This is a genomic window from Bacillus sp. FSL R5-0585 (assembly GCF_038004545.1).
Lineage (GTDB): Bacteria > Bacillota > Bacilli > Bacillales > Bacillaceae_G > Bacillus_A > Bacillus_A cereus.
The window spans coordinates 1-230,686 of record NZ_JBBORJ010000001.1 but is presented as its reverse complement, the minus strand read 5'-3'; the positions used below and the strand labels follow the sequence as shown (position 1 = coordinate 230,686).

The window sequence follows — 230,686 nt, the reverse complement described above, 5'->3', positions numbered from 1 at the left end:
ACAGCTGGCGAGCAACTTGCCCCATTCTTGCTGCGCCTGCTGTATGTGAACTTGATGGTCCAATCATAACTGGACCGATAATATCAAATACTGAGCGATACTTCATCATAACTCCCCCTAAACCTCTATGAAAAAATTTATTCTACTATTCTATTAAGCTGCTACATCTGTCGCTTTTCCAGTTGTACCACGAATTTGTTCTGCTGTACGAATTGGATAGTTTTTGAATAAAAGTAATCCAATATAACCTGAAATAATACCAGTTATCATAATACATAAGAATCTTAGCATTATTTTCATTTAAAAATGATACAAGATAATCCAGAATAAAGTCTGGTAGCAATCCAAAGTTTAACACAGAAGCCATTGCAAGCATAGCATAAACAAGTGATATAACCATTGCTAATGCAACTAAATTTGCACCCGCTATTCCGCCTAGACTACCTGCTGATGTTCTGAACTCTTTTAAAGAGTGGTGTACCAATTAAATCTCCACTACCTTATTAATAAAAAGCTTCTACTAAGGAACTCGTAATAGCTACACTTGCTAATCATATCGTTTAGCTAAAAAGTGAAAAAGACTTATGACAAATAATAGTAATATCTTTCCTATTATAATTCTCGTGTTACTCTCTCATGATTTAGTCAACTTCACTTGTTACGATAATGACTAAAATACATGCGACTTATCATAAATTATAATCTGCCCTCATTATAGCTTGTTTTTTATAAAACGCTTACTTTTGTTGAATTTTAAAAGTTCTGAATAAAAGTCCATTTCTGCTATTTGTATCACTTGTATGTCATCTGACTTATATAACAGTTTTTCTAAATAATCATTATTTCGTATTTTTATCCTATATATTCAAACCATCCTAATTTTCTGTATCATCCAAGTATAAGTATAAAATAATAACAGTTTTATTTTTAAATTTTTTTAGACATAAAAAAATGGTAACCCGCTGTTACCATTTTTTACAAAATTATTATTTTTCTACTGGGAATGATTTCAAATCTGTCGCTATTTCTGTATTAGAAAACAACTCTCTAGCCTCTTTCAATAATTCCTTATATGTATCTCCTTGATAGCGAGAACTAATGTGAGTTAATATTAGTCGCTTCGCATTTGCCTGAAGTGCAATGCTCGCAGCTTGCTTAGATGTAGAATGAAAATAATCATACGCTTGTTGCTCATCTTCTGCTGCGAAAGTCGCTTCATGGACAAGTACATCTGCATCTTGCGCAAGCTCCCTACTCGCTTCGCAATATCGCGTATCACCTAAGATAGTAATAATTCTTCCTTTTTGAGGTGGGCCGATAAACTCATTTCCATTTAATATCGTGCCATCCTCTAATTCAACTACTTCACCATCTTTTAAACGTTTAAAGATTGGACCTGGTTTCACACCCATCTCAAGCAACTTATCAACTAAAAGAGCACCTTGTATATCTTTCTCTACAATACGATATCCAAAGCATTCTATACCGTGTGACAATCTTTTCGTTTCTACATAAAATTCATTATCTTCAAATACGGTACCTTCTTCTGTTATCTCCACAACTTCAAGTGGATATTTCACATGTGTCGTACTTACCGATAATGCCACTTCAATAAATTGTTTAATTCCTTTCGGTCCATACACCGTTAAAGGCGTAGTTCCTCCTTGAAATGAACGGCTACCTAATAAACCAGGCAATCCAAAAATATGATCGCCATGTAAATGCGTAATAAATATTTTTTCAATGCGGCGTGGACGTACAGATGTATGTAATATTTGATGTTGCGTGGCCTCGCCACAATCAAATAACCAAGTTTGTCCTCGTTCTTCTAACAATTGTAAAGCAATTGCTGAAACGTTCCTTCCTTTTGAAGGAACACCTGCACCAGTTCCTAAAAATACAAATTCCACTTTCTTTCCTCCAGCTCTAAATATACTCTATCTCTCATCTTACGGAATGTTATTTCAAATGGCAAATTGAATTTACATAACCAAACATCTAGACAACTATATAACACGAACGTTATACTCAAAAAATTTAGCTATCGTTCGTGTTTTGTGTTAAAATAATTATACTACATTTTAAGGGAGCGTTTTATTATGAAAGAAGTATTTCGTTTACAAACTGATTTTTCATCTTCATTTGATCGCTGGGTAAGTTCTTTCGTGTCTGATCACCCAGCACAATTAGAATGGACAACTTTAAAGGAATTAATCCATGAATATACAACATCACATACAAATGATACGTTACCAGCATATATTTCTTCAGCTTTAACATATTACGCCCAACGTGTTTCAACTACAAACAGTTCAGAGATTGTTATTTTTGAAAACCCTACAATCTCGTAATCTATAATAAAAAAGCACTGGTTACAGTGCTTTTTTATTTATACTTATTTAACAAATGATCATATTCCGTCCAAAAGTCTGTATACATACTTTGATCAAACTCATCTAAAATTATCTTTTCACTTGATTTATTGAATAATTCTTTTGCCTGTAGCGCAAAAGAAACAATTTGTTTTCTATATTCATTTTCATTTACTTCTATATGAAGCCCTTCATAGTATATAGCCTTTTGATCAGTAGAAATAACTTTGACAAAATCCTTTAAAACCACATTTTCACCTATATGGTTTATAGTCCAATGAATTGAAATTGGGCATCCTAACATGAGCATAGTGCCACATCCGTGCAAAATAAGCCCCTCTTCATTTTCAATATCACAAATATATTCTTTATCTAAAGTTCGTAACAGAGCTAAAGCTGATTCACTTATTCCCCATTCCTCATCCATACCTGTTTGTGTAATAATCGTTCCCTCCACATTTAAATAAATTTCCCCGTGAGAACATAAATCTTCCTGCTCATTAAACAACCACTTTTGATTCTCAATATTTATAATAAAATTTTGTGGTCCCATTACAAATTCCCCTTTTATAAAAATATTTATTTTTCATATTATTTATAATCAATATCATACATTTCATCCCACATATCTATTATAAATCCGTTTAATATTTTAAAAACACAGATAAAAAAGATATTGACACTACAATTTTACAGTGCTAACATTCAACATGTAATTGAATATGGTCTCTGTTAGGTGAGGCTCCTGTATAGAGAAACGCTGCTGCCCAAAAATGTCGAGAGACGCCAATGGGTCAACAGGAAAGGTCGGAATGAAGGCCTTTTTTAATGTAGCTGGTTTCAGTACCTATGCTATACAGTGCTAAAACTCAACGAGGGAGAGGTGCATGTATTTTGTCATACACAAAAACTGTTTTTATTTATGTCTACTAACAGTCTTTGTTGTGGACTCTTTTAACTGCGAATTCAGACCTTTACTCGTTTTGAGTAAAGGTCTTTTTACGTCTATATGCACCTTACTATGAAACAAACATAGCATATTCAGAAACTACTAAATTGTACGGAGGTGAGGAACAGTTGGCAATTGATGATTCGGCCCAGATACCCATACGTTTTACATTCATATTTCATCATGTAGGTAGGAAAGAAACTGTTCCTCACCATTTCAAATAGTTAGGTAACAGATTGTTTCCTCCTTCATGACAGAGGAGGAACTACCGATGTTTAATTTACAAAGACAAGAAACAAAGCATGCTTATGAGCAAGATAGCATGAAAACAAATAACGAATTATTAGTGGAGGTTGCAACACAAGATGTAAGCTCTGCGTTAAAACTTTTAGAAACAACACAAGATGGATTATCTAAACAAGAAGCGTCTCGTAGACTTTCTTTATATGGTCCGAACGAAATAGCTCATAATAAAATGGCACCGTGGTACATTCAATTTCTGTCGGCATTTAAAAATCCATTTATTTTCGTTTTATTAGCTCTTGGAGCACTCTCCTTTTTCACGGATGATATGCAAGGAACAATTGTCGTATCTGCAATGGTACTACTTAGTGCAACAATTCGGTTTTCCCAAGAATTTCGTTCTCAAAAAGCTGCCGATAAGTTAAAGGCTATGGTTCGAACAACTGCGAGCGTATTTAGAATAAATGGATTTGTACATGAAACAAAAAATGTAACGAATTTAAATCGAAATTACACAACAGAAATTCCAATTGAGGAACTTGTACCTGGCGATATCATTTCCCTTTCAGCCGGTGATATCGTTCCAGCTGATGTGCGTATTGTATCCGCTAAAGATTTATTTGTTAATCAATCTTCTTTAACAGGGGAAGCACTTCCTGTAGAAAAATACGAACACTGCTACCATACAGAAAATAAGCATATCTTACCGAAAAACATGAAAAAAAATTACAATCCACTCGATATGGAAAACCTTTGCTTCATGGGAACAAATATTGTAAGTGGTAGCGCAAAAGCTGTTGTCATCTCAACAAGTACCGATACGTATTTCGGCTCTTTAGCAAATAAGGTAATTGGAAAGCGTTTAGAAACAAGCTTTGATAAAGGTGTAAACAAAGTAAGCTGGCTCTTAATTACATTCATGCTTATTATGGCACCTATTGTCCTTCTCATTAATGGATTCACAAAAGGAGATTGGCAAGAAGCTTTCTTCTTCGCTATTGCCGTCGCTGTTGGCCTTACACCTGAAATGTTACCAATGATTGTAACTGCTAATTTAGCTAAAGGTGCCGTTAACATGTCTAAACAAAAAGTAATTGTAAAACAGCTAAATTCTATTCAAAACTTAGGTGCTATGAACATTCTTTGTACAGATAAAACCGGAACTTTAACAGAAGATAAAGTGGTCCTTGTTCGTCACTTAGATCCCAAGGGAAATGAATGCAATCGCGTCTTGCAATTTGCCTATTTAAATAGTTTCTATCAAACTGGATTGAAAAATTTAATAGATAAAGCTGTTATTAAGCATACAGAGGAAAACAATACATTTAATCCATCAGCTTTTCAAAAGCTAGATGAAATTCCATTCGATTTCGCCCGCCGGCGTATGTCAGTTATCGTAAAGGATATTTCAGGTGAACATACAATGGTTTGTAAAGGTGCCGTAGAAGAAATTTTATCAATTTGTAACTACACTGAAGTGGATGAAAAAATCGTTCCACTCACCGAGGAAATACGTTCAAATGTCAAAAAACTAAGTGAGACACTAAATAGTGAAGGTATGCGGGTTATTGCTGTGGCTTATAAAAAAGATAGAAGAATAAATGATACAGAGTACGCAGTAAAAGACGAAACTGATATGATTCTCGCTGGATATATCGGCTTTTTAGATCCACCGAAACCATCTGCAGCAGCTGCAATTCAAGCATTACAAAAACATGGTGTACAAGTGAAAATTTTAACTGGCGATAACGAAATTGTTACAAGAAAGGTTTGTAAAGAAGTTGGATTAGATATCGGCGAACCAATCCTCGGTTACGAGATTGATTCTTTACCAGATAAAGCATTAGCAAAACTTGCTGAAGAAACGACTGTATTTACGAAGCTTAATCCAATGCAAAAATCTCGTATTATACACGCATTACAAGAAAATGGACACACTGTAGGTTACATGGGAGACGGCATTAACGATGCTGTAGCATTACGTGAAGCTGATGTCGGAATATCTGTTGATACTGCTACTGATATTGCGAAAGAAGCTTCCGATATTATTCTACTCGAAAAAAGTTTAACTATATTAGAAGCAGGGATTTTAGAAGGACGTACTACATTCGGAAATATTTTAAAATATATTAAGATGACAGCTAGCTCTAACTTCGGTAATGTGTTTAGCGTGTTAGTAGCAAGTGCTTTCATTCCTTTTTTACCGATGCTTGCCATTCATCTTTTAATTCAAAACTTACTTTATGATATTTCACAACTTTCTATTCCATGGGACAAAATGGATAAAGAGTTTCTAGAAAAACCACGAAAATGGGATACTGCAAACTTACGAAACTTCATTATTTGTATCGGCCCAATTAGTTCTATATTTGATATTATCACATACGTAGTCATGTGGAATGTATTTGGTGCAAATACACCGAGCGAGCAATCATTATTCCAGTCCGGTTGGTTTGTCGTTGGATTGTTAACACAAACTTTAATTGTTCACATGATAAGAACACAAAAGATTCCATTTATTCAAAGCACTGCATCAACACCAGTCGTTTTATTAACCGCTCTTATTATGGCAATCGGGATTTATATTCCATTCTCACCACTTGGTGCAGCCGTTGGTTTACAAGCATTGCCACTTAACTATTTCCCTTGGTTAGTAGGAATACTATTAGGCTACGCTTTTTTAACACAATTCCTGAAAAAGCTTTATATTAAAAAGTTTCGTAGCTGGTTGTAAAAATAAGAATGAGTGGGTATCCCCCGCTCATTCTAAAAAACATAACACATATTATATATGGAGGTGACCATGATGGTATGGTACGACATTGTATTCAGGTTAGTTATAGCAATTATTGTAGGAGCTTGCATTGGAATGGAAAGACAATGGAGACACCGAATGGCTGGGTTACGGACAAATGCTCTCGTATCACTTGGTGCCTGTATATTTGTTTTATTATCCGTCATGCTTGATCATGATGCTAGCCCATCCCGCATTGCTGCTCAAGTCGTTAGTGGTATTGGATTTTTAGGGGGTGGCGTTATTATCCGCGATGGTTTTAGTATTAGAGGGCTAAATACAGCAGCTACTTTATGGTGTGCAGCTGCTGTCGGTACTCTTACAGGCGCCGGTTTCCTCGTTGCAGCTATATTAGGTGCAGCCGGCGTGTTACTAGCAAATATACTTCTTCGCCCAATTGCTCTTTTTATGAATAAAAAATCAAAAGAAGAATCACCAGAACAAACGAACTACTTACTTTCCCTTACTTGTTCAGAAGAAAATGAAGCACATATTCGTTTTTTACTTATGCATATGGTAAATACAGAAGGAATCGGTTTAAAAGAGTTGTATAGTGAAGACGTAGATTCTAATCAAAAGGTGTGTATACAGGCTACATTACATTGCAAGACAAATGCGGCTATCTTAATCGAAAAAATAGTAAGTAGAATGCTATTAGAATCTGGCGTTACTGGAGCTGGATGGAAGACTTCTTTAAATTTAGAAGCGAGTTAACTAGGAAAGGTGTCATGATTTTACTACTTCATGACACCTTCTACATAAACTTATTTTCTAACTTTTGTTGAAACGACTTCTCTTGCTTACGTAGTAGTTGACTACCTCGTTGTAAAATCGGTGTTCCATACTTATCGTTAATTTGATCAATGACAGCAAGTAGTGGTTCTTTTTTCGCATCCTCTTCAAATGAAAATAAATCTAATTGTTTCACCGATTCTGTCTTCCACTCTATTTCAGTAGCTGTAACACCTAGTAAACGAACGGAATCACCATCCCAATGTTGCTTCCATAAACGGGATGCTGCTTGAAAAATATCGCGTTCTTCCCAAATTGCATTTTTCAATTGCTTACTCCGTGTTACTGTTCGCCTATCATGGTATTTAATCATAATTTGAATATTATAGCTGACAAGGGTTCGCTTTTGTAATCTTTTACTCACTGATTTTGATAACCGTTCTAACATATCAAGTAATTCTTTCTCTTCATCCATATCCTTTGAAAAAGTCATCGAGTTACCGACACTTTTATGTTGGCCCATTTGACTCGAATCCACTTCCCTATCATCCGTACCTTTTGCACGCTTTTGTAAATCAATACCGTGCTTGCCAATTTTAGCGCGAATGATATGCTCGTCTCCCTTCGCTAACTGTTCAATTGTATGTATATGAATTTCATTTAATTTTTCAGCTGTTTTTTCTCCAATCCCATGCATTGCTTCAACTGAAAGCGGCCAAATCATTTCTGGAATATCACGTTTTCGAAGTACGGTAATACCGAGAGGTTTTTTCATATCAGAAGCTGTTTTTGCTAGGAAAAGATTTGGAGCGATTCCAATACTACACGGAAGCTGCAACTCTGTTAATAGTGCTTGTTGAATCATCTTTGCTATTTCAAGAGGCGAACCAAGTGCGTAGCAATCTGTAATATCTAAATATCCTTCATCTATTGAGACTGGTTGTATCTTTTCTGTAAAACGAGAAAGGACTTGAAACATTTGAAATGAAGCTTCGCGATATAATGTGAAATTAGGACGCCTTACAACTAATTGCGGGCATAACCTTTTCGCTTCCCAAAGGGGCATCGTCGTACGTATTCCGTATTCTCTCGCCTCATAACTACATGTTATAATAATTCCTTTTCTCTCTTTTTCATTTCCAGCAACCGCTAATGGCTTTCCTTGTAATGATGGATCATGAGCAATTTCAACAGATGCGAAAAAGCAATTCATATCTACATGTAAAATAACACGACCATTTTTCGGATACATTTCTCGCATAGTACTCACTCCCTAATCAGAACGTTCGTTCTTTTATTATATCAAATTTTGCACAATAGTTATAATAATTACTTGTTCTTTTTTATAATCGATATAAATCGAAACTTTAATCAACTCTCACTAATCGGACTTTTACGGGCAGCAGGGCCCCCACCTAACTTCTTTACTTTCGCTGAATTTTGAGGTAGGGGTCTTACTGTCCGGCAAATAGCGGGATAAACTCAACTATACATTCCTTGTAGTTATATTAATCATTGCAATTAATTATTTACTACTTCCGATTTTCAATATGAATACGTTAGGGTTATTCCCTCGTCTAGTACATGTAGCAACAACGTATATACTTCCATAGTTTTTCTTATATTCGCTTATACGCCTTGTAAAAACAATCGAATCAAAATAAAAAGCGTGTAAATCATAATTGATTTACACGCTTTTTATTTTCTATTACTTCGCTACTTCTTCAATAATTGCAACAACTAATTCTGCTGTTTTTGCTAATTCTTCAACAGGAATCTTCTCGTTTGTTGTATGAATTTCTTCATAACCAACCGCTAAGTTAACTGTTGGGATATCATGTCCTGCAATTACGTTTGCATCACTTCCGCCACCACTTTGGTGAAGAGAAGGTGTACGACCAATTTTTTCAGCTGCACGTTTTGCAACTTCTACAACGTGATCGCCATCAGCAAATTTAAATCCTGGGTACATAACGTTTACTTCAACGTCTGCATGACCTCCCATTTCTTTTGCAGTTGTTTCAAATGCTTCTTTCATTTTCGCAACTTGTGCTTCCATTTTCTCATTAATTAAAGAACGAGCTTCTGCAAAGATTTGTACATGATCGCAAACGATATTCGTTTGTGTACCACCTTCAAAACGTCCAATATTTGCAGTCGTTTCAGAGTCAATGCGACCAAGTGGCATCTTCGCAATTGCTTTCGCTGCGATAGTAATTGCAGATACACCTTTCTCCGGCGCTACACCAGCGTGAGCTGTTTTCCCGCGAATAATTGCGTTCACTTTCGCTTGTGTTGGAGCTGCAACAACGATTTCACCAACTTTTCCATCGCTATCTAATGCGTAGCCATATTTCGCTGTAATACGCTCACGGTCTAATGCTTTTGCACCAACAAGACCTGATTCTTCTCCGACTGTAATAATAAATTCTATTTTACCATGAGGGATATTTTTCTCTTTTAAAACACGGATTGCTTCGAACATTGATGCTAATCCAGCTTTATCATCCGCACCTAAAATTGTTGTACCATCTGATACGATATATCCATCTTTAATAGAAGGCTTAATTCCATTACCAGGAACTACTGTATCCATATGAGAAGTAAAGTAAATTGTATCAACACCATCTTTTGTTGCTGGTAAAGTACAAATTAAGTTACCTGCACCATGACCAGTTACAGCCATTGTGTCATCTTCAAATACTTCTACACCTAAATCTGTAAATTTCTTCGTTAATACTTTGCAGATTTCTGCTTCAAATTTCGTTTCAGAATCTACTTGTACTAATTCCATAAATTCATTTACTAAACGTTCTTGATTAATCATAAGACTGCGCCTCCTGCACTACCATTATGTATGTAACACTATTAATTATAACAGAATTTCGCAAAAGTTTCGAAATACAAGACAAAAAACAGATGGTTTACATGTCTAGATAACCATCTGCTTTCTATTACTCATTTAACAATACCCAGCGCATATGATCTTCCCACACGCCATTTACCATTAACATCTTCCTAGACACGCCTTCATATTGAAAACCTATCTTCGTTACTACTTGTATAGATGCTAAATTACGAGGCATAATCGGAGCTTCTATACGATGTAACTGAAATTCCCCAAAAGCAACTTGAATTGCTTTTCTAAGCGCTTCTGTCGTATACCCTTTGTTTAACTCTGCTTTATCTAATTTATAACTGAGTACACAAGATTGATAAATGCCACGAACGATTAAATTAAATGAAATACACCCAATTATTTTCGTATCATCACCCTTTTTAAAAATCCATAGTCTGATGATTTTCCCTTCTTCGAACTCTTTTCTATCCTTTTGCAACTTTTTCTTTTGATAATCTAGCGTAAAAAAATCATCCGGTCTATACTCTTCCCAAGCTTTTAAAAATTCACGATTTCTGTCGTAATATTGAAGAACTGTTTCAGCATACGACTCATCAATTTCCCTTAAGTATAAACGATCTGTTTCGTATATTTTCATCATCGTATCTCCATTCTTCAGCTTGCCCAACTAAAAATTAACAATATACCCTTTTACTATATTCTCTATACACACTCAAATTTCCTGTTATATTTTGCAATCCCCTCCCGAATTTTGTCCTCACTCTCCCCTTGTCCATAATTTCATTTCTCGTTACAATGAAATTGTACTGATTTGCAAGGAGGTATAACGATGCATAAAAAAGCTCAAAAAGTTATGGTTTATGTGATGCTGATTTCTATGCTTGTAACAACATTACTTGCTGGCGCGAGTATGTTTTGGTAAAAAGGGCGATGTGTTCGTCCTTTTTTTACTTTTTACACATGACAAAATAAACCATCTCGACATCGAGATGGTTTATTTTATATAAAACACAATCGCTACAATACTAAAGGAAAATGACATTACAAGTGCTATTACAAAACTTGTATATTGTTTCTGCTGAAATGCTCCAATAACAAAAGTTAGATTAAGTAATGCCATACATACAATCGCTACAAGATAAGAACATATATTAAAAGTTGCCAATATGAATGTAATAACAAATAGAAATCCCATAAAAAACTGCATATACGAAAGTTTTGGATTCAAGTACATATGAGCAACCCCTTTATCTAATTTTATCTTTCTATATTCTCATTAACGCACGGTTATGTACACATGTCAAGACAACTTATTATAATAGAAAAAGCCAACCTTTTCGTTGGCTTTTTCATATGCAACGGCTCCTTTTTCTTTTGCCAATTGCTGAAATGATTTTTTCGATTTCACAATCCATACTTTCGTTCCAATTGGAATGCGATCAAACAAATATTCCACATCGTTTTTCTTCATTCTTATACACCCTTGTGAAATATACTTTCCAATTGAACTCGGTTGGTTTGTTCCATGTATTCCATATTTACTTCCATCAGTTCCTCTTGCATTAAATCCAATCCACCTTGACCCAAGTGGATTTTTTGGCGACCCACCTGGAATATCCTTCGCAATATAATACGGATCCTTCGCTTTCATTACAACATCAAAAGTTCCTTCTGGAGTTAATTCATTCGTTTTCCCTGTCGCTACTGGAAAAACCTTTTGAATCTTTCCATCGTCAATGTAAGCTAATTTATTCGTTGCTTTATTTACAATAATAAAAGGATCTCCGGCACGTGGATTATCCCCAAGAGGCCAAATCGGCGATAAAGAAAGACATAATATGATAGAGAGAAGATACGGCATAGATAATTCCTACCTTCTATATAAGTTCTTTTATATTATCCTTTCCCTTAAAGCGACTTTTAATGAGTAAATATTGTTCCATTTCATACACAAGTTGAACAAGTTTCGCACGTATCTCAAATTCTTCGCGTGTAGCTGGCAATGGCATGTCTCTAAATAATTCCCTCATTTCTTGAAGCTGCCTTAAGGAAATAACCCCGGTACTCTGAGGGCTAATAGCATTACCAATGTTTTCAACCACATCCGCAATCATGTCAGCTTGTTCATATGTCCACGATAAAGAAGCTGCTAACGGAATCATTCGCTCTAAAATTTCGAATTGTTGCATGCGCATATTAAAATAACGATAATAATAGTCATCTTCTCGCATAAATGCATTCTCAAGTTTCTTAAACGATAAATCTCTAGCTTCATTTAGCATATTTTCAGTTTCAATAAGTTCTGCCCCACTCCAACTACTTTCTCGATTTCGTAAATACACAACCATTTCAAACAAAATCGTTTTAAAATTGCTCTCTATTTTATCCTGATACTCTTTTAGCTTATTTTCACTACTCGGCATATACATATTTACTAATAACGCCACGCTAATCCCTATCGTTAATATAGCAATTTCATTTCCAACTATAAGCCATGTAATTTGCTTCAATGAATATAGATGCATAACAATAACTGAACTCGTGACAATGCCTTCTTGAATTTTAAGCATTACTGCAGTCGGAATAAATGTAAGTAACAATATGCTAATTGCAAGTGGTGTATAGCCGATCGTTTCAAAAATACAAAACGCGAATACCATTGATAATACACACGCTAGAAAACGATGTAACGACACTTGAAGCGATTTGCGCTTCGTATTTTGTACACATAAAATAACTAAAATACCTGCTGAACTATAAAATTCCAACCCTAATAACTGAGCAATAAAAACTGCCGCGCCTGTCCCTATTGCTGTTTTTACTGTACGGTATCCAATTTTAAACATATCATTACTCCTATATGTATAAACGTATTTACAGCTAGTATAAAAAAAGGATGACACAATGTCATCCTTTTCTACTTATTATTCACATAACCTTTTCATATTACAATATTTTTTGTAAAAATTGTTGCGCACGTTCACTTTTCGGTGCTGCAAAAAATTCTTCTGGCGCACTATCTTCTACAAGCTTTCCTCCGTCCAAGAAAAGAACACGATCTGCCACTTCTTTTGCAAAGCCCATTTCATGTGTAACGATAGCCATCGTCATTCCTGTCGTAACTAACGATTTCATAACTTCTAACACTTCTTTCACCATCTCTGGATCTAGCGCCGATGTCGGTTCATCAAATAACATAACTTCGGGTTCCATTGCTAACGCTCTTGCAATTGCTACACGTTGCTTTTGTCCTCCCGAAAGACGATTTGGATACGTATCTTTTTTATCTACTAGTCCAACCTTTTCTAAAAGTTTCTCAGCTTTCTTTTCAGCTTCTTGCTTCGTTACCCCTTTTACATTGGTAGGAGCATACGTAATATTTTCTAATACAGTCATATGAGGAAATAAGTGAAAATGTTGAAATACCATACCGACATTTTCACGAACATGCATAACATTCGTTTTCGGATTCGTTACTTCTTCCGTTCCAATCCAAATGTGACCATCCGTTGGTGCTTCTAACATATTCATACAACGTAAAAATGTTGATTTTCCTGATCCAGAAGGTCCTATAATTGCAACTACTTCCCCTTTTTCAATCGTTGTTGTAATTCCTTTTAATACTTCGTTTTTACCAAATGATTTATGAAGGTTTTCAATTTTAATCACTTTTCTTCATTCTCCCTTCAATTGCCTTCCCGACTAATGTAAGAATAATGACTAACATATAATAAATCAGTCCAACAAAAAGTAATGGTTCAAGATATTTAAATGTCTCACCGCCTACGATGTAAGCACGACGCATTAAATCAGTCGCGCCTATTACTGTTACTACAGCCGATTCTTTCGTAAGTGTCGCAAATTCGTTCACAAGCGCTGGTAATATATTTTTTAATGCTTGAGGGAAAATAATATTTCTCATCATTTTTCCGTATGGTACCCCTAAAGCCATTGCTGCTTCTGTTTGTCCTTTATCAACCGCTTGAATACCAGCACGAATTACTTCTGACATGTATGCACCTGAATTCAAGCTAAATGCAAGTACAGCAGCTAAGAATGCTGGTATTTCATAACCAATTATTTGCGGGACACCGAAATAAATAATCATTAATTGCAATACAAGGGGTGTACCACGAAAAATTGATGTATAAAAATCTGCTGCTATATTTAATGCTCGTATTCTAGCAATTTTACAAAGTGCTAATAGCGTTCCTAAAATAAATCCTGCTAAAGCTGATACTGCTACAATTTTCAAAGTAACTTCTAAACCTTTTAGTATATATGGTATCGAAGGCGTAATCGCCGAAAAATCTAAGTTCATTCTTTTCATTCCCCTCACAGAAAAGTGAAAGGCAGCTTATTTTCCGCTGCCAAACCATTTCTTCACTAATTTATCCATTTCTCCATTTTCTTGCATTTTTTTAATTACTTTATTAAATTCAGCTGTTTTATCACTGTTTTTTGGAAGGGCAATTGCTGCTCCAACTTCTTCTGGCGCTTCTTTAATTTCAACTCCTTGTAAATCTTTCATTTTCTCTAAATAATTTTTAGCAACTGTGTCTTCTATAATTGCAGCGTCAAAACGACCAGCTTTAATTTCTTGTACGATTTCTGGTATACGGTCACGTCCCTCAACCTGGAAATCTACTTGTTTTTTAAATTCTGCTGCTTTCTCTTCTTGAATAGACCCTGTTTGTACTCCTACTTTTTTCCCTTTTAAATCCTCTACAGATTTAATGTTAGAATCCTTTTTAGAAACGACCATATTTTTCGCAACAAAATAAATATCTGTAAAATCAACATTATTTTTACGCTCTGCAGTTGGCGTCATGCCTGCCATTACGAAATCAACTTTTCCTGAACTAAGAGATGCTAATAAACCACCAAAATCCATATCTTTCACTTTCACTTCATACCCAAGTTCTTTTCCGATATATTTAGCAACATCAACATCAAAGCCGATAATTTCATCGCTCTTTGACGCATCTACATATTCATAAGGTTTATAATCTGCTGAAGTTCCCATTACGAGTACTTTTTTATTTCCTTTTGTTTCTTTCGATTCCCCATTACTACAAGCGCTGAATATACTTACAATTAAAATAAGTGCAAACGATATTGATACTAACTTCTTCATCTTTCTTCCCCCTAATAATGTATATTTAAAAGTTTAATAGAATATTTATTCGATGTTTGTATTGTATCAGCTCTTTTATTTTTATGCAATATATAAAATAAAAATAAATAACAAAACAATATAAATGCTATTTTTTATGTATAAAATGATGCATAAAATAACACGACTATGCATATTCCATAAATTTTAATAATAAATAAAAAAGGCGGCACATCCACTTGATTGTGGACGTGCCGCCTCTTCTCTTATTTTTTATAGTTCTTCACAATTCTCTTCAAAATATGATTGTAGTTTCGCAATAACTTGCATCGGTTCATGACCTTCAATTTCATGACGCTCTACCATCGTTACAATTTTTCCATCTTTTAATAAAGCAAATGATGGAGAAGAAGGTGGGTACCCTTCGAAATATTCACGCGCTCTTGCTGTCGCTTCTTTATCTTGACCTGCAAACACCGTTACAAGGTGGTTAGGACGTTTATCATAATGTACGGAATGCGCAGCAGCAGGACGAGCAATACCACCTGCACAACCACATACAGAGTTTACCATTACAAGTGTTGTTCCATTTCTTTTAAACGCTTCTTCTACCGCTTCTGGCGTCGTCAATTCTGTATATCCAGCAGAGACAATCTCTTCACGCGCTTGGCGGACAACATCATTCATAAAAAAGTTAAAATTAATCACTCTTTTCCCTCCTCTAAAACTACCTATTTGTATCTTACCAGTTAATGTTTATGAAATACAAGTAAGTTTACTTGTATTTCAGTATAGAAAAGGTGTTAGAGCTCTTGCTCTAACACCTTTTCTTTAATGACCACGATGTTTTTGCTTTGCTTTTTGTACTTTCATTAAACGTCTTCTTTCTTTTTCAGCTTCTCGCTTCTCTTTAGACTGCACTTTCTTTTCTTGTTTATGCAATTCATAAGATAAACTAATCGCCTCTTGCGCCTTAGTAAAACGTTTAATATTTATTTCTTTTGCTGCTTGTCGTATGATACGCTTTATGTTTTTAGGACGCTGTTTTTCTTTAACTTCTACACCACATTTTGCAAAGTGCTGAAAATGCTCTAAAAGTGAACCATTCACAAACATAAGCACTTCTTCATCTGACGGTTCCGCCCCAAAAATATACCTCGCCCCATACAATTTCCCTTGTTCTTTACATGTAATGATTCCAACAAAAAATTGGCCATCATGATATACTGTCAAATCCATTGACAGCCCCTCCTTTAAAAGATTAGAAATACAGGACATCCCGGAGGGGAAGGTTACTGACATGAAATCATGCGTCTGGACTACCAACCAGAACTGTGTTTTTGTATTTCTTTCACTATTATTATATCTTTTTTTCCATAATCTTCATATATTCAGCAATCATTTTTTTATGCGATCCTACAATATAGTCAGGTAGTTCTGTTACTGAAAAGAATTTAAGCTGAACTGCTTCTTCTTTATTCATAACAAAATCCCCTTCGTATTCATCCGTATAATAGGCGGTTGTTACAGATTGAAATTCATCACCGTTTGCTAATTTTGTAAAGTAGTTCGCTCCAGAAAATACATTGATTAGTCGCAAGTTCTTCACTTTTATTCCTGTCTCTTCATATACTTCACGATAAGCTGTTTCTTCTGGTGATTCACTAAGCTCCATTAGCCCACCAGGTAGCCCCCATTTTCCGTACGGCTCTGTCCGCTGCTGCAATAAAACATATCCATTTTCATTTATAACGAGTACAACAGCACCAACTAAAATTAAAGGGCGATGACCAACTATTTTTCGTAATTCTTCTACATATCCCACCGTATCGCCTCCTTTTTCGTTGTCCACACTATTGTATCATATGTACGAAACGACAAAATGCGTATATTTTTCATTTTTTTAACAAAATATTTATTTTATGTGATTCATCTACTGTAGCTAACATAATAGATTCGACTTCTGTACTCTCCTCTAGAAATTTTCTCGCCCACGCTTCTGTTTTTCCTAATAATGCAAGAACATCTTTCTGTATCCTCCCATCCTTTACTAATACAAAAGAAACTGGAGATTTTTTTCCCGCCACTTTAAGATCAAGCCGCGAAACTGCTTCATATTCTGGATACCGAAATATAGAAACGACACCGTTCGCTTCCCATAATGCTAATTTGATCGTTTGAATATCGCTCACATTTCGCATACGAAGTTCCGAAAACAAATATTCCACGGTAATTCTCGCCTTTTTCAAATTGCTAAAATCAATGGAACCATTATGTATAAGAATGATAGGTGCTGGCTCTAAAAAACGTCTCCATCTATCCCATTTCAGCATTAAAACTGAGCTTATAATATGAAGTACAACGAGTATGAACGTTGTAATCATCGAGCCCAGTAACCCTACTTTTTCATCAGACAATGCGTTAGAAATATTCCCACCAAGCAATAACACTAATACAACATCTAAAAAACGAAGTTGTGCGATAGACCTTTGCCCCATCGCTTTCGCAACTAATATTAAAAATATGTATGCTATAATAGCCCGAATAACCCATTCACTATTAGAAAGATGCCGTGCTCCTTCAAAAATATGCATATGCATCACTTTGCACTCCTTACCCATCTCAAACTGCTATCCTGTTTTAGTTTGCAACGTTTATGAGCATATATGTAAAAAAGCTGGTTCGTTTAAAAACGAACCAGCTTTTTTTACTTAACTGAAAACATATATTTTTTATACGTTTTCCGTACCGATAGTATGAGCCCCATCATAATCATATTCGAGAATAAGGAACTTCCCCCATACGATAAGAAAGGTAATGCAATCCCTTTTACAGGCATTAATCCAACGATCATACCGATGTTTTGGAATATTTGAACTGTTAATATACCGATCGATCCAGCGCATAATAATGTACCAAATAAATTATCAGCGGAATAACCGATAATAATTGTTCGATATAGTAGTAATAGGAACAAGAAGACAACTAAGGCTGCTACGATAAATCCACCTTCTTCGGCAATTGTAGCGAAAATAAAGTCAGTATGCTTCTCTGGGATATAGACGCTTCCTCCCCCAAACCCTTTACCTTCCATTCCTCCACTACCTACAGCTAAAATCGATTGCTGTGTTTGATAACCTTGGTCTGCATTTTCAAATGGATTTAACCAACCTACAATACGCGACTGTTGGTGAGGTTTTAGTAAAGTAACTAACTTATTATAGAAAAAATCTGGATACTTAAAGAAAATAAATATTAATGTAGATAATATGGTCACCGGAATAACTGTACATAATGCTATCAATTTCTTTTGAATACCTGACATAAATAAAATACATGCAATAGCAGCAGCATATAAGAACACCATACCTGTATCCGGTTGGCTATATACAACAGCCATAGGCGGAAGAGAAACTAGCATAATTTTACCTACTAATTTTAAATCCGTTTGGAATGTCCTTGCCATATACTGCGCATTATGTTTCACAGCTATGCTTGCTACTACAAGAAGCAATGCAATTTTGAAAAACTCAGACGGCTGAATTTGTCCAAGCACTGGAAAAACGAACCATCTTTTTGCACCTAATTTTTCAGGTGTGAAGGTGGAAACCGGTAGTATTTTCAAAAGAATAAGTGAACCAAACCCGGCAATATAAAGTGGCCAAGACAATTTTTGCAATTGATCTAAGTCGATGCTTGCAACAAGAAGTAACAATACAACCCCAATTATGTAGTTAACACCTTGTTTCATAGCAAAGTTTGCAGCTCCATACTGTCCCGTTTGCTGACTGCTATATATAGCAGCTATACTCGTCACACATAGTGCACACAAAATTAAAATTAATTTTACATCTAAACTTTTTAGAAACTCGGTACTTCTTTTCATGACATCCTCCTGAAACATTGTTACGGCAAAAATAAAAAACCAGGAGTCAACATTCTTCATGTTTTGACGACTGATTACACATTATCTATAAAACACTTATATAGAATAACTCTCTTTTTCATACAATACAATATATTATACTACAGTTTCATCAGTAAGATTTGCCAAAAAAATTATTCTTTTCTTATTTTATATCCATATACCATATATCAGCAATGTATTTTCTTAAATTCCTAATACATAATCGTTTATTGTAAGATTACTGGGAAAGATATTTATACATATAGTAGGATGTAGATGAAGAAATAAGATAATAAAAAGCTCGCATAAGCGAGCTTTTTATTAATATACAGATGTATTATTTTCTGACATGTTTTCTAAAATTTCTTTAACACGTCCTAAGAACTTACCACAAATTAAACCATCAAGTACTCGGTGATCAAGTGATAAACATAAGTTAACCATATCACGAGCACCGAACATACCGTTATCCATAATTACTGGGCGTTTTACAATTGATTCAACTTGTAAAATAGCCGCTTGTGGGTAATTAATAATACCCATAGATTGAACAGAACCGAATGACCCTGTGTTATTAATTGTAAATGTTCCACCTTGCATTTCGTCTGCTTTTAATGATTTCGTACGTACTTTTCCTGCAAGTTCTGTAATTTCACGAGCGATACCTTTAATTGTTTTCTCGTCCGCTTGCTTAATTACTGGTACAAATAGTTCTTCCTCTGTTGCAACAGCGATAGAAAGATTAATATCTTTCTTCTGAACAATTTTATCGCCAGCCCACATTGAATTAATTTGAGGATACTCTTTTAACGCTTGTGCTACTGCTTTTACGAAGAAAGCAAAGAACGTTAAGTTAAAGCCTTCACGCTTCTTAAAGTCACCTTTAATTGAGTTACGGTATGACACAAGGTTCGTCACATCTACTTCAATCATCATCCAAGCATGTGGTGCTTCATGTTTACTACGTAACATGTTTGCTGCGATTGCTTTACGCACACCTGTTACTGGAATTTCGATATCTCCAGGCATTGTAGGTACAGAAACTGGTTTCGCAGCTTCTACTTTTTGCGCTACTGGTGCTGCTTTTGGTGCTTCTGGGCGAGCTTCTACTACTGCCGCTACAGCTTCCTCTTTCTTCGCCGCACCTGCTTGCGGAATATTTCCAGATTCCACTAGCTTTAAAATATCTTTACGAGTGATACGGCCGTTTGCTCCCGTACCTTCTACTAAACCTAAATCAACGTTATGCTCACCCGCAAGTTTTAACACAGCTGGTGAAAAACGTGGTTTTCCATCAGTTGGTTGTTTTACTTTCGGTGCTTTTTCAGACGTAGCTACTTCCGCCTTTGGTTCTTCTTTTGTTTTTTCCTCAACAGCTGTTGCTGCTACTTCATCTGCGCCTTCTACTTGAATCACACAAACTACTTCACCTACAGCTAACGTATCACCTTCACCAGCGATTAACTCTTTCACAATCCCCGTGAAAGAAGATGGTACTTCAGCATTTACTTTATCAGTCATTACTTCTGCAAGCGGATCATACTTGTTTACGTGATCGCCAACATTAACGAGCCATTTACTAATTGTGCCCTCTGTAACGCTCTCCCCGAGCTGAGGCATTGTAATATTTTCTACAGCCATGTATAGTCCCCCCGATTAAAATTCCGCAAGTTCACGCATTGCTTTTTCAACTTTATCTGGATTTACCATAAAGAATTTTTCCATTGTTGGTGCATATGGCATTGCTGGAACGTCTGGACCTGCAAGACGTGCGATTGGCGCATCTAAATCAAATAGACAGTTTTCAGCAATAATTGCTGCCACTTCACTCATAATGCTTCCTTCTTTATTGTCTTCTGTTACAAGAAGAACTTTACCTGTTTTAGAAGCTGCTTCAATGATTGCTTCTTTATCTAATGGATATACAGTACGTAAATCAAGAATGTGTGCAGAGATGCCATCTTGTGCTAACTTTTCAGCCGCTTGAAGAGCAAAATGAACACATAATCCGTACGTGATAACTGTAATATCATCACCTTCACGTTTTACATCTGCTTTTCCGATTGGTAATACGTAGTCATCCTCCGGCACTTCACCTTTAATTAAACGATATGCACGTTTATGTTCGAAGAATAATACTGGATCTTCATCACGAATGGCTGCTTTTAATAAACCTTTTGCATCATATGGTGTAGAAGGGATAACGATTTTTAAACCTGGTTGGTTTGCAAACATCGCTTCTACAGATTGCGAATGATACAATGCACCGTGAACACCCCCGCCAAATGGTGCACGGATTGTAACTGGACAAGTCCAATCATTATTAGAACGATAACGAATTTTTGCTGCCTCAGAAACAATTTGGTTTACTGCTGGCATGATGAAATCAGCAAACTGCATTTCAGCGATTGGACGCATCCCATACATTGCCGCACCAATTGCTACTCCAGCAATTGCAGATTCTGCAAGCGGTGCATCAAGCGCACGATCTTCACCAAATTGATCATACAAACCGTGTGTCGCTTTAAACACGCCACCTTTTTTACCAACATCTTCTCCTAAAACGAATACTTTCTCATCGCGTTCCATTTCTTCGCGCATTGCTAATGTAATAGCATCAATATAAGACATTACAGCCATGAAACGTTCCCCCCTATTCTGCGTATACGTGCTTCAATGCATCTTCAGGTGCTGCATACGGAGCATTTTCTGCATATTCTGTTGCTTCATTTACGATATGCATAATTTCATCTAACATTTGTTTTTCCGATTCCTCAGTTAATACACCAGCTTCTTTTAAATAAGCCGCGAATGTTATAATTGAATCTTTTTTCTTTGCTTCTTCTACTTCTTCTTTATCACGATAAACACGATCATCATCGTCACTAGAATGTGCTGTTAAACGATATGATACTGTTTCAATTAAAGTTGGGCCTTCACCACGACGACCGCGATCTGCTGCTTCTTTTACAGCTTTATATACTGCAAGCGGATCGTTTCCGTCTATTGTATATCCAGGCATACCGTAACCAATCGCACGATCTGATACGTTTTTACATGCTAATTGTTTTTCAACTGGAATAGAGATTGCATATTTGTTATTTTCACACATAAAAATAACAGGTAGTTTGTGTACACCAGCAAAGTTTGCCCCTTCATGGAAGTCACCTTGGTTTGAAGAACCTTCTCCAAATGTAACGAACGTTACTAAATCTTTCTTCTCCATTTTTCCAGCTAATGCAATACCAACTGCATGTGGTACTTGCGTTGTTACTGGAGATGAACCTGTAACAATACGATTTTTCTTTTGACCGAAGTGACCAGGCATTTGACGACCACCAGAGTTTGGATCACCAGCTTTCGCGAAAGCAGACAACATAAGCTCTTTAGCTGTCATACCAAATGCTAGTACAACACCCATATCACGGTAGTATGGTAATGCATAATCTTTCTCTCTATCAAGAGCGAACGCCGCTCCAACTTGTGCAGCCTCTTGTCCTTGACAAGAAATTACGAATGGAATTTTACCAGCACGGTTTAATAACCACATACGTTCGTCGATTTTACGTGCAAGTAACATCGTACGGAACATTTCTAATACTTGCTCATCACTTAAGCCAAGCTCTTCATGGCGCTTTTCTTTTACTTCTGCCATTTTTCATAACCTCCTAAATCCACATTTTTATGCGTGTAACGCTCTTCCATCTACAGCAAGTGCTGCTTCACCAATCGCCTCAGATAGTGATGGATGCGGATGAATTGTATGTGCTACTTCCCAAGGTGTTGCATCAAGTACTCTTGCAAGACCAGCTTCAGAAATCATATCTGTTACATGCGGTCCAATCATATGAACACCAAGAATGTCATTTGTCTCTTCATCAACTACAAGTTTTACGAAACCATCTGATTCTCCGTATACAAGTGCTTTTCCGATTGCGCGGAATGAGAACTTACCTACTTTTAACTTATAGCCTTTTTCTTTCGCTTCTTGTTCTGTTAAACCGACAGAAGCAACTTCCGGACTGCTATATACGCATTTTGATACCATAGAGTAATCGATTGGTGTAACTTCTTTCCCTGCAATATGTTCTACTGCAGCAATTCCTTCGTGAGAAGCAACGTGAGCAAGTTGCAGGCCACCGATTACATCTCCAATTGCGTAAATATGCGATTCTTTCGTTTGATAAAACTCATTTGTTTGAATGTATCCTTTTTCCACAACGATATCTGTGTTCTCTAAGCCAATATTTTGCGTATTCGCTTGTCTTCCTACAGATACAAGCATTTTTTCTGCTTTAAATTCTTTATTTTCACCATTGTGTTCAGCTTGGATTGTTACTCCATTATCTTTTACCAATGTTTCTGGTAATACTTTTGCACCAGTTACCACTTTAATACCTTTTTTCTTGAATAGACGTTGCATTTCTTTTGAAACGTCTTGATCTTCTAGTGGTAATATCGTTTTCGCATACTCTAATACTGTAACTTCTACACCGAAGTCAGCAAGCATAGATGCCCACTCAATACCGATTACACCGCCACCAACGATAATAATCGAACTAGGAAGCGTTTCCATTTTTAGAGCATGATCTGAAGACATTACGTACTCTCCGTCTAATTCTAAACCTGGTAATGAATTTGGACGAGAACCTGTTGCAATAAGTACATTTTTTGGAATTAACATTTCATTCTCTTCTCCACTTGCAAGTTCAACTGAAATTGTCCCTGGCATCGGAGAGAAAATAGATGGGCCAAGAATACGGCCAATACCTTCAAACACATCAATTTTACCTTGTTTCATTAAATGTTGAACGCCTTTATGAAGCTGCGTTACTATCTTCTCTTTACGCTCTTGTACTTTCGCAAAGTTTAGTTCTACATTGCTTGCAATAACTCCGAACTCTTCGCTTTTTTTAGCAGTTGCATATACTTCCGCACTACGTAAAAGAGCTTTACTAGGAATACATCCTTTGTGTAAACAAGTACCACCAAGATTTTCTTTTTCGACTAGTGCAGTTTTTAACCCTAGTTGTGATGCACGAATTGCAGCAACATATCCACCAGTACCGCCGCCAACGATGACTAAATCATATTCTTTTGCCATTATCTCAACCCCTAGCTACCGTTTCTTTTTCACGTACAACGTATTCTTTTGGAGCTTCTTCTTCACGTAATACACGAAGTGCTCCTTCTGCTAACGCTTCTAACTCATCTTCGCCTGGATGTACGATAACATCTGCAATCCAGTCCACTCGCTCTTTTATTTCATCGACAAGAATTTTACTGTATGCCAGTCCACCAGTTAATACGATTGCATCGATTTTCCCGTGAAGTACAGCGCTAGCTCCGCCAATCTCTTTTGCAACTTGATATGCCATCGCTTTATAAATAAGAGTTGCTTCAGGATCACCTTTTTCAACCATTTGCTCTACTTTAATCGCATCATTTGTACCGATTAAACTTACAAGTCCACCTTGTCCGACAAGCTTTTTAATCATTTCATCTCGGTAATACTCACCCGAGAAACACATTTCTACTAGTTGCCCTACTGGTACTGTACCAGCACGCTCTGGACTAAATGGTCCTTCTCCGTTTAAACCGTTATTCACATCGATTACTCTTCCTTTTTTATGAGCACCAACTGTAATACCACCGCCCATATGTGTAACTAATAAATTTAAATCCTCGTATTTGTGATTTAACTGTTCAGCTACTTTACGAGCAACTGCTTTTTGATTTAATGCATGGAAGATACTTTTGCGTTCCATACCAGCAATACCACTTATACGAGCAACCGGCTCCATCTCATCTACAACGACAGGATCCACAATGAATGCAGGAATGTTTAATCCAGAAGCAATTTCATATGCTAAAATGCCTCCAAGGTTTGAAGCGTGATGACCGCTAAACCCATTTTTCAAATCTTCTAGCATCGCATCGTTTACTGTATACGTACCGCCTTCGATTGGACGAAGTAATCCACCACGCCCACAAACAGCGTTTAATTTTGAAATGTTAATACCATGAGAATGTAGAACTTCTAAAATCGTTTCTTTTCGAAACTCATATTGGTCGATAATTCTCTTGTATTTCCCAATCTGTTCTACGTCATGACGAATCGTTTCTTCTAGAACGGGTCTTTCATTATCAAAAACACCAATTTTTGTGGATGTACTACCTGGGTTAATAACAAGAATTCGATTTACAGACAATGTTGCTACCTCCACTAATAAATTCAAAAGGAAGTGGAAACCTCATAAGAGGTAACCACACCTTTTGTAAAAGTTATATATGAATGATTAGCGACGGCTAATAATATCGTGACCGTTGCGTAAGTAAGTGCTACGAGAATTTTTCAAGCTTGCAATGCGCTCTTCAGCTAGACGATCTGCCGCTACATAAGTTGCTATGCCATCGCGTTTTGAAATTTCGATTACTTTTGCAATCGTGTCATAAATAGACTCAACACGTTTTAGTGCACGTTCTCTATTGTATCCATATAATTCGTCTGCTACGTTAATTACGCCACCTGCATTAATTACATAATCTGGTGCGTATACAATACCCATTTCATGAATGATGTCACCATGACGATCTTCTTTTAGTTGGTTATTTGCAGAACCTGCGATTACTTTTGCTTTAAGTTGTGGAATAGTTTCATCATTAACTGTTGCGCCTAGTGCACATGGTGCGTAAATATCGCATTCAACACCGTAAATTTCATTTGGTTCAACTGCTGACGCACCGAATTCTTCTACAGCACGTTGTACAGCTTCTTTATTAATATCTGTAACAATTAATTTTGCTCCTTCAGCGTGTAAATGTTTGCATAGGTGATATGCTACGTTACCAACGCCTTGAACAGCAATTACTTTTCCTTCTAAATTGTCAGTGCCGAAAGCTTCTTTCGCAGCTGCTTTCATACCACGATAAACACCGTATGCAGTTACTGGAGATGGGTTACCAGAAGAACCGAATGATGGTGAGATACCTGTTACAAAGTCAGTTTCTTCGTGGATAATATCCATATCATCTACTGTTGTACCAACATCTTCAGCTGTAATGTAACGTCCGTTTAGTCCTTGGATATAACGTCCTAGTGCACGGAACATTGCTTCGCTCTTATCTTTACGAGGATCACCGATAATTACTGTTTTCGCACCACCTAAGTTTAAACCAGCTGCTGCGTTTTTGTATGTCATCCCTTTTGCAAGACGCAATGCATCTTCAATCGCCGCTTCTTCAGAATCATATGTCCACATTCTTGTTCCACCAAGAGCCGGTCCAAGTGTTGTATCATGAATTGCAATAATTGCTTTTAAACCAGATTCTTTATCTTGACAAAATACTACTTGCTCATAATCATATTTTTCTAAGTATTCGAAGATTTCTAATGTCATTGTCGTTTCCCCCTAATGTTTTACCCTTTTTGGTTTATTTTGAAGCAGTCGCAACTGCCAATGCTAATGAATATACTTTTGTTTCTGCTGAATCAGCACGAGATGTTAAAACAATCGGTGCTTTTGCGCCAGCAATCATTGCTCCTACTTTTGCATCCGCAAAGTATACGAGTGATTTATATAGCAAATTTCCAGCTTCAATCGTTGGGACGAGTAAAATATCTGTCTTACCTGCTACATCACTTACTATGCCTTTATGCTCTGCCGCAATTTGTGATACTGCATTATCTAAAGCAAGTGGTCCATCAACGATACAATCTTTAATTTGTCCGCGGCGATTCATTTGTGTTAACATCGCTGCATCAATTGTCGCCTGCATCGCTGGATTCACAACTTCTACTGCTGCAATTGGTGCCACTTTTGGCAAGTCGATTCCTATTGCCTGGGCAACTTCTACAGTATTTTGTATAATAGCAGCTTTTTGTGTTACATCAGGTGCGATGTTCATCGCTGCATCTGTAACGAAAATAAGACGATCGTAATTTGGAACTTCAAATGCTGCTACATGTGAAAGTACGCTACCTTTACGTAGGCCCCACTCTTTGTTTAACACAGCCTTCAAAATATTCGCTGTTGGGATGTTCCCCTTCATAAGCACGTCTGCTTCACCATTTCTCACAGCTTTAACAGAAAGTTCTGCAGCCTCTGCACTAGACATTGCTGCAATCACTTCAACATGTTCTGAAGTTTGTAAACCATGTTCTTGTAGCATCCCCATTATTTTTTCTTGATTTCCATATAGACGAAATTGAGCTAGCTGTAATTTAATTGCTTTCGCTACAGCTTCAATTACTTCATGATCTTCAGCTACTGCTACAGCCACAGTTTTTTTAGGCTGCCCTGCTGCTTGATCAATTAAGTATTCTAACTTCATATTTTGTAATCAACCCTTTCCGTCGTCCCTCGTCTATTTACAAAGCAAATACCGTGCCAACTTTTAAAAGTGGTCTTACCAATAATGAAAACGCATTCAAAATGCAGTAAAATCAATACTTTGGAAAATAACAAAATATTCTGTCTTATTTTGTCGCTTTTTGTATACCATGCAATAAATTGCACGGTACGCAATTTATTGCATGCTATTTTTTGCATGGTCATATTTTTCTAGCTTGTAATATAAATTTCGAACGGAAATTCCTAACGCTTTTGCAGTTTGCGTTTTATTCCCATCAAATCTCTCCAAATATTCATGAATAATATTCCCTTCAAACTCTGTCACTAAATGTTCAAGTGGCTTTTCTTCTAATTCAGGTAATAAATGTGATTGCTTTGACTCCACCTGCTCTTCGTTATGTAATGGCGGTAAATGGTGTACATCAATATAGGTCTCGTTATAATTCATAAAGATAATAGCTCTTCCCAGAATATTTTCAAGTTCCCTCACATTCCCTGGCCATTCGTATGATTGTAAATATAAAATGGCTGAATCAGTGAGCCCTTCTACATTACGACCGTAATCTTGATTAATTTTTTGAATCAATCTGTCCGCAATTGTCGGTATATCTCCTTTACGTTGACGAAGAGATGGAATTTGAATTGGGATTTTATTTAATCGATAATATAAATCCTCCCTAAACTTCCCTTCTAGAATAGCCTTTTCTAAATTCACATGCGTCGCTGCAATTACTCGAACATTAATAGGTATCGCTTTCGTTCCACCAACTTTTACAATTTCTTTTTCCTGCAGTACACGAAGGAGTTTCGCTTGTGTATTTGCAGATAACTCCCCTATTTCATCTAAAAAAATACTACCGTTATTTGCTTCCTCAAAGAACCCACGTTTCCCGCCTCTTTTCGCTCCAGAAAACGCCCCTTCCTCATAACCAAATAATTCACTTTCTAACAATGTCTCCGAAATGGCCGCACAGTTTACACGGACGAACTTATTGTATTTTCGATTACTTCCATTATGGATTGCATGTGCAAACAATTCTTTACCAGTCCCAGATTCACCGCGTAACAGTACTGTTGCTGGTGTATTTGCTCCTAGCTTCGCCTGTTCGATAGCTGCCGTTGTTTCATCTGAATTCCCGACGATATCATCAAATGAATATTTCGCTTCTAATGTGCGAATAATTTGCCTTGCTCTATTTAATTCATTTGTTAACTTTTGAATTTCCGACACGTCACGGATAACGCCGACGCTTCCTTTCAATATTCCATCCACAATGACCGGTGCCACGTTTACAATTACATCGCGCTTTTTTTGCCCAATCTTCATATGTATTCCGCGCACCGCACGACGCGTTCGAAGTACTTTCATATGCATACTTTCGCCTTCTACAATATCAGTTGTAGCAGGCTTCCCAATAATATCTTCTTCTGTTAAACCCGTTAATTTCGTATATGCCGGGTTAATGACTAAACCTCTTCCTTTTTCATCCACAACCGAAATTGCTTCTTCAGATGAGTTAATAATTGCCTCTAATAGTGTTTGAATTTCCTTTAAATCTGTAACTTCTTCCGCTAAATCTACAACTTCTGTTATATCTTTAAAAATTGCAAATGCCCCTTGTACCTCTCCGCCCTCTTTTAATATCGGTATACGCGTTGTAATAATTTTCTTTCCATTCTCTAATGTTAGTTCATAATTTACTTCTATTTGTTTCGTACGTATAATGCGAAGTAATTTACTAGTTGGAATGACTTCTAAAATATATTTTCCTATCGCCTCTTCTTTTTTATATCCGATAATACGCTCTGCACTTTTATTAAAAAGACGAACTTGTCCCTCTCGATCAATTACGATCATGCCGTCATGTGTAGAATTTAAAATTAATTCTCCTTGTTGCGTTTGTTCCTCTAATCGCCCAATTAGCCCTTCCTTCTCATGCGCTAATCCTGTAACAATTTTTGCGATATCACCTGGTATAAGAAGAGTGTCTTTTTTCTTTTTTTCCAATAAAACCTTATGCACATCATCTTCACCTGTCATATCAAATATTACATCGATATGCATAGAAAGAAATGGAGTTAAATTTTCTCCAATTGCAATCCCGTATTCCTTAGCAATTTGCAACCCTTTTGCCAACGGATTTATATCAATAATCCCTATAATTTGAAATATATTCGAACTTTGTAACAGATTCAGCAGTGCGCTCCCGCCTTCACCTGCACCAACAATTAATACTTTTTGTTTCATATATTCCACTTCCTCTCGAAGTAACTCTGCAAATTTTTTCACACCCTTATCTTACTCGTTCAGCACCCTCTTGACAAACCCCCTTTCCTTATAACATCATTAAAATATACAAAATAATCTGAAAAGGAGCGTTATGTATGCAGCGTTACGTTGCTCTACTATTAGCACTCATCCCTATTTCATTAGCTGTGTTTGGTATAAAGTTAATGAGAGATACTGTATTTGGGATTCTATTTCCACCAATCTCTATACTGTGGTTACAATTTTTAATCGGCGCTCTCTGCTTCGGGCTCGGGTTTTATATCTTCGGTGGCTTCGTCTTGCACCGAGACCGTAAACGAAATAAAGTACAAGCTCGCTTTAGAAGATAGGAATGCCCCACTATTTATAAATAAAAAAATGAGACCGTTACACGCGGTCTCATTTTTTTATTGGCATTAACGTTCTTGCCGTTTCAGGGTAATCAGTAATAATCGCCGATATATTCATATCAAAATATTTACGCATAAGCGTTTCTTCATTAATTGTATAAGGGCGAACCTCTACACCACTTTCCATCGTTAGTTCGGCAATAGCATCTTGAAGGTAACGATAATTCGGATGTACTGCTGTAGCCCCCATTTTTTTCGCGTATGCCCACGGACTATGCAAACCTTCGCGATATAAAATTGCTGTTTGAATATCAGGAGCCATCATATGGCACCGTTTCATACTGTAGTGATTAAACGAAGAAAATATAACACGATCCTCTAGACTAAATTTCCGCACAAGCGTTATAACTTCTTCCTCTAAACCTCTGTATGGAATTTTATTATTTTTAAGTTCAATATTAAGTAGCAAACTCGTTTGTTCAAGCCATTCTAATACCTCTTCTAAAAGTGGTATTTTACAAAAACCTACTTTATCACCAAATTTATAACTTGCATCTAACTTGCATAAGTCCTCATATACATAATTCCGAACCGCGCCTTTTCCATTTGTTGTCCGGTCCACCGTTTCATCATGAATGACGACAACTTTTCCATCTTTCGTTAATTGAACATCAAGTTCAATTCCATCCGCTCTAAAAGACTCAGCCGCTTCAAATGAAATCATTGTATTTTCTGGGTACGTTCCAGCCGCACCACGATGTGCAAATATAAGAGTCATCCTCACTCCCCCAATCTTATGCTATACTATACGAAAAAGGAGGTACTTCTATGAGACCATTACAAATCTCTCCAGATACTGCAGTCCGCTTATCAAAAGCACTAGGTGTTCCACTTGAACAACTCATGCATATGCCGCAGCACATTTTAATTCAAAAGCTAGTTGAATTAGAAAAACAAAATAAAGACGAAGAATAATACAGTCCTGTTTTGCAGGACTTTTTATTATTTTCTATTATATCACGGATGCCTTTCCTACTAAAATCCTTTAACAGATGTACTACGATGTGATTTAGCCGTTCCTTCATCATTTAATAATGAATCACATCTTTTCTTTTTTTGTTACACGTTATAAAGAAAGCAGACTATTTATTTATAAGTCCCCATTGCGTTCTAAAAACACGATCATAAAAAAACTAGAAGCCCTTTATATTATTTTTTATTGAACGTGCGGAGCATCCCCTGATTCGTATAGTTCTTTCGCTTTTCCCTCCCCGAATGTAGTTAAAATATAATGTTGCTCTTCTAACGCATCCATTGCTCTAGTTACTTTACAAACGCTATCTTCTTGAGCATCCGAGAAATAATTGTGATCTTCTACAATTTTACTAAAATCTTTTTTCGCCCATCTATCAGCAATTGCTAAAAGTTCATTTTTCTTCGTAAAGCTACTCTTATTTATAATTTCTTTTAATTTTTTAGCATTACTTTGAATCATTGGGATAGAGCCCGATTTTCGTTCTGCCACCACTTTTTGATGAGTCATGCGATGCATCGCTGTAATGACTTCGCTTTCAGTAGAATTTTCAGTAACATACACATCAACAAAGACCCCATCCACCTCTCTACCTACTATTGTTTGGTCTTCTTTTTTATCTATTTGAGCGCTCACTTCTTTATCTACTGGATTATCTGCAAGTTCTAACATTCCAAATGTAACTGCAATAGCAAGAACTCCCATAGCTGCTACTATTCCTAGCCAAGTTGAAATTTTATTTTCCATTCCCCTTCTCCCTATCTATATCTATTTTATTGCCTTATAAAAAACTCACTTACATGTAATATTACTGAAAATAGGTTTTATTTTCCACACTATCAAATAATCTCTTTTTCTCAACAAAATAAAAAGACCAACGAATTATAACATTCATTGGTCTTTCATTAAAAAGTTTATTGGCTTTAAATCTGATATCGAGTATCAATTTTAAGAATTATTAAGCTTTACTAAAGCTTAAATCCCTTACTACTTTTACTCTCAACTAGCTTTATGTTCAAGTCTCAGCTTATCCGCAACCATTGCGATAAACTCAGAGTTCGTAGGTTTTGCTTTTGACATGGATACTGTATAACCGAATAAGGACGAAATAGAATCAATATTCCCACGGCTCCAAGCTACTTCAATTGCGTGACGAATTGCGCGCTCCACACGGCTTGCTGTGGTATTATATTTCTTTGCGATATCTGGATACAATACTTTCGTAATCGATCCTAATAATTCGATATCATTGTATACCATGGAGATTGCTTCTCGTAAATACATATATCCTTTAATATGAGCGGGTACACCAATTTCATGAATGATACTCGTAATACTCGCATCTAAGTTTTTCGGTTTTCCATCTACTGTTGTTGCTGATCGGAATGATGGTAGTGGACGCTTAATCATAGCGTTTGCTTTACCACTCACTTGACGAATATGACTCGTTAAATTCTCCATATCAAATGGTTTTAATATGAAATATGAGGCACCTAAGTCAACTGCTTTTTTCGTCACATCTTCTTGCCCGAATGCTGTCAACATAATTACGCTAGGCTGTTTTAACCTTTCAATATGTCGCATTTTTTCCAATACAGCTAAACCATCTAAGTGTGGCATAATAATGTCTAAAACGAGTACATCAGGTTGCTTATCTGTTAATAAGTTTAAACACTCTTGACCATTATAAGCAGTACCGATTACTTCCATATCATCTTGAGCGGCTACATAGCTCTCTAACATTGATACTAATTCTTTATTATCATCCACAAGACATACTTTAATTTTCTCCACAGCTTTTCCTCCCTTACCGAATCGATTCTCCGACATGTGTATCCTTCTAGGCTACATGAATTGTTCGACAATTGTGTGAAAATTCCCTTTTAAAGTTTCTTACTTTCCGATAAAATCACAAAAAAATATGTTTATCGTTCATTTATTCCCTTTCGCAACACATTCCATCATAGAAATACAACGAAACGTTCAACCCTTTCCTTTTATTTTACAACAAAAAACACCTCTTGCGGAGCTTTTACAAAATTTCAACGAATTTTTCAACAGAAAAAGCGAGCTAATAATATATATTAGCTCGCTTTTTTCTCTTGATCATAAATATTAATTCCAGCTTGATGTAACATCCATTCAATATGAACACCATATCCTGATGTTGGATCATTTACAAATACGTGTGTAACAGCACCAATTACTTTTCCATTTTGTACAATTGGACTTCCACTCATTCCCTGTACGATACCGCCCGTTTTCGCTAATAGACGTTTATCTGTTACTTTTATTACCATACCCTTTGTGGCTGGAAATTTTTGTTGCACTGTACTAACAACTTCAATATCAAACGCTTCTACTTTATCTTGATCAATAACTGTTAATATTTTTGCCGGTCCTTCTTTTACTTGATGAGATAATGCGATAGGCATCGCTTTATCCATTATACCGTTTTTCATATTCGTATTTAATTTTCCAAAAATACCATATGGACTATTAATTGTAATATTGCCAATCACTTCACGGTCTGGTGAGAATCTTGCTAATTTCTCCCCTGGATTCCCATGACTACCTCTTTCAATTGATGTAACTGTCGAGCGCATAATTTGTCCATCTTCGACTTGAATCGGCTTTTTCGTATCATTATCAGAAATAACATGACCAAGTGCCCCATATTTCATAGAATCTGGATGAACAAATGTCATCGTTCCAATTCCAGCTGCCGAATCACGGATATACAAGCCAATTCGATAAGACGATTCACCGTTGTCTTTTTGTGGAGTTAGCTTCGTACGAATATATTTTCCATCTCTTAACAATACAAGATTAAGCGGTTCACCTGTTTCTCCACTATTATGAATAAACGGTGCTACATCACTCATTCTTTCAATTGTTTTACCATTAATTTCAGTAATCATATCTCCAATTTGTACACCTGCTATTTCACCAGGAGATATTTTACCTTTTTCAGTTTGAATTAAATGATGGCCTACAACAAGTACACCTTTTGTATTTAATTTCACACCAATTGATTGTCCACCTGGAATCACTTTAAAATCTTTTAACACTTTCACATTTACTTTTTTCACTGGAAAACCAGCAAGCTGAAATACCATATCAGCTTCACCATTTTGATGAGAATTTACCATAAGTCCTTGTTTTTGTTCATTCGAACTCACTGTAAATACATGACGATTTGTGGATGAAGCTTTGAAAACTGGTAATGATGATATTTCTGATTGTTGTCCTTCAAAAACAACAAGTTGTTTCGGTGATGAAATAAACGTTCGAAGCGGTTTAAAACATCCAATAAAAACTAAAGAAACAAGGAGACAAAGACCTATTATTTTTCGAAATTTTTCTAATTTCAACTTGTTCACTCTCCTCGCTCCTACCCCACATTCAGCCTCTTGGCTTCACTTTTTAATCTCTCCTTGCAGTGCTTTATTTATAACCGGAAGAATTAAGAAATCGTCATTTGAGAAAAAAAGCTATCCATTACTGGATAGCCTCTGCTGTCTGTTTAAAATGATGTGCTTGCGTAAGTAATTCTTTCGCATGCTCCGTCGTTAAATCTGTGATTTCCACACCAGAAATCATTCGAGCTATTTCTGTTACTTTATCCTCCATAGTTAAAACAGTAACTGATGTAATTGTCCGATCATTCGCTACTTGTTTTCGAATAAATAAATGTGAATCTGCCATTGAAGCTACTTGAGGTAAGTGCGTAATACAAAGTACTTGCGAGTTTACTGATACTCGATAAATTTTTTCCGCAATAGCCTGCGCGACCCGGCCACTTACACCCGTATCCACTTCATCAAAAATAACAGATGCAACTCCTTGATGCTTAGAAAAAATGCTTTTTAAAGCTAAAATGATACGAGATAACTCTCCGCCAGAAGCAACCTTTGAAAGTGGTTTTAGCGGCTCTCCTGGGTTCGTTGAAATATAAAATTCCACATGATCGTAACCATCCGCCGTAAGTCTTACCGGCGCACCTTCCACAAGGGGCTCTTCTGCATTTCCTTCTCTCTTCATAATTCTCACTTCAAATTTCGTTTTTTCCATATATAATTCTTTTAATTCCTGATGAATTGCATTTGTAAGGTGTTCTGCAAGTTCATGACGCATATTACTTAACAACGTTGCTTCTTTCAGAATAACACTTTCTAATTCCTTCAACTGTTTCTTCGTCGTTTCAATATGAACGTCTTTATTTTCAATCGTAAAAATTTCCTGTTCAATTTTATCAGCATACGCTAAAATCTCTTCTACAGTATTTCCATATTTTCTCTTTAGCATACGAATTTCATTCAAACGTGTTTCGATTTCATCTAAACGATTTGGATCATATTCCATCATATCGAGCTTTTCTCTCAGTTGATAGGCAACCTCTTCTAATAAGTAATAGCTATTTGCAATTGAATCATGATTTTCCTGATACACTTCATCTAAATGTGTAATACTTTCCATTTGCCCCATTGCACTTCTTACATTATCTAACCCTTGTCCGTCGGCACTTAACGAACGATATGCATCACCTAACGCTTTATAAATCTTTTCAAAATTAGAAATTTGCAATCGTTCCTCAGTTAATTCATTTTCTTCATCCATCTTTAAATCCGCCTTGCGAATTTCTTCATGCTGAAATTGAATTAAATCTAAGCGATGTGCCATTTGTTGCTCATTTTCACTTAACGATTTCAATTGTTTTTTTAATTTTTCATAGTCAGCGTATACGTTTTGATATATGTCTAATTGTTTAACGATTCGATCCCCATCAAAGTGATCAAGCATAAACAGATGTCGTTCTTCATTCATTAAATCTTGCGTTTCGTGCTGTCCATGAATATCAACAAGTGTTTTCCCAATTTCTTTTAATATGCTAAGTGTAACAAGCTTCCCATTTACACGACATACACTCTTCCCGTTCGCAGCAATATCACGCTTTAAAATAATCATGCCATCTTCTATTTCTATATCTAACTCTTCTGCCTTTTCAATACATGGATGCTTCTCATCTTCAACATAAAATAGCCCTTCAATCTCAGCCTTTTCTGTTCCATATCGAACAAATTCTGCTGACCCACGGCCACCTACAAGTAAACTAATTGCATCAATAATAATCGATTTTCCGGCCCCTGTTTCACCGCTTAAAACCGTTAAACCTTTTTGAAAAGAAATATTTAATGCTTCAATAATAGCAAAGTTTCTAATCGATAATTCCGATAACAATGCCCCATTCACCTCGTTATAAAATAATCCCTTACTAAAGGATTTTCTCAGTTCTTCATTCAAATAATCATGCTATATATTTGTATGTATATACTCTTCTAACCCGCTTCATTGTACCAAACATTTGTTTTACGGGTCAATCCATCTATTTTCTAACTTTATGCAAACAAAATATTATATTACAATTGAAAATTCATATTTTTAACCAATAAAAATATCTTGTTCACTTTCCACTTTACGATGGAAAGCAAACAAGATTTTTTGTTACAACATATTTAAGAAACGATCAGAGACAACACCTGTATCGTCAGGTGTACGGCAAATAATTAAGCAAGTATCATCACCACAGATGGTTCCGATGATCTCATCCCACTCTAAATGATCAATAAGTGCTCCAAGTGAATGAGCGTTACCAGGCAATGTTTTTAGCACAAGCATATGTCCTGCCGTGTCTAATTTTACAAATGAATCCACTAGATTTCGTTTTAATTTTTGTAACGGGTTAAATCGTTGATCTGCTGGCAAGCTATATTTATAGCGCCCATCATGTAATGGCACCTTCACTAAGTGCAGTTCTTTAATATCGCGCGATACTGTTGCTTGCGTTACATTAAATCCCTCATTACGTAAAATATCAACTAATTCATCTTGTGTTTCAATTTCTTTGTTTGCAATAATTTCCCTGATTTTAATATGGCGCTGACCTTTATTCATACATTTGCACCTCACACTATCTCTTACCATAGTTTAAACATTGGTATACTTCACTTATTTATGTTAACTTATAATTCGTTTCTTGTACACAATTGTTTTTACAATCATTATACAATTACAGCAAAAAGAGGAACAACATATGTTATTCCCCTTTCCCTTTTTGTTTTAGAACTTCATGCGCTTCTGTAACAACTTGCTCTATAGAAATCGGAGAATGATTTTCGCCATTCTCACGTTCACCATGCCATTTCAGATGAATTAAAAATTCAATATTACCATCCCCACCCGTAATTGGTGAGAATGTTAAACCTTCCACATCATAGCCTTCTTTTAAAGCAAACTCGACAATCATTTCTACAACAGCTTCATGTACTTTTCTATCGCGAACGATACCTTTTTTCCCAACTTGCTCTCTTCCAGCTTCAAACTGCGGTTTAATTAACGCTGCTACATCTCCGTTAGGCATAAGCATTGTTTTTAAAACTGGCAGTATAAGCTTTAATGATATAAATGAAACATCAATACTTGCAAATTGAGGTAAACCACGTTCTAAGTCTGCTGGTGTCACGTAACGGAAGTTTGTTCGTTCCATTACAACAACACGCTCATCTTGACGTAATTTCCACGCTAGTTGATTGTATCCTACATCTAATGCATAAGATAATTTCGCTCCATTTTGAAGCGCGCAATCTGTAAAGCCACCAGTTGATGAACCAATATCTATCATAACTTTATCTTGTAAATCAAGATGAAATGTCTCTAATGCCTTTTCAAGTTTATAACCACCACGACTTACATACGGCATAACTTGTCCCTTCACCGTAATCTCAGTATCTTGCGAGATTTTCTCTCCTGGCTTATCAAGTCTCATCTCATTCGCATATACGAGTCCGGCCATAATGGCGCGCTTTGCTTTCTCACGCGTTTCTATAAGTCCTCGCTCTACTAATAGTACATCTACTCTTTCTTTTTTTACGCTCATTTGTTACGCCCTTTTTTGTTTTGATGGAATCATTGTATGAATACGGTCTACAACAGCATCTGTCGTTAAACCAATTTCTTCTAATAATTTTGTTACACTTCCGTGCTCTATGAAGCGGTCTGGAATACCCATTCGTTCAACTAATGCACTATGGTAACCATTTTCAGATGCAAATTCAACTACTCCTGTTCCAAAACCACCGATTAAACAAGCTTCTTCAATCGTTAAAATCGGTATATTCTTTCCTAGAAGATCATGTAAATATGCTTCATCCATTGGTTTAATAAAGCGAGCATTCACTACTTTCACTGAAACCCCAGCTTTTTCAAGACGCTCAGCTGCTTCCATTGCCATTGGTATTGTCGTACCAAACGTTAAAATAGCTGCTTGTGTACCCTCTTTTAACGTCTCCCACGTACCGATTGGAATCGCCTTTAATTCTTCATCCATATGAACGCCAAGTCCATTACCGCGCGCATAACGCAATGCGATTGGTCCATCTTCATATTGCATCGCCGTATAAACTAAATGTTGCCCTTCATTTTCATCTTTCGGCATCATAAGCACCATATTCGGCAAGTGACGTAAGAATGAGATATCAAATACGCCTTGATGCGTTTCACCATCTGCTCCTACTAATCCCGAACGATCTATTCCGATGAAAACATTTAAATTTTGGCGGCATATATCATGAACAACTTGGTCATATGCTCTTTGTAAAAATGTTGAATAAATCGCTAAGAATGGCTTCATTCCTTGCGTTGCCATACCTGCTGCCATTGTTGTAGCATGCTGTTCTGCAATACCTACATCAATCATACGATCTGGGAATTCTTTTTGGAATTTCTCAAGTTTTGATCCAACAGGCATTGCAGGTGTAATTGCTACGATACGCTCATCTGCTCTCGCTAGCTTAAGTACTGTTTCACTAACGACAGCACTCCATGCTGGTGCAACTTCTTTCGGCTTAACGAAGTCACCTGATTCAATTTTATAAGGTCCTGTTCCATGCCAAGTTCCAATAACGTCACTCTCAGCCGGTTTATAACCTTTTCCTTTTTTCGTAATAACGTGAACGAGTACTGGGCCTTTTGTTTTCTTTGCATATTGCAACGTTTCGAATAACTTTTCATAATCATGCCCATCGACTGGACCTAAATATGTAAAGCCTAACTCTTCGAAAAAGACACCAGATACTAGTAAATATTTAAGACTATCTTTTATTTTCTCTGCTGTCGCAGCCACTTTCCCGCCAACTGCTGGAATTTTCTTTAATATATACTCTAATTCATCTTTTACCCAGTGATATTTTCCTGCGGTACGTAAACGACCGAGCACATTATGAAGCGCACCAACGTTTGGTGCAATTGACATTTCATTATCATTCAAAATAACAATCATGTCTGTTTTTTCATGTCCAATATGGTTCAATGCCTCTAAAGCCATTCCGCCTGTTAAAGCACCATCTCCAATAATTGGTATAACATATTCTTTCGTTTTCTTTAAATCACGTGCCAGAGCCATTCCCATTGCAGCCGATAACGAAGTCGAGCTATGACCAGTTTCCCATACATCGTGCTCACTCTCACAACGTTTCGGGAAACCACATAGACCTTGATATTGCCTTAATGTGCCAAACTCTTTCGCGCGTCCAGTTAAAATTTTATGTACATAGGATTGATGTCCTACATCCCATAAAAATTTATCTTGCGGGCTATCAAATAATTTGTGCAGAGCAATTGTGAGTTCTACTACACCTAAATTAGGTGCAATATGTCCACCTGTTTGAGAGAGCTCTTCAATTAAAAACTTACGAATATCCTCACTCAATCCCTCTAGTTCACTGATAGACATATCTTTCAAAAAACTAGGGTTTTGAATTTGCGTTAGATCCACATGGATCACTCACTTTCATTTCATAATCTGTCAACATGTCAAATATTATAAAAAACATTTACACAAAACAAGAAATTCTCTTTTCTATTTTTCGTCTTGTCCCGCTATTAACCAGTCTATTGCGCCTTAATCCTATTATAAACCATATTTCTTTAGGCGATGAAAAAAATAGCCGCTAACACGAAGTGATAACGGCAATGTAATCTACATATATTTTTGCCAATAACAAGAAAAGAAAAACCTTTTCCTACATTTATATCATAAAATGATGAATGACTCAACAAATGAAAACGCTGTTATATTAGTTATTACGTTTTGCAATCAAATCGCAAATAGATAGTAAATATTCATCTTGTAATTGCAAGGAGCTAATCGCACCTTTTGCTTCTGCAATTGTTTCTTCTAAAATATCCTTTGCTCTATCTACAGTAAACAACGTCGTATATGTGCTCTTTTCATTAGAAAGATCACTACCAATCGGTTTTCCAATCTCTTCTTCAGTTCCTTCGACATCTAAAATATCATCTCGAATTTGGAAAGCTAGACCGATATATTTGGCAAACGTAAGCAACTTTTCTTCTTGCTCTTCTGTCGCATCAGAAAGTATCGCACCCGCAAGTACAGCAAATTCAAGTAGTTTTCCGGTCTTATGTTTATGGATGTACTCCAATTCATCAATCGTAAGGCGTTTCCCTTCCGCTTCCATATCTGCCACTTGTCCGCCAACCATTCCTTCTGGTCCTGCTGCTTTTGCGAGTTCAAGTACAAGTCTTACTTTTTTTTCAGCAGAAATTTCTTTTTGCTCATATGCCATAATAACTTGAAAAGCGTATGTCAATAAGCCATCTCCTGCTAAAACTGCCATCGCTTCACCAAATACTTTGTGATTTGTGGGCTTTCCTCTTCTTAAATCATCATCATCCATACAAGGTAAATCATCATGAACTAACGAATATGTATGAATCATTTCAAGAGCACAAGCTGCACCTACTCCAAGATTTCTTTCTTTCCCAAACGCTTGTAATGTTGCAAACAAAAGTAACGGGCGGAGACGTTTTCCACCCGCTTCCAAAGAATATGCCATCGCTTCACGAAGTACATTTGGACATTGTAATCCATTTGCATAGCTTACAAGTTTTTCTTCTACGAAAGTTTTACTTTCTTTCAAAAAAGTATCAAAAGCAATCGTCACTATGCTTCATCTCCTAAAGCAGTAAACGGTTCAAGCTCTCCATCTTCCCCAAGAATAACTGCCATTTGTTCTTGTACATTCTTCAGCTTCTCATCACAAAGCTTAGATAATTCCATACCTTCTTTAAAATAAGAAATCGCTTCTTCTAAAGGTACGTCACCTTGTTCTAGCTTAGAAACAAGATGCTCAAGTTGCGAAATTGCCTCTTCAAAGCTTAATTTATTTTCCATCATTCAATTCACGCTCCTCTATGCCTGATACGCTACAATCTAGTATTCCATCTTGTAATTGAACTGAAACAGCATCTCCAAGGCTTACATCTTTCACACTTTTTAACACTTGCTTCTCTTCATCATATACAAGCCCGTACCCTCTCATCATTACTTTAAGCGGACTTAACGCTTCAAGTTTTTGAGCAGCTCTTACAAAGGCAAATTCTTTCGTTTGAAGTAACGTTTGCATTTCACGTTGTAATTGCTTTTGCAACGTTTCCACAGCTACCTTCGTTTGCATAATTTTTTGAGATGGGTGGTGCTTCTCTAAATAAAATGAAAGTTGCTTTAACTGATTCACCTTTTTATCAATATAGCGCTCTTTCGCTAAAACAAGCTGTTCTAGCGCTCTATCTAATTGCTCTTCCTTTTGCTCATATACTTGTCTTGGATAACGGAACGCATACGATTTTTGCAACACTTGTAGTTTTTCTTCTTTTTTATGTACTAACTCTCTCATTGCTCTTTGCAATCTCAGAGTTCTTTGTAATACCTTTTCTTGTAACTCTATAATGTTAGGTGCTGCCAGCTCAGCTGCTGCGGTCGGTGTTGGCGCGCGTAAATCCGCAACAAAATCTGCGATTGTAAAATCCGTTTCATGGCCTACTGCCGAAATAATAGGGATTTCACTCTTAAAGATTGCTCTTGCAACCATTTCCTCATTGAAAGCCCATAATTCCTCAATAGAACCTCCACCACGACCAACGATTAGTACATCTATCTCTCCCATTTCATTCGCTGTACGAATCGCTTGTACAATCGAGGGAGCCGCTGACTCCCCTTGTACAAGTACCGGAAATACAATAACATTCCCAATTGGATAACGACGTTTAATCGTTGTTATAATATCACGAATCGCTGCTCCTGTTGGCGACGTAATCACACCTATTGTTTTAGCGTAAGGAGGAATCGCTTTTTTATAAACTTGAGAAAAAAGTCCTTCCTCTTCTAAACGAACTTTTAACTGTTCGTACGCTAAATGTAAATTTCCGACTCCGTCAGGCTGCATGTCTTGAATATAAATTTGATAAGAACCACTCGCCTCGTAAACAGAGATTTTTCCTTTCACGAGTACCTTCATCCCATTTTCAGGTTTGAATTTAATATTACGATTATGGCCCGCAAACATAACCGCTGCGATTCTTGCATTTTCATCTTTCAATGTAAAATACATGTGGCCACGGCTATGATTTTTAAAGTTGGAAATTTCACCTTTTAACCAAACAGACTGCAAATGCGGATCATATTCTATTTTTGTTTTTATATAGCGTGTTAACGCTGTAACGGTTAAATATTGCTTCTCCATTTCTCTCTCCTCATAGCCGACTCAAATTATTTACAAACGACACCTGCACGTTTGGCAGATTCAACAGTATTATGAAGAAGCATTGTGATTGTCATTGGACCAACACCCTTTGGCACAGGTGTAATGTAACCCGCAACATCTAACACGTTGTCAAAGTCAACATCACCACAAAGTTTTCCTGTTTCTAAACGGTTAACACCAACGTCAATTACAACCGCCCCTTCTTTAATATAATCCGCTGTTATCATTTTAGGTCGTCCAACAGCTACGATTAAAATATCAGCTAACTTCGATAACTCTTTCATATTTTGCGTCTTAGAATGACAATATGTGACAGTGGCATTTTCATTTAAAAACAATTGCCCCACTGGTTTACCGACAATATTACTTCTTCCAATTACTACTACATGTTTTCCAGAAATATCAAGATTTGTTTCTTTTACTAATTCTACAATACCATGCGGTGTACATGGAAGGAATGTATCTTGTCCCGTCATCATACGTCCCACGCTGATTGGGTGAAATCCGTCTACATCCTTTTCTGGTGAAATTCTTTCAATGATAGCTTTTTCTTCAATATGTTTTGGTAAAGGTAATTGCACTAATATGCCATTAATACGGTCATCGCCATTTAAGCGATCGATTTCAGCAAGCAAACGTTCCTCAGTAATTGTTTCAGGAAGTTCAATTAGCTCTGAGTAAATCCCTACTTGTTCACAGCCTTTTTCTTTTCCTTTCACATAAGAACGAGATGCTGGATCTTCTCCAACTAAAATAACTGCTAATCCTGGTACAATACCTTGCTCTTTCAACTTCACAACTTCTTCTGTTAATTGTGCTCGTTTTTTCTCCGCAACTTCATTTCCTTTGATGATTACTGCTACCATTTTAAGATTCCCCCTTAAAGAATTTACAGTGTATCTTTTATATTAGATAAAACGCCGTTAATAAAACGACGAGATTCCTCATCCCCAAATGTTTTAGCAATTTCAATTGCTTCGTTAATTGTTACGTTGTGTGGAATTTCTTCCATGTATTTCATTTCATACACAGCTACACGTAAAATACTGCGATCAACAATACTAATACGCTCAAGCCTCCACTTTTTTAAATTTTGACGAATCGCTTCATCGATTGCTTCTTTATTTTCTACAAAACCTACTACAAGTGACTCTAGAAACTCATTTGCTTCTTCGCCTTCATCTAGCGTGTTTTCCACTGCTACTTTCGGTTCTAATTCACCTGTAATATCCATTTGGTATAATGCTTGCATTGCTCTTTCTCTAGCCGTCCTACGTTTCATTGTAACTCTCCTTTATGCTTCAAGTCTTTCCTTATACTTTGTTATATTATTATAATTTATAAGCCGTCAATTCACTTACTCTTACAGTTTTCATTGATTTTCCAACCTTATAATACAATGATAATAACACAATTTATCGTTTCACACACGGGTTACAAGGCTGAAAAATAATAAAAAGATTAACTTCAAGTTCCATATCTTATCACAATGTACGTTTTTTGGAAAAACGACACATTTTCTTGTTTATTTCTTATTTTTTGAAATAGTATAATAATTAGAGGGTTGTAATTTGTGAAGAAATGAAACGATAAAAAAGATGCCTATGTTACTAGGCACCTTTTCATTCTTACACTGGTTCGATTTCTGTTTTTTGTGTTTCGAATGTTACGCCAACGATGTGAACATTCACTTCTTTTGGCTCAAGTCCTGTCATTGTAAAGAGTGCTTGGCGAATATTGTCTTGAATCTTTTGTGCAACAACTGGAATTGCTACACCAAAATACATTACAACATAAAGGTCAACGATAATATCTTCGTTTGCTAATTCAACCTTTACACCTTTACCATGATTTTTCTTACCTAACTTCTCAACAACATCTGTAGCAAAATTACCGCGCATTGCCGCTACACCTTCTACTTCAGCAGCTGCAATACCTGCAATTACTTCAATTACTTCTGGTGCAATTTCTACTTTACCAAGAGTTGTATCTTGACCCATATCTAACATATGTTCAGCCATGAAAAAAAACCTCCTTTAATGTATCACTGCGTCACAAGTTCATGCTCTTCCAAAAATTTCGTATTAAACTCACCTTTTACAAAATCAGGATGATCTAGCAATTGCAAATGGAACGGGATTGTTGTATGTACGCCTTCAATGACAAATTCACTAAGTGCGCGCTTCATTTTTGCAATTGCCTCTTCACGTGTTTTTCCGTGAACAATTAATTTAGCAACCATCGAATCATAGAAAGGTGGGATTGAATATCCCGGATATACAGCTGAATCGACGCGAATACCAAATCCTCCTGGTGGTAAGTACATTTCTACTTTACCTGGAGATGGCATAAATTTTTTGGCAGGGTTTTCCGCATTAATTCGACATTCAATTGCCCAACCATTAAATTGTACTTCTTCTTGCTGTAACGATAACTTTTCTCCTGAAGCAACAAGAATTTGTTCTTTAATTAAGTCCATTCCTGTTACCATTTCAGTAACCGGATGCTCAACCTGAATTCTCGTATTCATCTCCATGAAGTAAAAGGTTTTCGTTTTATATTCATAAATAAACTCAACCGTACCAGCACCTGTATAATCAACCGCTACCGCCGCTTTAACTGCCGCTTCACCCATCTGCTTGCGAATCTCTTCATCAAGTGCAGGTGATGGACTTTCTTCTAATAGTTTTTGCAAACGGCGCTGAATTGTACAATCACGCTCTCCTAAATGAATGGCATTTCCGTGTGTATCTGCCATTATTTGAATCTCAACATGGCGGAAATCTTCAACGTACTTTTCTAAGTATACACCAGGGTTCCCAAAAGCGGTACTAGCTTCTTGCTGTGTAATTTGAATTCCTTTTATAAGCTCTTCTTCATGGCGTGCAACACGAATACCTTTTCCGCCGCCACCTGCAGTCGCTTTAATAATAACTGGATATCCAATTTGATCAGCAAGCTCAATCGCTTCTTCGGTATTTTTAATAATCCCTTGTGAACCTGGTACAATCGGAACCCCTGCTTCTTTCATTGTATCACGAGCAACGTCTTTTGTGCCCATCTTTGAAATAGCTTCTGGACTTGGACCGATAAAAATCAAGTTACATTCACGGCATAACTCTGCGAAATCTGCATTCTCTGCTAAAAATCCGTATCCCGGATGAATAGCATCGCAGCCTGTTAACTTCGCAACGCTAATAATGTTTGTCAAATTTAAATAGCTTTCTTTCGAAATCGTTGGTCCTACACAATACGCCTCGTCTGCAATCTGTACGTGAAGTGACTCTTTATCTGCTTCTGAATAAATTGCAACTGTTTCAATATCCATTTCTTTACAAGCACGAATAATTCGTACAGCAATTTCCCCACGATTGGCTATTAATACTTTTTTTATCATCACAAAGACTCCCTTATTACGCTTTTACAAGAAATAGCGGTTGTCCATATTCAACAAGCTGTCCGTTATTAACAAGAATTTCAACAATTTCGCCCTCTACATCAGCATCAATTTCGTTAAATAACTTCATAGCCTCGACAATACATACGATAGAATCTTTCGATACTCTATCCCCAACACTTACATATGGAGGGGTATCAGGCGAAGAAGAAGAATAGAATGTACCTACCATCGGTGATGTGATTTTATGTAGGTTTTCATTTTGAACAGCCTTCTTCTCTTCTTGTTTTGGTACCTCTGCTTGTGCTGCTGCTACTGTCGTTTCAACTTCAACAGGCGCTACTGGTTGCATAGCTTGTTTTGCTGCAGGTGCTTGCACAGCAACAACTTCATTACCACGCTTTTTCATTTTGATTGTTGTACCGTCTTTTTTGTATTCAAATTCATCAATATTAGAGCTATCAATTAATTTAATTAATTCACGAACTTCTTGAATTTTAAACATGTAAAATCCACTCCCATACTCTTGTTTGTCCCGTTTTTACAGATTCTCGTCACGAAAACTAGATTGACTGTAAAAATACGATGTACTCTATTAGAAAATATATTTCATTAACTAATAGAAATATTTACTATTTCCATCTTACGATAAATTTTTTAAACATTCCAATTTATATTTCTTTATAATAAATCGAAATTCCTGTAAAAATATTATTCCAATAAAAAATTTAATACCTAGTAATAATACCAAGTTTCACATGAAATTGGCAAGACCACTTCTTAAAAAACATTCACTACTTTTGCAAAACGTTACAAAGCAAACATGCCATTCCCTCCTCACTCTTCACCACACCTATAGTCAACAACATATTTTTACCAAATATTATTTTTTTGTTTACACGCCGTTCATCATTCCTTCATATAAGAATAGTATGTTCAAAGTGTAGAAAATATATTGTGTTGAGGTGTGGAAATATGATATGGCTCATTCTCTTTTTACCTGCCGTAATCGTTTGGGCATGCGTTCTTTTCATCCACGTCAAATCTGGAAAAAGTAATCATCAGTACCATGAACCATTAATCTTTTACTCACAACGTGTTTCTCCATTCCGAGTTGAACATAGTAAAAATAATTACAAAGACGAAATAGAAAAAAGCTATCGAAAATGATAGCTTTTTTCTATTCACACATTTACTTACATACTCTATTTTACTATTTGCATACCCTTTGCTTAGTAAAAGATAATAATCCGCAGGGAAATCCCTACGGATTAAAGTTTCACTTATTTCGCTGGTGGATCAAATTTCACACCTACATCTTTTGATCCGCCTTCACTTCTTACAAGTTGAATAATTTTATTTGCTTCTTTCTGTGAATGTTTTGCCGCTTTAACCGTTACTCTAATATCAGTGCCATCAGCTCTTACAAGAGCATCTGGATATCCTCCTTGAGATTTAATTACTGTCTCAAGTAATTCTTGCTTCGTTTCCATTGTCGTAATGGCATCAAAATTTTCTTTCGCTTTATTCTTTTCTGTTGCTGAAGCTTTTGTTGAACTCATCACTTCTTGTAATTTTGCTTTTTGTTCACTACGCTGATCTTCCATTTGCATACGTAAAGCTGTGAAATTCTCATCACTTGATTGAACTGATACATTGCCCTCTTTTTTACTTGTTTCTTTTTTTGCATTTTCTTTTTTGTCTGTTTCTTTATTTGTTGTTTCCTTGCTTGTATTTTCTTTTTTCGGAGTTTCTTTAGGCGCTTCGTTTGTTACTGCTTTATCAGTACCTTGTTTTTCTTGTCCAATCTTTTCACCTGTTGCTGGCGATGCTGTATTCATTTTGTCAGGAGTTGTCACGTAATACACAGATAGTACAACAACTAAACTTAACATCGTTAATAACCAAACTGTTTGTTTTTTTAACACTTTATTTCCTCCCTATCAATTTTTCGGTGAAACTGAAACGCGATGGGCCGGTACATCTAGCAGCCTTATCACAGCTTCTTTTACCATTGCTTTAACTTGTATATTATCCACTCCCTTTGCTACGACAAGAACACCACGTACTTTCGGCTTCTCTGTTCGTAAAACAACAGGAGTTTCTTTATCCCCTTCACGTATAATGACAGTCTTTTCATCAAGAGACTCGTCCTCTACTTCTCTCTTACCGCCTGTTTTATCTGTTTCACCTGTTGTTTGTGAGCGTTTCACTGTATTTTTTTCTAAAATTTTTTCTTCAGATGAATCTAAATTCACTTTAATCGTTACGTCTTTTACTCCTGCTATTTCTTCTAAAGCAGTTTTTAATTCTTGTTCATACGCTTTTTCATATTTTTCTACATTTGACATATTATCATTATTTTTTTGTCCAAAAGTTGGTACATCTTTTTCCTGGTTTTGAGTTTTTTGTTCTTTAAATACAGGTACTTCTTCTTTTTTACTTGAAAAAAAACTACTAGAAAACATAAGCAACATTCCAAGTATGAGTAGGACAAGTAAGAACTTAGGTGTTACCTTTCTTCCCTTCTCGTTGCTTTCTTTTTCATCTCCATTCAATAAGTTTCGAAAAAATGAGAACTTCGAATTTTTATCTTTATTGTCCATTTACTCTACCTGTCCTCCCTTCCATTTGAACTTGGATTTGTTTATTCTCTAGTTGCCACCTGCTTGAAAAGAAGTCTTTCATTTCTACATTCGTTTCCTCTACTTTTTTCGGTGGTTCTTTCGTGTTAATTTCAACTGGTTTTACTGTTTCGATTGCATCATTTTTACTACGTTCTTTTTCTTTTAACGTCACAACAACAGATTGAATATCTTTCGCTGACTTTACTTCCGCTGTGCTTTCCGCTGCGACTATTTGTATTTCAGAGACTGACATACCATACTGTTTCTCAAACTCTTTTCCTACTTCTTTTTTCATTTTGGTAGCCATCTCTTCTAAACTATATGCACGTGTTAGAGCTTGTATTTCTTTTTTCTTCGAATCTATTGAATTTTTTACAGATCCTTCTGCTACGTACTTTTCTTCATTAAAATTTGCAATTACTTCATTTACATCTGTCTGCAATAGTTTAAAAAGAGGTGTTAAAATTAATACGACTAACAAAAGACTTACAACGAATTTAACGTATTTTTGCAAATTCGAATTTGGAAGAATAAGATGAAGCATTGTCGCTAAGAGCAAAAAAACGATAATATTTCTAATCCACTCTGTAACAAATTGCATACTCTTCACCTCCTACCGCATCATAAGTGTAATATTCCCCGCAGCAATAATAATTGTAATACTTAAAAAGAACATAAATGATACGATAGCTAAGCAAGCAAATACGTAAATGATGCTTCTTCCAATAATGTCTAAACATTGAATAATTGCTCCGCCGCCAACCGGTTGCAATACTGCTGCTGCGAATTTATAAATAAATGCGATACAGAAAATTTGAATCGCTGGAAAAGCAACAATTAAACATAAAATGACGAGCCCAATAATTCCGACTGTGTTTTTCAATAATCCTGATGCGCTAATAACAGTATCTGCCGCTTCTGTAAACATCCTTCCGACTACTGGAATGAAGTTCCCTGTTACAAATTTAGCAGTTTTCACAGCTATTCCATCAGCAACGGCTGTTGCTGTTCCTTGTACAGATAATACTCCTAAAAAAATCGTTAAGAAAATACCGATAATCCCAACGCTAACGTTTTGCAGAAGCTTGGACAATTTCGTCACTTTATATTGATCACTCATTGTACTTACAATACTTAATATCGTTGCCAGTAATAAAAGCGGTAGAACGATATAATTCATAAGAAGCCCGCTTGTATTCATTAAGAAAATGATAATCGGATGAAAGAAAGATACAGATACAACCCCGCCACCAGTCGCTATAAGCGCCAATAAAATTGGCAATAGCGCTAATATGAAATCTACCATTGTTTGTATCGTTTCTCTTGCATATGTCATAACGACATAAAAACTATTTAAAGCAAAAATAATAAGTACCATATATACAACAGCATCAGCAATTTTACTTACACTACTTTTTGAAAAAGCGGATTGCAGTGATTGCAACAATGCGCTAAAGATTGTGAGCATAATGAGTGTGCCAAGCAGTTTTCCATTAGCTGCAAGCTCATGAAATAAATATTTTAATAACCCTATCATCCACTCTTTTAGAGAGAATTCTTTTTCTCCCTTTACAAACTCCATAAAACTCCCTTTTTGACTCTCTGGCAAATAGCCTCCATATTTTGTAACAAGCCCGTCCCAAAATTGCTTCACATCTTCAATTCCGAGCTTATCCAATTGTTGATCAACGACGTTTGTTTCTACAGGAGAAGCTTGTACAACAACCGGTAAAGAAAAGAAAAGGAAGCAAGCAAATAGCAGCTTAGCTCCAAACCTCCTCAACATTCACTCCCCCTTATCCCGTCGGTAAAAATCCGAGAATAGTTTCAATTACAACCGTCAAAATAGGAATTGCCATAACGAGAATTAAGATTTTCCCAGCAAGTTCAATTTTCGAAGCGATGGCACCTTGACCAGCATCTTTTGTAATTTGAGCTCCAAACTCGGCAATATAAGCAATTCCAATAATCTTTAGTAACGTTTCCACGTAGACGTTACTAACTTTCGCTTCACTCGCTACTCTCTCAATCATTTGTAAAATAGAATGAATTTGATCGATTAAAATAAGAAACATCACGCTACCTACGAACACAATAAATAAAGATGTAATACTAGATTTATGCTGGTTCAAAACAGCAGCTAAAAACGTAGCAACGAGGCCTAATCCGACAATTTGTATAATTTCGATTCGAACCGCCTCCTTTACTGGAAGAGAAAGACACTTTTAATCTTGTCGAATAGCGTATTAATTAAAAATGCAACATGAAATAAAATGACGACAAAACCGACAAGGATAACCCAATTTGCAATATCCTCACGCTTCAATTCTTTTAGTACAGTATGAATGAAAGCTAAAACAATGCCGATTCCGGCGATTTGAAATATTAATCCAACATCAATGGACATCGCCTTTCTCCCCCCTATAGCAGTAAAATTACAATAAGTAGCCCTGCTAGTACCCCTAAGCTCTTAATCATTTTTTCGTATTGCAGTTGTAAAGCTTTCGCTTCCTCTTCTTCTCTCTCCAAATGTGTAATACATAAGCGAATATGTTTTTGTTGTGATTCACGATCATGTTGCCCGAGCGTTTCACCAAATTGCTGCAGTATTTCATACTCGGTTTGTTGAAAAGCCGTCAACTTCCAATTCTCTTTCAAACTATCTATCCAAGCTTCCCTTACCGTTTGTTCTCCACTTTCTAGTTTTTTAGCGAAACTTTGAAATATCCAATTTAATGGCTTTGGCATTTGTTTAACTAATCGCTCGGCAGCCTCAGATAAAGGTGTGTGTCCATACATAATTTCTGCCTCTAATGATTGAAGTGCTGATTTTAATAACCTAAGTTGCCTCGGCCTCTCACTGTATCTTTTAGCGTACGAAAACCCGAAAAAGGTGCTGACCGCAACGATTAACACTGCACCAAATATTTTCACCATACGCCCTCAGCCTTTCTATTTGATAACACTGGTTTTCCATATTTATCTTTCACCTGCATAACCGTTCCTGGACCCCTCGCTTTTGACAACTCCACAAACCTATCAAATATACCAAGCTCTAGCACTGCCTTGAGCGATGGACGTCTCACAACATCCTCATAGGAAAATCCGTGTGCGCTTATAAAAAGCTGAACACCTGCATGCACTGCCTCCATAATTGCTTCACTATCTTCTTTACGGCCAATTTCATCTACGATCAAAATATCAGGACTCATAGAACGAATCATCATCATCATTCCTTCTGCCTTTGGACATGCGTCTAACACATCGACTCGGGTACCAAAATCATATTGCGGGATTCCTTTCACACAGCCAGCAATTTCTGACCGTTCATCAACGATCCCCACTTTACAGGAAGGAATTTCCGAAGCACTTACCCCTTGACTCATGCAACGTGCTACATCTCTTAAAAGTGTCGTTTTTCCCGTTTGGGGAGGGCCAATTACCATCGTGTTTAACCATCTTTTTTCATACAAATATGGCAAAAGCGGTTCAGCAATCCCTATTTTTTGACGAGCAATACGAATATTAAAGGAAGAGACATCACGAATCATTTTCACTGCGCTTTTTTCTGTAATGACTTTTCCCGCTAACCCGATTCTATGCCCTCCGCGAAGCGTCACATACCCACGTTTTAATTCCTCTTCCATCGTATAAATTGAGAATTGACTTAATTTATTCAATAAGTAAATAGCATCCTCTGCAGTAGTGATATAGTCATAAAAAAACACCTTTCCGTGTGCAATACACTCTAGCGGTCTTCCAATTCGAACACGAATTTCCTCTAAAGCATCGTATTGCTTACATTCTTCAATTAAGTACTTCATCGTTTTTGGTAAAACTTCTAATACCTCTTTCATCGGCTTCTCCCCACTATACTCGACTTACTATTTCAGTAATGCGATAAAAATACAGCAAATCCCAAGCGCTAGAAAAAAGAGCTTCAAGAAAGAAATTTCACTTGCTACACTCGCTATCCCAATTGTCATTGTTAAAATTAATACGGTAGGTCCAACAAACGCCAACATACCATTTATAAACAACGCTTTCTTCGCATCATTCACATAAAGCATAAGCAAAGCAGCAAATATCTCCGCACTACCTGAAAATAATCGAAGTGCCCCCATAACAAGCACGGATGTTTCCATTGCCGCTAGCCACTGTTTCATTCTTCCACCTTCTCCCGTAACAGTTACTAACTTCGTATTCTAAAAAAGAATATATTTGTACAACCATATGCAGAGGTTGTCTATTTCAGAAGTAAAAACATAATTTTTCTCTAAAGTCTGAATTACAATCTGAATATTCATATTATTTTATGGTATATTATGGTATATTTAGTTTAAAAGGGGTTTAAACCATGCAGCACGTCACTTTATTACCACTAGATTTATGCTATACAAATGTGATTTTCGAGCTATCAAGTGATTCACATATAAAAAATGCATTGGGGATAACGGTAGAAAACATCGAAGACACGAAAACATTTCTTCTTTTCGCAATAGAAAAAGAGCGTCAAAAGAAATCCTTATCGAGAATGATTGTGAATGAAGAAAATGAAATAATTGGCCTCACCACACTTAAACATATTAATAATGAAAAAAAGCAATCTCACATTGGTAGTTGGATTGGCTATCCATACTGGGGAAAAGGCTATAACGAGGCTGCTAAAAAAGAAATCTTTAAAATCGCCTTTTTAGACTTACAACTTTCCTACGTATTTGCTGGTGCTAAAACGAATAATATCCGCTCACTAAAAGCACAAGAAAAACTACCCTATATTTCATTGCATGTGGAAAACAAGTTTCCAGACGAACACGCTGCACTAGAGAAAGAAGTAAGGTCACCTTGCTCTCTGCATGTCGTGTCACGTGAAAATTTTTTAAACTGGTTGAAATTACAGAATGAGGAGGAAAAATATGAAGGCATTGAAAATTAGTTTAACCGTTGTAGTAGAATTAGCTCTTATTTATCTTTTTTCATTATTAGTCGGTTGGTCATTTATAGAGACCTTTTTCCTTGGTAGTTTAGCAATATTTGCAATTATGTGGTTAATTATTATGAGTAACCATAGAAATAACATTACAGATCACGCAATTAGTAAAACATTAACTGGCGTTGAGACTGGCGAAATAAAACCATTTCAAATTGTTTTGACTCCATCTATTATGGGTACTCTTTCACTTGTTTTAGTCAGTTTTATAATAACAGCTATTTACTATCTACCCTATTTCCTATAAAAAAAGCACTCGTGAATTATCACGAGTGCTTTTTTACTATGCACGAGAAACGTATTTACCTTCACCAGTGTTGATGATAAGCATTTCGCCTTCGTTAATGAAGATTGGTACTTGTACAACAAGACCAGTTTCTAATGTAGCTGGTTTTGTTACGTTAGAAGCAGTATCACCTTTAATACCAGGCTCTGTTTCTGTAACTTGTAATTCAACTGTGTTTGGAAGTTCAACACCAAGTACTTCGCCTTGGTAAGTCATAATTGCTACTTCCATGTTTTCTTTTAGGAATTTAAGCTCGCGCTCGATTTGTTTTTCACCAAGTTCGATTTGCTCATAAGTTCCGTTATCCATAAATACGTGAGCCTCACCGCTTGCGTATAAGTATTGCATACGACGGTTTTCGATGTGTGCTTTTTCTACTTTCTCACCTGCACGGAATGTTTTCTCTTGAACAGAACCTGTGCGAAGATTACGTAGTTTAGAACGAACGAATGCAGCACCTTTACCTGGCTTTACGTGTTGGAAATCAAGTACTTGCCAAAGGGCATTGTCCACTGAAATTGTTAAACCTGTACGAAAATCGTTTACTGAAATCATGTAAAAAAATCCTCCTGTGTATTACAAAATAATAAGTTCTTTTGGTGATTTCGTAATTACTTCATTACCTTCACTTGTCACAATGATATCATCTTCAATACGTACGCCGCCAATACCTGGAATATAAATACCTGGCTCTACTGTTACAGCCATACCTGGTTCAAGTACTGTATCAGAACGGAACGCTAAACCTGGTGCTTCATGGATTTCAAGACCTATTCCATGACCAGTAGAGTGTCCAAAGTATTTACCATATCCTTTTTCCGTTATGTAGTCACGCGTTAGCGCATCAGCCTCGCGACCTGTTAAACCAGCTTTAATACCGTTCACACCACGTAGTTGTGCTTCTAAAACGATATTATAAATTTCTTTTAATTTATCAGATGGTTCACCGACTGCAATCGTACGAGTAATATCAGAACAATATCCTTTGTAATAAGCGCCGAAGTCTAATGTAACGAAATCTCCTGTTTCTATCACTTTTTCAGATGCCACGCCGTGCGGTAATGCCGAACGAAGACCTGAAGCAACGATAATATCAAACGAAGAAGATGTTGCTCCTTGTTTTCTCATGAAAAATTCAAGTTCATTTGACACTTCAATTTCAGATACTCCCGGGCGAATGAATGATAGAATATGCTCAAAGGCAGCATCTGCAATCTGTGCAGCTTCCTTTAATATCTTAATCTCTGAATCAGTCTTTATCAAGCGTAACTTTTCTACAAGTCCAGAAGTCGGGATAAATTCAGCATCAATCGCTTCCTTATGCACTGAATAAGAACTATATGTAAGAGTATCTTGCTCAAAACCAAGTTTTTGAATTCCAAGCTCTTTCACTTGCTTTGCCACTTCATCAATGATCAATCCTGCGTGCTGTACAACCTCATATCCAACCGCTTGTTTACTTGCCTGCTCGACGTAACGGAAATCTGTAATAAATTGAGCACGATCTTTTGAAATAAGAACAACGCCTGCTGTTCCTGTGAAGTTAGCCATATATCTACGACTATGTTCATTTGTTAACAAAATACCGTCAATGCCAGCCTCATCAAATGCACTTCGTAATCTTTCAATTTTCTCCATTACTTTATGCCTCCCTCAATTTCTCCATTAATGCAAATAACGCTAACTTATAGCCATAAAAACCAAATCCTACAATTTGACCTGCACAAACAGCTGCCGTCACAGATTCATGACGGAACGATTCACGCTGATGAATGTTAGAAATATGTACTTCAATAACAGGAATCGAAATGCTCGCAATGGCATCACGAATCGCATAGCTATAATGCGTAAATGCTCCCGGATTTAAAATGATCCCTTCATATATATCTTCCGCTTCATGAATAATGTCGATAATGGCACCTTCATGATTCGATTGGAAACATTCTAACTCCACTCCCATTGTTTCTGCTTCTTGCTTCATATCTGCTTCAAGTGTCGCTAGCGTGCCCTTTCCATATACATTTACCTCACGAACACCGAGGCGATTTAGGTTAGGACCGTTTACGAGGAGTAACTTTTTCATATTCTTAAAACTCCTTAATATTAAATATCTATACAATATTTTAACATAGGAGTTACTTATTTGAATAGTTCGTCTTCTCTTGTCCTTCTTGTTCTGCTTTATTGCTATTTACTGCGTAAGAAACAGAATATGCTATAAACACGCCATACAATATAAAAATACATATTGTCGTCACAATTGTCTCTTTTGGTAAATGGAGCGCACTTTTAATAACAGGAGCCATTAAACCCATCCCCAAAAACAGTAGTGCCCACCAAAATAGCCCATAAATAATTCCCGCTATAATCCCTTCAAACTTCGCAAAAAATGCTTTATACAAAAAGGCGATCAAAATTGAAAGAAGTCCCATACACACTATTCCGAACACATTGCCCCATACACCCTCTTTCCAACTTCCAAACGCAAATGGTAAAAGGAAATAATTCGGTCCCGCCTCCGTGAATGAAAATATATGAAGGAAATACCAGATCCCGCCCCAAAAGATTCCACCAAACAAACCAATCTGCACAAAATTCCTTGTTCCTAATTGTTCTTGACTCACATCGACACCTCCGCTCAATAGTATGCCCGAAACTATTTTGAAGCATGTTTAAATCCTGCGAAATTTGTCTATAAAAAGAATAAGAAATGTCCGACTCTCATAACATTTTCCCTTGTCATCTACTTGTATTTGCCGATAAAATAAAGGAAACTCGGTGATTGTCTTATTTCAAAACGACAGAACCCAGTATGACAATTGCCTCTTTTTCTACATAAGAGAGAAACAAATACAGGTTGGTGTTAACATGGCAGAAGAGTCAAAACAAATATATGGCGGGCAAGCGGTCATAGAAGGAGTTATGTTTGGCGGTAGAGAATATACTGTTACAGCGGTTCGTCGTAAAGATAAATCGATTGAATTTTATCGATTACCACGCGTTCGTAATAAAGTACTATCTACCCTAAAAAAAATTCCATTTTTACGAGGGATTGCCGCTATTGTGGATGCAAGTGCGAATGGAGCAAAGCATTTAAACTTCGCTTCAGAACGATTTGACGTCCACCCAGAAGATGATGAACAAATTGCAAATAAAAAAGAAGAACAATCAAAATTAACGATGGTATTAGGAGTTGCAGCTGTTGGCGTTTTATCTTTTATATTCGGTAAAGTCATTTTCACAGCAGTTCCTGCACTATTAGCTGAATTAACGAGACCGATTTTCCCATCTCATACTGGGCAAATCATTGTCGAAAGTGTCATTAAGCTCATGCTATTATTGAGCTATATATACTTTATTTCTTTAACCCCACTTATTAAGCGGGTATTTCAGTATCACGGTGCAGAGCATAAGGTAATCAATGCTTACGAGAATAACCTTCCTCTGACTGTAGAAAACGTTCAAAAGCAAACTCGTCTCCATTATAGATGCGGCAGTAGCTTTATTATATTTACAGTCATTATTGGAATGTTCGTTTATTTCCTAGTCCCTACAGATCCTCTTTGGGCACGAGTTATAAACAGAATTTTATTAATTCCAGTTGTACTTGGTATTTCTTTTGAAGTATTACAATTTACAAATCGATTACGAGATATTCCCGTATTACGCGTACTTGGATATCCTGGATTATGGCTACAACTATTAACAACGAAAGAACCAACAGATGATCAAGTGGAAGTAGCAATTGCATCGTTTGAAGAATTATTACGTTTAGAGAACAAACAATAATTATTTAAAAATGGTGTTCAACTCCTTTCCTCATCGTTAATATACTAATTTCAATATATGTTTTTAGGAGGTGTCCCTTATGAACGGTCGTTCGTTTACTTTCGCTATATTTGTGCTTATTATCGGATTGGCAATATTCGGCCTTGTTTCATCTGTTATTACAAATCCCATGGGTGTATTAAGAAATATCGGGTACATGTTACTTGTTGTCGGTATCTTTTACTTGCTATACAAGATGTTTACAAATTCCAGTGGTTCCGCAAATTCGCAAAGCTCATATAAGCGTGCGGCAAAACAATCGAACCGCAAACATGGGAAACAAAATGTAGCACCCCTAGGCAATTCTTTCTTTAAGTCAAATACTTCTAATGACAAAAGTAAAAAAGGGAATTCTTCCACTTTGAAACGAAAAAGAAAACAGTCTCATTTAACTGTCATTGAAGGCAAAAAAAGCAAAAAGAAAGACCGTGCTTCCTTTTAGGAAATACGGTCTTTTTTTATACTTTGAAGCACTTCTTTTAAACTTTTCTCTCTCATACTTTCAATTCGAAGATGATGATTTTCAAACGGTAAATTCCGTGTCACATCATTAGGTACCACAACGCACGTTAATCCCGCTGCAACTGCTGCTCTCAATCCATTTAATGAGTCTTCAAATACAACAGCTTCAGACGGCTTAATTCCTAATTCTTCTATTGCAACTCGATAAAGAGCTGGATCTGGTTTTACCTTCTCAACATCTTCTCTCGTTTTAATTACTTCAAAATATTCTCGAATTTGTAGCTCTTCTAAAAAATGAATAACCCATTCTCTAGAAGAACTAGAGGCTAGTGCGATTTTTAATCCCATTTCTTTTGCTTCTTCTAAATATTCTTTTACCCCGTCACGAGCTTCTGGTATTCTCATTTTCTCTTTATGTAAAGTTGCCACTTTTTCTTTTAATACACTTTTGTTAAACTTCTCTTTTAATTGATCATTTAAATATGTATAAAGTACCTCATCTGTTGTTCCAATGCATTTAGCAAATTCCTCTAAAGGTAGTTCCCCGCCGTATTCACGAACAGCATCTCTGAAAGAGTGAAACCATATCGTTTCTGTGTCCACAATTAATCCATCAAAATCAAAAATAATTGCTTTCATAATTCTCCCATCCTTTTCGAATTGAAATAAAAAAGGAAACGCCATACGTTCCCCTTAATTACTTTTCTCTTCATTTGCTCTTTGAACACCGCGAAGTGTTTCCACTCGGACTGCATCTTGTTCAAAGTATTGCACTAAATCACCAATGCGATCAATCGCTTCCCAACTTAAATGATGTTCAATTCCTTCTACATCATTGTAAATTTTACTTTCATCCACACCGATAATACGCATAAATTGCTCTAGCAAGTCATGACGATATACGAGACGTTCTCCGATTTTTTTACCTTTTGTTGTTAATACAAGCCCTCTATATTTTTCATAAATTAGATATTCATCTTTGTCTAATTTTTGCACCATTTTTGTTACAGAGGATGGATGTACACTAAGCGCTTCAGCAATATCAGATACGCGGGCGTAACCCTTTTCATCAATCAACAAATAAATTTGTTCAATATAATCTTCCATACTAGGGGTAGGCATCGGTTTCCTCCATCCAAGTTCATTTTGCTTATTCCGTACGAAGCAATCAATAAAATGATACACCAGAAAGAATAACGTGACAAGTTGAAAACGAGCCTAAATATATAAAACAAAAAAGAATCTGTATTTGCATACAGACCCCCCTTAAGTAAAATATTGTATTTCTGCATTAGGAAAAAATTCATTTATATAACCTCTTATCGTTTCTTCCAATACTGCTGCATCATCCTTTTTATATACATATTTTCCGATGCCATATCGTCCCCATTTATACTTCCGCTTCTCTTCATCCATTTCAAGCTTTGTATTTGGATAACGCTCTTGAATAACCTTTTTCGCTGGTTTTGTAAAACGATGCTGAATTAATTCAAACGTTAAATTTGGTATCGTCATATCCTTCAGCGCATTGTACAGTCGCTCAAATAGTTCACGGTATCCTTCTTCCCATCCTTCATGCATATAAAGTGGCGCAACTATAAAACCAAGTGGATAACCCGCGCCTGCTACTTTACGAGCAGCTTCAATTCTTTCTTCAAACGGTGATGTCCCTGGTTCAAAATTTTTAATTACATACCGTGAATTAATACTAAACCTGAAACGCGTTTTCCCATTATGTTTTGCATCTAACAAATGATCAACGTGCGAATATTTCGTAACGAAACGCAAACGCCCATGCTCACTTTCTCCAATGAATTCAATCGCCCGCTTTAATGCATGTGTTAAATGATCAATCCCAACGATATCTGATGTACAAGCAGCTTCAAACCTTGTGATTTCAGGTGCTCTTTCATCCATATATTGCTGTGCCTTCTCAAATATTTCATCAAGATTGACATACACGCGAACGTAAGGCTTACTCCCAAGTGTCGTTTGCAAATAACAATAATGACAATGTCCCATACACCCTGTTGCAAGCGGAATTGCATATTCAGCTGACGGTTTTGAAGTATCAAACTTTAATGTCTTCCTCACCCCAACGACAAGCGTTGCTTTTGCATTACGATACTTTTGCAAATCATTTTCACCCGGCAAATTTCGAATTTGATTATGGGATGTCGTTTCACGAATTTCTAATCCCATCTTCGTAAACTTCTCATAAAGCTCTTTTCCAAGCGGATATTCAAGTGCCTTTGGTTCAAAGTAAACGAGTTTTGGCATAAATGGTTTCATGTGCTTCCCTCCCTCTCGTTAGTATGGGAAACGTTGAAAAATTAACACGCATTAAAGTTTTCCACTTCAGTAACTTGCGTTGCAAGTTACTGAATGTTATAATTTGGATAACAGCTACCTTGCAACGCAAGTTACCTGAGTAAAAGGTGGTGAAATCATGCACAGCCAAATGTTAAAAGGTGTACTAGAAGGTTGCATCCTATACATCATTTCACAAGAAGAAGTGTACGGATATGAACTGAGCACAAAATTAAATAAACACGGATTTACATTCGTAAGCGAAGGAAGCATATATCCGTTATTGTTACGTATGCAAAAAGAAAAATTGATTGAAGGAACATTAAAAGCCTCCTCACTCGGTCCAAAACGAAAATATTATCACGTAACCGATAAAGGATTAGAGCAGCTTGAAGAATTTAAACAAAGCTGGGGAATGGTTTCAACTACGGTAAATAACTTATTACAGGGGGAGTGATAGGGATGAATGCACAAGACATGATTGAATTGAATAATAAAAAACGTGAGCTTCTAACACCTGAAAATGAAGTTGCTTATAGCGATATGTTAGTTTATCTTCGTTTATCTAACGTGCCAGAGCAACAAGTAGAAGAACTATTACTAGAAATATTAGACCATCTCATCGAAGCACAAACAGAAAATAAAAATGCTTATGACATTTTTGGTGATGACTTACAATCTTATTGTGATGAACTCATATCGGCTTTGCCGGTTCAAACAATGTTAGAAAAAACTTCTTTAATCGGCTTTGTTATTAGCTTACTTCTCGCTATACAGTTTGGAATGGACACCATTGCTTCTCTTTTCGTTTTCTTTTTTGAAAAGAACACCGAAATAATAAGTCCACCTTTTAGTATCCTTGGAACTACTTCGTCTGTTTCAATAATTATACTAGGTATACTATTTATTTTATATTTATTAAAGCGGTACTCCTTTGATCAGAAAATGAATTGGAAAAGAAGAATTCTATTTGGATTCGCATTTGCTATCCCGTCTTGTTCCGCTATATTTTTAAATATTTATTTTAAAAAACAACCTTATCTCATTTATCATCTAACCTTTTGGCAAAATGCCTTAATCGCTATCCTATTTTATGCTTTATATAAATTCTTATATAAAAAATCAAATTTTTAACAGCCCTTCAAAAGGCTGTTTTTTCTTCTGTCTAATTTTACAAATTGAAAAATTTCATAAAGAAAATAAGAAAAATGCAAAATAATTAAAGTTAATTGTTGACGTGATGCTTTTATTATCGGTATCATAAATCTTCGTGAGCAATTATTTTTCGTTATACGATTTTTTTATTATTACTGAATTTTTGAGAGGAGAAATTAGATGTCAGTTAAGAAGAAAACGCAAGTACGCACCGGCAAAATGGTACGTGAACTAATGTTAGCAGACGAAGATGTAAATGCTTCGCTAATTATGGTATATAGTGAAAACGGTGTAAACGCAGAAATTAAAATCGAGGGCTTAACGCCGAAATGTAACGAAGAATTATTTTTGAGCGGAAACGTGGATTGGAACAAGAGTGTTATTTATAAAATTGTTGATTTCACTGGAAACGCTGAAGTTGGTAAAGTTACATTAACAGCGATGAACAAAAACAATGTTTCTCTAGAAATTGAACGCGTTATGTGGAGTAAAGAAAATAAAGAAGCTGCCGAGCAAGAAGAAACACAGGTAGAAGCAGCACCAAAAAAAGAAGTAGTTGTAGAAGCTCCAAAAGCAATTACACCTGCTCCTAAGCCTGTTACGCGTGTGGAAACACCTGCTATGGCACCTAAGCCTACTCCGGTACCGACACCGAAGCCAGTAAGCGTAGAAGCAGCTGTAGAACTAGCTACTCCAGCGCCTGTGAAAAAAGCAGTCCCTACTCCAGTTACAAAGCAAGAGACAGCACCGGTTGCTCCTGCAAAACCGAAGCAGCCTGCTTTGACTGAAACAAATTCAAAACTACAAGAAAATTATGTTAAACTCGTGAAAAAGACAATTGAAGTTTGTCAAGATTACGAGCTTGGCATCGACATAGATGATTCTATTGAAAGCTTAAAAGAAGAACTACAAAGCCAAGGTATTAGCGTTACATTTGACAAAGAAATTATGGACGTTGTAAGTCGCCTTCGTTCTTTACAAGATAAAGGAATCAAAGTAGAAAAAGTACTTAATTTACTATAAAAAAATAAGAGGTGGCAATTGCCATCTCTTATTTTTTATAATTCCACTCATTACTTTCATACTTTTCTTTCGCTAACGTTTGAACTTCATGTAACTGTTCTTCTGTTAATTCATATGGAACAAGTTCTACATCCAATCCTTTTTCAAAGCCAACTTCAAACGCTTTAATTAACTGTTCTATCGTAAATGTACGGTCTGTTAATTCATTAATTGCTACTGCTTTAGAAGAGAACATACTCTTCATACGTTCCTTCACACGTTCATTTGGGAATAAAAATAGATCATATAGTTCATCTAAATCAATTTCTAATGGAATCGATCCATGCTGTAAAATAACACCTTTTTGACGTGTTTGAGCACTACCAGCAATTTTTCGTCCTTCCACTACAATTTCATACCAAGATGGTGCATCAAAACATACGCCTGAACGTGGATTTTTTAAATTTTCACGATCTGCTTCTGTTTTTGGAACTGCATAATAAGCTTCTAACCCTAATGCCTTAAAACCATCTAATAAACCTTGCGAGATAACACGATACGCTTCTGTAACTGTTTTCGGCATATTCGGATGATCTTCAGACACAATAACACTATACGTTAACTCTTTGTCATGTAGTACACCCCTGCCGCCTGTTTGACGACGAACGAATCCATATTTCTTTTCGTTAACTACATCCATATTAATATCTTTTTCAACACGTTGAAAATACCCAACTGTTAATGTTGGTACTTCCCATTCATAAAAACGAATTGTTGGTGGCATTTTCTTTTCACTTTGCCAATTTAATAAACATTCATCTAACGCCATATTAAATGCCGGTGAACATTGACCAGAGTTAATATAACACCATTTTTCTTTTCCCATCCTGCACCTCATATAACCAATTATTTTTCACATTCTCTAGTCTACCAAATTCGACAAAATTTGTGAAAGAATACGAAATTTCTTCTTATATGCAAATGAATCTGTTGCATAAATACATAAGGGCATTATAATATTGAAAGTAGGATAAGAAAAAAGGGAGCGATAGAATCGTGTCAACAACTTGGATTATTTTATTAGCCGTAATCGTAGCATTTATCGGCTACACTGTATGGATGTACTTCTATCAGAAAAAATTAATTAAAACTCTTACAGAAGAAGAATTTCGCGCTGGCTACCGTAAAGCACAGCTTATCGATATTCGTGAAGCAGACGAATATAACGCAGGGCATATTTTAGGTGCACGTAACATTCCGTTATCACAAATTCGCCTTCGCCATAAAGAACTTCGTCAAGATCAACCTGTTTACTTATATTGCCAAAGCGGATTCCGTACAGGTCGTGCAGCGCAATACTTAAAAAAACAAGGCTACAAAGATTTCTACCAATTACAAGGTGGATTTAAATCTTGGACAGGCAAAATTAAAAAGAAATAATAACATACAAAAAACTAGCTGAATAAATCAGCTAGTTTTTTCATTTCATCTTATTCGCAATGTATAATAAATTCTGCTTGATTACCTTTTCATCGTTCTCTTCTACATTCCGATACAGCAGCTGATATTCAATTCCTTTCTCTTTCCATATAAGCGTAGCAAATTCGTCACCACGTTCATAATCATCTTTATTTTTAAAATAAGCAGACGTTCCATTATTCAGTTTCATTTGTTCTTGAAATCGCTTCTCTTCCATAAGATCCGGAAAACTATAAGGAAAGTTCGCGACATTTAACTCAATATACTCATTTCTACCTGGCTCCTTCTGTTTATATTTAATCGTTAAGACAGCGTTCTTTTTCCCAAGCGTTCTTACTTCACCCTTCACATCACTTGTAATGTCGTACGGTAAAAACGTTGGAACTTTAAACTTCACCGGAAAATATTTTGGAAGTTCCTTTAGCGGAATAGGATCCGTAACACGATCCATAGCTCCTCCTGTTGTTCCCACAAAGTGTTTTTCTTCTTGCATCGTTTGCTGAAACGAACACGAACTAAGTACAAAACTAGAAAACACGAAACAAATGATTCTTTTTTTCAATTTGTTTCCGCCCTTTCATACCGCTCTCTTAACGAACGAAGCGTTGATATGCTCTTCATATTCGCTTTGTCATCAAACTCCACCTTTGAAAACTTTCTACGTTATTCTCACACATTTTGACAACACTTTTTGCAAACAAAAAAGACCCCTATCATTCTTACGCCCAAGTGAAAAGGTTACGCGAATAAAAAGAAGTCTTATTAATACCATAGTTTGTGAAAAGCTTTTCAGGTCAAGATTTTTTCTTTCTTATTATTTTCCCTTTATAATAAGTGAAAGAGGTGATACATATGGCCAATATAAAACAAATTGCTAAAACTGCTGGTGTATCGATATCAACTGTTTCTCGTGTCCTGAATAATCACCCTTACGTAAAAGAAGAAAAGCGTAAGCGTGTTCTAGATGCTGTTGAAGAATTAAACTACGCAAAAAATATAAATGCTGTCCATTTAATAAGAGGGAAAACATATACAATTGGCGTTATGCTTCCTTTCATTAACCTCCCCTACTTCAGTACCATTATTGAAGGAATCGGTAACGAAGCATTATTAGCTGGATATCACATTAATTTATGCCAAACAAATTACGATAGCCTTGAAGAAATTCGTGTTCTTGAAATGATGAAAATGAAACAATTTGATGGGATGATTATTTGCTCCCGAACGAGCTCTTGGGAACAAATCGAACCTTTCGCAAAATTTGCCCCTATTATTTCATGTGAAAAAATGAAGCATCCCCTCATTTCATCCATCTACGTAGATCATTATGAAGGTTTCCGTCTTGGTACTGCCTATTTACTAAGTAGAGGCCATGAAAAAATCGGAATTTGTTTAGCAAGAAAAACAAGTGTAAATTCCATGGAGCGCGAAAAAGCGTTCGCCGATACACTTCGTAACGAAGGCAAAACGTTGCATCCTGAATGGATTTTCCACCAATGCTATACAATGCAGGACGGAGCACAAATACTCCATCGTATTTTAAATATGAAAAATCGTCCAACTGCTATTTTCACAGCGAACGATCAAGTTGCAGCTGGTTTATTAACAGAGGCTCGAAAACATGGTATTCGAGTACCTGAAGACCTTGCTATCCTTGGATTTGATAATCATGAAATTTCAAAGGCATTAGAAATTTCCACAATTGAACATCCCGGTCTCGCAATGGGCTCACATGCTTTTTCTTTATTCCATAAGCAGATCCAAAGCGAGCAAATTGTCGGCAGTGCAAAAGAACTTTCATTCCATTTAATTGAGCGAGAGACTGTCTAAAAAGAGCGTTACTTATAACGCTCTTTCTCAGCTCTTCACCTATTGACTTTATATTTCCCATCTCATATAATGAACCTAACGAACGGTAGGTAGGGGATGAAAATGACAGCAAACCGCATTAAAGCTGTAGCACTTTCTCATTTCGCACGCTACGGCTATGAAGGAACTTCATTGGCAAATATTGCTCAAGAAGTTGGGATTAAAAAACCATCGATTTACGCACACTTTAAAGGAAAAGAAGAGCTATATTTCATATGCTTAGAATCTGCTCTTCAAAAAGATTTGCAGAGCTTCACAGGCGATATCGAAAGCTTTTCCAATTCGTCCACTGAAGAATTGCTTTTAAAATTATTAAAAGGGTATGCAAAACGATTTGGTGAAAGTGAAGAATCAATGTTTTGGTTACGAACTTCTTATTTTCCGCCTGATGCATTTCGCGAACAAATTATTAATAAAGCAAATGTACACATTGAAAACGTCGGAAAACTTTTATTCCCTGTATTTAAAAGAGCAAGCGAACAAGATGAGCTGCATAACATTGAAGTAAAAGACGCCTTAGAGGCTTTTCTATGCTTACTCGACGGTCTTATGGTTGAACTACTATACGCAGGTTTAAATCGTTTTGAGACACGTTTAGACGCTTCTTGGAAAGTATTTTGGCGCGGACTTTCAAACTGACGGATTGCTCCTTTGCAATGCGTCGTTTTTAAGCCCTTTACCTAACGACTGGTAGGAAGGAGAAATGACATATGGCATGGATTTATGTAATCATCGCTGGTATTATTGAAATATTTTGGGTGATTGGACTAAAAAAAGCAGAGGCACCACTTGAATGGGCTGGTGTTGCTCTATTAATTACAATTAGTTTCGTCTTATTATTTAGAGCTTATAAAGATTTACCTGTCGGCACTGTATACGCAGTCTTTACAGGAATCGGAGCTGGCGGAATCGTTCTTACAGAGATTTTCATCTTCGGAGAACCTTTCTCTATCGTAAAAGTTTTATTAATCGGTTTAATCTTCTTCGGAGTAATTGGTTTAAAACGAGTAACAGAAGAAAAAGAAGCGAAGGAGGCCGCATAAAATGGCTTGGGTATTTTTAATTCTAGCTGGTATTTGTGAAATTATTGGTGTACTCTTTATGAAAGTAGCCACTGAAAAGAAAGGCTGGGCACCAAAAGTTATTTTAATCGCTAACTTCGGCGTAAGCTTCTTCTTCTTATCTCTTGCGATGAACACATTACCGATGGGAACTGCTTACGCAATTTGGACTGGAATCGGAACTGCTGGAAGTGCACTTCTAGGCATTCTCATTTTCCGAGAATCAGCGGATTGGCGTCGTCTTGCTTTCTTAAGCTGTATTCTATGCGGCGCTGTTGGCTTAAAACTATTAAGCTAACGTGAGGTGAATGTCATGTGGAAAGAAAAAGGAAAGAAAATATTAGCATGGATCACACTTGGTATCCTCATTCTATTACAAATAAGTTTTCATATAATAGAATCATTGTTTCATAAAGTATTATCCATTCTCACATTCCTTCCTAACATGACACTTGAAATTATATCGATTGTTTGGTCCATTATCGCCTCCATTGCAATCGTCATTATATGGAGTATCGCCAAACTATGGAATAAGTTATTTAAAAAGGACAGTATTTCTGAAAAAGAATAACTGTCCTTTTTTATATTCATTCAGACTTTCTGTAGAAGTTACATGTGATAAGACAAAACAGACCAATTATGGCAATACTTATATCAACCCCTTTATGCAAACTTGGAAATAGTGGTGGTATATTAGAATAAAAATTTGCTAATATGAGACCGATTGAAAATAAAAATACCCCTATTCTATATAACCATTTTCTTTTGTTCATCATTCTCCCCTCCTAAAATTTTTCATACACTCCTTTCTTTTGGACATACTACCTAAAAAAGGAGTGGATAATATGCAAAATTCTATACATAAGCAAATCCTATTTTTATTTTTCCTCTTTCTTATTCTCGTTATCGTTTTCAGCTTTATATTACATACTCCAAAAGATGTACCAAATAGCGTTTCTTTTTATAAACTACTGCTCTCGTATTGTCGTTATTGAAGAAGGTGCCTTTTTGAAATTTCCCCAAGAAAAAAAGACCAACATTTTCCTGTTGGTCTTTCGTATATGTATCACTTTTCAAAGCGATCTAACATCTCGTCTCTCATTCCGAAACTTACTACTGCAATTCCTATATACATAAACAGAAGGAATGCCGGATGAACCGTGTTGTACCAGCTGCTGTCAACGATTAAGTAAATCGTTAATGCGACAACAAGAACAAACGCTAAGATAAACATATAAAAGTGTCTTGTACTACCCATGATAAACTCCTCTCTTCTCACTTCACCATTCAACAGTTTATTTTATCGAATAATTCGATATGACTCAAGGTTAACTTTCTGTTATGTAATCAAGTTCTACCTTTACAATGTCCTCACATGCTATTGAAATGATTGTTCCTTGTTTATCAATCGCCGTCACTTCTCTATTATCCATTACACGATTTGCTACTCTTTCTAACACTTTTCCTTGGTCTCGATAGCAAAATTCTTTTACATCTTTAATTGTTTCTCCATTTTCTAAATGGTATACCATTCTATAACATCGATATCCCACACTTTCACCCCCGTCTTGTTCGTTTTTTCACATATACATAAAAATGAGTAATCTTTGCCTCATCACATCTTCTTAATTTCAATAAAATTCTAACAAAAATAAATACTTTTATCAAACCGACTTTTTCAACAAAACTACCTATAAAACTACACCTTTACACCATTAGGAAACAAAAAATATATTTTTTTAACATTTTCTTCACTATTTCTGCATAAAGTGAAACTTTATTCAGTGGGGATTTTTGTTCATCCCCACTGATTATTAGTTGAACCAATCGGGCATTTACGGACAGTTTATCTCCCACCTGGCTTCTTTGCACCAGCTAAGTTTTGAGTTGGAAGTTTACTGTCCGTTAATGCGGGACAAATTATCCATACAAAAAAAGAACCCGCCTCAGCGAGTTCTTCTTTTGTTATTCTAATCAAACTTGTACAGGAGCTGGCTTTGCATAACGTAAAACTGGTTTACGTGCAGCCATCGTTTCGTCTAAACGTTTAATGACTGTCGTATGCGGTGCTTCTTGTACAACTTCTGGATTTTCTTCTACTTCTTTAGCGATTTGAATCATCTTATCAATGAAACCATCTAATGTTTCTTTTGATTCTGTTTCTGTGGGCTCAATCATAATACATTCTTCCACATTTAATGGGAAGTAAATTGTTGGTGGATGGTAACCAAAATCAAGCAGACGTTTTGCAATATCTAATGTACGTACACCAAGTTTCTTTTGACGACGACCTGATAATACAAATTCATGCTTACAATGTCTATCGAATGGAAGATCATAGAATGGCGCTAATCTTCTCATCATATAGTTCGCATTTAATACAGCATACTCCGTTACTGCACGCAAACCATCTGGACCCATAGAGCGAATATACGTGTATGCACGAACGTTAATTCCGAAGTTACCATAGAATGGTTTCACACGACCAATTGCTTCTGGGCGGTCGTAGTTGAAGTGATAACCACTTTCCGTTTTCTCTAAAATCGGTTTTGGTAAGTACGGAATTAAATCAGCTTTCACACCTACTGGACCAGAACCTGGGCCACCACCGCCGTGAGGACCTGTAAATGTTTTATGAAGGTTTAAATGCACAACGTCAAACCCCATATCTCCTGGGCGTGCTTGGCTTAATACCGCATTTAAGTTTGCACCATCATAGTATAACTTACCGCCTGCATTATGGACGATTTCTGCCATTTCTAAAATATTTTCTTCGAATAGACCTAATGTATTAGGATTTGTTAACATAAGTGCTGCTGTTTCTTCGTTTACAACACGTTTTAAGTCTTCTAAGTCAACAAGGCCATTTTCATTTGATTTTACTGTAATTGTTTCAAAACCAGCTACAGTTGCAGATGCCGGGTTCGTTCCGTGAGCAGAGTCAGGTACAATTACTTTCGTACGGTTAAAGTCACCATTCGCTTCATGGTATGCACGAATTAACATTAAACCTGTCCATTCTCCGTGTGCACCAGCTGCTGGTTGTAAAGTAACAGTATCCATACCTGTAATTTCAATTAAATGCTCTTGTAAGTCATACATTAATTCCATTGCACCTTGTACTGTCTTTTCATCTTGCAGTGGATGAATATTTGCAAATCCTGCGAAACGAGCTACACTCTCATTAATTTTCGGATTATATTTCATCGTACAAGATCCAAGTGGATAGAATCCAGAATCAACACCGTGGTTACGGTTTGAAAGTGCTGTATAGTGGCGCATAATATCAAGTTCAGATACTTCTGGTAGCTCTGCATCTTCTACTCGAATATAATCGCTCTCAAACACATCTTCTAGTTTCACTTCTTCTACATCTAATTTGGGTAAGCTATATCCTATGCGTCCTTCTTTACTCACTTCAAAGATAAGTGCTTGGTCTTGGTTCTTCATTGGATAGCCCCCATTTCGTTTACAAGTGTGTCAATTTCCTCTTTTGTACGAAGCTCAGTTACTGCTACAAGCATATGGTTTTCATGCTCTTTATAATCACGGCCTAGATCGTAACCACCGATAATATTCTTTTGTAATAATGCATCGTTTACTTCTTTCACTGGACGTTTGCAATCTACAACAAACTCATTGAAGAATGGTCCAGCAAATGTTACTGTGAAGCCTTTCGCTTCAAATTGACGTTTTGCATACTGTGCTTTAGAAATATTTTGACGTGCCATTTCTTTCACACCTTGTTTACCAAGTGCCGTCATTGCAACAGAAGCTGCTAATGCATTTAACGCTTGGTTTGAACAAATATTAGACGTCGCTTTATCACGGCGAATATGCTGTTCACGTGCTTGTAACGTTAATACAAATCCACGTTTACCATCTGAATCTACAGTTTGTCCAACAAGACGTCCTGGAATTTTACGCATAAATGCTTTCGTTGTTGCAAAGTAACCACAGTGCGGTCCACCAAACTGCGTTGGAATACCGAATGGTTGTGCATCACCGATTACAATATCAGCACCAAATTTCCCTGGTGGTGTTAATGCGCCTAATGATAATGGATTTGAAGAAACGATAAATAATGATTTTTGTTGATGAACGATTTTTTCAATATCAGCTAATTTTTCAACTTGTCCGAAGAAGTTTGGATATTGAACGATTACACAAGCAACTGTATCATCTACTTCACTTTGTAATACGTCTAAATCTGTTACACCATCTTTATGATTAATTTCAACAACTTCAAGATTTTGACCTTTTGCATACGTTTCAAGTACTGCTCTTGATTCTGGATGAACCGCGCTAGATACAAGAATTTTCTTTTTGCGAGTATGGCCAGCTGCTAACATTGCCGCTTCAGCTAAAGCTGTACCCCCGTCATACATAGAAGAGTTTGCTACATCCATTCCTGTTAATTCACAAATCATTGTTTGGAATTCAAAGATTGCTTGTAATTCCCCTTGTGAAATTTCCGGTTGGTATGGTGTGTAAGCTGTATAAAATTCTGAGCGAGAAATAACATGATCTACAATTACTGGAGCATAATGATCGTATACGCCTGCTCCTAAGAAAGAAGCGTATTCTTTTAAGTTAGCATTTTTACTAGCCATTTGAGATAGCTCTTTTAAAAGCTCTGGCTCTGATTTTGCTTCTTTAATTTTTAAATCCCCTTTAAAACGAACACTCTCTGGAATATCAGAGAATAATTCATCGATCGTTTGAACGCCGATCGTTTGTAACATTTCTTTTTTGTCTTCTTCTGTCATTGGAAGATAACGATGCAACATGAAATCTACCCCTCTCCCCGTTACTTTGAACGTTTGTAAAATGGTGTTGGAACAACTACTGCTTTGACGCGTTTATTACGAATTTCAATTTCTACTTCTGTATCAACTGCTGCGTATTTTACATCAATTAGTGCTAAACCAATGCTTTTCTTTAACGTTGGAGATTGTGTACCACTTGTTACTTCCCCAATTTTTTCTTCACCAATAAATACAGGGTAATGCGTACGAGGAATTCCACGTTCGATTACTTCGATGCCGACTAATTTACGAGGCGCACCGTTTTCTTTTTGCTCTTTTAACGTTGCTTTTCCAAAGAAGTCTGCTTCTTTATTTGTTTTTACCGCAAAGCCAATTCCAGCCTCAATCGGTGTAATATCTTTTGATAATTCTTGTCCATAAAGTGGTAATGTTGCTTCAAATCGAAGTGTATCACGAGCACCTAAACCACATGCTTTTAAGCCCTCTTCTGCTCCAACTTCAAGAAGTTTCTCCCAAAGTTTTGCAGCATCTTCACTCTTACAGTAAATTTCGAATCCATCTTCACCTGTGTAACCTGTACGAGATACAAGTGCTGGAATTCCGTCTACAAGAATATCGTTTTTAAATTTAAAGAACTTAATTTCTTTCAAATCTTCTGACACAACTTTTTGTAAAATGCCTTCTGCTTTTGGTCCTTGAATTGCAAGCTGTGCAACTTCACTAGAAACATTGACTACTGTCGCATCGCCAATTACATGACTTGCTAACCATTCGTAATCTTTCTCGATATTTGATGCATTGATTACTAATAAATAGTCTTCTTCACCACGTTTGTAGATTAATAAATCATCTACTGTACCACCATTTTCGTAGCACATAGCTGTATATTGTGCGCCCCCTACCTTTAAGGTAGATACGTCATTTGTAACAACACGTTGTAAAAATGCTAAACTATCTACACCTTTTACTTCAACTTCTCCCATATGAGACACATCGAACAAACCTGCAGCTGTACGTACAGCTTCGTGTTCTTCTTTAATGCTTGAAAATTGAACTGGTAATTCCCAACCACCGAAGTCGATTGTTTTCCCACCATACTTCGCGTATACATCAAATAACGGTGTACGTTGTAATGTAATCATGCTCTCTCCCCCTTATGCTTTGACAAATCAATAAAAGTTGCTTCCCTTTTCTAAACATTTTCATTCTGAAAAGATAGGATATACGGAATCTCATTATATTTTTTTATGAAAGCGTAAATAAAAAATCACTTTCTTGGATAAAATACGAAAGATTCCACACATTTCACACCATTATCCTAACATCATTCGCTATATTTCATCAATATTCTAGCATAAAAAATAATTTAGAATTTTTTATGTTAAAACACAATAAATACAGCTTTTGAGATTTAATACTTTATTATTGTCTATCATATAGCCTTTAATAACGATAATTATGCCTTCTTTTAAGGAAAATCATCATACATTAAAAAATAATTACTTTAGTTTATAAAAGGTGGGAGAGTCGTAATGAATGTCGATATTTCCGTAGATCGGACGTGGCAAAACAATTTTTTAAATAGAATTGATGAAGATGGTCCTTGGACAAACTGGGATTTATATCACTTAGCTTATGAAACAGAAAAATCGTTACTTGTTCCTACTTTTGATGGACTACAAGCACCGAAACATTTATCCCATTTCACACCGCTTCCGCATCAATTAGAAGTCGCTCAAAATGTGATTGAACAAATGAACGGTAAAGCGATTCTAGCAGATGAAGTAGGCCTTGGAAAAACAATCGAAGCTGGACTTATTTTGAAAGAATACATGGTCCGCGGGCTCGTGAAAAAGGTACTTATACTTGTCCCAGCTTCTCTCGTATCACAATGGGCATACGAACTGAATACAAAGTTTTTCATTCCCGCTGTAGCACAAAAGAAAAGCTACTCATGGGAACAAGCTGACGTAATCGTATCGTCAATTGATACTGCGAAACGTTCACCACATCGCGATATCGTGTTGAACTTGGAATATGACCTTATTATTATCGATGAAGCACATAAACTAAAAAATAATAAAACAAAAAACTATGAATTTGCACAACGATTAAAAAAGAAGTTTTGCTTATTACTAACCGCTACTCCTGTTCAAAATAAGATTGATGAAATTTTTAACCTTGTTTCTTTATTAAAACCAGGACATTTAGGCAATCAATCCAACTTTGAAGAATATTACGCTTCCAAAAATCGCTCAGCCGAATCAGATGAAGACTTAAAAGCTCTCATTAACAAAGTAATGGTGCGAAATAGACGACATAATACCGGTATCGATTGGCCGAAGAGACATGTACGTACAATTTTTGTTGAGTTTAATGAACAAGAACAAGCTCTATATAATGATATCGAAAATTGGCGAGGACAAGACGCCTTCACATCTGCTTTCTCATCGTTAACTTTAAAACGGGAAGCATGTAGTAGTCGTGAGGCTGTTTACTATTCATTGAAAAAGCATGTAGAAAAAAGACAGAAAGAAAACGAACATTATATAAAAGATCCACATATCGATGTGCTAATGGACAAAATTAATCATATTCCTTTCAACTCAAAAGCAAATAAAGCTCTTGAGCTTATAAAAGAAATTGACGATAAAGTCGTTATCTTCACAGAATATCGAGCGTCACAAATGTACTTACAATGGTTTTTACAACAACACGGTATTTCTTCCGTTCCATTCCGCGGCGGGTTTAAACGCGGGAAGAAAGATTGGATGAAGGAGCTTTTCCAAAACCACGCACAAGTATTAATTGCAACTGAAGCTGGTGGTGAAGGGATTAACTTACAGTTTTGTAGCCATATGATCAATTATGATTTGCCATGGAATCCAATGCGTCTTGAGCAAAGAATCGGGCGTATTCACCGTCTCGGTCAAAAGAATGATGTTCATATTTATAACTTAGCTACAAAGCATACTGTTGAAGAACATATTCTGAAACTGTTATATGAAAAAATCAACTTATTCGAGCGTGTTATCGGTGAACTCGATGAAATTTTAACGAGAATTAATATGAAAAACATCGACGCGCACATTCAAGAAATTTTCGCGCAATCAAAAAGCGAAGGTGAAATTAGAATTAAGATGGAAAACTTAACATCTATTATCGACTTTGCGAAACGAAATGAAGCTGAGGTGCAAGGCTATGCAGCAACATGAAATTCATAATTACTTATACAATTTCTTTGAGGCGAATAACTGTGAAATTTTAGAACGTTCTCCTCATTTATTAGATGTACAGTTAACAATTGAGATGGATAAATTATTAATGAATCGCCCTTTTTATTGGCACTATCTTGAGAAAACAGGAGGCGTACCGAATCCGATGCGCCTTACTCTTATTACAAATCCAGAAAATGAAGAAAATGATGGTGAGCTTATTCACTACGGTTCACCACGTCTACATCAAATTTTCCAAACGACAAAAGAATTAGGCTCATACATACGTTTATATGAGGATGTAAGACATAATGGAGCAACACATACACCGCTCCACCCTTGGCTCGGTATTAATATAAAAGTTTCCTATCAATGTGATCGAAAAAAAGACATCCTTCACTCGATTGGTATTCATCTCATTTCTGGAACAATGATGGCAAACTTTCATGAAACATTAACAAACATTAAACTTACACCAAAAATACCTGATTTTTGTTTTACGCTCTCGCCCATCATTAAACCTCAAAGTGGTTTACAACGCATAGAAGACGCTTTAAAAAATATAATTGCAGAAGATGACCATACGTGGGCAAAAGAAGCAAGAGTGCGTTGGAATCATGATTTAGACCTTTTAAACCGTTTTTATGAAGAAAGTGACGAACTTCCTGAGAGCTATGAAATTGAAAAACAAGCTCTGCAAGAACAGTATGAACCACGTATTACAGTGCAAATTATTAACGGTGGACTCTTTTATGTTACCGCGAATCATTTTCTATCAAAATAAAGCTCCTTCTGCTTTAGAAGGAGCTTTATTTCGAGTTACTCTCTATCCTCATTACGCTCTTGTTGTTTTTGCTTTGCCATGCGTTTTTGATACGCACGATCCTTCGCGCTTACATGATTTGCATCAGTTGGAAGATTTTCTTTCGAACGTCCAATTCCATTGCTCATCTTTCCCACTCCTTTTTACGTTTTTCAGAATACATGTTTATTTTCAGCTAGAGTGACAATCCTTATACAAAAAAATAAGAGCAGCCATTGGCCACTCTTACTCGCTCACATATTTTTGAAACATATCATGGATGCCTTTATTTACTAGGTTCGAGATCTGCTCGTCAGATTTATTCGGATAACGATCACGCAATCTGATAGATGCCTTCACCATTAAATTTTCTAATACAGAACGGCCACCTTCTCCATAAATAATTTCAGCATATTTAACAAGCCTTCCATCCTCTACTGTTGCTGGATTATGATTGAAGAAAAATTTACTCATTGTCTCCACCTCTCTCTTTTGATAACGTTTACATTTATATAGATTATTTATGTTATTTATTTCACAATATTGTATGCATGTATATTTAATTAGTTTCATTATAAAGCAACATATCGATAGTAAATATGTGATTTTCCGTCCATTTTGTGAACAAATTAAAAATGAAAGCGTTTCCTTTATTATATACTAAAAAAACTTACTACGCTAGGGGCAATTTTTTTCAATCTACTAACCCCTCGAAAATTGATATATTTTTTCTTTTCCCATTAAACCTTATACAATTTTCAGAAATTATATTATAAAATATATGTATGACTTAAGGAGGCTTTGTATGAATCAAAATAAAAAAGCTATATTAGATCTTGTCTTTTATCTCGTAATCCCATTCCTCATTTGGAAATTTGCAAAACCTTATATCGATCCTTATTACGCGATGTTACTTTCCTCTGTTCCGGGGATTATTTATACACTGTATACCTTTAAAAAAGAAAAACAGTTTAACGTGACAGGGTTCTTTATTCTAATTACACTCATTTCTAATACAACGGTAGATTTATTATCTGGTTCAGCTGAACGAATGTTGTGGAATGATGCATATTATCACATCGTACTCGGTATTATCGTCATCTGTACAATTTTCATAAAAAAACCACTCATGTTATATTTCGCTGCGGATATTGCAGCGCTGCAAGGCCATGATCGCGACAAAAGTCGTGAGCTTTATCGTGATAGTCGTATATATCCAGCACTGCAATATTTAACGTTATTTTTCGGGCTGCAATTTATATTAAAAAGCTTCTTAAAAATTTATTTCATCTCTGTTTTTGGTGTAGATGGCTATGGTGAAATGAGAGCCATTATGACCGCTGTCGGCTGGGGCATTTCTATTTGTATCGGAATAGGGTTCGTATGGGTGAACAATAAAATACATGCCGTTACGGAAGAACAAGAATCCGTGCAGTAAATAAAAATCCCCTAGTGTAATACGACACTAGGGGATTTTTGGTTTGCTAAACATATGACTAAAATTCAACTTGATTTTTTTCTTTTACTTTTTACATTTCGGCAAAACAAAGCAGCACTCAGCGGCATAACACCAAACCACTTATTCATAAATGGCTCTTTTTCAGCACGGCGTTGTTCTTTCTTTTGTTTTCGATCTTCTTTTGGAGCATCCATATACGACACAAACTGCTGCGTCACAAAGCGAACATAATCATTAGTAGACATATTATCATCACCTCTACTTGATTAGTATGTCCACTTTTTTATACATTAATCTTTTCCTTTAATTCATTCATAATTTGCTTTACAGACTTATTTGTCGTATCGATATAAATGTGAGCCTCTTCATAATAAGCTCGGCGTGATTCAAATTTCGTTACAAATGCATCTATATCTTTCTTTTGAAATAGTGGACGTGTCGTATCTTCACGAAGCCTTTCTGCAATTACATGCGGATCACAATATAAATACACGACAGTTCCGTTCTCTTTCATCCACTTGCGATTTTCCGCTCGTTCAATAATTCCCCCACCAGTTGTAATAATGACATTATGGACTGGTAGCGCACGTAACATTTCGCTTTCATATTCCCGAAAAGCCATTTCGCCTTCTTCGGCAAAAATTTTTCGAATTGCCTTCTCTTGCTTCTCTTCGATTTTTTGATCAGTATCTACAACATCCATATGAAGTTCTTTACTTAACGCTTTTCCAATTGTTGTTTTCCCTGCTCCCATGTAGCCGGTTATGTATATAGATTTCATTTTCTGTCCTCTCAATCGTCATTTATTAATTGTTATTATAACGAAAGATGCTACTTTGTTTAATAAAAAAACGTTTTGTTCTTATACTATGAAGAACAAAACGTAACACTCACTTTTACTTATAAGTACCTCTTCTCACCCACTGCGTTGCAATCCATTTCTCACCTTTCGTTACAGGTGCCCCTCCGTGTAACGTAAGCTCATTTAGTGATTGATCTTGATAAAAATACTCAAAGTATACTGCCATTCCCTTTCTAGGGTGTACAGAAAGATTTAATTTCGGGAAGTACGTTTCCCCGCCTTCTTCTACATCATTTAAGTACATTACAAGCGTACTAATACGATTGTTAGCAGCTGATCTACTATGTTCCGCAAAATAATCATAGTGTGCTTTATATTGTTGGTCCACTTCATAATTTAAAATGTGTAATCCTTCACCATGCGACGCAGGAACATTCATGATAGATGAAATTCGTTTTTCAATCTTTGAAGTAAGTTCATTGTCTTCCAAAAATGCACCGCTACTTGTTCGAATATCATTTACATCACGTGATGAACCAATTTTAGAACGCTCCATTTTATTTTTAGACATTTCAATCAATTCATCACACTCTTCATCACTTAGTACATTTGCTAATACGACAATAAGAGGTTCTTCGAATTTTGAAATAATGTGTATTTCTCTATCTTCTGTCATAATCGTATTTCCTTTATGATCAAAAATAGTTTGTTCCTTATTTTCACCTATTTGATTGTTGTTTGTCATTTCCCTATTCTCCCTAAAAATAATGATTGGATAGCATGAATATATCATATTCTTTCTACCTTTCTCTTTTTTGAGAAAATTTAAACTTTTAATCATTATATTTATCCATTTCTTCTAAAAAATCAATTCAATTTACAATAGAAAATCCTGGTTTATCTCCATATATTTCACATATTATCCTTCTATCCAATCGACTATTTTTCCATCCTTTTTTCTATACCGAAAACTCACCGTATAGAAAGCTTCCTGTTTTAGTGTGCACTGCAACGTAACGAGAATTAAATCATTTTCAAAGACATAATTTCCACTCGCTTCTCCCTTTTCATACTGAAAGAAAAATGTACCTTCTTTTTCTTTTTGCTGTAAATCTTTTTTTATATCTGTAATAGATCGGTTAAGTAATTCATCCAATAAAAACTTTTGTTCTATTTCTATATAAAAATTTTTATCTGTAAACAACATATTTGTTTCGTATATAAAAAAAGAAGTTAATAAAATAAGAAAGATAATCGTTCCAGGCATTGTAAATCCATTTTGCTTTCTCATACGTTTATTCCTATTTCGCTATATCGCATAACTACACCTTCATATATTTTCCCACTAGTATCTTTCACATTTATAATGAGTACATGAGGTGTTAGTTTGTAAGAAACCGTTCCAATATTTTGTAAAACAACTTCCCTCCCGCGCCTATTTACCTTTCTTATAAGACGACTATTCTCTTTTTCATACGATACTTCACTCCCATTACGCGATCGGAATCGTAAAATACTTTCTCCATTTTCAAATGATAGCTGTTCTCCAGATGATACTTCACGAAACTCCAATTGCATTTGCCCTAAATACACATCCCACTCCCAATCATTTAACCCTTTCGACTGTTTATTTTCCATTTCAATGAAATGTAGGCGGGGAAAGAGCAAAAAAAATATTGATAATAGAAACAGACATACAATCATTTCTATTAATGAAAAACCAAATTCTAATTTATTTTTTCTCCTACATAAAAGCATTGTTCCATCATTCTGTCTTTCACATCTTTCCACATGGTACAAACTTCATTGCCTCCCCAATATGTGTAATACACAATTCCATTTATATTCTTTTCTATTATTCGCTTGTCTTCATTTCCATACATATATATAGCTGCTTCTTTTTTTAATAATCCAGTTGCCTTATAACGAATTTGTATATTTTTTCTTTCTTGCATAACTAATACTGTTTGCGGTAGTAGTAACGATACAGCCATCATTAAAACACTTAACGATACAATCATTTCAGCCATTATGGATCCTTTTTGACATTTCACGATACGTAAATCTCCCTCTTCCAAGCTGAAATACAATTTCATATTTATAATTTCTATACGAAATTATAATCGTACCACCTCTATTAATATTTCCACTTGGATTATATGTCATCGGATTTGGAAACGTATGCAAATCAATTTGTATATCTTCTTCATACTCTCGCTTGACGATATAATACTTTGTACCTGACTCTTTTATAGCATACATATTTCTATCTTTATGCCAACGTAATGTATAGTGCTTTTGACGGTTTATCGCTAATTGCTGCATATACAAAATATCATTTGAAAACTGCCTCAAAAATTGTTCAACTTTTTGTCGCTCGTATAAGGAATGCACGCCAAAATACGTAACTATACTTAATACAGAAATAGCAAATAAAACGAGTAACATTTCTAAAAAAGTAAACCCCTGTTGTTTCACAACGCCCTAATTGATACTGCGCCATCATCTGAAATATGAATAGATTCGCCATTCGGGCACTTATCAGTTGTAATATACTTTTCATCTGTCAGTTCTTTTAACGATGGAATTTTATTATGTTGTAATTGATATACTTGTATTTGCGCTTCTATAGCTTTCACGTAAGCTGCACACCCTTTTCCTTGGACCGATGAGCGCTGTGTAACTACATTCGGAATAATTAATAGTAATAATATAGTTATGACAACCATCACTAATAGCATCTCTAACAGAGTAAATCCTTCCTCATTCTGCATACAAATGCCCCCTAAATAGAATTCATCATTTGAAACATCGGCATAATCATCGCTAAATACATAAGGACAACGATTCCTCCAATACATGTAAATAAAATAGGCTGAATGATAACTAACATATGTTTAATTTTCCGTTCCATCTTTTCCATAATAAGATCGCTATAGTCACCTAATTCAATCCCTAAATTGCCGTTTGCTTGTCCATGCGTAATAACATAAGAAAGTTCTTTCTCGTAATACCCACTTTTAGCAATGATAGATTGTAACTGTTCTCCTCCAATTAATTGTCTTTCAATCCGGCTCGCTTCATATTTAAAGAACGGATGATATCTTTGCTCCATCATTATTGTTAAAGCTTCACATACTGATAGTCCACCATTTAATAAACCACTCAACTGAGTAGCAAAATAATGTGAATGCTTTAAAATAAGAAATGTTTTGATGAGGGGAATACGAAGCATAATTTTTACCTGTCTAATATGTGGAAGTTTCCTAAAATACAACATGTATAAAATACCTCCAATAATAACAGTTAAAATAGCGACTAAAATAATGTAAGGTAGCAGTTTTATTGCACTTAAAATTTTTTCTGTAAGTAGTGGTGTATTAGAACCGAACGAACTATAAACCATTTCAACCTGAGGTAATAAAATGAGTTTAAAAATAAAGAGCATGATTAGTAGAAAAAACATCAAGAACATAGGATACTGCATTATTTTCATCATGTCTCTCCTATACTTATCTTTCTTATAAAGAAGTGCACTTCCTTGTTGCAAAGCAAAAGAAATATCACCATGTTGCTCGGCATAAAATAAATAACTTAACATGTCCTGATGAAACTTTAACTGATGAAAAGAATCGTGTAGACTTTTCCCATCTTTTAACTCCTCAATCATGCGCTGCAATTGTACTTTCTTTTCTACAGGTAATTGAAACTGTAAAAATTCTAATGCTTGTAAAAGAGAGTAGCCTTTTTCTAATAATTCTCCTAAACGTTTCAACAATACTACTTGATCACTTAAACTCCAAGTTTTCTTAAACATAAACATCTTCTTCTAAAAAACCTAAAGCATATCCTTTTCGTATTGATGATTCTAAAGTCTCATGTTTGTAAGTAACACATTCTCCATCAGCTTCTTTAAGCGCTTGTTTTAACTCATATCCATATAGTAGCTCATAAATGCTAGCCTGCCTTACTTGCCTCATTGATTTACATAAAGTTGAGCACTTTCCTCTGCAAAACGGACACTTCAATTCGACAAGTCGCTGTGCAGCTACAGCCAATAAAGACTGTTCAATCTCTTGCCTCGTTATACCATAATCTATGAAACGAATGATTGCTCCTTTCGCATCATTCGTATGCAGCGTTGTCATTACTAAATGTCCTGTCAAACTTGCTCTTATAGCTATTTTTGCTGTTTCTTCATCACGGATTTCACCTACTAAAATAATATCTGGATCATGACGTAAAATAGCCTTTAATCCTGTTTCATATGTGAGACCCGCTTTTTCATTTATTTGAATTTGTAATACATCGTCACTTCTTTTTTCAACCGGATCTTCAAGTGTAATGATGCGACGTGTTTTCTTTTTTCTAATTACCTCTAATAATGCATACATTGTCGTCGTCTTCCCAGATCCAGTCGGTCCAGTAAACACAAGTAGCCCCTGTGAATAGCGTAAAAACGAGAGTAGTTTTGCTGCCGTACTTGGAAATAACGAAAGATGTGATAAGGGCTGAACAGATGCTTGTAAATGAAGACGAATAACAAGACTTTCTTGATATACTGTTGGAAGTGTGGAAAGGCGTAAATACACTTCTTGTCCATCAATTTGCAAATACAACGAACCATTCTGTGGCTTCCGTTTCTCGCCTATGTCCATAGATGCTAAAAATTTGAAATGTGAGACAAGTTTTTCTCCAAACTCCTTTTCAATACACTGTCTCGTCATTAAATCTTTTCCTATACGTAGTTGCACCGCTACATCCTTCTGCCGAGGCACAATATGTAAATCTGACGCTTGTACCCTACACGCTTCTTTTAAAATTGCATTCGCAAAAATTTCAATCCCATTCATCACTTTTCCCTCCTCACTATGTATATAGCATGAAAACATGCGCAATAAAAATTTGGACTTTTGTATTTTCAATAGAGGAAAAAGGAAAAATATGTTTGTGAAATTATGAACAATTTCCGAATTATTGTCTGAAATTACCTATACTCATGTTTATCTGTATTATAATGTTATTATCTTGGATAAAGTGATAAAGGTGGAGATCCTCATGGAACAAGCTTTAAAAATTACAGGTGTATTATCTGACCCAACTCGTTATTACATTTATAAATATATTTCGCAAAAACATAGTTACGTAACGGTACAAGAAATTGCAGATGAGTTTGACATTCATCCAAACGTAGCGCGTTTACATTTATCTAAACTAGAAGATGTTCATATGTTAAAATCGGAAACGAAGAAAACTGGAAAAGGCGGACGACCGAGCAGATTGTATGTCTTATCTGAAGATGTTATCCAATTACAATTTCCATTCCGTGATTATCAATTGTTAGCAAGAATCGCATTTAATTCTTTACTTAGCCTTGGCGCTGCTGGTGAAAAAGCGCTATACGAAACAGGAAAACAATTCGGAGCTGAATTAATGCAACAACATATGCAACGTTTAAATGTGAGTGAAGATGCTTTAACAGTGGAACAAAAAGTTCAAATTGCAAAAGAAGCTTTCTCAACAGCTGGCTTATCACCTGCATTTGAATTAAGTGCAGATGGAACAAAAATTTTCTATGATGTACACAATTGTCCATTTAAAGAAGTTGCTGTTCATCATCCAACTGAAATTTGTAACATGCACGGAGATATGATGAAAGGAATTTTTGAAATCCTATTCCCTAACATGGAATTAACTCGAAATGATAGTCTATTAGATGGATGTAAATCTTGTAATTATAAACTAACAATTTAATTTTTCATATAAAAAGAAGCCAATAATAATTGGCTTCTTTTTATATGAACGAATATTTACAATAGTAAGAAAAATAAACTATAATGAGGTGAGGTTTACTTTTTTTAGAAAAGGAGGGAGATCGCATGGAGCGCATGTTTCGCGTTCTCGGCTTTTGGACTGGAATTTTCTCGGTCATGTTTTACGTAGGGGATATGCAACCGGCCGCACTACTATTTTTAGGACAAACAGGTTTCTTCGTACTTTTAAGCTATTTAAAATTAACAGAGCGTATGTATATATACGTATTTGGGGCATATTTAACTGTTTTCTTCATAGGATTTACATACTACACGACATTCTTACTTGTGCCTGGGGCTGGACATTAAAAGATGGCATTTTGCCATCTTTTTTTAATTCCGGAATTTCCTAGTTGACTTATAGGTTTTATTACCTTATATTCTATATAACAGATTGGAATTAGGGGGAATCAACATGAATACACTGCTTGTCGGAATTAACGTTGCAGTCATGCTCATCTTAGTTGGCGTATTATATTATATGCAACGTAAGCATGTATCTTTTAATAAACGTGTATTTACCGCTTTAGGAGTCGGAATTTTATTCGGTCTTATATTACAATTTATTTATGAGCCAACTTCTAAAGTAATTATTGAATCAAATACTTGGTTTGGCTTAATCGGTAACGGTTATGTAAAATTACTTCAAATGATCGTTATGCCACTTATTTTAGTATCTATTATTTCAGCATTTACAAAATTACAGTTAACGAAAAATCTTGGTAAAATTAGTGGCCTTATTATCGGTATTTTAATTCTTACTACAGGAATCGCTGCAGCTGTCGGTATCGCTGCAAGTGCAGGATTTGATGTATCTGCAACAGGCCTACAACAAGGTGATGCAGAATCTGCTCGTCTGAAACTAGTTGAAGAAAGATTTACTTCTATTGAAAAGACAACAATTCCAGATAAATTATTAGAGCTATTGCCTACAAATCCGTTTCTTGATTTAACAGGCGCTCGTCCAACATCAACAATTTCTGTCGTAATATTTGCAGCCTTTATCGGCATTGCCTTTATAGGTGTAAAACGAAAATACCCAGAACAAGCAGAGCTATTTAAGAAAATGCTTGATGCTGTATATGCAATCGTAATGCGTATGGTAACATTAATTTTACGCCTTACTCCATACGGCGTATTAGCTCTTATGGCAAAAACAGTTGCTGGTAGCGATATAAATGCTATTTTAAAGCTTGGTAACTTCGTATTAGCCTCTTACGTAGCACTTATCGTAATGTTTATCATTCACTTATTATTAATTGCATTGTCTGGTTTAAATCCAATTCAATATTTGAAAAAAGTGTTCCCTGTACTAACTTTTGCATTCACATCTCGCTCTAGTGCTGGTGCGATGCCATTAAATATTGAAGCTCAAAAAGAAAAGCTTGGTATCTCCGAAGGAATTGCAAACTTCGCAGCTTCATTTGGGGTATCTATCGGACAAAACGGTTGCGCAGGTATTTATCCAGCAATGCTTGCAATGATGGTCGCTCCAACTGTAGGAATTGATCCATTACAACCACAATTTATTTTAACTTTAATCGCTGTTGTTGCTATTAGCTCATTCGGTGTTGCCGGAGTTGGTGGCGGTGCAACATTCGCAGCTTTAATCGTACTATCTACAATGAACTTACCAATCGGTATTGTTGCTCTAGTTATCTCGGTTGAGCCATTAATCGATATGGGTCGTACAGCTCTTAACGTAAGTGGTTCTATGACAGCAGGTCTTATTTCAAGTAAATGGCTTGGTGAATTAGATCAAGATACGTACAATCAAGATGATACAAAAACTGGTGAAATTGCTTCATAATGAAAAAAAGACGCTAACATACAATTGTTAGCGTCTTTTTTATTCCGTTCCCTCTTTATAGATCTTATCTTGAGAATTATCACTCCAAGTATTCTTCTAATTGCTCTTTTAACTCTTCCTCAATCTCATAACAAGATTCATCAGCGAGTTCTCCTACTTTCTTACTACCCAAAATGTTTGATTGAATTGGCATTCCTAAAAAGATTCTTTAACATCCTTAAATTGTAATATTGTGAAATTTAATCATCTCTTTTTCTTCATCTAATATAGCTATAGCAACTGTTGAATAATAACCCACCTCAAAGGGATTCTCTTTTTCTCTTGCAAATCCCATATCTAATTCCATGTTTTTTTCTATGTATAAATGCGAATACTCTTTATACAATTTAAGTGCCATTCGCTCTATTTCCTTCTCCATACATTGAATGTTCTCTTTTAACTCCAACGTAAACTCCTGTTCTTTATATTTCATTTTCGCCTCCTTAAACATAGAAAAAGAGAATACAATAATATATTCTCTTTCCTCAAATATATTTCATTATCTCACAGCCCGTCCTTTTCACAAATAACCATTTTGTTCGCACCATTTATGAAATTGTCCTACGTCTACTCCAACTAACACGATATCCTTTAGCTCTACATCAATAATTTGTTCTCCAATTACAATAGCAAACTGCGATGCTAATTTTGTCTCGTTTTTCTTTACAATTCCAATTCGGTTCCGATGCGGTCCATCTTTTATATATGCTTTTTGTCCTACAATATCAAAGTTCAAGATTCTCACCTCTTTTACTGCGCTCAAATTGGAAATACGATCTCCACCTCGGAAAATTTCCTTTCATTGCACTATTTCTCTATATATATGACGAAACAATAAAAGAGTCCTTCCTTCTTTACAATTATTTTTTCTTTGTTTCATTTTTGTGATTGAAACGTAAAGTTTATAATAAAATACACTTGGAAGCGCTTTCTATGTAATTTTTTATGTTATAATATAAAAGTAGAACTTCGTAAAGAGGGTTAAAAAAATGAATACAAAAATGATTAAAAAAGTAATTGAAGCATTAAAAGTATATGGCTTTCAGAATGTATCATTCTGTGACAAAACGAAGCAATTTTTATTTCATAACGAAACAGATATTATGAGCGGCTATGCAGAAATAACATATAGTAGTCAATTTGAAAAATTCAATGTACAAATTCATCCAATTGAAACACATCACCAAGCAGAGTTACAAGAGATTGAAAGACATATACAAGCTTGTATAAGAAAAGTGGAATATTTAAACGCACTTCTTACCGGGCAGACAAAACTAGATGATAAAATTATTATTATGTAAAAAAAGAACGTGATCCAATCACGTTCTTTTTTCATTATACGTTCATCTTTTCCTTTAGTTGTAATCCTGTAACAGATTCTAATACATCCATCGATTCTCCAAATGTCATATCAAAAATTGTCTTGTCCTCTATGTATGGAAACTGTCTGAAACGCTTTTCTAACACCTTCACAGCATCTGATGTAAAGTTTGCACTATCAATGCCAAATTCTGTTTCAAGAAGAACAATCCAATCTAACACATGAAAACCTAATCCATTGACGAATGAAATCAATTTTTCTTCTGGGTTTGAAGATAAGAATACTTGGCGTTCCATCTCACTAAAAAGTTCTTCTCCTAAGATTTCAGCTAACTCATCATCATGTTCACGTTCAACAAGTTCTTCGTAGCCGTAATCATCCACAAGCTCTTCTACTTCTTCACTATCCTGACAAAGCAATTGACTAAGAAGTGCCTCTTTCTTAAATTCACTATTTTGTACGACTTCTAAAAAGCTCGTTTCCCATCCATTTTCTAATTTCATATTATGTACTCCTTTATATACGTTTCTTATCATCACTGTACCCAAAAGATCACTTTTATAACCTTTTAGGTAGTTACTATTATTTCACATGATTCATAACATAAGATGCAAACTCAGCTACATCTCCTTCAAAAATATTTATTTCTGGCAAGTGATAGAACGTTGTTTGGAGCGGGTTTCCTGCATGATATACATATATCATTTTCTCTAGTGCAATCGCCATTCCAAACTCTGTATGGCTCCCGTTTCCGCCATCTAATATAAGTAAAAATACATCCGCTTCTTTTACAGCATTTTGTTCTGCCTGACCAATTTCTCTTAATTGTTCTTCATTCGCTGCTCTTTCATTTTTGGTCCAATCATATGTATGGTGCCATCCTGCATGTTTCAGTTCATTTGCTACGGAACGTACAAGATGTTTATTTTGGAAACCTGAGGCGATATAAAAATTCATTTATATACACTCCTTCATTATGTATGGGGAAACTCCTTTTTAGCGTTATTTGTTATAGCTACAATAAAGAACAACTTCAAAAAAAATCCCCATCTTTAAAACTTATTTGCGTTTAAATGATGGGATGCTTCATGGTCTTCTTTTATTTTTTGTTTTTTATAACTTTCATCAGCTAACATTTCTAGTTCAGCTGTTATCTCTGACTTTTCAAGCTCTCTTTCTTGCGAAAATTTCCTTGAAATATAAACAATAACACTACCAACGTACAACACAAAGCATATAATAAGTGCAGTATTTTCATAGAGACTTAGCTCCAACACAGTCACTCCTAATCCATTCGTATTTTCACGCCTCATTAATTGGAATTTCCCTATTAACCCATTTGTTATCCCGCTATTTGAGGGCAGTAAGACTCCCTCCTCAAAATTCAGTAACAGTAAAGAAGTTAGATGTGGGATGCACCCAACTGATTAAAGTTTCACTTTATTGTAACATAAAAATATCAATTCTTGGAATCTTTCACCCTACTAAAAGAGGCATGATTGTTTCATCATGCCTCTGAAATATTTTGAATGATTGTTTTAATTGCTTCTTTTCCATTATATTTTTTTAGTGCTGTTTTATACTTCTCATTATTTTGACTTAATTCTTCGACATACTTTATAAGAGATTTTACATTTACATCTTCTTCATATAATACGGAGGCATATCCTTGTCTTTCAAAGGACTCTGCATTTAATATTTGATCTCCACGGCTTGCAAATTTCGATAATGGAATTAAAACCATCGGCTTTTGTAATGTTAAAAATTCAAAAATTGCGTTGGAGCCCGCGCGTGAAATAACAAAATCTGTTACCGCTAATATATCTGGCAGTTCTCCATGTACATATTCAAATTGTCTATATCCTTCTTTATTTTGTAAACTTTCATTAAGGTTACCTTTTCCGCAAAGGTGAACAATTTGATATTTTTTCAGAAGTTCTGGTAACGCGGATCGAACCGTTTCATTAATTTTTTTTGCGCCCAAACTTCCTCCCATAATCGTAATAACTGGCTTTTTACGTGAAAAGCCTAAAAATGCTAAACCTTTTTCACGATTTCCCTTTAGTACTTCTTCACGTACAGGAGATCCTGTATAAATTACTTTTTCTTTCGGTAAATGTTTCGCAGCTTCTTCAAATGTAACAAATATTTTCGAAGCAAAACGAAGCGCAATTTTGTTTGCTAGTCCTGGCGTCATATCAGATTCATGTAATAAAACTGGTACTCTATTTAGCCATCCGCCAATTACGACTGGTACAGATACGAAACCGCCTTTTGAAAAAATCACATCTGGTTTTAGTTTTCGAATTCTTACATACGCATCCATAACCCCCTTCATTACAAGAAAAGGATCTTTTATATTTTTTAAATCAAAATAACGACGTAGCTTTCCACTCGAAATACTATAGTAGGGAATGCCTTCCTTTTCTATAATCGTTTTCTCAATACCTTGGTGAGAACCAATATAAGAGATATCCCAGTTGTCTTCCTGTAAATATGGGATAATGGCTAAATTAGGTGTTACATGTCCTGCCGAACCGCCACCTGTAAAGACTATTTTCTTCATACGTCTCCCCCTTCTAGACTATAATACACTAAAATATCTTGCCTCAGGGTGAGAAAATACCATAGCCGTTACGGACGCTTCTGGCTCCATCATGAATCCTTCTGTTAATGAAATACCTATTTCCTCTGGATGAATTAAGCGAAATAGCTTTTCTTGATCTGCAAGTTCTGGACACGCCGGATAACCAAATGACACTCGTATTCCTCTATATTTCGTACGGAAACGTTCTTCCATCGTCAGTTCAGGTGAGTCCGGAATGCCCCAGCGGTCACGAATGAGCATATGTGTTTTTTCAGCAAGTCCTTCCGCTAATTCAAGCGCTAACGATTGAATGGCATGACTACGTAGGTAATCACCTTTCGCCTTCCACTCTTCAGCAATATCCCGAACTCCTTCCCCAACCGTAACAGATAAGAAAGCAACATAGTCCATCTCATCTCCTATTGGGCGCAAATAATCACCTAAAGTACGATAGGGAGCCTTTCCTTGTCTAGGGAATGTGAAACGCTCTATAACACGCGTATGATCTTCTGGATCATATATTACAATGTTTTGTCCGTCGCTTTGCGCTGGGAAAAATTGATACACTGCTTTCGGCTTTAACCAAGATTGTCCTTCCTGCAATAATTCATCTATTAAATCATTTAATTCATGTGCTCTCTTATCTCCCTCTTTCAAAAGCTTCTTCACATTTCCTTTTAATCCAAGGTGATGCCCAAGTAGCATTTGTCTATTCAGAAATGGTGCGAGATGAAGGGCGGGAACATCTCGTAATACAATTCGTTTTGTTGAATCAGGCACCATAACCTCTGATTTTGGTAATGGCTCAATTACTGCTGGAATTTCTACTTTCTTCTCCTCTTTTTTTACGATATGAAGATGACGTTCTTTTTTATCCTGCTTCATCTTCTCACGCTCTTCTTCTTTTTGAAGCTTATTAATAATATCGAGCCCCGTCATCGCATCACTCGCATAACAAACGAGTCCTTTATATGATGGTGAAATCCGATTATCTGTAAACTTTCTCGTTAACGCTGCACCACCTACAACAATGGGCACATCAATATTTGCCGCTTTTAAATCTTCAGCAGTCGTTACCATTTGTTGCGCTGATTTTACTAATAAACCTGAAAGGCCTATAATGTCCGGCTTCTTTTCTTGTACTTCTTGAACAATTCGATCCGAACGTACATTAATTCCTAAATTAATAATCTCATATCCGTTATTCGCTAAAATAATTTCAACGAGATTTTTCCCAATATCATGCACGTCACCTTTTACAGTTGCTAACAATACTTTCCCTTTTTTCGCACTATCACTAGATTCCATATGTGGCTCTAAATAGCTTACAGCGGCTTTCATACTTTCGGCACTTTGCAATACTTCAGCAACAATAAGTTCATTATTATTAAATAGTCGTCCTACCTCGTCCATCCCTGTCATAAGCGGACCGTTAATAATATCAAGAGGTTTTCTTCCTTCTTCAAGTGCAAGACTTAAATCCTCGTGTAATCCTTGTTTCGTACCTTCTACAATATAATTTGCTAGTCTTTCATCAAGCGTTAACGTTTCTTGCACAACGACATCTTTCTTTTTAGCAACTCGGTAAAAGTTTGTAAATTCTTCTAACGTCTCTTTCGTCGTTTCAAACAGTAATGCATCTGCAAGGCGTTTTTCTTCCTCTGGAATCGACGCATAGCGTTCTAATTTTTCCGTATTCACAATCGCGTAATCTAATCCTGCTTTCGTAGCGTGGTATAAAAAAACTGAATTTAATACTTCACGTCCAGCCGGTGGTAAACCAAATGATATGTTACTTACACCTAAAATCGTTAAACACTCTGGTAACGCTTCTTTAATAAGGCGAATTCCTTCTATAGTCGCTGCCGCTGAGCCAATATATTCTTCATCACCTGTCCCTACTGGAAACACAAGTGCATCAAAAATAATATCTGACGGGCGTATCCCATACTTCTTTGTAAGTAATTCATAGCTTCTTTTCGCAATTTCTATCTTTCGTTCCGCACTAACCGCCATACCGTCTTCATCAATTGTTCCTACAACTATAGCGGCACCATACTTCTGAAGAAGCGGTGTCACTTTTTTAAATCGTTCTTCTCCATCTTCTAAATTAATTGAATTAATAACAGCTTTTCCTTGAATATAAGTAAGAGCTCGCTCCATCACATTTTCATCTGTTGAATCAATCATAATCGGTACTTTTAATACTTTCGTAACTTCTGCTAAGAAGTTTTCCATATCTTCTATTTCATCGCGATCAGGATCTGCCATACAAATGTCAATAATATGAGCATTTTTCTTCACTTGCGCTCTTGCCACTTCAGCAGCCTCTTCAAATTTCCCTTCTGCTACTAAGCGTTTAAATTTACGTGACCCAATAACATTCGTTCTTTCACCTACAAATAACGGTCTCATAGACTCATCATATTGCAGTGCTTCTAATCCACTAATTCCATGTCCTTCTCTCTCATGATGGTCACGAGGCTTAAGAGATGCTAGCGCGGATTTCATTGCTTTTATATGTTCTGGTGTCGTGCCACAACAACCACCAATAATATTAACCCATCCTTCTTCAGCAAATCGCTTCACCTTTTCAGCAAGAGAAGATGGAGATTCATGGTAATGTCCATCTTCATCAGGAAGACCTGCATTTGGATAACAAGAAATGTAACACTCCGATAAATCAGATAGTGAACGAATATGGTCCCTCATAAACTCCGGACCAGTCGCACAGTTTAACCCAACAGATAATGGTTTCATATGTTCTACTGATAAATAAAAAGCTTCAATTGTTTGCCCAGCCAGAGTCGTTCCCATTGGCTCAATCGTTCCTGAAATCATAATAGGAACCGTTTTTTTCAGTTCTTCAAAAGCGGCTTGAATTCCAATATAAGCTGCTTTCACGTTACGCATATCTTGACTCGTCTCAACGAGTAATACATCAACTGCTCCTTTTAATAATCCTCGTGCCTGCCTTGTATAAGCCTCAATCAATTCTTCAAAAGTCACACCACCTGTAACACTAATTGCTTTCGTTGTTGGTCCCATCGCTCCCGCAACATATACTTCCTTCCCGCTTTCTTTAACAGCTTGCTTCGCCAAAAGTGCTGCCTTTTCATTTAGTTCTTCATCTAAATGAGACAGATCATAATCACTTAGTACAATATTCGTTGCCCCAAATGTATTTGTTTCAATAATATCCGCTCCAGCTTCAATATAAGCTTTATGAATCTTTAAAATAACGTCTGGTCTTGTTTCCACTAAATATTCATTACAGCCCTCGTACTCTTCTCCTCCGAAATCTTCAGCAGTTAAATCCTCTTGCTGAATCATTGTCCCCATTGCACCATCTAATATTAAAATGCTATTTTTTAATTTTTCTTCTATACACTTCATCAATTAATACCTTCTTTCACTTCTTGCTTTTCTCTTACATATTTAACAAGATGTTCTGTAATTTCATACTTTAAAAATGGTGTAATAAGATAAATACCATTAAAATATTTCATCGCTGCGTCGACCAATTCTTGTGAAATGCGGATCCCTTCCTCAATTGCTGCCTCTTTCGTTTCATGTCCATCCATTCTCTCTCTTATTTCTTCAGGAAGAGTAATACCCGGCACCTCAAAATGAAGAAAATCTGCATTCCGCTTACTTACTAACGGCATAATTCCAATAAAAATAGGTTGTTCCAAATGCTTTGTCGCTTCATACACTTCTTCAATTAACTTGATATCGTAAATTGGCTGAGTTAAAAAATACTCCGCTCCAGCATCTATTTTTCGTTCCATTCGCTTAACCGCTGCTTTTAAGTGCCTCACGTGAGGATTAAATGCGCCGCCTACAGAAAACCTTGTCGCCGGTCCAATTGATTTCCCTAAAATTGAACGTCCATCGTTCATTTCTTTAATCATTTTAATAAGCTCAATAGAGGATAAATCATATACAGAAGTGGCACCGGGAAAATCACCAACGCGCGCTGGATCACCAGTTAAAGCTAACACTTCTTCCATCCCTAACGCCGATAAACCTAACAAATGAGATTGTAGTCCAATGACGTTATGATCTCTACACGTTAAATGCGTCAATACTGGGATATCATGCTTCGTTAATAACGCACCCATCGCCATATTAGAAACACGAGGCGATGCTAATGAATTATCTGCTAGAGTAATAGCATCTGCTCCCGCTCTTTTTAACGCTCTTGCTCCTTCAAAAAAACGCTGTGTATCTAACGTTTTCGGTGGATCTAATTCCACTACAACTGTCGTTTGTTTTTTCGCTTTCTCTGCTAGAGTGACGTGAGCCTTCGAACGTTTCTCATGCGTATGAACGACTTTCGGCCTTTGAATCGTGTCTTTTTCTATTACAGGGGTAATATTCGCAACAGCGCGCTTCATACTTTGAATATGTTCTGGAGTCGTACCACAACAACCACCCAATAACCGAATACCTTGCTCAATAAATCTCGGTGTCATCGCTTCAAAATAAGCTGGGCTTCCCTCATATACGTAACGTCCATCCACATAATTCGGGAGGCCTGCATTTGGGTATGCTGATAAATAGCCATTTTGAGGAATCGATATCATTTTGAAAGCTTCCGTCATATGAAGCGGCCCTAGTTGACAATTCAACCCAACAACATTTGCACCGTAATCTATAAGTTGCTTTAATATTTCATTGACATCATTTCCATTTTGAGTCGTACCTGCTTCATGTAACGCTAATTGCGCAACAATTGGAATATTCGTTTGCTTACGCAATACTTTAACGGCATGAAGTAATTCAAATTCATCGTAAAAAGTTTCTAATAGTAATCCATCAACCTGTTCTTCTAGTAAAGCCCCTGCCTGTTCAAGTAACATAAACTCTCTTTCCATATCAGTCGTTGTAACAGCTCCGATATGTTTCATACCACCAATTGTTCCTAAAATTGCATTTTTATCTGTCACAGATGCTTTCGCCAGTTTTACTGCCGCTCTATTAATTTCTGTAACTTGATTTTCTAAACCATACATACGTAATTTCGCCTCATTTGCTCCATACGTATTCGTTTGAATTACATCTGCTCCAGCAGCTACATATTGTTTATGAATCGATATAATTAAGTCTGGATCAGATACATTCAATTCTTCAAAGCTACTTTGCAAACCATGTGAATGCAATAACGTCCCAACCGCACCATCACCTATTACAATTCCTTTTGATAATAAATCTAGTAATTTCACGACTCTCCCTCATTTCTATCAATATAAAAACCCCCTCTTCACTTTGAAGAGGGGGACATAATCGTTCCTCCTCTTATTATGCAAAACATTCGTTTTGCAGGTATTAGCACCGTTTCAAACATTTCGTTTGAAGGTTGCCGGGTTTCACAGGGCCTTTCCCTCCACCGCTCTCAATAAGAGTTGTCTTTATTATTTTATTTATGTAGCTAAAAGGAAATGCGTTCCCCTTTTAACAATGTTTGTTAATTTTTTAATAAATTTAGCATGCACAAAAGTAAAAGTCAATGACACTTGCGGAAAAATAAAAATTATTTAAAATAAAGTTGCAATTCAGTTATATTTTATTGTAAAGTTAAAAACATAATAAAAATTTCATACGAACATTCTTATCTAGAGAGGTAGAGGGACTGGCCCTGTGACGCCTCAGCAACCATTAACATTTTGTTAATAAGGTGCTAATTCCAGCAAATTGTGAAAGATTTGACAGATGAGAAGAAGACTCTATTCAAACCGAAAGCCTTCTTCTTAGAAGGCTTTTTTTATTTTATATTCACTTAATGTTTCAATTTAAAAAGGAGGAATTTTCACATGTCAACAATCGAAACAAAACTAGCACAAATCGGAAATCGCAGTGAAACTACAACTGGAACGGTTAATCCACCAGTTTATTTCTCAACCGCTTATCGTCACGAAGGAATTGGTAAATCTACTGGCTTTGACTATTCACGAACTGGCAATCCAACTCGCGGTCTTTTAGAACAGGCGATTGCAGACTTAGAATATGGCGAACAAGGTTATGCCTGTAGTTCAGGGATGGCGGCTGTTCTCCTCGTCCTTTCTCTATTCCGCTCTGGAGACGAACTTATTGTATCTGAAGATTTATACGGGGGAACGTATCGATTATTTTCTGAGCATGAAAAAAAGTGGAATGTTCGATGTAGATACGTAAATACACAGTCTATTAAACAAATTGAGCAAGCTATCACAACTGAAACGAAGGCTATTTTCATAGAAACTCCAACTAATCCATTAATGCAAGTTACTGATATTGCTGCTGTCGCAACTGTAGCGAAAAGGAACGGACTACTTCTTATTGTAGACAACACTTTCTACACACCTTATATACAGCAACCATTAACAGAAGGTGCTGACATTGTACTTCATAGCGCAACGAAATATTTAGGGGGACATAACGATGTACTAAGCGGGCTTGTCGTTGCAAAAGGAAAGGAACTTTGCGAGGAAATCGCTCATTATCATAATGCATCAGGTGCAGTTTTAAGCCCATTTGACTCATGGTTATTAATTCGCGGTATGAAAACGTTAGCGCTTCGCATGAGGCAACATGAAGAAAATGCGAAAGCAGTTGTTGCGTATTTAAATGATGAGGACGGGGTGACAGATGTATTTTATCCAGGAAGAGGTGGCATGATCTCATTCCGCCTTAAAGATGAAGCTTGGATTAATCCATTCTTACAATCTTTATCCTTAATTACATTTGCCGAAAGTCTTGGTGGTGTAGAAAGTTTAATGACTTATCCAGCAACGCAAACACATGCTGATATTCCTGAAGAAATTAGAACAGCAAACGGCGTATGCAATCGTCTTCTTCGATTCTCAGTTGGCATTGAAAATAGTAACGATTTAATTCAAGACTTAAAGCAAGCAATTAAACTCGTAAAAGAAGGTGTAAGAATATGAGCTATTCTATAGATACACTCTTACTACACAACCAATATAAACACGACTCGCAAACAGGCGCTGTGAACGTTCCTATTTATAACACATCAACTTTTCACCAGTTTGATGTAGATACGTTCGGAAAATATGACTATAGCAGGTCAGGAAATCCAACTCGTGAAGCTCTTGAAGATATCATTGTTTTATTAGAAGGCGGAACAAAAGGATTCGCCTTTGCATCAGGCATTGCAGCGATTTCCACTGCATTCCTCCTTCTTTCACAAGGTGATCACGTACTCATTTCAGAAGATGTGTACGGAGGCACTTACCGAGTGATAACTGAGGTACTCTCCCGTTACGGTGTTTCACATACATTTGTTGATATGACCAATTTAGAAGAAATAAAACAAAACATTAAACCAAATACAAAGCTCTTTTATGTAGAAACACCTTCTAATCCACTTTTAAAAGTGACAGATATTCGCGAGGTTTCTAAACTCGCAAAATCTATTGGCGCTCTTACTTTTGTTGATAATACATTTTTGACACCACTATTCCAAAAACCACTTGAACTTGGAGCTGATGTCGTTCTTCATAGTGCTACAAAATTTATTGCTGGTCATAGTGATGTTACTGCCGGATTAGCAGTAGTAAAAGATTCAGAACTCGCTCAAAAGCTTGGATTTTTACAAAATGCATTCGGTGCTATTTTAGGACCTCAAGATTGTTCTCTCGTACTTCGCGGTCTAAAAACATTGCATGTACGCCTCGAACATTCAGCTAAAAATGCCAATAAAATCGCACATTATTTACAAGAGCACTCTAAAGTAAAAAATGTCTATTATCCGGGATTACAAACTCATCTCGGATTTGATATTCAACAATCTCAAGCAACATCAGCTGGAGCGGTCTTATCGTTTACTTTGCAGTCAGAAGATGCACTCCGCAAATTTTTATCAAAAGTAAAATTACCTGTTTTTGCAGTTAGTTTAGGAGCTGTAGAGTCAATTCTTTCTTATCCAGCAAAAATGTCACATGCAGCACTGTCGCAAGAAGCTCGTGATAAAAGAGGAATCTCTAATTCATTACTTCGGTTATCAGTCGGTCTTGAAAATGTTAACGATTTAATATCCGATTTTGAAAATGCCCTTTCTTATGTAGAAGAACCTGTAAATGCATAGAGAAAAAGAAGATATGAGATTAGGTTTTCATATCTTCTTTTTATGCGGTTTAGTTATATTCATTTGAATTTCTTCTTTTCTTATAGTCCATAAAAAATAAAAGTATATCATCTATTTCTAAATAATGGATTAATTGATATATTAAGAAATAAAAAGGGGTGAAAATAATGGATACTTGTGCAGATATTTTAATCGTTATCGATTTACAAAATGGCGTATGTTATAGCGAGGAGCATTTATTTGATTTACAGAACTTACTAACAAAAGTAAATAAAAGAATTTCTTCATATAGAAAATTAAATAAACCAATCCTTTTTGTTCAACATTGTGATGATGATTTAGTACCCGAGAAAGAACTTTGGGCTATTCATACCGATCTAGATGTTCAAGAACAAGATTTTTTTGTAAGAAAAACACATGCAAATTCATTTTATAAAACAAACTTAAAAGAAATTTTAGATCAATTATCTGTAAATCGCATTGAATTTTGTGGCGCCCAAACAGAGTACTGTATGGATGCAACGATTAAGTTTGCCCACGGACTAGGATACGAAAACTTTATGGGACAGAAAACAACCTCTACGTTGAATAATCCTTTTATGTCCGCAAAAGAGACAATTGATTTTTATGAGAACATATGGAATCACAGATTTTTAACGTTGCTAAAAGATGAATTTTAGAATAAATGACTAATGACTTGATCATCCTAAGATTTATCAGCCGTAATCAAATATTTCATTATCACCATAAAGAAGCGAATGACATTCAGCTTCTTTTCTTTTAACCTGTTTTATATTCTATATATATCATTATAATTCCTTTGTCATATTATTTTAAAAATTTCGTATATTCATTTGAAAGAATAAGAAAATCATGATAAAATTGTGTTACAAATATATCTATATCTTTCAATTTTTAAAACGCATCGAAATTTTCACCCAAAAATGTCATTTTACAAAAACATGCTAATTTACCTATTTTATTTACATCCGGGTCTCTTTTCTTACAATTTCTTTACTTTAGGACTTTTTTTCTGCAACAACTATTTTCTTTTCTTTAAATTTTTGGTATGTATAGTATGGTATAATAGCTCACACGGAGGTGGAAAAGAACATGTTAGAAACCTTTCAAAAAGAATTAGAACTATATGAAAGTAATGCAGAATTATTAAAAGTGCTAGCTCATCCTGTTCGTTTATGTATCGTAAAAGGATTAATCGAGCGCGGTCCAAGCAACGTTTCTACAATGTATACTGGCTTAAACATGCCACAATCTACAATTTCACAGCATTTAGCAAAATTAAAAAGCGCTAAAATCGTTTCTAGTGAAAGAAAAGGATTGGAAATTTATTACAAAGTAGAGAGTGAAACAATCATTCAACTTGTTCGTGTATTATTAGGTTAGGGACTAATAATCGCAGAAAAAGAACGTATTCTATATTTTTCATCTCATATCTTTAATATAAATATATATCATGAGAGGAAATATATAATACTACATAAGTCGTATTAAAAAACAAGACACAGTATATACTGTGTCTTGTTTTTTATATTGTTACATACTGATCCAAATGTAAATGTTGCATATCTTTTGTATGTATAACAACATCAAACGAACTCCCTACTCCTCCATTTAAAATCATAGAACGAACTGCTCGATTTTGTTTTTGCGTTTCAGAAAAAGGATTCGTGTCTTGATGGCTCGTAAGCTGTTCTAATATCCCTGCAGCTAACAAGAACTCAGATTGTTTCTTATGCCATACTGCACTCATTCCTTGCATACTAAACATCTCCTTTAGCTCGTCCCAATGAACATGAGTAGTAAGATCCATTTCACCTGGATGCGCTAGTGGGTTACGCATTAGCTTATGCTGATAATATCCTCGCAAACTTCCTTCGCGGTGTGCTGGATGCATCCATTCTTCTTTTGTGTATCCGTAATCAACTGTAATACATATACCTTTTTGAAACCATTTCGAAATTTCTTTTATATACTCCTCCATAACAATTGGTACTTCAAAACGTTGCCCTTCAGCAATATGAATATTATATTTCAATAAATAGCGACCAATTCTTTTATTTAACGGCCTACATACTTCTGAAAGGTTTCCTTCCTCTGTATATGTAATACGTACTTCATACAATATACCATTTCTTTTCTCAATTACTTCAACAGGAAATGCATCAAACAACTCATTCGAAAAAAGAATTCCCTCGAAAGAATCTCCCATTTCACTATAGGAGGTATAGTACGATACATTAGAAAATGAGCCAAGTTGCTCCTGCTGTAATTTCCTATGAAAAGGGCTCACTTCAATCATTGAATAGTTTAAATTAATAAAGGTGTTTGGAGATAATTGCTTCCATTCTTGTAAAACATCATAGGCAAACTTCCCTGTTCCCCCACCAACCTCACAAATATTCGAAGCAACTTCACCATTTTCAACAAGACGAATAAAAAGTTTAGCAAAAGTTTTTGCAAAAACAGAGGATACATTGCTACTTGTAAAAAAATCCCCTTGTCTTCCAATCTTTTCACGTTCTTTCATATAATATCCATGACCCTCCGTATACAATACAAGGTTCATATACGTACTATATGAAATTGAATAATCCTTTTCTTTCCCCATCCATTCTCTTAAAATGAGCTCCATTCCCATAATGACTCCTTATTGTAAAAACGGATTATTTTCTTTTTCAAAGCCAATGCTTGTTTCTGGACCATGTCCACATAACACCGCTGTTTCATCTGGTAATACAAATAATTTCTCTTCAATACTTCCAATTAATTCAGCAAAACTGCCACCAGGCAAATCTGTTCTTCCAATGCTCATTTGGAACAATACATCTCCTGAGAATACAGCATTCGCTTCTTTACTATAATAAGAAATACTTCCTGGAGAATGTCCTGGTGTCTCAAAAATTTCAAAATTAAATGATCCAATTGTTAATGTACCTTCTGCATCAATAATATGATCCGCTGGTTTTGCTGTAATACTGCGGTTCATCATAAAAATTTGAGAGCCGTTTACAGTTGCATCTCCTAACCAATCTGCTTCTTCTTTATGTACGTACACAGGAATATGAAAAGCGTCTCTTACGGCATCAACAGCACCGATATGATCAAAGTGAGCATGTGTTAATAAAACAGCCAATGGTTTTAATTGTTCTTCTTGTAAATATGTAACGAGCTTTTCACCTTCATGACCAGGGTCAAAGATAATGCACTCTTTTTGATCGTTCATTAAAATATAAGCATTTGTTTGTAATGGGCCTAACGGCATTTGTATCCATTTCATATAAAAATCTCCTCCAGTTATTAAAAACTTACTTTTAATGATACAACATTTCTTTCTCTGAGGAAAAGAAAGGATGCTATCTCGACAATCATTTTTAAAACATGTACAATATAAAAGAGTAAATATTCCAAAAACTCATAATAAGAAATGGGTAGACAGAGGAGGATATTGTATGGGCCTTGTTATTATTTTTACACTTGTCACTCTGTTAGCTGTATTTGCTACGCTTAGAACACTTCGTGAAAAAAACTTTTTCGCGAGCGGCTTTGCAATTGCAACTGTACTCGTTTTCGGATGGTTTACGATCATGACTGTTCTATATAACGGGTATCCACCAGCAGCTTAATTCGTTTACACTTTATTCTTCATCGAGATTTTACACAAAAAGAGGAAGGGTTCCCCCTTCCTCTTTTCATATTTCACAACTTATATCATCTTCGCTTCGTATTTGTGCTTTTTTACAAGCCAAGCTCCTCCGATAACACCTGCATCATTACCAAGTGTTGCAATAGCTAACTTCGTGCTCTTTACAGCACGTGAGAAAGCGTATTGCTCGAAATAGCGTTGAATTGGTTCTAATAACGCATCTCCAGCTTTAGACACGCCTCCACCAATAACAATTTTCTCTGGGTTCAATGTACTAGAAAGGTTCGCTACAGCTAATCCTAAATAAGAAGCTACTTTTTCTACTACTTCACCTGCTAATTCATCACCTTGTCCAAGTGCTTCAAAGACATCTTTTGATGTAATACGTCCTTCTTCAGCTAACATAGAACGCAACATGCTCTCTTTATTAGTCTCTTGTATTTTTTGCATAGCAACACGTACAATACCTGTCGCAGATGCTACTGTTTCTAAGCAACCAGACTTCCCGCAATTACATGGGAAAGCATTTTCTGTAACGACTGTAATATGTCCAATCTCACCAGCAGCACCACTCACGCCGTGTACAATCTCACCATTGGCGATTACACCACCACCAACGCCCGTACCAAGTGTCATACAGATTAAATCTTTTGCACCTTCACCAGCACCTTTCCACATTTCACCAAGCGCTGCTAAATTTGCATCATTATCAATAACAACAGGTAATCCTGTTTCTACTTCTAATAAATCTTTTAGCGGATAGTTTTTCCATCCTAAATTAACCGCTTCATAAATCATTCCAGACGCCACATGTACAGGACCAGGAGCTCCCATACCAATACCAATTAATTTGCTCTTCAATTCGCCTAATTCTTCTAGCTTTTTATCAATTGCTTTCGCAACATCAAGTGTAATATGTTTTCCTTGCTCACCTGTATTCGTAGGGATTTCCCACTTATGTAAAATTTCACCGTATACATTAATAAATGCTAATTTAATCGTTGTACCACCAAGGTCAACACCAACTAACCATTTCTCTTCCATGTTGCTTACCTACCTTTATCTAATTCTTATTTAGCTCTTTTTGAATTTCTTGCTTCAATAAAAATAAAGCTGTTTGATAGTCTTGTGGATCGATTAGCTGTGATTGATTTAATTCACGCAATTCATCTTGCATTAATTGTAAATCTGCAATTCGATCTCCCGTATAAATAATCGTACCAAATTTCTTTAGCAATTGCTGAATATCATAAATAGATACCATTTCATCACCCTCTATGCTCACTTACTATAAAAAATTATAATAAGAAAACGTTCACATATTTTATTATAATCAAGAAGAAAAAGTCTCGTCAATTTTTATTTGTCTATACAAGCTTATTTATAAGCAGTGTTCCTTTTTCTGTAATAATTTTTTCTATGTTTTTATCAAATGGCTCTACTGGAATGTGTTTTACCATTTGAAAATCATACGCTAATGACAGCGTTTTCCCTTTATAATGCACGAGATAACGATCATAATAGCCACCGCCATACCCAATTCGCTCTCCTCGTTCTGTATAAGCTACGCCTGGGACAATTTGAAGATCAATTTCATCCATATTCACTTCTTCCGTAAGCCCGGGAATCGGTTCACGTAAATTCATATACACCGTTTCTAATTGATCAAAATTATTAATTTGCCGGAAGGACATCGTTCTAGTTCCTTTATTACACTTAGGAACTACAACTTTCTTTCCTTCTTCCCAAGCTTTTTCGATAATAGGATATGTATTCACTTCATTTTCCATTGAAAGAGTAATTCCAATTGTTTTAGCTTCAACCCACTCTTTTTGCGCATACAACGAAAATGCAATCTGTTCTGATAAAGTTGTATACTGTTCTTCTGATAAAGAATTCATGTGTTCTATTATTTGTTTACGTAAACGTACTTTCTCTGCTTTCACACATTCTCCCCCTTACAGTGACACTTTACTCTATGCTGATAGTGTATCACTTTTAACATAGGAATCGAATAAAAAAAGAAACAGTAGGAAAATATTCCTACTGCTTACTTTGTTTCACGGTGTAACGTAGACTTCTTGTCACGCTTGCAATACTTTTTAAGCTCGATACGCTCAGCGTTGTTACGTTTATTTTTCTTTGAGATATAGTTACGATCTCCGCATTCTGTACATGCTAGAGTAATATTCACACGCATTCTTATTTCCCTCCAGTACTAATAACTTAAATCAGACTATACTATAATACCACTTTTAAAATAAAAATTCTACACCTTTTGATATTGTCTAATTTTTTCTATAAGATTTTTCATATTTTCCCTTGCTATTACTGGGTTTCTAGCATGTGAATACACCAAAAATTTTGGTTGTTTTGTGTCAGAAACGATATAAGACCACTCTTTTTCAGTATATTTGAACTGTACTCCTTCAAATATACCTTCTCCCTTCCTTTCTATATCATCCAATAATTTCCTCATAATTTCCCCTTTTTCATTCCATGAACATACCACTTCATCATAAAGTAAATAGAGCGGAGGTGATTGCTCTACTATGCTGAGAAACGTTTTTCCTTGCAATGCTATTAGCTCGAATAATTTTCCAATCCGATATAAAATATCTCGCTTCCACCTTACTTGAAACGACTTTCTTTCATCCTGCGTATAAAATAGAAGATAACATTCTCCTAACTTCAAAGACATTGGGTAAATATTTCCTGTCGATTCGAGTAAGAAATCTGGAATATCTACCTCTTCCAAATCTGTACCTTGGTAAATATTACTATGTTTATCGTATAACTCGAAATGATTTCCTTGCTCAGAAAACATAAGAGCCATATTCGCTTTACTTGATTTCATCAAAGCTTTCACATGATCTTTTTGTTCGCTTGCATAAATCCATGTAACTGTACAACCAAGCCTTTGCAGAAAGAGCATGAGTAAATGTTGCAACGTATCATTTCTCTTATTAATAAGAAGATGAAACTTCTGCATCTGTATTTTCTCGATATCAATATGCTCCAATATAACTTCTATATACTCATTCATAGAAACATGAACGAGCTTATTACGCCCCATTTCTTTCTCATGCACGTAATAAAACAATTCGGACATATATACTTGTTCTATCTCTTTTTGCTGCTTATACGTTAACGGCATGCCAGCTTGACCGTATAACTTTATAACAATCTCATTCTCATTCTCCACTTGAATGAAAACACCACCTGCACATTTCAACTGGTGAACACTATATTGAAAAAGTGACTCGTTCATTTCTTTACATTCCATCGTATGAATCCCTATACCATGAATAGCATGTAAAAATAAATTTTTATAAGAGGTTGTTTCTATATTTTCTTGACTTCCAATTAATATACTTTCTCCTTTTTTAAAAAGAGAACCATACGCCATCGCAATCTTCACGATAAACTGGGGAGTAATTTCAACATTCCCTCTTCCTACAATGCGGCTTTTTTGTAACCACCCTGCACTCATTTCACTCTCTTGAATACCAGCCGCTCCTACTATCGAATGACTATCAATCGCCTTATAAGGCCATAGTTTTCCTTTTTGCTTAATTACCGTACTTCTTCCGATATGACAGTGATCCGCTACAACACTTTTTTGAAACAGTGTAACATCATCTTCAACTATTGTACGCTCTCCTATTGTCGTTTCTAATAGTTCACAATACTTCCCAATGTGGGCATTTGCAAAAACAATACTTTTTTGAAGATGAGAATAATTTGAAACGATACTATTTTTCCCAATAATAGAATATGGCTCAATTACAGCTCCTGTACCAATCTTTGCTCCTTCTCCAATAAAAGAGGGGCCATGAATTTTCGTCCCTTTACCAATCGTCACCCCTTCTCCCATCCATACCATCGGTAATACTTCTGTATAAGGAATAGGTACTTGTAACTTTTTCGTTAACAAATCAAATTGTGCTTGTCGATATTGATTAAATGTGCCGATATCTAACCAATAACCTTCTGACAAATATGCGAATAACACATTTTTGTTTGCCAATAACGGAAACACATCATGACTGAAATCAAAAAATTGCCTAGGCGGTATGTAAGAAAAGATTTCTGGCTCCATAATATATATGCCTGTATTCACGACATTAGATACTACCTCATTCCAGCCCGGCTTTTCTATATATCGTGTAACCTCCTGGTCTTTATTCATTACAACCAATCCAAATGAGAGTGGATTTTCTACTTCTTTCACAAACATTGTTACCATTCTTTTCTTTTGTTCATGAAACCTAATTCCTTCTGATAATTGAAAGTCAGTTAATGCATCCCCGCTTATCACAACAAATGTTTCATCTAAAAATTGTTCTGCTTGTTTAATACTCCCTGCTGTGCCAAGCGGAGGAGAGTCTTCAAAATAATACAAGTTAACTCCCCATTTACTACCGTCACCAAAATATTGCTTAATGGTCGTACTCATATATTGAACAGTAATTGCAATTTCACGAATACCATGCTGGCGTAATAACTCAATATTATATTCTAAAACTGGTTTTTCTAATAATGGTAACATCGGCTTTGGAGTATTACATGTTAATGGTCTAAGGCGCCTTCCTTTTCCTCCAGCTAAAATAACCCCCTTCATATACTTCAGCCTCCACTTATATAATGTTCAGTAACTCCATATACCATATGTATATTCCCTATCCCACATGAACTAGCAGCATAAACTTGATTAGTTAAACACATCCTCATTTAGAAGACTATATAATTAAATTTCTAACCTATAAAAACGTACATTTCAAACAACAAGAAAGCGCTTACTATAAATTGGTAAATAATACTTATTAACGACAAACATATATACTAATTTTTCCATTACATTATGATACATCTTATCATCATAAACTAAAGGAAACAACGAGCTTTTTTTGTCATGTTTTGACTAAAAAAAGCAGGTGATTTCTCATCACCTACTTTCATTCCTACTCATTCAATAAATAATGCTTTCCTTTTACTAAATAAAAGACATTTTCAGCAATATTTGTAATATGATCTGCTACACGCTCAATATATCTCGCGACAAATGATAATTGTGTAATTTGCGTAATTGCTTCTGGTTGTTCCGGAACTGAAGATATAAACTCACGAATTGCTTTTCCATATATTTCATCAACGGAATCATCCATTTCAGCAATTTGTTTCGCAAAAGTTAAATTTTCTTGTTCATATGCTTCTAACGCTAAATGCAACATCTCATTTGCAACCGCAAACATTTCATCTAGGTTGTGCAAACTAACAGCCACTTCTTTTTCCCCAAGACGAATTGTAGCCTTTGCAATATTAACAGCATGATCTGCAATGCGCTCTAAATCTGTCGCTGTTTTAATTGAAATAAAAATCCTTCTTAAGTCACTTGCTACAGGTTGCTGCTTCGTAATGAGCATAAGCGCAAGATCGTTTATTTCCTCTTCTAAATTATCCATGCGGTAATCACCATCAATGACCTCTAACGCTTTCTCTACATCTCTTGTATGCAGACCTTCCATAGCAATCAATAAAGCCGCATTTGCTAATTCTCCAAGCTCAATCACCTTTTGCTGTAACGCTTTTAAATCACCTTGGAACTGTTCTCTTACCATTTTTCTTCCCCCTCAATATTATGTGCCATTATATAAAAGTGAAACTTTAATCAACCCTCATCAATCGGGATTTGATAGGCAGCAAGATCCCCTCCCTAACTTCTTTGCTTTCGCTAAATTTTAAGGTGGGGGTCTTACTGCCCGCAAATAGCGGGGTAAATCTCCTACATAGCCTCTTACGCTTGTAATAAAACTTAAGATAAGGAGAAGTATTACTTCTTTATTAACAGTAAGATAAAATAAGAAATGCCCTCTGTTAAGAGGGCATTTGCTCTTAGCTTTGAAACGATATCAACCAAAGCGACCTGTAATATAATCTTCTGTACGCTTATCTGAAGGAGTCGTAAATAATTTGTTTGTATCTGTATACTCCACAACTTCCCCGCTTAAGAAGAAAGCTGTTTTGTCTGAAATACGCGCTGCTTGTTGCATATTATGCGTTACGATAACAATACTAAAATCTTTCTTTAGCTCTTGAATTAATTCTTCTACTTTTAATGTTGAAATTGGGTCTAATGCCGATGTTGGCTCATCCATTAAAATAACGTCTGGCTCAATAGCTAAGCAGCGTGCGATGCATAGACGCTGTTGCTGTCCACCAGATAAACCGTATGCATTATCGTGCAAACGATCTTTTAACTCATCCCAAATCGCTGCTCCACGTAAACTTTTTTCAACAATTTCATCTAATGTCTTTTTGTCACGAATACCATGGATTTTTGGACCGTATGTTACATTCTCATAAATAGATTTTGGAAATGGATTTGGCTTTTGGAACACCATTCCTACATGCGTTCTTAATTCTTCAACTGGATATGATTTATCAAATATATTGCGTTCTCTATACTCAATTACACCTGTAGTTCGAACGATCGGTACTAACTCTACCATGCGATTTAATGTTTTTAAGTACGTTGATTTACCACAGCCACTTGGACCGATAATGGCTGTAACTTCATTCTCATGAATACTTAAATTAATATCTTTTAAAGCATGGTCTTCCCCGTACCATAAATTTAAGTTTTTCGTATCAAATACTACCTTCTTTGGCGCAGTCTCGATTTTCTCTTCGTTTTTCACCTGTACATTTACTACTGTTGCTACCATTTGAATTCCCCTTTCATCCACTTCCAACTTATTTTCGATTTCGTAACCATAAAACAAATATATTGATAAATAGCAACAAACCTAACAAAACAATCATCCCAGCTGCTGCTACATACTGAAATTCTTCTTGTGGCCTACTCATCCAATTAAAAATTTGAATTGGTAGAACTGTAAATCTATCAAACATACTAAATGGAACATAATTTGCAAACGCAAGTGCCCCAATAACTAATAGTGGTGCAGCCTCTCCAATTGCTCTTGATATCGCTAACGTACAGCCCGTTATAATCCCTGGGAAAGCATATGGCAATACAATTTGATACATCGTTTGCCACTTCGTAGCACCTAATCCGTAAGAACCCTCTAATAAAACACTTGGTACTGATCGAATTGCTTCTTGACTCGCCACAACAACTGTTGGTAAAACGAGTAGACTCATCGTCAATGCTGCTGCAACTATACTCTCTCCTAAATGAAGAGCATATACAAAAATAGTTAAACCAAGCAATCCAAATACAACGGACGGTACTCCTGCCAACGTTTGATTATTAATCTCTATTATTTTTTTAAATAGAGATTCCTTCGCATATTGCTCTAAATAAAGTGCTGTTCCAACTCCAAATATAAAAGAAACAGGTATAACAATACTCATAAATAATATTGTCCCTGACAAAGCTGCAGCAATACCAGCTTCTTTCGGATTACGTGAAGCGAAATTTGTAAAGAAATCTATTGAAAGATAACTTATACCTTTTTCAACAATTTGAAACAGTAACAAAAACAAAATTACGATTGAAAATAAAATTGCTATATAAAATAACAATTTGTAAATTCGATCTTTTAAAAAGCGTGATGCCATATTTTTTTGTATTTTTTTATGATTCAACATTCGCATATTATGTCATCCTCCTAAAACGGCGCATAATTGACTGCGAAATGATGTTCATAATAAAGGTAAACAAAAATAACGTTGCGCCTACAGCATACATGCTGTAATACGTAATCGTTCCATGCGGAGCATCACCTAAACTTACTTGCACAATATAGGCTGTTAACGTTTGAATAGAATGTGTCGGATCAAGCGATACATTTGGTGTGGATCCTGCTGCAATTACAACAATCATCGTTTCACCAATTGCACGAGAAGCTGCTAATATAATTGCTGCCATAATCCCTGTAAAAGCGGACGGAAACACCACTTGTTTTACCATTTCAAACCGCGTCGCTCCGAGTGCTAATGAAGCTTCTTTCGTCCCTTTCGCCACAGCTCTCATCGCGTCTTCAGATAGAGATGCAATTGTAGGCATCATCATAAATCCGATAACGATTCCTGGACTAATCGCATTAAAAAACTGTAAATCTGGTATAATCCTTTGTAAAAGCGGTGTAACAACTGTTAATGCAAAAAAACCATATACAATTGTCGGGATACCTGCTAATAGCTCTAACATCGGCTTTAATATTTTCCGTGCACTATTTGAAGCATATTCGCTTAAAAATACGGCACACGCTAAACCGATAGGAATTGCTACAAACATAGCAATTGCTGTTACAAGGAACGTTCCACATATAAGTGGTAATATACCGAATTTAGGATCTTCAAAAAATGGTAACCATTCTTTCTCCGTTAAAAAGGAGTATAATGATATTTTTTGAAAAAACATGATTGTTTCATTAGAGAGCGTAAAAACAATTCCAAGTGTCGTCACAATAGAAACACTAGCAATTATTTTTAGTAATAAAGGCACTATTCGATTGATTCGCTGCGTTTTTTTTCTTTGTTTTGTATTTCTTTCAATCAAATGTTGTACAGAAAATGTAATTTGACTTTTGTCATTATGAGCCAAAGATGAAAACCCCTTTCCACCCTGACATTACCCTTTTATTTCTGTTAACATACGCAGCTGTTCATTGTATTTTTCTTTTCTTAATTTTACATATCCGACCTCTTCAGCGAGGTTACCGACATGCTGAATCATAAACTCAACATAGTTTGCTACATTCATTTTATTTCGGATAGATGCATTATTCACATAAGTAAGTAGCGGCCTAGATAACGGCTTATACTTACCTGATTGAATGGTCTCTTTCGTCGGAAATACACCATTTACTTTTATTGCTTTCACCTTATCTCGATTAGCCATATAATAAGCATATCCTACAAAAGCAATGGCATGTTTATCATTCATTACCCCTTGCATAATAACTTGATCATCTTCAGACAAAGAGACTTTTTTTACAATGCGATGATTTTGTAAGATGACATTTTGAAAATAATCATACGTACCAGAGTCTACGCCTGGTGCATAAAACTTCACTTGTTCACGTGGCCATGTTGAATGAATTTGTGACCATCGCTTCTCTCTTCCATCTTCACTCCAAAGTAGTCGTAACTCGTCTACTGACATATCGTCTACCCATGTATTATGGCGATTCACAACAATCGTAAGACCGTCGTTAGCAACCTCAAAAGGTGTGAACTGAATAGAGTTTTTCTTCATTTCATTTTTCTCGACTTGTTTCATTACTCTCGAAGCATTATTTATATCTACTTCTCCTTTACTGAAACGATTAAATCCTCCCCCAGTTCCAGAAATACTGATGGAAATTTTCACGTCTGGATGCACCTTTGTATATTCCTCCGCTACTGCTTCTATAATAGGAAAAACCGTTGAGGATCCATCAACTCTCACTTCTCCCGTATCATTTAAAGCAAATGCATTAGACATTTCAAAACAGAGGAACCATATTGATAATACGAAAACTTTAATCGGTGTACGCATCCATTTCACGTGTTCTTCCTCCTAGAAGTAACCGAAAATAACAGGATTACAGATATAAGAATACTGCTAAACTATTAATTCGGTTTTAATTGTTTGTAAAAGTTTTGTAAAGTTCCACATAAATCAACATACGGTACAATTTCAATTCAGTAGTAGCTATTCATTTCCTCTGATGATTCCCTATAAAATATTTATCCCCTATCCCACCATATACAAGTATCATTTATACGGCCGCGTTTTTTTCAATGTTGTATACTTGTCCACATTTATTACACGATATGCATAAACCATAAAAAAAAGCACACTATCTTTTCAGATAGTGTGCTTTTTTACAACTTTTTTATTCATCATCTTGCTCTTTATTTTTATTGTCTTTATCATCTTTTGGAGCTTCACCATTTACTTCTTTGTTTTTTAAATCAAAGTAAGCGTCCATAATTTCACGACCAATATATCCATTAATACCAGTCTTATCATCATGTACCCACGGAACGACAACAGAGAATGCTACTTCTGGATCTTCAAGTGGCGCATAACCTACTAATGTTAAGTTATATGTTTCCACACGTTCACCGTTTGCCTTTCTACCAATCTCTTTATCTCCGCCATACACAGTTTGCGCGGTACCTGTCTTCCCTGCCGCTTTATATTTTGCACCTGTAAAGTATTTTGTAGCTGTACCACCTGAATCATTATAAACTTGTCTAAATCCTTCTTGAACACGTTTAATTTGCGATTCTGGCATATCAACACGATTTAATACTTTCGGTTCCATAGATTGAACAACTTTCCCAACTTCATCCGGTTTCACTGCCGGTTGACGAATTTCTTTTACAACTTGTGGTTGCATACGATATCCGCCATTGGCAATCGTCGAAATATATTGCGCTAATTGCAGCGGTGTATACGTATCATACTGTCCAATTGATAAATCTAGTAAGAAACCTGGTTGACTACTTCTACCCATCTGACCAGCAGATTCATTCGGTAAATCAATTCCTGTTTTTACACCAAGTCCAAACTGTCCGAAATAATAACGCATCGTATCAAATGCTTTTTGAGGTATATCTAACGTACCACCTCTCACATACTGAACACCGGCGATATTCATCGCTGTTTTAAACATATAAACGTTAGAAGACATTTTTAAAGCTGTAAGGTCATTAATGTATCCCATCGTTTTCCAAGACGACTTCGTAGGTGTACCTTTTAATTTAATTGGTTCATCCAATTGCACCGATCCTGGTTGAATCGCACCAGTTTGATATCCAGTAAGTACTGTTGCACCTTTTACAGTTGATCCCATCGGATAAGAACTTGTCATGGTACCTAATGCAAAGTCATTTACTTTCGTTTGACCATCTTCGTTAACTAATTGTTTCCCCGCCATAGATAAAACTTCGCCATTTTTTGGGTTCATCATTACAACGAATGCGCGATCTAAAAGAGGTTCGCTTCCTTTAAACCTCATTAAATTCTTCGCAAGAATATCTTCCACGCGCTTTTGTAATTCCATATCAATTGTTAAGTTCAGGTCATTACCACTTTGTCCTTTTGATACATTAATCGTTTCTAAAATATTACCGTTTTTATCTGTAACATTTCTAACTTCTGCTTTCGTACCGTGTAGGCTATCTTCATACTGTTGCTCAAGATAACTTTTTCCTACTCGGTCATTTCGATTATAATCACGAACAAGATAGTAATCTAGTCTTTCTCTCGGTAAACCTTCATCAGATGTCGACACCCCACCAAGTACACTTCGGAATAAATCATCGTACGTATATTTTCGATCCCAATCAACATTCGTATCTACACCTGGTAATGCTGCTAAGTTTTCACTAATAATCGAATATTCCTTTTCTGTAGCATCCTTTTTAATAACTTGAGGTGTCATTGCATATCCGCCATCCATCTTACTCTTAATCGCGAGTATTTCTAAATCTTTTGCGGATAATTGATTAACTTCTTCTTCTGTTACACGACTTCGCTGGCGCTCGTCTAATTCTTTATCATCAATTTTTTTATCTTTAAACTCTTGACGATCTTTATTCGTAATTTTTTCTTTAGCTTCCTCTTTATGCATAGCAAGCCAATAATCCTTTTTATCGCGATCCGTTAATTTATCTGTCGGTACTTCAATCAAATCTGCTAGCTTTTTCGCTGTTTCTAAGCGATCTTCTGCAGTTGATCCTTTCATTTTTGTAAATGTAATAGTACGAATGGCTACATTATCTACTACAGCTCGCCCATAACGGTCAAATATTTTCCCACGCGGTACAGGATTACTTATCGTTGAGTTTTCTTTCTTCTCCACTTCATTCTTATATTCTTCACCACGAACAATTTGTACATATCCGAGCCTTACAATAACCGCGGAGAACATTAAAAACACGCAGAAAAACAGCACGTTTAACCGAAAAGGAACGTGGGTCTTTTTCTTATTTTGCTTCTGTTTCTTGCTCATACAAACCCCCTCTACCAACAGCTATGTAATGTGAAAGGGACACCTTCATACAGGTGTCCTCACTGCTGTCTTACATCTTTTTCTATTCTAGCATAAAACAAACGAGAAGTTAACCTTCTGGTTCAGTTTGGTTTTGCGCGTTCCCTTGCGTTACAACACTTGCTTTACTCGCATTTCCCTCATCATATTTGACATTTTTAACTGCAAAATAAATAAGAAAATGTCCAGCACCTAAAATACATAATAAGTAAGGTAAACTTTTTTCAGGTGGAAAGAATAGTACAGCACATAAAAAACTTAAAATGGAACAGATTCTTCCGGCGTTTAACCACAGCTCCCGAACAACGACATATTCCACACGCCATTCTCTCGCATTTTTCGCTCTACCAATTACGTCATATGTCATTGATCCGTACGGAACAAGTAAAATAGGATATGCAATTGCAATACATGCCGCATAAATAAGTAATTTCGTGTATGTAACATTGAAAATAACTAAAAAGACGACAGCATATAAAATAATGCCTCCAAGTAAAATTGCTTTTTTTCGCCACTCCTTCTTTAACATACGAGCAACTAAGTAATAACATACAAAGGATACAGCAGAGTTCACTAAACTGTATTTCCCTAATGCAAACTCACTATTAGTTGCTAAATAAACATATACTGAAATGACAAAAATAAACGTTCCTTCTCTCAATCCTTGGAAAAAATGAGCTCGTGTAATCTTTCCCCAATTTTTATCAATCCGTCGTTCTTTCAATACTTGCACGATTTCATAACGCCCTTCACATTCTCTTTTAGATAAAAAGAAGCTTAAGACGACAGCAATTGCAAATAGAACTAATGAAAGAAAGAATATAACAGTATAGCCACTCCATTTCTCCATACGTGAAATTGTGTATCCTGCTGCTATTGGTCCAATCATTCCAGAGAAGGATGTAAGAAGTCCAAGAAACCCATTAAAGAAATCTCTTGTTTCTGGTTCTGTAATTTCAAATGTCAATAAGTTAAAAGCCAACCAGTAAAAACCGTATCCTACTCCTAAAAGAGCCCCCATTAATAAAATATACTGAGAAGCACTTTTCCCTGCTACTAAGACAACAATAAAAAAAATTGCGAGCGTCCCTACTCCTATTCGTAATAAAATCGAGCGATCGATACGTTTCGCTAATTTTCCCCCTACAAGAAATGTGAGAGGCTGTAATACCACGCTGGCTAAATTATACAAGCCAAGATTCACATAATTTTGTGTTTGTTTCCATAAATAAATATTTACAAACGTATTCGATAAAGAAATTGCGAGCGTGTATAAACCTCCTATAAGGAGCAATAACACTAAATCCCGATTCACTTCAACGTCACCAATTATATGTTTCCATTTCATACACAACTCTCCTTTACTTCATGTTCTAGTCTTCCAAAGACAAGCCCAATTATGTAAAAGGAAAGCATAGAAAAAAGCTAGGAGCTCTCCCCTAGCTTTTTCTATATTTATTACGATTATTTTGCTTCTTGGTAACGTTTTTCAGCAGCGTTCCAATCTACAACGTTCCAGAATGCGCCGATGTAGTCTGGACGACGGTTTTGGTAGTTTAAGTAGTAAGCATGCTCCCAAACATCTAAACCGATAACTGGAGTTTTACCTTCAGTTAAAGGAGAATCTTGGTTTGGAGTGCTTGTTACTTCTAACTCACCATTGTTTACTACTAACCAAGCCCAACCAGAACCGAAGCGAGTTGCGCCAGCTTTTGCGAATTCTTCTTTGAATGCATCGAAGCTACCGAATTTTGCTTCAATTGCAGTTGCAAGTTCACCTACAGGTTGTCCTCCGCCGTTTGGAGATAGGATTGTCCAGAAGAATGTATGGTTAGCATGTCCGCCACCATTGTTACGTACTGCTGTACGGATTGCTTCTGGTACTTCGTTTAAGTTTGCAACTAATTCTTCTACGCTTTTGTCAGCTAATTCTGCATGACCTTCTAAAGCAGCGTTTAAGTTTGTAATGTACGTGTTGTGATGTTTTGTATGATGGATGTTCATTGTTTCTTTGTCAAAGTGAGGCTCTAAAGCATCATACGCATAAGGTAAATTTGGTAATTCGTGTTTTGCCATTGTTATATTCCTCCCAGTTTATGTATTGCCACTTAAGTGACATACAACTTCATTCTACCCTAATTGCCATAGGGTGCAAACAAATAAATCACATTGTCTTGCTATCATTAAAGTAGCAAAATTCCCACTTCTTTTCAATTAAAATGCTCATATATTCCGTAAAAAAAGCTTCCTTCTACAAGGAAGCTTCCTGCTAACATAATAAACATGCGAAATGGATATGGACCCTGTAGGACTCGAACCTACGACCGGACGGTTATGAGCCGTCTGCTCTAACCAGCTGAGCTAAGGGTCCACAATTATGTATGTAACAACATATCAAATAGAGGAATTCCTATCGGATATGCTCTTTAAGAAATGTAAGATAAATTTACCATATAGAAAAGAAAAGTGTCAATTGTATTTTTCTTATTTAAAAGAAGAAAGTTAATAAAAGAAATTTAGTTATCTCCACTATATGTAAATATAATATATCTTGAGATTCTCTAGATTCCTACGTTACAATGATTTTATACATACATAAAGGAAGTGAATCTATGTCCATATTTACCCAATTCGTAAAAAGCATATACTCGCCTAAAGATATGGCGCTATTCCGTTTTCAAAAAATCGGTAAAACCATTTTGTATATTATGCTACTTTGCTTAATTACTACTATTCCAAGAACTTTTTTGTACGGTAGTTTTATCCAAGATGGTGTAGGCATGGTAAATCAAGTCATCGATAAAGATTTACCTGATTTTAAAATCGAAAATGGCGAACTAAAAGCCGATATTGATCAACCTATTGAAAAAGAAGAAGGAAATACACTTTTCGTATTTGATCCAAATTCAACAGACCTAGAAAAATATCAAAATAAAACAGGTTTATTTGTTTTAAAAGATAAAGTAGTCTCTATGGGAAATGGTCAAACACAAACGTATTCTTATAACGATTTGTTAGGTGCATCTCTTGAGAAAAAAGATCTACAAGAATTTATTTCTTTATTCGATAATATTTATCCAATTTTATTATTTGTTATTGGATTCTTAGTGTACCTATTCCAATTATTCATCACTTTTGTAGGCGTGACTTTACTTGCGTTCATCGGTTCTGCTATGAGCGGTCAACGTAAACTATCCTATAAACAAGTTTGGACACTAACTGCATACAGCTACACGATCCCAACCATTTTCTTCATGATTATGGATTTATTCAAAATCGTCGTACCTGGAGCAACGTTCATTTATATCGCTGTTGTTTTAATCGTTCTATACTTAACGATTAAAGAGGTACCCAAACCGAAAGAAAAATAAAAAATGCCTAAATAGGCATTTTTTTTTTGGACAAGCATATATTCCTAGCAAAGGAGTGAAGAATATGAAGAGATTAGGTATATTCCTATTCGTGCTTGTTCTCGGTTATATATTTTATTACGATATAAAAATCGGTACTTTACCGATGTTAAGTTCATATAAAAAAACAACTGCTGCTCAAACAATTAAAAAAGAAAACACAGACAGTCAACAAAATAAAGCGAACAAAACAGAAAAAGAAACGGATGTATCTTATAAAACAATTGAAGTAAAAACTGGTGAGACAGTTCTTTCTATTACAGAACAAATTAACAAGAAAAAAATTCCTTCCATAGAAAAAGTCATTGACGACTTTAAACAATTAAACAAAAGTACATCTGCTACAAAAATACAAATTGGAAAGTCTTATAAATTCCCGTTATATCAATAAGCTATCACTTAATCCTTGTCAATTACATAAAGGCGCTGATACAATAGTAAAAGTGAAACCGAGTACTTCGGTTTCTATAGCCCTATATCACGTATACTATCATTGATATGAGGGACTAAATAAGAAACTTCTTTTATAAGGAGAGCGATCTATTCGTGAATGAAATGACTCATCGTACAAAAACACGTCCAGTTAAAGTCGGTAATTTAACAATCGGCGGTAATAATGAATTAATTATACAAAGTATGACAACAACAAAAACACATGATGTTGAAGCAACAGTTGCTGAAATCAAGCGTTTAGAAGAAGCCGGCTGTCAAGTCGTCCGCGTTGCCGTTCCAGATGAACGCGCAGCAGATGCTATTGCTGATATAAAAAAACAAATCAACATTCCACTTGTTGCTGATATTCATTTTGATTATCGCCTTGCTTTAAAAGCAATTGAAGGTGGCATCGATAAAGTACGTATCAATCCAGGTAATATTGGTCGTCGCCATAAAGTAGAAGCTGTTGTAAATGCAGCAAAAGAGCGCGGTATTCCAATCCGTATCGGTGTAAACGCTGGTTCATTAGAGCGACACATTTTAGAAAAGTACGGGTACCCAACTGCAGATGGTATGGTTGAGAGCGCGCTACATCATATTAAAATTTTAGAGGACTTAGATTTCCACGATATTATCGTATCTATGAAAGCCTCTGATGTTAACTTAGCAATCGAAGCATACGAGAAAGCTGCTCGTGCTTTTGATTATCCATTACATTTAGGTATTACAGAATCTGGAACATTGTTTGCCGGAACTGTAAAAAGTGCTGCTGGTCTTGGAGCAATCTTAAATAAAGGCATCGGAAATACACTACGTATTTCATTAAGTGCTGATCCAGTTGAAGAAGTAAAAGTTGCTCGCGAATTATTAAAATCATTCGGTCTTGCGTCTAATGCAGCAACACTTATCTCGTGTCCAACTTGTGGTCGTATTGAAATCGATTTAATTAGCATTGCTAACGAAGTGGAAGAATACATCTCTACACTTCAAGTACCAATTAAAGTTGCAGTACTTGGTTGCGCTGTAAATGGCCCTGGTGAAGCTCGTGAAGCTGATATCGGTATTGCCGGTGCACGTGGAGAGGGATTATTATTCCGTAAAGGGCAAGTCGTTCGTAAAGTACCAGAAGAAACAATGGTAGAAGAACTGAAAAAAGAAATCGACGTAATTGCTGCTGAAATGGCTGCTGAACGAGAAAAAGAAAAAGAGACACAAGAACAATAAAAAGAAGGTTGCCACAATATTTGTGAGCAACCTTCTTTTCTACGTAAAAAAGCTCGTCAGTTACATAACCGACGAGCTTTTACTTTGCACATTTTGGACAACGACCATATATTTCAAACTTATGACCCGTTACTTCATAACCAGTAAAATCTTTATTCATAAAATCCATTGGGCAGGAAGTAATCTCTTTCGTCCCCCCACAATCCAAACAAATAAAATGATGATGATGTTCCATAATAGAACAAGTAAAACGAAAATGTTTTTCGCCATTTAATTCCGTTTGTTCTAAAACACCAATCTCAGCAAAAACTGTTAAGTTACGATAAATCGTATCAAAACTAAGCCCTGGATAATCGTCTTTCATATGTTCTAAAACGTCTTTCGCAGTTAAATAACGATTATGTGCTGCAAATAATCTGAGCATCTCTTCTCTTTTTCCAGTATGTTTATATCCTTTTTCTTTCATTAGGCGTAAAGCTTCTGTTAGATTCATACCTATCCCTACTTTATGCAGTTTTTTTCTTCTTCCATAAAATCGCACCGATTAAAATAAGAACTGCTATCATAACAATTGTACCACCTGGCGCTAGATCAAGTTGATACGAAGCAAACATTCCACCAATTACTGCAATTTCACCAAATAAAATGGAAAAGAAAATTGTTTGTTTAAATCCTTTAGCAATACGAATACTTGCTGCAACTGGTAATGTCATTAATGATGATACGAGAAGAACCCCCACTACACGCATTGATACTGCAATGACAAGAGCAACTAATATAATGAAAATAAAATGAATCCATTTCGCTCTTAAACCAGTTGATACTGCGTATTCCTCATCAAATGATAATAGAAACAGCTCTTTATATAATAAAATAATTGTCGCAACAACAACAATTGCTACAATCCCAATAATAATTAAATCTGTACTTGTTACAGCACTGACACTACCAAATAAATAACTAAATAAGTCTGTGTTAAATCCATTTGCAAGTGAAATGAAAATAACTCCAACCCCCATCCCTGCCGAAAGGATAATTGGAATTGCTAATTCTTGATAGTGCTTATATACAGTTCGTAACTTTTCGATTAGTAGCGCTCCACCAATCGAGAAAATCATCCCCATATATAAGGGGTTTAAAAATCCCCCTGTAAAAATGGTTTTTTCAAGTAATAAACTTGCTGCAATACCCGATAACGTCACGTGACTTAATGCATCCGCAATAAGAGATAAACGACGAATAACAACAAACACACCAATTAGCGGTGCAACAAGTCCAATTAAAATACCTGCGTATAAAGAATTACGTAAAAAGTCATATTGTAAAAAATCTTGTATCATTATATCCTCCCGTGATGCTCATGTTCGTGTTCTAAACGATGAACATGATGTCCATATAAGACGGACATTTCTGCATCTTCTAACTCTCGGAACTTCTCTACATTTCCATGGAAATGTAGATGTTGGTTTAGGCATGCAACATGTGTTACTTTTTCAGTAACAGCTCCCATATCATGAGTAACAAGAATTAATGTAATCCCGAGCCTTTTGTTTAAATCCTCTAATATTTCGTAAAAACTTTCCACATTTTTCACATCGATTCCAACAGTAGGCTCGTCCAAAATAAGCAATTCAGGATCACTAACGAGCGCACGAGCAATAAATACACGCTGTTGCTGTCCACCAGAAAGCTCTCCAATGTTACGACCTTGAAACTCACTCATCCCTACATCAGCAATTGCTTTTTCTACCTTTTTTTTATCCTCTTTTGTAAAAAAGCGAAAAAGCCCTTTTTTCGAAACAAGTCCCATTGAGACAACTTCAGAAACAGTTGCTGGAAAACCAGAATTGAAACTATTTGCCTTTTGGGATACATAACCAACTTTGTTCCATTCCTTAAACTTCTTACTATCAACGCCAAACACGCGTATGCTTCCTTCTTTTGGCTTTAAAACGCCTAATAAACACTTAAGTAAAGTTGATTTACCTGAACCATTCGGTCCCACTAAACCTAAAAAAGCTCCCTTCGGAACTTGCAAATTAATATTTTCTAACACATTCCGATCTTCATATCGGAATGTTAAACCTTCAATTTCTAATATATTATTCATAGCATCTCACCTATTTTAATTCAGAATGATTCCGATTTATATCTATTTGAATTATAGTACAGCTTATTATAGTTGTAAACCAATCTGCCTAAAATATATCTATTTTTTCAAGAAACCTTACTATTATAACAAAAAGCAGAGAAAAATTCTCTGCTTTCAAAAAATATTCCTATAAACTTTTAGTGAATAGCCGATTTAAACTTACCACCATTTGTCTCTTGCGTGCTCATAATCGTAACAAACGCATTTTCATCAATTTCATGCACAATCGATTTTAACTTCGTCACTTCTAGACGCGTTACAACTGCATAAATAACTTCTTTTTCTTTATCCGTGTAACCACCTTTTGCTACAAGCTTTGTCGTTCCACGGCCAAGACGATGCAAAATCGCGTTTGATACTTCCTCATATTGATCAGATACAATTAAAACCGCCTTCGTTTCATCTAGCCCTTGAATTACTGTATCGATTGTTTTAAATGCGATATAGTACGTCATAACAGAATACATCGCTTGTTCCACACCAAACACAAATGCTGCCCATGCAAAAATAAATAAGTTCACAAACATTACGAATTCACCAACAGAGAACGGTAGTTTCTTCGTTAATAAAATCCCCATAATTTCAGTTCCATCTAACGACCCACCATGACGAATTACAAGTCCTACACCAAGACCTAAAATAAGCCCACCAAACACTGTCGCTAAAATAGGTTCTGTTGTAAATGGTGGCACCGCATGTAACGTTGACTCAATGAAAGCTAACGCTACAATACCAAATGTCGAAGATAACATAAATGTTTTTCCAATTTGCTTATAACCGGAATACATAAATGGGATATTGAGAACAACGACTAAAGTAGAAAAACTTAACCACCAAATGTTAGGAGTAAGATAATCTAATATAAGAGAAATACCAATAATTCCACCATCAATAATTTTATTTGGCATTAAAAATAGTTCAATCGCCACCGCCGCGCATGCTGCTCCAAAAATAATCATAACTAAACGATAAATAAGATGAATAACACTTTCTTTTCGATGTTGCTTTTGCTCCATAAGTCCTCCCTTTACTCTTTTTCTGTAGTTTTGTCCTTATATTATAACATACGCTTCTTTTCCTCATGAAAAAGAAACTCCACACGAATATGTACAAGCTATATGCTCATATATTTCGATAGAAGAACGCGTGAAGGAGGATAATAAGATGAACCTCATTAAACAAATTGTTAATAAAAAATTAAATCATATTTCTACAAAAGAGCTATTAAAATATAGCAAAGAATATGAAGTTCCCATTACAGCCGCACAAGCTGATCAAATCGTTTTACTTATGAAGGGTAAAAATATTAATATTTACGATAACAACGAGCGACTAGAGCTTTTAAAACAAATCGCAAAAGTAACTTCCCCTGCCACTGCCCAACAAGTAAATACATTATTTCAGCAACTACTAAAATAAGGAGGGGATTTCCCCCTCCTTATTGCGCTTTAATTTTTTCAAGAAGCCCTTCATCAAAAGTGCCGTTTTTCAGCATTTCGATTTCCAATTTGTATGGTGGCTTCTTATCTTTTTTATCTTCCCCTACATACGGTGTTTCAAGAATTTTTGGTACATGCATTAACTGTGGATGATGTACAATGTGATGCAATGCTTTATACCCAATGTGACCAAATCCAATGTTTTCATGACGGTCTTTTCCTGCTCCGCGTACATTTTTACTATCATTAATATGAAGTACTTGTAAACGATCTATACCAACGATCTTATCAAATTCGTTTAATACGCCGTCAAAGTCATTTACAATATCATATCCTGCATCGTGCGTATGACACGTATCAAAGCATACAGATAGCTTTTCATTATATTTTACACCATCAATAATTTTTGCAATTTCTTCAAAGCTACGACCGCATTCTGTTCCTTTTCCTGCCATCGTCTCTAACGCAATGTTAACCGTCTGTTCTGGCGTTAATACTTCATTAAGCCCTTTAATAATTTGTTGAATACCAGCATCTGCTCCAGCACCAACGTGCGCTCCTGGGTGAAGAACAATTTGTTTCGCTACACCTAATGCCGATGTTCTTTCAATTTCCATGCGAAGAAAGTCTACGCCTAATTGGAATGTTTCTGGCTTCGTCGTATTCCCAACATTAATAATATACGGCGCATGGACGATAATTTCCTCAATTCCGTTCAGCTCCATATGTTTTCTTCCTGCTTCTATGTTCAATTCTTCAATTGGTTTTCTTCGTGTATTTTGCGGTGCACCTGTATAAATCATAAACGTTGTTGCACCGTATGAAACAGCCTCTTCACTTGCTGCTAATAACATTTTCTTACCACTCATGGAAACATGAGATCCAATCTTTAACATACAATCACCTCTTCAATATACAATAGATATAATGATAGCATAATTTGTAGAAATATGTAGTGAATTGTTTGTTCACAAAAGACGCACTACACAAATTCATATGACTATTTAGACAGACTATACTCTTCATTTAAATTAGCGGGATTAAAAAAAGATAAGGGAAACCCCTTATCTTTTTTTATTGCTATATTTTCTCTTCACTTTGTCACGTTCTGTTGCAAGTTTACGTTTATAGTTTGGTTTTACTTTTTTCGGTTTTTTAATAACTTTCGTTGCCATAACATCAAGTTCGTCATTTGGTTTTTTACGGCTCTTACGACGACGACGCTCACCTAAATCTGCCCACTCATCTCCACGTAAATCTACATGTTTAAACTCGATATGACGTTGTTTTTCTAAGCTATCTAACGCTTCTTCGTTTGCTGGATCATAAATCGTCACTGCAATACCAGAATGCCCTGCACGTGCTGTTCTTCCAACGCGGTGAACGAAGAAATCTAAATCTGATGGTAGCTCATAGTTAATAACATGGCTAATCCCTTCAATATCAATACCACGTGCTGCTAAATCAGTCGCAACAATATATTGGAATTCAAGGTCACGAATTTGTTTCATCATTTTTTTACGATCACGTGGTGATAAATCCCCGTGAATTCGTCCAACTTTTAAGCCACGTTCCATTAATCCATCAGCAACTTGGTCTGCCATCTTTTTCGTATTCGTGAAAACAACTGCTAAATACGGTTTAAATTGAAGTAGCATTTTATGCACTAAATCAATTTTATTACGATGTTTAGAAGGCACTAAATAGTGTTCAATGTTTCCAGCTGCAACTTGTTTTGGATTGATATGAATATGCTCTGGATTCTCCATATATTTCTTCAGAAACGGTTTTAGTTTTTGAGGAATTGTTGCAGAGAAAACTAACATTTGCAAGTTTTTAGGCATGCGTGCTGCAATTTTGTCTACATCATGAATGAATCCCATATCAAGCATTAAGTCTGCTTCATCGACAATAATCGTATTTGCTTTATGAACAAATAATGCTTGTTCTTCAACTAAGTCTTTAATACGTCCTGGTGTCCCAACTACGATATGAGGTTGTTTTTTCAATTTCTCAATTGAACGTTGTTTATCAGTTCCACCAATTAAACAACGTGCTGTAATCATTTGGTCTTCCGCACAAAACTTTGTTAATTTCACGATTTCTTCGTAAATTTGTTGTGCTAACTCACGAGTAGGCGCTGTAATAACAAGTTGTACTTCTTCACGACTTGCATTAATTCTGTTTAATGTAGGAAGTAAGTATGCATGTGTTTTCCCAGAACCTGTTTGGGATTGTCCAATTACACTTACACCTTTTTTCACGACCGGGAAAATTTTCTGCTGAATTCCTGTCGGCTCTGTAAAGCGTAGTTCACGAACTGCATCTATTAAAAATGGTTTAAAATCATACTGTGTAAAAGTTTGTTGTGTCATAAGTTACACCTTCTTTCTAAAATTTCTACTGCGCGCACAAATCAGTCAAGTCTACATTATATCGAAATCTACAAGTAAAATCCATCTTTAGTTTAGGTTTTCACTTCAAAAACTAACCTTCTTCCCTTTTATTGCATATTGTATGTGTATATACCTAACTGAAGAAAGGAGGATTTCTCACATGTTTCCGAAATCCCCTACAAGGCAAATGTATCCGAATCCAGGGCAGCAACCTTATACACCATATCCAATTCCACAACTACCACCAATGGCACAAAAAAAGAAAGGTTTTCTTGCTAAGCTTTTTAAAAAACACGATCCAACCGAGCCGTTTATGCAAATGGTTCCACCTTACCGACAAATGGAAGGGCAACCGATGATGCATCAGCAACCACCACCGCAGCAATATCAACAGCAATATCCGCAGCAATACCAGCAACAATATCCGCAGCAACATCCACAATATCAACCATACATGCAGCAACATCCTGAGCAAATGATACCGCCTCAAATGTATGAATCAAATGAAACGCGCGGCGGCGCAACTACAACTGCGGCAACAGCAAGCAGTGGCATCGGCAGTTTTTTTTCGAACTTAATTTCGAATCCAACTAATATGATAAATAACATCGAAAAAGTATCCCAAGTCGTTCAATCTGTAGGTCCTGTCGTCGAACAATATGGTCCTATTATGCGTAGTCTACCAAGCATTGTTAAAATCCTCACCTCTGGAAAAAGCACGGAAGAAAATCAAACGGAAAATGTAACAGAGCCAGTTGAGGTAGAAAGTCCGCCTCCTGCACCTCAAAAAAAGAAACGAAAACGAAAGAAAATAGTGATTGAACCTGTAATAGAAAAAGAGTTACCGAAAGAACCAGTTCAACAAACAGCAACAAAACCAAAACTATATGTGTAACAATCCTTTGTTTTCTATCCACTCCTCCTTTATAATGTAAAAGACTATGCACAAAAGTATCCCTTGTTTAGAAGGAGAGGATTACTCATATGAAAATTGTTAAAATTTCCCCTCGTGGTTATTGCTACGGTGTTGTCGATGCAATGGTAATTGCACGTAACGCCGCATTAGATAAATCATTGCCGAGACCCATTTATATTTTAGGTATGATTGTTCACAATAAACATGTTACAGACGCTTTTGAAGAAGATGGAATCATCACATTAGACGGTCCAAGTCGCTTAGAAATTTTAGATAAAATTGATTCTGGTACTGTTATTTTCACTGCACACGGTGTTTCTCCAGAAGTTAAACAACGCGCAAAAGAAAAAGGTTTAACAACAATCGATGCTACTTGCCCAGATGTTACCAAGACGCATGACCTTATCGAAGCTAAGAAAGCGGAAGGGTATCATGTCATTTATATCGGTAAAAAAAATCATCCAGAGCCAGAAGGCGCAGTTGGTATTGCACCTGACATCGTTCACCTTATCGAAAGAGCCGATGATTTAAAAACATTAGAAATCCCAACAGATAAAATTTTAGTAACAAATCAAACAACGATGAGTCAATGGGATGTTCAACATTTAATGGAGGACATTCAAAAAAAATTCCCAACAGCAGAATTCCATAAAGAAATTTGTTTAGCAACTCAAGTTCGCCAAGAAGCTGTCGCTAAACAAGCTGATGTTGCAGACTTAACAATTGTTGTTGGTGATCCGAAAAGTAACAATTCAAATCGCTTAGCACAAGTATCACAAGAAATCGCGGGTACAAAAGCATATCGAGTTGCTGATGTAAGCGAAATTCAATTAGAGTGGCTACAAGGTGTAGAAAACGTAGCTGTTACAGCAGGTGCTTCTACTCCAACGCCAATTACGAAAGAAGTTATCGCTTTCTTAGAGCAATATAACCCAATGAATCCCGCTACATGGGAAAGAGTTCGAAAAGTACCGTTACAAAAAATATTACCTCGCGTGAAAGTGAAAAAAGAACAATAATAAAAACCGTTGCTTGCATGAGCAACGGTTTTTATTTTTCTTATACAAATATAAATGGATCTGTATGTAACTGCGAAGCATGAATGTGTACATTGAGTTTCTTTGCATCCACTTTTTCTTGTAATTGCTTTTGTACACCTTGTTTCATTACTTTTTCAACATTATGTCCTGGGTCAACTATATTTAAACCGAGCATCATCGCATCATGAGCAACATGATAGTACATGTCACCAGTTACATATACATCTGCTCCTTTAAATTTCGCTTGGTTTATATATTTATTACCATCTCCACCAAGTACAGCTACTTTACGCACTTTATCGTCTAACTTACCGACAACTCTTGCGCCCTTCACGTCTAATGATTGTTTCACATGTTCTGCAAATTGACCAAGCGTCATTTCTTCTTGTAAGTATCCTATTTTTCCTAGGCCTAACGTTTCACCTTTATTATCAAGCGGATACACATCGTATGCTACTTCTTCATAAGGGTGCGCCGTTACCATTGCTTTAATCACTTTCCGCTGTAATGAAGCTGGAATAATCGTTTCGATTCGCACTTCTTCTACACGTTCTAACTGTCCAGTTTCCCCGATATAAGGATTTGTCCCCTCTTGAGGTACAAATGTGCCTGTACCCTCGCTACTAAACGTACAGTGGCTATAATTGCCGATATGACCAGCACCTGCGTCTCCTAATGCTTTCCTTACTTCTTCTGCATGAGTGACTGGCACAAACACAACAACTTTTTTCATTTCTTCTGCATATGTCGGTGCCAAAACTTCTGTATTTTGCAATCCTAACGCCTCAGCAAGTAAATCATTTACCCCGCCCTTAGCAACATCCACATTTGTATGCGCTGCATAGATTGCAATATCATTTTTAATACACTTTTCAATAATTTTCCCATACACCTTATCTGTATGAATCGCTTTTAACGGGTTAAAAATTAAAGGATGATGAGCAATAATGACATTTGCCCCTAATTGAATTGCTTCATCCACAACTTCTTCCGTTACATCTAACGCAATCAATACGTGCCGCACGGGTTTATTAAGCGCTCCAATCTGCAGGCCAATCTTATCTCCTTCCATCGCCAAATGCTTGGGATACATACTTTCAAATAAAGAAATAATTTCATGGCCATTTGGAATTTTACTCATGATAAAACCTCCCCTATCATTTTCATTTTCGCTTCTACTTCCCCACGCTTCGCTTTTGTTTCTTCAGAATCAGCTGCACGTTCTAACTGTTTTAAAATATTTTGGAAGTTTTTTAATTCTCCTTCCCATTTTTCAACGAAGGCTTCACTTTTTTCTGTTATTAAAAATGGTCCCATAAACAATTCAGCTTGTTTATTTTCAGAGTAAGGCGCTGCAACATTTCCTTGCTCCCCTACTAAAATTTCGTAAATTTTCCCATCTTCTTTTACGATTTTTTCATGGATAAGCTCCCAACCATTCTCAATAAACCATTCACGAATATGATGAGCTGCAATATTAGGCTGTAAAATTAAACGTGTTACACCTTCTAATTTTTCTTTACCACTTTCTAAAATGTCACGAATTAACGCTCCGCCCATTCCGGCAATCGTAATTACATCTACTTCTCCTGGTGCGATAACAGCTAATCCATTCCCTTTACGCACATCTACTTTATCTTGTAAACCACTTTCAGCTACAGTTGCTTGCGCAGAGCGAAATGGTCCATCTACAACCTCTCCTGCAACTGCTTTTGTAGCAATATTATTTATAATTGTATAACACGGTAAATACGCATGATCCGATCCAATATCAGCGACTGTAGATCCTACTGGTATTTCACGTACAACTTCTTCTAATCGTTTTGAAAGCTTTACTTCATTCATGTATTTCCATTACTCCTTCTCTTGTCAGTCTGTCTCCATGATAATGAATTTATAGTAGTTGTTGCAAGCCCATAACAACAATTCACTGCTCTATCATTCATCGTATTTTAGAAAATATAGAAAAACAAGCCCTTTGCATAAGCAAAAGGCTTGTCATACGGAACTTTATTTTTTCTTCGATAACCAATCAGCTACTTTAGCGGCTTGATCAGCTGGAACTATATTGGCAGGCATATTGCCTTTTCCTTTCGAAAGAATTTCTTTAATTTCATCCTTTGAAAGTTTCCCACCAATTTTTTGTAAGTTAGGTCCAACTGCCCCTTGTAACTGATCACCATGGCAGCTCGTACAGCTTTGCTTCACAATATCTTCTGGTTTTGATGCCGTTTGTGCTGGCTTCCCGCCATTTTTTGCATCAGCTAACTCTTTAGATTTATTTAGCCCCTGAAATGAAAATACAAACATAACGATAATACCCAATGCTGCAATAAGAGCGAACGGAATCAGCGGATTACGTTTCATATCTCTTCTCCCCCCTCTATATCCCTAAATAGTTAGATGATTCAGTCATTTCCATTGTACTTGAAAACGCTCTATCAGAAAAGAGTAAACTACCACTTGTTAAAAATATTCCATAAATTCAGTTTATTGTTTTTTATTGTCATATCGCTTATTATTTCGATAATTATTAACGTTTCTCATCATATTTTTCTCTTTTCTACATATATTTTTGTATAGAATAAACAAAATTAATCGAAAAATCGAAAAATGAGCATTTGCAAATCAAAAGACAATTCTGTAAAATAAATTACAAGAAATTGTAATCGTTGCCGATAGCTAAATTTTAACAAAAATTAACAAAATAAAAAAGTTTACTTCACAATGGTGAAGTAAACTTAAAAAATAACCTATTCTAAGAAATCCTTAAGACGCTTACTACGGCTTGGATGTCTTAATTTGCGAAGTGCTTTTGCTTCAATTTGACGGATACGCTCTCTCGTTACGCCGAATACTTTCCCAACTTCTTCAAGCGTACGAGTTCGTCCATCATCTAAACCGAAACGAAGACGTAGAACATTTTCTTCACGATCTGTTAGCGTATCTAACACATCTTCTAATTGTTCTTTTAGCAATTCATAGGCTGCATGGTCCGCAGGCGATGTTGCTTCTTGGTCTTCAATAAAGTCACCTAAATGGGAGTCATCTTCTTCACCAATTGGTGTTTCAAGAGAAACTGGCTCCTGTGCAATTTTTAAGATTTCACGTACTTTTTCTGGAGCAAGATCCATTTCTTCACCAATCTCTTCAGGAGACGGTTCACGACCTAAATCTTGTAATAATTGGCGTTGTACACGAATTAACTTGTTAATCGTTTCAACCATATGAACTGGAATACGAATTGTTCGCGCTTGGTCTGCAATGGCACGTGTAATAGCTTGGCGAATCCACCAAGTTGCATACGTACTAAATTTGAAACCTTTACGATAATCGAACTTTTCAACAGCTTTAATTAGACCCATATTACCTTCTTGAATTAAGTCTAAGAAAAGCATACCACGGCCTACATAGCGCTTTGCAATACTTACTACAAGACGTAAGTTTGCTTCTGCAAGACGACGTTTCGCTTCTTCATCGCCTTCTTCAATACGCGTTGCAAGTCGAATTTCTTCTTCTGCAGATAGTAAGTCTACACGACCAATTTCTTTTAAATACATACGAACAGGATCGTTGATTTTAACCCCAGGTGGTACACTTAAATCATTGAGATCAAACTCTTCTTCTGTTTTTGTAATTTGGCGATTATTAGGGCCTTCTTCGTTGTCATTATCACCAACTAAATCAATGCCTTGTTCACCTAAATATTCATAGTATTCATCCATTTGATCGGATTCAATTTCAAATCCATTCATGCGTTCTGCAATCTCTTCATATGTAAGAACGCCACGTTTTTTTCCGAGCTCAGTGAGTTGTTCTTTCACTTGCTCAAGGGTCATTTCAGTTTCAATTTGTTTAGAACGAGCTGGTTTGTCAGCCATCTGTTCCCCTCCTTACGCGAGATACAAACATTCATTATACTAAAACTTTATCAAAAAAGCTATTTTCTCGCTTTTTGATTTTGTAAATATGCTACATAATATTTAGCAGCCTCTACAGGATCTGTTTTTTCCATTTGTTTCACTTTAAAGATAATTTCCATCTTTTCAAGTTTTTCTTGATGCCGTCTAAGCGTCTCCAAATGGCCTTGCAACACTTCTTCTGTGTATTCTGGATTAATAAATTCATCCGTCGAAATATCAGTGATAATATTTTTCAACTTTTCATCAGAGAGCCAACTTAAAAATGTTCCGACTGAAGGTTCATTTCCCTTTTCATAATATGCGTATAGTTCATATAAAATCCCTTTATGTTCTTCTGTATGAAAATCTTCTATATGGGATTCCATACGAACAGCTACTTCTGCACTTTGCAACATATGGTAAATAATTTCTCTTTCCGCTCTTTCAAAACCTGTTAACTTCGGTTTTGTTTGAACGACTTGAGACGGTTTAGCAACCTGCTTTATTTGTTTTTGCTGTACCTTTTGTTCTTTGCGATATTGGTGCAATTGGTTCAAAAGTGTTTCCATTGAATACGAAAATTCTTGCGATAATGACTTCAAATATGACTCTGCCTGCATCGCATCTTGTAACAACGATAACTCTTTTAAAACACTCTTCACATATTCTTCTTTGCCAGACTCATCTTGCAAATTTTTCCCTAAACGCAAATAATTTATTTTAAAACCAACAAAACTCACACTTGATTTCACAAGATTTTCAAAAGCAGTAGTCCCATATTGTTGCACATATTCATCAGGATCAAGCTTATCTGGCAAGGATGTGACTTTCACTTGGCAACCAACTTTTAGCAATAATTGCCCTGCTTTCATCGTCGCTTCTCGCCCTGCTTTATCACCATCATAGCAAAGAACAACAGTTTCAACGTTACGTCGCAGAAGTTTTGCTTGTTCTTCAGTTAAAGCTGTTCCCATTGTCGCAACAGCTTCTTCCACACCACTTTTTACCGCAGCTAGTACATCGGCATATCCTTCGAAAAGAACCACTTGCCCACGCTTTCTAATAAACGGTCTTGCTTGGTGGAAGTTATACAACAATTTACTTTTGTGAAAAATCGGTGTTTCAGGGCTATTTAAATATTTCGGAGTGTCATCTCCTAACGCCCTTCCACTAAACGCTATCACCTTACCTTGTAACGTATAGATCGGGAACATAACTCTTCCACGGAAGCGATCATAATGACTACCATCCTTCTCACTTCTTATTAGAAGGCCAGCTTGTTCCATACTAGACAGCGATAAACCTCTTTTTTGTAAAATTTTCGTCGCTGCATCCCAAGCAGGTGATGCATAACCAATTTCAAACTTCTCAATCATCTCTTTCGTAATACCACGGTTTAATAAATATGAAAGTGCTTCATTTCCCTCTTCCGTATTTACTAATAAATGATGATAATACTTTTTCAATAATTCATGAGCTTGTTGCATGATGACAGTGTCATCAGATATGTCTTCTTGTTGTCCTTGCCCTGATGTATACTCTGCAACCGCAATTCCATTTCTTTCGCCTAGCTTTTGAACAGCCTCGGTAAAAGCCAGTCCTTCCATTTTCATTAGAAAGGAAAATACATTTCCACCTTCTCCACATCCGAAGCAATGAAAAATTTGCTTATCAGATGAAACAGAGAATGAAGGAGAATTCTCACCATGAAATGGACAAAGGCCGAAATAGTTACGCCCCTGTTTTCTAAGTTGAACGTATTCACCAATGACTTCTACAATATCGGATGATGTCCGAATCTGTTCAACAACTTCTTCGGGAATTCTGTTCCCCATAACTCCATCTCCGTGTCGTATTTTGTATTCGATATAAATTAAAAAATTCCTTTATAATTCGACAATATTTTTCTAAACTTGTTAGAAAGTGTTGCCGATTACATTGTATAAACGATTTTGAACCTTTCCTATAGGTCCTTTATCTGCATAAATCGCATATACATACTTGCTATATAAAATTGTATACATTTGCTCATCTGTTACAAATGTATCTCTTAGAAACAATACATATACACCTTTTTATAAGAAGAGTAGCAAGCCACATATACTGTTTGATCTTGAGATTTGTAACTTTTTCATGTTGATCCATATAACGATCAACTCCATTTTGTTCAGTATCTACAAAGATCCAATTGCCTTGCTATTTCCTTAAAGGATGAGCATATGATGCGACAAACAAAATTCCGACATGAAATTCCGCTCCAACTTGCACAATTTCAGCCTTCACGGGATATACATCTACACCAACTAATATGTTGTTGATGCTTTGCATATTTCTGTATTCTACATCCCTTCTGCGAATCCTTCCATAATGTGCGTTTTCTTGTATAGATTTTGTCGATTTAACGTAATTACATGTCTTTTTCGTAAATCCTATCCCTAGTTTATTCTGAAAAATTAAAGTCTAAACGTAAAATATAGGTTTTTATCACAATTTTTTATTATAATATATTTTCTTCAACTACGCTACATATCCCTTTATTTTTTCATCTTACATTTCAGGATGACAAACTCACACCTTGAATATACTAAAAGACAAAGGAGTATAAGTATAACCATTACACTACAATCTATTACAAAATCCATAGGTATCAGATTTCACACGAGCGAAAAAAGCACATTCACCTTTGGTAAATGTGCTAAAACATTTTTTGGTTTTGCACTGCATTCACAATAATATTTGCTGTTTCTTCAATCGCTTTATTCGATACATCGATTACTTGGCAATTTATTTTACTAATTACTTCCTCAAAATGATTAATTTCTTCTTGAATACGATTAATATTTGCATATGTTGCTCCATCACTTAATCCAAGTGATTTTAATCGTTCTTTTCGAATATGATTTAACTTATCTGGCGTAATTTTCAAACCGAAACATTTTTCTTTTGCCACTTGATATAGTTCTTCAGGTGGGTCAACTTCTGGCACGAGTGGTACATTCGCAACTTTCAAGCGTTTGTTATGAGCTAAATATTGGGAAAGTGGTGTTTTTGATGTACGCGAAACACCAATCAACACGATATCCGCTTTTAAAATACCTCGTGCATCTCTGCCGTCATCATACTTCACAGCAAACTCAATCGCTTCAATCTTTTTAAAGTATTCTTCATCTAACCTACGGACAACGCCTGGCTCATATCTCGGCACTTGCCCCGTAATTTCTTCTATTTGATCAATAAGAGGGCCGATAATATCGTATGCCTCTACCCCTTCTTTTGCAGCCTCTGTTACTAAATATTTGCGCATATCAGGCTTAACTAACGTAAAACATATAAGTGCTTGATTACTCTTAGCAATCGAAATCACTTCTTTTAGTGTCCCTGTATCTTCTACATATGGTACACGTCTAATATCAGGAGCAAACGGGAATTGCCCCATTGCTGCTCGAACAACCAAATCAGCCGTTTCCCCTACAGAGTCAGATACGACATATACGATTTTATTATCCATTACATTACCTCACTTTAAACAAATTACACTTATTCGTTATTTACTAAATTTACAAACGCACGTGTAATATTTGTTTTTGTAATTCGCCCAATCACTTCTAAACCTTGTTTCGTATCTTTTACAACTGGCATTGCATCAATCTGTCTTTCTATTAATTCCATCGCAATATCATATAAAGAATCCTCTCTACGACACATCGCAATGTTTGGCATCCTTGTCATGATAATATTAACCGGAAGAGAGGTTAAATCCTGCTTTCCTAAGCTCGCTCTTAATAAATCTTTACGAGACACAACACCAACTAATAGAGTCATCTGATCTACAACGAACAATGTACCAACGTCCTCTAAAAACATCGTACAAATTGCATCGTATACGGAAACATTTTTATCAATTACAACCGGTCTAGATTGATAATCTTGTACTTTAATTTTCTTAACAGCTTCAGATAATAGCTGCCCCCCAGTTTTACCCGTATAAAAATAACCTACGCGTGGACGTGCTTCTAAATAACCAGCCATCGTTAAAATTGCTAAGTCTGGTCTTAGCGTCGCACGTGTTAGACCCAATTGCGCTGCAATTGATTCCCCTGTAATAGGACCGTGATCTTTTACAATCTGAATGATATGTTCTTGCCGTTTATTCAGCTCTATGATAATCACCACCTTTAATGCACAACGAAAAAAGTTATACTATCTCTTAAATATTATATACTAAATATGCTATTCGAAAAAGAAAGTATGTAAAAAGGACCGTATACGGCCCAAAATTATATTTGAAACTTATCAAGTTGTTCTAAAAAACGTCTTGATTTCAAATAAATTCCGCAATATTCATCATAATATGTATTCAATACTAAACGCATTTGTTTTTTTGTGCTATCCTTTACCGATACATTTCCGAGCCTATGTAAATCGAAATGGAAGAAAAGACGTAATAATTTATGAACAGCTTCTCCTACCGGTATACGATACGGGTCTTGCTCTGCATGACGTGAGCACAGAAAACCGCCTTCCCTAACGGAGAAGGCGACAAAGTCTGTTTCTTGATGACAAATCGCACATGTATCAAAGTACGGGCGCATCCCTAATACCGGAAGCATTTTCGTTTGATAAATTAATGATAATACTTCTGGATCAACACCCTCACACATATAATGCAACGTTTGATATAACATTTCAAATAAATACGGATTATGTTTTTTATCTTCTGTTGCTTTATCAGTTAATTCAACAATAAATGATGCATAAGCAGTTAAAAATATATCCTCGCGAATTTCTTTCATAGTTGAAATAATCTCGCCTTGTTGCAATGTTCCAAGCCCAGATCCCATTTGAATAAGAAACTGGCCATGTGTCATTAATTGCGACACAGATGCTAATCGGCTTTTCGGTTTTTTTGCCCCTCTTGCCATTGCACTTACCTTACCAAGTTCTCTTGAGAATATTGTAACAATCTTGTTCGTTTCTCCGTAATCTGTCGTACGGATAACGATGCCCTCAACTTTTTGAAACATGTTCGTCACCATCCAAGGTTTGAACAAAACGGGTCAAGAAATTGGAGAGTCTAGATGCGCTAGCTCCTCTTCATGTTGATCCATCTCATCGTTTACGTCTTTTTCCATTTCTTTCAAAAGCAAGTACGTTTCAATGCTTCCTGTTTTGGAGAAAAACTTCCAGGTAAAATCTAGCATAAGAATCCACCTTTCTCAATAAGCGTAGCCTATAAACCAATTTCCTTTGTTGTTATTAAATTGACCCATTTTGTCCATTTTCATGTGAGAAAAATTTTTCCTAATTTATCAAAGTTCATAAAAACCAATAATCAGTGGATGAACCAACCATCCACTGATTACAGCTTGACTCTATTTTAGTACTCATCCTCGCGGAAACCTAGGTCACGAAGCTGAGACATTTTATTACGCCAATCTTTTTGCACTTTTACCCATACTTCTAAAAATACTTTAGAACCAAGTAGCGCTTCAATATCAAAACGAGCTCGCTTACCAACTTCTTTTAACATTTTCCCTTGTTTTCCGATGATGATTCCTTTTTGTGATGCACGTTCAACAACAATCGTTGCATTTATATAAACTGCCCCGCCCTCACGCTTTTGAATCGCATCGATAACAACAGCCACAGAATGCGGCACTTCTTCACGTGTTAAATGTAGTACTTTCTCACGAATAAGCTCTGCAATAATAAATCTCTCCGGATGATCCGTTACTTGATTATCTGGATAGTATTGTGGTCCTTCTGGTAAATACTTTTTAATTGTTCCAATTAAAGCGTCCACATTATTACCGTCTAACGCAGAAATTGGTACAATCTCTGCAAACTCATGTAGTTTACGATATTGATCAATTAACTCTAGTAATTGCTCTGGATGAAGTTGGTCAATTTTATTAATTACTAAAAATACTGGTTGTTTCGTTTCTTTTAACTTCTCGATGATGAATTCTTCACCACGACCAAAGCCTTCGACAGCATTAACCATAAACAGAACGATATCAACTTCTTTTAATGTCGTTTGCGCCATCTTCACCATGAAGTCGCCTAGTTTATGTTTAGGTTTATGTATTCCTGGTGTATCAATGAAAATAACTTGTGCATCATTTTCTGTATATACACCTTGAATTTTATTACGAGTCGTTTGTGGCTTATCACTCATAATAGCAATTTTCTGGCCGATAATACGATTTAAAAATGTAGATTTCCCAACATTCGGTCTGCCAATAATAGAGACAAAACCTGATTTATAACCTTTTCTATTCATGTAAATCCTCCGCTAAAAATGCTCCTGGTAACAATTCTCCGACTGTCGTCTCTTGAACGTCACCATGTAAATTTGTTAAGTATACTTTCGTATCCTGTTTACATAATTCTACCATAACTTGTCGACATGCTCCACAAGGAGGTACTGGGCGCTTTGTATCTGCTACAACCGCAATGGCTACAAATTCTTTATCTCCTTCAGAAACCGCCTTAAATAAAGCTGTTCTTTCAGCACAATTACATAAGCCATATGATGCATTCTCAACATTACATCCACGATACACTTTTCCATCGCGCGTTAATAGTGCTGCACCTACTTGAAATTTAGAATATGGTACGTACGCTTGTTTACGCGCTTCGATTGCTTCTAGAATTAATTGTTTACTATTCATATTCCCGCATCCTTCCTGTTCACAGCTATGAAGAGATACACTCTCTCATTAAAGCCTCTTACGGCACTTCCAAAGCTTAATAAAAACTTCGGAATGCAACTATACCATATACGGTAAAAAGATAATAGCACCAATTATAACAGCTATAATTGCAAACAATAAAACCGCTCCTGCCGCAACATCCTTTGCAATTTTTGCAAATGGATGAATATCGGCAGTCGCTAAATCTACTGTTTTTTCCACAGCCGTATTTACCATTTCTAAACTCATTACACTCCCTATTACAATAAGTAATATCATCCACTCTGTTCTCGTAATATGGAAATAAAAGCCGCAGCATATAACAATGACTGCGGCTAAATAATGGATTTTCATATTTCGCTCATGACGAAAACAAAAGAATATACCAGCTATAGCATATCCAAAACTATCTATAAGTTTTCCTTTTTTCATCGTCCTAATCCAAAAGCTTCTAAAATTTCTTTTTGTCTTCCGAACATTTCTTTTTCATCTTCTTCTGTCATGTGATCATAACCAAGTAAATGTAAAAATCCATGTAATGCCAAAAATCCAAGTTCACGATCGAAAGAATGTCCGTACTCTTCAGCTTGCTCTTTCGCCCTTGGAATAGAGATAATAAGATCACCTAACATGCGTGGCATCTCTGCACCAACAATCTCCATTTCTCCTTCTCCCATTTCTTCCATCGCAAAGGATATTACATCTGTAGGTTGATCTTTATCTCGGTAATCACGATTAATTTCTCTAATGCGCTCATTATCTACAAATGTCACCGATACCTCCGCACCATCCTCGATATTTTCCATTTGAGCTGCTTTTTCTAACACTTCACGAATTAAACTCATATACGCTTCTTTTACTTCTTCTGTTTCATCAATAAAATCAATTAACAAACTCATTCTTTCTCCTTTTCTTCCGGAAGTTCCGGATATGTAATACGCGAATGGAAAATACCATTTAACGTTTCACACAACGTTTTTCCAACGATTTGTAGTTCCTTAAACGTCAAATCACATTCACTAAATTGACCGTCTTGTAGTCGATCTTTAATAATACTTTGCACCAAATTATTAATTTGTTCTGGCGTTGGATGATTCATAGAACGTACCGCAGCTTCTACACTATCAGCAATACCAACAATTGCCGACTCTTTCGAAGTTGCTTTTGAACCTGGATAACGGAACATCTCTTCTGTATATTTTTCTTTATCTTCTTTAATAGCTTTATAATAAAAATATTTCAGTAACGTTGTACCGTGATGTTGCCCAGCGATATCAATAATTTCTTGTGGAATATGATATTCTTCGAGCATTCTTACTCCATCCGTTACGTGAGCAATTATAATATCTTTACTCGTTACAGGATCTAATTTATCATGCGGGTTTTCAATTCCCATTTGGTTTTCAATAAAAAATTGCGGTTGTACTGTTTTTCCTACATCATGATAATATGCCCCTACACGCGCTAATACACCATTTGCCCCGACTGCTTCACAAGCAGCCTCAGAAAGATTCGCTACCATTACACTATGATGATATGTCCCTGGCGCTTCTAACAAAATTCTGCGTAAAAGCGGATGATTTGGACTTGATAGTTCCATAAGCTTCATGCTTGATACGATTCCAAGTCCACTTTCTAAATATGGTAAAATCCCCATAGCCAAAACGGATGATATAATCCCTGAAAGTGAAGCCATTAATAATTGCGTACCAATTTCAAGAGGCGAAAAATTCCCATTACGCAATAATAAGAGCGCCGCCAATACGACTACATTTAATACAGAAACGAGTATACCAGCTTGTAAAATCATTGTACGACGATTTTTTTCTCGCAAGAAAATACTAACCGATAATGAACTTAACAATACGTAAATCCCTACACTATAATTTAATGTACTCGTTACTCCTTCATTAAACATAATACTTCCGCATACAGAAAAAATCATACTCGTTAAAAAGACAAATCGATCACCAATCATTAGTTTTACAAGTATTGTTCCCATCGCAACTGGGACAACATATGCAATCCCCGCGTATTCAAGTTTTTGAAACAAACTAATGATTTTCATTAAGACGATTGTGATAGACAAAATTGTAATATACGCTAAAACATACGGTCTATCTTCTCTTTTTCTCTTTAAAAACAATTCAAATTGTTTATGCATAAAGTATAGTAACACACCAATGAGTACCGCTAATCCAACATAAGGTTGAAAGCCGTTCCCTTTTTCTAACAAACCAACTAATTTCAACTGATTATACACATCACTTGAAATTGTTTCACCTTCTCTAACAAGAACTTGTCCTTGAAGAATATAAACAGGTGGAACTAAATCTTCCTCTGCTTTTCTCTTCTCTTTCGTTAAGATCGGGTCATAAAAATAGTTTGCTGAAATTGCATATCTTCCTAGCGCCTTAATTGACTCTTTTAAACCATTATCAACATTAACACTATTCATCTCACTTACATATCGTTCTTTCGCATCTTTCAATTCGTCCATTTTAATATGCTCAGTCATGATACTATTAATCGCTGTGACCGCAGCATCTTTCGCTAATACTAATTGGCTCGAATCTGCATTAATCAAACTTAGTAAGTTTGAATCAGATAATTCTTTCGTTAAGTCAGCGGGTAGTTTCTTTTTTAACTTCTCCACTTTCTCAGCATCAGTCATCTTTTTTTGATCATCCGGTCCAACAGCTTTAATCTCTTGCACCACTTCATCCACTTTAGCAAAGACGTCATTCACAATATCAACTTTGTTTTGTTTATACTCACTTTTATATGTATATTGATCTTCAACTTTTGTAGCGGCTTCTTTTTTCTTTTTATCCGTTGTAACTTTATCTTCAATTTTTATAGGAGAATGGATTGTCTTTTTCGCAATAGAATACATATTAACATCTAATTGCTCTGGTTTTACATTATTCATAAGCGAAAAAAACAGCACTGCTCCTAATACAACGTAAGAAATCCAACTTAGTTTTTTCGAATGTTGTAAATTACGAAACCACTTAGAAATTTCTTGAGATCTTGACATGATTTCAATACCTTCTCCTCTCCAGAAATAAAGCGAAACTATTTATAGCTTTCATTTCTTCTACCAAACGATACTTTGAGGCAACATTTTATACACTAGTACCTATAGTTTATTTTCCTTATCTTTCATGATAGTAAAAAATATGACGTTCGCCAACCTTATCATACAAAAAGAAATGATCCTGACAAATAGGATCATTCCATTTTATCATATGCCTCAATAATACGTTGCACCAATGGATGTCTCACAACGTCCGTTTGTTCTAATGTAATAAATGACAGACCTGATACACCAGATAAAATATTAGCAGCTATAGATAGCCCTGATTTTACCCCTTTTGGCAAGTCTACTTGTGAAGGGTCCCCTGTAATAACCATTTTAGAACTAAAACCTAATCTTGTTAAAAACATTTTTATTTGAGCACCCGTTGTATTTTGAGCCTCATCTAAAATAACAAATGAATCATCAAGCGTACGCCCCCTCATATAAGCAAGTGGAGCTATTTCAATTACTCCTCGCTCCATCATACGCTGCGTATATTCTTGTCCAAGAATATCATGTAAAGCATCATATAACGGGCGTAAGTATGGATCTACCTTCTCTTTCAAATCCCCTGGTAAAAAACCTAAATTTTCTCCAGCTTCTACAGCAGGTCTTGTTAAAATAATTTTCTTTACATATCCTTGTTTTAAAGCCCTAACAGCCATTACTACAGCTAAATATGTTTTTCCAGTTCCTGCAGGCCCTATCCCAAAGACAATATCATTCTTCTTCATCGCATGAATATATCTTCTTTGCCCCATTGTTTTTACACGAATGGATTTACCTTTTGCAGTCTTGAAAATTTCTTCCTCATATAACTCTTCAAATTGAGCAATTTTCCCTTGTTGTGCAAGCTGAATCGCATACGCAACATCTCTCTCTGAAATTGATATACTTTTACGAATTACAACAAGTAATTGCTGTAAGATTTTTTCTACGAGTGCCACCGTTTCAACTGCCCCAGATACATGAACAGTTTCTCCTCTAGTTACGATCGATACATTCAGTTCTCGTTCAATTACTTTTAAATGCGCATCATTAACTCCAAAAAGAGCGATTGCTTCGTTAGCATTTTCCAATTGTTGGTTCATTTCTACTAATTGTTCTGCCATTACTCAGTCTCCTTGAATATCGGATTCGGATATTGGTTGTGGCTCTGCAATATTTTCAACCACAGTATAATGCAATGTGACTTTTAGTTGATCCGCCTCAACCTCTTTACTCAAAATCTTATCACTTACAATCATAGCATGTTCATCCAATTTTTTCTTTAGTTCTTTTTCGGCCATCTCCTTCGCTACTTTCAGCGCTTGCTTTTCTGTATATTCTCGATTCGCTTCTTCCTCTTCTCTCACAACATCTTTTTCATATGCAATCGGCAGTGTAAAACCAAATAATTTCACATCATGCTTTACACTTTCAGTACGAGAGCGTTTATACTTATCATGCTGAAATCCCCATATTTTTATTTTCGTATCCCCGAATTTAAGAAAATGTTCATTGTATACATTACCAGTATACACTTGGAATTGCGTCTTTAACGGGACATCCACCTTAGATGTATACCACGTTTCGCCATATACAATACCTTTCGCTGAAACAATCGTCGGACTTTCCTCATTACCATATATTCCCGATACGAGAATCTGTCCTTTTTCTACATGATCATTTTTCAGTACAACCGGCTTTCCAACTTCTACAAACGTTTTTGTAATAATCGCTTCTTTTTTTGCTACTAAATTTTGCGGCCTTTGTTCCTTTTCTTTCTTCGGTTCGTTTTTTTCAACAATTTTAAAATGATAAGTCGTTCCCCTTACTTCTAGTCCCGCCCAAGTAATGGCATTAATATTATCTGTCAAATAGCGTTGTACATCTTCTACATTCGGCATTTGAAATTGTAGTTTCCCTTTTTTAATACCCATTTTATCCAATTCTTTCATCAATATATATTCTGTTTCAGGTTTAGCTCCTGTAATTTCAATTTTCCAAACCATATTTGACATTGCAATCACACCAAAAAAGAAAATTAAAAAACCAATTAAAAATCCACTGTTTTTAATTAAACGTTTATTCCAAAAAGGAAAACCATAACGTCCAATAAAATATAATTTACATTCATTTTTTCTATAAATTGGTTTTATTTTTTTCACATCGCGTAACAACATACAAAAAACTAACGTTTCATCAGCTATCTTTTTAACATCCCAAACTAACAAATTCCTCCGTACACATTCATTAACAAATCGTTCCGCTCCTCTACCTTCAATTCGCACTTTTACATATCCAAGCCACTTTATAAACCATTTATTTTTCATTTACCACCTTCACTACCTTTCTAAAAGTAGATATACTACTTTTTATTTGAAGCATTAAAATAGCTCGTACTAAAATAAAACAGAGTAAAACTGTAATCAGTCTCTATCAACGGAACTTTTACAGGATAAAGAAGAAAAACTTCACAAATGGAAGTTTCACTTCAATCACCTTTTTTTTCATTTTCTAAAAATGTTACTTGCTCAATTATCCCCTCGAGTAAAAGCTCTTCTGGAAGAATCGTTTTAATAACAAAGGATTGTCCTTTAATTAATAATTGACCGTGTTTTAAAAGCAATCGCACTTCTTTATCTGAAAACACTAATAACCCCCGATGATTTTCTATATAAATATGTATTTGCCCAACAAGAGTAATCCGAGGTAGATCCATTAATACATCCACTGGTAAGTCTACTTGTTTTGTCAACCAATTTTTCATTTGTTCGAATTTCTTCATCTCGAAAGACCCCCTCTCATCCCATATATATGTATTTCTTCACAAGTGCCTATCGTGTTATAACGACTTCACTAACATAACTATATTCTGCAAGAGTTCATATCATGTTAATTAAAACAGTCGCTATATGAAATCATATTTGTCAGGACAATGATGGATCAGAGGATGTTACCTTTAATAATAGAAGTATTAATACAAGAATATGCGCCCCTACAGGATATCAGTACAAGTTACATTAAGAAATTGAGCCTAGCGAGAAGTGGGAAACTTGAAAAAACCTGTTACAATTCGTTCTGGACGTGACATACTGACCATAGAATAAGTAGTTGTCATTTATTGGACAACTGAGATAAAGTAAAACTATAATCAATCCTCACCAATCGGGCTACCCGTTAATGCGGGATAAAATCAAAAAAAAGAAAATTTCTTCACTCTGAATGTTACGTTGTAAGTAAGAATATTTTATAGATGGTTGTTATATGAATTTCAAAAAATATTAGGGTTCATTAAAAAATGAATTAATAAATGAGGAAATACGAAAGGAAATCGGCTTTGGTCAAGAAATTTTGAATGTTATAAAACAAGTTACCGACAGTAATATCCAGCCATTTTATGCAACTGATGCAAAATCTAAAATAGTTAGAATCTCTTTCGTTACCTTTGAGGATTATGCTGAAGAGCAAGCTATAAAACTTCAATCTGAGTTTCAGAAGGCTCGGTACTTAGCTTTTATTCGCGAAAGAAGTTTTAGTCAAGGAAGTAAGAATAGGTGTAGAATCGGAATTATACAAGGAAATAATAAATTGAAACTTTAACTAGAGGGGTTTCTATCACTTACAGAAACGCTTTTTAAGCAATATAGCGTTTCTCCTTAATAAGAACAATAAAAAAACGTCTCATACGAAATGAGACGTTTTTTTATGCTAATAGCTGGATAACCAGCTTATTCACAAGTGATCCGTCTGTTTTACCTTTTACTTTCGGCATAACAGCAGTCATCACCTTACCCATATCTGCTTTAGAAGTCGCACCAACTTCAGAAATAACTTGCTTGATTACATCAACTAGTTCTTCTTCAGTTAATTGCTCTGGCAAATATGCGCTTAAAATCTGAATTTCACTTTGCAGTTTATTAACAAGGTCTTCACGACCAGCTTTTTTAAATTCAAGGAGGGAGTCCTTATACTGTTTTACTTCACGAGCTAAAACTGTTATTTCCTCTTCTTCAGTAAGAGTATGTTGCAGTTTAATACCTTCATTTTGTAAAGCAGCCTTAACCATACGAATAACGGTTAATTTTTCTTTTTGTTTATTCTTCATCGCTTGTTTCATATCATCGTTTAAACGACCGAGAAGACTCATAACTTACACCCTCTCTTAGAATTTACGCTTTCTTGCCGCTTCAGATTTCTTCTTACGTTTTACACTTGGTTTTTCATAAAACTCGCGCTTTCTTGCTTCAGCAAGTGTACCAGTTTTAGAAACCGATCTTTTAAAACGGCGAAGTGCATCCTCCAAAGACTCGTTTTTACGAACGACTGTTTTTGACATTCTCTTTCCCTCCCTCCGAAACATCACACTTACATACTAACTTCAGCATGCAAAAAGAAACACTTCTTCAGCATGTCTTTTACGATTATAATACATTTTATCACTTCAGGTCAACTATTTGGCAGAATAAAAGAAGAATAGAAGCATTTCCTTTTCAAAAGTTATGCAAATAACTAGTATCCTTCACTGATGAAGACAGCTATATTTTTATCATTTCATCTTTTTTCATACAGGGATGCATGAAACGCCTCCCCACCTTCTATTACTTAACCGCTTCAAATAAAGAAAGCATGCAAACCGTTTCCGGTTGCACGCTCTTTTTATGCGCTAGCTGATTCTTTTTTCACATCATCTTCAAGAACACGAACAAATTGCGCTTCGTTATATGGATAACCAGCTTTCGTAATTTTCACTTTCACTAGCTTACCAATTAATTCTTCTGATCCTTCAAATACAATTTTCAAGTAGTTATCTGTATAACCTACATATAACCCTTCACGGTCGCCCTCTTTAAATTGCTCTTCCGGAATGATTTCAAGCACTTCACCTTCAAACGCTGATGCGTACTCTTTCGCTAATTGATTAGATAGCTCAATTAAACGATGAACACGATCGTTCTTCACATCTTCAGGAACTTGATCTTCCATGCGCGCTGCAGGTGTTCCTGTACGTTTTGAGTAAGGGAACACATGTAACTCAGAGAAGCGGTTCTCTTTAATGAAATTGTATGTTTCCATGAATTCTTCTTCTGTTTCACCTGGGAAACCAACGATTACGTCAGATGTAATCGCAAGGCCTGGTAACGCTTCTTTCAAACGATCTAAACGCTCTTGGAAGAATTCCATCGTATATTTACGACGCATACGTTTTAATACAGTATTAGAGCCAGATTGCAACGGAATATGCAAGTGGCGTACAACTACTTCAGATTTATCTAACACTTCAATTACTTCATCTGAAATTTGACTCGCTTCAATAGAAGAAATACGAAGACGTTTTAATCCGCCTACTTCCGCTTCCATATCACGAAGTAATCCAGCTAAGTTATAATCTTTTATGTCTTCGCCGTATCCACCTGTATGAATACCCGTTAATACGATTTCTTTATAGCCTGCATCCACTAATTGTTGCGCTTGTTTAATAACTTCTTTTCCATCACGAGAACGCATTAAACCGCGCGCCCAAGGAATGATACAGAATGTACAGAAGTTATTGCAACCCTCTTGTATTTTTAAAGACGCACGTGTACGATCCGTGAAATAAGGTACATCAAGTTCTTCGTACACACGTGTTTTCATAATATTGCGGACAGCATTAATTGGTTGACGCTCTTTACGGAATTCTTCGATGTAACCTAACATCTTTTCACGATCCTGTGTACCAACTACAATATCCACACCCGGGATCGCCATAATTTCAGCTGGAGATGTTTGTGCATAACATCCCGTTACACAAATAACTGCATCTGGATTTTGACGCACAGCACGTCTGATTACTTGACGGCTTTTTTTGTCCCCAGTATTCGTTACTGTACATGTGTTAATAACATATACATCAGCTTTCTTTTCATATTCTGTTCTTTCATAACCACCTTGTTTAAACAATTGCCAAATGGCTTCTGTTTCATAGTGGTTTACTTTACAACCTAACGTATGGAACGCAACAGTTGACATTGATCATCACCCCATCAATTCAAAATGATACGAAGCAGCACTTAACGCGTATAACGGCGCCGTTTCTGTTCTTAAAATTCTTGGCCCTAAACTACATGGTACAAATTTATGTTCACGAAGCGCTGTAATCTCTTCCTCAGCTAAACCGCCTTCTGGGCCAAATACAATCAATAGCTTTTGACCTGGTTTCATTGTCGTTAAAGCTTTCGCAAAATTAGATTTCTCGCCTTGTTTTGCTTCCTCTTCGTAAGCAACAAGACAAACATCATACTCACTACTCATTGAAAGCAATTGCTTAAATGATGCCGGAGCATGTACTTCTGGAATTTCACTTCTATGTGATTGTTCCGCAGCTTCTTTCACAATTTTTCTTAAACGCTCAACTTTTTTATCAGCTTTTTTCGCATCCCATTTTACGATAGAGCGAGATGCTTGAAATGGTAAGAATGCAGCTGCCCCAAGCTCAGTTCCTTTTTGAAAAATTAACTCTAGCTTGTCTCCTTTTGGCAGTCCACTTGCAATCGTCACGAAAACAGGAAGTTCACTTGACGCCTCTACCCATTCTACAATAGCCGTATTAATAAATTCACTGGTAATTTCATCAATTGAACATACTGCTGTTTTTCCATTTACACAGCAATAAATATGATCACCAGCTGACATACGCATCACTCTTGCGATATGATGTACGTCATCACCTACAATGCGAATACTTGTCTCATTTACATATTTCTCTTCTACAAAATAACGTTGCATATAATCACCTTAGTAGAGTTTCGTTCCTTTCGTAAGTCAACACTTACGAAAAGAACGAAACGTTATCATTTTTCATATAACAAACGGCAAGTCCCTCACCTTATAGTGAGAGACTCCCCTTTTCATTATAGACTAAAATCTATATTACGCATTTCGTGCAATAATTGCTACCCAATCTTCCATTCGTAACACTTCTTCAATTGTAAATCCAGCTTTTTCTAGCGCCTCAGAAATTACTTTTTCCTTCGCAGCAATAATGCCCGATGTAATAAATAATCCACCTGACTTCACAACTCTTGCTGCATCTTCAGGGAATAATAGAATAATTTCTGCTAATAAGTTAGCTACGATTAAATCAACAGGACCTTCAATACCTTCTAAAAGACTATTTTGTCCAACAGACACGATATCATCTGTTTTATTTAAACGTACATTCATTTCTGCACTTTCAACCGCAACCGGATCTAAATCATACGCTTGAACAGAAGACGCACCTAATTTTGCTGCTGCAATACTAAGTACACCAGAACCTGTTCCTACATCAATAATAGCGTCACCTGGCTGTACTGTTTTTTCTAAAGCACGGATACACATCGTTGTTGTTGGATGAGTTCCTGTACCAAACGCCATACCCGGGTCTAATTCAATGATTTTTTCATCAGGAGAAGATGGTGTATATTCTTCCCAAGTCGGTACGATTGTGAATGTATCAGAAATTTGTACTGGATGGTAATATTTTTTCCAAGCAGTAGCCCAATCTTCTTCATTGACTTCGTTAACGGTAATATTTCCAGTACCAATTTCGATGTCGTAAGATGGAAGCACATCAATAGATGATTTTACACCTGCAATCGTTTCATGTAAAGAATCGGTTTGCGGGAAATATGCTTTTATTAATACACCTTCCGCCGGATATTCATCTGGATTCAATGCATAAATTTCACCATATTGTTGCTCGCGCTCTTTCGTTAACTCCGCTGGATCCTCAATCGCAACTCCGCTAGCACCAGCTTCATGTAAAATATGAGAGACAGCTTCTACTGCTTCTTCTGTTGTATGAATACTAATTTCTGACCATTTCACAATTTACCAACTCCATTTTTTATTTCCATTATTCCCCTTTGAAAGCACGTTTAAGCTTTCCGAATAAACTATCATCCTGCTCTTCTTGTCCTGCAAATTCACGTAATAAATCTTTTTGCTGTGAAGTCAATTTCGTCGGTACAACAACACGAACGACTACATATTGATCTCCTTGACCGTATCCACGTACGTTCGGAGCACCTTTTCCTTTTAAGCGGAACTCTGTTCCAGTTTGTGTTCCTGCTGGGATTTTCAGCTTCACTTTACCATGAACAGTAGGGACTTCCACTTCAGCACCAAGTGCCATTTGTGCAAATGTTAATGGCATTTCGCAAATAATGTGGTCTCCTTCACGCTCGAAGAATTCATGATTTCTTACATGAACAACAACATATAAGTCTCCTGCTGGTCCGCCATTTACGCCGGCTTCACCTTTTCCAGACACACGAATTTGTTGACCGTTATCAATACCCGCTGGAATTTTAACATTAATTTTTTTACGTTTACGAACTTTACCTGAACCGTGACATGTCGTACATTTTTCTTTAATAATTTGTCCAGTTCCTGAACAATGACCACAAGCTTGACGGTTTACGATACGGCCAAACGGTGTGTTTTGTTCAACACTCACTTGACCAGAACCTGAACAATGTTTACATGTTTCTTTTGAAGTTCCTGGTTTTGCTCCACTGCCTTTACAAGTATCACATGGATCTTCTACTGGAATTTCCACATTTAATTCCTTACCAAAAATAGCTTCTTCAAAATCTAAAGTGACTTGATATTGTAAGTCAGCGCCTTGGCGCGGAGCATTTGGATCACGACGTCTGCCGCCGCCACCGCCAAAGAAAGAACTAAATATATCTTCAAAACCGAAGCCACCGCCGAAGTCTCCTCCGCCGCCAAATCCACCGAATCCTTGATTTGCACCAGCATGACCAAATTGATCGTACTGCGCACGCTTTTGATCATCACTTAACACTTCGTATGCTTCTTGTACTTCTTTAAACTTTTCAATTGCATTTTCTTCTTTGCTTACGTCTGGATGGTATTTTTTAGCCAAACGACGATACGCTTTTTTTATTTCATCTGTTGAAGCGCCCTTGCTAAGTCCAAGGACCTCATAATAGTCTCGTTTACTCATAAATTTACAACCCCCGAATCTTTCACATAAACGTAATTTTAACACCGAAAGAAAGTGCTTTGCAACAAAGTTTCCTCACTTACAGTATGCAAAGCGAAAAACTTAAGATCCTCACACATCGCTTCTCATTCGTGAAAAAAGCCAAAGTCAAGGCACGCTTGACTTTGACTTTTTGTCATCTTACTTATTATGTTTACAGTTGAATTACTTGTCTTCTTTTACTTCTTCAAACTCAGCGTCAACTACATTGTCTTTCTTCGCGCCAGCGTCTTGTGCACCTTGCGCACCTTCTGCTTGACCAGCAGCTGCTTGAGCTTGCTCGTATAATTTAACAGTTAATTGTTGTACGATTTCTTGTAAAGCATCTTTTTTCGCACGAATTTCTTCAAGCTCGTTTTTCTCAATTGCAGCTTGTAATGCTTCTTTCGCTTCTGTTGCTTTTGCAACTTCAGCTGCATCTACTTTACCTTCTAAATCTTTTACAACTTTGTCTGTTTGGAATACAAGTTGGTCAGCTTCATTACGAAGTTCAACTTCTTCCTTACGTTTTTGGTCAGCGTCAGCATTTGCTTCCGCTTCTTGTACCATACGTTCTACTTCTTCATCAGAAAGACCTGAAGAAGATTGGATTGTAATAGCTTGCTCTTTGCTTGTTCCTAAGTCTTTCGCACGTACGTTAACGATACCGTTCGCATCAATATCGAATGTTACTTCGATTTGTGGAATACCACGTGGTGCTGGTGGAAGGTCAGTTAATTGGAAACGACCTAACGTTTTGTTGTCAGCTGACATCGGACGCTCACCTTGTAATACGTGAATGTCTACTGCTGGTTGATTATCAGCAGCTGTCGAGAATACTTGTGACTTACTTGTTGGAATTGTAGTGTTACGCTCGATTAATTTCGTGAACACGCCACCCATAGTTTCAATACCTAAAGAAAGTGGAGTTACGTCTAATAATAGAACGCCTTCTACATCACCAGTAAGTACGCCACCTTGAACTGCAGCACCTAATGCTACAACTTCATCAGGGTTTACACCTTTATATGGCTCTTTACCAGTTTCACGTTTAATAGCTTCTTGTACAGCTGGGATACGAGTAGATCCACCAACAAGAATAACTTTATCTAATTCGCTTGGAGCAAAACCAGCGTCTTTTAATGCACGACGAGTTGGCTCTAATGTTCTTTCAACAAGACCTGCTGAAAGCTCTTCGAATTTCGCTCTTGTTAACGTTAATTCTAAGTGTAATGGACCAGCAGCTCCAGCACTAATGAATGGTAATGAAATTTGAGTTTGTGTTACACCAGAAAGATCTTTTTTCGCTTTTTCAGCTGCATCTTTCAAGCGTTGAAGCGCCATTTTATCTTGGCTTAAATCAATGTTATTTTCTTTTTTGAACTCAGCTACTAAGTGATCGATGATAACTTGGTCAAAGTCATCGCCACCAAGACGGTTGTCACCAGCAGTTGAAATAACTTCGAATGTGCCGTCTGCTAACTCAAGGATAGATACGTCAAATGTACCGCCACCTAAGTCATATACTAAGATTTTTTGTTCTTCGTCTTGTTTTTCTAAACCGTAAGCAAGTGCTGCTGCTGTTGGCTCGTTAATGATACGCTCAACTTCTAAACCAGCGATACGACCAGCATCTTTCGTTGCTTGACGCTCTGCATCGTTGAAGTATGCAGGTACTGTAATAACAGCTTTCGTTACTGTTTCACCTAAGTATGCTTCAGCAGAAGCTTTTAAGTTTTGTAAAATGATTGCAGAAATTTCTTGAGGTGTATAATCTTTACCTTCAACTTCTACTTTGTAGTCTGTACCCATATGACGTTTAACAGACATGATTGTATTTGGGTTTGTAATTGCTTGGCGCTTTGCAACTTCCCCAACTTGACGTTCTTCATTTTTGAAAGCTACAACAGAAGGTGTTGTACGGTTCCCTTCTGGATTTGGGATAACCTTTGGTTCTCCACCTTCCATAACAGCTACACAAGAGTTTGTTGTACCTAAGTCAATACCGATAATTTTACTCATGGCGAATCCTCCTAGTTTTATGTAAATTATTGATTTACTTTTACCATTGATGGGCGAATCACACGGTCTTTTAATTTATAACCTTTTTGGAATTCTTCCACAACCGCGTTTGATTCAAATTCACTATCTTCCACTTGCATAATAGCTTGGTGTTCATTAGGATCAAACTGTTTACCAACAGCTTCAATCACTTCCACACCTTCTTTAGTCAGCGCTTCTAACAATTGACGATGCACCATTTCCATACCTTGTAACAAGGATTTCGTTTGCTCATCAGTCGCTTCCACTTGCATTGCTCTTTCAAAATTATCAAGAGCTGGCAAGATGTCTGAAACTAGACTTTGTGCTCTATATTTTTCAGCAGCCTGTTTATCCATTTGGACACGGCGCTTATAATTTTCAAAATCAGCTTGTAGACGTAATGTGCGACCTTCCGTTTCCGTTAGTTTCGCTTGTAACTCATCTACTTTTTCTTGTAAAAGAGCAGCCTCACTTTTTTCTTCTACAGTTTCTTCACTGTTTTCTGGCGTGACAGCTTCTTCAACTTGCGCTTCTTTTACTTCTTCTACCACTTGTTCGTTACGCTCTTCCACAATATTCACCTCCTTAAAAGGTATTAGGTATCATGCATAGCATGATTACCTAAGCATTATATATTACACACAGCAATGAAAATTTCATCACTTGAGCGAATGTATTACTCTCATTTACTTTTTAAGCCCATCAGTAAATTGTCTCGTAAATAACTGTAACAAACTAATTACACGAGAGTATTGCATTCTCGTAGGACCTAAAATAGCAATTGTTCCAAGTTGCTCTTCGCCGATTGAATATGTTGCAGAAATTAAACTACAATCCTCCATAGCCGTCGAAGAGTTTTCCCTACCAATTTTCACTTGAATCCCGACTTGTTTATGACGCAAAATGTCATAAAATTCGGCTTCATTATCAATCATGGTAAGTAAAGATCTAACCTTTTGAATGTCATGGAACTCTGGCTGCGAAAGCATATTTGCTTTTCCTCCAAAGTATATCTTTTCCGATAAAGGAACTTGAAATGTACCATCCAACATTTTTATTGCACTATCGTAATTATGAACATACCCACGTAAAACTGTAACAATCTCTTTAAAGATTTTATTATGAAGTTCTTCCATCGGTACGCCAGATAGCTTTTCATTTAAAATATTAACCATTTTTTCTAAATCTGATAAATCAACAGATTCCGGAACGGTAATCGTTTTACTTTGTACATGCCCTGTATCGGTTACAATAATAGCGACTGCAGTTTGACGATCAAGCGGCACAATTTGTACATTTTTAAGTTTATTTGTACTTAACTTCGGTCCAAGAACAATGGCCGTATAATTCGTAAGTTCTGATAAAATTTGAGCAGATTGCTGTGCAATTTTTTCCGCTTCAAAAATTCTTTCGGCAAATAAATCTTTAATTTGTACAATTTCAGCGTTCGGTAAGTTTTGCGGAGCTAAAAGATGGTCTACATAAAATCGGTAACCTTTCTCAGAAGGAACACGTCCAGAAGAACTGTGCGTTTTTTCAATAAAACCTAATTCTTCTAAGTCCGCCATTTCATTTCGAATAGTAGCTGAACTAAATGTAATTTCATCTTTTTTAGCCAACGTTCTAGACCCAACGGGCTGCGCTGATCCAATAAAGTCATCAATAATTGTTTGTAAAATTAAGAGCTGACGTTCCGTAAGCATCTCATCATCACCTCTGTTAGCACTCTTTGTCTTTGAGTGCTAAATCTATTAATAACTTACCAAAATTGACATTCAATTGTCAACGGAAACGTCACGAAATAATGAAACTTTTTCACGCCTATGGAACATTTAATTAGTCAATCAAAAATGATTGGAATACTTCATTCCCTAATAATTTTCCTTTTCGCGTTAAACGCACATGTCCATCTTCCTCTTCAAGCAATCCCTTCTCTTGGTTGCTTTGTAACTGCTTCGCGAAAACTTGATCCATCTCTACATTAAATTTATTGCGGAACGCCGTTTTAGAAACACCTTTTGTTTTTCGAAGCCCTAAGAACAGCTCTTCTTCCATTCTTTCTTTCTCCGTCACTTTGTGAACATCTAAATATGGAAATCCTGTTTCATCAATTTTATTAAAATATTGCTTCAGGGGACCAACATTTTGAATACGTTCTCCGTTCACATAACTATGAGCTCCAGCTCCAAATCCATAATACTCTTCATTATTCCAGTATGTGAGATTATGTCTACTTTTATTGTCACCTTTTGAGAAATTACTAATTTCATACTGGTTATAACCGTGTTTCTCCATTTCATCCATTACTATTTCATACATTTTCGCTTCATGGTCTTCACCCGGAAGACGCAATTTCCCTTTGTTCATTAAGTTATAAAATACTGTTTTTGGTTCCACAATTAATGAATATGCCGAGAAATGTTGTACACCAAGCGTAAAAGCAATATCTAATGTTTCTTTTACATCTTCTATCGTCTGTCCTGGCAAAGCATAAATAATATCTACATTAATATTTTTAAAGCCTACTTCCTGTGCTTCTCGAATCGCTAGGAATGCATCTTCCCTCGTATGCTTGCGCCCGATTTTCTCAAGCAGTTCATCACGGAACGTTTGCACACCAAAACTAATTCGATTCACTCCACCTTCTAGCAGTACATTTAGCTTCTCTTTCGGTAGATCTCCTGGATTCGCTTCAAATGTTAATTCACAATTCGGGGCGAACGGACGCAAATGACGATTAATAATCTCGAGTAATTTTTTTGTCTGTTCCATATTTAACGCTGTCGGAGTTCCCCCGCCCACAAAAATCGTTTTCATACTATCAAATGGAACTTTTTGAACCGTATTTATTATTTCCTTCTCTAAATAATCTAAATATTGATCAACCGGTTGGCGTTCAATAAACACTTTATTAAAATCACAATAGTGACAAATGTGCTGACAAAACGGAATATGAATGTATGCAGCTTGTACCAAATATAACTCCTACCTTTCTAAAAAGAAAACCTCCGCACTCCGGAGGGTTCTCTACTTCTCTAACGTATTACGAATTTGTTCCATTCGCATTTTTCCCCAATCATACATCATTTCAACGATCGGTAAAAGTGACATGCCTAGTTCCGTCATATAATACTCAACGCGAGGAGGAATTTCGGGATATACTGTCCGATCAACAATCCCATCTTCCATTAACTCTTTTAATTGGTTCGACAAAACTTTATGAGAAATGCTTGGGAATAACCGTTGTAATTCACTGAAACGATGCGGCCCTTCCACACCAAGATGCCACAGTATCACAACTTTCCACTTTCCACTAATAATAGAAAGCGTCAATTCCTTTTCACAATTAAAATTACCATTTTGTATTTTATCTTGAATATCTTTTCGAATATTTTCGGACATTAACAATCTCCTAACTCTATATGAACTAAAAAGCTCTCTCATTATTGTAAATGAGAGCTGCTCAGATGTCTAAAAAGTAATTATACAGAAAAAAGAAGCCGCACAAACGACTTCTTTTTTATTTCAAATATTAGTTGTCATCCATTTTCAGTACAGCCATGAATGCCTCTTGCGGTACTTCTACAGAGCCAACAGACTTCATACGTTTTTTACCTTCTTTTTGCTTATCAAGAAGTTTACGCTTACGAGAAATGTCACCGCCGTAACATTTTGCAAGTACGTTTTTACGCATCGCTTTAATTGTAGAACGTGCTACAACTTTATTTCCGATAGTCGCCTGAATTGGCACTTCGAACTGTTGTCTCGGAATTAATTCTTTTAATTTCTCTACGATTACTTTACCACGGTCATACGCTGAATCACGGTGTACGATAAATGATAAAGCATCCACTTGTTCATTATTTAAAAGAATATCCATTTTCACAAGTTTAGATGGCTTATAGCCAATTAACTCGTAGTCAAATGATGCATACCCTTTCGTATTTGATTTCAATTGATCGAAGAAGTCATATACGATTTCTGATAACGGGATTTCATATGTTAATGTAACACGCGTTTCATCTAAATATTGCATATCAATAAACGTTCCACGTTTACCTTGGCAAATCTCCATTACAGCTCCAACATAGTCATTCGGAACCATAATTGAAGCCTTCACAAACGGCTCTTCTACACGATCGATAGACTGTGGATCTGGCATATTAGATGGGTTATCAACAATAACATCTTCACCGTTAGTTAAATAAACTTTATAAATAACGCTTGGCGCTGTTGTAATTAAGTCAATCTTAAATTCACGTTCAATACGTTCTTGAATGATTTCCATGTGAAGAAGCCCTAAGAAACCACAACGGAAACCAAATCCTAGCGCTTGAGATGTTTCTGGTTCAAACTCAAGAGCAGAATCGTTTAACTCTAATTTTTCTAATGCATCACGTAAATCGTTATAACGAGCAGAGTCAATTGGATACAGACCACAGAATACCATCGGGTTTAACTTACGGTAACCTGCTAACGGCTCTGCAGCTGGACGTTTCGCATGTGTAATCGTATCACCAACGCGTGTGTCACCAACATTTTTAATCGATGCTGCTAAGAAACCTACATCACCTACTGTTAACTCGTTACGTTGCGTAGTTTTCGGTGTAAATACACCTACTTCTGTTACTTCAAATTCTTTACCCGTTGCCATCATACGTACTTTATCGCCAACTTTTACTGTTCCATTTACAACACGGATATAAGCAATTACACCGCGGTACGGATCATATAAAGAGTCGAAAATCATACATTGTAACGGCTCTTCTGAATCACCCGCCGGAGCTGGTACTTTTTCAACAATTTGTTCTAAAATTTCCTCAATACCAATTCCAGCTTTCGCAGAAGCAAGTACCGCTTCTGATGCATCTAAACCAATTACATCTTCTACCTCTTGACGTACACGTTCTGGATCCGCACTCGGTAAGTCGATTTTATTAATAACTGGTAAAATTTCCAAATTATTATCAAGCGCTAAGTATACGTTTGCTAACGTTTGCGCTTCAATACCTTGCGCTGCATCTACTACAAGAATCGCGCCTTCACAAGCCGCTAAACTACGAGATACTTCGTACGTAAAGTCGACGTGTCCTGGTGTATCAATTAAATGAAGAATATATTCTTCACCATCTTTTGCTTTATAGTTTAATTGTACTGCGTTTAATTTGATTGTAATACCACGCTCACGCTCTAAATCCATAGAGTCAAGCAACTGAGCTTTCATTTCACGTTGTGTTAACGCGTTTGTTTTCTCTAAAATACGGTCTGCTAACGTTGATTTTCCGTGGTCAATATGAGCAATAATAGAGAAATTACGAATTTTGGACTGTCTTTTTGCTCTTTCTTCTTTATTCATCTATGTTCTCAACTCCTAATAGTCTCGCCAATATACACTAGCACTGATTATATCAATAGAGCAACAAAGATTCAATGAAAACTCGTGCTGCTTACGATACAAATCATTCTATCTATATCTTATGCGAATAAACCATAAGAGACAAACCCTTTTCAAATTTTAAAACGGCTGTCTTACAAACCAGTAAAACAACCGCCTCCCATGTTACTCTTAGCTAAAAATTCCTTTTATTTTCCCAACAACGATATCCGTTCCGAACTTCGTCATTTCATAAGCTACACTTGCTACTGCCATCCCAATTCCTTCTACAACATTAAAACTTCTTAAACGTTCTAACTGTTGTTGTTTTTCTGAGGCCGAAAACGAGCTACCCAAAATTTCTGATTCAGCACCTGTACTTTCTGTCCCTGTCATATGAGCTATTTGTTCATATGACAGTTGCTGATAGCCTTTCATACTTTTCAAACCATGATTAGCAAGTGCCACTCCTGCTATCATCATAAGTAAACATAAAGCCACACTACATATACACAAAAGCGTAAAGCGACTCAAACGATAATCATCTGTTCCCCTCAATGTGTATATGCTCCCGTATTATCTTGATCAATTTGATGATGCAGCGCCGCATTTAAACCACTCGCTATTACATTCGCCATATCCTCAATAAAAGTATCTACTTCTTTTGGGGTTACCATTAAATTATGACCAAGAGGAGATAGCACTTCATAAATCAGCCTTCTTTTTTCTTCTTCTTCCAACGTACCAACAGCACCTAAAAACATATTTCTGCTCTTTTCATCCGGCATATCTTCTTCCGTTAATTTTTTCTTTTCTCCAAATGAAAATCCCGCTGGTAACAAAGAGCGTGAAGGTTTATTTCCTTCTTTCATCTCTCGGCCGAAATGTTTCAAAATAAAATCAATCGTATCACTTGTAATCGAAACAGCATCGACCACAGTCGGAACACCAATCGCGATTACAGGGATACCTAATGTGTCTTTACTTAGTTCTTTACGTTTATTCCCAACCCCCGATCCGGGATGAATTCCAGTATCAGAAATTTGTATCGTGCTATTTACTCGTTCAATAGAACGGGCAGCTAATGCGTCAATCGCAATTACAAAGTCCGGGTTCGTCTTCTCAATAATCCCATAAATAACATCGCTCGTTTCGATCCCTGTAATTCCCATTACCCCCGGCCGAATTGCACTAACAGGCCTAAACCCTTCTTCTACACTTTCAGGCTGTAATTGAAACAAATGTCTCGTTACTAATACATTTTCTACAACTATCGGTCCAAGAGCATCTGGTGTTACATTCCAATTCCCAAGACCTACAATTAAACAGCTTGCTTCTTTTGTAACGCCAACCTCTTCTAAGAAATTAGAAAATTCTTTTGCAAAAATACGCTCCACTTTTTGTTGAAGTTCTGTATCTTGCTGACGTATACCTTGTACTTCAAGCGTTAAATAATTTCCAGGTTTTTTCCCCATCGCTTCAGAGGCAGCTTCATCAATTGTTACTTTTGTAATTATAGTACCTTCTTCTTCCCTCTCTTTTACAATAACTCCCTGTATCCCTTTTTGTTCTTCTTGGCTTTCTTGCAACATTTCATGAGCTTCTACAGCCAGGTCAGTTCTAATGCTATATTTACTTAAATCTAATGGTTCTTTCATCGTATCTCCTCCGTAATTCATAGTAAATATCGTTAGATTTCCCAAAGTTATATAAGGTCATTCTTTCCTTTACGTGAAATTTCATGGATATACTATTGCAATTCTCTTCACCGTTTGATAGAATATCACTTGTTCTATGTAAGAATCGAGTCATTCGATTGCACCAGGGAGGTGAAAAGTATGGCAAACATCAAATCTGCTATCAAACGCGCTAAACTTAGCGAAGAGCGTCGTGCACATAACGCTTCTATCAAGTCTGACATGCGTTCTGCTGTTAAAACTGTAGAAGCTTTAGTTACTAATAACGATCTTGAAAATGCTAAAGAAGCTTTCAAAACTGCTTCTAAAAAACTTGACAAAGCAGCTCGTAAAGGTCTTATCCACCAAAACGCTGCAGCTCGTCAAAAATCTCGCTTAGCGAAACAAGTAAACGCGTAAGGCGTTTAAAAAACGATCCATTTGGATCGTTTTTTTATACACAAAAAAGTTCATGCACTAAGTACATGAACTTTTTTGTGTCATCACATATGATTTAATCGCATTAAGAAAAATTCGAGCACAAGCTTCTTATCCATCTTTCCCGTCTTCATACTATAATCAGCTTCCGCTAATTCTATAATCACTTTTTTTAATTCTTCAAAAGAGAAAAACTTCGTTTGATTCATTGCTAACTTTACACGATACGGATGTACACCAACATGAGACGCAATTTGATTTTGTCCATAACCACGTTGCTGTAGCTCTTTCACTTGATACAACAAGCGGAATTGACTCACTAATAACGCAAGCAATTTAATCGGCTCTTCCTGCTGCGTAAATAATCCATCCAAAATTTGCATTGCACCTGCAATATCTTTTTTCACCACTTTTTCTGTCAAAGCAAATACATTTTGCTCAACTGATTTTGGCACAAGCTCTGCAACAAGTTTCGTCGTAATCTCTCCGCCCATACCAACGTATAACGTTAACTTGTCCATTTCCTTCGCCAACATCGTTACATTACTTCCCACAAGCTCTAGCAACAAACTAACAGCCGCGTTATCAATATGCACATGCACTTCATCTGCACGAGCAACAATCCACTTCTGAACATCCTGTACTTGCATCGCATTCGCTTCTACTACATCTGCTGTTTTCTTTAATAGTTTTGTAATTTTTTTTCGCTCATCAAGTTTTTCGTAAGGCGCAACAAAAACAAGAATAGAAAATGGAGAAGGTTCACCAATGTATTCTTCTAAAATTTTTATATTTTGCTCTAACTTTTCTTTTTGCGAAGTCAAAAATAGCGGTGATTTTATTAACAGTACTTTCCGTTCTCCAAAGAAAGGAAGCGTACGCGCATCCTCAACCACATCTTCTAAATACGCTTCTTCTAAATCGTATGTCACAACATTAAACTCTCGATCTTCTTCTTCAAGTGCTTCTGTCGTAATAAGCTTTATCGTTTCATTTATAAAAAAAGCTTCCGTTCCATATATTAAATATAACGGAGCAAACTGTTTCTTTTTAATTTTTTTATGTATATCACTCATACTTTTTCCTACTCCCTAACTTGGCAATATATATTTATACTAATGCCCTAGCTTTTGTTTTACAAGTACAAAGGAACAGGCTTTATAACCCGTCCCTTTATTTATATTAAACGCCACGCAATAAGCCCCGGGTTTCTTATTGGTGTGCGGTAATCACCTTCCCTTTATTATTCGCAATAAAAATTTGAGTATAAGTGCCAACTGTTAACATGCTTGGAAACGAAAAACTCACATTACTTCATGATTTAAAAGTAACAAAAAAGCTCGTTTTCTCTTCATATGGAAATTGTAGATTTTTTTCTGACAATATTTTATACTAAAGTGGAATGTTGGGGAGGGATTCTAAATGAATGATTTTGAACAAAACGTTCAAAGTAAACGCAATGACGCTATTGATTCAGGGGTAGGATTTATCGTCTCATTTGGTTTTTTCGCAACACTTTTCATCATTGCAACTGTTATTAAATTTATCGGTTCTTAAAGACTGCCACTTCATGGCAGTCTTCTCTTTTTCATCTATTATGTGTTTTATCATATGTGATTTTACTTTTAAAGGTTCCATTTTCCCCTTTAAAAACATAGGAAATAGCACCTTGCTTGTCCGTGCGCCATATCGCACTCCCCATCTTCTCAAAACGCTCTATCACTTCTTTATGCGGGTGTCCATACCTATTCTGCTTACCAACAGATATAATCGCTACACGAGGCTGTATGACGTTCAAAAAAGGCTCTATAGATGACGTATTACTCCCATGATGAGCAACTTTTAAAACATCCACTTGTAAATCTGGATATGCCTCTACTAAAATCTTTTCCCCTTCTTCTTCCAAATCGCCTGTAAATAGCCACTTCAACCCTCCAAATTTTGCCCATATTACAATTGAAGCGTTATTTTCGCTTTTTTCTTTTCCTTTTGGAGCTAAAACGAAAAATTCCGCTTCATTTACACTCCAACCCTCCCCTTCCCCCACTTCAGTTATTTTCATTTCCTTTTCTAATGCCTGTTTCTTGACTACTTTTTCTAATACTGCATCTTTTCCCTTTCGGCCAAATACCACTTCTTTTACAGGTATATATGATAATAATTCTTGCGCAGCACCTATATGATCTGCATCTCCATGCGTTACGATTAATTTATCAATTGTTTTAATACCTTCTTTTTGTAAAAAGGGTATTAAAACATCATTTCCAACAGAAAATTCATGCTTTTTTTGTTGCCATTCTTCCTTATTTACACGAAGCGTTCCACCTGTATCAATAAGATAAATCCCTTTATCATACGGAAGGCGAATTAATATTGCATCACCTTGTCCAACATCAATAAATGTTACACTTCCGCTTCCTCTAAAATATGGATATATATAATGACATGTGCTAATAAAAAGAAATACACTCGCAACTATACAAACTATTTTTTTCGGCGCTCTCCGTTCCCAAACCATCAATATACTGACAATACTGGCGCAATATACAGCTACAAGATTGAAGGGCGTCTTCCCGAAAATAAGCTGGGTAAATGGTAAACTTTCACAATAACTTAGAAAATCATTAGACATACTCAAGCCTATTGATAATACATCTGCAAATCCTTTTGCGAGAAACGGGACAATTGGCATACACAGTAAAATAATAATGCTACATGGTAATACAATGATAGATAAAAACGGAACGTATAAGAGATTGAGGAGAATGCTATATGGAGAAAAATAACCAAAGTGATATAACAAAATCGGAGTACTAACGAGCTGTGAAATGATAGAAATATAAATAGAATTTCGGATTACTCCGTTGCTACTCCCTAACAATAACGGAGCAGACAAAAGTAAAGCGAAGCTGCCTACAAAAGAAAACTGAAATCCAATATTAAAAACAAGATAAGGGTCATATATAAGCATACATATAGCTGTGACACTTAAAGCATCTAAACTAGATAAACGAATCGAGCACATAAAAGCAATCAACATCAAAACTCCTGTTATAGAAGCTCTTATAACAGAGGGTGACGCCCCTGCTAAAACCATATACAAAGGAATACAAACGATAAGGAAAATTGTTGTTACCTCCCTCGTCGCACCGCTTCTTAGCAAAATAAAATATACTATCACCATTAACAATACAATGTGCGAACCTGAAATTGCTAACAAATGTACAAGACCAAATTGTTGATATTGCTCTTCCACTTCAAACGTCATTTGTTGTCTATCACCAAATAGTAATGCATTCATAAAAGCACCTGATTGCTCTGGAAACATTTCTGTAACTTTCGAGATTGCTTGTTGCCTTAAAAGAAGAATCCATTGCGTGAGCGACAGTGATGTTTTATAGCATTCAGAAATATATGTAGCCTCAAATGTGAAATGAATATGTTGTTTGTATAAATAATCACGGTAATTAAAACCATGAAAATTCCGAGCTGTTTCCGGTTCTTTCCTCTCACCCTCGAATACACATGATATCCCTGCGTATAATTGTTGCATTTTTTTCTTTTCCAAGACTGATTTGATTCTATAACTTAACTGCACTATATTTTTATTCTGATCTTCAAATTGAAAAGATAGGCGATCCCCATTAACAAGCGGCGTATTTTGTATAACCCCTCTTGTAACTCCATAGGACTCCCCTAGAGGCTTATTCCACGTTTGAACATAGGAAGTGTATATAGCGCTACTAAAGCACGCTACAATACAAAAAATGAAGGTTTTACGCGAAGTGCGATATAAACAGAAGAAAACATTTAAAAAGAGGCAAAAAACTATCAATAAAAGTGACGAGGAAAAGGCAATTGCAACCCCTATTATAAACGAGATTGCAACATACCCCCATTGTTCCTGCAACTTATACTCACTCCTTATAGCATCATTTTTGCTTTCGTGAATACATGCTGTAATTCTTCCATTGATAAATTATCTTTTTCTAAAGACGCAAATAATTCTTTCAACTCTGTATAACGTTTTTGCTCCTCTAATGCAGCAATATCATATTCTAGCGGAACGTGCTTCACTGTTACGTTCGCTTGTTCAAATAACTCTATGGCGTATGGATGATTTTTATAATCCTGTGCATAATAAACCGCTGTAATACCACTTTGAATAATTGCCTTACAACATTGTAAACAAGGGAAATGCGTAACGTAAATTTCTGCTTCCTCTGTTTTCGCACCAAACTTGGCACATTGTAATAAAGCATTCATTTCGGCATGAATTGTCCGAACACAATGATTATCGATTACGTAACAACCATCATCTATACAATGTACGCCACCTTTAATTGAACCATTATACCCACCAGCAATAATTCGTTTATCGCGAACGATTGTCGCTCCTACCGCAAGCCTTGTACATGTACTACGCAAAGATAGTAGATGGCTTTGCGTCATAAAATATTGATCCCATGAAATTCGTTCCATATTTTTCACCTACTTTTTTGTCTACTTGTAGTGTAGCGAAAGAAGAAAAACTTCGTCAATCTTTTACGGAATAATAATTTGATCTTTTATCTTTTCAAGAGACTTCGCACCAATCCCATCAATCTCTAATAAATCTTCTATTTTCTGAAACGGACCATGTTCTTCTCGATATTTCAAAATACTTTCTGCCTTTCGAGAGCCAATCCCTGTAATTTTTTCTAGTTGTTCTTTCGCCGCTGTATTTATTCGAATCTTGCCATCTTCCTTAGAAGAAGTAAGCACCTCTTGTTCTGACTCATTTTTACTCGGTATATAAAGAAGCATTTGATCTTGTACAATTTGTGCTAAATTCACTTTTTTCATATCTACTTCTGATAAAAAACCACCAGCCTTTTGAACCGCATCCTTTACGCGATCTCCTTCCTTCATTTCATATACCCCTTCTTTACTGACCGCTCCTTTCACATCAATTATAATTGTTCTTTTCTGTTCCTTTGTATCCGATATTTTCGGTTTACCCTTTTTTTCTATCTCCTTCTCTTGTACATTCATTGTAATAGGCGTTCGTTCTACACTCTGATTCGTTTTCCAAAAAACAAGAAAAAGTAAAGTTCCAATAATAGCTACTAAACCTAACCACTTTTTCGGAAAATCCCACATCATTTTACACCTCTAATCATAAATTTATAACATCATTCATATTGTTTAGGAGAAAGCTGTTACGAAGGAGGGATGAAACTTTGAACATAGGAATTATAGGGACAGGAAACATGGGGAATATACTAATCGATGCATTTTTAGAAACCCGTGCTGTCAAACCTTCGTGCCTTACAATCATTAATCGGACGCCTGCAAAAGCATATCATATAAAAGAAAAATACCCTTCTGTTCAGATAGCAAAAACAATCCCGGAAGTAATCGAACAATCACAACTTATTTTTATTTGTGTTAAGCCGATAGATATATACCCTATCCTAAAAAAATACGCTGAACATTTTTCTGATGAAACGTGCTTAGTTTCTATTACAAGTCCAATATCTCCATCACAATTAGAGACTCTCGTACCTTGCCACGTCGCGCGTATCATTCCAAGTATCACAAATCGCGCGCTCTCTGGCGCCTCACTATTTACATTTGGAGATAATTGCTCTGAAGAATGGCAACAAAAACTACTTCGTCTATTCAAAAACATTTCTACACCTCTTGTAATAAAAGAAGATATAACGCGCGTTTCATCTGATATAGCAAGTTGCGGTCCTGCTTTCTTTAGTTATTTACTACAATGCTTCATTAACGCTGCTGTAGATAAAACAAATATTACACACGAAGAGGCTACTACTTTAGTAAGTGAAATGGTCGTGGGGATGGGGAAATTACTTGAAAAAGAAATCTTCACATTACCTACCTTACAAGAAAAGGTTTGCGTGAAAGGCGGCGTTACTGGGGAAGGCATTCGGGTTTTAGAAGAGCACGTTGGAGATATGTTCCATAAGTTAATCGAGCGAACACATGAAAAATTTGATGAAGATTTAGAATGCGTTGATCAGCAATTCAATAAACACACATAATAAATACGTCATTTTCATTCCAAATCCTTTTTATAAATACTTACTTTTTTACAATACATTTTCACTTCAACTACTATTCCCACACTTTACGCATATAATCTTCAGATTATGCTAGAACTAAAAATACATCTTCTTTATAAAACAAAAGCAACCTTCTCGGTTGCTTTTGTTTTTATCCGTTTTTCTTCGCCATGAAGAAAATACGCTCTGTTTGTTCTGTAACTTCAAGTCGCTCAAAATCACCTGTTACACGAAGCACTGTAAAACCTGCTTCTTCAAGCCATTTCGTTAACTCTTCCACTTGATATGCACGTTGCACGTGACATTCGTCAAACCGATGGTACACATCTTCTTCTGGATCTTGAACAAAGAATGTTAAATCATGCTCTACACTATTTGATTCTTCACCAGGGAAGCAATTCCAAATAAGAGATATTTCTTCTCCATTCACTGTATACGTTTCATTTTGAAATACATGATGTATTTTATATAAAGAGTGTACATCAAATAAAAACAAACCATCTTGACGTAAATGGTGAAATACTCTTCTAAATGTTTCTTGTACTCCATCTTCTTGCAATACATAATTTAATGAATCACAAAAGATGGTTACACAATCAAACTCACCTGGAACATCAAGCTCTCGCATGTCTTGTTGATAAAAAGGAATAAAGTATCCCTCTCCTCCTAGTTTTTGCTGAGCGACTGTTAACATTTCTTCTGAAAGATCGACACCTATTAAATCGTAACCCTTTTGCACAAGCGGCAGGGTTACATTACCTGTACCGCATGCTACATCAAGAATTTTTGCCTCTTTCATATCTGCCTGCTGTAAACTTTCCTCTGTAAATTCCACCCATTTATCATAAGGGACATCATTCATTAGTTCGTCGTACAACAATGCAAATTGTTCGTATTTCATTGGCCTAACTCTTCTGTAATATCTTCACGTGGCACATCGCCCCATAGACGCTCTAAATTATAGTGATTACGCTCATCTTTATGGAATACATGAGCAACTACATCTCCAAGATCAACTAATACCCAACGTGCTTCGTCAAACCCTTCCATACGTTGTACGTCGATTTGGAACTCATGTGCTTTTGATTTAATTTCACGTGCAATTGCTTGCACTTGTTTGTCTGAATTTCCGTGACAAATAATGAAATAATCTGCAATTGGTGAAATACCTTGCATATTTAGGACAACCATATCTTCTGCTCTCTTATCATCAGCTGCTTTTGCCGCTAATACTAATAAATCTTTATCGTTCATTTACTCATTTCCTCCTTGATAACTGCATTGTATGTTTGGAATGTTAATGGATAAATCGTCTGATCTTTTTCCATTAAAAATTGAATTGTTCTCTTTAACGCAAATAATAAAGCTTGATTTATATCCGTATATGCGAGTTTACGAGCCTCTTCCACTCCTGGAAACTTTCGCCCAGGTTCAATGTAATCAGCTACATAAATCACTTTATCTAACATCGTCATATTCTCATGACCACTTGTATGATATGTAATAGCTTGCAAAATTTCAGAATCCGTAATGCCTACTTCTTTTTCTACTAAGTATGCCCCAACAGGTGCATGCCATAACTCTTTGTTATAGCAAAGTAAGTCTTTCGGCAAATCTTCACGTTTAATAATTTCTTCCATCTCTGAAATTGCTCTACATTTCGCATAATCATGGAATATAGCTGCCATCTCTGCTTTTTTCTCGTCCACACCGTATAACTTAGCAAGCTCAATCGCTGTCTCCATTACACCAATTGTGTGTATATAACGTTTTTCATGCATTTGTTGTTTGACAATATGCAGTGCATTCTCACGATTCATACAACCCATTCCTCTCGATATATACCTGTACTTTTTCGGGAAGTAAATATTTACACGTTTTCTTCTCCTTATATCTCTCACGTAATAAGGATGAAGAAACTGCAAATTCCGGAATTTCCACTGTAGTAATCTTATATGGTGTATGCAATGTATACCCAGGTCTTGCAACTCCAACAAACGTTACAAGATTAAGTAAAGCTTCAATGTTATACCACTTCGGTAAATACTCAACCATATCCCCACCAATAATAAAGTGAAACTGCACATCCGGATACTTCTTCGTCAATTGTAACATAGTGTCATACGTATAAGATGGGCCCTTCCTACTTAGCTCTTCTAAACAAATAGAAAAGTGCTCTTCTGCCTCAGTCGCGAGCTCTAACATATGTAAACGACTTTCTACACTTGTAATATTCCGCCCTTGTTTATGTGGCGGAATCTGGTTTGGCAAGAACCATACTTCTTCCAAGTTCAAAGCGTGATATACTTCATTTGCAATTAGCAAATGTCCATAGTGAGGCGGATCAAATGTACCGCCAATGATGCCAATTTTTCTCAAAAGAAACGCCCCTTCCTTTTACATACAGCAACTCTCCTCGGTTAGGAATGAAGAGAGTTGCTATTAATAAAAGTTCAATTGGTTTCGCTCTCTACATCATTACGCATAAACGATAAAAATAGCGCACGCTAGTCTTTTTATCGAGGAAGCTTAATTTGTTTATTTTCTCTTGATTCTTTGTATAAAACGATTGTGCTTCCAATTACTTGAACGATTTCAGCACGTGCACCTTTTGCAAGTTCTTCCGCAACCTCACGGCGATCAAATTCACAGTTTTGTAATACACTTACTTTAAATAACTCACGAGCTTCTAAAGTATCTGCGATTTGTTTAATCATATTTTCATTTACTCCGCCTTTTCCTACTTGAAAAATTGGTGTTAAATGATGTGCTTGTGCACGTAAAAATCTTTTTTGTTTTCCTGTTAACATATATGTTAGCCTCCAAGCTTTTCTATAACTAATTGTTTCATTCTCTCGATATTTGGCGTGCGTCCTGTCCACATTTCAAATGCAAGTGCTCCTTGATAAACAAACATATCAATACCATTTTGAATGATTGCACCTTGCTCTTTTGCCTCACATAAAATTTTCGTTTCAAATGGATTATAAATTATATCTGATACAATCGTTCCTTTTTTTAACGAACAAATTTGTAATGGCGTATGTTCTACGTGTGGATGCATACCTATCGTTGTCGTCTGAATGATAATATCATAATTTCCTTGTTCTTCTGTCGCTTTTTCTAACGACAAAGCAACAGAATTAACATCGGCCGTACGTGCAGCAATAAGTTCCTTTGCCTTATCTACTGTACGATTGGCTACATCAATCTCTTTTACACCTACATCAGCAAGAGAAAAATAAATAGCTCGGCTGGCACCACCTGAACCAAGTAACAAAATACGTTTCCCTTGAAGTGGTTCATTACTAATTGACTGCAGCGCTCGAACAAAACCAATCCCGTCTGTGTTATAGCCAATTAATCTTCCATCCTTATGAACCACTGTATTTACTGCACCGATTTTCCTTGCCAATGGGTCAATCTCATCCAAATACTCCATAATAGCAACTTTGTGCGGAGTTGTTACATTAAATCCTGAAATACCTAATGCTTTTAAACCTCTTACTGCTTCCCCTAGCAATTCCTCTTCAACAAGGAACGCATGATAATGGGCATCCATATTCAAGTGTTCAAATGCATCGTTATGCATAACGGGTGATAATGAATGTCCAATTGGATTTCCGATTACACCATATAATTGTTTCATAAATCCCTCTCCATATTAAATTAAAGATTTACGTAGTGAAACACTTACTCCTTTTGGTACGTGTGCAACAATTTTTGCTCCTGGTTCGTTCACAGTAACCCATCCTAATCCAGAGAATACAACATCCGTTTTAGGTTCACGAATATTAAATTCGTATTTCACTAGCTCAGGCATATTTGCTAATTCTTCTGGCGTTGGTGGGCTTAGTAAATCCCCGGCATGATTTTTATATAATTCATCTGCTTTCTCAAGCTTTGTACGATGGATTGTTAAGCGATTCGAGAAGTGACAAGTAAATGCACGACGACCACCACTTACATAATCAAAACGTGCCAATCCACTAAAGAATAACGTTTGTTCTTCATTTAATTGGAATACCATCGGCTTAATTTCTTTTGTTGGTGTAATAAGCTTTAAGCTCTGCTTTCCAACATAATGAGCCATTTGGTGGTGGTTAATAATACCTGGCGTATCATATAAAGAAGACTCTTCGTCCAATGGAATATCAATTAAATCAAGTGTTGTTCCTGGGAAATGAGATGTTGTAATTACATTTTCAGTCTCATCACTAAATTCTTTAATCATACGATTAATAAATGTCGATTTCCCTACATTCGTACATCCAACAACATAAACATCTTTGCCGCCGCGATAATACTCAATAGCATCTGCTAGTTCAGCGATTCCTTGTCCCTTCGCTGCACTAATTAAAAAGACATCTTCTGGTTTTAATCCTAGCTGCTTTGCACTATAGCGCATCCAATGTTTTACTTTATCATGTTTTACTGACTTTGGAATTAAATCAGCTTTATTTCCAACAAGTAATACTTTATTATTCCCTACGAAACGATGTAAGCCAGGTAACCAGCTACCATTAAAATCAAAAATATCTACAATTTTGACTACTAATGCATCTGATTTTCCAATTCCATTTAAAATGCGTAGGAAGTCATCATCTGTTAACGATACATCTTGAATTTCATTGTAATGCTTCAAGCGAAAACAACGTTGACAAATAACTTGTTCTTTCTCTAAAGATGAGGCAGGAGCATACCCCACTTCGTTTTTATTTTCTGTTTGAATTTCTACACCGCAACCAATACATTTAATTGTTTCAGTCAAACTTTATTCCTCCCAGTTAATTAAACCTTTTTTCTTCATATTTTTCATAATTCTTCGTTCAATTTTTCGATTAAAGCGCGTTACTAATCCGTCCGTTTGTGCTACCGGTACAACTAAAATTGTATGAAGGCCTACTCGGTTGCCACCAAGCACGTCCGTCAGTAACTGATCTCCAATTACTACAACTTCATCTGGCTGCAAACGCATCTCTTGTATCGCACGCTTAAATGCGCGAACAAATGGTTTACGTGCACTATGAATAAATGGAATACCTAATGGATCAGCAAAATCTTTTACACGTTGCTCATTATTATTTGAAACGACCGTTACTTGAATGCCTTGCTCTTTCATTTCCAAGAACCATTTTTCAAGTTGCGGTGTTGCATTGGGACGATCCCATTCAATTAAAGTGTTATCTAAGTCAGTAATAACGCCTTTAATCCCACGTTTTTTTAAATCTTCTGGTTGAACATGATATACATTTTTCACATATTCATTTGGTAAAAATAGTTTCAATTTCTTTCACCTCTTTGAGGATTTTTCATAAAATTTTTCGACAACATTTTTCGATATATAACCTGTGGATAAAATTGTACACATTTTCCACATTAATTTTTCAGTTAATTTGGAATTTACTAACAAACTATACACACTTTATCCACCTAGGTATGTGGATAACCACTCGTTTGTGACTGTCATATTTTTTTGGTACATTAAATGCATCAACGAATCAATCCTTATATTATTAGGAGGTGACTCACCTTGAAAACAAAACATATGGAACAGTTATCCACTGAGTTACTCACTGAGTCTTATTATAAAGCAAAAGAACTAAAATTAAATCCCGACTTCATTTTACTTATAAAACAAGAAATCATTAGACGCTCATTAGAGGACAAGCTTGTCAAATCATCTTGATTACATATAAAGTGAAAGTTTAATCAGCCCTTACCAATTAAACAGTTAAAGGATAATTTATTGGATGCCCTGTAAAAAGAGCCATCCTACGATGGCTCTCGAATAAACAAGTACTCCCATCTAGGGGATTTCATCATTAAGTATCTTTGCCCATAACTCTTACTTACGGTTATAAAAGCTTTTCTTTATTTATGAGCTAAGCGAGTAGCTATTTTTTCACCAAGACGAAGCTCTTGTCCACTCTTTAATTCCTGCACTACTTCTATCATATCTTTTTCAAACAATAACACAACTGTTGAACCAAATGTAAAGTATGCCATTTCTTCACCTTTTTGAACAGTGTCTCTCTCATGCAAAAGCTCAATACTATTAACAAACATGGCCCCTACTTTTACAAGAGCCATATGCTCGCCATCACTGCTTACTTCTGTAACAGAACGATAATTTTTTGACAGTGGTTCTTTCCCGTATTCCATACCAGCTGCATTTACCGGATATGATTTTCTACCGAGTACAAATCTTTCAGTCACAGAACCAGAAAGCGGACTATGAATGCGATGATAATGACTTGGACTCAAATAAATTACCATATATGTACCGCCTGCATATCGCGTTGCACGTTCTTCATTACCTAGCATATCCACAATCGAATAACGCTTTCCTTTAATATCAAATGTTTTTGTATCCTCAATAGGGCCTTGATCTGCAAAAACACCATCAACAGGACTAACGATACTCGATGCATCTGTATCAATACTACGCTTTCCTTCTTTTAGCTTACGCGTAAATAATTCATGCAATGTTCTATATTCCTTCAAACCCTTTTCCATCTCATCTTGATTAATTTGAAAAACTTTCGCATACGATGGAATAATGATAGAGCTCAAACGAGATTGTGCAAATTTACGTAATATATAAGAAGTAAAGCGACCATTTGTAAGTTCTATCATAAGTCGATATAATGTACGTCGCAAATTGCGAAACCCCCTAATCAGTCTATAACTTTAGTTTTCCCTTCTTTTCTTTCTATATCATATGTAAAATTGGTTCTTATTCCCACATATCATATAAAGCAGCCTTATTATATATACAGAAAACTAAGTATGGTATTATTCTTAAATTATTTAGCACCTTCTAATATTACAGATAGAATCCGTCATTTTCAACAGTGAACATGTATTTCTTCTTAGCATAACGCGTTTTCTTTTCTTATTTACAATAAGAAAAGCAGCCTATTTTAAATATGGCTGCTTCTAATACACTTTACTCTTTCGCTTTTTTCTCTTTCTCTGCCCTGACAAACTCGTGGAACATTTTCATTAAAGCACGCTTTTCAATCCGTGATACGTAGCTTCTAGAAATACCAAGCGCCTTAGCGATTTCCCGCTGTGTTTTCTCCTTATCTAGCCCAAGTCCAAAACGTTTCACAATCACTTCTTTTTCTCTTTCGTCTAAAATATCGATATACTCTTTAATTTTTTCTAACTCCATACTAAGCTGAATCATATCAATTACATCTTCAGACTCTGATTTTAATATATCAATAAGCGATATTTCATTGCCCTCTTTATCTTGCCCGATCGGATCATGAAGTGAAACATCTTTTTTCGTTTTCTTTAGTACACGTAAATGCATCAAAATTTCATTTTCAATACAGCGTGCTGCATACGTCGCAAGCTTCGTTCCCTTTCCTGCAGAATAGCTCTCAATCGCTTTAATGAGCCCAATCGTACCAATTGAAATTAAATCTTCTGCATCTTCTCCTGTGTTCTCAAATTTTTTAACGATATGAGCTACAAGCCGTAAATTATGTTCAATTAAAAGATTTCTCGCTTGAGCATCACCTTGCTCCATTAACTCTAAGTACTTTCTCTCATCATCTGATGATAACGGCTGCGGGAACGCATTATTCTTCACATAAGAAACAAAGACAAACACTTCTCGAACCATATATCCAATTGCGGCGAATAGACTCAAACCTTTCACCTCCGCCAAAATAGTGGTCTTTATTATGTGTATGTGGGCGTGAGGTTGTTTGTGTCTGTACAGTTTATTTATAAAACTCAACACTTCCAATATTTAAAATAATTTATTGTTATATTATAATTATATAAAATTGTTATTTATATATGAATATGCTATTAAAGGGGACATTATTCATGCTTACATTAGATCGATTATTAAATGTAACAATTTATTTAGGAGTATTTTTACTTTTCATTTCGTTCATTACTTTTGTTATTAAAAGAGGGCCTGATTTATTATTTTTTCAATTTGGAATTTCTTTATTTTTTGGAGCTCAAATTATAACTGGAATAAAATTTTTTCATAACTATGGTTTCTCGTTTCACTCAAAACTAGAACTACTTATCTTTATTTTCTATGTAATTGGAATTATTACATGTATACTATTGTTCTTTCATTTTCAAAATCTGTATCGAATTTTTTTATTAATTTGTAGTTTTTTATTTTTAACTGGATCCAATTATTACTTTAAAGAAACATTAAATTTTAGTAAAAAAATTCCAAAGCAACATAAAACTTTTTTAAGTACACAAGAAGACTCTTTTCCAAAAGAAGTCCGTAAATTTTCAGAGGATTACAATAATATAATAAGGAATGACTTTTATGAAATACCGATGATTCCTACTGAATTACAGATTACAAGCAAAAAAGATTCTTCACATAGTACATCTTTCTTAGTTGAACTTCATAATAGCGAGAATGAAATTACTGATGACTCTGTACAATTAACTCCATCAGACCGTTTTTATGTGCTGTTAAATACACAAAAAACAAAAATATCAAAAATAGTATATGAAGGGCAGAATTTTTTCACATTTACAGTCACACTAAAGGCTCTTAATTTACAGCAAGAACCAGAAATTCATAATATGTTTTTAGAAATAGATAAACGTAGAGCGATGAATCTTCTTAATTTTGAAATTAAAGCCCATACTAAAGAATGGAAAGTAATATTTAAAAGTGATAGTTCTCATTCCAATCTTCCTATCACATTTACTTTTGAAAAGCGAACAGGCAAATTATAAAAATAAAAAGAGTTATTTTCTTTGAAAAATAACTCTTTTTATTTTACTTACTCCAAATCTTTCTCCCCGCTTGGGCATCAATATAACGAATTTCCCGACTACAATCAAAAGGTTCTTTATGTTTTTCATCTGTCGTTTGTTTGTACAGTAGTTTGTATTTCGTTTCCTCTGCATCATGATCTAAAAACCATTCTAATTTAACTCGGATAGCCGCTCTGTATATTTCTAACGCTTTTTCTTTTATTAATTTTGGTGTTGTTTCATATGTAAGTAATTTTTTTATAAAGTTGCTAGACTCCCCCGAGTAGTGCATAACAGTACCATTTTCTGCATTGATGTTGATCATAAATTGGTTATACTCTGCCGGAATATCATTTATATATACAGAAAAGATAAATCTTTCAATCCCATCTTCTGCTTCTTCACGTTCCTCCCAAAGACGCAGATATTGTTTGATATCTGGAATAACTCGTTCTAAAAATTGAAGTGCTTTTTGTAAACATTCCTCTCTAGACAGTATTTGCTTTACTTCTTTATCATCTGTCAGTTTTATAAAACCAGTTAATTCATTGGTTAATTTATCAATTGTAACGCTAACTAAATTATTATATTTCAACATCGGTAAATGCTTTTTAAAGAATTCATTCATTAAATATGGATTCTTTTCTTCTTTCTGTTTTTGTAATTCCTCTTTCGGAACAAATTTCATCCTTATTTCATCATCATTTTCCGTCTCATCTACTTTTGTAAAACCTTCTTTATTCCAGTCAAATAATTCGAATATGTCACCTCGTTCGTTACCTTTTCTCGATTTTCCAACAGCTACAGCCGAAGGCAATTTATAATGATCTGGTCCAAATAAATCTTTACCTGTACTTGCATCAATAAATACATGACTAGGTTCTGGTACATACACAAGGTGGTACCCTTTTACTTCTTCTCCATTTTCATATTTACATAAAGAATGTGTTAAATCTACAAATACAAGCCTCATATCTTGTTTGGCCTTTAAGTTGTCTAAAACGATATTCTCCTCAACAATCTCACTTGGCCATAACGGCTTTTCTTTTATGCTTTCTCGTCCGTTATAATGAAAATTCACAACATTCCCTGAAGGATGCACTTGCACCACACATCCTGTATCCGGTAATGGATATCCATTTACTTCTTGCATATAATTTATTTCTTTCCAGCCACGCCAATCATCCTGGATAGTTACATATGTATAAAACTCTAATCCTTCTTCCACATGTTTTTTTATAAATACATTTACAATCTCTCTTACCCTATTCTCCTCTATAACTTCCTTATCACTCGAAAAATAATTCCCATCATCTATCCTAAATTCAATTAAATTACCAGTATGTCTATTCAATGTAATTTGTATCGTTCTCTCCTGATCCTCTTTATGCTCCCACCATAATAGATGATACGGGTCATCAACCCCTTCTTGATCATCTACAACAAGACTATATTCATCTGGAATGTTAATAATATGAGCCACTCGCTCTTTTCTTTCTTTATCTTTTTGATTCATCATACCGCTCCCTTTATTACATTTTAAGGTAATTATAACAAACAAAACCAAAGAACTATAAAAAAAACTAGAGATACCTCTAGTCTTTTACTTCGTCTCACGATGTAACGTTACTCGCTTTAATCGTGGACAATATTTTTTTAGTTCGATGCGTTCTGGATTGTTTCGTTTATTTTTTTTAGAAATGTAATTACGATCGCCGCACTCCGTACAAGCTAATGTAATATTTACACGCATATTTATTTCTCCTTTCTTTCAAAAATCGCAACTAAAACGTAATGATTACGATTTATATATTATAAAACTTGATTCTATTTGTCAATTGCAAAAACAAGAAGATTCCATTTAGAATCCCCTTGTTTTTTATAGTTAAATAAATTTTGTCCCGCATTAACGGCCAATAAGACCCTCACTAATTTAAAGTTTCACTTTATTAAAACGATTCGTATGTAACAAACTCACTAATCGGCTTTCGATATCCTCGTGGGCGAGTTTTAGTCGTATCACTTTTTCCTATCGTAATCATTAAAACAGGTACTATATGCTCCGGCATATTTAATTCACTTTGTACTGCTTTTTCATCGAAACCAATCATTGGACATGTATCATAGCCATAATATTTAGCTGCGTACATAAAAGTCATCGCGCTTAACGAAGCATTTCTAATCGCTTCATCCTCCATGAAACGCTCTCCTTTTCCTTCATATAAACCTTTCGTTTGCCTAATTGTATCTTCATATTCACATTCATCAATCATTTTTAAAACTTTCATACCGAAGTAAATATTTTCAACATTTTGGTATGCTTTTTTATCACCACAAACGAGCACTACCGCTGATGCACTCGATACTTTATATTGACCGAAAGCTAATTCTTTTAATCTTTCTTTTCGCTCTTGATCACGAATTACAACATAATGTGTGTGCTGCAAATTATAGCAAGATGGAGAAAGCTTAGTTAACTCAAATATTTTTTTAAAATCCTCATCAGGGATTTCTATACCTTGTATAAATTTCATTGCAGAACGTCTAGCAATTGCTAATTCTTCAAAGTTCACCATATATCCTCCTCAATAACTATAAATTCAAATATACATTAATTTATACAAATAGATAAATCAAATAAAAACACTTTAAATCCGAATAATAATTATGATTAACAGCAAAAAAGACAAAAAGCTGAAACAATTAGTTCATACGAAATTCACACGAATCTATTACTATAGAAACTGTACATAGTGAACTTATTAACAATCACGTTTATTTATATAAAATCTTACTCGAAAGGAGTTGAAAGTATGAAAACTAAATATCGCTTTATGATCTCATCATTTGCTGCTTGCGCTTATATGATTTGGTATTTAGTATAATAACGACCTCACTTGCAAATAGGAAAAGGTGTGTATATAAATGGAATATAATCAATCAACAGTTAACTACTGGAAAGCTTTTGTATTACCATATACATTTGCTTTAGAAGAGTTAAAAACTAAATTTGAAATTATGAACCGGGAAGCTCAATTTCTAGAGGATTACAACCCGTTTGAACATATAAAAACAAGACTAAAACAACCTGAAAGTATTATTAAAAAACTAGAGCGCAAAAGCTTATTACCAACAGTTGAAAACGCTCAAACACATTTACAAGATATTATTGGTATTCGTATTACATGTTGCTTCGTAGAAGATATCTATCATTTGAAAGAAGTCATTCAAAAACGCGAAGATATGGAAGTCATAGAAGTAAAAGATTATATCGCTAACCCAAAACGAAACGGATATAAAAGTTTACACATGATTATTAAATACCCTTTATCACTAAATTCTGGTACAAAAGATGTATTTGCAGAAATTCAGTTACGTACACTAGCAATGGACTTTTGGGCAAGTTTAGAACACAAACTTTATTATAAATATGAAGGGAAAATACCGGAGTATTTAAAAGATGAACTACATGATGCAGCAATGAAAGCTGAAGATCTTGATAATAAAATGGCCACAATCCGTCAAGATATTGATGATATTGAGGCATGCTCAAATCAAATTATGCTACCACTATAAAAAAAGGTTCTCGCCAATGAGAACCTTTTTTCTACCATTTTGGGAAGTACGACTCCTACACTTATTAAAGTTTCACGTTATTTTTTCTCTATTGTTCGAACCTCTTCAATCTTCCATTTATCCTCTTCTTTTCCAAGGGCATACTGTACTTTCTTTTGAAGAGTGATACTGTCGTCTACTTCCTTTTCTTTCGTTTCAACAATAACATACCCTACTTTACTAACTTTCATATCTATATGTTCCAATTCAATTTTCTTATTTCCCTTTTGAAATGCGGCTTCTTTTTGTGTTTTTAAGTCTTCAGCACTAGGCATCTTCTTTGAAAATAACTCCATATGTTCTGCAAGATTTTTTTCATTCGTCGTTCGCACAAATGTATGAATAACATCTTGAATAGATCTCTCTTCTTCTTTTGTTATTTGTACCTTTTCCTCAGTTTTTTTAGTAGTAGATTTTTGTTCTACATTATTCTCTTCTTGTTGACATCCGACTAGTAATACTACAAATACTAAAAGGAATCTTAATTTCCTAAATAACTTTTTCATATTCCCAACTCCTAAAAAGAAAAGTGAGGCATTTCGCCTCACTTTCGCTCTTAATTAGCGTCTTCCTTTATTCGGATCGCCACCACCAACAATATCAAAGACACGTTTCGCTATATTTGTATTCTCTTGAACGCCAGAGAACAAGTATTTACCTGGACCAAATGCATATACGTTCACATCTTCCCCTGTATGTCCACCCGTTGTCCAGCCTGTAACCGAGCGCTTATTGAAAATATCTTCAATTGCATTATCAATCTTTGTTACATCTTTTGAAGGAGCTATATCATTTACAGCTTGAATTTCTTCTGGAGTTAATTGTAAATCAATATACTTTTTCAATGTTTCTTCTACATTTGCACCTTTTGCAATCTCATTTGCCATAAAGTCTGGTGTACGCTTTGCAGCTTTAATTGGATCTACTTTAAAGTTATACTCGCCATTGGCACCTAAAGATAATCCACCAGTAGCGTGATCTGCCGTTGCAACAACTAACGTATTTTTATCTTTTTTCGCAAACTCAATCGCTGCTTTGAAAGCTTTTTCGAAGTCTTCCATTTCACTCATTGCACCAACAATATCATTATCATGTCCAGCCCAGTCGATTTGACTTCCTTCCACCATTAAGAAGAAACCATTTTTATTTTTGTTCAAACGCTCAATTGCTGCATTAGTCATTTCTTCTAATGAAGGTGTTTTCTCATTACGGTCAATCATTTTATCTAATCCACCTGGTGCAAATAAACCAAGAATTTGATCATTTTTATCATTTAACAATTGATCTCGATCCGTTACATAGCTATAACCAGATTTCTTGAACTCTTCTGTAAGATTACGATCTTTTCTAACAAAGTTCTTTACGCCGCCGCCAAGCATAACATCTACTTTATGCTTCCCTTTAATTTTCTCATCAAAATAATCATTTGCAATTGCGTCCATATTTTTACGGCTAATGTCATGCGCACCGAAAGCAGCTGGTGTTGCATGTGTAATTTCAGAAGTTGCAACGAGTCCCGTTGATTTCCCTTTTTCTTTCGCTTGCTCAAGAACTGTTTTCACTTCCGCTTTATCATTATCAACTGCAATTGCAGCATTATATGTTTTAATCCCTGCTGACATAGCTGTTGCTGCCGATGCAGAGTCTGTAATATTTTCATGTTCATCTTCTGGGTATGTTTTTTGTGTTCCTACAAGATGCTTATCAAATTCTGTAGATTCCATTTCAAAGGTTTTTGGATTATCTTTCATATAACGGTGAGCCGTCATATATGAAGGGCCCATACCATCCCCAATTAATACGATAACATTTTTAATCTTTGCATTGCTTCCGTTCTCATCTGCATTAACCTCACTAGAACGAGTAAAATTCCATGTTGCTACCGAAGTAACTGCTAATGATGCCACAACTGCAAATGGCCATGCTTTTTTCACAAACTTTTTCACTGTCTTGTCCCCCTAATTAGGTTATTCATTTCCCACTATCAAATTTAATGGAAGACTATTAAGAGAAAATTAGCTGTATGTAAATTTTTTGTTAACTTATGTAAATATCAGTTATAATTTGTATAACTTTGTCTTTTTGTATCAATCATCCCGCCCTTTACAATTTAAATATAAACAAGTTGGATTTCATTTAACGTAAATCTCTTTTTTTACATTTTGACTCTATTTTTATGAAAATAAATAGAAATGCGGTGAGCCTTTATGAAAATAGTAAAGCTAAATGAGTCTTTTATTTTTGAATTACTTAATCTTTGCAAATCTGTTGGATGGTTACACGATGAAATTTTTATGAAAAAACAATTCGAAATGTATCTTTCTATCGGCACACTTGTAGGTTACATTCATGAAAACAAACTCATTGCGACTGGAGGAGTATTTCCCTTTCCAAGTAACTTCGCTTCCATTGGTATGTTAATCGTTCACCCTAATTTTCAAGGACGCGGATTAGGGCGCATGTTGCTAAATCATTGCTTGGAACAAATTCATCCAAAACAACCCATTGCACTTATTGCGACAAAAGCTGGCGAACCTCTATACACATCATGTGGATTTCAAACAGCAACAACGATTCATCGTTTTGAAAAGCAGACTATTAAGACGTATCCTTCTCACTTACAACAAGTACAAGAAGAAGACCTTATATCTCTTACTTCTCTGGATCAAATTGCAACTGGTATGAATCGTTCTCTACTTTACTCTTTGCTATTACCAAGGGCCGTATACTCTTTTAAAATTGAAAGAAATAACTGTATAGAAGCTTTTTCATTATGCATACAAAAGGGCAATATATTATGTATCAATCCACTTATCGCCAATCAAGAAGAAGATGCTATCCAATTATTAAAAAAGATATGTGAATGTTGGAATGGTATAGTACGAATTGATGTTCCACACTCACAATTTACATTTCGTCAATTTCTTCAAACAGAAAATTTCCAAGAAACGCTCCTTTCACCTCTTATGATAAAAAATGGTAGCCAACTTCCTGGAAATCGTAATATGCTATTTGCTATGATAGATACAGCGTTATGTTAGAAAGGAGACACCTAATTGAAGCGATTTAGCTATTTTATGGTAGGTTGTCTTACTCTTACACTATTAGTAGGATGTAGTGCAGCAGAAAAGCCAGTAGAACAAGTAAAACAAGTTAAAAATACAATTACAGCGAAACTAGCTACCGAGGAAAAAATGGTAGAAATAGATGGTCAAACCATTTACTTTAAAAAGATTGGTAATGAAAAACCACCTTTACTTATGATTCATGGCTTTGGAGGGTCATCAGATGGTTTTCAAAAGATTTACTCCGATTTAGCAAAAGATCATACAATTATTTCTGTAGATGCTTTAGGATTCGGGCGCTCATCTAAGCCAATGGATTTTTATTATTCTTTTCCAACTCATGCAAATTTGTATTATAAATTAATGAAAAAACTAGGGTATGATTCATTCGCAATACTGGGGCATTCCATGGGGGGAGAAATTTCTCTAAATTTAACATATTTATATCCTGAAGCAGTTACTCACCTTATTTTAACTGATGCTACAGGTGGCCCTCATACATTCGTTAATAAACAAGGCTCACCAAAACCACAATTGTCGACTGATTTAAATGCCGTTTCTTCTATTACAGATTATGATGAAAGCAAAGTGAAATTCAAACGTAATGATGAAGAGCATTATAATAAAATGAAATTATGGCCTAGACGTCTTAAAATTAATGCAAATGAAATAAAACAGCCAACTTTAATTATATGGGGCAGAAATGATAGTAGCGTTTCCTGGAAAGAAGGAGAAACGTATCATCAATTCTTAAAAAATAGCACTTTACATATTATTGAAAAAGGTTATCATGCACCATTTCGCCAAGAACCACAAGAATTTGTCGGGTATGTAAAAGATTTCTTTAAGAACAATCCGATTAAAGTTGAAAAATAACATAAACGGGTATCTCAAAATGAGATACCCGTTTTCATATATTAAGCAGCTTGCTTTTGGCGTTTTGGAGTTTTTGATCCTAATACTTTCGGGATAACGAAGCCATCCATTCCAAATTTCCCAGCGTTCATACCGGAAACAAGAACAAACATAGATAAGATAACCATCTCAGGGTTCACACCAATTGACCCACTAAACATATAGGAAAAGTTCATTACAAGACCAAAAAAGACCGCTGTTTTTGTTAAACAGCCTACAATTAAACCAATTCCGACTAAAATTTCTCCCCATGTTACAAGTGTATTAAACAAATCTACATTTGGAATTGCAAATTCTTGTAAGAATGATGCCCACCAAGATTGAACAGCCGGTTGTGCACCTTTAGATTTTTCAATTGCCCCTTGCAAATAACCTGTTGCATCGAATCCTTTTCCTTGTAGTTTACCGATTCCAGCCATTAACCATGTGTAACCAAGATATACTCGAATTACTGCTAATGCAAAAGAAACTGCTTTGTTTTCTCTTAAAAATTGAATAGCCATATCTTCCTCCTAAAGTTGTAATTAAGTTAGTTACAGATAATATAATAACATTAGTTACTTATTTTTCAAACGTTAATTATGAATAATCTGTGACATGCGTATGAAACATTAAAAACTAACGTTTATATAGTAACTTTTATTACCTGTAAAAACTTGAACATATCATACCACAAGTGATAACCATTTTCATTGAAAAAAATGTAAAAAAAATGTGAGTTAAATGTGAAACACGTTTATTCGAATATAGAATAAACGTGTTTCACACTAATTATAGAATCGAAATGTATGTGTCTCCTCATCAATTAAACTCGCTTCTTGAAAGGCTTCTTCTAACGTTTTCCCATGGTTAATAACCCCATAAAATAAGCGTATAGTAAACATAAGTGCTGCATTTCCATCTACATAATCAATCGATCCAATATATGATTTCGCACCACTACGTAAAAAAGATTTTGCTAGATTTTGCTCCCCTAACGTGCACCCGCTATTGACAATATGTGTATTATGCAATTTTGCATATTCATAAATTTCTTCTGCACCAAAATACCCTCTCGGTTCATCTTGTTCATATACTTCTTCGCCTAACTCTTCCATGACAAACTTCCCTTCTTCACCATGAAAGCAAAAAATAATATAATTAATATCATTAAATAAGTTCTTTCCAGAAAGAACTCCCACAAAATCTTTCGGTCTACCAATCCAATATGTCACAACCCTTGCACCAAAATATTCAAGAGATGCTCGTATTGATTGCGCCTCTAAATCCGAATTAAAACCAACTACTAATGCAATATTCAACAAACAACCTCCATCCTATAATCAGCCCTTATCAATCAGACTTTTATGGGATACATCCATTTCATATATACCTGTTTCTTTCAAAAAATCTGATCTAGTTAAAACGACTTTCTGTAAATATTGCCTATATGCTGTAATTGTTCCATCGTGAGATACAATACAAATTCTTTCCGCACCCAGTTCATAACACCAAAGAAGAAATTCATCTACTATTTGCTGAAAACTATTCTCTGAAATAGTGTTTATACCTTCCTTCCATAACTGATTATTTGAGCTTTTCTCTATCGAAAAATGCGGAAATAACTTTGTTATCATTCCCTGATCTACTATATAATCGCACGGTAATGTTCTCGCTTCTTCTCGATAAGGAAAAATACGCGGAGATACATATGGATGAACGATTTTTTGACAAGCAACTTTCGCACTCCATATTGTCGCCGTTTGCAAAGTTCTAAGTGTAGGACTAGCAATTAATATATCCGTCTCTTGTAATGGCACATTGCATTGAAGTAATTTAGCCTGATTCCTTCCTTCATCCGTCAATGGCGGATGAAGCACTTTTAAACTTGATGGCAAATCCCTTGTATGTTCTCCTTCCCCGTGCCGAACAAAGACGATTTTCATCCCCTTCCTCCTCTCATTATGAAATCCTCTTACATATTTCTTCCCTATCTCATACTTTATTCCTGCTATATGAAAACCAATATGTAAAAAACATTTGACATGAAACTTTGTAAAATATTACAATATTATATGTAAAAAACTTTTTACATATAAAGGAGAATTACATATATGAAATGGATAATTGTCTTTATTGGAATGATTGTATGGGGATATATAAACGGCTTCTTTAGTAGTGATAAAACTGCTAATCCTTGGATTACAGATGATGAACGTGAAACAAAAATTAAGCAAAAAGCAATTACGGCAAGCTGGTCCGGTGTTTTTATGTTTTGTACCATTAGCCTCTTAAATAAATGGTTAGGTTTAAGCACAAACGATAAATCACCGTACTTACCAGACACTATCGCAGCTATTTTAAAAGAAAATGTAGAGTTACAAGTTTTACTCATGCTATTTGTTATGTATGGAATATTTTACTTACATTATCGAAGAAAATTAAGTGCCTAACTTCTAACTCATGATTATCCTCCTAAATGGTTATAGTAATCATGACAAAATGAAAGGAGAGATATAAACATGAGTAACTCGAATGAATTTTTAGATACACTACATGAAAAACAAGCAAAAGATGAACAAAATAGAAAGCGCCAAGGGAACGGAAACCCAGCGAAAAAAAAGCCAAATAAAACACATAAATAACAATTAAAACTGCCTAAAATGATTTTTTAGGCAGTTTTTTTATTCTTCTTTCACCGAGATAACATTTCCCCAATTCCATTTCTCATAATACCACGCTGGTACATCTATATTTTCAATCCACTTCTTTTCCTGCTTCCGATCTTTATGAGCAAGCCATACATCCGCTTTCTTACGGTCTGAACGTATCCAAATTAATTGATTACTCTTCTTCATGAAGATCGGGTGGTAATCCCCTTGCTTGTTCGTTTTCTTTGTGATTTGATGCTGTGCATTACTTGTACTATCGACCTCATATAAAGATGGTAGTGGCCTTTTTTCTGGTGGAGTTTCTATCCCTGCCTCTTTTGCTCGTGAAACGATAATTACTCTATCGTTCTTCCATACAAAATCCCAATCAACATATCCTTTCGGCGTAAATATGTTCTGCTGAAGTGCTGGCAATTCCTTTACTTTTAAATGTTTATTTTCTAATGCAACTCTTCCGCTCCCTTCAATATAAGCTAATATATTTTTTGATGGTGCCCATTGAAACCATTGTGCGTTTAATAACATTTGATCTACTTTTTCAAACCGACTGCCGTCTGCACGAACTAAGCAAAGCGTATTACTATCAGCTGACCATGAAGCTGTCGGTACTGCTAAAAATGAAATCCACTTTTGATCTGGTGACCACTTAAAGCCACTTGCTACTAGCGCTAGGAAATCATCGTGTTCATTTGGCAATGCATACAAATGCTTCATTTTGTGAGGATTCATATGTGCATCTTTTTGCACTTCATATAGCTGAGCCCCTGTCCATCCTGTTGGAAGTAAGTGCGCTTCAGAGGATACAAGAAAGTTCTTTCCATCGGGGTACCATGCATAATCCCCTACACCAGCCGATACATTTTCAAAATCTGCATTCTTTTTTTCTACATCAAATGTATTTAATGTACCTGTAAATATAAATGCAATTATATTTTCTGTTGGTGACCATTGATAATTCGATGCTTCTGAGTGAAACGGCGTAACTTTCTTTCCATCTTTCAGCCGATATAACTCAAGAATACTTTGTTTCTTCCCTTTTACATACGCTAGCCATTCCCCATCATATGACCACTTCGGCCCTGTTATGTACTCTCCTTTTGTAATCTGTATTTCTTTCCCATCAACTTTAATCCAAAGATTATGATGACGAATAAAAGCAACTTTCACACTATTATTTTCTGCACTAGTAATAGTGATAGAACATAAAAACATAAACAACACTACACTACTACTTACTATTAGCCTTTTCATACCATCACTCCATTTCCCTCATAGCATTCCTCACTTTATCCCTACAATATGTGAAAAATATCGATTCGACATAATCAGAAAAAATTTCCCAAGAAATTTTCAATCCATAGAGGATTGGTATGAATTATGTCGAAAGTATAGTTTAGCCAACATTTATATGTATAATTTCTAACTAAAATGCAAGATTTTATTTCTGAATATTGGCACTTTTTTATTAGGGGGAGTATCAATGAAAAAAACTACATCTACACTATTAAGCATGGCGCTTGTCTTTTCTAGTTTTGGAGCTTTAAGTGCTCATGCTGAATCACTACAAAAGGAGAAGCAATTTAGTCCACAATTAAAAACAACGATTGAACAGTGGGGAGAACATAAAATCGCTCAAAATGTTGAAACGAAAACAACAAAAGAAATATCAGTAATTGTAGAATTACAACATGCACCTCTCGCTGCTCAAAGTAATATTCAGCATGCTCCAGATTTACAAAATAGTAATGCACAGTCTTATCATGCTGAGCTCAAAAAAGCACAAGAAGATACGACTAAGAAAATAAAAGAAAAAGCACCTGGTGCAAAAATTAAAGAAGTGTATAATACGTTATTTTCCGGATTCTCTATTTCAATTCCTGGAGATCAAATTACCTCTCTTGCCTCTTTACCTGAAGTAAAAGCAGTCTATCCGAACTTAACATATAAATTGCATGAAACATCAAAAAGTGCTATTAACGAAGAAGCACCAAATATCGGCGGACCGACAATTGGTGCACCTGAAGCGTGGAATTTAAAAGATCCATTTGGCAAACCGCTTGATGGAAAAGGCATGAAAGTAGCCATTATCGACTCTGGCGTAGACTATACACACCCTGACCTAAAGGCAAATTATATCGGTGGATATGACACGGTTGATGAAGATAACGATCCAATGGATGGTAACGTACATGGTACTCATGTAGCTGGAATTATTGCGGGTAACGGAAAAATTAAAGGCGTTGCTCCAAACGCTTCTATTCTAGCCTATCGTGTAATGAATGACGGTGGAACTGGTACAACAGATGATATTATCCAAGGAATTGAGCGAGCAATTCAAGATGGTGCGGATGTGCTAAACCTCTCCCTTGGGCAGGATTTAAATGTACCTGATCAGCCTGTAACATTAACGTTAGAACGAGCAGCGAAACTTGGTGTTACTGCTGTCGTTTCAAATGGAAATGACGGACCAAAACCTTGGTCTGTTGATGCTCCCGGTAACGCAAGTAGTGTCATTTCTGTTGGAGCATCTACGGTTTCTATCCCGTTTCCAACATTCCAAGTAACTGGTTCCAGCAAAACATATCAAGGGTTACCATTATCAAAATCCGATTTTCCAATAGGAAATGATTCTCCTCTTGTATATGTTGGTTATGGCAATCCAAGTGATTATGCAAAACAAGATGTGAAAGGGAAATTCGCACTTATTTTACAAGGTACTTCTAGTACATTAGTAAAAGCAGAACAAGCGAAGCAAGCTGGTGCACTTGGTGTGTTATTAATCTCTAGCGAAAAAGAAATTAATATGATGCCGGAATATTTTTCACGTGAACATCTAGCTGTCCCAGTAATGCAATTATCAAATACAAATGGGGAAGAATTAAAAACTTTAATTACAAAACGAAAGAAAAATATAAAAATTGGACAACCAAAGCAAACAGAACTTATCGGTAACTTTAGTTCAAGAGGACCATCACAAGGAAGTTGGCTAATAAAGCCTGATGTTGTTGCACCTGGAGTACAAATTACTAGTACAGTACCGCGAGGCGGCTATGAATCGCATAACGGAACAAGTATGGCTGCTCCGCAAGTAGCTGGAGCGGTTGCCCTCTTGCGTCAAATGCATCCTGATTGGACGACAGAACAATTGAAAGCGGCTCTTGCCAACAATGCCAAAACATTACATGATGTCAATGAAAATGCATACCCTGTTATGGCACAAGGATCTGGTTTAATTAACATTCCGAAAGCAGCTCAAACAAATGTATTAGTAAAACCTAACAATGTCAGCTTCGGTCTTATTAAGCCCAATAGCGGAAAAGTAAAACTGACGCAAAATGTTACATTACAAAACCTTTCTAGTAAAAAGAAAAGTTTTTCAACTCGTGTGGAATTACTAGATGCAAACACAAACACAAAAGTAAGAGCTTCTGTCCCTTCATCGATTAGCATACAACCAAATAGTAGTACCGAAAAACCATTTACTATCAATGTAGATAGCTCACTACCACAAGGTGTGTATACTGGAAATGTATATGTAAAAGAACAAGGGGCAAAAGAAGAAATTCGAATTCCATTCACATTTAGTATCGATCCTAAAGATTATAAACGTATCGATGGACTTGAAATTATTAATTCTACTTTTAGCCCAAATGGCGACCACGTACTAGATGATAATCTCATCAACTACTATTTAGTTGCGCCTGTGGATGATGTCACATTGCATGCAAATTTAGTTACGAAAGAACGTGTAACGTATCAAGGGATTATCCATCAAGCTAAAAATGCAACTCCTGGATACAAACCTTTCAAATGGAATGGTACAAAAGCCGATGGCACTCCTTTAGCTGACGGACTATATCAAATCGAAGCAGTTGCTTCTAATTCTGGCGGAGAAACAAAACAAACAGCTGCTGTATTTCTTGATCGAACTGCACCTAAGTTAACATACGAAGTTGACCAAGAAAATCTCGTAATTAAAGGAAAAGTTGATGATATTCTACTAGATTGGATGTCAGAATCTGGTTGGATAGCACCTGGTATTCCAGTGAGAATGCAATATGAAATTAATGGAAATGGTGTATGGGACCAGGCATTCTTGAACCCTTGGGAGAAAAGCTATGACATTTATTTCGATCGTACTCAATTACAAGAAGGAAAAAATACTATTCACATTGTAGCAACTGATGCAGCTGGCAATACCTCTAATTTAACTGTTAATTTAGAAGTGAAATAAAGTGAAACTTTAATCAGTGGAGATTTCGTTCATCCCCACTGATTATTAGCCTTCACCAATCGGGAGTTACGGGCAGTTAATCTCCCCTCTCACTTCTTTACTCCAACCGAATTTTGAGGTAGGAATTTTACTGCTCATTAACACGGGATAAAAAATTTTTGTTGACAATTTTTTTAATATAGTTTTATAATACAAAACATAGTTTAGTTGAACGAATTATATATCGGCTTTGAAGGAATACTAGTAGCGACTTATATCACTGTCTCAGAGAACTGATGGTTGGTGCGAATCAGTACATATACAAGCGTGAATTACAATTCTGGAGCTTCTTTCCCGTAATGCTTTTTATGCATGAAGAGAAAGACGGATCTTTCCGTTATCGTAAAGTGAGTGGTAAACAATTAGTTGTTTACAAATAGGGTGGTACCGCGATTTTTATCGTCCCTATCGGATTTTCCGATAGGGACTTTTTTGCGTCCATCCTCTTACACAATTTCATATATACGCGTTGAAAGAATCGCAGTAGTATCTTATATCCCTGTTACAGAGAGCTAATGGTCGGTGGAAATTAGCACATATATAAGTATGAATTACAATTCTGGAGCTTCTTTTTCGTAGTGCTTTTATGCATGAAGGAAAAGACGGAATTTTTCCGTTATCATTAATTGAGATGTAAGTATATTTTCACTTACAAATAGGGTGGTACCGCGATTCTTTCGCCCCTATCGGACTTTCCGATAGGGGCTTTTTCTATTTCTCACAGAAACAGATGTTAAATAATTCCGAATCTTATGATAAAATTTTATAAGCGCTTACAAAAATGAAAGGAGGTGATACAAGCTATACGAAATCGATATTCAATTTTATTGAAAAAAAGGAGGATGTCTAAATGACAAAGAAAACAGAAATTCCATCACATTTAAAACCATTCGTATCCACACAACATTATGATCAATACACACCGGTGAATCACGCTGTGTGGCGTTATATTATGAGACAAAATCATAGCTTCTTAAAAGAAGTTGCTCATCCAGCCTATGTGAACGGACTACAATCATCTGGTATTAATATAGATTCAATTCCAAAAGTAGAAGAAATGAATGAGTGTTTGGCACCAAGTGGCTGGGGTGCTGTAACGATTGACGGACTTATTCCCGGCGTAGCATTCTTCGATTTTCAAGGACACGGATTATTACCAATCGCAACAGATATTCGCAAAGTAGAAAACATCGAGTATACACCTGCTCCAGATATTGTACACGAAGCTGCAGGACACGCACCTATTTTACTTGATCCTACATATGCAAAATATGTGAAACGATTTGGACAAATTGGTGCAAAAGCTTTCTCTACAAAAGAAGAACATGATGCATTCGAAGCTGTTCGTACATTAACAATTGTAAAGGAAAGCCCTACTTCTACTCCTGATGAAGTTACAGCTGCTGAAAATAATGTACTTGAAAAACAAAAGTTAGTTTCTGGCTTATCAGAAGCAGAACAAATTTCACGTCTTTTCTGGTGGACAGTAGAATATGGATTAATCGGAAATATAGATGCTCCAAAAATATATGGTGCTGGCCTCCTTTCTTCTGTTGGCGAAAGCAAACATTGCTTAACAGACGCTGTAGAAAAGGTTCCATTTTCTATCGAAGCATGTACAGGGACAACTTATGACGTAACAAAAATGCAACCACAACTATTTGTTTGTGAATCCTTTGAAGAATTAACAGATGCGCTTGAAACATTTTCTAAAACAATGGCCTTTAAAACAGGTGGAAAAGAAGGTTTAGAAAAAGCAATTCGCTCTGAGAACTATGCAACAGCTGAGCTAAATAGTGGATTACAAATTACAGGTACATTTAGCGAGACAATTGAAAACGATGCAGGTGAATTAATTTACATGCGAACAAATTCGCCAACGGCATTAGCGCTTCATAATAAACAGTTAGCGAATCATTCTACTTCTGTACACAGTGACGGATTTGGAACACCGATTGGATTACTTACTGAAAATATTGCATTAGAAAATTGTACAGACGAACAACTACAATCATTAGGAATTACAATTGGAACTATCGCTGAGTTTACTTTTGCAAGTGGTATTCATGTAAAAGGAACAGTAACAGATATTGTAAAAAACGATAAGAAAATTGCTCTTATTTCCTTTATCGATTGCACAGTTACTTATAACGCCCGCGTTTTATTTGATGCTTCATGGGGCGCATTTGATATGGCTGTTGGCTCACAAATCACTTCAGTATTCCCAGGTGCCGCAGATGCTGCAGCATTCTTCCCAATGGATGAAGAAATTCAAGAAATTCCTGCTCCACTTGTGCTGAATGAACTTGAACGTATGTATCAAACAGTTCGAGATATTCGAAGTGAGGGGATTTTACACGACGCGCATATCGATCAATTAGTAGCAATCCAAGAAGTATTAAATAAATTTTATGCGAAAGAATGGTTGCTGCGCCTTGAAGTATTAGAGTTACTTTTAGAGCATAACAAAGGGCATGAAACATCTGCAGCATTACTACATCAACTTTCTACTTTCACAACTGACGAAGCTGTAACACGCCTTATTAACAATGGTCTTGCGTTACTTCCAATAAAGGATGTGAAAAATGATGCTAAGATTAACTGAAGAAGAAGTTCACGAGGAATTATTGAAGGTAGATAAATGGATGGTAAAAGATGAGAAATGGATTGAACGAAAATATATGTTTTCCGACTACTTAAAAGGAGTCGAATTTGTCTCTGAAGCCGCCAAACTATCAGAAGAACATAATCACCATCCATTTATCCTTATCCAGTATAAAGCAGTTATTATTACTTTGTCATCTTGGAATGCAAAAGGTTTAACGAAACTAGATTTTGAGCTTGCAAAACAATTTGATGAACTATTTTTACAAAATGAAAATGCAATTATTAGAAAATAAAAAAGAGAAGCCTTTTTAGGCTTCTCCTTTTATTTGGAAATGGATACAATGTCCAAATGGATCCTCGACTTGTAATATTCCATCTTTGTACGTAGCAATCTTACCAATATTTTTTAAGCTTTCACATACTTGCTCTTTTTGTTTTTCATCCGCTAATACAATTGTGAAATATTTCAAACCAACAGAACCTGGCATTTGCGGTGGTACCCCTTCACCTTGCCATGTATTTAAACCGATATGGTGATGATAGCCACCTGCTGATACGAACAAAGCTCCATTACGAGCTGGGATTGTTACTTCAAAACCAAGACCATCAACATAGAAACGTTTCGCTTCCTCTAAATCAGCTACATGGAAATGAATATGCCCCATCACAGTACCAGCTGGAAATCCACTCCATGTACTTCCTTGCTGCAATAATTCTTCACCAGCTAACGGGTTACTAACAAATGGGAGCTCTCCATTCTCATCACGCCAAACTTCTTTTTGTCGATCATGATAAATTTCAATCCCGTTTCCATCTGGATCAGCTAAATAAAGAGCTTCACTAAAGTAATGATCGGCCCCGCCATGTAGTGGATATACCATTTCTACAAGATGACGAAGAACATTCGCTAAATCCTGCCTACTTGGTAATAAAATTGCGTAATGATATAACCCTGTTCTTCCTCTTTGCTTCGGAAAAGCTTCTTTTTTTTCTTCAATGATAAGAAGTGGTTCATCATTTTCATTCCCAAATGTAACGACTGCTTTTTCTTCTTTTAGCACCTTCATACTTAGTACTTCCGTATAAAACTCTAGTGATTTCTTTACATTAGATACGTATAAATGAACAACATCCAGTGTTGTATCGGGATGAAGTTGAAAACTCATCTTGTTAGCCCCCCATTTAAATTAGTTCTTCTTTGACATTTTTTCTTTTAAGAAATTATCTACAAAACCATCAGCTTTTGCAACAAATAAGTATGCACCCATTGCTAATAATGCAAGTTCTAATTCGAAACCAGGATTTTTTCCATCTCCCAATAAACCAGCTGACCATTTCACTTTTACGATTGCTCCAACCATAACAAGTGCAAATAATAATCCAATATATCTTACACCTAAACCTAGAATTAATAATAGGCCTCCAACTAATTCAAATGTTGCTACACCGTATGCAAGTCCTCCTGGTAAACCAATGCTTGTAAACCACCCTGCAATATTGTCAATTCCTGATTGGAATTTTGTTAAACCGTGCATGAAGAATGTTACCCCTAACACGATACGAATAATTAAGTTACCAATATGTTGATTCATTTCTTTCTCTCCTTTATAGTTTTCTTATACAAAACTTTTATTTACATTACAAAACATACACTAATTTTTTTTATTCGTCAATTCATTTTCACTGGGAAAAAATATATTTTTTTTGCTATGATACAAATAGTTGTTTACAAAAAGGAGCTTGATTTTATGAATATTGGTTCTGCAATACGTGAAATTCGTCAACGTAGGGGCATAACAATCGCACAAATTTGTGAGGGAACAGGTCTTTCTAAAGGATTTATGAGTCAGGTTGAAAATAATAAAACATCACCATCTATCTCAACTTTAGAAACGATCTCCAATTTTTTAAACGTTCCCCTTCCCTATTTATTGTTAGAGCAAAAAGATCGATTAAAAATTGTCAAAAAAGAAGAACGGAAATACAGTGTATACGGCAAAGATGAGCAAAGAATTGAACATGTTGCGGAGCAAGGGGGCCTTCGCCTATCTTTAGTAGAAATCCCTACTGGATTCCCGAAAGAAAACTCACCAAATGCCCATGAAGGGGAAGAATGTCACCTTGTATTACGCGGAAAACTAGAAGTTCAGCACGGTGAAGATATTGCAATTGTAGAAGAAGGTGATTCTTTCTCATGGAATGCATGCGTTCCTCATATTGTTCGTAATATAGGAGAAGAAACTGCATTACTACTCATCTCTAGTTATGCGGAAAATCGAAAACGTGTTTACTAAATAATAAAAAAGAAGCCTGCTAAACAGGCTTCTTTTTTATCCCCTTATAATTCCATAACTTGTCCCAACTAGTACAGTCTTTTCGTGTTGATTGCGATAAACTGACTCGATTGAAACTTTTTTATAGCCTTCCATTTGCTCAACATTTGTTAAAGTTAATTCACAAGTGATTGTATCTCCTGTGAAAACTGGTCTAATAAACTCACTTACTAATTCTCTTGCTATGTAATGTAATTCTTCCCCTACTTTCGTACCAATGCTAGCAGTCAATAAACCATGGACCATTAATCTTCCATTTTCATCATATTCCACATGGTGTCTACCTTTATCTCCGGTAATATTTGCAAATTCAAACACCTCTTCCTCAGTAAATCTTCTTTCATATTTAAATACATCCCCAACTTTTATACTCATTTTTATCCCCCTAATAATAAACAGAATTTTCTTTTATTTTATCATAAAATGTGCCTCAATCCATTCTCTATTATCAAATCCTCAAAATTACCTCGCTAAACTTTTACTTTTCATTCATTTATCGGTGACCATCTCTTTTCGCGACTTGATATCCATAATACGCACATGTTCCATTTCTCGATAGCTCTCTAACTTCAAATCCACAGCTTCTATAAAAATCAAAATTGTTCGCAGAAGTATGTGCAAACCAATCACCATGTGGTAGCTTTTGCAAACAAAGAGCGACAAGTTTCTTACCTAATCCCTTCCCTCTATATTCACATTTCACAACTAAATTTACTATGTTCGCGACCATGATTCCATCAGAAATGACTCTAACCATCGCAATCATCTCTTCTTCATCCCAAATTGTGAATGCCCATGTTGAATTTTCAAATGCTATCGTGAATTTTTCAATTTGCCAAGAAGGGATATTATCATTGCTCCAACCGGCATCTTCGAATAAAGTCTTAATTGCATATGCAGGTACACCATTCGTCCCCTCACGAATAATAAGTCCATTATGATAAATGTACATGTAATCCCCCCTTTATTTTTATATACCATTCTTCAAAAAATACAATTAACCTTTTTTCATCCAACGCGCCTAATGGAATAAACGAGAACATCCATCCCATGAAATGAAGTTGTTTTCTCATAACTAAGCCCCGTTTTTCTAGCAACAAAGATTGAGGCGGGGTGGTCCGGATTAATAAGAGAAATCAATTTATTCATTCGTAACGCTTGGAAGCCATAGTCTCGAAATGCTGCCGCTGCTTCTCTCGCATAGCCTTTTCCCCAATACTGAGGTAATAACCAATAACCAATTTCAATTTCCTCTTTTCCATCTATCTGCTGCTTTACTAATCCTGCATGACCAATCCGTATCCCCGTTTCCTTTTCAATTAATACAAATAAACCGAGGCCGTTTTTATAGCTAGGAATTACCCACTCTTCCAAACTTTTTTTACATTGCATATATGTTTTTAAATTCCCATTTCCAATATAGCGCATTACTTTTTCGTTTCCCCATAGTGAAGCGTAGAACTGTAAATCATCCATTGTATATTTACGAATTTGTAAACGGTCTGTATGAAACATTCCTTCACTCCTTTCTACTAATTTCTTCTTAATTTCACAATCATATTTTGTATGCATAATAAGTGTTACCATTTATTATAAATGAATCAACCACATAACACAGAATATTCAATCTTATAGAAACAAAAAAAGCAGTAGACAAATATTGTCCACTGCATCCATATCATAACTAGCATAAAGAAAACTACAATTGAGGGGGGTGTAGGATTTTCAAATATACTAGATACTTATCCCGTTCTAACGGGCGGTAAACTTTCCAATTGTTTCAAGTGAAAAGTTTACCGCACATAAGAACCTCCTTCGTTCATTAAGATAGTATTGCTAAATAATCATATACACGCTTAGATTTCTCTCCACCCATTCGTGCATGTTGAAGAAGAGAAATACCATGAGGACCAGATGCGCGCAATGCTTCTGGTTGAGCTACTAAAATAGCTTGTACAACTTCTAATTCACCAAGCATAGCTGCTGCAAAAATATCCATCCGAGCACCCTTTTCTAGTAAATAAAGAGCAATATCTTTACGACCTACATGTGCCGATGCGCCTAACGCACTTTCCCAATCTGATCCACCCCAATTATAAGAGGCGTGAAGTAAGCTTGGTGATTCAACCAATAGCTCTTGTACTTTCTCTAAATCCCCGTGAGCTGCCATAACAAATTCTCTTACTAATTCAATGGTAATACGCTCTTCTGTTTGCATCGCTCTTCTCCCCTTTTAGAAATTCGTTTGGGTGTAAAAAAAGGCTTGTCACTTCCCTGAAAAATATCTACATCTATGCCAAATACATGTTGAAACATTTCATGGCATAGTACTTCTTCTGGTATACCATCATACTGAATTTTCCCTCGCTTTAATACAAGTAAACGATCGCTATATTGAGCAGCTTGGTTAATGTCATGTAAAACCATTATAATTGTCATTCCAAACTCCTCATTTAATCGTTTCACAAGTTCCATTACTTCCAACTGGTGAACGATATCTAAAAAGGTTGTTGGTTCATCCAATAATAAGACATTTGTACGTTGCGCTAGCGTCATCGCAATCCAAGCACGTTGCCGTTCCCCTCCTGATAAAGAATGTAAAAGACGATATTCATACCCTTCAAGATTTGTAACAGACAATGCCCAATCAACAATTTCTTCATCTTCTTTATTTAAGTGGCTACTCCATGATTTATGTGGACCTCTTCCGAACTCAATTAGTTCTTTCACTGTTAAATCTAATTGATGATCATGCATTTGTGGTAACATTGCTAATTGCTTCGCTACATCAGCACTCTTCATCATATGAATATTTTTCCCATCTAAAATGATGTCCCCTTCGCTTTGTTTCAGTAGCCTTGCTATTAAACGAAGCAAAGTAGATTTTCCCGATCCATTCGGACCAATTAAACTAACGATTTCTCCAGCCTTAATATGTACATTCATATTTTGCATTTGAAATCTTTCAGAGTGTGCGTAAAACACTTTGTTAACGGAAATCACTTTGTTTTCCTCCTCTATGAATTAAATATAAGAAGAACGGACCACCTAAGAAGGACAGTAAAATACCAACAGGCAATTCGATTGGGTCAAACCAACTTCGAGCTATTGCATCCGCAAAAACAAGTAATACCCCGCCGCCAAGGCATGATAAAGGTAGCAAATATCTATAATCATTTCCAACTAATAAACGTAGCATATGTGGTACGACAAGACCGACAAATCCAATAAGACCAGACACACTTACTGCAATTCCAGCTAATAATGTACTTACTACGATTAAATAAAACCGACTTTTTTCCACGTTATGTCCTAATAACTTTGCCATTTCATCTCCAAGCATTAACACTCGAATATGCTTAATACCAAAGAAAGCTAATATAATGGCGAATATTGCATAATAAATAATCATATTTAAATGTGCCCAACTTACACCACCAATACCACCCGCTAGCCACGGTAACACCGATTGTACTTTGTCACTATGTAATAACATTAATGCTGACGTTGCTGCACCAATTAATGCATTGATCGACACCCCTACTAAGACGATTCTTGAAGGTGGTGCCCCTTTTTGCCATGATAAAGCATAAATAACCATCGCTGTTATGAAAGCTCCTAAAAACGCCCCTAGTGGTAAAAAAGCTAGATGCTGTGGGAATAAAATCATGATGACAATTGCTACAAGGCCTGCCCCAGATGAAACTCCGATAATACCAGGATCTGCAAGAGGGTTTCTCATAACTCCTTGTAGCAGTGTACCAGATGCAGCTAAACATGTTCCTACTATAAACCCAATGAACACTCTCGGTATGCGAAGATCCCATACAATTCGATGAACTGTCGAACCTTCATCTTGTATACCCGTTAGAATATCTCGTACAGAAAAGGATAAACTTCCTGCGAAAAGACCGTAAAAGAGACCTAGGATTGTTAATACAACTAAAGTAACTGCTATTATCCATCTTTTTTTCGCAAAAGGATGTTCCTTTTCTCTTACTACTTCACTACTTTCCATAGTATCATTTCCTTACATCTTGTATACTTTTATACATAAAGTCCATTGCTTCTGTAACTTTTGTACCAGGATTAGATCCAAATAAATCAGGTGGCAAAATAACTACGCGGTTTTGTTTTACTGCCTCTAAATTTTTCCACGCTTCATTTTTCATCATTTCGCCTTCGAATGCTTTTTTCACACTTTTTGGATCTCCGTGTGTAATTAAATAAATCACATCTGGATTCGCCTCAATAATACGTTCTACACTTAGCTGTGCATATTGCGGATATTCTTTCGTTTCTGGAAAATCAGAAGCAATATTTTTTCCGCCTGTTTTTTCTAAAATATCACCTGATAAAGATGTTGGTAATGCCGCTAAATAAGTTCCTGGTGCGCCATACACTAGCAATGCTTTCACATCGCTCTTTTTCTCATATTTCTTCATTTGATCATTCATTTTTTGATTAATTTCTTTTGCTTTATCTTCTTTCTTCATTACCGTTCCATATAATTCAATATTTTTTTGAATATCTTGTACAGAATTCGCAGAAGAAATGATAACTTGCGTTCCTTGTCCTTCAACCGTTGGCACATTCTTTTGGAATCCATTGTTAGCAACAAGTACATCGGGCTTTAAACTAGCAATTTGCTCAAAATTCGGTTGATGTGCATTCCCAATTACTTGTGCTTTCTTTAGCTCATCCGGAAGAGTTAATTTCGTATCCGGGCGACCTACTATTTTTCCACCTAAAGCATGAATAATATCCATGTCCCCCATACTTAATGTTGCAAAACTTTCTGGCACTTTATCGAATGTTACCTTTCTTCCTGATAGGTCGGTAATTTCGATTTTCTCTTTTCCTTTTTCTGTTTTGGTTGCAGACGCTTTTTCGTCCCCTTTGGCACTGCAACCTATTAACAAGAAAAAAATAGATAAAATCGCTGTAAATAGCGTAATAGATTTTTTCATTTCTTCACCTCTAATTGATAATGATAATCATTAACTACTATTATACTTTAATTGATAAGGATTATCATTGTCAACACGAAACACATATATTTTCCTACAAAAAACAAAAAGCGCGACAAAAAGATTTTTTCTTTTCGCTGCGCTCTAGTTAACAATATTATTCACATTCATTTTCCTCTAGCTGGTCACGCATCACTTTCACACGCTGAAAGAAAAAGAACGATAAGCTTAAAAATATAACGATGCTCCCCATCATAACAAAAAATTGGATTGTCTCTTTTGCTTCACTCGGAATCAATAAGCCAACCATTAACAATGTACTTACAGCGAGAAGCATTTGTCCAAACCGAGTATAATCTTCTATTTTTCCTTTTAATTCTTTCATTATATTCTCACTCCTCCATTTCACTGTATCATATTCTATGAAACTGAAAGACCAGTAAATACAGCCATTCTGGGAGATGTTTTCCAATAAAAAAAGAGCCGCTTTTACTGCGGCTCTTTTTTTATCATTATTCACCTTTATATGCTTCCATATAAATTTCTTTCAGCTCTGAAATAAGCGGTAACTTTGGATTAGCAGTTGTACATTGATCTTCAAAAGCTCTTTCTGCTAATACTCCAACAACCTCTTCAAATTGCTCTTTATCGACTCCTTGTCCCGCAATACTCATATTAATATTTAAGCTTTTTCCAAGCTCAATAATTGCTCGGACGAGTGATTCCACCCCTTCTGCTGCCGAACTTGCTGGAAGCCCGAGCATTCTCGCTATATGTGCATATCTTTCATCTGCCACAAAGTGCTCATATTTTGGGAACAATGCGTGTTTTCTTGGCTTAATAGCATTATAGCGGACTACGTGCGGCATTAGAATGGCATTTGCGCGTCCGTGCGGAATATGGAATTCTGGTCCAATCTTATGTGCTAAGCTGTGATTAATACCAAGGAAAGCATTTGCAAATGCCATCCCTGCAATTGCAGAAGCGTTATGCATTTTTTCTCTTGCTTCTTCATCATTTCCATCTTTATATGCTCTCGGTAAATATTTGAATACGAGATCAATAGCTTTTAATGCTAATCCATCTGTATAGTCATTTGCCATAACAGACACATACGCCTCAATTGCATGTGTTAAAACATCCATACCAGTATCTGCTGTTACATGTGGTGGTACTGTCATTACAAATTGTGGATCAACAATTGCTACATCTGGTGTTAATTCATAATCTGCGAGCGGATACTTTATATTATTTTTCTTATCTGTAATAACCGCAAATGGTGTCACTTCTGATCCCGTTCCTGATGTCGTTGGAATCGCAACAAACTGCGCCTTATTTCCTAATTCCGGATATTTACATGTACGTTTTCTTATATCTAAAAATTTCTGTTTAATACCATAGAATGTCGTTTCTGGATGCTCATAGAATAACCACATTCCTTTTGCTGCATCCATAGCTGAACCACCACCAAGTGCGATAATTACATCTGGCTTAAAGCTTTTCATCATTTCCGCACCTTTGAAAACAGTTTCATCTGATGGATCTGGTTCGACCTCAAAGAAAACTTCAACTTTCACATCATTTGCATTCTTGTTTAAATAGTGCGCGACTGTATCGACATAGCCATGTTCAACCATTCCGGGGTCCGTTACAATAAATGCACGTGAAATGTTAGGCATATTTGCTAAATAAGCTGTAGCATGTTTTTCAAAATAAATTTTTGGTGGCAGTTTGAACCACTGCATATTCTTTTTTCTATTTGCCAGCCTTTTTATATTTAATAAATGAGTCGCTGTTACATTTTGGGAAACTGAATTCTTTCCGTATGAACCACAACCAAGTGTAAGTGATGGAATAAATCCATTATATATATCCCCTATTCCACCTTGTGATGAAGGTGCATTTACAATGAGACGGCAAGCTTTCATACGTAACCCAAATTGCTTTTGCACATCTTTATTTGTAGAATGGATAACTGCTGAATGTCCTAAACCACCGAGGTTCAACATTTCTTCGCAATATGTAAATCCTTCTTCTAATGAATTTGCCTTCACACAAGCTAATACTGGACTCAGTTTCTCACGGGATAACGGATATGCTGCTCCGATACCTTGAATTTCAGCTACAAGCATTTTTGTATGTCCAGGAACAGTGATCCCAACTAAATCGGCAATATACTGTGCTGATTTCCCTACAATATCACTATTTACTGCACATGTATTTTCATTTATAACGAGCTTTTCTAATTTTTTTCTTTCTTCTTCTGTTACAAAGTAACAACTGTTTTCAATCATTTCTGTTTTAACATCATCATAAATTTCTTTATCGACAATGATTGCTTGTTCCGATGCACAAATCATACCGTTATCAAATGTTTTTGATAAAATTAAATCATTAACAGCTCGTTTTACATGTGCTGATTTTTCTATATAACACGGTACATTACCAGGACCAACGCCTAACGCTGGTTTTCCAGTAGAGTAAGCTGATTTCACCATACCAGCGCCTCCAGTTGCTAGAACGAGTGCTACACCATCATGGTTCATCAATTGTTTCGTCGCTTCAACAGACGGTCTTTCAATCCATTGAATACAGTGTTTTGGTGCACCAGCTTTCATCGCTGCATCATATACGGTTTTCGCTGCTGCCACAGAACATTTTTGTGCGGAAGGATGAAATGCGAAAATAATTGGATTTCTTGTTTTTATCGCAATTAACGCTTTAAACATTGTTGTCGACGTTGGATTCGTTACTGGTGTTACTCCAGCTACTACACCGACAGGTTCCGCGATTTCTATTATTTCTTCATGAGGATCTTCGTGAATAATCCCTACCGTTTTATCTTGCTTTATACTATGCCAAATATATTCAGTGGCAAAAATATTTTTAATGCATTTGTCTTCATATACACCACGGCCAGTTTCTTCAACTGCTAATTTTGCTAGCGGCATATGTTGATCAACACCTGCTAATGCCATTTCATGAACAATGTTGTCAATTTCCTCTTGTGTAAAACTTTCTAATGCTTGTAAAGCTTGTTGACCATTATTTACTAGCGTATCAATCATCTTTTTTACTTCCTGCATTTCATTTACAACTTTCTCTTTGACTACCATGTGAATTTCCTCCTATTCTACTATTACGGTCCTTATATGTCCCTGTAGGTCAAAATAAGTCCCAATTAACACAAAAAAATAGAGATGCTTTCCTACATGAATTTCATTGTTTGTGAAAAATTTCACAAGTTTGTTCGTGAGTAACGTTTCCTGAATTCAATATACATGAAATCATTTCGTTTGTGTATGTCTATTTTGTGAAATGTTTCACAAAAAGACGTAATAAAAAAACGCACTGCTAATATAGAGCAGTGCATTTTTTATTATGCTAGCGCTTGTGCTAAATCTTCAATTAAATCTTCACCATCTTCAATACCGACAGAAATACGAATTAATGTATCTGTAATTCCTAATTCTTTGCGGCGATCAGCTGGGATTGATGCATGTGTCATTTGAGATGGAATAGAAATTAAACTTTCTACCGCTCCTAAGCTTTCAGCAAGTGTAAAGTATTGTAGTTTCTCAAGTACTTTATTTAATGTTTCTTCACTATCTACATCAAATGAGATAATAGCACCAAACCCGTTTGCTTGTTCTGTTGCTAATTCGTGATTTTGATGTGATTCAAGACCTGGGTAATATACTTTATTTACTTTTGGATGATTATTTAAGAACTCAGCAATAGCACGTGAATTCGTTTCATGTTCTTCCATACGAATTCCTAATGTTTTTAAACCGCGAAGTAGTAAGAAGCTATCTTGTGGCCCAAGAATACCTCCTGTTGAGTTTTGTACAAAGTGAAGATCTTCTGCTAGTTGTGGGCTATTTACAACTACTAAACCTGCAACTACATCACTATGACCTCCTAAATATTTCGTTGCACTATGAAGCACAATATCTGCTCCTAAAGAAATCGGCGACTGCCAATATGGCGTCATGAATGTGTTATCAATAATTGTTAATAGGTCTTTCTCTTTAGCAAGAGTAGATATTTTCTTAATATCAGTAATTTTTAGTAGTGGGTTCGTTGGTGTTTCCACATAAATTGCTTTCGTATTTGGACGAATCGCTTCTTCAACTTCCTCTAAGTTTGTTGTATCTACAAATGTATGCTCAATACCGAAACGGTTTAATACTTTCGTAATAACGCGGTATGTTCCGCCATAAACATCATCTGTTAAAATAACGTGGTCACCTTTTGAGAACAACATAATTGTCGCTGTAATAGCAGCCATTCCTGAACCAAATGCAAATCCAGCATGCCCATTTTCTAATACAGCAATCATTTCTTCTAAAGCTGCACGTGTTGGGTTACCTGTACGTGAATATTCATATCCTTGATGCTTACCAACTGCTTCTTGTTTGTACGTACTTGTTTGATAAATCGGTACGTTTACAGATCCAGTTGAAGGTTCTCCTATGCGAATACCATGAATTAACTTTGTCTTTGCTCTCATTTTTTATTCCCATCCTTTGTATATGTCTTTACTTAAATAGCGCTCACTGCTATCAGGAAAAATCGTTACAATATTTGTACCTGGTGCTGCCTTCTCGGCCTCAAGTAAGCTCGCATGAAATGCTGCTCCTGAAGAGCTCCCAACGAGAAGTCCTTCTTTTTGCGCTAATTCTTTCACTCGTAAAAATGCATTTCGATCAGAAATCGTATGAATTTCATCAAAATAAGATGTCTTCAAAAATGGCGGGATAAATTCCAGTCCAATTCCTTCGGTGTCATGTGAACCAGCCTTACCACCATTTAAAATAGATCCTTCTGGCTCTACGATAACTGTTTTAATATCTATATTTTTTTCTTTCAAATAAGATGCAGTCCCCATAAACGTACCGCCAGTTCCTGCTCCAGCAACAAATATGTTAATCTCTCCATTCAATGCGTCCCACAGTTCAGGTCCTAGTGTTTTAAAATATGCACGAGGATTTGCCTCATTTGCGAACTGACTTGGAGAGTATGAATTCGGTAGTTCATTTACTAACTCTTTTGCTTTAGCAATTGCACCGGTCATTCCTTGCTCAGTCGGTGTATGCACGACCGTTGCACCTAGTGCTTTCATTAATTCTTGTTTTTCAATACTAAATTTCTCTGGTACACAAACAATAACACGTAAATCATGTTCTAATGCTGCAAGTGCCAGTCCAATACCAGTATTCCCAGCAGTCGGTTCAATAATTGTTCCACCCTGGGTCACAAGCCCTTTTTCTAGCGCATCTTCGATTAATTCTCTTCCTAAACGATCCTTAACGCTTCCGCCTGGGTTATAAAATTCAAGCTTTGCAAATAAACGGACTCCTTTCGGAAGTGAAAAACGAGTAATTTCTACAATTGGTGTATGACCAATTAACTCATGAACTCCACGATATACATTCATCGTGTTCTCCCCCTTGTTTGCCAATAAAGAAAAGGCAACTGTATGTATTTTCTTTATATGAGACAGTTGCCTTTTTGTTACATTACTTTAACTCTTCTAACACTTTTACGATAAAGTTTGTAGAATGAAGAGCTGCTTGATCTAAAAACTGATCAAATGAAACATTTGATTCTTTACCAGCAATATCAGAAAGTGCGCGAATGATAACAAACGGAATTTCATATTGGTGGCATACTTGTGCAACAGCTGCTGCTTCCATTTCTACCGCATAAAGATTTTCAAATTTATCACGGATGGCTGCAACGCGGTTCGGATCACTCATAAATGAATCACCTGTTGCAATCATACCTTTTACAACTTGAATATTTTCTTCAGCCTGCATACATTTCTCAGCTAATGCAACTAACGCCTCATCAGCTTTAAATCCAGGCGGCATTCCTGGTACTTGACCATATTCATAGTTAAATGCTGTTACATCTACGTCATGGTGACGAACTTCAGTGGAAATAACTACATCACCAACGTTTAGAGAATGATGGAATCCACCAGCTGAACCAGTATTAATTACTTTTTCAGGCTTATATTTTTCTAATAAAATTGTCGTTGACATCGCTGCGTTTACTTTACCAATACCAGACTTTAACAAGATTACTTCATGCCCTGCTAATAGCCCTTTCGTAAATTCACAACCTGCAACCGTTTCTGTCTCTGCTTGTTCTAATTTGTCACGTAAAATACGTACTTCTTCTTCCATTGCTCCAATTACAGCAATTCTCAATCTAATCCCTCTTTCTATTGCTTAGTTGCCTCCATTACCCAAACGAAATGATTTAATCTCGTGAACGTTACATGGAAGCCATTGTTTTCAAAAATAGTCTGCATAACTGGAATACGTGTATAGTATTCCGTTTGCAAATCGTTTGCTAACTGGTGGAAACCTCTTCGTTTTGCTGTTTCAACAGTTTTATCATATGCATCTTGATCTGCAAATATCGTATCAGCAAACACTATTTTACCACCTTTGTTTAGCAATTGACTATACTTCGCAATCGCTACATTTTTTTCATCATCTGTTAAATGATGAAATGCATAGGTGCTTACAATGGTATCAATTGAATTTGGAACTTCAAACGAAAGAAAATCACCGTCTGTAATTGAAAATTCTTTTGGCAATTTCTCTTTTGCAATCATGCGCATTTCACGCGACGGTTCTATACCGTAAACTGTGCGGCCAGCAAGTAATAATTTATTTGTTAAATTACCTGTACCGACACCAAATTCTAATACATTACCAAATGACTTGTTAACTACATCCTCTAGAATGTCCTCATAATGGGCGAAAACTTCTTTATATTGTATATCTTCGCCTTGTACAAATGAGTCGTACGTATGAGCCCACTCATCAAATAAACCATTAAATTCTGTACCCATAAAAATTCCCCTTTTTCTTATCGGTTTTATCAGTATGATATTCCCTCTTTCTAAAAATGTCAATTGAAATGTACATGGTATTTCCTTCTTTTCTTTGTTACACTATAGTTGATTACATAGGAGAGGGGCCGTCTTCATGTCATTTACCTTTGAAATGTTAGAAGATAAAGTAGAGTTTTTTGAAGCGGGAGACTTAGCTTCTTTAGAACGAAAAATTAGTGAACAAATTGATAATAATAAAGCACTTATGCTTGAAGTTCATCACATCTCACATCAAATGGTTATGGATCCTGAAAGCAAAAGACCGTATTATAGCGCGGTTGTTCATTTTAAATTAAAGAAATTGCGTTAACAAAAAAGAGAAGCTCCTAAGGAGCCTCTCTTTTTTAGTTTAGAGTTTGAACAAGCACTGGTTTCCAGCCCTCATTGTCTACCCAATCAATATTTACATAATATCTTTTCCCACTTTGCTTATCTTGAACATCACCATAAGCTTTGCTCTTTCCAGTTTTGTCTCTTCCAACAAAATGGAATACTAATTGCTCTTTCGGTACTTCAACACCTGCAGCAATTGCACTTTGCATCTCATTCCAATCTGATGAACCCTGTTTAAACGTCATCGCTGGTGATGAACCTTGTTCTGTTCCTACAGCTTTCCAAGAAGGTTTTGTATACGCCTCTTTTGCCTTAGATACAGTTTTCTCAGCTGATACTTTCTCGTTAGCTTTCGCTTCTTCTTCAGCTTTTTTCTGTTCTTCTTCAGCCTTTAGCTTCTCTTCTTCAGCTTTTTTCTTAGCTTCTGCTTGCTCTTGTTCTTTTTCTTTTTCTTTTTTCTTAGCAGATTCTTTATCTTCTGATTTTCCAGCTTTCTCATTCTTTGTTGTTTGTTGAGAGACTTTCTTATCAGTAGAAGATGCTTGCTCTTTCGTACTAGGAACGAACAATTGATATGCTACAATAGCTACTAATAGTAATACAATAGCGATTGCAATATTTAAAACACCGTTTTGACGACGTTTTTGTTGTTTCTGTTGGAATCTTGATCCTCCTGCCATTCTCCAAACCTCCATGCAGTTTTTCCTAATTGCTATTGTAACATTAAATCTAGAAAGGTTGAACATTTACAATGATATTTTCATGAAATGAAGACATTTCACTATAAATTGCAAGATTACTTTTCATTCTCCAATTGATAGATTGCTCCTACCATATCTTTAAAAATAGGTGTAACTTTATTCACTTTGCTATCAGTCTCTAGATCAACAACAACTAAAGCATATCTTGGATTCTCATACGGAAAATAACCTGCAAACCAGCGATTCACCCTCGTCCCTTCCCCTGTTTGCGCTGTCCCGGATTTTCCAGCGACACTTAGTGGCAACGAACGGAATGCCGTTCCTGTTCCTTTCTCCCTTGTTACAACGCCTCTTAATAACTCTTGTAATGTTTTCACTGTTTCATACGAAAGCTGTTTTCCATTTAACGTATGGCTCTCAAATGTAAAAAAATCCGCTCCATTTTTATATACTATTTTTTTAACTGCTTTCACTTCCATCTTTTCTCCATTCCTTGCAATCGTCGCCATCATATTTGCAATTGCTAGAGGTGATATACGTACATCTTTCTGTCCAATTGCTGTTTGTTCTACCGCTTTTTTACTATTTTTATTTTCTTCATTCCCCCAAATAGTAGTACCCTTTTCTTCTGGCATTTGCTCAAAATGAGGTGTATGAAATACAGAACCTTTCCATCCAACCTTTTCATTTGCTCCTAAAGCTGCTACGTATGTTTCTAGCACCGTCTTATCCTTTTGTAATAGCTCGTTACCTAACTCGGAAAATGTCCTGTTACAGCTCCTAGCAAAGCTCTCTTTAAAGTTAAGTGTACCCATCCTAACTTGCGGGTCGTTTTCACCATATAAATCTTTATTACAGTTAAATGTCCGATTAAACAAATTTACTTTTTGATCAATGACTGCAGCTGCAACTACTGTTTTAAAAACAGAGCCTGGAAAATGTGGCGTTAACATTTGATTTTCAAGTGTAGTTTTATATAAATTCTCATCCCTTACTTGTAAAGACGGCTTACTAGCCATCGCTAATATTTCATTTGTCTTTACATCAAGTAATACTAGTCCCCCCTTCTTTATTTCATTCGCTTCAATCACTTCTTCTGCTTTTTGCTGCAACTCTTTATGTAAAGTAGTTTGAATCCTAACTGGATAAAATGGATTTCCTGGTGAAGTGTATTTCGCTTGCTTTCCGAAAATGGGTTCTCCTTGCCGATCTACTTGATATAATACTTTTGCCTCTCCATCAGTCAATAGAAATTCATCAAATGATTGCTGTAATCCTGAAATACCTATCGGCGTTTGTTTTGAGATTCTTTTCAATTCTCCATATCGCTTTTGAAACTCCCTTTCGTTCTCCCCTACATCACCAATTAAATGATTTATCTCTCCAGTTTGTTTTAATCGCACTTCAGCTGCTACAATACCTAATACATGTAATTCATTTACCTTCTCCATCTGCTCTCGTGTCACTCGAAATGGAGCAGTTTCTCCTTGTAGTGTAAATGCATTTTTATTATTTTTCATTTGTCTTCTAATCTCTTGTCTCGACACACCAATGATATGCGCTATTTTCTCTAACATGTCATTTTTTATTTGTAAAAATGGAAAAATAATTAAAACAGGATATTTTTCCTCACCTATTTTTTTACCATTACGATCTATAAACTGCCCACGCCCATCGTCTACTGTAATGGATTGTGTGCGTTGCGTAACACTTTTTTCAATTAAATTTATTTTGCGATCAGTAAATGATTCTGTATCTATAATTTGAATTTGGATTAAACGACAAAGCAATACAAACATAACGCTCATAAAACAAATTAAAACAATTGTAATTCTCCGTTTTATTTTCATAAAAAACACCTCGTCTATTGTAGTTTAGACGAGGTACTATTTTATTTATACAATCTCCAAAACAAAAACAGATATTATATAAGGCTATTATTGTTTCTTTGGCTTCTCTAAAAATTTCATAAGAAGCGATCTAAATTCAGTTTCATTCACTCCAGTGTTTTTAGCAACTTCAATTACAGTGGTTGTTACATTAGCCGCTATTTTTAAATAATCCTTACTTAGATTATCCATTTCATTTCTTTTTTCTTTTGCATTCTCAACTGTTACAGAATCAATACAAGTAATCATCTTATCTACAATATGTAAATAATTATTTTGTGCATCTATTATTTTTTGAATATCATCTTTATTACTTACTTTCGATTGTTTTAAATATGTATATGCTTGATTCACTTCATCTTTTAAAATTTTATCATTATTCTTCGCCTGTTCTTGTAACATATTCTTCATATCATCTATTGTTTTTTGATCCATCGAATCTCGCAATAAATAATCTGGATTCCCAATTGCGTAATCATACTTAATCGTTACATCTTGAAATATTTTCATGACAATTGCTAATTGATACGCTACATCAAAATCATTAAATTCCTTTTTATCTTGTGGATTTTCTAAGGCTTTTGAACTCTCAGTTGCTTTAATATCCTTTTTTTCTTCTTGCTTTACTTTTTCTCCCTTTGATGATGTAGTTTCTTCATTCGTTCCGCATGCAGCAAGTCCTAATATGGAGATACTACAAACCAATCCTGTAAAGATTTTATGTTTCATAATTAGCCCCTTTTCCCTTTTAAAAACTATGGTCTCTAATTATGATATCAAAGCTTAAAATGTTTTTTTGACATTTTTTGTCGAATCACTCTAAGGTTTACACAAATTTTTTCATTCTACAGAAAAAAAAGATTCTCCCGATAGGAGAATCTTTTTTTTATTTTACAGAGACAATCTCTACTTGCATTTCTCCGCCTGGTGTTTGGATTGTTACTTTCTCACCAATTTGCTTACCTAATAAGCTTTTTGCGATTGGAGAATCGTTAGAAATTCTTCCTTCGAATGGATCAGCTTCCGCGCTACCTACGATTGTATACGCTTCTTCATCTCCGTTTGGTAATTCTTTAAATGTTACTGTTTTACCTAATGTAACAACAGTAGATACTTCGCCAGTATCTTTAATGATAACTGCGTTACGAATCATATTTTCTAATTGTGTAATACGTCCTTCTACGAACGCTTGCTCATCTTTCGCTGCATCGTACTCAGAGTTCTCAGAAAGATCCCCGAAGCTACGTGCGATTTTAATACGTTCTACTACTTCTTTACGTCTTACTGTTTTTAATTGCTCAAGTTCGTTCTCTAGTTTTTGCTTACCCTCTTGCGTCATAGGGTATGTTTTTTCTGTTGACATATTTTCCACTCCTTTTATATACCAATCCCCCGAAAAAAAAAGAGGAGTTCCATATGAAAACTCCTCCGCTTCCATTGTTAGCGGAGGTTTCTAGTACCCTTGCACTAGCGGAGTTGTCACATACAACCCCGTATTTCCAATTCTTCTTTATATAAAGAAGATATGTATGGAAAGTTGATATAAATATGCCCTCACCTATATATAGATGAGGTTGCATGTTTCATTGTATTCGATAAGAAGGGAAAAAATCCCTTCCTACCGTATATCTTTTACTATGCTATTACAAATTTACTTTTTGTTCAAGAATTGTTGCAATTTTTGTCACCATAATATCAATTGCAACGTGGTTTTGTCCACCTTCAGGGATAATAATATCCGCAAATTTCTTAGAAGGCTCAATAAATTGATTGTGCATTGGACGTACAACATTTACGTACTGATCAATAACTGAATCCATCGTACGACCGCGCTCTTTAATATCACGTTGCATGCGGCGCAGAATACGAAGGTCAGCATCCGTATCAACGAATAATTTAATGTCCATTAACTCGCAAAGACGTGGGTCTTCTAAAATAAGAATTCCTTCTAAAATAATTACATCTTTCGGCTCAACCGGAATAATTTCTTCTGAACGCGTATGCAATGTATAGTCATATACAGGCTTATCAATTTGCTCATATGCAAGCAACTGCTGCAAATGTTCAATTAACAGATCATTATCAAACGCAAGCGGATGATCATAATTTGTTTTTAAACGCTCTTCCATTGGTAAATGGCTTTGATCTTTGTAATAATAATCTTGCTCTAAGATTAAAATAGAATGACCTTTAAAATGGTCAAAAATCGCTTTCGTTACACTCGTTTTACCTGATCCCGAACCACCAGCAATTCCAATTACAACAGGCTTATTCGTCCCCATTCGACTATCACTCTTTCTTATTGAAGTATGCTTTTGCGCATCATATTATTCACATACACTCGTTGATCCACTTTGAATTTCACGATTTGCAACGGATGTCTCGCTGCATCTAATTCGTTTCCATCCTCATCCCAAATTTTCTCCACCGTTTGCGTAAAGTTTTCTATTTCTGGTCCAAAGAACTCCACTTCATGTCCTGGTTTGAAATGATTACGTTGCTCAATCGTTACGATGCCCGTTTCTTCATTATAATCTAACACTAAACCAGCAAAATCATACGTTGTTTTCTTACTATGATTTCCAAACATTTGCTCTTGATGTCCTGGAACCCCTTCAAAGAATGCAGGAGCTGTATCACGATTTGCACATTTATCAAGCTCATCTAACCATTCTTGTTTAAACTCAAAGTTATCTGGATCCGCACAATACGCATCAATTACTTTACGATATACAGTTGCTACAGTCGCTACGTAATGGATTGATTTCATACGTCCTTCTACCTTTAAGCTATCGATTCCGATTTCAATCATTTTTGGAATTGATAAAATTAAATTTAAATCTTTTGGACTCATCGCAAAGTGAGCATCTCCTTCTTGGAATAGAGGAAGCTCTTTTGCATCTTTATGTTGTGATACTGTTTGAACTAAATCATAATCCCAGCGGCAAGATTGGCAACAACCACCACGATTAGAATCACGCGCTGTCATATGGTTACTTAATGTACATCTTCCTGAATATGCGATACACATTGCACCATGGACGAACGCTTCAATTTCAATATCCACTTTTTCTTTAATTTCTTTCATTTCTTCATAGCTTGCTTCACGAGCTAATACAAGACGATGTAAACCTTCTTCTTTCCAATACTGTGCTGCTTTCCAGTTGGATAGTGATTGCTGTGTGCTTAAATGCACCTCAACAGAAGGCGCTACGCGTTTACAAGTCTCAATGATAAGCGGATCAGCAACGATAATTCCCGTTACGCCAGCTTTTTCAATCCCTTTTAAATATTCCTCTAGCCCGTCCATATTTTCATTATGTGCAAAGATATTTGTTGTTACGTATATTTTTGCTCCATACTTCTTTGCAAACTCAACGCCTTCTGCCATTTCTTCTAGCGTAAAGTTACCTGCATTCGAACGAAGACCAAATTCTTGTCCACCTAAATATACAGCATCTGCCCCGTAATGGATAGCTACTTTTAATTTTTCTAAGTTACCCGCAGGGATTAACAGTTCAGGTTTCTTCACAATAACACGTTTGCCATCGATCACTCGTGAAATTTCTTGTACAGTCATTTCCTACACCCTCCTCGTTTAGTAAACCGTTTCTTTAAAGAAGAATCCTGTATCTAACGGACGATTTACTGGTTGCATTTCTTCTATTTCTTTATATAGATCATCTTTCACGTCATAATATGCATCACGATCTTCTACGCATAAATCAATCGCTTGACGATATTTCTTCGTTACTTCAATAATGTATTCAGAGCTTTTTAGTACACCGTCGATTTTTAAGCTATCAACTTCAGCATCGATTAGTTCCTCTAATTCATCGATGAAACAAATGTCGTTCGGACTCATAATGTGAGTACCATTTTCATCTTCATAAATTGGATATTTATTGTTACGCTCTGGGTCATATAAGAACATATTCTCTTCATATTTTTTCTTTTCAATGTCAAGATTACGTCCTTGATACTCAAAGTAGTTTCCTACTAATGAACGCTTCGATTGGAACATACAAGTCATACCGTGAATTTGTACTTCCAGTTCCACTTCAGCATTTTCTTTTAAATCAACAATTTCATCTAAACTAAGCTCACGAGCTAATACAGCACGCTTTGATCCTCTTTGTCCCCAGTAATTACAAGTGAACCAGTTTGTTGCTGTCGTTTCTGTATTCCAGTGCAACTGCATATTTGGTGCTACTTCACGAACAGCCATTAATACCGCTGGATCTCCGAAAACAATTGCATCTACATTTACTTCGTTTAAAAATGAAACGTAATCTGTTAATTCTTCTACTTTATCGTTGTGGAACATAGCATTCATGGCTACGTATACTTTCACACCATTTTCATGTGCAATCTTCACAGCTTGTTTTACATCTTCACGTGAAAACTCCCCTGCTAAACGTAAACCAAACTTTTGCTCACCGATCATTACCGCATCTGCTCCTGCTTTCGCAAGTTGTTCGATATCCGCCACCGCTCTTGGCGTTACTAACAATTCAGGTTTCTTCATACCTTGGTCACCCTCTCTTTTTACTAACAGCTACTCCATCACCAATTGGGAAAATCGTTGTATCATATCCTTCATGGTTCATAAGCCACTCATTGTACGTCTTAATACGACGGATTAAACCACGTGTACGTCTGTTTTCAATTTTCTCTTTTGTCGTTACAAGACCGTGGTACATAACATTATCTGAAATAATTACGCCACCAGGATTTAATAACGGTTCATATAAGTCAAAAAAGCGACGATACTGTCCTTTTGCTGCATCAATAAAAATAACGTCAAATGTCCCGTGTTCTTTTACTTGTTCACCTGTCTCTAACGCATCACCGTAAATAACTGAAATACGATCTGTTACTGGGGAACGTTCTATATATTCAAGTGCTTTTTCATATCGCTCACGATTGCGCTCAACTGTCACAATACGTGAATTTGGAATAGCTTGCATCATACGAATACTAGAATAACCGATTGCTGTTCCAAGTTCTAAAATGCTTTTCGGTCCAATTAAACGTAAAAATTGCAGCATAAATTCCATTCCAAGTCGATCCATAATCGGCACATGATTTTCTGTTGCATATTCTTCCATTTCAAGAATTAATTTATCTTTCGGATCAATAAATGATAATAGGTACTCGTTAACTGCATCCTCCATAAATGGTCCTCCTTATTTACATGGAGAAGTGCCTCTATGACGTCTTTTCACACATAGAATGCAATAAAAATACAAGCCAGCTTTATCCTTAGCTTGTACGTCCCGTTTTGATATTAAAAACGATTCTTCTGCCAGTTTTTAACCCGATATATTTTACCACAAAAAAGAGGGATGTGCGACTTTTTTCGCTATCCCTCCCCATTTCACTATTTTTTCGTAATGTATTTTTGCTTTAATGCATTATGCTCTTCTAATGTTTTCGCATAGTACACTTCACCACTTGGTGCAGCTAAGAAATAATAATAATCTGTTTGCGCAGGTTCTAACGCAGCTTCTACTGAATGTTTACCAGAGTTTGCGATCGGCCCTACCGGTAATCCTTTTACAACATACGTATTGTACGGTGAGTTGACCTTTAAATCTTCGTATAATACACGTTGTTTATGCTTTCCAAGTGCATATAATACCGTTGGATCCGTTTGAAGCGGCATACCTTTTGCTAAACGATTATAAAAGACACTAGAGATCTTTTGACGATCTGTAAAACCAGTTGCCTCTTCTTCAATAAGTGAAGATAATGTTAAAAGCTGATGAACATCCCAATTCTTCGCTTTCATTTTCGCCTCATTTTGAACAATGATTGCATTTGTTTTCTCAAGCATTGGAATTACAATTTCTTCTAACGTCGTATCTTTCTTATAAAACGAATACGTTGCAGGATATAAATAACCTTCTAATGGGTATTTAATATTGCTATCAAAGATTTTATCCGTTAATAACTTCGGATACTTTTGCTGCATTTTTTGAATAAATGCTTTATCGTTTAATTGACGCGTAACATCATCTTTATTCCACTTTAGTTCTGTCGCAATCGTTTCTGCAATTTCAGTTACTTGCGCCCCTTCTTTAATCGTCACTTTATAAAGAGCCGGACGATGCACATTGCCAGATGACATTTGTTCAATCACATCTTCAGCATTCATTGAAGGATTTAATAAATATGTACCTGCTTGTAAACTTTTCGATTTAGCCTTTGTATAAAAACTAAAAACTGTACCGTTTTTTACAGCGCCTTTTTCTTCTAAAATTTCTCCAATTTTACTTGTAGATGATCCTTTCGGAATTTCTACTTCAATCTCTTTTTTATTCCCGCTATCAACTGGTCCTAATGCGGATGAAATATACGCATAGACTGAACCACAAACTAAAAGCAGTGCAATAATCGAAAATAAAAAGATGCGTCTACGCTTCTTTTTCACTTGATTCTCTATCAAAACATTTCCTCCTTACTTAATTGTAGACCGTATGTACACCTTTCTATACAGCACGATGTAAAAACGCTAAAAATTTACTTATCTTTTTTAATTGACACTTTATTTTTCTACAATCCGTCTCATTATACTACAAAGACTTACACAGTTTCGACAAAAAATCTTTCATTTTACATATAAATACAAAAAAAGATGGACTGTATATCGTCCATCTTTTCAGTACTTATTATTCAGCTTCTTGCTCATCAGCAATAGTGTTAAACGTTTCTTGTACCATTTCCCACTCTTCTTCAGATTCGATTGGAAGTAAAACTCCGCCCTCTTCTTCATTTTGCTCATAAGCCATTGCATCATAAATTGGGTCTCCATCTTCATCTACTTCACCGATTGGAGAGAAGATTACGTATGATTTTTTACCAAATTTGTCAGCATCAAAAGTGAAAATAATTTCACATAAATGTTCGTTACCTTTTTCGTCTACAATTGTAATTTGACGTTCTTCCATTTTGGTCACCTCTTATTTTCTATCTAAAAATCCTTGTAAGATTACGACTGCAGCCATCTTATCGATTACTTGCTTTCGCTTCTTACGGCTTACATCGGCTGAAATGAGCAGACGTTCCGCTGCCATTGTTGACAAACGCTCGTCCCACATTACAACGTCTAATTGTAACAGCTCTCGTAGGTTTTCTGCAAATTGTTGGCACGCTTCACCACGCGGGCCAATTGTACCATTCATATTTTTAGGTAAACCTACTACTATCTTGTCCACATTGTACTGCTTTACTAACTCAGAAATACGATCAAAACCAAAGTGACCTCGTTCTTCGTTAATCTTAATTGTTTCTAATCCTTGTGCTGTCCAGCCCATTTCGTCGCTAATTGCAACTCCGACTGTTTTTGTACCTACATCTAAACCTAATATCCGCATAAACTACTCCTCACGATGATGTTTCAAGTAAGACTTCACAAGCTCTTCAATTAACTCATCACGTTCAAGCTTGCGAATGATGCTACGTGCATCTTTATGGCGAGGTATGTATGCTGGGTCTCCACTTAATAAATAACCGACGATTTGGTTAATCGGATTATAGCCTTTTTCTTGAAGTGCATCATACACAGTTAAAAGTACATCATTTACATGGACACTCTGTTTTTCATCTTGAATGCTAAACTTCATTGTTTTATCAAAACCGTCCATTTCAAGCACCTCACTTATATAGTAAGTATAGGGAGAAGAACTTCTCCTCTCCCTACCATTGTACACTACTATCTCTTTATTTTGAAACAGATTTAACGTACTCTTGTACAAATGCTAAAGCTTCTTCGACTTGAGCTGGATTTTTACCGCCTGCTTGTGCCATATCAGGACGGCCGCCACCGCCACCGCCGCAACGAGAAGCTACTTCTTTCACAAGTTTACCAGCATGGTAACCTTGGCTAATTAAGTCTTTCGTTACACCTGCTAAGATGTTTACTTTATCGTCATTAACAGACGCTAATACAACAACTGCTGACTCTAATTTATTTTTCAGATCATCCATCATCGTACGTAAGTTGTTCATATCTGCAACATTTACTTTCGCTGCTAATACATTCACACCATCAACTGTCATTACAGAATCAGTTAAGTTTCCAGCTTCGATATTGCTTAATTTCGCAGCAAGAGATTCATTTTCTTTTTGCAGTTGTTTCACTTCAGCAAATAGACCATCAACTCTTGTTAAAATATCTTTCGGATTTGTTTTCATTTTTCCTGCTGCTTCTTTTAATAAACCTACTTGATCGTTCATTAATTCGTATGCAGACTTACCAGTTACTGCTTCAATACGACGAGTTCCTGCACCAATACCAGACTCAGCAACGATTTTGAAAATACCGATAGAAGCTGTATTATCAACGTGACAACCACCACAAAGCTCTAAGCTGTAATCGCCAACTTGTACAACGCGTACAACATCTCCGTATTTTTCACCGAATAATGCCATTGCGCCCATTTCTTTCGCTTCTTCGATTGCTTTTTGAGAAATCTCAACATCAATACTTTCCCAAATTTTTTCGTTTACCATACGCTCAATTTTTTCTAATTCGTCAGCTTGTACTTGACCGAAGTGAGAGAAGTCAAAACGTAGACGTTCAGAAGTTACAAGAGAACCTGCTTGGTTAACGTGTGTTCCAAGTACGTCTTTTAATGCTTGGTGTAGTAAGTGAGTTGCTGTATGATTTTTTACAACGCTACTACGGTTTTTCGTATCGATAATAGCTTTTACAGCCGCATCTTTCGTTAATGTACCTTCTTCAACAACAACTTTATGCAAGTTTTGGCCGTTTGGTGCTTTTTGTACGTCTTTTACAAGAACTTTCACACCATCTGCAAGAAGGTAACCACGGTCTGCAATTTGTCCACCGCTCTCAGCATAGAATGGTGTTACATCAAGAATTAACTGTCCTTCTTCACCAGCTTGTAAGCTGTCTGTGTATTCACCGTTTTTCACAAGTGCAACAACGTTACTTTCTGTTGCAACTGTACCGTAACCAACGAATTCGCTCGCTACTTTAATTTCTCCAAGGACACCACCTTGAACTTGCATAGAATCAACGTCTTGACGAGCAGCACGTGCACGCTCACGTTGTTTTTCCATTTCATTTTCAAAACCTTCATGATCAACTGTCATGCCAGCTTCTTCTGCATATTCTTCTGTTAATTCAATTGGGAAACCGTATGTGTCATATAGACGGAACGCATCTACTCCAGAAATAACAGTTGTTTTTTCTTCTTTTGCTTTTGCAATTACTTCAGCTAAAATCGCTTCACCATCATGAAGTGTTTCATGGAAACGCTCTTCTTCGTTCTTCACAACTTTTGCAATGAAATCTTTCTTTTCAAGTACTTCTGGATAGAAGTCTTTCATTACTTCTCCAACAACCGGTACTAATTCAAACATAAATGGACGGTTGATGTTTAATTTCTTCGAATAACGAACAGCGCGGCGTAATAAACGACGTAATACATAACCACGGCCTTCGTTAGATGGAAGAGCACCGTCACCAACAGCGAATGTTACTGTACGGATATGGTCAGCAATTACTTTGAATGCCATATCTTTTTCTAAATCGCCATTACGATATTTTTCACCAGAAATTGTTTCTGTTGCACCAATCATCGGCATGAATAGGTCTGTATCAAAGTTTGTAGGCACATCTTGAACGATAGATGTCATACGCTCTAGACCCATCCCTGTATCAATGTTTTTCTTAGGAAGTGGTGTATATGAACCGTCTGGATTATGGTTAAATTGAGAGAATACAAGGTTCCATACTTCTAAGTAACGTTCGTTTTCTCCGCCTGGATATAATTCTGGGTCACTAAAGTCATTACCGTAAGCTTCTCCGCGGTCATAGAAAATCTCTGTATTCGGTCCACTTGGGCCTTCACCGATATCCCAGAAGTTTTCTTCTAAGCGGATAATACGCTCTTTTGGAACGCCCATTTTCTCATTCCAAATTGTGAATGCTTCTTCATCTTCTGGATGGATTGTAACAGATAGTAATTCTTTATCAAATCCGATCCATTTGTCGCTCGTTAAGAATTCCCAAGCCCATGTAATTGCTTCTTCTTTGAAGTAATCACCAATTGAGAAATTTCCTAACATTTCAAAGAATGTATGGTGACGAGCTGTTTTCCCTACGTTTTCAATATCGTTTGTACGAATTGATTTTTGAGCATTTGTAATACGTGGATTTTGTGGGATTACACGTCCATCAAAATATTTTTTTAATGTAGCTACACCACTATTAATCCATAGAAGAGATGGATCTTCATGCGGAACTAGTGATGCACTAGGTTCTACTGCATGTCCTTTTTCTTGGAAAAAGTCTAAAAACATTTGACGAATTTGTGCGCCTGTTAGTTGTTTCATTGTATTTTCCTCCTTAAATATAAAAAACTCCCGTCCCTATAAAAGGGACGAGAGTTAACTCGCGATACCACCCTAATTATGAATTGATTACAATAACAATCAATTCATCACCTCATGGTGCCGTAACGTGGCAAGACGGCAGTGATTAGCTGCTCTCAGGATTAGCTTTCTGTTACCCTTCATTTAAAGCTTCTTTCAGCCATATGGAAGCTTCTCTCTATAAATGGACTGTAACGTACTTGTTCCGTCATTGATTTAATGTATTATATGACTAAATATAATAGAATTCTCTTAAGTTTGTCAATGTAGATAATCATTTATATTGGATTAATTACTTATTAATCCTAAGTATTCTACTATTCATTCTTAACAGCCTTTTCATATAGTATGCATTTATTAATAAATCGGAATCTCCTTATAAGAATAATTTATAAAAATTTCTAAATATTACTTTTTTTGTTATAATTAAATTATTGTTAATAAAATAAAGGAGCGATCACAATGACAACCTTACTTAGCAAAGCTAAAAACATATTAGCGACTGACGAAACGATATTATTTTACGCAGCATGTTCATTAGACATATTTATTTATCGTTCCGTCGCAAGGCCAGGATTGCTAATTTTAACGAACAAAAGGCTATTCTTTTATGGGCCAGATGTAAGTAAGAATCCAATATTTGAAGAGTACTCTTTCGCAAAAATTTCTAATCTAAAAGAACAAAAGCGTCTTTTCAACAATCAAATTGTATTTATGTATGATAACGAATGGAAAAAAATAAAACATATTCAAACAAATGATGTGAGCTCCCTCGTTCAAAAGATACACGAGCAGCTTTCTAAATAAATATATGATTAGCCCTCTATTTCTTACATAGAGGGCTTCTATACTTACACATCTTCTTTTTTCAAGAGCGGTCTCACATGAACAATGACAGTGCGAATAACTGCTAAAATCGGAACCGATATTAGCAACCCTACAATCCCAGCTACCTCTCCCCCAACTAGTAAGGCAAGCATAATAATAACGGGATGCATACGAAGTGACTTACCAACGATGTAAGGCGATAAAATATTACTCTCCACAAATTGCAAAATCGCAATTGTGATCCCCGCCTTAATAAGTAAACTCGTTGATACTGTTGCTGCAATCATTAACGTCGGGATTGCTCCTAAAATAGGACCGAAGTACGGGATTATATCCGTTACCCCAATAATAATGCCAAGCAATAATGGATATTTCATACCGATAAACCAAAAAGAAAGAGCTGATACTCCCCCTAATACTAAACAAACAAATAACTGTCCTCGAATATAACTTCCAAGTGATTTATCAATTTCTTTCGCAAGCATTTGCCCCGTACCTCGCCATTTACTTGGGACTAGTTTCCAAAAGATATGATAAAACTCACCATAATCTTTTAATATGTAAAATACAATGAACGGTATTAAGAAAATAATGAGCAATGAATCGAGTACACCACGAGCTGTACTCATCACTTTATTTAAAAGCGCTTGAATCTTCGTTTCTACCCCGACAAAAAGTTGTTTCACCTTTTCATGAATGAACGAAGGGAAATTCGCCGTTTGTTCTGTAACGCCATCCATCCACGAATCGTACATCTTTGTAAACTGGGGAAATTGTTCATTAATCTCTTGTAACTGTTTAATAACGACTGGTGTTCCTTTATAAATCCCATAACCAATTCCGCCAAAGAAAAGGATATAAATGAGCAAAATGGCAAGTGTACGGGGCATCCCTTCCTTATGAATTTTTTCAATTAAAGGGTGCAATAAATACGCAATAAAACACGCGATAAGAAACGGCGTGATTGCTACTTTAAATACAAAAATAATCGGTGCCCATAGCGGCTTAATTTTTAAAAAGACGAGCAGACAAAGAAAAACAAGTAACAATAATCCTAAACGATATATCCAAATGATTTTAAGATTCTTCACATGAAAAACCTCCTCCACCTTTATTTTGAAAATAAATGGGGTAGGTTATGTGCGAAACTTTTAAAATCTTTTCATACGGACCATACTGTTTTTTAAAGACGTACATATAAATAACATAACAAGGACAACCACCCCTGAGAATACAGCATGAATTAATATAATCAGGAGGGCTAATTATGGTTTTGTTTATGCTTGGATTATCAGCACTTTTTATGATTCTTGAATGGATTTGTATCGGGTTCGGTATTTGGAAGGGGTTCTTTATTCATTCCTCACGTAAAGAAAAAGCGAAGCAATTATGGCAGTATGGAATACTTGGCGTTGGCTGCTACGGTCTATCTTATCTTTTCTCAGAGATCGGACTTTTTTATTTGCATATGGGTGCATAAAAAAACTCCCTTGTCTACAAGGGAGTTTTTCACTTTATCGAAATGATTATAAGTAAGACTTAATCATCTTACGTGCTTTTTTCATATTGCGTTTTGAAAATACATCTTGCTTACGAGCATATTGATATGCTGCAGCTCCAACACCTAATGCGATTAATGAATTGCGTAGATTCAAAGTAAATCCCCCTTTTCGTTATCCGATCGTTCTTTCATTCTCATCAAATAAATCATCAAGAGAGCTTAGTGAACCATCTTCCTCAACTTGATGCGTATGGATTTTCCCCTTTGAAACCGATAATTCGATATAACAATTCCAGCAATAAAATTGGTTGACACCTATTTTTCCAATGTCTTTCCCTTTGCAATTTGGACAAATAAACATATGGCTTTCATCTCCTTACAGTCTCCCAGATTCTATTCGCCATTATGTCCAAACTGCATTCATTTATACATTTTACTGGAGCCTTTCAACGCTATGCGCTTGAAAGTTTCACTATATAATTTCACCTTGTTACATGAAATCATACGGTGAAATGTTTTCCACGTCCATTTCCTCGCCATTAACTGTGACCATCTGTACTTCTCCTTGTGATTCTTGCAAGCGACTAGCTAAGGTTGTTTGACGCATTGCATCATCAAGGCGATTTACACCAGATTGGAAAGCTGCTTCCTCTCCGCAAATAATAAGGAACTTCTTACTTCTTGTAATGCCCGTGTAAATTAAATTACGACGTAACATACGGTTGTAACTTTTCACGATTGGCATAATAACAATCGGAAATTCACTACCTTGTGATTTATGAATGGAACAACAATATGCATGCGTAATTTGATTTAAATCGGGCTTTGTATACGTTACCTCAATTCCATCAAATGAAACGATAATCATATCTTGTTGCTCAACGTTCTCTTTCGCATAAAACACCGAAACAATTTCCCCAATATCACCATTAAACACTTGGCTCTCCGGCTGATTCACGAGTTGCAGTACTTTATCGCCTCTTCGGTACACAACATCGCCGTAAGCAATTTCTTTACTCTTTTCCCTCTTCGGATTAAATACTTGTTGCAGCGCTTCGTTTAATACATTAATACCAGCAGGCCCGCGGTACATCGGTGCTAATACTTGAACATCCCTTGCACTAAAGCCTTTTGTTTTAGCATTTTCGCAAACTTTTTTCACAACCTCAACAATTTGAGCCCCTGTACAGCTGATAAACGAACGATCTTTTTTGTTTTGCGCTAAATCTGGTGGTAGAGTTCCATTTTTTATCGCATGGGCAAGTTGAATCACTGATGAGCCTTCCGCTTGACGATAAATTTCAGTAAGCTTCACTGTCGGAACTGCGCCTGCATTTAATAAATCTTTTAATACTTGTCCAGGTCCTACAGATGGCAACTGATCTTCATCACCTACAACGATAACTTGGATATTCGTCGGCAACGACTTAAATAGCTGATTTGCAAGCCAAATATCAACCATTGAAAATTCATCGATAATAAGGAGCTTACCTTGGACAGGATCCGTTTCATTACGCTGGAAAGATCCTTCTGGCGTCCAACCAAGTAAACGGTGAATTGTGCAAGCTGGAAGTCCTGTCGATTCACTCATCCGCTTCGCTGCTCTTCCTGTTGGAGCTGTTAATAGTATTGGAAATGGATTATCATCACTGTATTCATTCGGATTTAACGATAATCCGTGAAGTGACGCATACATTTCAACAATCCCTTTAATAACTGTTGTTTTCCCTGTTCCTGGTCCACCTGTCAATAACATCATCGGTTTATGAAGTGCCGTTTGAATTGCTTCTTGCTGAAACGGTGCATATTGTACGTTCAGTTGTTCTTCAATTTCACCTAACGTTTTTAACACTTCCGCTTCTGGAAATGAAGGTGTTTCTTCTTGATTCATAAGCCTGCGAATAGACTTTACAACACCTTTTTCAGAGTAGAATAACGTCGCTAAATACACTCGTTCTTCTTCTATGATGACTTTCCCTTCACTTTGCATCGTTTCAATACAACCTATAATATCTTCCTCAGTCACTCTTCCTTCTTGATTGTTTAAAAGTGACATCGTTTCTCTTACAAGTTGATCTTTCCTCATATAAACATGACCAAGTTGTAATGAGACATTCTCTAATGTGTAAAAACATCCCGCTCGTACACGGTCGTCATGATTACCCGATATCCCTAACGCACGCCCTATATCATCCGCTCTTCCAAAACCAATCCCGTCCACTTCTTCAATAAGTTGATACGGATTATTACGAATCACTTCTAATGTCATCTCTTTATATTGCTGGTAAATCTTAATAGAAAGTTTCGTTCCAAAACCGTAGCCATTTAAAAAGCTCATTACTTTCTCTAATCCTTGATGTTCAACAATTGTCTCATATATTTCCTGAGCCTTTTGTTTATTAACAACACCATTTAATGCCTCAGGGTCATCCATAATTTTAGAAATAGCATGTTCTCCGAGATGGTCCACAATTTTTTCAGCTGTACGCTTTCCTATCCCTTTAAATAAATCACTCGCTAAATATTGCACCATACCTGCTTTTGTTTGCGGCAATTCTTTTTTAAATGTTTCAACCATATATTGTTTTCCATACTTTGGATGGTCCTTAAAATGACCTGTCAATGTAAACACTTCATCTTCATGCATGCGGGGAAAATGACCGTTTATCATTACTTTCTTTTCGTCATACGTTTCATTCGTTTCAATGACTTTCATACTGACAACGGAATAGAGGTTTTCTTCGTTGTGGAAAATGGTATGAAGAACTTGCGCTTTTATAAACTTTTTCTCTTCCTCAAACAAATCCATTGCATGTTGATTTCCCATTTTTCCTCTCCTTTCCGGTATTTTCACTTTAATGAGCAGTACATCCCCCACCTTTTTAGATGAGGGATAACTACCCATTAAACTATATTTTTATCTTATTCAGCTTCTTGCTCTAATAAACGAACGCCATTACCCGCTAAAAAGTGATCTGGCTGAATTTCAGTTGCTTTCTTAAATAAAGCGAGAGCCTTCTCATTATTTTCCTCAAATACGTACGCAACACCTAAATTGTAATACGCATCTGCATGCTCCTCATCCATTTCTAATACCTTTTCAAAATAAGGTTTCGCCTCTTGAACGTGTTCTAGTCGCGCGAAGCAAAGTCCGCACTGGAATACAGCTTCTACATCGTTTTCATCTAATTCTGTTGCTCTTTGTAAGAATGGTAGTGCAAGACGATCATTTCCAAGCTGTACATGTGTGATACCTAACATAAATGTTACATCAGCTGATTGTAATCCAGCTTGCATTGCTTGTTCAAATACAGCTTTCGCTTCGGTAAATTGCTCTTGGCCATAATATACATTTCCTAAACCATAATAGGCTGCTGCAGATTTATCATCTAACTCTAGTGCACGTTTATAAAATAAAATCGCTCGCTCGCTATCACCTAATACGTCTAATAAATTTGCAAAATTAATGTACCCAAGCGCATCTTTCGGATTTTCTTCGATTGCTTCTGTAAAATTTTTAGCTGCTTCTTCCCAGTTTCCTTCTTGCATATATTGAATACCTGTTTCAAGTTTGTTTGACATGTCCTTCACCTCTACAATAAATTATAACAAAGAATGTATTTTCCAAGCGAACGAAAATTCGCTTTATGTAAAAGAAACCTCTAACCGCTAATCGGCAGAGGCTTCTCATTTATCCTAAATAATCCAATTTCTTACCACTACGGTATACTTCATCAATTGTAGCACCGCCTAAGCACTCATCTCCATCATAGAAAACAACTGCTTGCCCTGGTGTAATTGCACGAATTGGCTCATCACAAAGAATACGAACTGTATTTTCATCAACGATTTGAACCGTTACTTTATTGTCTTCTTGACGATAACGGAATTTCGCCGTGCACTTAAATTCTGTTTCTTTTTCTTTGTTACTTACCCATCCTACATTCGTAGCAATAACTTCATCACCATATAGAAGTTCGTTATGGAATCCTTGATCAACATATAAAATGTTTTCTTTTAGATTTTTCCCAACAGCAAACCATGGATCACCATTACCACCAATTCCAAGGCCATGACGTTGTCCAATTGTATAATACATTAAACCGTCATGCTTCCCTTTCACTTCACCAGATAATGTTTGCATTACACCTGGTTGTGCCGGTAAGTAGTTACTTAAGAAATCTTTAAAGTTACGCTCACCAATGAAGCAAATACCTGTACTATCTTTTTTCGCCGCTGTCGCTAAGCCAGCTTCTTTCGCCATTTCACGAATTTGCGGTTTCTTTAATTCACCTAATGGGAACATTGTTTTTGATAATTGCTCTTGGCTTAATTGATTTAAGAAATATGTTTGATCTTTATTGTCATCAACACCGCGAAGCATTTTATATTCGCCGTCCATATAAGCAACGCGTGCATAATGGCCTGTTGCCACATAATCCGCACCAAGCGCAATTGCATGCTCTAAAAATGCTTTAAATTTAATTTCTTTATTACACATTACATCTGGGTTTGGTGTACGACCAGCTCGGTACTCATCTAAGAAGTACGTAAATACTTTATCCCAGTATTGTTTTTCAAAGTTTACTGCATAATACGGAATACCAATTTGGTTACACACTTCAATTACATCATTGTAATCTTCTGTTGCTGTGCAGACACCATTCTCATCTGTATCATCCCAGTTTTTCATAAAAATTCCGATTACATCATAACCTTGCTCTTTTAATAAAAGTGCTGCTACAGATGAATCGACGCCACCGGACATTCCGATGACAACGCGTGTTTCGTGAGGTAGTTTGTTCATCATGTCACCTCCCATGCTAATTTTGTGTTAATCGCTTCACGATTTTCACTGTTTCGTACGCCGCTTTTTCAATTTGCTCTTTCGTATTTCCAAGTCCAAAACTAAAGCGTACGGATGAACGTATTTTATCGGAGTCTTTTCCAAACATCGCTACTAATACATGTGATGGATCAATCGAACCAGCTGTACAAGCAGAACCACTTGATACTGCAATGCCAGCTAAGTCTAAGTTCACAAGGAAAGGTTCAATGTTCATTCCTGTAAAACTTACATTAAGTACATGCGGTAAGCGATGTTCTAAGTTTCCGTTTACCTCGAAAGTAATGCCTTCATTTTTGAAGACAGATACCATTATATCTTTAAACTCTTCATATTGGGCATTTTTTTGCTCACGAGTTTTTTCAGCTATAAGAATTGCATACTGAAGCCCAGCAATACTAGGCACATTTTCCGTACCAGCACGGCGTTTTCTTTCTTGCTCTCCGCCTATTAATAACGGTTCAAATTTCACATTTGCACCAGCGTATAAGAAACCTACACCTTTTGGCCCGTTAATTTTATGAGCTGAAATTGATAATAAATCAATACCAAACTCTTTCACATTAATTTCTACTAAACCGTAAGCTTGTACCGCATCTGTATGGAAATACGCTTGATGCTCTTTTAACAGCTTTCCTATTTCCACAATCGGTTGCATCGTCCCTACTTCATTATTCCCAAACATAACAGATACAAGAATCGTCTCTTCTGTTAATGCCTTTTGTATGTCAGAAACTTGAATGCGCCCTGTTTCATCGACAGGTAAATATGTCACTTCAAACCCTTCACGCTCTAACAATTCGCATGTATGCAAAATCGCATGATGTTCAATTTGCGTCGTTATAATGTGGTTACCTTTATGACGGTTCGCACGTGCTACACCTATAAGCGCTAAATTATCAGCTTCTGTACCACCGCTCGTAAATATAATTTCATTCGGATTCGCATGAATGCTGCGTGCACACACTCTTCTCGCCTCATCTACTGTGTGACGAGTTTGACGTCCATAAAAGTGAATACTAGACGGGTTCCCGAATATTTCTGTCATATATGGAATCATCTTTTCGACCACTTCTGGGTGAGTCGGAGATGTCGCAGCATGATCTAAGTAAATGCGTTCCATTAAATCTCCTTCTTTCCAAATCGTTTCACAAGGAATTAAATGTAAAACATATAGCCCCCGTGATTTTCTTCCTCATAACGTACTAAATCTTCTAACGTTGTACTATCTAACACTTCTTGCACGGCATCACGAACACGCATCCATAACTGGCGCTGTGCCGGCTCTTCTTCTTCTATCATTTCTACAACACTAATCGGTCCCTCTAATACACGGATTACATCCCCAGCTGTAATGTTAGCCGGTTGATCAGATAATACATATCCGCCATATGCCCCGCGCGTACTCTTTACTAGACGGGCGTTACGAAGTGGTGAAATTAATTGCTCTAAGTAATGCTCAGATAAGTCATGCGCCTGCGCAATTGATTTTAATGAAATCGGACCTTCACCAAACTTTTTTGCAAGATCAATCATAATTGTTAAGCCATAGCGGCCTTTCGTTGAAATTTTCATCTATTTTGCACCTCTTTTCAAATTTTCACTTCTATTGGTTATATCTTATTTATAAAAAGAACACAATTTAAAATCCTATGAAATTATAGCATAATATAGTATTATAAGAAATTTCAACTTGTGTATCAAAATGATAACATAAAATCACATTGAAAAACTCGGAAATTATTACAATTGAAAGAAAAATGAAAATATTACCCTTCATTTTTCCCATAAAACAGCATCCTATTTCAAATTTCGTAGAAAAAAATGATACGATAGAACGAGATTATATATTAAGGGAGACGGTCCAAATGAAACAACCACTCGCACATCGAATGCGCCCTACAAATATTCAAGAAATTATTGGGCAACAACATTTAGTTGGTGAAGGAAAGATTTTATGGCGAATGGTCCAAGCCAATCATTTTCAATCTATGATTTTATACGGTCCTCCAGGTACAGGAAAAACATCCATTGCCAGTGCAATTGCAGGAAGTACCGGTACCCCGTTTCGTCTATTGAACGCTGTTACTCACAATAAAAAAGATATGGAAGTTGTCGTACAAGAAGCGAAGATGCATCGACACCTCGTTTTAATTTTAGATGAAGTTCACCGTCTAGATAAAGCAAAGCAAGACTTTCTATTACCTCACTTAGAAAGCGGACTTCTTACTTTAATTGGTGCTACGACAAGTAATCCATTCCATGCAATAAACTCCGCTATTCGAAGCAGGTGTCAAATTTTCGAATTACACGCACTAACAGAAGAAGATATTTTAATTGGGTTAAAAAGAGCTTTAGAAGATAAAGAAAAAGGCCTTGGAGAATACGCAGTAACGGTAACAGATGAAGCACTACATCACTTTGCAAACGCCTCTGGTGGTGATATGCGTTCCGCTTATAACGCACTTGAGCTTGCTGTATTATCTAGCTTTACTACAGACGATCAAGCGGCTGAAATCACACTCGAGATTGCAGAAGAATGCTTACAAAAGAAGAGCTTCGTCCACGACAAAGGCGGCGATGCTCATTATGATGTATTATCAGCATTTCAAAAATCAGTGCGCGGAAGTGATGTAAATGCAGCACTCCATTATTTAGCACGCCTTATTGAAGCAGGTGATTTACAAAGCATTGGCAGACGCCTTCTTATTATGGCTTATGAAGATATTGGACTTGCTAGCCCACAAGCTGGACCACGTACACTAGCTGCAATTGAATCAGCTGAACGAGTTGGATTCCCAGAAGCACGCATCCCACTTGCAAATGCCGTTATCGAGCTATGCTTATCACCAAAATCAAATTCAGCTTATAAAGCACTTGATGCTGCATTACACGATTTACGCAACGGTCAAACAGGTGACATTCCAAGCCATTTAAAAGATAGTCATTACAAAGGCGCAGAATCACTTGGAAGAGGCATTGGATATTTATATCCGCACGACCATCCAAACGGCTGGGTAAGGCAACAATACTTACCTGATAAAATAAAAAGCAAGCAATATTATAAACCGAAAACGACAGGGAAATTTGAGCAAGCACTTTCTACTGTTTATGAAAGATTACAAACTTCGAATAAAACGAAAAATAAAGGGTAACATAAACGAAAACGTCACCATTATGGAGGCTTCGCTTATGAAAACACGTCAAGATGCATGGACAAAAGAAGATGATCTCCTTTTAGCAGAAACTGTTTTACGACATATTCGCAGCGGAAGTACACAAATAAAAGCATTTGATGAAGTTGGCGATGCGTTGAACCGGACTTCAGCAGCTTGCGGCTTTAGATGGAATGCTGAAGTAAGACCGAATTACGAAGATGCGGTGCAGCTTGCGAAGAAACAACGTAAAGAATTAAAACGTTCTGAAGCTAATATAGAAAAAGATCGGTTCACGAAAACGAAACAACTCGTAATTGACGCCGATTTTTCAGAAGATATTACGCCAAGTAAACAAGATCTTACAATGCAAAATGTCATCTCATTTTTACAAAATTTAGAACATAACAATCCTTCACTCGCAAAGTTGCAAACTGAAAATGATGTATTACAAGCTCAGCTCACTTCTCTGCAAAAAACGAATCATGAACTTGAAACGAAATTAGCGGCACTCACAAAAAAACAACAAGCAATCGAAGAAGATTACGCGATGCTTGTTCGAATTATGGATCGTGCTCGAAAACTTGTTTCAGTCGAAGAGCAAGAAGAGCAAATTGCCCCGATTTTCAAAACCGATCAAAATGGGAATTTAGATATTATTTATTCTGCAGAGAATTAAAAACAGGGATGTCACTTTTTTAACTGAGTGACATCCTTGTTTGTTTTCGGTGAACCATATATATACATGTCGGTAAATGAAATTATACCAACGATTTTTCGAATATATCTATCACAACTTGCAATATATCAACGATTTTTCAAATATATCTATCACAACTTGCAATATATCAACGATTTTTCAAATATATCTATCACAACTTGCAATATATCAACGATTCAATAAAGGATATCGATTTAACGACAAAGATTGACAATAACATTCCTCCTTGTCATACAAGGAAACTCCTAAAACGGATTAGATATTTTTTACTAAAATGTTATTATAAACATATACCTTTAAAGGGGGATGGTTGCTATTTCATTAATAATCTTCAAAATAACTCTTGTCCTTCTCGTCCTGACTTTAGCTCTTTTCACCATTAACAGTTTAAAAAAGACGTCCGCCTATACATCAGATAAATATGATCATTACTTACTAGCGTTACTTACATTTGAACTAGTAGTAATGCAAATATCCATATTTCTTTAATACATATAAAAAAGCATATATCCAAAATAGATATATGCTTTTCTTTTATTCTTGCCCTACACGTTTCACTTCTACATTTTTAATACGTTCACGTACAACGTGACTTGCCATAATTAAGCCTGCCACAGATGGTACGAATGCATTTGATGAAGGCGGTAATTTCGCCTTACGAATTTTTGCATTTTCGTCTGGTACAATTTCTTTACGTACCTCTTCACGAATTACGATTGGGTTTTCGTCAGAGAAGACAACTTTTACACCTTTTTTAATACCCTCTTTACGAAGCTTCGTACGAATGACTTTCGCAATTGGATCTGTATGTGTTTTAGAGATGTCCGCAATACGGAAACGAGTTGGGTCCATTTTATTTGCTGCACCCATACTTGAGATAATTTTAATTTTACGACGTAAACATTGTTTAATTAAATGAATTTTGAACGTAATCGTATCAGATGCATCCACTACGAAGTCTAAACCGTACTTAAAGAACTCTTCATATGTTTCATCTGTATAAAACATTTCTAGTCCAATTACTTCACACTCTGGGTTAATGTCCGCGATACGCTCTTTCATTAATTCTACTTTTGAACGTCCTACAGTAGATACTAAAGCGTGAATTTGACGGTTTACGTTTGTAATATCTACAACGTCTTTATCAACTAATACGAGACGTCCTACGCCAGAACGTGCTAACGCTTCAGCTGCAAAAGAACCTACGCCGCCAATTCCTAAAATACCGACTGTACTATTTTTTAATATTTCAAGTCCTTCTTTACCGAAGGCTAATTCATTACGTGAAAATTGATGTAACATTCAGCTCTACACTCCTATTACAAAAATGGTCTACCATGTATTCTAGCGTTTTTCCGACTATTTGTATAGAAAAAGTTATAGAATTCCTAAAAATACATATTTCGAGAATGAAAACATAGACCAGAATTTTATTTCTTCCTAAATACACGTTTAAAAA

Annotated in this window: 258 protein-coding genes, 1 tRNA gene, 3 riboswitches and 3 other annotated features (1 of these 265 cut by a window edge); of the genes, 58 read left to right on the top strand and 201 right to left on the bottom strand. The window is 36.0% G+C overall.

What is annotated here, in order from left to right:
- The 3 genes from sdaAB to rnz all read right to left on the bottom strand — a co-directional run.
- On the bottom strand, nucleotides 1–106 hold the 5' end (the start) of the coding sequence (gene sdaAB, locus MKY38_RS01295; protein ID WP_000877450.1) for an L-serine ammonia-lyase, iron-sulfur-dependent subunit beta. 554 nt of this gene lie to the left of the window's left edge; only the first 106 of its 660 coding nucleotides appear in the window; the start codon lies at nucleotides 104–106; the stop codon falls past the left edge of the window.
- A 47-nt stretch (nucleotides 107–153) separates the two neighbouring features.
- Entirely contained in the window at nucleotides 154–300 is a 147-nt protein-coding gene (locus tag MKY38_RS29235) for a hypothetical protein (RefSeq protein WP_370685670.1), read from the bottom strand.
- A 686-nt stretch (nucleotides 301–986) separates the two neighbouring features.
- Nucleotides 987–1,910 (bottom strand): ribonuclease Z, encoded by a 924-nt coding sequence (rnz, locus tag MKY38_RS01285; protein ID WP_000397455.1) that lies wholly within the window; start codon nucleotides 1,908–1,910, stop codon nucleotides 987–989.
- A 189-nt stretch (nucleotides 1,911–2,099) separates the two neighbouring features.
- Here rnz and MKY38_RS01280 point away from each other — a divergent pair, with 189 nt between their 5' ends.
- Nucleotides 2,100–2,351, top strand: coding sequence for a DUF3932 family protein (locus tag MKY38_RS01280; RefSeq protein ID WP_000665709.1), 252 nt, complete (start codon nucleotides 2,100–2,102; stop codon nucleotides 2,349–2,351).
- A 34-nt stretch (nucleotides 2,352–2,385) separates the two neighbouring features.
- On the opposite strand, the gene MKY38_RS01275 is transcribed toward MKY38_RS01280, so the two are convergent.
- Entirely contained in the window at nucleotides 2,386–2,925 is a 540-nt protein-coding gene (locus tag MKY38_RS01275; protein ID WP_341047888.1) for a hypothetical protein, read from the bottom strand.
- A 168-nt stretch (nucleotides 2,926–3,093) separates the two neighbouring features.
- A riboswitch (M-box (ykoK) riboswitch) is annotated at nucleotides 3,094–3,261 on the top strand.
- A 331-nt stretch (nucleotides 3,262–3,592) separates the two neighbouring features.
- On the opposite strand from MKY38_RS01275, the gene mgtA reads away from it, so the two are divergent.
- Entirely contained in the window at nucleotides 3,593–6,298 is a 2,706-nt protein-coding gene (mgtA, locus tag MKY38_RS01270) for a magnesium-translocating P-type ATPase (RefSeq protein ID WP_341047886.1), read from the top strand.
- Nucleotides 6,299–6,370: 72 nt separating this feature from the next.
- A complete protein-coding gene (locus tag MKY38_RS01265; RefSeq protein ID WP_065222889.1) occupies nucleotides 6,371–7,072 on the top strand; it encodes an MgtC/SapB family protein in 702 nt (233 codons plus the stop codon).
- A gap of 40 nt (nucleotides 7,073–7,112) precedes the next feature.
- On the opposite strand, the gene MKY38_RS01260 is transcribed toward MKY38_RS01265, so the two are convergent.
- From MKY38_RS01260 to MKY38_RS01250, 3 genes are all read right to left on the bottom strand, one after another.
- Entirely contained in the window at nucleotides 7,113–8,351 is a 1,239-nt protein-coding gene (locus MKY38_RS01260) for a DNA polymerase IV (RefSeq protein ID WP_065222888.1), read from the bottom strand.
- A 447-nt stretch (nucleotides 8,352–8,798) separates the two neighbouring features.
- Nucleotides 8,799–9,917, bottom strand: a complete 1,119-nt coding sequence (locus MKY38_RS01255; RefSeq protein WP_070180491.1) for a tripeptidase T — start codon at nucleotides 9,915–9,917, stop codon at nucleotides 8,799–8,801.
- A gap of 127 nt (nucleotides 9,918–10,044) precedes the next feature.
- Nucleotides 10,045–10,590 (bottom strand): GNAT family N-acetyltransferase, encoded by a 546-nt coding sequence (locus tag MKY38_RS01250; protein WP_001987197.1) that lies wholly within the window; start codon nucleotides 10,588–10,590, stop codon nucleotides 10,045–10,047.
- 189 nt (nucleotides 10,591–10,779) lie between these two features.
- Here MKY38_RS01250 and prli42 point away from each other — a divergent pair, with 189 nt between their 5' ends.
- Nucleotides 10,780–10,872 (top strand): stressosome-associated protein Prli42, encoded by a 93-nt coding sequence (gene prli42, locus MKY38_RS01245; RefSeq protein WP_000549040.1) that lies wholly within the window; start codon nucleotides 10,780–10,782, stop codon nucleotides 10,870–10,872.
- Nucleotides 10,873–10,944: 72 nt separating this feature from the next.
- Here prli42 and MKY38_RS01240 read toward each other — a convergent pair whose 3' ends face one another.
- From MKY38_RS01240 to MKY38_RS01150, 19 genes are all read right to left on the bottom strand, one after another.
- Nucleotides 10,945–11,184 (bottom strand): DUF3894 domain-containing protein, encoded by a 240-nt coding sequence (locus MKY38_RS01240; RefSeq protein WP_000281167.1) that lies wholly within the window; start codon nucleotides 11,182–11,184, stop codon nucleotides 10,945–10,947.
- Between the two features lie 66 nt (nucleotides 11,185–11,250).
- Complete coding sequence (locus tag MKY38_RS01235; RefSeq protein ID WP_001146566.1) at nucleotides 11,251–11,811, bottom strand: L,D-transpeptidase; 561 nt, start codon at nucleotides 11,809–11,811, stop codon at nucleotides 11,251–11,253.
- Nucleotides 11,812–11,827: 16 nt separating this feature from the next.
- The gene (locus MKY38_RS01230; protein ID WP_065222886.1) at nucleotides 11,828–12,796 is read right to left on the bottom strand and encodes an aromatic acid exporter family protein; all 969 of its coding nucleotides are present in this window, start codon (nucleotides 12,794–12,796) and stop codon (nucleotides 11,828–11,830) included.
- Nucleotides 12,797–12,896: 100 nt separating this feature from the next.
- Nucleotides 12,897–13,619, bottom strand: a complete 723-nt coding sequence (locus tag MKY38_RS01225; RefSeq protein WP_000590206.1) for an amino acid ABC transporter ATP-binding protein — start codon at nucleotides 13,617–13,619, stop codon at nucleotides 12,897–12,899.
- A complete protein-coding gene (locus MKY38_RS01220; RefSeq protein ID WP_001046916.1) occupies nucleotides 13,612–14,271 on the bottom strand; it encodes an amino acid ABC transporter permease in 660 nt (219 codons plus the stop codon). Before MKY38_RS01220 ends, MKY38_RS01225 begins: the two co-directional genes overlap by 8 nt.
- A 36-nt stretch (nucleotides 14,272–14,307) precedes the next feature.
- On the bottom strand, nucleotides 14,308–15,087 hold the full coding sequence (locus MKY38_RS01215) for a transporter substrate-binding domain-containing protein (protein WP_000737675.1): 780 nt from the start codon (nucleotides 15,085–15,087) through the stop codon (nucleotides 14,308–14,310).
- Nucleotides 15,088–15,339: 252 nt separating this feature from the next.
- Complete coding sequence (locus MKY38_RS01210) at nucleotides 15,340–15,753, bottom strand: BrxA/BrxB family bacilliredoxin (protein ID WP_001979317.1); 414 nt, start codon at nucleotides 15,751–15,753, stop codon at nucleotides 15,340–15,342.
- A gap of 144 nt (nucleotides 15,754–15,897) precedes the next feature.
- Entirely contained in the window at nucleotides 15,898–16,305 is a 408-nt protein-coding gene (locus MKY38_RS01205) for a YjdF family protein (RefSeq protein WP_000366599.1), read from the bottom strand.
- Nucleotides 16,306–16,426: 121 nt separating this feature from the next.
- Nucleotides 16,427–16,891 carry an NUDIX hydrolase gene (locus tag MKY38_RS01200; protein WP_000542551.1) on the bottom strand — a complete coding sequence of 155 codons (465 nt, stop codon included), beginning with the start codon at nucleotides 16,889–16,891 and terminating at the stop codon, nucleotides 16,427–16,429.
- A gap of 70 nt (nucleotides 16,892–16,961) precedes the next feature.
- Entirely contained in the window at nucleotides 16,962–17,666 is a 705-nt protein-coding gene (locus MKY38_RS01195) for a DUF421 domain-containing protein (RefSeq protein ID WP_000550961.1), read from the bottom strand.
- Between the two features lie 107 nt (nucleotides 17,667–17,773).
- Nucleotides 17,774–18,952, bottom strand: a complete 1,179-nt coding sequence (locus MKY38_RS01190) for an FtsW/RodA/SpoVE family cell cycle protein (RefSeq protein ID WP_078385474.1) — start codon at nucleotides 18,950–18,952, stop codon at nucleotides 17,774–17,776.
- A 342-nt stretch (nucleotides 18,953–19,294) separates the two neighbouring features.
- Nucleotides 19,295–20,614: a dihydrolipoamide acetyltransferase family protein gene (locus MKY38_RS01185; protein ID WP_078385476.1), complete on the bottom strand. Its 1,320-nt coding sequence runs from the start codon at nucleotides 20,612–20,614 to the stop codon at nucleotides 19,295–19,297.
- 15 nt (nucleotides 20,615–20,629) lie between these two features.
- Complete coding sequence (gene bfmBAB, locus MKY38_RS01180) at nucleotides 20,630–21,613, bottom strand: 3-methyl-2-oxobutanoate dehydrogenase subunit beta (protein WP_000290071.1); 984 nt, start codon at nucleotides 21,611–21,613, stop codon at nucleotides 20,630–20,632.
- A 13-nt stretch (nucleotides 21,614–21,626) separates the two neighbouring features.
- Nucleotides 21,627–22,628 (bottom strand): 3-methyl-2-oxobutanoate dehydrogenase subunit alpha, encoded by a 1,002-nt coding sequence (bfmBAA, locus tag MKY38_RS01175; protein WP_000852551.1) that lies wholly within the window; start codon nucleotides 22,626–22,628, stop codon nucleotides 21,627–21,629.
- Between the two features lie 27 nt (nucleotides 22,629–22,655).
- A complete protein-coding gene (gene lpdA / locus MKY38_RS01170; protein WP_001051289.1) occupies nucleotides 22,656–24,077 on the bottom strand; it encodes a dihydrolipoyl dehydrogenase in 1,422 nt (473 codons plus the stop codon).
- 4 nt (nucleotides 24,078–24,081) lie between these two features.
- The gene (buk, locus tag MKY38_RS01165) at nucleotides 24,082–25,185 is read right to left on the bottom strand and encodes a butyrate kinase (protein WP_000115781.1); all 1,104 of its coding nucleotides are present in this window, start codon (nucleotides 25,183–25,185) and stop codon (nucleotides 24,082–24,084) included.
- An 87-nt stretch (nucleotides 25,186–25,272) separates the two neighbouring features.
- Nucleotides 25,273–26,373, bottom strand: a complete 1,101-nt coding sequence (locus MKY38_RS01160; protein WP_000171355.1) for a leucine dehydrogenase — start codon at nucleotides 26,371–26,373, stop codon at nucleotides 25,273–25,275.
- A 34-nt stretch (nucleotides 26,374–26,407) separates the two neighbouring features.
- Nucleotides 26,408–27,307: a phosphate butyryltransferase gene (gene yqiS / locus MKY38_RS01155; protein WP_114555874.1), complete on the bottom strand. Its 900-nt coding sequence runs from the start codon at nucleotides 27,305–27,307 to the stop codon at nucleotides 26,408–26,410.
- A 195-nt stretch (nucleotides 27,308–27,502) separates the two neighbouring features.
- Entirely contained in the window at nucleotides 27,503–29,575 is a 2,073-nt protein-coding gene (locus MKY38_RS01150; protein WP_078385487.1) for a sigma-54 interaction domain-containing protein, read from the bottom strand.
- A 137-nt stretch (nucleotides 29,576–29,712) separates the two neighbouring features.
- On the opposite strand from MKY38_RS01150, the gene MKY38_RS01145 reads away from it, so the two are divergent.
- Nucleotides 29,713–29,946, top strand: coding sequence for a DUF2627 domain-containing protein (locus MKY38_RS01145; protein WP_001190211.1), 234 nt, complete (start codon nucleotides 29,713–29,715; stop codon nucleotides 29,944–29,946).
- 49 nt (nucleotides 29,947–29,995) lie between these two features.
- Here the strand turns inward: MKY38_RS01145 and MKY38_RS01140 are convergent, their stop codons facing one another.
- The gene (locus MKY38_RS01140) at nucleotides 29,996–30,724 is read right to left on the bottom strand and encodes a glycerophosphodiester phosphodiesterase (protein ID WP_000172583.1); all 729 of its coding nucleotides are present in this window, start codon (nucleotides 30,722–30,724) and stop codon (nucleotides 29,996–29,998) included.
- Nucleotides 30,725–30,774: 50 nt separating this feature from the next.
- Between MKY38_RS01140 and MKY38_RS01135 the strand changes: the two genes are divergently transcribed.
- Nucleotides 30,775–30,921 (top strand): YycC family protein, encoded by a 147-nt coding sequence (locus MKY38_RS01135; protein ID WP_001247671.1) that lies wholly within the window; start codon nucleotides 30,775–30,777, stop codon nucleotides 30,919–30,921.
- Nucleotides 30,922–31,162: 241 nt separating this feature from the next.
- On the opposite strand, the gene MKY38_RS01130 is transcribed toward MKY38_RS01135, so the two are convergent.
- The 15 genes from MKY38_RS01130 to accB form a co-directional block, all read right to left on the bottom strand.
- The gene (locus MKY38_RS01130) at nucleotides 31,163–31,726 is read right to left on the bottom strand and encodes a PRK06770 family protein (RefSeq protein ID WP_000428230.1); all 564 of its coding nucleotides are present in this window, start codon (nucleotides 31,724–31,726) and stop codon (nucleotides 31,163–31,165) included.
- A 252-nt stretch (nucleotides 31,727–31,978) separates the two neighbouring features.
- Nucleotides 31,979–32,773 carry a sporulation transcription factor Spo0A gene (gene spo0A / locus MKY38_RS01125; protein WP_011110369.1) on the bottom strand — a complete coding sequence of 265 codons (795 nt, stop codon included), beginning with the start codon at nucleotides 32,771–32,773 and terminating at the stop codon, nucleotides 31,979–31,981.
- Between the two features lie 290 nt (nucleotides 32,774–33,063).
- The gene (spoIVB, locus tag MKY38_RS01120) at nucleotides 33,064–34,362 is read right to left on the bottom strand and encodes a SpoIVB peptidase (protein ID WP_002024767.1); all 1,299 of its coding nucleotides are present in this window, start codon (nucleotides 34,360–34,362) and stop codon (nucleotides 33,064–33,066) included.
- A gap of 118 nt (nucleotides 34,363–34,480) precedes the next feature.
- Nucleotides 34,481–36,220: a DNA repair protein RecN gene (recN, locus tag MKY38_RS01115; protein WP_000947767.1), complete on the bottom strand. Its 1,740-nt coding sequence runs from the start codon at nucleotides 36,218–36,220 to the stop codon at nucleotides 34,481–34,483.
- Between the two features lie 264 nt (nucleotides 36,221–36,484).
- A complete protein-coding gene (gene argR, locus MKY38_RS01110; RefSeq protein WP_001032580.1) occupies nucleotides 36,485–36,934 on the bottom strand; it encodes an arginine repressor ArgR in 450 nt (149 codons plus the stop codon).
- 142 nt (nucleotides 36,935–37,076) lie between these two features.
- On the bottom strand, nucleotides 37,077–37,916 hold the full coding sequence (locus MKY38_RS01105; RefSeq protein ID WP_000111875.1) for a TlyA family rRNA (cytidine-2'-O)-methyltransferase: 840 nt from the start codon (nucleotides 37,914–37,916) through the stop codon (nucleotides 37,077–37,079).
- A 3-nt stretch (nucleotides 37,917–37,919) separates the two neighbouring features.
- Nucleotides 37,920–39,812 (bottom strand): 1-deoxy-D-xylulose-5-phosphate synthase, encoded by a 1,893-nt coding sequence (gene dxs, locus MKY38_RS01100; protein ID WP_000366452.1) that lies wholly within the window; start codon nucleotides 39,810–39,812, stop codon nucleotides 37,920–37,922.
- Nucleotides 39,813–40,113: 301 nt separating this feature from the next.
- Nucleotides 40,114–41,004, bottom strand: coding sequence for a (2E,6E)-farnesyl diphosphate synthase (gene ispA, locus MKY38_RS01095; RefSeq protein ID WP_000150380.1), 891 nt, complete (start codon nucleotides 41,002–41,004; stop codon nucleotides 40,114–40,116).
- Entirely contained in the window at nucleotides 41,004–41,234 is a 231-nt protein-coding gene (gene xseB / locus MKY38_RS01090; RefSeq protein ID WP_000428423.1) for an exodeoxyribonuclease VII small subunit, read from the bottom strand. The genes ispA and xseB overlap by 1 nt, the downstream gene beginning before the upstream one ends.
- Nucleotides 41,224–42,582: an exodeoxyribonuclease VII large subunit gene (xseA, locus tag MKY38_RS01085; protein ID WP_000415248.1), complete on the bottom strand. Its 1,359-nt coding sequence runs from the start codon at nucleotides 42,580–42,582 to the stop codon at nucleotides 41,224–41,226. Before xseA ends, xseB begins: the two co-directional genes overlap by 11 nt.
- Nucleotides 42,583–42,608: 26 nt before the next feature.
- The gene (gene folD / locus MKY38_RS01080; RefSeq protein ID WP_000226732.1) at nucleotides 42,609–43,469 is read right to left on the bottom strand and encodes a bifunctional methylenetetrahydrofolate dehydrogenase/methenyltetrahydrofolate cyclohydrolase FolD; all 861 of its coding nucleotides are present in this window, start codon (nucleotides 43,467–43,469) and stop codon (nucleotides 42,609–42,611) included.
- A 23-nt stretch (nucleotides 43,470–43,492) separates the two neighbouring features.
- The gene (gene nusB / locus MKY38_RS01075) at nucleotides 43,493–43,885 is read right to left on the bottom strand and encodes a N utilization substance protein NusB (RefSeq protein WP_341047859.1); all 393 of its coding nucleotides are present in this window, start codon (nucleotides 43,883–43,885) and stop codon (nucleotides 43,493–43,495) included.
- A gap of 346 nt (nucleotides 43,886–44,231) precedes the next feature.
- A complete protein-coding gene (locus MKY38_RS01070) occupies nucleotides 44,232–44,624 on the bottom strand; it encodes an Asp23/Gls24 family envelope stress response protein (protein WP_000807630.1) in 393 nt (130 codons plus the stop codon).
- Between the two features lie 23 nt (nucleotides 44,625–44,647).
- Nucleotides 44,648–46,000 carry an acetyl-CoA carboxylase biotin carboxylase subunit gene (accC, locus tag MKY38_RS01065; RefSeq protein ID WP_114555873.1) on the bottom strand — a complete coding sequence of 451 codons (1,353 nt, stop codon included), beginning with the start codon at nucleotides 45,998–46,000 and terminating at the stop codon, nucleotides 44,648–44,650.
- 16 nt (nucleotides 46,001–46,016) lie between these two features.
- On the bottom strand, nucleotides 46,017–46,505 hold the full coding sequence (gene accB, locus MKY38_RS01060) for an acetyl-CoA carboxylase biotin carboxyl carrier protein (RefSeq protein ID WP_000472865.1): 489 nt from the start codon (nucleotides 46,503–46,505) through the stop codon (nucleotides 46,017–46,019).
- A 470-nt stretch (nucleotides 46,506–46,975) separates the two neighbouring features.
- Here accB and MKY38_RS01055 point away from each other — a divergent pair, with 470 nt between their 5' ends.
- Nucleotides 46,976–47,170, top strand: coding sequence for a DNA recombination protein RecO (locus tag MKY38_RS01055; protein ID WP_070180494.1), 195 nt, complete (start codon nucleotides 46,976–46,978; stop codon nucleotides 47,168–47,170).
- A 113-nt stretch (nucleotides 47,171–47,283) separates the two neighbouring features.
- On the opposite strand, the gene MKY38_RS01050 is transcribed toward MKY38_RS01055, so the two are convergent.
- From MKY38_RS01050 to MKY38_RS01010, 9 genes are read right to left on the bottom strand one after another with little or no spacing between them, the layout of a single operon-like run.
- Complete coding sequence (locus MKY38_RS01050; protein ID WP_000914710.1) at nucleotides 47,284–47,928, bottom strand: SpoIIIAH-like family protein; 645 nt, start codon at nucleotides 47,926–47,928, stop codon at nucleotides 47,284–47,286.
- A 15-nt stretch (nucleotides 47,929–47,943) separates the two neighbouring features.
- A complete protein-coding gene (spoIIIAG, locus tag MKY38_RS01045) occupies nucleotides 47,944–48,606 on the bottom strand; it encodes a stage III sporulation protein AG (protein WP_000368881.1) in 663 nt (220 codons plus the stop codon).
- Nucleotides 48,596–49,228 (bottom strand): stage III sporulation protein AF, encoded by a 633-nt coding sequence (gene spoIIIAF, locus MKY38_RS01040; RefSeq protein ID WP_001161052.1) that lies wholly within the window; start codon nucleotides 49,226–49,228, stop codon nucleotides 48,596–48,598. Before spoIIIAF ends, spoIIIAG begins: the two co-directional genes overlap by 11 nt.
- Nucleotides 49,229–49,240: 12 nt before the next feature.
- Nucleotides 49,241–50,413 carry a stage III sporulation protein AE gene (gene spoIIIAE / locus MKY38_RS01035; RefSeq protein WP_000946110.1) on the bottom strand — a complete coding sequence of 391 codons (1,173 nt, stop codon included), beginning with the start codon at nucleotides 50,411–50,413 and terminating at the stop codon, nucleotides 49,241–49,243.
- A 10-nt stretch (nucleotides 50,414–50,423) separates the two neighbouring features.
- Nucleotides 50,424–50,807, bottom strand: coding sequence for a stage III sporulation protein AD (spoIIIAD, locus tag MKY38_RS01030; protein WP_077393170.1), 384 nt, complete (start codon nucleotides 50,805–50,807; stop codon nucleotides 50,424–50,426).
- Nucleotides 50,808–50,830: 23 nt separating this feature from the next.
- The gene (spoIIIAC, locus tag MKY38_RS01025; protein WP_000020914.1) at nucleotides 50,831–51,034 is read right to left on the bottom strand and encodes a stage III sporulation protein AC; all 204 of its coding nucleotides are present in this window, start codon (nucleotides 51,032–51,034) and stop codon (nucleotides 50,831–50,833) included.
- Nucleotides 51,035–51,048: 14 nt separating this feature from the next.
- Nucleotides 51,049–51,564: a stage III sporulation protein SpoIIIAB gene (spoIIIAB, locus tag MKY38_RS01020; protein ID WP_000238702.1), complete on the bottom strand. Its 516-nt coding sequence runs from the start codon at nucleotides 51,562–51,564 to the stop codon at nucleotides 51,049–51,051.
- Nucleotides 51,558–52,484: a stage III sporulation protein AA gene (gene spoIIIAA / locus MKY38_RS01015; protein ID WP_000665905.1), complete on the bottom strand. Its 927-nt coding sequence runs from the start codon at nucleotides 52,482–52,484 to the stop codon at nucleotides 51,558–51,560. The genes spoIIIAB and spoIIIAA overlap by 7 nt, the downstream gene beginning before the upstream one ends.
- Nucleotides 52,485–52,511: 27 nt before the next feature.
- Nucleotides 52,512–52,793, bottom strand: coding sequence for a YqhV family protein (locus MKY38_RS01010; protein WP_000816050.1), 282 nt, complete (start codon nucleotides 52,791–52,793; stop codon nucleotides 52,512–52,514).
- A 191-nt stretch (nucleotides 52,794–52,984) separates the two neighbouring features.
- Here MKY38_RS01010 and MKY38_RS01005 point away from each other — a divergent pair, with 191 nt between their 5' ends.
- Both MKY38_RS01005 and MKY38_RS01000 read left to right on the top strand, forming a co-directional pair.
- Nucleotides 52,985–53,563, top strand: a complete 579-nt coding sequence (locus MKY38_RS01005) for a GNAT family N-acetyltransferase (RefSeq protein ID WP_065222877.1) — start codon at nucleotides 52,985–52,987, stop codon at nucleotides 53,561–53,563.
- Nucleotides 53,544–53,864: a hypothetical protein gene (locus MKY38_RS01000; protein ID WP_000645571.1), complete on the top strand. Its 321-nt coding sequence runs from the start codon at nucleotides 53,544–53,546 to the stop codon at nucleotides 53,862–53,864. Before MKY38_RS01005 ends, MKY38_RS01000 begins: the two co-directional genes overlap by 20 nt.
- A 36-nt stretch (nucleotides 53,865–53,900) precedes the next feature.
- Here MKY38_RS01000 and efp read toward each other — a convergent pair whose 3' ends face one another.
- Genes efp through MKY38_RS00980 form a run of 4 tightly spaced genes read right to left on the bottom strand, consistent with a single transcriptional unit; the run spans nucleotide 53,901 to nucleotide 56,527 of the window.
- Nucleotides 53,901–54,458: an elongation factor P gene (gene efp / locus MKY38_RS00995; protein WP_000626516.1), complete on the bottom strand. Its 558-nt coding sequence runs from the start codon at nucleotides 54,456–54,458 to the stop codon at nucleotides 53,901–53,903.
- 21 nt (nucleotides 54,459–54,479) lie between these two features.
- Nucleotides 54,480–55,541: a Xaa-Pro dipeptidase gene (gene pepQ, locus MKY38_RS00990; protein ID WP_065222876.1), complete on the bottom strand. Its 1,062-nt coding sequence runs from the start codon at nucleotides 55,539–55,541 to the stop codon at nucleotides 54,480–54,482.
- A gap of 4 nt (nucleotides 55,542–55,545) precedes the next feature.
- The gene (gene aroQ, locus MKY38_RS00985; protein WP_000735140.1) at nucleotides 55,546–55,986 is read right to left on the bottom strand and encodes a type II 3-dehydroquinate dehydratase; all 441 of its coding nucleotides are present in this window, start codon (nucleotides 55,984–55,986) and stop codon (nucleotides 55,546–55,548) included.
- Between the two features lie 52 nt (nucleotides 55,987–56,038).
- Nucleotides 56,039–56,527: a YqhR family membrane protein gene (locus MKY38_RS00980; protein ID WP_000076881.1), complete on the bottom strand. Its 489-nt coding sequence runs from the start codon at nucleotides 56,525–56,527 to the stop codon at nucleotides 56,039–56,041.
- Nucleotides 56,528–56,771: 244 nt separating this feature from the next.
- Here MKY38_RS00980 and MKY38_RS00975 point away from each other — a divergent pair, with 244 nt between their 5' ends.
- Nucleotides 56,772–57,692: a DUF1385 domain-containing protein gene (locus tag MKY38_RS00975; RefSeq protein ID WP_000807121.1), complete on the top strand. Its 921-nt coding sequence runs from the start codon at nucleotides 56,772–56,774 to the stop codon at nucleotides 57,690–57,692.
- Between the two features lie 79 nt (nucleotides 57,693–57,771).
- Nucleotides 57,772–58,173, top strand: a complete 402-nt coding sequence (locus MKY38_RS00970; RefSeq protein ID WP_001014463.1) for an SA1362 family protein — start codon at nucleotides 57,772–57,774, stop codon at nucleotides 58,171–58,173.
- On the opposite strand, the gene MKY38_RS00965 is transcribed toward MKY38_RS00970, so the two are convergent.
- The 3 genes from MKY38_RS00965 to splB all read right to left on the bottom strand — a co-directional run bounded on the left by MKY38_RS00965 (nucleotide 58,170) and on the right by splB (nucleotide 60,485).
- Nucleotides 58,170–58,832: an HAD family hydrolase gene (locus MKY38_RS00965; RefSeq protein WP_025687934.1), complete on the bottom strand. Its 663-nt coding sequence runs from the start codon at nucleotides 58,830–58,832 to the stop codon at nucleotides 58,170–58,172. The genes MKY38_RS00970 and MKY38_RS00965 overlap by 4 nt on opposite strands.
- Before the next feature lie 54 nt (nucleotides 58,833–58,886).
- A complete protein-coding gene (gene mntR / locus MKY38_RS00960) occupies nucleotides 58,887–59,315 on the bottom strand; it encodes a transcriptional regulator MntR (protein WP_001143084.1) in 429 nt (142 codons plus the stop codon).
- Nucleotides 59,316–59,459: 144 nt separating this feature from the next.
- A complete protein-coding gene (splB, locus tag MKY38_RS00955) occupies nucleotides 59,460–60,485 on the bottom strand; it encodes a spore photoproduct lyase (RefSeq protein WP_000802121.1) in 1,026 nt (341 codons plus the stop codon).
- 157 nt (nucleotides 60,486–60,642) lie between these two features.
- Between splB and MKY38_RS00950 the strand changes: the two genes are divergently transcribed.
- The 3 genes from MKY38_RS00950 (at nucleotide 60,643) to MKY38_RS00940 (ending at nucleotide 62,681) form a co-directional block, all read left to right on the top strand.
- Nucleotides 60,643–60,960 carry a PadR family transcriptional regulator gene (locus MKY38_RS00950; RefSeq protein WP_000556083.1) on the top strand — a complete coding sequence of 106 codons (318 nt, stop codon included), beginning with the start codon at nucleotides 60,643–60,645 and terminating at the stop codon, nucleotides 60,958–60,960.
- Nucleotides 60,961–60,965: 5 nt separating this feature from the next.
- A complete protein-coding gene (locus MKY38_RS00945) occupies nucleotides 60,966–61,637 on the top strand; it encodes a DUF1129 family protein (RefSeq protein ID WP_341047848.1) in 672 nt (223 codons plus the stop codon).
- A gap of 201 nt (nucleotides 61,638–61,838) precedes the next feature.
- Nucleotides 61,839–62,681, top strand: coding sequence for a hypothetical protein (locus tag MKY38_RS00940; RefSeq protein WP_000111895.1), 843 nt, complete (start codon nucleotides 61,839–61,841; stop codon nucleotides 62,679–62,681).
- 28 nt (nucleotides 62,682–62,709) lie between these two features.
- On the opposite strand, the gene MKY38_RS00935 is transcribed toward MKY38_RS00940, so the two are convergent.
- A complete protein-coding gene (locus tag MKY38_RS00935; protein ID WP_000514081.1) occupies nucleotides 62,710–63,546 on the bottom strand; it encodes a lipoate--protein ligase family protein in 837 nt (278 codons plus the stop codon).
- Nucleotides 63,547–63,716: 170 nt separating this feature from the next.
- Between MKY38_RS00935 and MKY38_RS00930 the strand changes: the two genes are divergently transcribed.
- Nucleotides 63,717–64,100: a rhodanese-like domain-containing protein gene (locus MKY38_RS00930; protein ID WP_000108653.1), complete on the top strand. Its 384-nt coding sequence runs from the start codon at nucleotides 63,717–63,719 to the stop codon at nucleotides 64,098–64,100.
- 40 nt (nucleotides 64,101–64,140) lie between these two features.
- Here the strand turns inward: MKY38_RS00930 and MKY38_RS00925 are convergent, their stop codons facing one another.
- Nucleotides 64,141–64,677: a hypothetical protein gene (locus MKY38_RS00925; protein ID WP_033695179.1), complete on the bottom strand. Its 537-nt coding sequence runs from the start codon at nucleotides 64,675–64,677 to the stop codon at nucleotides 64,141–64,143.
- A gap of 314 nt (nucleotides 64,678–64,991) precedes the next feature.
- Between MKY38_RS00925 and MKY38_RS00920 the strand changes: the two genes are divergently transcribed.
- The 5 genes from MKY38_RS00920 (at nucleotide 64,992) to MKY38_RS00900 (ending at nucleotide 67,640) form a co-directional block, all read left to right on the top strand.
- A complete protein-coding gene (locus MKY38_RS00920) occupies nucleotides 64,992–65,969 on the top strand; it encodes a LacI family DNA-binding transcriptional regulator (RefSeq protein ID WP_006921543.1) in 978 nt (325 codons plus the stop codon).
- Between the two features lie 96 nt (nucleotides 65,970–66,065).
- Nucleotides 66,066–66,647 (top strand): TetR/AcrR family transcriptional regulator, encoded by a 582-nt coding sequence (locus MKY38_RS00915; RefSeq protein ID WP_002005730.1) that lies wholly within the window; start codon nucleotides 66,066–66,068, stop codon nucleotides 66,645–66,647.
- A 71-nt stretch (nucleotides 66,648–66,718) separates the two neighbouring features.
- A complete protein-coding gene (locus MKY38_RS00910) occupies nucleotides 66,719–67,051 on the top strand; it encodes a DMT family transporter (RefSeq protein ID WP_000312339.1) in 333 nt (110 codons plus the stop codon).
- Nucleotide 67,052: 1 nt separating this feature from the next.
- Nucleotides 67,053–67,367, top strand: coding sequence for a DMT family transporter (locus tag MKY38_RS00905; protein WP_000312623.1), 315 nt, complete (start codon nucleotides 67,053–67,055; stop codon nucleotides 67,365–67,367).
- Between the two features lie 15 nt (nucleotides 67,368–67,382).
- Nucleotides 67,383–67,640 (top strand): DUF3975 family protein, encoded by a 258-nt coding sequence (locus tag MKY38_RS00900; protein ID WP_000265368.1) that lies wholly within the window; start codon nucleotides 67,383–67,385, stop codon nucleotides 67,638–67,640.
- A gap of 16 nt (nucleotides 67,641–67,656) precedes the next feature.
- On the opposite strand, the gene MKY38_RS00895 is transcribed toward MKY38_RS00900, so the two are convergent.
- From MKY38_RS00895 to gcvT, 7 genes are all read right to left on the bottom strand, one after another.
- Complete coding sequence (locus MKY38_RS00895; protein ID WP_114555872.1) at nucleotides 67,657–67,845, bottom strand: hypothetical protein; 189 nt, start codon at nucleotides 67,843–67,845, stop codon at nucleotides 67,657–67,659.
- Nucleotides 67,846–68,135: 290 nt separating this feature from the next.
- Nucleotides 68,136–68,327, bottom strand: coding sequence for a hypothetical protein (locus MKY38_RS00890; protein WP_000535933.1), 192 nt, complete (start codon nucleotides 68,325–68,327; stop codon nucleotides 68,136–68,138).
- A gap of 70 nt (nucleotides 68,328–68,397) precedes the next feature.
- Nucleotides 68,398–68,601, bottom strand: coding sequence for a DUF3929 family protein (locus MKY38_RS00885; protein WP_000262496.1), 204 nt, complete (start codon nucleotides 68,599–68,601; stop codon nucleotides 68,398–68,400).
- A gap of 314 nt (nucleotides 68,602–68,915) precedes the next feature.
- On the bottom strand, nucleotides 68,916–69,047 hold the full coding sequence (locus MKY38_RS00880) for a glycine dehydrogenase (RefSeq protein ID WP_075677897.1): 132 nt from the start codon (nucleotides 69,045–69,047) through the stop codon (nucleotides 68,916–68,918).
- Nucleotides 69,044–70,519, bottom strand: coding sequence for an aminomethyl-transferring glycine dehydrogenase subunit 2 (gene gcvPB, locus MKY38_RS00875; RefSeq protein WP_000795703.1), 1,476 nt, complete (start codon nucleotides 70,517–70,519; stop codon nucleotides 69,044–69,046). The genes MKY38_RS00880 and gcvPB overlap by 4 nt, the downstream gene beginning before the upstream one ends.
- Entirely contained in the window at nucleotides 70,516–71,859 is a 1,344-nt protein-coding gene (gene gcvPA / locus MKY38_RS00870) for an aminomethyl-transferring glycine dehydrogenase subunit 1 (RefSeq protein ID WP_000903240.1), read from the bottom strand. Before gcvPA ends, gcvPB begins: the two co-directional genes overlap by 4 nt.
- Nucleotides 71,860–71,879: 20 nt before the next feature.
- Nucleotides 71,880–72,980, bottom strand: coding sequence for a glycine cleavage system aminomethyltransferase GcvT (gene gcvT / locus MKY38_RS00865; RefSeq protein WP_000631769.1), 1,101 nt, complete (start codon nucleotides 72,978–72,980; stop codon nucleotides 71,880–71,882).
- A gap of 390 nt (nucleotides 72,981–73,370) precedes the next feature.
- Between gcvT and MKY38_RS00860 the strand changes: the two genes are divergently transcribed.
- Both MKY38_RS00860 and MKY38_RS00855 read left to right on the top strand, forming a co-directional pair.
- Nucleotides 73,371–75,053 (top strand): DEAD/DEAH box helicase, encoded by a 1,683-nt coding sequence (locus tag MKY38_RS00860; protein WP_001100037.1) that lies wholly within the window; start codon nucleotides 73,371–73,373, stop codon nucleotides 75,051–75,053.
- Nucleotides 75,040–75,837: a YqhG family protein gene (locus tag MKY38_RS00855; RefSeq protein WP_001183964.1), complete on the top strand. Its 798-nt coding sequence runs from the start codon at nucleotides 75,040–75,042 to the stop codon at nucleotides 75,835–75,837. The genes MKY38_RS00860 and MKY38_RS00855 overlap by 14 nt, the downstream gene beginning before the upstream one ends.
- 35 nt (nucleotides 75,838–75,872) lie before the next feature.
- On the opposite strand, the gene MKY38_RS00850 is transcribed toward MKY38_RS00855, so the two are convergent.
- Nucleotides 75,873–76,004: a hypothetical protein gene (locus MKY38_RS00850; RefSeq protein ID WP_000064668.1), complete on the bottom strand. Its 132-nt coding sequence runs from the start codon at nucleotides 76,002–76,004 to the stop codon at nucleotides 75,873–75,875.
- 97 nt (nucleotides 76,005–76,101) lie between these two features.
- Nucleotides 76,102–76,329, bottom strand: a complete 228-nt coding sequence (locus MKY38_RS00845) for a hypothetical protein (protein ID WP_000032702.1) — start codon at nucleotides 76,327–76,329, stop codon at nucleotides 76,102–76,104.
- A 73-nt stretch (nucleotides 76,330–76,402) separates the two neighbouring features.
- Here MKY38_RS00845 and MKY38_RS00840 point away from each other — a divergent pair, with 73 nt between their 5' ends.
- On the top strand, nucleotides 76,403–76,519 hold the full coding sequence (locus MKY38_RS00840) for a hypothetical protein (RefSeq protein ID WP_001987222.1): 117 nt from the start codon (nucleotides 76,403–76,405) through the stop codon (nucleotides 76,517–76,519).
- A 141-nt stretch (nucleotides 76,520–76,660) separates the two neighbouring features.
- Entirely contained in the window at nucleotides 76,661–77,293 is a 633-nt protein-coding gene (locus MKY38_RS00835; protein WP_001073111.1) for a VC0807 family protein, read from the top strand.
- A 65-nt stretch (nucleotides 77,294–77,358) separates the two neighbouring features.
- Here MKY38_RS00835 and MKY38_RS00830 read toward each other — a convergent pair whose 3' ends face one another.
- The 10 genes from MKY38_RS00830 to comGA all read right to left on the bottom strand — a co-directional run bounded on the left by MKY38_RS00830 (nucleotide 77,359) and on the right by comGA (nucleotide 82,969).
- Nucleotides 77,359–77,559, bottom strand: coding sequence for a YqzE family protein (locus tag MKY38_RS00830; protein ID WP_114555871.1), 201 nt, complete (start codon nucleotides 77,557–77,559; stop codon nucleotides 77,359–77,361).
- Between the two features lie 38 nt (nucleotides 77,560–77,597).
- On the bottom strand, nucleotides 77,598–78,095 hold the full coding sequence (gene aroK / locus MKY38_RS00825; protein ID WP_114555870.1) for a shikimate kinase AroK: 498 nt from the start codon (nucleotides 78,093–78,095) through the stop codon (nucleotides 77,598–77,600).
- Nucleotides 78,096–78,210: 115 nt separating this feature from the next.
- Nucleotides 78,211–78,861, bottom strand: a complete 651-nt coding sequence (locus MKY38_RS00820) for a 2OG-Fe(II) oxygenase (protein WP_000183857.1) — start codon at nucleotides 78,859–78,861, stop codon at nucleotides 78,211–78,213.
- Nucleotides 78,862–79,035: 174 nt separating this feature from the next.
- Complete coding sequence (comGG, locus tag MKY38_RS00815; protein WP_001231318.1) at nucleotides 79,036–79,407, bottom strand: competence type IV pilus minor pilin ComGG; 372 nt, start codon at nucleotides 79,405–79,407, stop codon at nucleotides 79,036–79,038.
- Nucleotides 79,404–79,874, bottom strand: coding sequence for a competence type IV pilus minor pilin ComGF (comGF, locus tag MKY38_RS00810; RefSeq protein WP_114555869.1), 471 nt, complete (start codon nucleotides 79,872–79,874; stop codon nucleotides 79,404–79,406). The genes comGG and comGF overlap by 4 nt, the downstream gene beginning before the upstream one ends.
- Nucleotides 79,844–80,146 (bottom strand): type II secretion system protein, encoded by a 303-nt coding sequence (locus tag MKY38_RS00805; protein WP_114555868.1) that lies wholly within the window; start codon nucleotides 80,144–80,146, stop codon nucleotides 79,844–79,846. The genes comGF and MKY38_RS00805 overlap by 31 nt, the downstream gene beginning before the upstream one ends.
- The gene (comGD, locus tag MKY38_RS00800) at nucleotides 80,139–80,594 is read right to left on the bottom strand and encodes a competence type IV pilus minor pilin ComGD (protein ID WP_114555867.1); all 456 of its coding nucleotides are present in this window, start codon (nucleotides 80,592–80,594) and stop codon (nucleotides 80,139–80,141) included. The genes MKY38_RS00805 and comGD overlap by 8 nt, the downstream gene beginning before the upstream one ends.
- Entirely contained in the window at nucleotides 80,591–80,890 is a 300-nt protein-coding gene (gene comGC, locus MKY38_RS00795; RefSeq protein ID WP_001178684.1) for a competence type IV pilus major pilin ComGC, read from the bottom strand. The genes comGD and comGC overlap by 4 nt, the downstream gene beginning before the upstream one ends.
- 11 nt (nucleotides 80,891–80,901) lie before the next feature.
- The gene (gene comGB / locus MKY38_RS00790) at nucleotides 80,902–81,939 is read right to left on the bottom strand and encodes a competence type IV pilus assembly protein ComGB (protein WP_065222862.1); all 1,038 of its coding nucleotides are present in this window, start codon (nucleotides 81,937–81,939) and stop codon (nucleotides 80,902–80,904) included.
- Complete coding sequence (comGA, locus tag MKY38_RS00785; RefSeq protein ID WP_070180498.1) at nucleotides 81,926–82,969, bottom strand: competence type IV pilus ATPase ComGA; 1,044 nt, start codon at nucleotides 82,967–82,969, stop codon at nucleotides 81,926–81,928. Before comGA ends, comGB begins: the two co-directional genes overlap by 14 nt.
- Nucleotides 82,970–83,174: 205 nt before the next feature.
- Here comGA and MKY38_RS00780 point away from each other — a divergent pair, with 205 nt between their 5' ends.
- The 3 genes from MKY38_RS00780 to MKY38_RS00770 all read left to right on the top strand — a co-directional run bounded on the left by MKY38_RS00780 (nucleotide 83,175) and on the right by MKY38_RS00770 (nucleotide 85,739).
- A complete protein-coding gene (locus MKY38_RS00780) occupies nucleotides 83,175–83,870 on the top strand; it encodes a helix-turn-helix transcriptional regulator (RefSeq protein ID WP_000434125.1) in 696 nt (231 codons plus the stop codon).
- Nucleotides 83,871–83,995: 125 nt separating this feature from the next.
- Entirely contained in the window at nucleotides 83,996–84,238 is a 243-nt protein-coding gene (locus tag MKY38_RS00775) for a DUF2626 domain-containing protein (protein ID WP_000440716.1), read from the top strand.
- Between the two features lie 106 nt (nucleotides 84,239–84,344).
- On the top strand, nucleotides 84,345–85,739 hold the full coding sequence (locus MKY38_RS00770; RefSeq protein ID WP_001094344.1) for an L-cystine transporter: 1,395 nt from the start codon (nucleotides 84,345–84,347) through the stop codon (nucleotides 85,737–85,739).
- A 217-nt stretch (nucleotides 85,740–85,956) separates the two neighbouring features.
- Here the strand turns inward: MKY38_RS00770 and MKY38_RS00765 are convergent, their stop codons facing one another.
- On the bottom strand, nucleotides 85,957–86,229 hold the full coding sequence (locus MKY38_RS00765; RefSeq protein ID WP_338132696.1) for a hypothetical protein: 273 nt from the start codon (nucleotides 86,227–86,229) through the stop codon (nucleotides 85,957–85,959).
- A 69-nt stretch (nucleotides 86,230–86,298) separates the two neighbouring features.
- Nucleotides 86,299–86,514 carry a DUF3912 family protein gene (locus tag MKY38_RS00760; protein ID WP_001008326.1) on the bottom strand — a complete coding sequence of 72 codons (216 nt, stop codon included), beginning with the start codon at nucleotides 86,512–86,514 and terminating at the stop codon, nucleotides 86,299–86,301.
- 253 nt (nucleotides 86,515–86,767) lie between these two features.
- Here MKY38_RS00760 and MKY38_RS00755 point away from each other — a divergent pair, with 253 nt between their 5' ends.
- Entirely contained in the window at nucleotides 86,768–87,079 is a 312-nt protein-coding gene (locus MKY38_RS00755) for a hypothetical protein (protein ID WP_065222860.1), read from the top strand.
- A 34-nt stretch (nucleotides 87,080–87,113) separates the two neighbouring features.
- Here the strand turns inward: MKY38_RS00755 and MKY38_RS00750 are convergent, their stop codons facing one another.
- From MKY38_RS00750 to MKY38_RS00725, 6 genes are all read right to left on the bottom strand, one after another.
- Complete coding sequence (locus tag MKY38_RS00750) at nucleotides 87,114–87,602, bottom strand: hypothetical protein (protein ID WP_000764267.1); 489 nt, start codon at nucleotides 87,600–87,602, stop codon at nucleotides 87,114–87,116.
- A gap of 79 nt (nucleotides 87,603–87,681) precedes the next feature.
- The gene (locus tag MKY38_RS00745) at nucleotides 87,682–88,056 is read right to left on the bottom strand and encodes a nucleoside 2-deoxyribosyltransferase (RefSeq protein ID WP_065222859.1); all 375 of its coding nucleotides are present in this window, start codon (nucleotides 88,054–88,056) and stop codon (nucleotides 87,682–87,684) included.
- Between the two features lie 95 nt (nucleotides 88,057–88,151).
- Nucleotides 88,152–88,412: a DUF3966 domain-containing protein gene (locus tag MKY38_RS00740; protein ID WP_001250699.1), complete on the bottom strand. Its 261-nt coding sequence runs from the start codon at nucleotides 88,410–88,412 to the stop codon at nucleotides 88,152–88,154.
- A gap of 194 nt (nucleotides 88,413–88,606) precedes the next feature.
- A complete protein-coding gene (gene murG, locus MKY38_RS00735; RefSeq protein ID WP_065222858.1) occupies nucleotides 88,607–89,665 on the bottom strand; it encodes an undecaprenyldiphospho-muramoylpentapeptide beta-N-acetylglucosaminyltransferase in 1,059 nt (352 codons plus the stop codon).
- A gap of 18 nt (nucleotides 89,666–89,683) precedes the next feature.
- The gene (gene metH / locus MKY38_RS00730; protein ID WP_065222857.1) at nucleotides 89,684–93,082 is read right to left on the bottom strand and encodes a methionine synthase; all 3,399 of its coding nucleotides are present in this window, start codon (nucleotides 93,080–93,082) and stop codon (nucleotides 89,684–89,686) included.
- Nucleotides 93,082–94,914, bottom strand: coding sequence for a bifunctional homocysteine S-methyltransferase/methylenetetrahydrofolate reductase (locus tag MKY38_RS00725; RefSeq protein ID WP_000770352.1), 1,833 nt, complete (start codon nucleotides 94,912–94,914; stop codon nucleotides 93,082–93,084). Before MKY38_RS00725 ends, metH begins: the two co-directional genes overlap by 1 nt.
- 70 nt (nucleotides 94,915–94,984) lie before the next feature.
- Nucleotides 94,985–95,094: riboswitch (SAM riboswitch) on the bottom strand.
- 203 nt (nucleotides 95,095–95,297) lie between these two features.
- A riboswitch (SAM riboswitch) is annotated at nucleotides 95,298–95,408 on the top strand.
- Between the two features lie 94 nt (nucleotides 95,409–95,502).
- Between MKY38_RS00725 and metI the strand changes: the two genes are divergently transcribed.
- The 4 genes from metI to MKY38_RS00705 all read left to right on the top strand — a co-directional run bounded on the left by metI (nucleotide 95,503) and on the right by MKY38_RS00705 (nucleotide 99,179).
- Nucleotides 95,503–96,615: a cystathionine gamma-synthase/O-acetylhomoserine thiolyase gene (gene metI / locus MKY38_RS00720; protein WP_000103897.1), complete on the top strand. Its 1,113-nt coding sequence runs from the start codon at nucleotides 95,503–95,505 to the stop codon at nucleotides 96,613–96,615.
- Nucleotides 96,612–97,775, top strand: a complete 1,164-nt coding sequence (metC, locus tag MKY38_RS00715; protein WP_065222855.1) for a cystathionine beta-lyase — start codon at nucleotides 96,612–96,614, stop codon at nucleotides 97,773–97,775. The genes metI and metC overlap by 4 nt, the downstream gene beginning before the upstream one ends.
- A 167-nt stretch (nucleotides 97,776–97,942) precedes the next feature.
- Nucleotides 97,943–98,455 (top strand): cysteine hydrolase family protein, encoded by a 513-nt coding sequence (locus MKY38_RS00710; protein ID WP_000379157.1) that lies wholly within the window; start codon nucleotides 97,943–97,945, stop codon nucleotides 98,453–98,455.
- 433 nt (nucleotides 98,456–98,888) lie between these two features.
- Nucleotides 98,889–99,179, top strand: coding sequence for an ArsR/SmtB family transcription factor (locus MKY38_RS00705; RefSeq protein ID WP_341047821.1), 291 nt, complete (start codon nucleotides 98,889–98,891; stop codon nucleotides 99,177–99,179).
- A gap of 142 nt (nucleotides 99,180–99,321) precedes the next feature.
- On the opposite strand, the gene MKY38_RS00700 is transcribed toward MKY38_RS00705, so the two are convergent.
- On the bottom strand, nucleotides 99,322–100,434 hold the full coding sequence (locus MKY38_RS00700; protein WP_000525152.1) for a class I SAM-dependent methyltransferase: 1,113 nt from the start codon (nucleotides 100,432–100,434) through the stop codon (nucleotides 99,322–99,324).
- 9 nt (nucleotides 100,435–100,443) lie between these two features.
- On the bottom strand, nucleotides 100,444–101,073 hold the full coding sequence (locus MKY38_RS00695) for an MBL fold metallo-hydrolase (protein ID WP_000871225.1): 630 nt from the start codon (nucleotides 101,071–101,073) through the stop codon (nucleotides 100,444–100,446).
- A gap of 172 nt (nucleotides 101,074–101,245) precedes the next feature.
- Here MKY38_RS00695 and MKY38_RS00690 point away from each other — a divergent pair, with 172 nt between their 5' ends.
- Nucleotides 101,246–101,419: a DUF2759 domain-containing protein gene (locus tag MKY38_RS00690; RefSeq protein ID WP_000524852.1), complete on the top strand. Its 174-nt coding sequence runs from the start codon at nucleotides 101,246–101,248 to the stop codon at nucleotides 101,417–101,419.
- Between the two features lie 80 nt (nucleotides 101,420–101,499).
- Here MKY38_RS00690 and glcK read toward each other — a convergent pair whose 3' ends face one another.
- The 14 genes from glcK to MKY38_RS00620 all read right to left on the bottom strand — a co-directional run bounded on the left by glcK (nucleotide 101,500) and on the right by MKY38_RS00620 (nucleotide 115,827).
- A complete protein-coding gene (gene glcK, locus MKY38_RS00685; RefSeq protein ID WP_000391701.1) occupies nucleotides 101,500–102,483 on the bottom strand; it encodes a glucokinase in 984 nt (327 codons plus the stop codon).
- A gap of 19 nt (nucleotides 102,484–102,502) precedes the next feature.
- Nucleotides 102,503–102,703 (bottom strand): YqgQ family protein, encoded by a 201-nt coding sequence (locus MKY38_RS00680; protein WP_000253699.1) that lies wholly within the window; start codon nucleotides 102,701–102,703, stop codon nucleotides 102,503–102,505.
- Nucleotides 102,704–102,806: 103 nt separating this feature from the next.
- A complete protein-coding gene (locus MKY38_RS00675) occupies nucleotides 102,807–103,385 on the bottom strand; it encodes a 5-formyltetrahydrofolate cyclo-ligase (protein WP_000642750.1) in 579 nt (192 codons plus the stop codon).
- 104 nt (nucleotides 103,386–103,489) lie between these two features.
- A complete protein-coding gene (gene rpmG, locus MKY38_RS00670) occupies nucleotides 103,490–103,639 on the bottom strand; it encodes a 50S ribosomal protein L33 (RefSeq protein ID WP_001265616.1) in 150 nt (49 codons plus the stop codon).
- A gap of 69 nt (nucleotides 103,640–103,708) precedes the next feature.
- Nucleotides 103,709–106,063 (bottom strand): sugar phosphate nucleotidyltransferase, encoded by a 2,355-nt coding sequence (locus MKY38_RS00665; protein WP_000679335.1) that lies wholly within the window; start codon nucleotides 106,061–106,063, stop codon nucleotides 103,709–103,711.
- 340 nt (nucleotides 106,064–106,403) lie between these two features.
- On the bottom strand, nucleotides 106,404–107,060 hold the full coding sequence (gene phoU / locus MKY38_RS00660) for a phosphate signaling complex protein PhoU (RefSeq protein WP_000251240.1): 657 nt from the start codon (nucleotides 107,058–107,060) through the stop codon (nucleotides 106,404–106,406).
- Nucleotides 107,061–107,351: 291 nt separating this feature from the next.
- Entirely contained in the window at nucleotides 107,352–108,167 is an 816-nt protein-coding gene (pstB, locus tag MKY38_RS00655; RefSeq protein ID WP_000226686.1) for a phosphate ABC transporter ATP-binding protein, read from the bottom strand.
- Nucleotides 108,168–108,195: 28 nt separating this feature from the next.
- On the bottom strand, nucleotides 108,196–109,062 hold the full coding sequence (pstA, locus tag MKY38_RS00650) for a phosphate ABC transporter permease PstA (protein ID WP_001242557.1): 867 nt from the start codon (nucleotides 109,060–109,062) through the stop codon (nucleotides 108,196–108,198).
- 1 nt (nucleotide 109,063) lies between these two features.
- Nucleotides 109,064–110,014, bottom strand: coding sequence for a phosphate ABC transporter permease subunit PstC (gene pstC / locus MKY38_RS00645; RefSeq protein WP_000940918.1), 951 nt, complete (start codon nucleotides 110,012–110,014; stop codon nucleotides 109,064–109,066).
- A gap of 27 nt (nucleotides 110,015–110,041) precedes the next feature.
- A complete protein-coding gene (locus tag MKY38_RS00640; protein WP_341047813.1) occupies nucleotides 110,042–110,959 on the bottom strand; it encodes a PstS family phosphate ABC transporter substrate-binding protein in 918 nt (305 codons plus the stop codon).
- Nucleotides 110,960–111,290: 331 nt separating this feature from the next.
- Nucleotides 111,291–113,417 carry a peptidoglycan D,D-transpeptidase FtsI family protein gene (locus MKY38_RS00635; protein ID WP_000038977.1) on the bottom strand — a complete coding sequence of 709 codons (2,127 nt, stop codon included), beginning with the start codon at nucleotides 113,415–113,417 and terminating at the stop codon, nucleotides 111,291–111,293.
- A gap of 109 nt (nucleotides 113,418–113,526) precedes the next feature.
- The gene (locus tag MKY38_RS00630) at nucleotides 113,527–114,804 is read right to left on the bottom strand and encodes an MFS transporter (protein ID WP_000871384.1); all 1,278 of its coding nucleotides are present in this window, start codon (nucleotides 114,802–114,804) and stop codon (nucleotides 113,527–113,529) included.
- Nucleotides 114,805–114,920: 116 nt separating this feature from the next.
- Complete coding sequence (gene sodA, locus MKY38_RS00625; protein WP_001052031.1) at nucleotides 114,921–115,532, bottom strand: superoxide dismutase [Mn]; 612 nt, start codon at nucleotides 115,530–115,532, stop codon at nucleotides 114,921–114,923.
- Between the two features lie 221 nt (nucleotides 115,533–115,753).
- Nucleotides 115,754–115,827 (bottom strand) — tRNA-Ile (locus MKY38_RS00620).
- A gap of 241 nt (nucleotides 115,828–116,068) precedes the next feature.
- On the opposite strand from MKY38_RS00620, the gene yqgB reads away from it, so the two are divergent.
- From yqgB to ispG, 3 genes are all read left to right on the top strand, one after another.
- Entirely contained in the window at nucleotides 116,069–116,827 is a 759-nt protein-coding gene (yqgB, locus tag MKY38_RS00615; protein WP_000021898.1) for a protein YqgB, read from the top strand.
- A gap of 64 nt (nucleotides 116,828–116,891) precedes the next feature.
- Entirely contained in the window at nucleotides 116,892–117,257 is a 366-nt protein-coding gene (gene yqfZ, locus MKY38_RS00610; protein WP_000825414.1) for a protein YqfZ, read from the top strand.
- A gap of 164 nt (nucleotides 117,258–117,421) precedes the next feature.
- Nucleotides 117,422–118,525 (top strand): flavodoxin-dependent (E)-4-hydroxy-3-methylbut-2-enyl-diphosphate synthase, encoded by a 1,104-nt coding sequence (gene ispG, locus MKY38_RS00605; protein ID WP_153577907.1) that lies wholly within the window; start codon nucleotides 117,422–117,424, stop codon nucleotides 118,523–118,525.
- Between the two features lie 79 nt (nucleotides 118,526–118,604).
- Here ispG and MKY38_RS00600 read toward each other — a convergent pair whose 3' ends face one another.
- The 4 genes from MKY38_RS00600 to MKY38_RS00585 all read right to left on the bottom strand — a co-directional run bounded on the left by MKY38_RS00600 (nucleotide 118,605) and on the right by MKY38_RS00585 (nucleotide 121,693).
- Nucleotides 118,605–119,018: a Fur family transcriptional regulator gene (locus MKY38_RS00600; RefSeq protein ID WP_001054516.1), complete on the bottom strand. Its 414-nt coding sequence runs from the start codon at nucleotides 119,016–119,018 to the stop codon at nucleotides 118,605–118,607.
- 13 nt (nucleotides 119,019–119,031) lie between these two features.
- Nucleotides 119,032–119,865 carry a metal ABC transporter permease gene (locus MKY38_RS00595; protein ID WP_000613815.1) on the bottom strand — a complete coding sequence of 278 codons (834 nt, stop codon included), beginning with the start codon at nucleotides 119,863–119,865 and terminating at the stop codon, nucleotides 119,032–119,034.
- Nucleotides 119,865–120,635 (bottom strand): metal ABC transporter ATP-binding protein, encoded by a 771-nt coding sequence (locus MKY38_RS00590; RefSeq protein ID WP_001059662.1) that lies wholly within the window; start codon nucleotides 120,633–120,635, stop codon nucleotides 119,865–119,867. The genes MKY38_RS00595 and MKY38_RS00590 overlap by 1 nt, the downstream gene beginning before the upstream one ends.
- 179 nt (nucleotides 120,636–120,814) lie before the next feature.
- Nucleotides 120,815–121,693, bottom strand: a complete 879-nt coding sequence (locus MKY38_RS00585; protein WP_000435963.1) for a YitT family protein — start codon at nucleotides 121,691–121,693, stop codon at nucleotides 120,815–120,817.
- A gap of 148 nt (nucleotides 121,694–121,841) precedes the next feature.
- Here MKY38_RS00585 and MKY38_RS00580 point away from each other — a divergent pair, with 148 nt between their 5' ends.
- Entirely contained in the window at nucleotides 121,842–122,096 is a 255-nt protein-coding gene (locus MKY38_RS00580; protein WP_001048954.1) for a DUF2624 domain-containing protein, read from the top strand.
- A 19-nt stretch (nucleotides 122,097–122,115) separates the two neighbouring features.
- Here MKY38_RS00580 and MKY38_RS00575 read toward each other — a convergent pair whose 3' ends face one another.
- Both MKY38_RS00575 and MKY38_RS00570 read right to left on the bottom strand, forming a co-directional pair.
- Nucleotides 122,116–123,012 carry a deoxyribonuclease IV gene (locus MKY38_RS00575; protein ID WP_000912460.1) on the bottom strand — a complete coding sequence of 299 codons (897 nt, stop codon included), beginning with the start codon at nucleotides 123,010–123,012 and terminating at the stop codon, nucleotides 122,116–122,118.
- A gap of 168 nt (nucleotides 123,013–123,180) precedes the next feature.
- On the bottom strand, nucleotides 123,181–124,491 hold the full coding sequence (locus MKY38_RS00570) for a DEAD/DEAH box helicase (RefSeq protein WP_000194017.1): 1,311 nt from the start codon (nucleotides 124,489–124,491) through the stop codon (nucleotides 123,181–123,183).
- A gap of 181 nt (nucleotides 124,492–124,672) precedes the next feature.
- Here MKY38_RS00570 and MKY38_RS00565 point away from each other — a divergent pair, with 181 nt between their 5' ends.
- A complete protein-coding gene (locus MKY38_RS00565; protein WP_070180505.1) occupies nucleotides 124,673–125,407 on the top strand; it encodes a YqfQ family protein in 735 nt (244 codons plus the stop codon).
- Nucleotides 125,408–125,496: 89 nt separating this feature from the next.
- Complete coding sequence (locus tag MKY38_RS00560; RefSeq protein ID WP_000706662.1) at nucleotides 125,497–126,447, top strand: 4-hydroxy-3-methylbut-2-enyl diphosphate reductase; 951 nt, start codon at nucleotides 125,497–125,499, stop codon at nucleotides 126,445–126,447.
- 40 nt (nucleotides 126,448–126,487) lie between these two features.
- Here MKY38_RS00560 and MKY38_RS00555 read toward each other — a convergent pair whose 3' ends face one another.
- The 32 genes from MKY38_RS00555 to gpr all read right to left on the bottom strand — a co-directional run bounded on the left by MKY38_RS00555 (nucleotide 126,488) and on the right by gpr (nucleotide 158,217).
- Entirely contained in the window at nucleotides 126,488–127,609 is a 1,122-nt protein-coding gene (locus MKY38_RS00555; RefSeq protein ID WP_065222850.1) for a Nif3-like dinuclear metal center hexameric protein, read from the bottom strand.
- Complete coding sequence (locus MKY38_RS00550; RefSeq protein ID WP_065222849.1) at nucleotides 127,606–128,313, bottom strand: tRNA (adenine(22)-N(1))-methyltransferase; 708 nt, start codon at nucleotides 128,311–128,313, stop codon at nucleotides 127,606–127,608. Before MKY38_RS00550 ends, MKY38_RS00555 begins: the two co-directional genes overlap by 4 nt.
- A 165-nt stretch (nucleotides 128,314–128,478) precedes the next feature.
- Nucleotides 128,479–128,835 carry a cytochrome c550 gene (gene cccA, locus MKY38_RS00545; RefSeq protein ID WP_000828141.1) on the bottom strand — a complete coding sequence of 119 codons (357 nt, stop codon included), beginning with the start codon at nucleotides 128,833–128,835 and terminating at the stop codon, nucleotides 128,479–128,481.
- Nucleotides 128,836–129,221: 386 nt separating this feature from the next.
- Nucleotides 129,222–130,349 carry an RNA polymerase sigma factor RpoD gene (rpoD, locus tag MKY38_RS00540; protein ID WP_000764066.1) on the bottom strand — a complete coding sequence of 376 codons (1,128 nt, stop codon included), beginning with the start codon at nucleotides 130,347–130,349 and terminating at the stop codon, nucleotides 129,222–129,224.
- A gap of 59 nt (nucleotides 130,350–130,408) precedes the next feature.
- Entirely contained in the window at nucleotides 130,409–132,205 is a 1,797-nt protein-coding gene (gene dnaG, locus MKY38_RS00535; RefSeq protein ID WP_000528221.1) for a DNA primase, read from the bottom strand.
- A gap of 81 nt (nucleotides 132,206–132,286) precedes the next feature.
- Nucleotides 132,287–132,430 carry a hypothetical protein gene (locus MKY38_RS00530; protein ID WP_000479733.1) on the bottom strand — a complete coding sequence of 48 codons (144 nt, stop codon included), beginning with the start codon at nucleotides 132,428–132,430 and terminating at the stop codon, nucleotides 132,287–132,289.
- A 635-nt stretch (nucleotides 132,431–133,065) separates the two neighbouring features.
- Nucleotides 133,066–133,878, bottom strand: a complete 813-nt coding sequence (locus MKY38_RS00525) for a pyruvate, water dikinase regulatory protein (RefSeq protein WP_000368937.1) — start codon at nucleotides 133,876–133,878, stop codon at nucleotides 133,066–133,068.
- A gap of 29 nt (nucleotides 133,879–133,907) precedes the next feature.
- Complete coding sequence (locus MKY38_RS00520) at nucleotides 133,908–134,540, bottom strand: helix-turn-helix transcriptional regulator (RefSeq protein ID WP_000583756.1); 633 nt, start codon at nucleotides 134,538–134,540, stop codon at nucleotides 133,908–133,910.
- Nucleotides 134,541–134,647: 107 nt separating this feature from the next.
- Nucleotides 134,648–135,394, bottom strand: coding sequence for a DNA repair protein RecO (recO, locus tag MKY38_RS00515; RefSeq protein ID WP_000487013.1), 747 nt, complete (start codon nucleotides 135,392–135,394; stop codon nucleotides 134,648–134,650).
- Between the two features lie 33 nt (nucleotides 135,395–135,427).
- Nucleotides 135,428–135,571: a YqzL family protein gene (locus tag MKY38_RS00510; protein ID WP_000883924.1), complete on the bottom strand. Its 144-nt coding sequence runs from the start codon at nucleotides 135,569–135,571 to the stop codon at nucleotides 135,428–135,430.
- Between the two features lie 176 nt (nucleotides 135,572–135,747).
- Nucleotides 135,748–136,653: a GTPase Era gene (gene era / locus MKY38_RS00505; protein WP_001080229.1), complete on the bottom strand. Its 906-nt coding sequence runs from the start codon at nucleotides 136,651–136,653 to the stop codon at nucleotides 135,748–135,750.
- Entirely contained in the window at nucleotides 136,646–137,044 is a 399-nt protein-coding gene (locus tag MKY38_RS00500) for a cytidine deaminase (protein WP_001086282.1), read from the bottom strand. Before MKY38_RS00500 ends, era begins: the two co-directional genes overlap by 8 nt.
- A 99-nt stretch (nucleotides 137,045–137,143) precedes the next feature.
- Nucleotides 137,144–137,497 carry a diacylglycerol kinase family protein gene (locus tag MKY38_RS00495; protein WP_000715469.1) on the bottom strand — a complete coding sequence of 118 codons (354 nt, stop codon included), beginning with the start codon at nucleotides 137,495–137,497 and terminating at the stop codon, nucleotides 137,144–137,146.
- Entirely contained in the window at nucleotides 137,494–137,964 is a 471-nt protein-coding gene (gene ybeY / locus MKY38_RS00490; protein ID WP_000054679.1) for an rRNA maturation RNase YbeY, read from the bottom strand. The genes MKY38_RS00495 and ybeY overlap by 4 nt, the downstream gene beginning before the upstream one ends.
- Complete coding sequence (locus tag MKY38_RS00485) at nucleotides 137,961–140,105, bottom strand: HD family phosphohydrolase (protein ID WP_341047799.1); 2,145 nt, start codon at nucleotides 140,103–140,105, stop codon at nucleotides 137,961–137,963. Before MKY38_RS00485 ends, ybeY begins: the two co-directional genes overlap by 4 nt.
- Before the next feature lie 194 nt (nucleotides 140,106–140,299).
- On the bottom strand, nucleotides 140,300–141,259 hold the full coding sequence (locus MKY38_RS00480) for a PhoH family protein (protein ID WP_000840501.1): 960 nt from the start codon (nucleotides 141,257–141,259) through the stop codon (nucleotides 140,300–140,302).
- A gap of 3 nt (nucleotides 141,260–141,262) precedes the next feature.
- Nucleotides 141,263–142,462: a sporulation protein YqfD gene (gene yqfD, locus MKY38_RS00475; RefSeq protein ID WP_065222848.1), complete on the bottom strand. Its 1,200-nt coding sequence runs from the start codon at nucleotides 142,460–142,462 to the stop codon at nucleotides 141,263–141,265.
- A gap of 161 nt (nucleotides 142,463–142,623) precedes the next feature.
- Nucleotides 142,624–142,917, bottom strand: coding sequence for a sporulation protein YqfC (gene yqfC, locus MKY38_RS00470; protein ID WP_065222847.1), 294 nt, complete (start codon nucleotides 142,915–142,917; stop codon nucleotides 142,624–142,626).
- Nucleotides 142,918–143,835: 918 nt separating this feature from the next.
- Complete coding sequence (locus tag MKY38_RS00465; RefSeq protein ID WP_000054562.1) at nucleotides 143,836–144,279, bottom strand: GatB/YqeY domain-containing protein; 444 nt, start codon at nucleotides 144,277–144,279, stop codon at nucleotides 143,836–143,838.
- Between the two features lie 15 nt (nucleotides 144,280–144,294).
- A complete protein-coding gene (gene rpsU, locus MKY38_RS00460; RefSeq protein ID WP_000048061.1) occupies nucleotides 144,295–144,468 on the bottom strand; it encodes a 30S ribosomal protein S21 in 174 nt (57 codons plus the stop codon).
- 320 nt (nucleotides 144,469–144,788) lie between these two features.
- The gene (mtaB, locus tag MKY38_RS00455; protein WP_000108680.1) at nucleotides 144,789–146,141 is read right to left on the bottom strand and encodes a tRNA (N(6)-L-threonylcarbamoyladenosine(37)-C(2))-methylthiotransferase MtaB; all 1,353 of its coding nucleotides are present in this window, start codon (nucleotides 146,139–146,141) and stop codon (nucleotides 144,789–144,791) included.
- Between the two features lie 6 nt (nucleotides 146,142–146,147).
- Nucleotides 146,148–146,897: a 16S rRNA (uracil(1498)-N(3))-methyltransferase gene (locus MKY38_RS00450; RefSeq protein ID WP_065222846.1), complete on the bottom strand. Its 750-nt coding sequence runs from the start codon at nucleotides 146,895–146,897 to the stop codon at nucleotides 146,148–146,150.
- Nucleotides 146,898–147,041: 144 nt separating this feature from the next.
- Nucleotides 147,042–147,980 carry a 50S ribosomal protein L11 methyltransferase gene (gene prmA / locus MKY38_RS00445; RefSeq protein WP_000872097.1) on the bottom strand — a complete coding sequence of 313 codons (939 nt, stop codon included), beginning with the start codon at nucleotides 147,978–147,980 and terminating at the stop codon, nucleotides 147,042–147,044.
- A 28-nt stretch (nucleotides 147,981–148,008) separates the two neighbouring features.
- Nucleotides 148,009–149,124, bottom strand: coding sequence for a chaperone protein DnaJ (dnaJ, locus tag MKY38_RS00440; RefSeq protein WP_000043946.1), 1,116 nt, complete (start codon nucleotides 149,122–149,124; stop codon nucleotides 148,009–148,011).
- Between the two features lie 204 nt (nucleotides 149,125–149,328).
- Nucleotides 149,329–151,164 carry a chaperone protein DnaK gene (dnaK, locus tag MKY38_RS00435; protein ID WP_000034700.1) on the bottom strand — a complete coding sequence of 612 codons (1,836 nt, stop codon included), beginning with the start codon at nucleotides 151,162–151,164 and terminating at the stop codon, nucleotides 149,329–149,331.
- Nucleotides 151,165–151,190: 26 nt separating this feature from the next.
- On the bottom strand, nucleotides 151,191–151,757 hold the full coding sequence (gene grpE / locus MKY38_RS00430) for a nucleotide exchange factor GrpE (protein ID WP_000392711.1): 567 nt from the start codon (nucleotides 151,755–151,757) through the stop codon (nucleotides 151,191–151,193).
- A 114-nt stretch (nucleotides 151,758–151,871) separates the two neighbouring features.
- Entirely contained in the window at nucleotides 151,872–152,888 is a 1,017-nt protein-coding gene (gene hrcA / locus MKY38_RS00425) for a heat-inducible transcriptional repressor HrcA (RefSeq protein ID WP_000954941.1), read from the bottom strand.
- Between the two features lie 133 nt (nucleotides 152,889–153,021).
- Nucleotides 153,022–154,161 carry a radical SAM family heme chaperone HemW gene (gene hemW, locus MKY38_RS00420; protein ID WP_065222845.1) on the bottom strand — a complete coding sequence of 380 codons (1,140 nt, stop codon included), beginning with the start codon at nucleotides 154,159–154,161 and terminating at the stop codon, nucleotides 153,022–153,024.
- 51 nt (nucleotides 154,162–154,212) lie between these two features.
- The gene (locus tag MKY38_RS00415) at nucleotides 154,213–154,587 is read right to left on the bottom strand and encodes a winged helix-turn-helix transcriptional regulator (RefSeq protein ID WP_001293539.1); all 375 of its coding nucleotides are present in this window, start codon (nucleotides 154,585–154,587) and stop codon (nucleotides 154,213–154,215) included.
- Between the two features lie 130 nt (nucleotides 154,588–154,717).
- Nucleotides 154,718–156,541 (bottom strand): elongation factor 4, encoded by a 1,824-nt coding sequence (lepA, locus tag MKY38_RS00410; protein ID WP_065222844.1) that lies wholly within the window; start codon nucleotides 156,539–156,541, stop codon nucleotides 154,718–154,720.
- 210 nt (nucleotides 156,542–156,751) lie between these two features.
- Nucleotides 156,752–157,117: a YqxA family protein gene (locus MKY38_RS00405; RefSeq protein ID WP_001215037.1), complete on the bottom strand. Its 366-nt coding sequence runs from the start codon at nucleotides 157,115–157,117 to the stop codon at nucleotides 156,752–156,754.
- Entirely contained in the window at nucleotides 157,114–158,217 is a 1,104-nt protein-coding gene (gene gpr, locus MKY38_RS00400) for a GPR endopeptidase (protein ID WP_065222843.1), read from the bottom strand. Before gpr ends, MKY38_RS00405 begins: the two co-directional genes overlap by 4 nt.
- Before the next feature lie 180 nt (nucleotides 158,218–158,397).
- Between gpr and rpsT the strand changes: the two genes are divergently transcribed.
- On the top strand, nucleotides 158,398–158,655 hold the full coding sequence (gene rpsT / locus MKY38_RS00395) for a 30S ribosomal protein S20 (RefSeq protein ID WP_001274011.1): 258 nt from the start codon (nucleotides 158,398–158,400) through the stop codon (nucleotides 158,653–158,655).
- 83 nt (nucleotides 158,656–158,738) lie between these two features.
- Here rpsT and holA read toward each other — a convergent pair whose 3' ends face one another.
- A complete protein-coding gene (gene holA, locus MKY38_RS00390; RefSeq protein ID WP_065222842.1) occupies nucleotides 158,739–159,749 on the bottom strand; it encodes a DNA polymerase III subunit delta in 1,011 nt (336 codons plus the stop codon).
- Between the two features lie 346 nt (nucleotides 159,750–160,095).
- On the opposite strand from holA, the gene MKY38_RS00385 reads away from it, so the two are divergent.
- Entirely contained in the window at nucleotides 160,096–160,230 is a 135-nt protein-coding gene (locus tag MKY38_RS00385; RefSeq protein ID WP_000997609.1) for a YqzM family protein, read from the top strand.
- 31 nt (nucleotides 160,231–160,261) lie between these two features.
- Here MKY38_RS00385 and MKY38_RS00380 read toward each other — a convergent pair whose 3' ends face one another.
- The 3 genes from MKY38_RS00380 to MKY38_RS00370 form a co-directional block, all read right to left on the bottom strand.
- Nucleotides 160,262–162,583 (bottom strand): DNA internalization-related competence protein ComEC/Rec2, encoded by a 2,322-nt coding sequence (locus MKY38_RS00380; RefSeq protein ID WP_114555865.1) that lies wholly within the window; start codon nucleotides 162,581–162,583, stop codon nucleotides 160,262–160,264.
- A 14-nt stretch (nucleotides 162,584–162,597) separates the two neighbouring features.
- Nucleotides 162,598–163,155, bottom strand: coding sequence for a ComE operon protein 2 (locus tag MKY38_RS00375; protein WP_000439773.1), 558 nt, complete (start codon nucleotides 163,153–163,155; stop codon nucleotides 162,598–162,600).
- A gap of 63 nt (nucleotides 163,156–163,218) precedes the next feature.
- A complete protein-coding gene (locus MKY38_RS00370) occupies nucleotides 163,219–163,818 on the bottom strand; it encodes a helix-hairpin-helix domain-containing protein (protein ID WP_078439772.1) in 600 nt (199 codons plus the stop codon).
- A 77-nt stretch (nucleotides 163,819–163,895) separates the two neighbouring features.
- Between MKY38_RS00370 and comER the strand changes: the two genes are divergently transcribed.
- On the top strand, nucleotides 163,896–164,723 hold the full coding sequence (gene comER / locus MKY38_RS00365) for a late competence protein ComER (protein WP_001020560.1): 828 nt from the start codon (nucleotides 163,896–163,898) through the stop codon (nucleotides 164,721–164,723).
- 172 nt (nucleotides 164,724–164,895) lie between these two features.
- Here the strand turns inward: comER and MKY38_RS00360 are convergent, their stop codons facing one another.
- From MKY38_RS00360 to MKY38_RS00325, 8 genes are all read right to left on the bottom strand, one after another.
- On the bottom strand, nucleotides 164,896–165,645 hold the full coding sequence (locus tag MKY38_RS00360; protein ID WP_000873069.1) for a class I SAM-dependent methyltransferase: 750 nt from the start codon (nucleotides 165,643–165,645) through the stop codon (nucleotides 164,896–164,898).
- Nucleotides 165,642–165,998 (bottom strand): ribosome silencing factor, encoded by a 357-nt coding sequence (gene rsfS / locus MKY38_RS00355; RefSeq protein ID WP_000998173.1) that lies wholly within the window; start codon nucleotides 165,996–165,998, stop codon nucleotides 165,642–165,644. The genes MKY38_RS00360 and rsfS overlap by 4 nt, the downstream gene beginning before the upstream one ends.
- Entirely contained in the window at nucleotides 165,995–166,564 is a 570-nt protein-coding gene (gene yqeK / locus MKY38_RS00350) for a bis(5'-nucleosyl)-tetraphosphatase (symmetrical) YqeK (RefSeq protein WP_001078477.1), read from the bottom strand. The genes rsfS and yqeK overlap by 4 nt, the downstream gene beginning before the upstream one ends.
- Nucleotides 166,554–167,123, bottom strand: a complete 570-nt coding sequence (nadD, locus tag MKY38_RS00345) for a nicotinate-nucleotide adenylyltransferase (protein ID WP_001226048.1) — start codon at nucleotides 167,121–167,123, stop codon at nucleotides 166,554–166,556. The genes yqeK and nadD overlap by 11 nt, the downstream gene beginning before the upstream one ends.
- A 137-nt stretch (nucleotides 167,124–167,260) precedes the next feature.
- Nucleotides 167,261–167,554, bottom strand: a complete 294-nt coding sequence (gene yhbY, locus MKY38_RS00340; RefSeq protein ID WP_000955224.1) for a ribosome assembly RNA-binding protein YhbY — start codon at nucleotides 167,552–167,554, stop codon at nucleotides 167,261–167,263.
- Between the two features lie 5 nt (nucleotides 167,555–167,559).
- Nucleotides 167,560–168,393, bottom strand: coding sequence for a shikimate dehydrogenase (gene aroE / locus MKY38_RS00335; protein WP_000812076.1), 834 nt, complete (start codon nucleotides 168,391–168,393; stop codon nucleotides 167,560–167,562).
- A 15-nt stretch (nucleotides 168,394–168,408) separates the two neighbouring features.
- Nucleotides 168,409–169,515: a ribosome biogenesis GTPase YqeH gene (gene yqeH / locus MKY38_RS00330; protein ID WP_000140799.1), complete on the bottom strand. Its 1,107-nt coding sequence runs from the start codon at nucleotides 169,513–169,515 to the stop codon at nucleotides 168,409–168,411.
- A gap of 3 nt (nucleotides 169,516–169,518) precedes the next feature.
- Nucleotides 169,519–170,031 (bottom strand): YqeG family HAD IIIA-type phosphatase, encoded by a 513-nt coding sequence (locus MKY38_RS00325; protein ID WP_000765314.1) that lies wholly within the window; start codon nucleotides 170,029–170,031, stop codon nucleotides 169,519–169,521.
- A 246-nt stretch (nucleotides 170,032–170,277) separates the two neighbouring features.
- On the opposite strand from MKY38_RS00325, the gene MKY38_RS00320 reads away from it, so the two are divergent.
- Complete coding sequence (locus MKY38_RS00320) at nucleotides 170,278–170,433, top strand: sporulation histidine kinase inhibitor Sda (RefSeq protein WP_000850094.1); 156 nt, start codon at nucleotides 170,278–170,280, stop codon at nucleotides 170,431–170,433.
- A 185-nt stretch (nucleotides 170,434–170,618) separates the two neighbouring features.
- On the opposite strand, the gene MKY38_RS00315 is transcribed toward MKY38_RS00320, so the two are convergent.
- Both MKY38_RS00315 and sigK read right to left on the bottom strand, forming a co-directional pair.
- Nucleotides 170,619–171,407, bottom strand: a complete 789-nt coding sequence (locus tag MKY38_RS00315; protein WP_001255002.1) for a phosphatidylserine decarboxylase — start codon at nucleotides 171,405–171,407, stop codon at nucleotides 170,619–170,621.
- A gap of 289 nt (nucleotides 171,408–171,696) precedes the next feature.
- Nucleotides 171,697–172,410, bottom strand: a complete 714-nt coding sequence (sigK, locus tag MKY38_RS00310) for an RNA polymerase sporulation sigma factor SigK (protein ID WP_000051382.1) — start codon at nucleotides 172,408–172,410, stop codon at nucleotides 171,697–171,699.
- A 152-nt stretch (nucleotides 172,411–172,562) separates the two neighbouring features.
- On the opposite strand from sigK, the gene MKY38_RS00305 reads away from it, so the two are divergent.
- Nucleotides 172,563–173,483 carry a hypothetical protein gene (locus tag MKY38_RS00305; protein ID WP_004407978.1) on the top strand — a complete coding sequence of 307 codons (921 nt, stop codon included), beginning with the start codon at nucleotides 172,563–172,565 and terminating at the stop codon, nucleotides 173,481–173,483.
- A 43-nt stretch (nucleotides 173,484–173,526) separates the two neighbouring features.
- On the opposite strand, the gene MKY38_RS00300 is transcribed toward MKY38_RS00305, so the two are convergent.
- The 3 genes from MKY38_RS00300 to MKY38_RS00290 form a co-directional block, all read right to left on the bottom strand.
- Nucleotides 173,527–175,020, bottom strand: a complete 1,494-nt coding sequence (locus tag MKY38_RS00300) for a YcdB/YcdC domain-containing protein (RefSeq protein WP_114555864.1) — start codon at nucleotides 175,018–175,020, stop codon at nucleotides 173,527–173,529.
- Nucleotides 175,021–175,107: 87 nt separating this feature from the next.
- Nucleotides 175,108–175,257 carry a 50S ribosomal protein L33 gene (gene rpmG, locus MKY38_RS00295; RefSeq protein ID WP_001265617.1) on the bottom strand — a complete coding sequence of 50 codons (150 nt, stop codon included), beginning with the start codon at nucleotides 175,255–175,257 and terminating at the stop codon, nucleotides 175,108–175,110.
- Between the two features lie 196 nt (nucleotides 175,258–175,453).
- A complete protein-coding gene (locus MKY38_RS00290) occupies nucleotides 175,454–176,080 on the bottom strand; it encodes a nitroreductase family protein (RefSeq protein WP_000245978.1) in 627 nt (208 codons plus the stop codon).
- A gap of 349 nt (nucleotides 176,081–176,429) precedes the next feature.
- Between MKY38_RS00290 and MKY38_RS00285 the strand changes: the two genes are divergently transcribed.
- On the top strand, nucleotides 176,430–177,080 hold the full coding sequence (locus MKY38_RS00285) for a GTP pyrophosphokinase (RefSeq protein ID WP_000456230.1): 651 nt from the start codon (nucleotides 176,430–176,432) through the stop codon (nucleotides 177,078–177,080).
- A 77-nt stretch (nucleotides 177,081–177,157) separates the two neighbouring features.
- Here MKY38_RS00285 and MKY38_RS00280 read toward each other — a convergent pair whose 3' ends face one another.
- Together MKY38_RS00280 and MKY38_RS00275 are read right to left on the bottom strand one after the other, a co-directional pair.
- Nucleotides 177,158–177,625 (bottom strand): hypothetical protein, encoded by a 468-nt coding sequence (locus MKY38_RS00280; protein WP_000732796.1) that lies wholly within the window; start codon nucleotides 177,623–177,625, stop codon nucleotides 177,158–177,160.
- Nucleotides 177,626–177,679: 54 nt separating this feature from the next.
- Nucleotides 177,680–179,065: an alkaline phosphatase gene (locus MKY38_RS00275; protein ID WP_000714912.1), complete on the bottom strand. Its 1,386-nt coding sequence runs from the start codon at nucleotides 179,063–179,065 to the stop codon at nucleotides 177,680–177,682.
- Nucleotides 179,066–179,326: 261 nt separating this feature from the next.
- Between MKY38_RS00275 and MKY38_RS00270 the strand changes: the two genes are divergently transcribed.
- Nucleotides 179,327–180,160, top strand: a complete 834-nt coding sequence (locus MKY38_RS00270; protein ID WP_065222837.1) for a GNAT family N-acetyltransferase — start codon at nucleotides 179,327–179,329, stop codon at nucleotides 180,158–180,160.
- 15 nt (nucleotides 180,161–180,175) lie between these two features.
- Nucleotides 180,176–181,060: an alpha/beta fold hydrolase gene (locus MKY38_RS00265; protein ID WP_000819810.1), complete on the top strand. Its 885-nt coding sequence runs from the start codon at nucleotides 180,176–180,178 to the stop codon at nucleotides 181,058–181,060.
- Nucleotides 181,061–181,101: 41 nt separating this feature from the next.
- Here MKY38_RS00265 and MKY38_RS00260 read toward each other — a convergent pair whose 3' ends face one another.
- The 3 genes from MKY38_RS00260 to MKY38_RS00250 all read right to left on the bottom strand — a co-directional run bounded on the left by MKY38_RS00260 (nucleotide 181,102) and on the right by MKY38_RS00250 (nucleotide 183,024).
- A complete protein-coding gene (locus tag MKY38_RS00260) occupies nucleotides 181,102–181,602 on the bottom strand; it encodes a DoxX family protein (protein WP_065222836.1) in 501 nt (166 codons plus the stop codon).
- Between the two features lie 264 nt (nucleotides 181,603–181,866).
- The gene (locus MKY38_RS00255; RefSeq protein ID WP_065222835.1) at nucleotides 181,867–182,403 is read right to left on the bottom strand and encodes a delta-aminolevulinic acid dehydratase; all 537 of its coding nucleotides are present in this window, start codon (nucleotides 182,401–182,403) and stop codon (nucleotides 181,867–181,869) included.
- An 18-nt stretch (nucleotides 182,404–182,421) separates the two neighbouring features.
- The gene (locus MKY38_RS00250) at nucleotides 182,422–183,024 is read right to left on the bottom strand and encodes a histidine phosphatase family protein (RefSeq protein WP_078385131.1); all 603 of its coding nucleotides are present in this window, start codon (nucleotides 183,022–183,024) and stop codon (nucleotides 182,422–182,424) included.
- A 168-nt stretch (nucleotides 183,025–183,192) separates the two neighbouring features.
- Here MKY38_RS00250 and MKY38_RS00245 point away from each other — a divergent pair, with 168 nt between their 5' ends.
- Both MKY38_RS00245 and MKY38_RS00240 read left to right on the top strand, forming a co-directional pair.
- A complete protein-coding gene (locus MKY38_RS00245; RefSeq protein ID WP_000871150.1) occupies nucleotides 183,193–183,531 on the top strand; it encodes a hypothetical protein in 339 nt (112 codons plus the stop codon).
- A 69-nt stretch (nucleotides 183,532–183,600) separates the two neighbouring features.
- Nucleotides 183,601–183,723 (top strand): DUF4023 domain-containing protein, encoded by a 123-nt coding sequence (locus tag MKY38_RS00240; protein WP_000071866.1) that lies wholly within the window; start codon nucleotides 183,601–183,603, stop codon nucleotides 183,721–183,723.
- A gap of 39 nt (nucleotides 183,724–183,762) precedes the next feature.
- Here the strand turns inward: MKY38_RS00240 and MKY38_RS00235 are convergent, their stop codons facing one another.
- On the bottom strand, nucleotides 183,763–185,001 hold the full coding sequence (locus MKY38_RS00235; protein WP_000825732.1) for a TolB family protein: 1,239 nt from the start codon (nucleotides 184,999–185,001) through the stop codon (nucleotides 183,763–183,765).
- Nucleotides 185,002–185,230: 229 nt separating this feature from the next.
- Between MKY38_RS00235 and MKY38_RS00230 the strand changes: the two genes are divergently transcribed.
- From MKY38_RS00230 to MKY38_RS00220, 3 genes are all read left to right on the top strand, one after another.
- On the top strand, nucleotides 185,231–187,984 hold the full coding sequence (locus MKY38_RS00230) for a S8 family peptidase (protein ID WP_078439794.1): 2,754 nt from the start codon (nucleotides 185,231–185,233) through the stop codon (nucleotides 187,982–187,984).
- A 220-nt stretch (nucleotides 187,985–188,204) separates the two neighbouring features.
- Nucleotides 188,205–188,433 (top strand) — a binding site (T-box leader).
- 50 nt (nucleotides 188,434–188,483) lie between these two features.
- Nucleotides 188,484–188,711 (top strand) — a binding site (T-box leader).
- Nucleotides 188,712–188,873: 162 nt separating this feature from the next.
- Nucleotides 188,874–190,628: an aromatic amino acid hydroxylase gene (locus tag MKY38_RS00225; protein ID WP_065222831.1), complete on the top strand. Its 1,755-nt coding sequence runs from the start codon at nucleotides 188,874–188,876 to the stop codon at nucleotides 190,626–190,628.
- A complete protein-coding gene (locus MKY38_RS00220) occupies nucleotides 190,609–190,923 on the top strand; it encodes a 4a-hydroxytetrahydrobiopterin dehydratase (protein WP_000979538.1) in 315 nt (104 codons plus the stop codon). The genes MKY38_RS00225 and MKY38_RS00220 overlap by 20 nt, the downstream gene beginning before the upstream one ends.
- A 15-nt stretch (nucleotides 190,924–190,938) precedes the next feature.
- Here the strand turns inward: MKY38_RS00220 and MKY38_RS00215 are convergent, their stop codons facing one another.
- A complete protein-coding gene (locus MKY38_RS00215; protein WP_000009844.1) occupies nucleotides 190,939–191,796 on the bottom strand; it encodes a VOC family protein in 858 nt (285 codons plus the stop codon).
- Between the two features lie 21 nt (nucleotides 191,797–191,817).
- Nucleotides 191,818–192,222, bottom strand: coding sequence for a DoxX family protein (locus MKY38_RS00210; protein WP_001071553.1), 405 nt, complete (start codon nucleotides 192,220–192,222; stop codon nucleotides 191,818–191,820).
- A gap of 156 nt (nucleotides 192,223–192,378) precedes the next feature.
- On the opposite strand from MKY38_RS00210, the gene MKY38_RS00205 reads away from it, so the two are divergent.
- A complete protein-coding gene (locus tag MKY38_RS00205; RefSeq protein WP_001020693.1) occupies nucleotides 192,379–192,924 on the top strand; it encodes a helix-turn-helix domain-containing protein in 546 nt (181 codons plus the stop codon).
- Nucleotides 192,925–192,960: 36 nt separating this feature from the next.
- Here the strand turns inward: MKY38_RS00205 and MKY38_RS00200 are convergent, their stop codons facing one another.
- The 13 genes from MKY38_RS00200 to MKY38_RS00140 all read right to left on the bottom strand — a co-directional run bounded on the left by MKY38_RS00200 (nucleotide 192,961) and on the right by MKY38_RS00140 (nucleotide 204,804).
- Nucleotides 192,961–193,338: a MaoC/PaaZ C-terminal domain-containing protein gene (locus tag MKY38_RS00200; RefSeq protein WP_000025015.1), complete on the bottom strand. Its 378-nt coding sequence runs from the start codon at nucleotides 193,336–193,338 to the stop codon at nucleotides 192,961–192,963.
- 118 nt (nucleotides 193,339–193,456) lie between these two features.
- Complete coding sequence (locus tag MKY38_RS00195) at nucleotides 193,457–193,915, bottom strand: GNAT family N-acetyltransferase (protein ID WP_000276114.1); 459 nt, start codon at nucleotides 193,913–193,915, stop codon at nucleotides 193,457–193,459.
- Between the two features lie 56 nt (nucleotides 193,916–193,971).
- Nucleotides 193,972–194,550, bottom strand: a complete 579-nt coding sequence (locus MKY38_RS00190; RefSeq protein ID WP_114555861.1) for a GNAT family N-acetyltransferase — start codon at nucleotides 194,548–194,550, stop codon at nucleotides 193,972–193,974.
- A gap of 235 nt (nucleotides 194,551–194,785) precedes the next feature.
- Nucleotides 194,786–195,181, bottom strand: coding sequence for an ankyrin repeat domain-containing protein (locus MKY38_RS00185; RefSeq protein WP_001192763.1), 396 nt, complete (start codon nucleotides 195,179–195,181; stop codon nucleotides 194,786–194,788).
- A complete protein-coding gene (locus MKY38_RS00180; RefSeq protein WP_000626525.1) occupies nucleotides 195,148–195,966 on the bottom strand; it encodes an ABC transporter ATP-binding protein in 819 nt (272 codons plus the stop codon). Before MKY38_RS00180 ends, MKY38_RS00185 begins: the two co-directional genes overlap by 34 nt.
- Nucleotides 195,953–196,981 (bottom strand): FecCD family ABC transporter permease, encoded by a 1,029-nt coding sequence (locus tag MKY38_RS00175; RefSeq protein ID WP_044795987.1) that lies wholly within the window; start codon nucleotides 196,979–196,981, stop codon nucleotides 195,953–195,955. Before MKY38_RS00175 ends, MKY38_RS00180 begins: the two co-directional genes overlap by 14 nt.
- Nucleotides 196,982–196,985: 4 nt before the next feature.
- Nucleotides 196,986–197,933, bottom strand: coding sequence for an ABC transporter substrate-binding protein (locus MKY38_RS00170; RefSeq protein WP_000748454.1), 948 nt, complete (start codon nucleotides 197,931–197,933; stop codon nucleotides 196,986–196,988).
- Between the two features lie 157 nt (nucleotides 197,934–198,090).
- Entirely contained in the window at nucleotides 198,091–198,318 is a 228-nt protein-coding gene (locus tag MKY38_RS00165) for a YrhC family protein (RefSeq protein ID WP_341047768.1), read from the bottom strand.
- Nucleotides 198,319–198,445: 127 nt separating this feature from the next.
- A complete protein-coding gene (gene adhE, locus MKY38_RS00160) occupies nucleotides 198,446–201,049 on the bottom strand; it encodes a bifunctional acetaldehyde-CoA/alcohol dehydrogenase (protein ID WP_000260500.1) in 2,604 nt (867 codons plus the stop codon).
- 263 nt (nucleotides 201,050–201,312) lie between these two features.
- Entirely contained in the window at nucleotides 201,313–202,446 is a 1,134-nt protein-coding gene (locus MKY38_RS00155; protein WP_001201908.1) for a bifunctional cystathionine gamma-lyase/homocysteine desulfhydrase, read from the bottom strand.
- A 3-nt stretch (nucleotides 202,447–202,449) separates the two neighbouring features.
- Complete coding sequence (locus tag MKY38_RS00150; protein ID WP_114555859.1) at nucleotides 202,450–203,373, bottom strand: O-acetylserine dependent cystathionine beta-synthase; 924 nt, start codon at nucleotides 203,371–203,373, stop codon at nucleotides 202,450–202,452.
- Nucleotides 203,374–203,455: 82 nt separating this feature from the next.
- Nucleotides 203,456–204,151, bottom strand: a complete 696-nt coding sequence (gene mtnN / locus MKY38_RS00145; RefSeq protein ID WP_001217024.1) for a 5'-methylthioadenosine/S-adenosylhomocysteine nucleosidase — start codon at nucleotides 204,149–204,151, stop codon at nucleotides 203,456–203,458.
- A gap of 14 nt (nucleotides 204,152–204,165) precedes the next feature.
- Nucleotides 204,166–204,804, bottom strand: coding sequence for a class I SAM-dependent methyltransferase (locus tag MKY38_RS00140; RefSeq protein ID WP_000536317.1), 639 nt, complete (start codon nucleotides 204,802–204,804; stop codon nucleotides 204,166–204,168).
- A gap of 136 nt (nucleotides 204,805–204,940) precedes the next feature.
- Between MKY38_RS00140 and MKY38_RS00135 the strand changes: the two genes are divergently transcribed.
- On the top strand, nucleotides 204,941–205,156 hold the full coding sequence (locus tag MKY38_RS00135) for a YrzA family protein (protein WP_000010984.1): 216 nt from the start codon (nucleotides 204,941–204,943) through the stop codon (nucleotides 205,154–205,156).
- Nucleotides 205,157–205,190: 34 nt separating this feature from the next.
- On the opposite strand, the gene MKY38_RS00130 is transcribed toward MKY38_RS00135, so the two are convergent.
- The 13 genes from MKY38_RS00130 to alaS form a co-directional block, all read right to left on the bottom strand.
- Nucleotides 205,191–205,859, bottom strand: coding sequence for a YrrS family protein (locus MKY38_RS00130; protein ID WP_070180513.1), 669 nt, complete (start codon nucleotides 205,857–205,859; stop codon nucleotides 205,191–205,193).
- 116 nt (nucleotides 205,860–205,975) lie between these two features.
- The gene (locus MKY38_RS00125; RefSeq protein WP_070180514.1) at nucleotides 205,976–207,730 is read right to left on the bottom strand and encodes a peptidoglycan D,D-transpeptidase FtsI family protein; all 1,755 of its coding nucleotides are present in this window, start codon (nucleotides 207,728–207,730) and stop codon (nucleotides 205,976–205,978) included.
- A gap of 87 nt (nucleotides 207,731–207,817) precedes the next feature.
- A complete protein-coding gene (locus MKY38_RS00120; RefSeq protein ID WP_000680878.1) occupies nucleotides 207,818–208,498 on the bottom strand; it encodes a hypothetical protein in 681 nt (226 codons plus the stop codon).
- 157 nt (nucleotides 208,499–208,655) lie between these two features.
- On the bottom strand, nucleotides 208,656–209,132 hold the full coding sequence (gene greA, locus MKY38_RS00115; RefSeq protein ID WP_000102591.1) for a transcription elongation factor GreA: 477 nt from the start codon (nucleotides 209,130–209,132) through the stop codon (nucleotides 208,656–208,658).
- A 280-nt stretch (nucleotides 209,133–209,412) separates the two neighbouring features.
- Entirely contained in the window at nucleotides 209,413–210,051 is a 639-nt protein-coding gene (gene udk, locus MKY38_RS00110) for a uridine kinase (RefSeq protein WP_000537078.1), read from the bottom strand.
- A gap of 17 nt (nucleotides 210,052–210,068) precedes the next feature.
- Complete coding sequence (locus tag MKY38_RS00105) at nucleotides 210,069–211,349, bottom strand: peptidase U32 family protein (RefSeq protein ID WP_000217974.1); 1,281 nt, start codon at nucleotides 211,347–211,349, stop codon at nucleotides 210,069–210,071.
- A gap of 18 nt (nucleotides 211,350–211,367) precedes the next feature.
- Nucleotides 211,368–212,297, bottom strand: coding sequence for a peptidase U32 family protein (locus tag MKY38_RS00100; RefSeq protein WP_000742807.1), 930 nt, complete (start codon nucleotides 212,295–212,297; stop codon nucleotides 211,368–211,370).
- Between the two features lie 7 nt (nucleotides 212,298–212,304).
- On the bottom strand, nucleotides 212,305–212,946 hold the full coding sequence (locus MKY38_RS00095; protein WP_000389102.1) for an O-methyltransferase: 642 nt from the start codon (nucleotides 212,944–212,946) through the stop codon (nucleotides 212,305–212,307).
- A 206-nt stretch (nucleotides 212,947–213,152) separates the two neighbouring features.
- The gene (gene mltG / locus MKY38_RS00090) at nucleotides 213,153–214,220 is read right to left on the bottom strand and encodes an endolytic transglycosylase MltG (RefSeq protein WP_000572137.1); all 1,068 of its coding nucleotides are present in this window, start codon (nucleotides 214,218–214,220) and stop codon (nucleotides 213,153–213,155) included.
- 223 nt (nucleotides 214,221–214,443) lie between these two features.
- Nucleotides 214,444–214,722 carry a DUF1292 domain-containing protein gene (locus tag MKY38_RS00085; RefSeq protein ID WP_000392730.1) on the bottom strand — a complete coding sequence of 93 codons (279 nt, stop codon included), beginning with the start codon at nucleotides 214,720–214,722 and terminating at the stop codon, nucleotides 214,444–214,446.
- A 12-nt stretch (nucleotides 214,723–214,734) separates the two neighbouring features.
- On the bottom strand, nucleotides 214,735–215,148 hold the full coding sequence (gene ruvX / locus MKY38_RS00080) for a Holliday junction resolvase RuvX (RefSeq protein ID WP_001221192.1): 414 nt from the start codon (nucleotides 215,146–215,148) through the stop codon (nucleotides 214,735–214,737).
- A gap of 3 nt (nucleotides 215,149–215,151) precedes the next feature.
- The gene (locus MKY38_RS00075) at nucleotides 215,152–215,418 is read right to left on the bottom strand and encodes an IreB family regulatory phosphoprotein (RefSeq protein ID WP_000348590.1); all 267 of its coding nucleotides are present in this window, start codon (nucleotides 215,416–215,418) and stop codon (nucleotides 215,152–215,154) included.
- Nucleotides 215,419–215,494: 76 nt separating this feature from the next.
- Nucleotides 215,495–218,137, bottom strand: a complete 2,643-nt coding sequence (alaS, locus tag MKY38_RS00070) for an alanine--tRNA ligase (RefSeq protein ID WP_000811825.1) — start codon at nucleotides 218,135–218,137, stop codon at nucleotides 215,495–215,497.
- A gap of 40 nt (nucleotides 218,138–218,177) precedes the next feature.
- Nucleotides 218,178–218,397, bottom strand: a binding site (T-box leader).
- A gap of 241 nt (nucleotides 218,398–218,638) precedes the next feature.
- On the opposite strand from alaS, the gene MKY38_RS00065 reads away from it, so the two are divergent.
- A complete protein-coding gene (locus MKY38_RS00065; protein WP_000209579.1) occupies nucleotides 218,639–218,983 on the top strand; it encodes a PH domain-containing protein in 345 nt (114 codons plus the stop codon).
- A gap of 44 nt (nucleotides 218,984–219,027) precedes the next feature.
- On the opposite strand, the gene MKY38_RS00060 is transcribed toward MKY38_RS00065, so the two are convergent.
- Nucleotides 219,028–220,095, bottom strand: a complete 1,068-nt coding sequence (locus tag MKY38_RS00060; protein WP_000793128.1) for an AI-2E family transporter — start codon at nucleotides 220,093–220,095, stop codon at nucleotides 219,028–219,030.
- A gap of 176 nt (nucleotides 220,096–220,271) precedes the next feature.
- On the opposite strand from MKY38_RS00060, the gene MKY38_RS00055 reads away from it, so the two are divergent.
- Nucleotides 220,272–220,484: a hypothetical protein gene (locus MKY38_RS00055; RefSeq protein WP_000242535.1), complete on the top strand. Its 213-nt coding sequence runs from the start codon at nucleotides 220,272–220,274 to the stop codon at nucleotides 220,482–220,484.
- Between the two features lie 46 nt (nucleotides 220,485–220,530).
- On the opposite strand, the gene MKY38_RS00050 is transcribed toward MKY38_RS00055, so the two are convergent.
- The 7 genes from MKY38_RS00050 to cymR all read right to left on the bottom strand — a co-directional run bounded on the left by MKY38_RS00050 (nucleotide 220,531) and on the right by cymR (nucleotide 226,926).
- A complete protein-coding gene (locus MKY38_RS00050; RefSeq protein ID WP_001053553.1) occupies nucleotides 220,531–220,659 on the bottom strand; it encodes a YrzQ family protein in 129 nt (42 codons plus the stop codon).
- A gap of 18 nt (nucleotides 220,660–220,677) precedes the next feature.
- A complete protein-coding gene (locus MKY38_RS00045) occupies nucleotides 220,678–220,866 on the bottom strand; it encodes a hypothetical protein (protein WP_000469281.1) in 189 nt (62 codons plus the stop codon).
- A 129-nt stretch (nucleotides 220,867–220,995) separates the two neighbouring features.
- Nucleotides 220,996–223,332 carry an SF1B family DNA helicase RecD2 gene (gene recD2 / locus MKY38_RS00040; protein WP_000528082.1) on the bottom strand — a complete coding sequence of 779 codons (2,337 nt, stop codon included), beginning with the start codon at nucleotides 223,330–223,332 and terminating at the stop codon, nucleotides 220,996–220,998.
- A 95-nt stretch (nucleotides 223,333–223,427) separates the two neighbouring features.
- Nucleotides 223,428–224,087 (bottom strand): tetratricopeptide repeat protein, encoded by a 660-nt coding sequence (locus MKY38_RS00035; RefSeq protein WP_000066409.1) that lies wholly within the window; start codon nucleotides 224,085–224,087, stop codon nucleotides 223,428–223,430.
- Between the two features lie 109 nt (nucleotides 224,088–224,196).
- Nucleotides 224,197–225,312 (bottom strand): tRNA 2-thiouridine(34) synthase MnmA, encoded by a 1,116-nt coding sequence (gene mnmA / locus MKY38_RS00030; protein ID WP_001038010.1) that lies wholly within the window; start codon nucleotides 225,310–225,312, stop codon nucleotides 224,197–224,199.
- Nucleotides 225,313–225,328: 16 nt separating this feature from the next.
- Nucleotides 225,329–226,474 (bottom strand): cysteine desulfurase family protein, encoded by a 1,146-nt coding sequence (locus tag MKY38_RS00025; RefSeq protein WP_114555858.1) that lies wholly within the window; start codon nucleotides 226,472–226,474, stop codon nucleotides 225,329–225,331.
- A gap of 35 nt (nucleotides 226,475–226,509) precedes the next feature.
- Complete coding sequence (cymR, locus tag MKY38_RS00020; protein WP_000704116.1) at nucleotides 226,510–226,926, bottom strand: cysteine metabolism transcriptional regulator CymR; 417 nt, start codon at nucleotides 226,924–226,926, stop codon at nucleotides 226,510–226,512.
- A gap of 293 nt (nucleotides 226,927–227,219) precedes the next feature.
- On the opposite strand from cymR, the gene MKY38_RS00015 reads away from it, so the two are divergent.
- Nucleotides 227,220–228,506: a replication-associated recombination protein A gene (locus MKY38_RS00015; RefSeq protein WP_000812943.1), complete on the top strand. Its 1,287-nt coding sequence runs from the start codon at nucleotides 227,220–227,222 to the stop codon at nucleotides 228,504–228,506.
- A 37-nt stretch (nucleotides 228,507–228,543) separates the two neighbouring features.
- Nucleotides 228,544–229,185, top strand: coding sequence for an RsfA family transcriptional regulator (locus MKY38_RS00010; RefSeq protein ID WP_114555857.1), 642 nt, complete (start codon nucleotides 228,544–228,546; stop codon nucleotides 229,183–229,185).
- Between the two features lie 576 nt (nucleotides 229,186–229,761).
- Here the strand turns inward: MKY38_RS00010 and MKY38_RS00005 are convergent.
- The gene (locus tag MKY38_RS00005; RefSeq protein ID WP_000903179.1) at nucleotides 229,762–230,529 is read right to left on the bottom strand and encodes a tRNA threonylcarbamoyladenosine dehydratase; all 768 of its coding nucleotides are present in this window, start codon (nucleotides 230,527–230,529) and stop codon (nucleotides 229,762–229,764) included.
- Nucleotides 230,530–230,686: the final 157 nt, after the last annotated feature.

Coding starts and splice junctions, on each gene's coding strand:
- MKY38_RS29235 (WP_370685670.1), bottom strand. CDS start 300: ATGAAAATAATGCTAAGATTCTTATGTATTATGATAACTGGTATTATT.
- MKY38_RS01280 (WP_000665709.1), top strand. CDS start 2,100: ATGAAAGAAGTATTTCGTTTACAAACTGATTTTTCATCTTCATTTGAT.
- MKY38_RS01275 (WP_341047888.1), bottom strand. CDS start 2,925: ATGGGACCACAAAATTTTATTATAAATATTGAGAATCAAAAGTGGTTG.
- mgtA (WP_341047886.1), top strand. CDS start 3,593: ATGTTTAATTTACAAAGACAAGAAACAAAGCATGCTTATGAGCAAGAT.
- MKY38_RS01265 (WP_065222889.1), top strand. CDS start 6,371: ATGGTATGGTACGACATTGTATTCAGGTTAGTTATAGCAATTATTGTA.
- MKY38_RS01260 (WP_065222888.1), bottom strand. CDS start 8,351: ATGCGAGAAATGTATCCGAAAAATGGTCGTGTTATTTTACATGTAGAT.
- MKY38_RS01255 (WP_070180491.1), bottom strand. CDS start 9,917: ATGATTAATCAAGAACGTTTAGTAAATGAATTTATGGAATTAGTACAA.
- MKY38_RS01250 (WP_001987197.1), bottom strand. CDS start 10,590: ATGATGAAAATATACGAAACAGATCGTTTATACTTAAGGGAAATTGAT.
- prli42 (WP_000549040.1), top strand. CDS start 10,780: ATGCATAAAAAAGCTCAAAAAGTTATGGTTTATGTGATGCTGATTTCT.
- MKY38_RS01240 (WP_000281167.1), bottom strand. CDS start 11,184: ATGTACTTGAATCCAAAACTTTCGTATATGCAGTTTTTTATGGGATTT.
- MKY38_RS01235 (WP_001146566.1), bottom strand. CDS start 11,811: ATGCCGTATCTTCTCTCTATCATATTATGTCTTTCTTTATCGCCGATT.
- MKY38_RS01230 (WP_065222886.1), bottom strand. CDS start 12,796: ATGTTTAAAATTGGATACCGTACAGTAAAAACAGCAATAGGGACAGGC.
- MKY38_RS01220 (WP_001046916.1), bottom strand. CDS start 14,271: ATGAACTTAGATTTTTCGGCGATTACGCCTTCGATACCATATATACTA.
- MKY38_RS01215 (WP_000737675.1), bottom strand. CDS start 15,087: ATGAAGAAGTTAGTATCAATATCGTTTGCACTTATTTTAATTGTAAGT.
- MKY38_RS01210 (WP_001979317.1), bottom strand. CDS start 15,753: ATGAATGATGTTGTCCGCCAAGCGCGTGAAGAGATTGTCTCTGCTGGA.
- MKY38_RS01205 (WP_000366599.1), bottom strand. CDS start 16,305: ATGGATTTGACAGTATATCATGATGGCCAATTTTTTGTTGGAATCATT.
- MKY38_RS01195 (WP_000550961.1), bottom strand. CDS start 17,666: ATGCATATGCATATTTTTGAAGGAGCACGGCATCTTTCTAATAGTGAA.
- MKY38_RS01190 (WP_078385474.1), bottom strand. CDS start 18,952: ATGAAAAGAAGTACCGAGTTTCTAAAAAGTTTAGATGTAAAATTAATT.
- MKY38_RS01185 (WP_078385476.1), bottom strand. CDS start 20,614: ATGGCTGTAGAAAATATTACAATGCCTCAGCTCGGGGAGAGCGTTACA.
- bfmBAB (WP_000290071.1), bottom strand. CDS start 21,613: ATGGCTGTAATGTCTTATATTGATGCTATTACATTAGCAATGCGCGAA.
- bfmBAA (WP_000852551.1), bottom strand. CDS start 22,628: ATGGCAGAAGTAAAAGAAAAGCGCCATGAAGAGCTTGGCTTAAGTGAT.
- lpdA (WP_001051289.1), bottom strand. CDS start 24,077: ATGGCAAAAGAATATGATTTAGTCATCGTTGGCGGCGGTACTGGTGGA.
- MKY38_RS01160 (WP_000171355.1), bottom strand. CDS start 26,373: ATGACATTAGAAATCTTCGAATACTTAGAAAAATATGATTATGAGCAA.
- yqiS (WP_114555874.1), bottom strand. CDS start 27,307: ATGAAGTTAGAATACTTAATTGATCAAGCAGCAGGGCAGCCTAAAAAA.
- MKY38_RS01150 (WP_078385487.1), bottom strand. CDS start 29,575: ATGAAACAAAAAGTATTAATTGTTGGTGCAGGTGAAGGCGGGAGCGCA.
- MKY38_RS01145 (WP_001190211.1), top strand. CDS start 29,713: ATGCAGCGTTACGTTGCTCTACTATTAGCACTCATCCCTATTTCATTA.
- MKY38_RS01140 (WP_000172583.1), bottom strand. CDS start 30,724: ATGACTCTTATATTTGCACATCGTGGTGCGGCTGGAACGTACCCAGAA.
- MKY38_RS01135 (WP_001247671.1), top strand. CDS start 30,775: ATGAGACCATTACAAATCTCTCCAGATACTGCAGTCCGCTTATCAAAA.
- MKY38_RS01130 (WP_000428230.1), bottom strand. CDS start 31,726: ATGGAAAATAAAATTTCAACTTGGCTAGGAATAGTAGCAGCTATGGGA.
- argR (WP_001032580.1), bottom strand. CDS start 36,934: ATGAATAAAGGTCAGCGCCATATTAAAATCAGGGAAATTATTGCAAAC.
- MKY38_RS01105 (WP_000111875.1), bottom strand. CDS start 37,916: ATGAGCGTAAAAAAAGAAAGAGTAGATGTACTATTAGTAGAGCGAGGA.
- xseB (WP_000428423.1), bottom strand. CDS start 41,234: ATGGAAAATAAATTAAGCTTTGAAGAGGCAATTTCGCAACTTGAGCAT.
- xseA (WP_000415248.1), bottom strand. CDS start 42,582: ATGGAGAAGCAATATTTAACCGTTACAGCGTTAACACGCTATATAAAA.
- folD (WP_000226732.1), bottom strand. CDS start 43,469: ATGGTAGCAGTAATCATCAAAGGAAATGAAGTTGCGGAGAAAAAACGA.
- nusB (WP_341047859.1), bottom strand. CDS start 43,885: ATGAAACGTAGGACGGCTAGAGAAAGAGCAATGCAAGCATTATACCAA.
- MKY38_RS01070 (WP_000807630.1), bottom strand. CDS start 44,624: ATGGCTGAACATATGTTAGATATGGGTCAAGATACAACTCTTGGTAAA.
- accC (WP_114555873.1), bottom strand. CDS start 46,000: ATGATAAAAAAAGTATTAATAGCCAATCGTGGGGAAATTGCTGTACGA.
- accB (WP_000472865.1), bottom strand. CDS start 46,505: ATGTTTAAAATTCAAGAAGTTCGTGAATTAATTAAATTAATTGATAGC.
- MKY38_RS01055 (WP_070180494.1), top strand. CDS start 46,976: ATGATATGGCTCATTCTCTTTTTACCTGCCGTAATCGTTTGGGCATGC.
- spoIIIAG (WP_000368881.1), bottom strand. CDS start 48,606: ATGGACAATAAAGATAAAAATTCGAAGTTCTCATTTTTTCGAAACTTA.
- spoIIIAF (WP_001161052.1), bottom strand. CDS start 49,228: ATGCAATTTGTTACAGAGTGGATTAGAAATATTATCGTTTTTTTGCTC.
- spoIIIAE (WP_000946110.1), bottom strand. CDS start 50,413: ATGTTGAGGAGGTTTGGAGCTAAGCTGCTATTTGCTTGCTTCCTTTTC.
- spoIIIAC (WP_000020914.1), bottom strand. CDS start 51,034: ATGTCCATTGATGTTGGATTAATATTTCAAATCGCCGGAATCGGCATT.
- spoIIIAB (WP_000238702.1), bottom strand. CDS start 51,564: ATGGTGAAAATATTTGGTGCAGTGTTAATCGTTGCGGTCAGCACCTTT.
- spoIIIAA (WP_000665905.1), bottom strand. CDS start 52,484: ATGAAAGAGGTATTAGAAGTTTTACCAAAAACGATGAAGTACTTAATT.
- MKY38_RS01010 (WP_000816050.1), bottom strand. CDS start 52,793: ATGAAACAGTGGCTAGCGGCAATGGAAACATCCGTGCTTGTTATGGGG.
- MKY38_RS01005 (WP_065222877.1), top strand. CDS start 52,985: ATGCAGCACGTCACTTTATTACCACTAGATTTATGCTATACAAATGTG.
- MKY38_RS01000 (WP_000645571.1), top strand. CDS start 53,544: ATGAAGGCATTGAAAATTAGTTTAACCGTTGTAGTAGAATTAGCTCTT.
- efp (WP_000626516.1), bottom strand. CDS start 54,458: ATGATTTCAGTAAACGATTTTCGTACAGGTTTAACAATTTCAGTGGAC.
- pepQ (WP_065222876.1), bottom strand. CDS start 55,541: ATGGAGAAAATTGAAAGATTACGAAGTGCATTTGATGAGGCTGGCATT.
- aroQ (WP_000735140.1), bottom strand. CDS start 55,986: ATGAAAAAGTTACTCCTCGTAAACGGTCCTAACCTAAATCGCCTCGGT.
- MKY38_RS00975 (WP_000807121.1), top strand. CDS start 56,772: ATGGCAGAAGAGTCAAAACAAATATATGGCGGGCAAGCGGTCATAGAA.
- MKY38_RS00970 (WP_001014463.1), top strand. CDS start 57,772: ATGAACGGTCGTTCGTTTACTTTCGCTATATTTGTGCTTATTATCGGA.
- MKY38_RS00965 (WP_025687934.1), bottom strand. CDS start 58,832: ATGAAAGCAATTATTTTTGATTTTGATGGATTAATTGTGGACACAGAA.
- mntR (WP_001143084.1), bottom strand. CDS start 59,315: ATGCCTACCCCTAGTATGGAAGATTATATTGAACAAATTTATTTGTTG.
- splB (WP_000802121.1), bottom strand. CDS start 60,485: ATGAAACCATTTATGCCAAAACTCGTTTACTTTGAACCAAAGGCACTT.
- MKY38_RS00950 (WP_000556083.1), top strand. CDS start 60,643: ATGCACAGCCAAATGTTAAAAGGTGTACTAGAAGGTTGCATCCTATAC.
- MKY38_RS00945 (WP_341047848.1), top strand. CDS start 60,966: ATGAATGCACAAGACATGATTGAATTGAATAATAAAAAACGTGAGCTT.
- MKY38_RS00940 (WP_000111895.1), top strand. CDS start 61,839: ATGTCAGTTAAGAAGAAAACGCAAGTACGCACCGGCAAAATGGTACGT.
- MKY38_RS00935 (WP_000514081.1), bottom strand. CDS start 63,546: ATGGGAAAAGAAAAATGGTGTTATATTAACTCTGGTCAATGTTCACCG.
- MKY38_RS00920 (WP_006921543.1), top strand. CDS start 64,992: ATGGCCAATATAAAACAAATTGCTAAAACTGCTGGTGTATCGATATCA.
- MKY38_RS00915 (WP_002005730.1), top strand. CDS start 66,066: ATGAAAATGACAGCAAACCGCATTAAAGCTGTAGCACTTTCTCATTTC.
- MKY38_RS00910 (WP_000312339.1), top strand. CDS start 66,719: ATGGCATGGATTTATGTAATCATCGCTGGTATTATTGAAATATTTTGG.
- MKY38_RS00905 (WP_000312623.1), top strand. CDS start 67,053: ATGGCTTGGGTATTTTTAATTCTAGCTGGTATTTGTGAAATTATTGGT.
- MKY38_RS00900 (WP_000265368.1), top strand. CDS start 67,383: ATGTGGAAAGAAAAAGGAAAGAAAATATTAGCATGGATCACACTTGGT.
- MKY38_RS00895 (WP_114555872.1), bottom strand. CDS start 67,845: ATGATGAACAAAAGAAAATGGTTATATAGAATAGGGGTATTTTTATTT.
- MKY38_RS00890 (WP_000535933.1), bottom strand. CDS start 68,327: ATGGGTAGTACAAGACACTTTTATATGTTTATCTTAGCGTTTGTTCTT.
- MKY38_RS00885 (WP_000262496.1), bottom strand. CDS start 68,601: ATGGTATACCATTTAGAAAATGGAGAAACAATTAAAGATGTAAAAGAA.
- gcvPB (WP_000795703.1), bottom strand. CDS start 70,519: ATGAAGAACCAAGACCAAGCACTTATCTTTGAAGTGAGTAAAGAAGGA.
- gcvPA (WP_000903240.1), bottom strand. CDS start 71,859: ATGTTGCATCGTTATCTTCCAATGACAGAAGAAGACAAAAAAGAAATG.
- gcvT (WP_000631769.1), bottom strand. CDS start 72,980: ATGATTACATTACAACGTACACCGTTATTTGATGTATACGCGAAGTAT.
- MKY38_RS00860 (WP_001100037.1), top strand. CDS start 73,371: ATGAATGTCGATATTTCCGTAGATCGGACGTGGCAAAACAATTTTTTA.
- MKY38_RS00855 (WP_001183964.1), top strand. CDS start 75,040: ATGCAGCAACATGAAATTCATAATTACTTATACAATTTCTTTGAGGCG.
- MKY38_RS00850 (WP_000064668.1), bottom strand. CDS start 76,004: ATGAGCAATGGAATTGGACGTTCGAAAGAAAATCTTCCAACTGATGCA.
- MKY38_RS00845 (WP_000032702.1), bottom strand. CDS start 76,329: ATGAGTAAATTTTTCTTCAATCATAATCCAGCAACAGTAGAGGATGGA.
- MKY38_RS00840 (WP_001987222.1), top strand. CDS start 76,403: ATGCATGTATATTTAATTAGTTTCATTATAAAGCAACATATCGATAGT.
- MKY38_RS00835 (WP_001073111.1), top strand. CDS start 76,661: ATGAATCAAAATAAAAAAGCTATATTAGATCTTGTCTTTTATCTCGTA.
- MKY38_RS00830 (WP_114555871.1), bottom strand. CDS start 77,559: ATGTCTACTAATGATTATGTTCGCTTTGTGACGCAGCAGTTTGTGTCG.
- aroK (WP_114555870.1), bottom strand. CDS start 78,095: ATGAAATCTATATACATAACCGGCTACATGGGAGCAGGGAAAACAACA.
- MKY38_RS00820 (WP_000183857.1), bottom strand. CDS start 78,861: ATGACAAACAACAATCAAATAGGTGAAAATAAGGAACAAACTATTTTT.
- comGG (WP_001231318.1), bottom strand. CDS start 79,407: ATGAGAAAGCAAAATGGATTTACAATGCCTGGAACGATTATCTTTCTT.
- comGF (WP_114555869.1), bottom strand. CDS start 79,874: ATGCTTTTATGTAGGAGAAAAAATAAATTAGAATTTGGTTTTTCATTA.
- MKY38_RS00805 (WP_114555868.1), bottom strand. CDS start 80,146: ATGGCTGAAATGATTGTATCGTTAAGTGTTTTAATGATGGCTGTATCG.
- comGC (WP_001178684.1), bottom strand. CDS start 80,890: ATGCAGAATGAGGAAGGATTTACTCTGTTAGAGATGCTATTAGTGATG.
- comGB (WP_065222862.1), bottom strand. CDS start 81,939: ATGTTTATGTTTAAGAAAACTTGGAGTTTAAGTGATCAAGTAGTATTG.
- comGA (WP_070180498.1), bottom strand. CDS start 82,969: ATGAATGGGATTGAAATTTTTGCGAATGCAATTTTAAAAGAAGCGTGT.
- MKY38_RS00780 (WP_000434125.1), top strand. CDS start 83,175: ATGGAACAAGCTTTAAAAATTACAGGTGTATTATCTGACCCAACTCGT.
- MKY38_RS00775 (WP_000440716.1), top strand. CDS start 83,996: ATGGAGCGCATGTTTCGCGTTCTCGGCTTTTGGACTGGAATTTTCTCG.
- MKY38_RS00770 (WP_001094344.1), top strand. CDS start 84,345: ATGAATACACTGCTTGTCGGAATTAACGTTGCAGTCATGCTCATCTTA.
- MKY38_RS00765 (WP_338132696.1), bottom strand. CDS start 86,229: ATGTTTAAGGAGGCGAAAATGAAATATAAAGAACAGGAGTTTACGTTG.
- MKY38_RS00755 (WP_065222860.1), top strand. CDS start 86,768: ATGAATACAAAAATGATTAAAAAAGTAATTGAAGCATTAAAAGTATAT.
- MKY38_RS00750 (WP_000764267.1), bottom strand. CDS start 87,602: ATGAAATTAGAAAATGGATGGGAAACGAGCTTTTTAGAAGTCGTACAA.
- MKY38_RS00745 (WP_065222859.1), bottom strand. CDS start 88,056: ATGAATTTTTATATCGCCTCAGGTTTCCAAAATAAACATCTTGTACGT.
- MKY38_RS00740 (WP_001250699.1), bottom strand. CDS start 88,412: ATGAGGCGTGAAAATACGAATGGATTAGGAGTGACTGTGTTGGAGCTA.
- murG (WP_065222858.1), bottom strand. CDS start 89,665: ATGAAGAAAATAGTCTTTACAGGTGGCGGTTCGGCAGGACATGTAACA.
- metH (WP_065222857.1), bottom strand. CDS start 93,082: ATGAAGTGTATAGAAGAAAAATTAAAAAATAGCATTTTAATATTAGAT.
- metI (WP_000103897.1), top strand. CDS start 95,503: ATGTCAACAATCGAAACAAAACTAGCACAAATCGGAAATCGCAGTGAA.
- metC (WP_065222855.1), top strand. CDS start 96,612: ATGAGCTATTCTATAGATACACTCTTACTACACAACCAATATAAACAC.
- MKY38_RS00710 (WP_000379157.1), top strand. CDS start 97,943: ATGGATACTTGTGCAGATATTTTAATCGTTATCGATTTACAAAATGGC.
- MKY38_RS00705 (WP_341047821.1), top strand. CDS start 98,889: ATGTTAGAAACCTTTCAAAAAGAATTAGAACTATATGAAAGTAATGCA.
- MKY38_RS00700 (WP_000525152.1), bottom strand. CDS start 100,434: ATGGGAATGGAGCTCATTTTAAGAGAATGGATGGGGAAAGAAAAGGAT.
- MKY38_RS00695 (WP_000871225.1), bottom strand. CDS start 101,073: ATGAAATGGATACAAATGCCGTTAGGCCCATTACAAACAAATGCTTAT.
- MKY38_RS00690 (WP_000524852.1), top strand. CDS start 101,246: ATGGGCCTTGTTATTATTTTTACACTTGTCACTCTGTTAGCTGTATTT.
- glcK (WP_000391701.1), bottom strand. CDS start 102,483: ATGGAAGAGAAATGGTTAGTTGGTGTTGACCTTGGTGGTACAACGATT.
- MKY38_RS00680 (WP_000253699.1), bottom strand. CDS start 102,703: ATGGTATCTATTTATGATATTCAGCAATTGCTAAAGAAATTTGGTACG.
- rpmG (WP_001265616.1), bottom strand. CDS start 103,639: ATGCGTGTGAATATTACTCTAGCATGTACAGAATGCGGAGATCGTAAC.
- MKY38_RS00665 (WP_000679335.1), bottom strand. CDS start 106,063: ATGAAGGGGGTTATTTTAGCTGGAGGAAAAGGAAGGCGCCTTAGACCA.
- phoU (WP_000251240.1), bottom strand. CDS start 107,060: ATGGTAAGAGAACAGTTCCAAGGTGATTTAAAAGCGTTACAGCAAAAG.
- pstB (WP_000226686.1), bottom strand. CDS start 108,167: ATGGTAGCAACAGTAGTAAATGTACAGGTGAAAAACGAAGAGAAAATC.
- pstA (WP_001242557.1), bottom strand. CDS start 109,062: ATGCGAATGTTGAATCATAAAAAAATACAAAAAAATATGGCATCACGC.
- MKY38_RS00635 (WP_000038977.1), bottom strand. CDS start 113,417: ATGAGCAAGAAACAGAAGCAAAATAAGAAAAAGACCCACGTTCCTTTT.
- MKY38_RS00630 (WP_000871384.1), bottom strand. CDS start 114,804: ATGAAATGGAAACATATAATTGGTGACGTTGAAGTGAATCGGGATTTA.
- sodA (WP_001052031.1), bottom strand. CDS start 115,532: ATGGCAAAACACGAATTACCAAATTTACCTTATGCGTATGATGCTTTA.
- yqgB (WP_000021898.1), top strand. CDS start 116,069: ATGTCCATATTTACCCAATTCGTAAAAAGCATATACTCGCCTAAAGAT.
- yqfZ (WP_000825414.1), top strand. CDS start 116,892: ATGAAGAGATTAGGTATATTCCTATTCGTGCTTGTTCTCGGTTATATA.
- ispG (WP_153577907.1), top strand. CDS start 117,422: ATGACTCATCGTACAAAAACACGTCCAGTTAAAGTCGGTAATTTAACA.
- MKY38_RS00600 (WP_001054516.1), bottom strand. CDS start 119,018: ATGAATCTAACAGAAGCTTTACGCCTAATGAAAGAAAAAGGATATAAA.
- MKY38_RS00595 (WP_000613815.1), bottom strand. CDS start 119,865: ATGATACAAGATTTTTTACAATATGACTTTTTACGTAATTCTTTATAC.
- MKY38_RS00590 (WP_001059662.1), bottom strand. CDS start 120,635: ATGAATAATATATTAGAAATTGAAGGTTTAACATTCCGATATGAAGAT.
- MKY38_RS00585 (WP_000435963.1), bottom strand. CDS start 121,693: ATGGAGCAAAAGCAACATCGAAAAGAAAGTGTTATTCATCTTATTTAT.
- MKY38_RS00580 (WP_001048954.1), top strand. CDS start 121,842: ATGAACCTCATTAAACAAATTGTTAATAAAAAATTAAATCATATTTCT.
- MKY38_RS00575 (WP_000912460.1), bottom strand. CDS start 123,012: ATGTTAAAGATTGGATCTCATGTTTCCATGAGTGGTAAGAAAATGTTA.
- MKY38_RS00570 (WP_000194017.1), bottom strand. CDS start 124,491: ATGACACAACAAACTTTTACACAGTATGATTTTAAACCATTTTTAATA.
- MKY38_RS00565 (WP_070180505.1), top strand. CDS start 124,673: ATGTTTCCGAAATCCCCTACAAGGCAAATGTATCCGAATCCAGGGCAG.
- MKY38_RS00560 (WP_000706662.1), top strand. CDS start 125,497: ATGAAAATTGTTAAAATTTCCCCTCGTGGTTATTGCTACGGTGTTGTC.
- MKY38_RS00555 (WP_065222850.1), bottom strand. CDS start 127,609: ATGAGTAAAATTCCAAATGGCCATGAAATTATTTCTTTATTTGAAAGT.
- MKY38_RS00550 (WP_065222849.1), bottom strand. CDS start 128,313: ATGAATGAAGTAAAGCTTTCAAAACGATTAGAAGAAGTTGTACGTGAA.
- cccA (WP_000828141.1), bottom strand. CDS start 128,835: ATGAAACGTAATCCGCTGATTCCGTTCGCTCTTATTGCAGCATTGGGT.
- rpoD (WP_000764066.1), bottom strand. CDS start 130,349: ATGGCTGACAAACCAGCTCGTTCTAAACAAATTGAAACTGAAATGACC.
- dnaG (WP_000528221.1), bottom strand. CDS start 132,205: ATGGGGAACAGAATTCCCGAAGAAGTTGTTGAACAGATTCGGACATCA.
- MKY38_RS00525 (WP_000368937.1), bottom strand. CDS start 133,878: ATGGATAATAAAATCGTATATGTCGTATCTGACTCTGTAGGGGAAACG.
- recO (WP_000487013.1), bottom strand. CDS start 135,394: ATGTTTCAAAAAGTTGAGGGCATCGTTATCCGTACGACAGATTACGGA.
- MKY38_RS00510 (WP_000883924.1), bottom strand. CDS start 135,571: ATGCTAGATTTTACCTGGAAGTTTTTCTCCAAAACAGGAAGCATTGAA.
- era (WP_001080229.1), bottom strand. CDS start 136,653: ATGAATAGAAAAGGTTATAAATCAGGTTTTGTCTCTATTATTGGCAGA.
- MKY38_RS00500 (WP_001086282.1), bottom strand. CDS start 137,044: ATGAATAGTAAACAATTAATTCTAGAAGCAATCGAAGCGCGTAAACAA.
- MKY38_RS00495 (WP_000715469.1), bottom strand. CDS start 137,497: ATGAAAAAAGGAAAACTTATAGATAGTTTTGGATATGCTATAGCTGGT.
- ybeY (WP_000054679.1), bottom strand. CDS start 137,964: ATGAGTTTGTTAATTGATTTTATTGATGAAACAGAAGAAGTAAAAGAA.
- MKY38_RS00485 (WP_341047799.1), bottom strand. CDS start 140,105: ATGTCAAGATCTCAAGAAATTTCTAAGTGGTTTCGTAATTTACAACAT.
- MKY38_RS00480 (WP_000840501.1), bottom strand. CDS start 141,259: ATGGCAGAACAATTAGTAGAAATGAACCAACAATTGGAAAATGCTAAC.
- yqfD (WP_065222848.1), bottom strand. CDS start 142,462: ATGAAAAATAAATGGTTTATAAAGTGGCTTGGATATGTAAAAGTGCGA.
- yqfC (WP_065222847.1), bottom strand. CDS start 142,917: ATGAAGAAATTCGAACAAATGAAAAATTGGTTGACAAAACAAGTAGAC.
- MKY38_RS00465 (WP_000054562.1), bottom strand. CDS start 144,279: ATGAGTCTTCTCGGTCGTTTAAACGATGATATGAAACAAGCGATGAAG.
- rpsU (WP_000048061.1), bottom strand. CDS start 144,468: ATGTCAAAAACAGTCGTTCGTAAAAACGAGTCTTTGGAGGATGCACTT.
- mtaB (WP_000108680.1), bottom strand. CDS start 146,141: ATGTCAACTGTTGCGTTCCATACGTTAGGTTGTAAAGTAAACCACTAT.
- MKY38_RS00450 (WP_065222846.1), bottom strand. CDS start 146,897: ATGCAACGTTATTTTGTAGAAGAGAAATATGTAAATGAGACAAGTATT.
- dnaJ (WP_000043946.1), bottom strand. CDS start 149,124: ATGAGTAAACGAGACTATTATGAGGTCCTTGGACTTAGCAAGGGCGCT.
- dnaK (WP_000034700.1), bottom strand. CDS start 151,164: ATGAGTAAAATTATCGGTATTGACTTAGGTACAACAAACTCTTGTGTA.
- hrcA (WP_000954941.1), bottom strand. CDS start 152,888: ATGCTTACGGAACGTCAGCTCTTAATTTTACAAACAATTATTGATGAC.
- MKY38_RS00415 (WP_001293539.1), bottom strand. CDS start 154,587: ATGTCCGAAAATATTCGAAAAGATATTCAAGATAAAATACAAAATGGT.
- lepA (WP_065222844.1), bottom strand. CDS start 156,541: ATGAATAAAGAAGAAAGAGCAAAAAGACAGTCCAAAATTCGTAATTTC.
- gpr (WP_065222843.1), bottom strand. CDS start 158,217: ATGAAAGAACCATTAGATTTAAGTAAATATAGCATTAGAACTGACCTG.
- rpsT (WP_001274011.1), top strand. CDS start 158,398: ATGGCAAACATCAAATCTGCTATCAAACGCGCTAAACTTAGCGAAGAG.
- holA (WP_065222842.1), bottom strand. CDS start 159,749: ATGAGTGATATACATAAAAAAATTAAAAAGAAACAGTTTGCTCCGTTA.
- MKY38_RS00385 (WP_000997609.1), top strand. CDS start 160,096: ATGAATGATTTTGAACAAAACGTTCAAAGTAAACGCAATGACGCTATT.
- MKY38_RS00375 (WP_000439773.1), bottom strand. CDS start 163,155: ATGGAACGAATTTCATGGGATCAATATTTTATGACGCAAAGCCATCTA.
- MKY38_RS00370 (WP_078439772.1), bottom strand. CDS start 163,818: ATGATGTGGGATTTTCCGAAAAAGTGGTTAGGTTTAGTAGCTATTATT.
- MKY38_RS00360 (WP_000873069.1), bottom strand. CDS start 165,645: ATGAAATACGAACAATTTGCATTGTTGTACGACGAACTAATGAATGAT.
- rsfS (WP_000998173.1), bottom strand. CDS start 165,998: ATGAACGATAAAGATTTATTAGTATTAGCGGCAAAAGCAGCTGATGAT.
- yqeK (WP_001078477.1), bottom strand. CDS start 166,564: ATGAATCGTGAGAATGCACTGCATATTGTCAAACAACAAATGCATGAA.
- yhbY (WP_000955224.1), bottom strand. CDS start 167,554: ATGTTAACAGGAAAACAAAAAAGATTTTTACGTGCACAAGCACATCAT.
- aroE (WP_000812076.1), bottom strand. CDS start 168,393: ATGAAACAATTATATGGTGTAATCGGAAATCCAATTGGACATTCATTA.
- MKY38_RS00305 (WP_004407978.1), top strand. CDS start 172,563: ATGAATATGCTATTAAAGGGGACATTATTCATGCTTACATTAGATCGA.
- MKY38_RS00300 (WP_114555864.1), bottom strand. CDS start 175,020: ATGAATCAAAAAGATAAAGAAAGAAAAGAGCGAGTGGCTCATATTATT.
- rpmG (WP_001265617.1), bottom strand. CDS start 175,257: ATGCGTGTAAATATTACATTAGCTTGTACGGAGTGCGGCGATCGTAAT.
- MKY38_RS00290 (WP_000245978.1), bottom strand. CDS start 176,080: ATGGTGAACTTTGAAGAATTAGCAATTGCTAGACGTTCTGCAATGAAA.
- MKY38_RS00285 (WP_000456230.1), top strand. CDS start 176,430: ATGGAATATAATCAATCAACAGTTAACTACTGGAAAGCTTTTGTATTA.
- MKY38_RS00280 (WP_000732796.1), bottom strand. CDS start 177,625: ATGAAAAAGTTATTTAGGAAATTAAGATTCCTTTTAGTATTTGTAGTA.
- MKY38_RS00270 (WP_065222837.1), top strand. CDS start 179,327: ATGAAAATAGTAAAGCTAAATGAGTCTTTTATTTTTGAATTACTTAAT.
- MKY38_RS00260 (WP_065222836.1), bottom strand. CDS start 181,602: ATGGCTATTCAATTTTTAAGAGAAAACAAAGCAGTTTCTTTTGCATTA.
- MKY38_RS00250 (WP_078385131.1), bottom strand. CDS start 183,024: ATGAAAATCGTCTTTGTTCGGCACGGGGAAGGAGAACATACAAGGGAT.
- MKY38_RS00245 (WP_000871150.1), top strand. CDS start 183,193: ATGAAATGGATAATTGTCTTTATTGGAATGATTGTATGGGGATATATA.
- MKY38_RS00240 (WP_000071866.1), top strand. CDS start 183,601: ATGAGTAACTCGAATGAATTTTTAGATACACTACATGAAAAACAAGCA.
- MKY38_RS00235 (WP_000825732.1), bottom strand. CDS start 185,001: ATGAAAAGGCTAATAGTAAGTAGTAGTGTAGTGTTGTTTATGTTTTTA.
- MKY38_RS00230 (WP_078439794.1), top strand. CDS start 185,231: ATGAAAAAAACTACATCTACACTATTAAGCATGGCGCTTGTCTTTTCT.
- MKY38_RS00225 (WP_065222831.1), top strand. CDS start 188,874: ATGACAAAGAAAACAGAAATTCCATCACATTTAAAACCATTCGTATCC.
- MKY38_RS00220 (WP_000979538.1), top strand. CDS start 190,609: ATGATGCTAAGATTAACTGAAGAAGAAGTTCACGAGGAATTATTGAAG.
- MKY38_RS00215 (WP_000009844.1), bottom strand. CDS start 191,796: ATGAGTTTTCAACTTCATCCCGATACAACACTGGATGTTGTTCATTTA.
- MKY38_RS00210 (WP_001071553.1), bottom strand. CDS start 192,222: ATGAATCAACATATTGGTAACTTAATTATTCGTATCGTGTTAGGGGTA.
- MKY38_RS00205 (WP_001020693.1), top strand. CDS start 192,379: ATGAATATTGGTTCTGCAATACGTGAAATTCGTCAACGTAGGGGCATA.
- MKY38_RS00200 (WP_000025015.1), bottom strand. CDS start 193,338: ATGAGTATAAAAGTTGGGGATGTATTTAAATATGAAAGAAGATTTACT.
- MKY38_RS00195 (WP_000276114.1), bottom strand. CDS start 193,915: ATGTACATTTATCATAATGGACTTATTATTCGTGAGGGGACGAATGGT.
- MKY38_RS00190 (WP_114555861.1), bottom strand. CDS start 194,550: ATGGTAACACTTATTATGCATACAAAATATGATTGTGAAATTAAGAAG.
- MKY38_RS00185 (WP_001192763.1), bottom strand. CDS start 195,181: ATGCAAACAGAAGAGCGTATTACCATTGAATTAGTAAGAGAATTTGTT.
- MKY38_RS00175 (WP_044795987.1), bottom strand. CDS start 196,981: ATGGAAAGTAGTGAAGTAGTAAGAGAAAAGGAACATCCTTTTGCGAAA.
- MKY38_RS00170 (WP_000748454.1), bottom strand. CDS start 197,933: ATGAAAAAATCTATTACGCTATTTACAGCGATTTTATCTATTTTTTTC.
- MKY38_RS00165 (WP_341047768.1), bottom strand. CDS start 198,318: ATGAAAGAATTAAAAGGAAAAATAGAAGATTATACTCGGTTTGGACAA.
- adhE (WP_000260500.1), bottom strand. CDS start 201,049: ATGGTAGTCAAAGAGAAAGTTGTAAATGAAATGCAGGAAGTAAAAAAG.
- MKY38_RS00155 (WP_001201908.1), bottom strand. CDS start 202,446: ATGAGAGCAAAGACAAAGTTAATTCATGGTATTCGCATAGGAGAACCT.
- MKY38_RS00150 (WP_114555859.1), bottom strand. CDS start 203,373: ATGAATGTATATCGTGGAGTTCATGAGTTAATTGGTCATACACCAATT.
- MKY38_RS00140 (WP_000536317.1), bottom strand. CDS start 204,804: ATGGGTACAGAATTTAATGGTTTATTTGATGAGTGGGCTCATACGTAC.
- MKY38_RS00135 (WP_000010984.1), top strand. CDS start 204,941: ATGTCATTTACCTTTGAAATGTTAGAAGATAAAGTAGAGTTTTTTGAA.
- MKY38_RS00130 (WP_070180513.1), bottom strand. CDS start 205,859: ATGGCAGGAGGATCAAGATTCCAACAGAAACAACAAAAACGTCGTCAA.
- MKY38_RS00125 (WP_070180514.1), bottom strand. CDS start 207,730: ATGAAAATAAAACGGAGAATTACAATTGTTTTAATTTGTTTTATGAGC.
- MKY38_RS00120 (WP_000680878.1), bottom strand. CDS start 208,498: ATGAAACATAAAATCTTTACAGGATTGGTTTGTAGTATCTCCATATTA.
- greA (WP_000102591.1), bottom strand. CDS start 209,132: ATGTCAACAGAAAAAACATACCCTATGACGCAAGAGGGTAAGCAAAAA.
- udk (WP_000537078.1), bottom strand. CDS start 210,051: ATGGGGACGAATAAGCCTGTTGTAATTGGAATTGCTGGTGGTTCGGGA.
- MKY38_RS00105 (WP_000217974.1), bottom strand. CDS start 211,349: ATGACTGTACAAGAAATTTCACGAGTGATCGATGGCAAACGTGTTATT.
- MKY38_RS00100 (WP_000742807.1), bottom strand. CDS start 212,297: ATGAAGAAACCTGAATTGTTAGTAACGCCAAGAGCGGTGGCGGATATC.
- MKY38_RS00095 (WP_000389102.1), bottom strand. CDS start 212,946: ATGGAGGATGCAGTTAACGAGTACCTATTATCATTTATTGATCCGAAA.
- MKY38_RS00085 (WP_000392730.1), bottom strand. CDS start 214,722: ATGGAAGAACGTCAAATTACAATTGTAGACGAAAAAGGTAACGAACAT.
- ruvX (WP_001221192.1), bottom strand. CDS start 215,148: ATGCGGATATTAGGTTTAGATGTAGGTACAAAAACAGTCGGAGTTGCA.
- MKY38_RS00075 (WP_000348590.1), bottom strand. CDS start 215,418: ATGGACGGTTTTGATAAAACAATGAAGTTTAGCATTCAAGATGAAAAA.
- alaS (WP_000811825.1), bottom strand. CDS start 218,137: ATGAAACAACTAACAGGCGCACAAATTCGTCAAATGTTTTTAGACTTT.
- MKY38_RS00065 (WP_000209579.1), top strand. CDS start 218,639: ATGACAACCTTACTTAGCAAAGCTAAAAACATATTAGCGACTGACGAA.
- MKY38_RS00055 (WP_000242535.1), top strand. CDS start 220,272: ATGGTTTTGTTTATGCTTGGATTATCAGCACTTTTTATGATTCTTGAA.
- MKY38_RS00045 (WP_000469281.1), bottom strand. CDS start 220,866: ATGTTTATTTGTCCAAATTGCAAAGGGAAAGACATTGGAAAAATAGGT.
- recD2 (WP_000528082.1), bottom strand. CDS start 223,332: ATGGGAAATCAACATGCAATGGATTTGTTTGAGGAAGAGAAAAAGTTT.
- MKY38_RS00035 (WP_000066409.1), bottom strand. CDS start 224,087: ATGTCAAACAAACTTGAAACAGGTATTCAATATATGCAAGAAGGAAAC.
- mnmA (WP_001038010.1), bottom strand. CDS start 225,312: ATGAACAAACTACCTCACGAAACACGCGTTGTCATCGGAATGTCCGGT.
- MKY38_RS00025 (WP_114555858.1), bottom strand. CDS start 226,474: ATGGAACGCATTTACTTAGATCATGCTGCGACATCTCCGACTCACCCA.
- cymR (WP_000704116.1), bottom strand. CDS start 226,926: ATGAAAATTTCAACGAAAGGCCGCTATGGCTTAACAATTATGATTGAT.
- MKY38_RS00015 (WP_000812943.1), top strand. CDS start 227,220: ATGAAACAACCACTCGCACATCGAATGCGCCCTACAAATATTCAAGAA.
- MKY38_RS00010 (WP_114555857.1), top strand. CDS start 228,544: ATGAAAACACGTCAAGATGCATGGACAAAAGAAGATGATCTCCTTTTA.
- MKY38_RS00005 (WP_000903179.1), bottom strand. CDS start 230,529: ATGTTACATCAATTTTCACGTAATGAATTAGCCTTCGGTAAAGAAGGA.